This window comes from Williamsia soli (assembly GCF_017377795.1).
Classification (GTDB): domain Bacteria; phylum Actinomycetota; class Actinomycetes; order Mycobacteriales; family Mycobacteriaceae; genus Williamsia; species Williamsia soli.
On the sequence record NZ_JAFRDR010000002.1, the window covers coordinates 519,045 to 749,730 of the forward strand.

Below are 230,686 nucleotides of genomic sequence, written 5' to 3' on the forward strand. Positions count from 1 at the left end.
CCCCGCCAGCAGCATGAACGGCACCTTACCCGTGGTGTGGTTCCGGATCTTCTTCTGCATCCGATCGTCGGAGGAGTCGACCTCGGCGCGCAGGCCCCGATCGCGGAGTTGCGACACAACGGCTTCCAGGTGCGGCACGAATGCATCCGCGACGGGGATGCCGACCACCTGCACCGGCGACAGCCAGGCCGGGAAAGCACCCGCGTAGTGCTCGGTGAGGACTCCGAAGAACCGTTCGATCGATCCGAACAACGCCCGGTGGATCATCACCGGCCGATGCTTGGACCCATCGGGGCCGGTGTACTCCATCTCGAATCGCTCGGGCAGATTGAAGTCGAGCTGGATGGTCGACATCTGCCAGCTCCGGCCGAGGGCATCTTTGACCTGCACCGAGATCTTGGGTCCGTAGAACGCGGCCCCACCCGGATCTGGGACCAATCTCAATCCTGACGCCTCACCGACCTCGGCCAGGGTGGCCGTCGCCTCGTCCCAGATCTCGTCGGATCCGACGGACTTGTTGGGATCCCGGGTCGACAACTCCAGATAGAAGTCGTCGAGTCCGTAGTCCTTGAGCAGACCGAGCACGAAGTTGAGCGTTGTCGCCAGCTCGCCGCGCATCTGCTCCTTGGTGCAGTAGATGTGGGCGTCGTCCTGCGTCATGCCGCGGACGCGGGTCAGGCCGTGGATGACGCCGGACTTCTCGTAGCGGTAGACCGACCCGAACTCGAACAGGCGCAGCGGCAGCTCACGGTAGGAGCGACCACGTGCGTTGAAGATCAGGTTGTGCATCGGACAGTTCATCGGCTTGAGGTAGTAATCCTGGCCGGGTTTGCGTACGGCACCGTCGTCGTCGAGCTCGGCGTCGAGATGCATCGCCGGGAACATGCCGTCCTTGTACCAATCGAGGTGACCGGAGATCTCGTAGAGGTTGCCCTTGGTGATGTGGGGGGTGTTGACGAACTCATACCCCTCGTCGATGTGGCGCCGACGCGAATAGTCTTCGAGCTCCTTGCGGATGATCCCGCCCTTGGGATGAAAGACGGGCAGGCCTGATCCGAGGGCGTCGGGGAAGCTGAACAAATCCAGTTCTGCACCCAGTTTGCGATGATCTCGCCGCTCGGCCTCGGCCAAGAGTTCGAGGTAGGCGTCCATGGCCTCCGCCGACTCCCAGGCAGTGCCGTAGATCCGCTGCAGATCGGCATTGTCCTGGTTGCCGCGCCAGTACGCGGCAGAGCTGCGGGTCAGCTTGAAGGCGGTGATGTACTTCGTCGTCGGCACGTGGGGACCGCGGCACAGATCGCCCCAGATCCGCTCACCGGTGCGGGGATTGAGATTGTCGTACGCGGTCAGCTCACCGCCGCCGACCTCCATCACCTCCGGGTCGTCCGCCGATCCCTTGTCGTCGACGAGCTCGAGTTTGTACGGCTCGCCCGCCAACTCGGCTTTCGCCTCGTCGACCGTCCCGTAGACCCGACGCGAGAAGCGCTGCCCGGACTTGATGATCTGCTTCATCTTCTTCTCGAGCGCGGTGAGGTTCTCCGGGGTGAACGGCTGATCGACGTCGAAGTCGTAGTAGAAACCGTTCTCGATGGGAGGGCCGATACCCAGTTTCGCCCTCGGGTCGAGGTCCTGGACGGCCTGCGCCAGTACATGTGCGGCGGAGTGCCTGATCACACTCCGGCCGTCCTCGGTGTTCGCGGCCACGGGCTCGACCACCGCGTCCTGCTCCGGCGACCAGGACAGATCCCGAAGCGCGCCTTCGGCGTCTCGGACGACGACGATGGCCTCGGGCCCCTTGTTCGGATGCCCGCTCTCGCGTAGTGCCGCCCCCGCGGTGGTCCCGGCCGCCACCGTGATCGTGGCAGCGGGCAAGACAACTGGGTTCTCGGACACCTGGAAAGCTCCTGTCGACATCAGACCGCTACGACCGGATCGGCCGAGCTGGCTCATCAGTCCATGATGTTAGTGCCGTCGGGATGCGCGTCCCACGTCCGGTGTGCCGCGGCATGTCCGCTTTCTACAAAATCGGGCTCTGTAGCCAGGACCAGTCGATCCCGACCCACCCGCCGACCAGACCCAGGGCGCCCAGCAGCCACAACGTCGCGAGGACGACTGCGCAGGTGAGAAGGCCCAGCAGCGCCTGCACGCTCCAGTGCTGCTTTTTGACCCAGTCCATCCACAGGTCGTATTTTCCGCGGGCGAACTTCAGAAGCCGATGTGCCCACTCGAACTCAGACGCCAAGATGCCCAGCCCGGCGAAAACGATCAGCCAGCCGGGGCCGGGGTACGGGATCAGCACCAATCCGCCGATCAGCACCGCACCCCCGACCACACCCACCACGCAGCGATAGATCAGGTTGAGCTTTTTCCTGTCGCGAATTTCGTTGCGCTTGGTGGAGATTGCAGCGAGGATGCCCGAGGCTGGGCGGTCGTGCTCGACGTCGACACCGGCTTCTTCAGGCACTGCAACGATCCTTTGTCCGAAGTTGAGCGATCACGAACTCTCACTGACAGAGTACGGAATACGCAGCCAGGCTAGGTCGCCGACCTGTTCTTCGGGACGTCCCGGAAAGCGAGTCCCACGTCGTGCGTGTGCTCGCGGGGCATACCGAGAACCCGTTCGCTGATCGCGTTGCGCGCCATCTCCGTCGTTCCGCCCGCGATGCACGACACCTGCTGCATGAGGTAGTCGGTGCCGCGCTCGACGACTGCGCCGTCCGCGGAATCCCAGGCGGCGCCCGACGCCTCGGTGAACTCGTAGCTGATGGACGTGATGCGGGTGGCGGCCAGGCCCGACATCAACCGGGCGATGCTTGCCGACTGGTCGGAGACGGACCTCGACGCGATACCGCGACCGATACGGTCACCGAGCGCCGCCTTGACGACGTCGAGCATCTTGGCCTCGCCGAGGAGGTCGCGGGTGATGGGGTCATCGAGACGGCCCGCATCTCGCGCGACCTCGTACAGTTCCGACAGCCGGGACCCGCCTCGCGAGCCACCCCCGGGCAACGTCGTGTACGGCGAGTTCGACGCCATCCGCTCATGGAACATCCACCTGGTCCCGACTTTCCAGCCGTCGTCGACCTCGCCGACGCGGTCGGTGTCCGGAACCCTGACATCGGTCAGGTACTCCTGGCAGAACTCACGCGAGCCACTGAGCATCTCGATCCGGTGCACCTCTATGCCCGGGGCCCTCAGCGGGAGCATGAACACCGTCAGCCCGCGATGCTTGGGTACATCCCAGTTCGTCCGGGCCAAACACAGTGCCCAGTCGGACCACCACGCGCCCGTCGTCCAGATCTTCGACCCGTTGAGAATCCAGTCGTCGCCATCGCGGACGGCGGTCGTCAATGCGCCGGCGACATCCGAACCACCGCTGGGTTCGGAGAGGAACTGCATCCAGATCTCCTCACCCCGCAAGATGGCCGGGATGTGTTGCCGCTTCTGTTCTTCGGTACCGAAATCCATCAACACCCCGACACAGGGGGCGAACGTCGGTGACTGCAACCGGGCCGGATATTCGTAGCCCGTCATCTCGTCGTTCAGTGCCTGCTGATGCGCCCTGGTCAATCCTTGCCCGCCGTACTCGGGCGGGATGCAGAGGCCGGCGAACCCGGCGTCGAACAACCTCCGTTGCAGCGAACGTTCGTGCTCGACGTGGGCGAGTTCGTCCTCGTCGGCACCCTCGTTCCTGATGACGCCTACGTGAGCGGCAGGATCAGCGCGCTCGAGGTTGGCCCGGATCCACGTGCGCGCCCGGGCCCGGAAGCTAGCGACCGATTCCGGCGGGGCTGATTCTGCGGTGCTTACATCTTCCTGTTGTGTGCTCATGCGCTGACCTCCTGGCGCTCGACGATGTCGGCGAGTTTCTGCCGATGCTCCGCGGGTGTCCCGTAGTTCGATCTGTTCGCCGCGGCGCGGCGCGCAAACAGGTGTAGGTCGTGCTCGAAGGTGACGCCGATGCCGCCGTGGATCTGCACGCAGTCCTGTATCAAGTCGCCGCCGTAGCCACCGACGTAGGCCTTGGCTGCGCTGACCAGTTCCGCCGCGTCCGCCGAATTCGCAGCGACCGCTGCCGTGGCTTTGTCCGTGATCGCGTGACTCGCCTCGAGCCACGCCTTCATGTCGGCGAAACGGTGCTTCAATTCCTGATACGAGGCCAGCGGACGTCCGAACGAGTACCGATCGAATGCCCAGTCCAGGGTCATCTCGAAGGCGGCCTGCAGCGCGCCCACCGACTCGGCGCAGCTGATCACGATCGCGATGTCCTGGGCGTGCGCCACATCGTCGCGAGCCCGGCCCGGAGCGCCGACCAGCGCGGTCACCGGCAGACGCACCTCGTCGAATTCGACTACCCCGTAGCGACGGGTGAGATCAATCGACGTCAGCGCGCTCACCCGCACCCCGTCAGCATCCCGCGGCACGAGGACCTGAGACAAGCCGTCCCCCGTCCGCCCGGTGACCAGCAGGATGTCCGCCGTCCCCGCCGCCTCGACCGGACGCTTCGTGCCCCGCACGATCACGTCGGCCCCGTCGATCTCGATCTCGACGGCGGGTGCGGCCGCGGTCGACTTCGGATTCGGTTCGCTCACACACCATGCCGCCGTCGATGTCCCTGCGATCAGCGACTGCAGCAACTCGGCGCGGATGTCGATCGGGTACTCGCTCAGCAGGGCGATCACCACGTTCGTCGGTATCAGCGGACCCGGCGCGGCATACCTGCCGAACTCATGGGCGACCAGCGACAGGTCCTCGAGGCCCGAGTCGCCGATGACCCCGCCACCCTGGTCCTCGGGCGCCAGCAGGCTCGTCCAGCCCAGTTCCGCACCGCGCCGCCAGTAGTCGGCGGTGAATCCCCTCGACTCGCCACGGAGACGGCGAAGTTCGGCAGGCGGTACCTGCTCGCGAAGAAATTTTGCGGTGTTGTCCCGAAAGAACTCCTGATCGTCCGTCAGCTCCAGCAACATGGGCGTGATTGTCCTAACCTCGGTCGACCTGCGAATACATACATCTCCCACAGTGAGAATACTATTCTCATTCGAATTCCATTAGTAGCCTCTTCGGGCCCACCGAGGCAAGCGGAACCACCCCCGATCCGCCTCGAACATACGATCTGGTGATGAGTTTTCAGGGATTCCCCGAGGCCGCGCTGGACTTCTATGACGACTTGGAGCAGGACAACTCCAAAGCCTTCTGGGAAGCGCACAAGGAGACGTACCGCCGTGCCGTGGCAGACCCGATGAACCAGCTCGTCGAGGCGCTGGGCGACGAGTTCGGGCAGCCCAAGGTGTTCCGCCCCTACCGCGACGTACGGTTCGCGAAGGACAAGACCCCATACAAGACACATCAGGGAGCGTTCTTCGCCGTCGGACCGGCCACCGGTTACTACGTGCAGATCGGCGCACCCGGGGTGAAGGTCGCCGTCGGCTATTACGACGCCGCACCGGAGCGACTGGCGAACCTGCGTGCGGCGGTCGACCACGATCTCCACGGGCCCGCACTCGAGGAACTCATCGACGCCCTGGATGTGGACGGGTGGGAGATCGGTGGCAGTGTCCTCAGGACCGCACCCCGCGGGTGGGACAAAGACCATCCACGAATTGCGCTACTACGCCACAAAACCCTCACCGCTTCACGGGACTACGGATTCGAAGATTTCATCCACAGTCCGGCACTCGTCGATCGCATACGCGCGGACTGGAGGTCGGGCACACCTCTCGTCGAATGGGCGCTTCGCCACGGGTGATCCGGGTGCGAGCCGCCTCGAATATTGAGACTTTCCCATAATTACCGTCTCGATATAGCGAGCAGTCACACTGCCATTTGACCTTGCAAAGTGCACATCGCAGAGAGTTGCTGCTGCCGTTGTCGCAAAACTTGCCCGCACACGCCGACATTTGAATCAGAATCTTAAAAGTTTTGCGATAACGTGACGGGCATGCAAACAAGTACGACCACCGCGAGCCCCGGCATGTTGCTGGGATACGCCCGCGCAGGTGCCGGGCGTCGCAGCCTCGAGTCCCAGATCGACGAGTTGACCGATGGGGGTGTCGAGCCGAATCGGATCTACAGCGACAACATCGCCGATCTCACCACCGCACGCCCGGGACTGTCCGCCCTGCTCGACTACGCGCGAGCAGGCGACACGACCGTCGTGGTCGGTATCGACCGGCTCGGGCGCACCATCGACGAAGTGTTCGTCACCGCGAGGGAACTTGCCCGACGCCACATCGGTATTCGCTCACTCGACGAAGGTGTCGACTCGACCGAGGTGGCAGGCGGGATGATCGTCGGCGTGCTCGCCTCGCTCGCCGAGTTGGACGACGAGAACCGGTCGGTGAGGCAGCCGAGGGCAAAGCATCCCCGTCCGGACAGCACCGCGGTCGGTCGACCGCGCGCACTGGACGACGATCAGGTGGCGTTGGCCGAACGTATGCGCGCCCGTGGCGACTCGGTCCCCACGATCGCCACCCGACTGGGGGTCAGCCGAGCGACGCTCTATCGATCCCTGGCAGAACGGAGGTCGGTGCGGTGACAACCATCGAACCCGACCTCCCCGAACTCGACATCGTCACGCAATACGGTGTCGCGACCCGCCTACCGACCTCGTTTCCGCTCATCGATCCCGAATTGGACGTCGCGCTCGATCACGACCTGTTCCAGCACGGTTTCGACGACGCGCTCACCCGGCTGGATTCGATGCCGACACCCTGGGCGCACCATTTTGCGACACTGACGATGGCAACCGAGCCTGATCTGGCAGCGGACGAACCGAGCTATACCCGCGGATACCGAGCGGCGCTGTACGGGTACCTACGACACGGGAATCGACAATCACCACGGTGAACACCTGATGCCCACAAGGGCAGAAGTGCCGTCGCGACTGATGCGACAAGGCCTCTGGCCTATCCGTGCTTGTTGTGGTCCCGGCTGGGATCGAACCAGCGACCTTCCCGGTGTGAACGGGACGCTCTTCCACTGAGCCACGGGACCGTGCATCAGAACCCCAGAAACGGGGGTCTGCGACCGGAAGACATTAACACGCTCACCCCGCCCGGATCCAAATCACCGACAGGCGGGCCGCCGAACCCGTCGGCGTCGCGACCGCGGCGCCGAACATGCCTGCGGCCAGGTCCGTGACCAGCGGATTTGTTGCTTTGCCGGTACGTCCGATAATGTTCACCACCGCAGCCAGAGAGCAACAATCTGGCAGCGTGCGGATGTGGCGCAGCTGGTAGCGCATCACCTTGCCAAGGTGAGGGTCGCGGGTTCGAATCCCGTCATCCGCTCGGAGATAGTTTTTTCACTGTGGCGGTGTGGCCGAGTGGTGAGGCAACGGCCTGCAAAGCCGTGCACACGGGTTCGATTCCCGTCGCCGCCTCCACGAGTTCAGCTTCGACAACTAAACACAGTCTCGCGCGATTAGCTCAGCGGGAGAGCGCTTCCCTGACACGGAAGAGGTCACAGGTTCAATCCCTGTATCGCGCACCAGCTCACGACAGAAATGACCCGGCGAACCCGGGTCTTTCTCATGTCCCGAGCACCAATTTGTCATCCGATCCCGGTACCCACCTCAGGAATGCACATGAACGACAGCCACGACCGCGACGCGCTCCGCTTCACCCTCGGTTGGGTGAGCACCCATGACTATGCGATCAGCGGAAGTCAGGTCCTGCTCGAACTGCTGCCGATCACCCGCAAGCACGCCGACCTCGTCGAACGTGAACACGCCCTCCATCACGCTGCGCGTCGCATCACCGGCGCCGATCAGGTGCTGGCTGCTGTCTGACCCGGACCGCTCCCGGGCCGGCGGCCCGTGCGGGATCAAGGGCTCAGCTCCCGCAGCTGCAGCCGTGGTGACCGTTACGACCGATCCTGCGGACGCCGACGAACTGGCCGCCGTGGCGGCACTCACGTTTCCCCTCGCATGCCCACCTGAACTCACTGCTGCGGACGCTGCGCTCTTCGTCGCCGATAATCTCTCGGCGCTCCACTTCCGCTCTCACCTCGCCGACCAGAACAGCCATGTCTACAAGGCCGTCGATCCCGCATCCGATTCGATCGTGGGTTACGCACTGCTCGTCGACGGCGACCCCACTGATCCCGATGTGCGCGAGGCAATCACTGCTCGACCGCTGACGATGATCTCGAAGATGTACGTGCTACCAGGCTTTCACGGGCGCGCCGTCTCGACCGGACTCATGGACGCCGCGCTCTCACATGGACGTGCGAGCGGTAGCGCGCTGGTCTGGCTCGGGGTGAACGACCAGAACGTTCGCGCCCAGCGCTTCTATCGAAAGATGGGGTTCGCCGTGGTCGGCCGGAAGTCGTTTGTGGTCAACGGCAAGCGGTGCAGCGACTTCGTGCTCGCACGCCCGCCTGCCGGGTGACCCTCGACCCGCCAGAACGCCCGGCCTAGCTCTTCTCGGCGAACCTCGACAGCGCCAGCAGTCGAGAGGTCGCGCGCAGATACTTCTTCCGATATCCGCCGGAGAGCATTTCCTCGGTGAAGATCTCATCGAGCTTCGAGCCGGACACCATCAAAGGTGTACCGGCGTCGTACAGCCGGTCGGCGAGCACCACGATGCGCAGGGCAACGGTCTGGTCCGCTGCCGGGTGTACGCCCTCCACGCAGGCCAGCGTGACGCCTTCCACGAGCGCCTTGTACTTGGACGGATGGAGCTTGGCCAGGTGCGCGCAGAGATCGTCGAAGTTGTCGAGCGTCGCACCCGGGGTGCTCTCCGCCAGGGCCTCGAGTTCGGCGTCTGTGTGCGGATCAGGTGCCGGTGGCAGGTCACGGTGCCGGTAGTCCGGACCGTCGACGCGGATGGCCTCGAAAACCGCCGACAGTTTCTTGATCTCACGCAAGAAGTCCTGCGCCGCAAAGCGACCCTCCCCTAGCTGTCCGGGCAGGGTGTTCGACGTCGCCACGATCGAGACGCCCTTCGCGGAGAGTTCGGTGAGCAACCGCGAGACCAGCATCGTGTCGCCTGGATCGTCGAGTTCGAACTCGTCGATGCACAACACGGAATGGTTCGAGAGTCTCTCGAGTGCGTTGGCGAATCCCAGCGCACCGACGACGTGGGTCACTTCGACGAAAGTGGCGAACGCCTTGGGTCCCGGCATCGCGTGATAAATCGACGCCAGCAGGTGGGTCTTGCCGACGCCGAAACCACCGTCGAGGTAGAGGCCGAGCCCGGCGGTCGAGGCAGATTTCCTGCTGAACAGGCCTTTCTTGCCGCCTTTGATCTTCTTGGCACGTTCGACGAAGTTACGTGCAGCGGTGACCGCCTGCGCTTGGCTCGGCTCGTTCGGGTCAGGGATGTACGAGTCGAAACTGACCTCGTCGAACATCGATGGCGGGACCATCTCACCGATCAGGGCCTCGGGTGCGACCTGCGGCGTGCGGTCACTCAGACGTGCTGGCATGCGCAGAGCCTAACGACGCGTTCAGAATGACTCTGTGCACCCACTGGATAAAGCGACCCAGCTCACAGCCGGCGACGCCTCGATGCCTATGACCGACACGGACCTGGCGGAGTTCTACGCATACCCGTCGCGCCCCCCGACCGGTGTCGTCCTGCGTGCGAACATGGTCGGTTCGATCGACGGGGTGGCCACCGTCGACGGCCGGTCAGGTGGCCTCGGCGGCCCGGGCGACAAGCAGTTGTTCATGGTGCTCCGAGCATTGTCCGACGCCGTCGTCGTCGGTGCCCGGACGGCATTCGCCGAGGGATACGGCCCGGTTCAACCTCACGCGGGGCTTGCAGACCTGCGACTGCGATCGGGGCAGGCGCCGACGGCGAAGCTGGTGTTGCTCAGCAGTTCTCTGGCCATCCCCACCGAAGACCCGCTCCTCACCGATCCCGGGACGGTTGTCGCAACCTGCTCACGTGCGCCCGCCGATGCCAGGTCGCGGCTGATCGACGCCGGCGCACAACTCATCGACTGTGGCGACGAGCGTGTCGACCCTGCCGCGGTGACCCGGCATCTCGCAGACATCGGTGCCTGGCGGGTGCTCTGCGAGGGCGGCCCGTCCCTGCTGGGTTCGCTGGTCGCGGCCGGCCTCCTCGACGAACTGTGCGTCACCGTGAGTCCGTTGCTGACCGCCGGCGCAGGCAAACACATCACCACGGGTGATGGCACTACCCGCCCTATGAGACGCATGCACGTCCTCGGCGACGATGAGGATTACCTGTACGTGCGGTGGGTGCGCGAGCAGCACTGAAGCGATCCGCCAGTACCCTCGCCGGTATGCCCATCGCCGGTATGAATCGACACTTTTCCGTGCCCTTCGGACATCGGTCGCCGGTACCCACTCGCCGATCCCCCGCCTCGGCCCACCGTGCGTCCGTCGCTCTGCTCGTGGCCCTCGCTGTCGTCACCGGCTGCTCGGCGGGGCCGGACCCAGGACCCGATCTCGTGATCGACGAGGGCACAGGCGGCGGTCCTGCACCGTCCACCGCACCGCCGCCACCGAATCTTGCCGCACCGACCAGCGACCTGGATTGGTCCGACTGCGCCGACGAGACCCGGCAGCGGTTCGGGACCGCGGCTCTGCCCGCAGGCACCACCGTTGACTGTGCGACATTCGACACCTCGGTGACGCCCGGGACACAGAGCATCGACACCGTGACCGTCTCGGTGATGCGCGCGAGGACCGCCAACACGCCCCCTGATGCCGCTCCACTCATCCTGACCTCGGGCACCGACATCGCCTCTGCGAGAACGCTGGTGTCCATGGCACAAGGCGGCGGCGCCAACGTGCTCGATGCGCACCCCGTGGTTGCGATCGACCGCCGCGGAACCGGGGAATCAACCCCGCTGGACTGCATGACCAACCTGGAACGAAGCACGTTGCTGGCAAACGGCTTCAGCACAACCTCTACCGACAACCCGGCGCGCGAGCGACGACTCGCCGCCGCCGGTACGTCGGCGTCCGACGGTTGCACCGAGACACTCAGCCCACACCAGGTGCAGTTCACCGCCGACAACGCTGCTGCAGACATCGAGGCCCTGCGCGAGATCTGGGGCGTCGACCACATCGCGATCATCGGTGTCGGTGAAGGCGCGGGAGTCGCGCTGGCATACGCGGGGCTGTACACCGACCATCTCGGCCGCCTGATCCTCGACACCCCTGCCCCCTACCGGGTGAACGCTCAGGTCACTGCGCAACAGACAGCGGATGGCACCAACGCCGCACTGCGGACTTTCGCAGACCAGTGTCGGGCGTTGAGTTGCTCCCTGGGCGCCGATCCCGCCGCAGCCATCGCCGGCCTCCTCGAACGCGCTCGGGCCGGCGGTGTCGACGGTCTGTCAGATACTGACATCCTGTTGGCCCTCACCACCACGATCGCCGTAACACCCGGCGACAGGACGGCCGTCATCACCGCTGCCTCAGACCTGCTCGCGTCCGCCGACGCCGGCGTCGTGGACCCACTGCGCGCCGCGATCACACAGGCTCGTGAACTGCGCGGCAGCGACGGGCAGCTGCTGTCGAGGTGCAACGACACCACCGAACCGGTCGGCCAGAACCAGATCTCGGGCCTGCTCGACGAATGGAGCAAGCAGTATCCGCTGACAGGCTCCACCTCGGCGCTCGGGCTGTTGCGATGCAACGGTTTCCCGTCCGGAGACCAGCCTCCGACCCTGGGCGAGCTCCCGGTTCCGGTGTTGATGTTTCGTGGCGCCGGCGACCCGATCAACGGACCTGTCGCCACCGACGGCATCAACGGCGCCCTGATCGGCGCAGGCGCCACCTTCTCGACACTCACCTGGGAGGGCCTGGGTTACTCGGTCCTGGCGCACTCGGACTGTGCGGGCGAAGCCGCCATCGCCTACAGCCGCTCGGCGGAGCCACCGGCTCAGGGTGCGTGCCCGGCCTGACCGACTGCTCGGTGTCCGGATCTCGTGGTGTCGGACGTCGACGACCCGCCCGGCCGTAGTACGGTTCGGCAGTGCCGAACAATGACACCATCCCGCCCGAACCAGTGAACCCAACGCGACTGTCCGTTGCCGACCGTGTCCTGTTCCCGCAGGTGGATATCGGCCGAATCGTGTCCCTGGTGCTCTGGCCGGTCGCGATCTTGATGGTGTTCCAGCGCTCGGTGATCCTCGGGGTGAACGGAGATCGCACCGACGACTTCTCGCCGGTGTACCGCGCGGCGCTCGCATTCCTTCGCAGCGAACCGGTGTACACCGAGAACTACAACACGGTCGATCCGCATTACCTCTACCCGCCGTCGGGCACGATGTTGATGGCTCCCCTGGGGTACCTCGACCCCGAGCGCGCGCGCTGGCTGTTCATCTTCGCCTCGGTCGTGGTCCTGGTTGTGTGCGCTTATCTGGTCACCCGCATGTTCGGGTTCTCTCTGCGGTCCCCGGTGATGCCCGTCGTGCTCTTCGTCTTCTTCCTGTCGGAGACCGTTGCTCACACCCTGATCTTCGTCAACTTCAATTCGTTTGTGCTGCTGGGCGAACTGGCATTCATGATGCTGGCACTCAAGCGTAAAGACCTGTGGGCCGGTGTCCCACTGGGCATCACATTCGCCGTCAAACCGGTGCTGGCAGTCCTGCTCCTGCTACCACTGCTCAATCGTCAGTGGAAAGTGTTCGTCGGAGCCATCGGCGTCCCGATCTTGCTGACGGCGATGGCCTGGCCGTTGTCGGCCGATCCCGGATCGTTCATCAAACGCACCGCGCCCTACCTGTTCGAGGCCCGGGATTACTACAACAGCTCGATCGTCGGCAACGGCGCCTACTTCGGCGTGCAGACATGGCTGGTGGTGCTGTTGCGGATCGCATTCGTCCTGATGGCCGCGTTCAGCCTCTGGTTCCTGTACCGCCACTACCGGAAGACCGACGAATTGCTGTGGCTCACCACCTCGTCAGGGGTTCTGTTGTGCACCTCGTGGCTGGTCGGCTCTCTGGGCCAGGGCTACTACTCGATGCTGTTGTTCCCACTGCTCATGACCGTGCTGCTCCGAGGATCGACGATGCGCAACTGGCCGGCGTGGTTGGGGGTGTACGGGTGCTTCACCTTCGACGCGTTCTACTCCGACCGGTGGGAAGCCTTCGGCCGGGCCGTGGAATACAACAAGGTCACCTGGGGCTGGTCGCTGTTGATGATCTCGGTGTTCTGTGTGTTGCTGTTCCGCTACCTCGACCTGCGTAAAACCGAGCAGATCGACGTCAGTGGCGGATCCACCCGGCCGGCAGCACCGGCTGGGGTCTAGCTCAGGGCAAAGCGGCGAGCAGCTGGTCGATCTCGACACGGGGTCCGGTGAAGAACGGGGTCTCCTCGCGCACGTGCATCCGGGCCTCGGTGGCTCGCAGGTCGCGCATCAGGTCGACGATCCGGTGCAGTTCGGGAGCTTCGAACGCCAACAACCACTCGTAGTCACCCAACGCGAACGACGAGACGGTGTTGGCGCGCACATCCTTGTAACCGCGGGCCTGCTTGCCGTGGTCTGCGAGCATCTGGCGGCGCTCGGCATCGGGTAGCAGGTACCACTCGTAGGACCGCACGAACGGGTACACACAGATATACTTCCCCGCCTCTTCACCTGCGAGGAACGCCGGGATATGACTCTTGTTGAACTCAGCGGGCCGGTGGAGCGCCACATTGCTCCAGACTGCGGTGCTCACCTTGCCCAAGACCGTGGTGCGGCGGAAATCGGCGTATGCGGCCTGGATCTGCTCGACTTCTTCGGAGTGCCACCAGATCATGAAATCGGCGTCGGCGCGCAGGCCTGAGACGTCATAGATCCCGCGGACCACCACACCTTTGTCTGCGAGAGAGTCGAAGAACTCCTTCGCATCGGCGACGGCGGCCGATCGGTCGTCGCCCAGTTCCCCTGGGCGAACCGAGAACACGGAGAACATCAGGTAGCGGACGGTGGCGTTGAGTTCTGCGTAATCCAGACGGGTCATGCTTTTCATACTGCCACCGTGAGGTGTCCGGCCTCCGCTGAGGTCGGCACCCGCGGAGGCGCGATGTCAGCTCGAGAGATCACCGGCGAGCAGACGCGCCACGGCATCTGCACGCCCGATGCAGGCAGGAACCCCTACGCCGCTGTAGGTGGCGCCGGCCAGCACGAGCCCAGCGGGCCGGTTCCGATCGACGGTGGAAACGAGGCCGGCATGTCCGGGGGCGTAGCGCGGGATACCCCCGGGCCAGCGTTGGACCACGGCGTCTCGGACCCGGACAGGCGGCTGATCTTGCCCCGCCAGCACCATCACGGTACTCAGATCGGCTGTGGCCCAATCGATCAATTGCCGGTCATCGATGCCACTCACGCTCGCACCATATCGGCCGAACGATGCCCGGACGACCGCGCCGTCGCCGACGAGGTGAGGCCACTTGCGGGTACTGAACGTGAAAGCTTTTGCGCGAACCACGGTTTCGTCTCCGGCCACGAGGACACCCGACAGTTGAGGTAGCTCGACGCCGCTGTCCAGCGCCATCGCGACCACCGCAGAACCTGAGACGTCGATCCCGGCCAGCGGATCGGCGATCTCGTCCACCGAGGCGAAGATCTCTGCGGTCACCGGCGCCGGCAGCGCGCACACCACGCCGTCGAAGGTTGTGCCATCGACCGACCAACCGTGGCCCGATCGACGGACCTCCCCCACCGAGGTACCTCCGTGAACCGTCGGCGCGCTCTGCCGGAGGAGTTCGTCCACCAGCACCGGGTATCCACCGAGCAACGCACCGAACACCGGGCCTGATCCCGTCGCGGCCCCCAGCATCGCGGTGACGGCCGCGGTCAGATTCGGCGCGCCCGCATCGAGGTGCGCTGCCACACCCGGCATCACCGCCCGCAGCCCCAGATCGTCGGAACGTGCCGAGTACACGCCCGACAGCATCGGATCGACGCTACGTTCGACCACCGACCGCCCGAAGCGGTCGCCGACGAGTTCGCCTATCGAGATGTCCTGCCCGGGCCTCCATGCCAGCGCACGGGCAGGTTCGCGTGCCATCAGACGCAGGTCGTCGGCCTCGGCGAGGTGGGCGACGGTGTCCGGGTGACCGGGTATGCCCATCAGGGTCGGCCGCGCCACCGGATGCAGACTCGCCCCCGACAAGATGTTCGGACCCAGCGTCCCCGGATGGACGAGCAGGTCGGTCAATCCGAGTTCACCGACCAGCGCGGTGGCCTCGGGGCGTCGTACCAGGAATGCTTCGGCCCCGACGTCGACACGGATTCCGCCGACCTCGACCGAGTGCAGGGTTCCGCCCACACGTTCGGACTTCTCGAACAACTCGATGCCCACGGAGTCGCCGAGCAGTCGACGAAGTCGGTACGCGGCGACGAGACCGGAGATCCCGCCGCCCAGCACCGCAACCCGCGGGTTCACAGGGAGTGCACCAACTCCACCACCCTGGTCAGCACCGTCGGATCCGTCGCGGGCAAGACGCCGTGGCCGAGGTTGAAGATGTGCCCGATCGCACCGGCGTCGAGGGCCTGGTCGGCTTCGGCGGCGATCCGGCGAACCTCACGCTCGACCACCTCCCATGGCGCGAAGAGGGTGGCCGGATCCAGATTCCCTTGAAGGGCCTTGCCGGGCCCGACCCGGCGGGCGGCCTCGTCGAGCGGGATGCGCCAGTCGACACCGACCACGTCGGCGCCGGCGGTGCCCATGTCGTGAAGCAACTCCCCCGTTCCGACGCCGAAATGGATGCGGGGAACGTCGTACGCCGCCAGTTCCGCGAAGACCCGAGCCGAGTGAGGTCGCGCGAACGTGGTGTAGTCGGCAACGGATAGGGCGCCTGCCCAGGAATCGAACAGCTGAAACGCATCGACACCGGCATCGAGCTGCACCTTCAGGAACGCGATCGTGATGTCGGCGAGCTTGCCGACCAGCTCATGCCATACGGCGGGATCGGAGTACATCAGCGCTTTGGTGTTCTCGTAGTTGCGGCTCGGGCCGCCCTCCACGAGGTACGACGCCAGGGTGAACGGCGCGCCTGCGAAGCCGATCAGCGCCGTGTCCCCGAGCTCGGCCTTGAGCAGTGTCACGGCTCGCGACACCGCGCCCACGGCTTCCGGGGTGAGCAGCGGGAGCCTACGGATGTCTTCTCTGGTTCGGATGGGCTCGGCGATCACCGGGCCGACACCCGACACGATGTCCAGGTCGACACCCGCAGCCTTGAGCGGGACGACGATGTCGGAGAAGAGGATCGCGGCGTCGACGCCGTGTCTGCGGACCGGCTGAAGCGTGATCTCGCAGACGAGTTCGGGATCGAAGCACGACTCGAGCATGCCGCGTCCCACGCGGATCTCACGGTATTCCGGCAACGAGCGGCCCGCCTGCCGCATGAACCACACGGGGCGACGGTCGGGGCGCTGCCCGCGGGCGGCCGCGACCAGCGGCGAGAGGGCGCGGGCATGTTGTTGAGTCATCACCCGACATGCTGCCATGAGCACGCCCGCGACCTCCACGGCCCACCGCCTGCGGCGACCGTAAGTCGGTCACGGCGCGCCTCCACAGCGTCGGCGTGGCGGGGCCCTACGGTCGAACTGTGACCACTTCCGGAGCGTCGACCGAGCCTGCGGTCTTCCGCAGCGCCATCGAATCGATGCACGCGGCCAAGGTCCGGTCTGAGATCGAGCTCGGCAGCATTCGTCCCCCGCAGCGCCTGGCGCCGTACAGCTACGCTGTCGGCGCCGAGGTGACCCAGGCCGAAGGCGACGAGGTGGCCACGGATTCCGACGGCACCGCCTTCGGCCGTCTCATCCTGCTCTACGACCCCGACGGTCATGAGGCCTGGAACGGGACCATGCGCCTGGTGGCCTTCATCCAGGCCGAGGTCGAGGCCGTATTGGCCGCCGACCCGCTGCTGCCCGAGGTGGCCTGGAGCTGGTTGACCGAATCCCTCGAGAAGTCCGAGCACGTGGAGATCACCGCCCTCGGAGGCACCATCACGTCGACGACATCGGTCAGATATGGCGACATCTCCGGACCCCCGCGCGCGCATCAACTCGAATTGAGGGCTTCGTGGACAGCCACCACCGATGAGTTGAATGGCCATGTGGAGGCCTTCTGCGAAGTACTCTCGCTGGCTGCGGGCCTGCCCCCGTCCGGGGTCACGCGGCTCGGGTTCGCCGAAGCGTGAACTCAGCCGCATGACCGAATCAGCCGAACCGGCACCGGATTCCGAGGTCGAGGCCGCCCCCGTGGCTGCAGATCCGCCTGCGGTGGACGGAGGTCCCCCACCGACACCATTGACCGAACCCGCCGACGGAGTTCCACCGGTACTGACCACGCCGGACGAGTTCGCCGAGGCAGGACGATTGCTGGCTGCCGGCACCGGACCGATCGCACTCGACACCGAGCGGGCGTCAGGCTTCCGGTATTCCGGACGGGCCTATCTCATCCAGATCCGGCGCGCCGGTAGCGGCTCGCTGCTCATCGATCCGATCGACCATCCCGACGCGCTCGGACCGATTGCAGCAGCCCTCGACGGCCCCGAATGGATTCTGCACGCCGCGGACCAGGACTTGCCGTGCCTGCGCGAGCTGAACTTCCATTGCGCTGCGCTCTATGACACCGAACTGGCGGGCAGGTTGCTCGGGATCCCCAAGGTGAATCTCGCTGCCATGGTGGAGCATTTCCTCGGGCTCGGCCTCGTCAAAGGTCACGGTGCCGCGGACTGGTCGCGACGTCCGCTACCGGCCGACTGGTTGAACTACGCGGCGCTCGACGTCGAGGTCCTCATCGAACTCCGTGACGCGGTGCAAGCCGCTCTGGTCGAGGCGGGAAAAGAGACATGGGCGGCGGAGGAGTTCGCCGCAGTGTTGGCCAGGCCCGAGCCTGCGCCGCGGCCGGATCGGTGGCGGCGGGTGTCGAAGATCCACACGATCAAGTCCCCCCGAACCTTGGCCGCCGTGCAGCAATTGTGGACTGCGCGCGAGGATGTGGCACGTCGACGCGACGTCGCGCCAGGCCGAATCCTGCCGGACTCGGCGATCGTCGCCGCTGCGGTCGCCGATCCCACAACGCTGGACGAGTTGTACAAACTGCCCGTCTTCGGCGGCCCACGCCAACGACGGCAGGCCGGTCGGTGGATGTCCGCACTCGAGGCGGCGCGACGATTGCCCGACTCCGAACTGCCACCCCGGCGACCCCCGAGTACCGGACTGCCCCAGGTCAATCGGTGGGAAGCCAAGTCACCCGAGGCCGCTGCCCGGCTGACCGCCGTGCGAGCGGCGTTGACAGCGCTGGCCGACCAGGTGAACACACCTGTGGAGAACCTGCTGCAGCCCGAACTGGTCCGCCAACTGTGCTGGGACGACGTGCCATCGGCCACGCCGGAGGCCGTCGCCGCCCGACTCACGGCCGGCGGCGCACGTCCGTGGCAGATCGAACTGACCTCACCGGTGATCGCCGACGCACTGGCGGCGCCGACGCCGACGCCGTCCGAATAGGGGAGTTCGCGACGCCTTACTCGGGAAGGGCCTGCTGATCCGAGGCCTGCCTCGGATTTTGATCCCCACGGTCTAGTTCGTTCTCGTCCGATGTCGACAGCGGTGGCTGCATCCCCGACACCATGGCCGTGATCGCACGAGCGACGTCCTGGGCGGTGAGACCGAGATGGTCGAGTATCTGATTGCGCGAGGCGGGTGCCAGGAACTCTTGCGCTATGCCCACGTCGCGGACCGGTGTGGAGACCCCGGCACTGCGCAGTTTCTCCGACACCGACGAACCCACACCGCCGTGGACTCCGCCGTCTTCCACGGTGACCACCAGGCGGTGGGCAGCGGCCAGTTCGACCAATGATTCCGGCACCGGCAAGACCCATCGTGGGTCGATCACCGTGGCCCCGATCCCCTGCTGGGCAAGGCGAGCGGCGGTGTCGAGGGCGAGCGAGGCGAACGGACCGACGGCGACGATGAGCACATCGGAGTCGTCGCCGCGAGACGGTGTGGCGAGAACATCTGTGCCGTCGTCGAGCCGTTCGATGGCCCGGATGTCTTCGGGCACCGCGCCCTTCGGGAAGCGAAGCGCAGTCGGTCCGTCGTTGATGTCGAGGGCTTCTGCCAACTCCTCCCGCAACCGCACCGAATCCCGTGGCGCTGCGACGCGCATCCCCGGCACGATGGCCATGAGCGACAAATCCCACATGCCGTTGTGGCTGGGGCCATCAGGACCGGTGACACCGGCGCGGTCGAGGACCAGTGTGACCGGCTGCCCGAGCAATGCGACGTCCATCAGGAGTTGATCGAATGCGCGGTTCAAGAATGTGGAGTACACGGCCACCACCGGGTGCAGTCCACCGAGAGCCAGTCCGGCAGCCGAGGTGAGGGCGTGCTGTTCGGCGATCCCGACATCGAACATGCGATCCGGAAAACGTTCGCCGAACGGCGCGAGACCGGTGGGACCCGGCATCGCGGCGGTGATCGCGACAACGTCCTTGCGGCGACTGCCGGCCTCGATCAGAGCCGCCGAGAAGACCGAGGTCCAGTCGGGTGCGGGCACACTGGTCGACTTCCCGGTTGCCGGATCGATGATGCCGGTGGAATGCATCTGGTCGGCCACGTCGTTCTCGGCGTGGTGGTAACCCATGCCCTTACGGGTGACGGTGTGCACGATCACCGGCCCGCCAAAAGACTTCGCGCGGCGCAGCGCACTCTCGAGCGCCTCCTGATCGTGCCCGTCGACCGGGCCGACGTACTTGATTCCGAGGTCTGTGAACATCGCCTGCGGGGCGATCGCGTCTTTGAGACCGGTCTTGAGCCCGTGTAACGCCGAATACGCCAACGCACCGAAGAGTGGGACCTTGAGCACGGCACGCCGACCTTCATCGAGTACGCGCTCGTACCCCGGTTGCAGGCGCAGACCCGAGAGATGACGGGCGAAGCCACCGATGGTCGGCGCGTAGGACCGCCCGTTGTCGTTGACGACTATGACCATCGGTCGGTCGCCGCCCGCGATGTTGTTGAGCGCTTCCCAGCACATACCACCGGTCAGGGCGCCGTCGCCGACAACCGGGACCACGTGCCGGGCCTCGCCCGCCAGCTCGAAGGCCTTGGCCAGCCCATCCGCATACGACAGTGCTGCCGAGGCGTGCGACGACTCGATCCAGTCGTGCTCACTTTCTGCGCGTTCCTGATACCCGGTCAGTCCGTCCCGTTGGCGAAGGGTGTCGAATCCACCTTTACGGCCGGTGACGATCTTGTGCACGTAACACTGGTGACCTGTGTCGAAGAGAAGGGCGTCGTTCGGCGAGTCGAAGACCCGATGCAGGGCGAGGGTCAGCTCGACCACGCCGAGATTGGGTCCGAGATGCCCGCCCGTCGCCGAGACCTTGGCGATCAGGAAATCGCGGATTTCCTGGGCCAGCTCGTGCGTCTGTGGGAGGGTCAACTCGCGCAGGTCGGATGGCGAATCGACCGAATCCAGCACGCTCATCTCTCTGATGTCCTCTCAGGTGGGCGGCGTGGCGGACGAACCACCGGGCTGCCGCGGTGCACCCGCCGGGCTGCGGCGGATGCGTGGCTACCCAGTCTACGGACCCGTGGCCGGAGCGGAGGACGGGCGCAGCAGTGCGATCGCCTCCAGGTGGTGGGTCAGCGGGAACGCGTCGAAACCGAGAAGTGTGACCACCTCGTACCCCCCACGCATGTAGTCGCCCAGGTCACGTGCGAACGTCGCGGGATCGCACCCGACCGCTACGACGTAGGACGGGGCTGCGGCGACCACCTGCTCGACGACCGCGCGACCGGCGCCTGCTCGCGGTGGGTCGAGGATCACCACGTCCGGCGTGGGCAGAGTGGCGAGCGAGGTTGCCACGTTGCCGCGGTGCACCTGCACCCGGTGATCATCGGCGAACGTTTCCTGCGCCGCGGCGACCGCTGCGGCGTCCGCCTCGACGATGTGGACCCGAGCGGTTCCTCGCGCCTGGTCGTTCTCGTCGATCACGGCACCGGCCAGAACTCCCGCGCCACCGTACAAGTCCCACACGACCACCGATCGCGGTAACCCCGCGTCTCGCAGCAGGGTTCGAACCGCAGTGCTGTACCCGGCGGCGGCATGACGGTGGGCCTGCCAGAAGCCGGTGATGGGCAGGTCCCAGCTCCGTCCGGCGACAGTGCGCCGCACGGTGGGTCCACCCTCGAGTATCGACTCGTCTCGAGCGGCTGAACGCTGGGCGCGGTCGCGCTGAACCTTGCGCCTGCCCCCGGAAGGTGTTCGGGTGCGACGTGCCCTGCGCACATCGCCGGCCGGGGTGAGGCCGGCGATCGAGGCGATGTGCCGAACCCCGTCGTCCCCCGCGGTGACCACCAGGTCGGCCCCGGGTTGCAGATCTTCGAGGAGGTCGATGCCGTCGAGCAGACCCGGAATGGGTTGCGCGCAATCGAGCCGGCGGATCACCGAGTGTGATTGATGAGCATGCATTCCCGCGACACCGGCGCTGTCGACGATCAGCCGTTCACGGACTCGCCACCCTGTCTCGGGCTGATCCCCTGCGGCGGCGTCGAGCGAGAGCATCTCGCCATCCCACCGCACCCCACCCATCCGACTCAGCAATTCTCCGAGCACCCCCGCCTTCAGCTCGCGCGCGTGAGCTCCCGTTGTGTGAGAAAGATCGCAGCACCCGGCGCCGCCACCGGGCGCGCCAGCCGGACAGGCCGCGTCGATGCGATGTTCCGACGCCTCGACGATCTCGGTGATCTCGGCGCGGACGAACCCCTTGCCCCGATCCTCCGACACGCGCACCCTCAGCCGCTCACCCGGTAGGGCATGGCGGACGAACACCACTCTGCCGTCATGGCGTCCGACGCATACGCCACCGTGCCCGAGCCGTTCGGTGGCGAGCTCGAATTCGCTACCGAACCAGCTGTTTTCGTTCGTTCGCGGACGGGATTCCGGTATGCCGGTCACTGCGGATCATTTCGTTCGCCGGGCAGCGTTCCCACACCACGGCGGGTGTCTCCCGGGGCAATGTAAGCGCGGTCGCGTTTGCGTCGATCAGACGAACTCAGCTGCCACGGGACGGACGTCACCATCACCCCTGGTTCGAACAACAATCGACCCTTGAGTCGCAACGCGGATTGGTTGTGCAGGATCTGCTCCCACCAGTGCCCCACCACGTATTCCGGGATGAACACCGTGACCACATCACGCGGCGACTCGCGTCGTAATCGGCGGACGTAATCGATGACCGGTCGGGTGACCTCTCGGTATGGCGATGCGATCACCTTCAGCGGCACTGTGATGTCACTGTCTTCCCATTGCGCCACGAGCTTCCGGGTGTCGCGGTCGTCGACGTTCACCGTCACCGCTTCGAGCGTGTCGGGACGCGTCGCACGGGCGAAGGCGAGCGCACGCCGACTCGGCAGATGCAGGGTCGAGACCAGCACGATCGAATGGGTACGACTCGGAAGTACGGCCTCGTAGTCGGAATTGTCCAGCTCTGCCTGCACCGACGCGTAGTGGCGGTGAATGAGTTTCATCATGCCGAAGATGGCGACCATCGCGACTATCGCGATCCACGCCCCCGCCAGGAACTTCGTGATCAGGACGATGATCAACACCGACCCGGTCATCAGCAGGCCGATGGTGTTGATGATGCGGGATCGGATCATTCGCGCTCGCGCGCTCGGATCGCGCTCGGTCTTCAGATGCCTCGTCCAGTGCTTCACCATCCCGATCTGGCTCAGGGTGAACGACACGAAGACCCCGACGATGTAGAGCTGGATCAGAGCAGTGACCTCGGCACCGAAGGCCACGATGAACGCGATTGCCGCGGCCGCCAAGAACAGAATCCCGTTCGAGAAGGCCAAGCGGTCACCGCGGGTGTGCAATTGTCTCGGCAGGTAACGATCTTGGGCCAGCACCGAACCCAGCACCGGGAATCCGTTGAAAGCGGTGTTCGCGGCCAGAACGAGGATCAGTGCGGTGACCACGGTCACGAAGTAGAAGCCGGGCGTGAATCCGCCGAACACCGCGTGGGCAATCTGTGCGATCAGCGACTTCTGCTCGTATCCCTCCGGCGCGCCGAGTAGATCCTTGGCTGGGTTCGAGACGTATTTCACGCCGATTTCCTTGGCCAGGAGGATGATCCCCATCAAGAGGACAATTGAGATCGAGCCCAGCAGCAACAGCGTCGTCGCGGCATTACGGGACTTGGGCTTCTGGAATGCGGGCACTCCGTTGCTGATCGCCTCGACCCCGGTCAGCGCGGCGCAACCGGACGAGAAGGCCCGCGCGATCAGGAACACGAAGGCGATCCCGATCAGGTGGTCCTGCTCCGCCTTGATCTCATAACCCGCCGTCTCCGAGTGGATGTCGTCGCCGAAGACATAGACCCGGAGAAACCCCCAGGCCAGCATCACGACCATGCCGACGATGAAGGCGTAGGTGGGAATGGCGAACGCGGTCCCCGATTCGCGTAGTCCACGCAGGTTGATCGCGGTGAGCAGGACGATGGCGAAAACGCAGAAGAGCACCTTGTGGGTTTGCACGAACGGCACAGCCGAACCGATGTTCTCCGCCGCAGACGCGATCGACACCGCCACGGTCAGCACGTAATCGACGAGCAGCGCGCTTCCCACCGTCAGTCCGGCTGTCGGCCCGAGGTTGGTGGTGGCAACTTCGTAGTCGCCACCGCCGGAGGGGTAGGCGTGCACGTTCTGTCGATAGCTGGCCACCACGACCACCATCACCAGCGCGACGGCGAGACCGATCCAGGGCGTATAGGTGTAAGCGGACAATCCGGCCACCGACAGGACGAGGAAGATCTCCTGGGGGGCGTAGGCGACTGATGACATCGCATCCGAGGCGAACACCGGGAGCGCGATCCTCTTCGGCAGCAACGTATGACCGAGGGTGTCACTTCGGAACGGCCTGCCGAGAAGCAGTCGTTTTGTCGCCGTAGAGGCCTTGGACACCTTTGACACCAGGCAAACAATAGGGCCTGCCGTGCCGTATAGCTACGTGGGTGGCGGTAGCGTTCACCAGAGTTCCTAGACGCGCCGGAGCGAAGCTCAACCAAACGGCCGGCCCGGATGATTTCAGCGAGGAGTTTCCATGCGTGTGGTGGTGATGGGATGCGGCCGCGTCGGCGCGAACCTGGCCCTGAAATTGCAGACCGCGGGCCACGACGTCGCAGTCATCGACCGGGATGCGACCGCCTTTCGCCGGCTACCCGACGACTTCGGCGGCGCCACAGTCAAGGGTGTCGGATTCGACCAGGAGGTCCTGCGCCGCGCGGGAATCGAAGGCGCAGACGCGTTTGCCGCGGTGTCGTCCGGCGACAACTCGAACATCATCGCCGCTCGGGTCGCGCGGGAGACCTTTCACGTCCCCAAGGTCGTCGCGCGGATCTACGACGCCAAGCGTGCGGCCGTCTACGAGCGACTGGGCATCCCCACGGTCGCGACCGTCCCCTGGACCACCGACCGGTTCATCTCCGCGCTCGGCGAGGCCGATGCCGACGAGGTCGCCTGGACGGAGCCGTCAGGAGAGGTCGCGATCGTCCGGTTGACCGTCCACGAGTCGTGGGTGGGAACATCGGTGACGCTGTTCCAGGAGAACACCGGGTCTCGGGTGAGCTTCATCAACCGGCTCGGGCTGCCCTTGCTCCCCGGGCCCAAAGCGGTTCTGCAGCAGGATGACCAAGTTTTTGTCGCGGCGCTCGTCGATAATCTCGAGAAGGTCCGCTCGGTCGCCGCCGGTGTCGCGCCCGAGTCCGACTGACCACCGCAGAACGTAGGAGAACATGATGAAGGTCGCCATAGCCGGTGCCGGCGCGGTGGGACGGTCGATCGCGCGCGAGCTGATCGCCAACTCTCACGACGTCCTGCTGCTCGAACGCAACCTCGACCACATCGACGAGGAATCGGTGCCCGGTGCCCGGTGGGTCAGCGGCGACGCCTGCGAACTCGACAATCTCGAGCGGGTCCAGCTGCACAAGTTCAACGTCGTCATCGCGGCGACGGGCGATGACAAGGCGAATCTCGTCGTCAGCCTGCTGGCCAAGACGGAGTTCGCCGTCGCCAGGGTGGTCGCGCGGGTCAACGACCCCCGCAACGAGTGGTTGTTCGACGAGGACTGGGGCGTCGATGTCGCCGTCTCCACACCGCGAATGCTCGCGTCGCTCGTCGAAGAAGCGGTGTCTGTAGGCGATCTCGTCCGATTGATGACGTTCCGTCAGGGTCAGGCCAATCTGGTGGAGATGACCCTCCCCGACAACACCCCGCTGGCCGGCAAGCCGGTCCGCAAGCTCAAATTGCCCAGGGATGCCGCGCTCGTGACGATTCTGCGCGGTGGAAGGGTGATAGTCCCCGTACCCGACGACGCCGTCGAGGGTGGGGACGAATTGATCTTCATCGTGCCCGCCGAGGCCGAAGCCCAATTGCGGGCAGCGATCATCGAACCGGCGGCTCCGGCGTGACGGTGTCATCCTCGGGGCCGGGTTTCTCGCTCACGGGGCCGGTTTCGTCGCTGTTTTCGTTCTTCTGAGCCCAACGGACGAGCAGTACCGTGGCGACGACGGCGACCGCGGTCAGCGGCCATCCCATGGCGATACGCGCCACCGCGAGCGCACCGGTCTGATCGTGGTCGTAGAGAAACGACTGCACCAGGTACCGGACCCCGAACAGTACAGCCCAGATCGCGGTGGCGATGTCATATGCGAGCAGGGTGCGACGATGCTTGCGCCAGGCTGTTCCGTTGCCGTTCAGCGCATTCCAGATGACCCCGACGAGCGGCCACCGCACCAGGATCGACAGGACGAACACTCCCGCGTAGAGCAGAGTGGTCCAGATCCCGAAGAGGAAGAATCCCTTGGCATCCCCGGTCCGATGGGCGATGAACGCGCACACCCCGACTCCGATCACACCCGAGATCGCCGGCTGGATGGGTTCGCGCCGGATCAGGCGGACGACGAAGATCAGCAATGCCACGCCCAATGCGGCGTAGATCGCCACCGTGAGATTCCACAGCGAGTTCGCCGGTACGAACACCACGATCGGGACCGACGAATAGATGAGCCCGGAGACCCCGCCCATCTGCTCCATCACCGTGAGTGCGGCGGGCTCACCATCGACTGTCCCGCGGCCATCACCGGGTGACTCGGGACCGCCGTCGCCGGACGACTGCGGACCCGCTCCCTGCTGCGCTCTCAAATCAACTCAGCTCTCACCGAGCAACTCGTAGTACGGATTGAACATGATCTTGTGGCCGTCGTGTTCGCCGATCCGGCCACGAACCGTCAGGGTGCGGCCGGGCTCGATACCGGGAATGCGGTTGCGGCCGATGAACTTGAGGGTGACGACGTCGGTGCCATCGAAGAACTCGGCGACGATTCCCGTCTTCATACTCTTCGAGCAGGTCTGCACCGAGCGCAGCTCACCGTGCATGGTGACCTCGTCTCCGGCGGAACAGTCGCAGGCACGTTGGGCACCGGTCTGCTGGGACTGCTGCGAGATCGTCTCGGCGTCGAGCTGCTCGAGGTCCTCGGTCAGCCTGCGGGTGAGGCGTTTGAGATATCCGCCTGCAGTCATTGCGCTACGCACCTTCCCGATCGCTCGGGCTAGTAGTTGTCACGGGTCTGTGCTCACGCCAGCGTAGACCTCTGTCCACCCGACTTCCACCCGCGATGCAAGATCATTCCATGCCGCAACACCAACCGTCACCTCCGACCCGCAATGCCGGCGAACGGGTGATCGTAGCTCTGCCCGGAACGGGCTCGGACGCCGACTTCGCGGCGCGGGCGTTTGCGAACGCCGACCTCAGGGTCGTCGCGGTCGATCCGGACGGTGATGGTCTGATCAGCGGTTATCGCCGCGCACTCGACGACGCGGCGTCGAGGTGGGGCACGATCGTTGCGGCCGGGGTATCCCTTGGGGCCTGCGTGGCCGTGCAGTGGGCGATCGACAATCCGCAGCGCTGCGCGGGCGTGCTGGCAGCACTACCCCCCTGGGTGGGCGATCCCGCAACCGCACCGGCAGCACACAGCGCGCTCCTGACGCTCGACCTCCTGCGCCGGCGGGGTCTCGACGAGACGATCTCGCAGATGCAGGCGGGCAGCCCACGGTGGTTGGCCGCCGAGTTGAGCAGATCGTGGCGTGCGATCGGAGATCAGCTCGAGCCGGTGCTCGCCGAGGCCTCGAGTTACCACGCCCCGACTGCGGAAACGATCTCGCAGCTGCGGGTTCCGCTCGCGATCACCGCAGCCACCGACGACCCGGTTCATCCTCACGCGGTCGCACAGGTATGGCGAACGCATGCCCCGATTGCGACACTCGCGGACATCACCCTGGCCGAGCTCGGCGAAGATCCTTCGATCCTCGGCCGCCGGGCGCTCGACGGCTGGCGGTCGCTCGACTCGTGACGACCCGACCGGGCCACTGACAGCGCTAGCGTTGCGGACGGTTGCGCAGCTGCTGCATCGCCGAGCCGCTCGAGACAGGCCCGGCCTTCTTCTCTACGGGTTCGGCGGCGGGCGCAGGATCAGGCGCAGGCGCCGGGGGTGGCGTGCCCTGAACTCGGACGGTGGCCTGCGCGGATTGTGCCTGCGCCCCACTGTCATTCGGTGCGGGCGCGGCCGATGCGGCCATCTGACCCGACTCGGCCATCTCCTGCTGGGCTGCGGCAACCTGCTCGGCGAGTACGGGGGGCAAGACGATCGGCAACGGAGTCCGCGGCGGGTGCGGTTCGTCGCCACGGCGAACGACCGTCTCACTGACCACCGCGCGAGCCACCTTCGCCAGCGCTTCGGCCCCTGCAGTCGGCGCACTCGCCACGGCGCGGATCATCCATCGCGAGCCATCGACGCCGATGAACCGATGGACTCCGCCGGGTACGGTGGCCACGACCTCACGGCCCCAGAACCCCGTCTCGATTGCGGTCTCGGCACCTTCGGTCTTCAGTGATTCGGTCAATTCGACGACGACCTCACGCCACTGCCCACTCGATTTGGGCGCTGCGAAGGCGGCGACGGTGATGCGTCCGTGCGGAGTGACGAGATAGACCGACTGCGGCTGATGGTCCGCGGACATCTCCACCGTCACCTGACCGCCTTCGACGACCGGAACCAGCACGGATCCGAGGTCGAGGTGGGAGTTCTCGAAACGGGATTCGGGCGCCAGGTCTCCGATGTCGTAAGGCCCTTGGCCGCTACCGATCACCTGTGGTTCGGATTCCTCGGGCGCGCTCGACGCACTCTTGCCGCCTCTGCGGCCTCGACCTCGCTCGCGTGCCATCTCTCAACTACCCTCCGGCGCGAGTGCGCCCAATATTGCGTGTCCGCCGCTGGAGCCGTACCCGCCGGCCCCTCGACTCGTGTCGTCCAACTCGTCCACCTCGACGAATTCCGGCAACTCGACCCGTTGCACCAGCAACTGCGCGATGCGGTCCCCCCGGCTGATCGAGATCGGGGTGTGCCGGTCGAGATTGATCAAACAGACCTTTATCTCCCCGCGGTATCCCGCATCGACCGTGCCCGGGGTGTTCACGATCGACAGGCCGGCACGCGCCGCCAGCCCGGAACGGGGGTGGATCAAACCCACCGTCCCCACCGGTAGCGCGATCGCGATCCCGGTCGGAACCAGTTGTCTCTCACCCGGTTCGAGTACCAGGTCCACAGCACTGGAGAGATCGACCCCGGCGTCGCCGGGGTGCGCGCGGGTGGGCACCGCGATGCCTTTGTCGAGACGCCGTAAAGCCACGGTCGATACATCGGCGGGGGTGCTGCCACGGTCGGTTGCCACACCGGAAGACTACGCTGGCGCCGTGCCACCTCTGCCATCACCCGACCCCGCCGGAGACTCGTCCGGCTCCCCGGCGACCGCTGCCCAGGGCCATTTCGACGAACGCCTCCACGTACCGCTGTGGTGGTGGCTCGGCGCTGTCGTGGTCACCGGGATCCTCGGTTACGAGATTCAGCTCTCGCTGCACGAGACCTCGCTGAGCTGGATCGCGTACGCGATTCTCACCCCACTGGTGATCTGGCTGCTGTGGTCGATGGGCCGAACCCGGGTGTGGGTGTCCGGCGACGAGTTGTTCGCGCACAAGGCGCATCTGCCGATCGCGATGATCGCCCGGGCTGCGGTCATCCCCGCGAGCGCCAAGAGCGCGGCGATGGGACGGCAGCTCGACCCGGCGGCATTTCTCGTGCACAAATTCTGGGTGAAGACGATGGTGTTGCTGGTACTCGACGATCCCGACGACCCGACTCCGTACTGGTTGGTCAGCACCCGTCACCCGGAAAAGCTCGTGGCCGCGCTGGGCTTGCCAGACGCGGCCACCGAGGCTTCGGGCCCTTGATTCTTGCCGCCGCGCCCCCACGCGGCTCGAGGTGAATCGGACTACTTTACGATTCGACCTCCCTCACCGCGCGATCAGGCGCAGTCGACGCAGATCCGGGAATTCCCGTTCTCCGTCGCCAGACGGCTGCGGTGATATACGAGGAAGCAACTGGTGCAGGTGAACTCGTCGGCCTGCTTGGGGATCACCCGCACCGACAGTTCCTCACCCGACAGATCGGCGCCCGGGAGTTCGAACGATTCGGCGGTGTCGCCTTCGTCCACATCAACCGAGGCCGCCTGTGCCTCACTTCGTCGCGCCTTGAGCTCCTCGAGGGAATCCTCAGAGACCTCGTCGGATTCGGTGCGCCGCGGCGCATCGTAATCAGTTGCCATAATTCCGCCTTATGTAGAAGCACCTGCGACTTCGGGTTCCCGATGTGAGCGGGTTCCAAAAGTCCCAACAAGCCGCGGACTTCCCCTTTTGCAAAGTCCGCGACAATGCCCTTGGGACAACGACCCATCGAGGGCTATTCGTTGCCGCTGCCAGGCATAGATTTTGTGATTTTCGCCACAGTTGATTGGTAGTCCGAATTTCAAGCTATCCAATCCGAGGCGGCCGAAGCCTAGCCCAGCTGCCCCTCAGAGTCAACAACAACACCGACACGAGAACATTCCCCGGCCGTCTGAACCGGGGCCGCGTCGCGGAGGCCACGCGACGACACCTGACCATCCGCCGCCGGTTGGCGCCGTCGGTGGGCGGCATGCGTTTACAGTTGACTCGCTCGTGCACATCTCCGGCGGAAGGCATCTCGAGAACCCATGGTTTCCCAGATCACCTATGGCTATCCCACCGATGACCGCGGCCGGCCCTTCCGCCGCCGGCGCTACCTGCCGGCGGTCATCGTCGCGGTGGTGCTCACGCTCATCGCCGCAGTCGTGTGGATCAGTGCGCTGTCGACCTCCGAGGCAACAGCTGCGCCCACCGATTGTCCGCCGCCTCCCGCACCCTCTGCGGCGCCCGATACTGCCGCGCCCGCCGTCGGGACCACGGCCGGCCGGGACGAGATGTTGCAGGTACCCCCGGCGGCTCTGGCGAGTTTCCAGATCCGCGTCCTGAACGCCACCGACGAGCAGGGCAAAGCACAGACCGTTCTCGACGATCTGACGTCCCTCGGCTTTCAGGCCGCGCCAGAGGCCGCGTACGGCGACGACACCCTCTACCCCGACCAGAATCTGGATTGTTTCGGGCAGATCCGCTTCGGCGATGCCGGAAAGGCCGCTGCCGCCGCAGTGTGGATCGCGGCCCCGTGCACCGAACTCATCAACGACGGACGGCCCGGCAACGGGGTGGACCTGTCGATCGGTGAACACTTCAGCGAGTCCGAGCAGAATCAGGACGCACTAGCAGTCCTCGACACCCTCCGTGCGGCCAACCCGCAGGACCCCAACACCGGAGCCGACCCTGCCGTCATCGCGGCAGTCCACGAAGCATCCTGCTGACGACGGTGACGAGAGACGGGCCCGTTCAGCCCGGGATCGGGTCCAACGCGCCGAGGCGGGCGAGCAGGGTGGTCAACTCGCTCGCGATACCCGGCGCCATCGCCAAGGTCACGTCCCCCTGGGTACTGCGCGAGGTTGCGTCGGGTATGCGCACCACGGCGCCCGCCTCCTCGGCGATCAACGAACCCGCGGCCCAGTCCCATGGGCTCAGACCGTGTTCGTAGTGGGCGTCCACGGCTCCGCTGGCAACCATGCACAGATCCAGGGCCGCTGAACCGATTCGCCTCACGTCACGAATGTGCGGTAACAGTGCGGCGATCAGCGACCCCTGGACGGATCGCCGCGTCGAGGCGTACCCGAAGCCGGTCGCGACCAGGGCCAACCCGACGTCGTCGATCCCGTTACAGGTCAATCTGACAGGACCACGCCCGTCGTCCGAGAAGGCACCGCCACCGCGCGTTGCCGAATAGGTGATCCCGCGCGCCACGTCGACCACGGCGCCGGCAACGGTCCGACCGTCCACCTGGGCACCGACCGACACCGAGTAGGCCGGGATGCCATAGAGAAAATTGACGGTGCCGTCGATCGGGTCGACGACCCAACGTACCCCCGCAGGGACGGCGATCGAGCCACCCTCCTCCTCGCCGAGGACGGCATCACCGGGACGCAGTTCTGCCAGCAGATCACGCAGTAGCGTTTCGGATTCCGTGTCGACGACGGTGACGGGATCTGTGTCGGTGCTCTTCGTCGACACGGCCTGCGGCACAGACCCTTCCGCGACATCAGACCCGAACACCTCCGGTCGTCGCGTGCGAACGTGGTCGGCTGCCTTCTCGGCAACCCGTACCGCGACGGCGGTCAGCTCTGCCGGATCTGTGGTGGACACCAGTACATGTGAGCACACGCCGCGCCGCCGCGCGGTGTCGACCCGCCCTCGCCGAGAGCGGACCAACCCGGCGCCGTCAGGGCGATGACGGGACATGGTTCGGCGACTGCCCAGACCGATCCGGCAGACGTCGCGCAGAACCGGCACCCGCTGACTAGCCTGAAAGACGACGCCCCATCGGGCGTGTGCCGTCACTTCGAGTTGAGGAGTTGTCCACGTGTCCAGTGAATCCGGGGTTTCCACCGAGTCCCTGCCCGACATCGCACAGCACGGATTCGGTATCGACGTCGGCGGCTCGGGGATCAAGGGCGGGATCGTCGATCTCGCCACCGGCGACCTCGTCGGAGAACGCTTCAAGGTACTCACCCCCCAGCCCGCGACCCCCGAGGCCGTGGCAGGCGGCATCCGCGAGGTCGTCGACCACTTCGATTGGAAGGGACCCGTCGGCGTCACCCTCCCCGCCGTGATCACCGGCGGCGTCGCCCGCACAGCGGCGAACATCGACAAGGGGTGGATCGGGACCGACGTCTACAAGCTGCTCGGAGAGCAACTCGGAGACCGGCAACTGTCCGTCCTCAACGACGCCGACGCCGCAGGCATGGCCGAGGACCGCTACGGCGCGGGCAAGGACTACAAGGGCGTGGTGATGCTCCTGACCTTCGGTACCGGAATCGGCTCGGCGATCATGTTCGGTGGCACACTCATCCCGAACACAGAACTCGGTCACATGGAGGTCGACGGGAAAGAAGCCGAACACCAGGCGTCGTCCAAGGTCAAAGAAGACAAGGACATGTCCTACACCAAATGGGCAGTCGAGGTGTCGAAGGTGCTGTCGGCCTATGAGGCCCTGTTCTGGCCCGAGGTGTTCATCGCAGGCGGCGGAATCAGCCGGAAGTCACACAAATGGATCCCGCATCTGACCAATCAGACGCCTGTCGTACCGGCGACTTTGCTGAATACGGCGGGCATTGTCGGGGCGGCTATGGCAGTGGAAGCAGGGTTACGCCCGTAGGTGCCGTTACAATGGCATCCAGGCCGGCCACCCCGGTCACCCCAAAGCCCCCAGCTTCGCCGAGTGAGACTCGGCGTGACATCGCCACCGCGACGTAAACCACCGGTGCGATGTCACGATAGATAGCCCGAAAGGTCGTACGTGGCAGCCACGAAAACCCGCCAAACCGAACCGGATACCGAGCAGTCGGAATCGGAGTCGGTGACAGCGTCGGCGCACAAGGCACCCGCCAAGAAAGCAGCCGCCAAGAAGGCGGCGGCCAAGAAGGCGCCCGCCAAGAAAGTTCCTGCAAAGAAGGCGCCCGCCAAGCGGCCGGTCAAGAAAGTCGACGGCGACGTCGTCGACGACGGCGGCCTCGACGAACCTTCGATCGACGAGATCGACGCGCCCGAGGACGAGTTGACCGAGGACGACGTCGCAGTGGTTGTCGTCGAGGACGAGGCAGACGCTGCCGGTCCGGCCGTCACCGCAGGCAAGACCAAAGGCAAGAAGGCCGACGAGGTCGAGGAGCCGTCCGCAGCGGACAAGGCGTCCGGAGATTTCGTCTGGGACGAGGACGAGTCCGAGGCGCTCCGTCAGGCCCGTAAGGACGCCGAGCTCACCGCTTCCGCCGATTCGGTTCGCGCGTACCTGAAGCAGATCGGCAAGGTCGCCCTGCTCAATGCCGAGGAAGAGGTCGAACTCGCCAAGCGGATCGAGGCCGGCCTGTTCGCCACGGAACGCATGCGCCGTATCACCGAAGCGGGCGAGAAGCTCACCGTCGCGCAGCGTCGCGATCTGTCGTGGATCTCCCGCGACGGTGGCCGTGCCAAGAACCACCTCCTCGAGGCGAACCTTCGTCTCGTCGTCTCGCTCGCGAAGCGATACACGGGCCGTGGGATGGCGTTCCTGGACCTCATCCAGGAGGGTAACCTCGGTCTGATCCGCGCCGTCGAGAAGTTCGACTACACCAAGGGCTACAAGTTCTCGACGTACGCGACCTGGTGGATTCGCCAGGCCATCACCCGTGCCATGGCCGATCAGGCCCGCACCATCCGCATCCCGGTACACATGGTCGAGGTGATCAACAAACTCGGCCGTATCCAGCGTGAGCTGCTCCAGGATTTGGGACGCGAACCCACTCCTGAAGAGCTCGCCAAGGAGATGGACATCACGCCGGAAAAGGTACTGGAGATCCAGCAGTACGCGCGCGAGCCGATCTCCCTCGATCAGACGATCGGTGACGAGGGCGACAGCCAACTCGGCGACTTCATCGAGGATTCCGAGGCCGTTGTCGCCGTGGACGCAGTGTCGTTCACGCTGCTCCAGGATCAACTTCAGTCCGTGCTGGAGACGCTGTCGGAGCGTGAGGCCGGAGTCGTGCGCCTGCGCTTCGGGCTCACCGATGGCCAGCCGCGCACCCTGGACGAGATCGGACAGGTGTACGGGGTGACGCGCGAGCGCATCCGGCAGATCGAATCGAAGACAATGTCCAAACTGCGCCACCCCTCACGGTCACAGGTCCTGCGCGACTACCTGGACTGATTTATTTCCTGACCGAACCGACAAAGGTGCCGACTACTCGTCGGCACCTTTGTCGACGGCGGAGGCCATCCAGTCGAGAAGGTCGTCACGCACCTCGCCGCGGTTGATCTCGTTGAGGATCTCGTGTCGGGCGTCTTTGAACACCCGCACCGTCACGTCCTCAAGGCCACCCGCGCGAAAATGGGCTGCCAGCAGATCGACCAGTCCCCCACCTCCGTTCACCGGGTCACGGTCGCCGACAGCGATGAGAATCGGCAGATCGGCTCGGATCGTGGCCACGGCGGCGGTCTCTGCGATCCGGCGCGCGGCGACGAACATCTCCCGGCCCGACTCCTGATCGATTCCGAAACCACAGAGCGGGTCGGCAACATACGCGTCCACGACCTTCTCGTCCCTGGACAACCAGTCGAAGTCGGTGCGGGCAGGTGCGAACGGCGCGTTGAACATAGACAAGTCCAGCTCGGCATCCAGGTCCAGGGCCGGTTCGAGCCCGTCCAGCGCCGCAGTGCCACTGAGAACCACGGCATCGACCTTGGCACTCCCACCGTCGAGCAGGAACTGCTGCGTCGCGAAAGACCCCATGCTGTGGGCGAGCAGGATCAGCGGCAGATCCGGGAACTCGCCGCGCGCCGTGTCCACGACGCGCCCGATGTCGGAGACGAGTCCGGCCCAGCCGTCCGGGCCCAGATCCCCGAGTTCACGCCCGGACAGCTGCGATCGACCATGACCGCGGTGGTCGTAACCAAAGACCACATATCCGTCGTCGATGAGCGCCTGGGCGGTCTCCTCGTACCGCCCGATGTGCTCACCCATGCCGTGTACGAGCACCACCACGCCGACCGCTTCCGACGCGGGATCCCAGCGAACCGCTGAGATCCGGACGCCGCGACCTGCCGGGACCGTGAACTCTGATGACATGCGTTTCCTCTCGAGAAGCCTCCGTGCGCGGGCATCACAAAAAAGCCCCGCTGCCTGCTGATCCGTATTCTCATCGATCAAATGGGTTAAATCCTGCTTTCTGCGAGGCTCGGCGCGCTGCGTTGTGCTTGTATGTCTGCATGTTCGGCGTCCTGAGCCCCTGTGTGACCCATCTCGACTCGGAGTTGGGGGCGCAGTGGCGCGCTCACATGTGCGGCGTGTGTCTGTCCCTGCGCGACGATCACGGGCAGCTCGCGCGGCTGACCACCAACACCGACGCCATCGTGGTATCGATTCTCGTTGACGCGCAACGACAATCGCCGTCGACCATGGTGACGGCAGGTCCCTGCGCGCTGCGCGGGATGCGCACTGCCGAGGTCATCGCACCGGCGGAGCTCAGTGTCCGTCTCGGCGCCACGACCTCATTGACGCTCGCGTCCGCGAAAGCTGCCGACGTGGTAGCCGAACAGCGGGCCGGCCTGGCGACACCCTCCGCGCTACGTTCGCGCGGCGCCCGGTTCGCGGGGCCACGACTCCGGGCCAAAGCGCTCGCCGACGGCCAGGTCGCGACAGCCATCGGGGGCCGCGCGTTGCTCGACGATCTGGCAGGCCAAGCAGATATCGAACTGGGTGGGGCGAGCCTCGACGAGATCACCGACGGCGCCGCCCGCGCGGCGGGCGCGGTCTTCGCCGCCACCGCGGACCTGGCCGGGGTACCGGAGAACCGAGCTGCGCTCCAGCAGATCGGGTCCGACTTCGGCCGCTGCGCACACCTGCTCGACGCCGCCGAGGATCTCGAAAAGGACCGCACGACAGGCGACTTCAATCCTTTGACAGCAACGGGAACCAGTTTCGAGAGTGCTGGGCAGGACTGCAGGCGATTGATCTCGGCGATTCGCGCCGCCACCGATACGCTGGTGTTGCGCGACGATCGGCTCCTTCGGGTGTTGCTGCTCGGGGGGCTCGAGCGTGCGATGACCAGGGTCTTCGGTCACCGCACCGAGAGTGTCTTCACCACTCCCGGCCCACCCCCGCGTCCACCCAATCGCCCTCCCCTGCCACCCTTCCACCGGCGCATCCTGCCGTGGATGGGCGTGTACTGCACCGGATACGCGTGCTGTGCCGACCACACCAATCCCTGTAATGGCAAACGTCACCAGGGCGCCTGCAAGGGATGCAACTGCGATTGCTGCGACTGTTGTGATTGCTGCGACTGCTGACAACGAGCTTGCCGCGACGACGTCACGCCGGGTCTGACGTTGTGCGCGGCCTGCGCTCCCCGATGTCGAACAGGGCCCACACCGGACCGGTCAGCAACCACAGGACGGTGATGACGCCCAGCGTCGGAAACACACCGTAGAGCGCTGAAGCCTGTTCGGGATCCGCCACCGTCTGCGCCAACCCGACCACCGTGATCCCGGATATCGCTGCGGCGCACATCCATTGCCCGAACGCCCGCACCTCCCGACGGAATGCCGCCTGTCCCCTCCTCGGCCCGCGAGGTGGCGGAGGCCCATCCGCAAACCGGTGTGCGAACCAGCCATCGACCCAGGAGATGGCGGAGTGCCCGAAAGCCACGGTGACGCCCAGGTAGACCCCCGCCAGCCGGTGCACCATCTCGACCGCACTGCCCTGGTGGATGTCGAGTGCCACGGCAGCAAGCAGTAGCACGTCGAGCACGGGTACAGCCGCGAGCACCATCGTGGAGAGCGTGCGCAGGTGCAGGAGGTAGCGCAGGCAGAGGCCCCCGAAGACCATCACCCAGAAGCCGACTTCGCACCCGATGATGACGACCAGGATCGGTGAGTTCATGCCGTCGAGTGTGCGGCCGACGAGATGGTCGGCACATCGGCCAACCGGGTGAGATGAGGTCATCAATCGGGATGACGACGCTCACTCGGCGCTGTGCTGTGATGAATACCTGGAGGTGTGATGACGCGGACACGGATCGATCCGGACCGGCAGCGGGATCTCGGCGTCGCGGCCGCGTTCTTCGTCGCCGGCATCGTGTTGTACATCGGCGATCTCCGATACTTCTTCGGAGCAACTGCCCTCAATACCACTCTGCCGCAGTGGCTTCCACTGGTCAGCTTGGCCGTTGCGTGTTTTTCTCAAGTGTGGCGTTCCACCCGGCCCGCCATCGCGTTCACCGGTGTGGTCGCAGCCCTGATCATCGATGCATTCTGTGGCCCGACCATCGCCGTGTGGATCGTCTACTCCGATGTCATCTACGCCGTCGCCAGGTACGCTTCTGACCGGCTAAGACGGGTCATGCTACTGGTGAACTGGCTGATCGCCGCCGTCGTACTCGCGGTGGCTCTGACGGGTTCCGGCGACTGGCGGGTGGCGTTGCTGGCCATGTTGCTCGTCACCGCACTCATCGCCTCTCCGGCGTCGTACGGTCATGCCATCAGGCAGCACCAGATGGCCGCCGAGAGCGAACGTGATCGAGCGCACGCGGTCGAGGCGCTGGCGACCCGCGACCGAGAGGTGGCGGTCGCCGCCGAGCGGCGCAGGCTCGCTCGTGATCTCCACGACGTGGTCGCAGGCCAGTTGTCGGGCATCGCACTGCAATCGGCCGCGGCGCTCGAGACCACCGACGCCACCGTCCGTGATTCGGTGCTGCGGTCGGTGCGGTCGTCGAGCGTCGAGGCGCTTCGCGAAATGCGAACGATGATCGAATTGCTCTCGGGTCCTGATGATCTCGACACCGCCGTCACCGCAAGCCTGGACCGCATCGACCGCCTGGCCGATACCGCCCGCGCCTGCGGGTCGATCGTCGACATGCATGTCGCAACGACCCGGCTCTCCCCGGCAAGCACCATCGTGGCCTATCGGATCATCCAGCAGGCTCTGACCAACGTCGCCACCCACAGCCCGGGCGCAGACGTCGATGTCACTGTGTGCCAGGGAACTTCGTCGACTCTGATATCGGTCTCGAACACCGTGGGCCCGAATGTTGCGCTTCCGGATCGGGTCGACGGTCACGGCATCGCGAACATGCGGGTACGTGCGCATTCGGTCGGCGGCACAGTGGACGTGAGGATCACCGACTCCCGCTGGGAGGTGGTCGCCGAACTCCCGACGCCCGATCTCGATCACCCTCCGCAGTCGGGTCGTCTGCCAGGATCTTCTCCATGACCAGGGTTCTGATTGCGGACGACCACGCGGCGATCCGCGCCGGCCTACGTCTACTGCTCGAGACGTCCGCGGACATCGAGGTGGTCGGTGAGGCGACCGACGGAGACCAGGCGACCACTCTGACCACCGCACTCAGACCGGAGGTCGTCCTGATGGACATCCGGATGCCGGGGACCGACGGGATCGAGGCGACTGCTCGAATCTGCGCCACCGGGATCTCCAAGGTGCTGATCCTGACGACGTTCGACATCGACGACTACATCTTCACCGCACTTCGGGCCGGCGCATCGGGCTTCATGCTCAAGACCGCCGACGCCTCGGAGTTGATCGCCGCGGTGTCCGCGGTGGCACGCGGAGACGCGGCGCTCGCACCCGAGGTGACCAGGCGCGTGATCGACCGGTTCACCCACCGATCAGGTGCGGTCGCCCCGGCAGATCCCGGCGAATCACAGAGGCGCGACCTGTCGGAACTGACCGAACGCGAACGTCAAGTGCTCTCCACCCTGGGCGCGGGATTGTCGAATGCCCAGATCGCTTCGGCGCTGTTCATCGGTGAGACCACCGTGAAGACACACGTGTCCCGGGTGCTGAACAAGCTCGACCTGCAATCGAGGGTGCAGGCCGCGATCGTCGCCCGCGAGCACGGACTGACCTACCGCCCGGGTCACGCGGACCAGAGCAGGCGACCGGACTAGTGCAATTGGGGGAAACGCCCCGATTCGTCCATGTCGTAGCGCTGCACACCTACGACGGCACCGGTCGGCAGCGCACCGTAGAGATGCGGGAACTGGGTGCCCGCCGCGTCGGGTGGATCACCGTCCTCCCAGACGATCTCGGCGCCCACGCGCAGGGGATCGATGCTCAGCAGGACCAGATCCGCCTGATCGCGGTACAGCAGGTTTGCCGGGATGTGCACCTGCGTGCGATCCGAGAGATGCACGAAGCCTTGAGACGCCAGGGACGCAGGTTCGATCGCCCCTGTCGTCCTGGCTTCGAGCCAGTCGGAGATCGAGCACAGATGGACCAGATGTACGTCGCCGCTCACACCTTCAGCCTGCCGTATCAGCCGGTGCCCGCGCCAGAGGCAATATCTGCGGTGCGCGCGGTGAAGACAATGGCGGCGATCACGAGAGCCATACCGCACAACTCCGGCCACGTCGGCACCTGCGCGAGTGCAGCCGCACCGACAACCGACGCGGTGACCGGGAGCAGCGCCAGCAGGAGCGCGAACTGCGACCGACCCAACTTCGACAGCACGATCTGATCGAGCAGATACGGGATCGCGCTCGAGAGCACACCGAGCCCGACCCCGATCAGCAGGATTCGCCAACTCCACAGTGCGCCCGGGTCCGCGGCGCCGCTGATCGCGATCATCACCGGCGCGGCGAGAGCGCCGGCGACCGTCAGTCCGATGGCCAGGTCGTCGATCCCATCGCGCCACGGAGCGGTCTCACGGTCCGATTCGCCGGTCGGCGCTCCCTCTTTGCGTCGCACCGGTCCACCGGCGACCTTTTTGCCCACCACGATGTACGCGGCCCACAGGCCGGCAGCCAGCAACGCGAACAGGACACCCATCGGTGAACCCTCGAGACTCGCACCGCTGAGCAACACCACACCCACGAGGACGGCGCCGACGGCGAAGCCGTCCGAACGTGTCCGCGAGCCCGCTGCAGCCACCACCACGGGCCCCAGGAACTCGATGGCCACCGCCACGCCGAGGTCGATCGAATCGATGGCGAGATAGAACGCCATGTTCATTCCCAGGGTGACGAGCCCGAAAGCAGAGGCGATCAGGAGCCGCCGCGGCGGAAACCGGACGCCAACCCGCGGCCATCGGCGCGCCGCGAACGGCCACCACACCGCGAACAGCACCGCACCGGCGCCGCTCGCCCGCAACCAGGCGACCGTCGCAGGGTCGAGTTCACCGAAGAGTGGAACCGCGATCGAGGCCCCGATGTACTGGCACACGGCCCCGATCACGAAGAGAACCGAGAGCTTCGAGAGCCCGCTCACCGACCCTGAGGTTTCGGCGGCGCGCGACATTGCAACACTGTAGGTGGGTCACATGTCGTCACCCGCCCGCCGGTTACCGGCTGGGATCTGTCTCACACCGAAAAGACGGTCGATGTTGCCGATCGCAGCTCAGCTGTTACGGGTGAGTGACGACACACCGGAGGGCCCCCGGGAACAAAGCCGATTGCCAAATCGTCTGAAAGAGTGAGAGTGGATGTACCACCCCGATACATCAGCTCGCGAAGGGACCGCGTAAGCGCAGGCCCTGGACGGAGGAAAACATGTCAGACACCATCACCACGCCCCCGATCCACATGCCACTGACCACTGCCGACCGCTGTGATCGTTGCGGTGCGGCGGCACGTGTACGCGCGGTTCTCTCCACAGGTGGAGAGCTGCTGTTTTGCCGTCACCACTTCAACGAGCACGAAGCACGCCTGATCGACATGGGCGCGACCGTGGTCACCAACGAAGAAGAGCTGGTCTAAGAACTCCCGTCACGCCGCCGCGGTTCACATCATGTGGGCCGCGGCGGTGCTGTATCCGGGCCCGACGGGCCAGCCGTGCGCACGGGACGATCATCGCCACTTACGCAACGCCTCGATCCTGGCCTGCAACTGGTCCGCCGTCGCCATTGCGGTGGGAGGTCCTCCGAGTCGCTCCCGAAGGTCGTTGTGGACCTGGCCATGCGGCTTACCGGTGCGGTGATGATGCATGGCCACCAGGCTGTTCAGTTCACGACGCAACGCGGTCAGTTGCTTGCCCACCGACGGTTCGTTCTTCACTACCGGCGCAGGAGGGGGTTGGGCGCTCCGCGCCTCGATCTGGGTCGCCTGGCGTTGTTGCAGGAGATCGCGGACCTGATCGGCATCGAGGAGGCCAGGCAATCCCAGATAGTCGGCCTCCTCGTCGCTACCGGAGAAAGTGGCAGTGCCGAACGACGACCCGTCGTAGATCACCTGGTCTAGTTCGGCGTCGGCGTGGAGGGACTCGAATCCCCGCTCGTCCTCCCCGTCTTCGTCTTTTTGTTTGTTCGCGTCATTGAGCAGTGCGTCGTCGAGTCCCTCGGACTCCCGGTGCGGTTTCCCGAGCACGTGGTCGCGCTGGGCCTCGAGCTGCGCGGCCAACTGCAGCAGCACGGGGACCGACGGCAGGAACACACTGGCGTTCTCACCAGGCCGACGCGACCGCACGAAACGACCGATTGCCTGCGCAAAGTAGAGCGGTGTCGACGCACTGGTGGCGTAGACACCCACGGCGAGACGAGGAACGTCGACGCCCTCGGACACCATGCGCACCGCGACCATCCACTCGTCCTGCGACTCACTGAACTCTGCGATCCGACTCGACGACTTCGGGTCGTCCGAGAGCACCACCGTGGGCATCTTGCCGGTGATCGCCTGTAGCAGTTCGGCATAGTCCCGGGCCACGGTCTGATCCGTCGCGATCACCAGGCCGCCTGCGTCGGGCATACCGGACTTGCGCAACTGCCGCAGCCGGGTGTGGGCAGCCTGCAGCACTGCGGGGATCCAGTCGCCATGGGGATCGAGGGCGGTGCGCCAGGCGCGCGCGGTGTGTTCGGCCGAGAGCGGTTCGCCGAGCCGGGCGGTGAACTCCTCGCCCGCGTTGTTCCGCCAGCTGGCCTCACCCGAGTACGCCAGGAAGACCACCGGGCGCACGACGCCATCGGCCAGGGCGTCGGAGTAGCCGTATACGTAGTCGGCGACCGATCGGCTGCCGCCTCCAGCCTCGGGCTCGTAGGTGATGAAGGGGATGGGGCTGTCGTCGGACCGGAACGGGGTACCGGTCAGTGCCAGCCGCCGGGTCGCGTCGGAAAAGGCCTCGCGGATCGCCTCGCCCCAGCTCTTCGCATCGCCACCGTGGTGGATCTCATCGAGGATGACCAGAGTCCGGCGATTCTCGGTGCGGACGCGGTGCCGGGCGGGATGGGTGGCGATCTGCGCGTATGTGACGACCACACCCTGATAGTCCGAGCTCGTCTGTCCCGCGGAGTTGCTGAAGCGCGAGTCCAACGCGATGCCGGCGCGCGCGGCGGCGGCGGCCCACTGGTGCTTGAGGTGTTCGGTGGGAGCGACGACGGTGATCTGATCCACCGTGCGGTCAGCGAGCAGCTCCGCTGCGATCCGCAGTCCGAAGGTCGTCTTACCGGCGCCCGGCGTCGCCACCGCGAGAAAGTCCTTGGGTGCCGCGGACAGGTACTTGGTCAGGGCGCGCCGCTGCCAGGTACGCAGCGGCGAGGCAGCCGGCGGAGGCGCCGGTTCGGTGACCTGAGATCCGGAGAGGGCAGAGGGTCGGGTCACGACAGGGCACAACTCCTTGACATGCGATGAGGTTCTTCAATCCGGGCCAACCGGTCCGGCCGGATGGCGTGTGCTCCACTTTGTCGGGCGATTCGGCGCACTGCGCTCGTACCGCCGGGGCACCGCAAAATGCTACCGCGCCGAGCGGCGATCAGCCCACAGCGTCGGCGGCGCGGCATCTCCCATCACGCTCGATCTTCCGTAATGCTGGTCTCATCACACAGCCAACCGAACCCTCCCCCGACCCCGCGACGCCACCTCCGTCGCAGGTCGATGACACCCGTCGACAGGAAGACGCCGGCGACCGGCCGCGCGTACTCAAAAGCCTGCCCTGGATGCTCTGGCGCACCATCACCAAATCCTGGGACGACTCGATCTTCGCGATGTCGGCCCAGGCCGCGTTCTGGCAGACGCTGTCCTTGCCTCCGCTGCTCCTCGGTCTTCTCGGTTGCGTCGGTTACGTCGCGAATTGGTTCGGGCCGAACACCGAGGAGATCATCCAGGACCGGATCATCAGCTTCGCCGAACGCACCTTCAGCCAGAATGTCGTCGACGAGATCATCACCCCCACCGTCGACAACGTGCTCGTCAGCGGGCGCGCCGAGGTCATCTCTCTGGGTTTCGTGCTGTCGCTGTGGGCGGGGTCCTCCGCCATGTCGAGTTTCGTCGACTCCATCGTCGTGGCACATGGTCAGCACAACGTCCGGCACGCGGTGACGCAGAGGCTGTTCGCGTTGTGGCTGTACGTGTGTTTCCTGGTGCTCGCCGTCCTCACGCTGCCGCTCGTGGCGCTCGGACCCGCCTATATCCGCGAGGTGATACCTGACTCGTGGCACCCGGCCAGCTCGGTCGCAATCGAATACGGGTACTTCCCCGCCGTTGCGTTGCTCTTGCTCGCGGGTTTGACGACCCTGTATCGCGTCGCCCTGGCCAAGCCCCTCCCCTGGCATCGGCTGGTACCCGGCGCGCTGCTCGCGGGCCTCGTGTTCTGGTGCGCGAGTGCGATCCTGCGGTGGTACCTGGCGACGATCACCCAGACCGGGTACAGCTACGGCGCGCTCGCCACACCGATCGCATTCTTGCTCTTCACGTTTTTCCTCGGCTTCGCCATCGTGGTGGGTGCGGAGTTCAACGCGATCGCCCAGCAACTGTGGCCCGCGAACCCGACCAAGATCGATCAGGTCCGTGACTGGGTCTCCCAGCAGACGAGCGACATCACCGACCAACTCAAAGGTGTCCCGGCGTGGCTGCCGTCCGGGCCGATCAAACGCAGCGAAGCATCAGCGACCGCACCCATTCCTACGCCGCAGGAGAAAGACGCTCCATCCTCAGGGCCGGATGCACCGCGCTGAGCGCAGAACCTGTCACTCGCCCTTTTTCATGCGTCCGTAGATCTTCTTGCACTTCGGGCACACCGGTGAGCCTGGTTTGGCCGAACGGGTGACGGGGAAAGTCTCACCACACAGGGCGACGACGATGTTACCCATCACAGCGCTCTCGACTATTTTGTCTTTCTTCACGTAGTGGAAGAACTTGGGGGTGTCGTCCTCTGTCGTCTCGTCGGTTGTGACTTCGGGCTTGTCGAGGGTCTGCGTATCCACCATGGGGACAATTCTGCCCCGACAAGCCGCGATGGGCCAACGCGTGTGTCGGGCCGGGCCGGTACGCAGACCACATCAGGCCGACACAACTGCAGGTGGCCGTCCGGCAACGAAAGTGGGACAGTGGAAAACATGGCTCCGAAAGAACACGCGCCGGAGACTTTTCTCATCACCGAGGCTCAAACCTCTCTGGAAGAACAGCACCGGGCCCGCGTACGCAAGTACCTGACGTTGATGGCGTTCCGTGTCCCCGCACTGGTTCTCGCGGGAATCATCTACGGGGCAACACAGAACGGTTTCCTGGCGCTCGGAGTGATCATCCTGTCGATCCCGATCCCCTGGGTCGCGGTGTTGATCGCCAACGATCGGCCGCCTCGCGCCAAAGGCGAAGTGCCTCACTACAAATACGGCACCGAGCGGACTAATCAGCTGACGGAGAAGCGCTCCTTCTTCGGTCTCGATCGACGCGAGGAGTGAGCGCTCTGGCTTCAGCTGCGGAGTTGCACACCCTGGCCGGCGACCTACGGACCGCGTTTCGGCAGGCCGGTTACACGACCGACGGAGTGCTCGAGCTGCTCGGCGACGAGGCCCACGGGGCGTTGGGGCGTGGTGAACCGGTACCTGTTCGGCGGGCGTGCGCCGACAGCGGCGATCTCGGAACCCTGATCCGGCTCCTGCTCCTCGGCGATACCTGCACCCGATCACAGGTGTCTTCCGCGCTCTCACCGGTGGACATCGACCAGGCGATCGGCGTCGGACTCCTGGAGGCCGATGGCACGGGGTTCTGCGCGGCCATCGATGTGCGTCCGGTCGACCTCGGGTCGGGCAACCGCTGGCTGTTCTCCGACCTCGACGGCACGATGCGCCGCAAGGCGATCACCGAGGACCACGTACTCGGAGTCGGACACGCATCGTTGTCCCTGCTGAAGGCGACCGCGACTGATCCTGTCGCCTCCGTGCTCGACGTCGGCACCGGTTGCGGCGTCCAGGCGATTCACGCCGCAGATTTCGCGGGCCACGTCACGGCGACCGACATCACCGACCGTTCCCTGGCGATGACCCGCGCAGGCTTCGCGATCAACGGTATCGACCCCGGACGGGTCACTTTGTCCAAGGGCGCCTGGTTCGGGCCCGTCGGCGGTCAGAAGTTCGACCGGATCGTCGCGAATCCGCCCTTCGTCGTCGGTCCACCTGAGGTCACGCACACGTACCGCGACTCCGGCCTGGATCTCGACGGGGCGAGCGAACTCATGTGCCGCACCGCGCCGGAGTTCCTCACCGAGAGTGGTACCGCCTCGATGTTGGCCTCCTGGGTCATCACCGGGGACGACTGGCGGACGCGGATCTCACAGTGGATCCCGGACAACGGGATCGACGCGTGGGTGGTACAGCGCGATGTCGCCGACCCCGCTCTGTACGTGGGGACCTGGTTGCGCGACGCCGGTCACGACCCCCGCGACCCCGCATCCGCAGAACTCGCCGACCGGTGGCTCAGACACCTCGACCGGTCCGGGGTGTCGGGCATCGGGTTCGGGTTCGTTTTCCTGCGCCGCACCGACGAGCCGACCGACCTGCTCGCAGAGGAGCTCGGGCACTCGTTCGACGATCCGCTCGGGCCCGAAGCCGACGACTATCTCCGCCGCACCGCGTGGCTGCGAACTCATGATCTGACGAACGAGCGCTTCTCGGTCACCGCGGGCGCAGCCCTCGAACGGGTGGCGACACTCGACCCTGACACCGGATGGCAGGACGTGGTGATGCGTATCCACCGGCCCGACGGTCCGCGGTGGAGTCACGAGATCGACACCCTCGGGCAGGCGCTGCTCGCAGGCCTCCGTCCGGACGGGTTGACGCTGGGCGAGATCACCGACCTGCTCTCGGTCGCAACCGGTGACGAGCAGATCGACACTGCGGCCGTGGAGCACCTCGTGGAGGGTTTGATCCGTCACGGAATCGTTCTCCCGGCGGGTTGGAATGCATCCTGCCGGGAAACCTCAGGGCACTCTCAGTAACTTCTCAGACCGGTTCTCGGAAAGCGCTGGTCACAGCGTCGGCCTCGGGGAACCCTCGTGGAACTATCTGGGCGGTCTCCTCCGTTGAACCAAGTGAAGACAACCGCACTTGAGGAGGCCGACATGTCCAGCCCCACCACCATCCGTCCGGCGATGACCGAACAGGACCTGGATGCGCAAAGCCCGGCCGCGGACCTTGTTCGCGTCTATCTGAACGGCATCGGCCGCACCGCACTTCTCAACGCGGAGCAAGAGGTGGAACTGGCGAAGCAGATCGAGGTCGGCCTCTACGCCAAGCACGTTCTTGCCACCAGGAAGCGCCTGTCGGCAGTCAAGAAGCGCGATCTCGCGACACTGATCCGTGAGGGTGAGTCGGCTCGCTCGCATCTGCTGGAGGCGAACCTGCGGCTGGTCGTCTCGCTGGCCAAGCGATACACCGGCCGCGGGATGCCGTTGCTCGACCTGATCCAAGAGGGCAACCTCGGTCTGATCCGGGCCATGGAGAAGTTCGACTATGCCAAGGGCTTCAAGTTCTCCACGTACGCCACCTGGTGGATCCGTCAGGCGATCACGCGCGGCATGGCGGATCAGAGCCGCACGATCCGGCTGCCGGTCCACCTCGTGGAGCAGGTCAACAAGCTGGCCAGGATCAAGCGCGAACTCCACCAGCAGCTCGGTCGCGAGGCCACCGACGATGAACTGTCGTCGGAGTCGGGCATCCCCGCCGAGAAGATCGCCGACCTGCTCGACCACAGCCGGGACCCGGTGAGCCTGGACATGCCGGTCGGCAGCGACGAAGAGGCACCGTTGGGTGACTTCATCGAAGACGCAGAGGCCACCTCCGCCGAGAACGCTGTCATCGCAGGACTTCTGCACACCGACGTCCGTACGGTTCTCGCCACGCTGGATGAGCGGGAGCAGCAGGTCATCCGGTTGCGGTTCGGGCTCGACGACGGTCAGCCGCGCACCCTGGACCAGATCGGCCGAATGTTCGGTCTCTCTCGCGAGCGGGTTCGTCAGATCGAGCGGGAGGTCATGTCTAAATTGCGTCAGGGCGACCGCGCGGAGCGGTTGCGCGCCTACGCCAGCTGACCATCACTGCAACTTCTCTCCTGCCCAGCCGCCACTGAATCATCAGTGGCGGCTGGTGCCTTGTGAGGATGGGGTCCGTGTGCCCGGGACTGCCGATCCTCGTCATCCCAACCGGCGGGGGCCCGAATCGTGTTTGGTGGGAACAGCTCCCACCCGCATCCGCGCAGCCAGCACCGCGACACCGCCTGGGGTCGCGTGGATGGGGTCGCAGACAACGTCGCGCGCCTCCGGGATGTCGTCGACCAGCGCCGAGATGCGCGTCACCAGATCGATCAAGGCGTCCTTGTCGACGGGTTCCTGTCCCCCGTAACCCGAGAGCAACGGTGCCGACCGCGGCGCGGCAATCAGGTCCGCGGCATCATTTTCTGTCAGCGGCAGCGCGCGATACGCGCGATCACCCAGGAGATCGCTGGTGACGCCGGCCAGTCCGAACGACATCAGGGACCCGAAGGACGGATCGTCCCGGACCCGGATCACGGTGCTGATCCCCTTCGGCGCCATCTGCTGCACATGCAACCTCGACTCGCCGGTGACCTCCGTCAACTCGACGACGGCCAGCTCCACCGAATGCTGATCGGGTAGGTCGAGTCGCACACCTTCCCGGTCCGCCCGCCCCCGCCAGCTCGGCGAGAATGCTTTGATGGCAACGGGATACCCGAGTTCGTTCGCCGCCGCAACACCTTCGTCCGCACTGCTGACCTCCTTGAACGGGACGATGTGAATCCCGTAACAGGCAAGGATCTGAACGGTCCGAGCGTCATCGAGTTCGGTGACCGCACCCGCCGAAGCAGCGACCGCCTCACGGACCAGACGCCGCGCGGTGTCGGGATCGGCGTCGGCAGGCCTGCGCACCTCCGACGCCGGCCGGGACTTCCATTGGGCATACTGCCAGGCATGCCCGAGAGCCTCAGCGGCTCGCTCCGGCCCGGGAAACGACGGTATCGACCCTCGGGCGGGGGTGCCGTATGCGCCTAGTACCGACAGGTTCTGCGGGATTCCTTCCACGGCCAGGAATGTGGTGACCACCGGTTTGTCGGAGTCGGCCATGCCCGACATCAGCGCCTGCGCGTACCTGTCGACGCTGACGGCGACCGGTGGCACGAACACCGCGATCAATGCATCAACGCCTTCGTCTGCGGCTGCGGTCCGCACGGCCTCTTCGAACGCCTCGGGCGATGCGCTCGGGCCCAGATCGACCCGTTGGACGACCTCGAGCCCGAAGTGGCTTCCTGCCTCCTGGGCGAGCACGCCGAGCGCCGTGGAATTGCCGACGATACTCACGCGCGGTCCGCGCGGTAGCGGCTGATACGCGAACACGGTTGCGCAATCGAACAACTGAGGGATCGTCGCGACCTGGATCACCCCGGATTGTGCGAGCAGGGCACGGGTGCTCTCGTCGTCGAGCGAGTGATCGACGGCGGCCATCGCCGGCGGGACAGCCCCTCGCCCGGATTTCACCGCGACCACCGGCTTGCCGCTGGCGACCCGGCGCGCCAATCGCGTGAACTTCCTGGGGTTGCCGAAGCTCTCGAGGTACAGCAAGACGACCTCGGTGTCCGGGTCGGTGTCCCAGTACTGCAGAAGATCGTTGCCGGAGACGTCGGCGCGGTTGCCTGCGGAGACAAATGTCGACAATCCGAGCTGCCTACGCGCCGCCGCGTCCAGGATGGCTATACCCAGCGCACCAGACTGGCAGAAGAACCCGACTGTGCCCCGACCCGGGACCAGCGGTGCCAGGGTGGCATTGAGAGACACCGCAGGATCGGTGTTGGCCACCCCCAGGGCGTTCGGACCGACCAGGCGCATGCCGTGTTCCCGGATCGATTCCACCAGCCGGTGCTCCGACTCGAGGCCCGAGTCGCTCGTGTCGCCGAACCCGGAAGACAGCACAACCATGGTTTTGACGCCCTTGTGCAGACAATCGTCGAGGACTTCTTCGACGGCGTCGGCCGGGACGGCGACGATCGCGAGGTCCACGGGGTCCGGAATGTCGCGCACCGTCGAATAGGCGCGGATCCCGCGGACCGCCCGGTGTTCGGAGTTCACCGGGAAGACGGGTCCCGTGAAGCCGCCGGCTATCACGTTCGCGAGTACCGCGTTTCCGACCTTCAGACGGTCGACGGAGGCTCCGATGACCGCGACGGACGTGGGCCGTAGCAGGTTCGCGACACTGCGCGCCTCCGACCCGCGCTCGCGGGCATTGCGCACCGACAGCAGCGCCTCGGACGGGTCGATCGTGAACTCGACGTGGATGGTGCTGCCGTCGAAGCTGCGGCGCACCTGGTATCCGGCGTCGCGGAACACTGCCACCATGTTGGGGTTCTCGGCCAGCACTTCTGCTTCGAAGCGCTCGAATCCGCACTCGGCTGCGGCACCGGCGAGATGTTCGAGCAGAATCGGCCCGAGGCCGCGACCCTGGTGCTCGTCGGCCACGACGAAGGCAACTTCTGCCGTGCTGTCCTTGCCATCGGCAGCCAGGCCTTCGTAGATACCGATGGCGATGATCTCTCCGCCGAGCAATCCGACGAACGCGACACGGCTGTAGTGATCGACGGTGGTCATCCGGGCGAGCTCGCGGGGCGGGATGTGCGGGAACGGACCGAAGTACCTCAAGTATCTGGTGCGTTCGGACAGCGCCGAGTGGAACCGGACCAGTCCATCTGCGTCCTCAGGCACGATCGGCCGAAGGTGGACCACGCCACCGTCACTGGCGAGGACGTCAGCGATCCAATGTCTCGGGAAATCGTGCGGTCCGCGCTTGTCCGGGGCGATCGTCGATTCCGTTGCGTCGCTGCGGTTCGTCTCTGGCAAGTCAGTCACGGGGATCCTCCGGGTCGAGACCACACAACGGATAAACAGCACGCCGGGTTGCCATGATCGTGGCGTCGGTTCGGGTCTGCGCGGCGTCGGTGATGCCGTCCATCAGTGGACCACCGCCATCACCATCCCAGGGCAGGTAATCGGTCTCGCCGCCGTCGGTCATGACTGCGACCGGATCCGCACGCAGTGTCTCGTCGAGCATTCTGGCCTCGGCTGTCGCCGCAGCACACCAGCTCTCGTCGATCACGGTGTCCGGAGCGAGGTCGGCGCCGGTGACCGCGGAAATGAGGTGGGTCCAGCTGCGGGGTACGACGTTGATGATCCCGTACCCACCGCCGCCGACCGCGAGCCACCTGCCCTCTGAATACTTGTCGGCCAGGTCGCGCATCGCATAGATGGCGGCCCGCTGCCCGTCGACCGTCAGTGACAGGTCGGTCAACGGGTCTTGGATGTGGCTGTCGACACCGCATTGGCTGACGATGATCTGGGGCCGGAAGTTCTCGACCACCCCGGGCACGATTGCGTTGAACGCCCGTAGCCACAGCTTGTCCGAGGTCTCGGGCATGAGCGCGATGTTGACCGCACTCCCTCTCCCGTCCTGTTCGCCGACCTCTTCGGGCCAACCGCTGCCCGGCCACAACGTCGCCGGATGCTGGTGCAGCGAGATCGTCAGTACGCGCGGGTCTCCCGCGAACACCTTCTGCACGCCGTCCCCGTGATGTGCGTCGATATCGATGTAGGCGATCCTGTCGTACCCCTGCTCGAGCAGCCAGCGAATCGCGACCGCGCAGTCGTTGTAGATGCAGAAGCCGGCAGCATGGCCCGGCATCGCATGGTGCATTCCACCGCCGATGTTGACGGCGCGGCGCACGGATCCGGAGGCGATGGCGGCTGCCGCGGCCATCGTGCCGCCCACCAGCACACCGGCAGCACCGTGCATCCCCTCGAAGACCGGGTTGTCGACGCTTCCCAGACCGAACAACCGCTCCAGGACGTGGGAGGACCCGCCCACATAATCATCGACCGATGAGGCGCTACGCACCGCATCCAGATACGCGGCGGTGTGCACTGTTTGCAGCAACCTGTCGTCGACAGCCATCGGAGGGATCGAGGGGACACCGTCGAGGACCCCGAGCGACGTCGACAGTGACATCGTCAATGCCAGCCGGATAGGGTTCATCGGGTGCGTGGGCGCCCATCGGTACCCGAGGAAATCATCGCTCCAGATCACCGCGGCGGACTGCGCGTTCGCCGGACCGGCGTCAATGCTCATGTACCGAGCCTAGAGGGCGGAGACGGAGCGCAGCGGAGCTCGACCCGATTGCCGGAGACGGAGCGCAGCGGAGCTCGACCGGATTGGCGGAGACGGAGCGCAGCGGAGCTCGACTGAGTTGTCGGCGTGTGACGTATCACGGTCACGGGAAGGGTTGACCGAAACCGGACGTTGTTACAGGTAGCCTGGTGCAGGACGAAAGGGATGGGGATCGTGAACGAACTGATCGACACCACTGAGATGTATCTTCGGACGATCTACGACCTTGAGGAAGAAGGCATCGTTCCGTTGCGGGCACGCATCGCCGAACGCCTGGAGCAGAGCGGTCCGACGGTGTCACAGACGGTCGCCCGTATGGAGCGCGACGGACTGGTACTGGTCGCCGGTGACCGCCACCTCGAACTGACCGACAAGGGCCGAAGTCTTGCGGTCTCGGTGATGCGCAAGCATCGTCTGGCGGAGCGGTTGCTGGTCGATGTGATCGGGATGCCGTGGGAGGACGTCCATGCGGAGGCGTGCCGCTGGGAGCATGTGATGAGTGAGAACGTCGAGCGCCGCCTGCTGGAGGTATTGGATCACCCGACGACGTCGCCGTACGGTAACCCGATTCCCGGACTCGATCAGCTCGGATTTTCGGATCTCGTTCCTCCCGCGCCGATGACACGCATCTCGGAGCTACCCCAGGGCGAGCCCGTCGCGGTCATCGTACGGAGGTTGTCCGAGCATGCTCAGGCAGACATCGAGTTGATCAGCGCACTACGCGAAGCCGGTGTGGTCCCCAACGCGCGGGTCAGCGTGACGGTCAATCCCACGTCAATCGTCATCAGCACCCCGGGTCATCAGGGGCTGCAGTTGTCCGAGGAGATGGCGCACTCGGTTCAGGTCGAGAAGGTCTGACCGAACTCTTTCATGAAACTCCTGGTCACCGGCGGCGCCGGTTATGTGGGTAGCGTCTGCGCCCGGGTCATGGTCGAGCACGGTCATGACGTCACGATCGTCGACAACCTGAGTACCGGAAATGTCGAGGCATTGCCGGAGGGTGTTGCCTTCATAGAGGGCAATGTCCGCGACGTCGCCGCCGATGTACTCGGTTCCGACGCCTTCGACGGGGTTTTGCATTTCGCCGCCCAGTCGCTGGTCGGCGAATCAGTGGAACACCCTGAGCTGTACTGGTACGGCAACGTCGTCGAATCGCTTGCCCTCCTCGAGGCCGTCCGCAGCACCAAGACCCCGCGTTTGGTGTTCTCGTCGACAGCCGCCACCTACGGCGAGCCCGAATCGGTGCCCATCCTGGAGTCCGCGCCCACGCGTCCGACGAATCCGTATGGTGCGACCAAGCTCGCCATCGATCACGCGATCACGTCGTACGCGGCGGCCCACGGACTCGCCGCGATGTCCCTGCGGTACTTCAACGTCGCGGGTGCCTACGCCGGTGCCGGTGAGAATCGGGTCATCGAGACCCACTTGATCCCACTCGTTCTCCAGGTCGCCCTGCGTCATCGTGAGCACATCAAGATGTTCGGGACCGACTACCCCACCGACGACGGCACAGCCATTCGTGATTACATCCACGTCCTCGACCTCGCGCAGGCCCACGCACTGGCCCTCGAGGCCGCGGTCGCCGGCCGACATTCGATCTTCAACCTCGGCAGCGGGACCGGTTTTTCTGTGCGCCAAGTCATTACGGCCTGCGAGGAAGTAACCGGCTTGGAGATCCCGGTGGTCGCCGCACCCCGACGCGCCGGCGACCCGGCCGTCCTGATCGCGTCCAGCGACAAAGCCATCGCAGAACTCGGCTGGTATCCCGAACACACCGACCTGTCGGTCATCGTCGCCGATGCGTGGGAGTACACCAGAGCTCTCGGCGACCGCGCCCACTCGGCATCCCTCGCGACGCGCTGATCACCATCAGGCCGCCGGCCGGAGTATCGGCGGTGGCAGTTCCACCCCGAGCGACCGGGCGACCAGATAGCCGGTCTCCGCGCACCGATTGATCACACCGGGCGGTATCCCGCGCGTCAGCGCGTCGTTGTAGAGGGTCGCCATCGAGTACCCGGGACTGACCTCGAGCGCCACGTCGAACGCCGTGCCCGCCATCGCACCGTTGCCGTGCACGTAATGGACGAACCCCAGCAGGGTCGCGGCAGCTGCTTGCCCTCGTCCGCGCAGCCTCCGGGCGGCCTGCGTGAACAGGTATTCGGCATCAGACCACAGGTCCGTCACGGCGAGCGACACGAGCGCATCACGCACATAGAGTTCGCGGAGGGCCTTGTCGAGCCGCTGGAGGTCAGCACAATCCAGATCGCCGCAGCCGCGCACGACCAGGTCCAGGACGAACTCCAGGTCAGATCGCTCTTGGATCCGACGCACCTGCTCGACCAGCAGGTGCAGCGGGACGCGTCCGCTTCCCGTGCACGCATAGTCCTGCAACACTGCCGGATCGATCGTGGTCTGATCCACCGGTCCCGCTATCGACGCCGACTCATCGTCGTCCACGATGTCCGACCATTCGTCCGCGGCGGCTCCGTTCAGCTTCGATTGGATCAATTCTGCGTAGTCGCGATCGTCGATCGCCGAGATCTCGTACGCATCACACTCCGGAGAAGCACAGTGAGGCAGCGGCGAGAGGTTCTCGACCATCTCGTCCCGGGTCATCAGGACACGCCGCCCGCCGGCCACCGCACGCGCGATGGCGACCGGGCTGATCGTCGGATCACCCACGACCCCATCGGCAATCCGATCGGACTCGTTCACCTCGGATCGGCGGTCCCACAGCGTGATCCATGGGCGATCGAGAGTGATCGCCGACGTCCAAAAGGCACCGTACAGCCCACCCACGGCGATCAGGTTGCGGTCGATGACGGCCGCAAGGCGACGGTAGACGGGCCCGTGGGGATCCATCCGATCATCGATGATCACGGCGACGACACGCGTCGCGTTGTACGACTCGCACACCCGGGCGAGGTGATCGATGACGCTGAGCATCAGCTCGGTGGGTGTGCCGTCCGGTTCCAGGGTCAGGTCGTGACGCATCGTGGTGCCGATCTCGTCGCCGTTGCCTTCGAAGGTGATCAAGACGAGGGAACGCTCCGGGACGAAGCCGAGCAGTGCAGGTATGGCGGTGATCAGCGCTGCGGGGCCCGATACCGAGGTTTCGAAGTTGTCAGATGTCATGCACCGATAGTCGGCCGCCTTCTGGACCTCGCATGCGGCCGGCGGACCCGAATCGAGAGGTTATCCACCGATCGGGGCTGTATCCACAGGCAGGCACTCAGCCCCGGGATCGCGCGAGTGCAGTGGTGTACAGCTGGTCCAAGGCCATGCCGTCTGGAGGCCGCTGCCCCGACGCGACATAGGTGACATAGACCCGGATGCCGTCGTTCTGACCCACCAGCGCGGTCATCGTCTGGGTCATCGCACCTGACGACGTGACACGCCGGAACGCCAGCGATTCCTCGGATTGTGCGGGCGAAGACGGCAGAACCGTCGTTGTCACAGTCGCTTTCGCGCCCTCGGTGTCGGTTGTGTAGGTGGGGCACCTCGTCAGGTCTGCCTTCAACTCCGCCAACGGGGTGTCCACCAGAACCGTGACCGCGGACAACGCACCGGCGTTGGCGCCGGTGCCCGTCGCCACGAACGCGGTCGCGTCGCCGGGGTCGGATGGGAGTTGTCTCGGCGCGCAGGTCGGTGGGTCAACTGTCCCGCCCGCGGCCACGCCTGCGGTGTCGCCCAGCAGAGCGCCCAGTTGTCCGCCGGTGACCTCCGTCGCGGAGTATCCGACCGGGAAATCGGCCGGGGCGACTGATCGCTCTCGGAGATCGCTCGACCCGTTGGAGTTGTTCGGGCTCACCCCGGTGACCGGAGCGGCCGTCGGATCACCGTCGACCTCGGTTGTGCACCCACCGATGACCAGGACGGCGGCAAGCATCGCAACCGGTATCCACCGGCGCCCGGTTCGCTCCACTAAGACCCGACTCACCTGACCACTCTCCCATCGCGAGCAGGCCATGTGGCCGTGCGACACGGCCGGTGTCACTAGACTGATCAATGGCTGGGTGCATCACATCGGCCTTCTTCAGACACCGCGATCACGCGACGCCGCTAGGGAGAACACCGAATATGGGGATCATCGGCAAGATCAAAGGTGAGCTCGTCGACATCATCGAATGGATCGACGATTCGCGTTCGACGTTGGCGTGGCGTTTTCCGCGCTACAACAACGAGATCAAGAACGAGGCAGAACTCATCGTTCGCGAAGGTCAGCAGGCGGTTTTCGTCTATCGAGGGCAGCTCGCAGACCGGTTCGGACCCGGGCATTATCAACTGACGTCGGAGAACCTTCCGATCCTGAGCACCCTGCAGGGCTGGAAGCACGGATTCAACAGCCCGTTCCGATCCGAGGTGTATTTCATCAACACCCGTCCGGTGACCGATCTGCGCTGGGGCACCGCCAATCCCGTCACCGTCCGCGATCCGGATTTCACGATGGTGCAGGTTCGGGCCAACGGTTTGTGTGTCGTTCGGGTGGCTGATCCTGAGATATTTCTGCGGGAGGTCATCGGCACCGACAGTGCGGTCGATGTGGACGAGATATCTGAATTGCTACGACGGGTCATCACTCTCGCGTTCTCGGACATGATCATGGAGACCCGCCTCGGTGTCATCGACCTTCAAGGTCGTCAGGTGGAGTTGTCCGACAAGCTCCGCGCGTTCGTATCCGAGCGCGTCGACGACGAGTTCGGGTTGGCCATCGATTCGATCACCATGAACATCTCTCTGCCAGACGAGATCACCTCCGCCATGACCCGTGGCGTTGCCCGCGGTGTCGAGGAGGGCGGGTTCCTCGACAACGTCGGCGATCTCGGTCGTTACCAGCAAGGAAAGGCGGCCGACGCGATGCTCGCTGCCGCTCAGAATCCGGGCGGCGGTGCGATGGGCGACATGATGTCCGCCGGGATGGGGGTCGCGCTGGGTAGTCAGATGGCCGGTCAGTTCGGCCGAGCAGGACAGGGGCAACCCGCTCCCGCGGCAGGTCCCCCGCCCTTGCCCGGTGCGGCGACGTTCCACATCGACAACGGTGGCCAGCCCGCGGGTCCGTTCACCGTCGCTCAACTGCAGGGGGCAGCGACCGCGGGGCAGTTCACCGGCGCCACGCTGGTGTGGAGTCAGGGCATGCCCGGCTGGGTGCAGGCCTCCTCCGTGCCGGTACTCGCCGGACTCTTCGCCACACCTCCCCCGCTTCCGACGACTCCCACCACCTAGGCCGATGAACGATTCGCAGAACCCGCCTCCCCTACCCGACGGTTCGGCCGGCCCCCCACCGCCTCTGCCTCCGATGCCGCCGCGTCCTGCTGCCTCCGACCCGGAACGGGCTCTGTTCCAGGTCACCGAGCAGACACGCACCTATCCCTGTGACAGTTGCGGCGCGCAGCTCGTGTTCGACCCGACGACACAGAATCTGTTGTGCCCCAGCTGTGGTCGCTCGCACGCCATCGTCCTCGATCCCGCGCGCCGGGTCGTCGAACACGATCTGGCCTCGACCATGACCCAGTTGCGCGGCTTGCTCGCCGCGGGACCCCCGGCGACGACACCGGATTCAGAGCGGGAAATCGTCTGTCAGAGTTGCGGGGGCCGAACGACATTCACCGGCACTCTGACCGCGACCCGATGCCCCTACTGCGCCACGCCGATTCAGCGTGACGACATCCACGCAGCCCCCACAAGGCTCCCGGTCGACGGGATCCTGCCGTTCCAGGTCGACGACGCGCGCGGCCGGGAGGTGATCGAGCACTGGATCAACAGCAGGTGGTTCGCCCCGACCGAGTTCAAGAAGTACCGGGAAGTCGGTTCGTTCTCCAGCCTCTATGCGGCCTACTTCACCTACGACGCGAACACGACGACCTCGTATACGGGGATGCGCGGCGACAACTACACGGTGACCACCGGTAGTGGAGACAACCGGCGCACCGAAACCCGTACCCGCTGGAGTCATCGGTCGGGTGTGGTGGACAACAATTTCGACGACGTAGCGGTCTTGGCGAACACCGGATTCGACACCGACAAGGTCCACGAACTCGAACCGTGGCCCACCGGACAGGCAACTCCGTTCAGTCCGGAGTTCATCGCAGGCCATTTGTGCCGAACCTACGATCTCGATGCCGATCAGTGCTTTCCGGTGGCCCAGTCCCGGATCGACGCCGGTATCGACGCTGCCATCCGCCGCGATATCGGCGGAGACCATCAGCGGATCAACAACAAGGACACCCGCTACAACTCGCTGCGGTTCAAGCATGTGCTGCTGCCCATCTGGTTGCTGACCGTGGTGTACGCGGGTACTCCGTTTCAGGTGTTCATCAACGGCGTCACGGGCGAGGTTCAGGGCCAGCGGCCGTGGAGCAAGGTCAAGATCGCGTTCGCGGTGGTGGCGGCGTTGATTGTGCTCGTCTCGATCGTGGCAGCGTGGACGGCGCTCACATGACCACTGTGATCGTGGTCGTGGTCGTGGTCGCGTGTATCGCGGCGGCCGGCGGCGTGTTCATCATGACGCGCCGGATCCGGCAGAGTGCGTTGCAGGCCAACGAGATCGTCCCCGGCCGGCCGACGCGGGCGCCCGCGTCGTGGGCGGGATCGCATGACCCGGAGGCCCGATTGCACCGCCGAATCCGTGATGCCTTGGCGTTGTTGCGATCCGATCCGAAGCTGGATTACGACGGTGCCCGTATCGACGCCCGGGTCCGGATCGAAATCGCTGCCACTGAGCTCGACGATCGACTCATCACCGCGGCCCAGTCACCGCAGCGCCTGCGGGGACCGCTTGTGGCGCACGCTGAAACATCGGTGGCCGAACTCGAAAACCTCGCCTCGGAGATCTCAGGGGGCGCGGAGCTGCGTCTCGACCACGTCGATGCGGTCATCAGCCGGATGACGTCACCCCCACGACTCGACGGATAGCTCGCTCGCCCACCCGAATTCGCGCCACCCACCAGCAATTGCGGGTGGGTGGCGCGAATTCGGGTGGGTGGGAACGCGAGGAGCAGATGTCAGCTCCCGCGTTTGATCCATTCCTCGAGGTGTGGTGACTCGTCTCCGACTGCCGTGGAGTCGCCGTGTCCGGTGTTGACTTTCGTCTCGGCGGGCAGGGTGAAGATCTTGGTCTGGATTGATTCGATGATCGTCGGGAACGAGGAGAATGAGCGGCCAGTCGCGCCGGGCCCGCCGGAGAACAGGGTGTCCCCGCTGAACAGCACACCGAGTTCGGGGGCGTAGATCGAGCACGATCCGGGTGAATGACCCGGCGTGTTGATGATGACGAGATCGGTGCCGCCGACGGTGATCTTCTGCCCGTCCTCGAGTTCGCCGGGCCCGATGTCGGGGTGGGTCTGATCCCACAGCATGCGGTCGCCGGGGTGCAGGAGCATCGGCGCATCGAGTCGTTGCGACAGCTCCGGTGCCACGGTGACGTGATCGTTGTGGCCGTGGGTCAGCAGGACAGCGGTGACGGTCCGGCCGGCGACGGCGTCGATGATCGGCGTCGCTGAGTGCGCGGCGTCGATGATCACCACCTCGGAATCGTCGCCGATGAGCCAGATGTTGTTGTCGACGTCCCAGGTTCCGCCGTCGAGGCTGAACTGGCCGGACGTGACGACGTTCTCGATGCGTACGGTCACAGGATCACCACCGAGCGGAGCACTTCGCCGGCCTCCATCTTGTGGAAAGCGGCTTCGACATCGTCGAGACCGACCCGCTCGGAAACGAACTTCTCCAAAGGCAACCGGCCCTGCTGGTACAGGTCGACGAGCATCGGGAAGTCGCGTTCAGGCAGACAATCGCCGTACCACGACGACTTGAGCGCACCGCCGCGGGAGAAGAAGTCGATCAGCGGGAGTTCGAGCTTCATCTCCGGCGTCGGCACGCCGACGAGCACGACGACCCCGGCGAGATCTCGCGCATAGAACGCGGTCGTGTAGGTCTCGGGGCGACCGACCGCATCGATCACGACGTCGGCGCCGTTGCCGTCGGTGAGATCCTGGATCGCGGTGACGACGTCGTCGACCGTCGAACCGTCGATGGTGTGCGTGGCACCGAGGTCGGTGGCCCATTCGAGCTTGCGGGCGTCACGATCGACCGCGATGATCTTGGTTGCGCCGGCTAGGCGGGCACCGGCGATGGCCGCGTCACCGACACCGCCGCAGCCGATCACCGCGACGCTGTCGCCGCGGACGACGCCGCCGGTGTTCATCGCCGCACCCAGGCCGGCCATGACGCCGCAGCCCAGCAGCCCCACGACCGCAGGGTCGGCGTCGGCAGCGACCTTGGTGCACTGCCCTTCGTGGACGAGGGTCTTGTCGGCGAACGCGCCGATCCCCAACGCCGGGGTCAACGCGGTGCCATCGGCCAGGGTCATCGGCTTGCTCGCGTTGTGGGTGTTGAAACAGTACTGCGGGCGGCCTCGCTTGCAGGCCCGGCACTCACCACACACCGCACGCCAGTTCAGGACCACGAAATCGCCGGGTGCCACCAATGACACCTCATCGCCGACCGTTTCGACGATGCCCGCAGCCTCATGTCCGAGCAGGAACGGGTACTCGTCGTTGATCCCACCTTCCCGATACGCCAGGTCGGTGTGGCACACGCCGCACGCCTGGATCTTCACCACCACATCGCGTGGCCCCGGATCGGGGATGGTGATCGTCTCGATGGTCGTCGGAGCACCCTTGCCCGCCGACACCACACCACGAACCTGCTCTGCCATGACTGCCTCTCGCCGCTGTCCATAGTTGTCGCTCGGCACCAACCCTAAGCGATGACGAGATGGCCATGCGTGCATGGATCGGCGCCGCAGCGACCGGAGACGGCCGGTGTTCGCACTGAGCGAACTCACTGGTGGGAATCCCGCGCGGACGACGGCTGTTGTCATATACAAGTCCATGGGAACAACGTCACCGCCGAGCCGGCCGAACGCCGGAATTGGTGGGTAGGGGTGCTCATGAGAGACAATGAACGACACACCGCACGACTGGGCAGCGAGGAGGTTCGCCATGGACGAGAAGTCCACGCTCTACGAACTCGAATTCCCAGCACCACAACTGGCTGGTGACGAGGGTGACGGTCCGGTGCTGATCCACGCCCTCGAAGGATTCGCGGACGCAGGACACGCCATCAAGTTGGCGTCCGACCATCTCCGGCAGAGTCTCGACTCGGAGCTGGTCGCCACGTTCTCGACCGACGAACTGATCGACTACCGGTCGCGGCGCCCGTTGATGACCTTCACTGGCGACGAGTTCACCGCAGCGGCCATGCCGGAGCTGACCCTGCATGCGATCCGTGACAACAACGGGACCCCGTTCCTGCTGTTGTCAGGTGCCGAACCCGACCTGCGCTGGGAACGCTTCGTCGCTGCCATCGGTGCTCTCTCCGATCAGTTCGGGGTGACCTCGGTGATCGGGCTCAACGCCATTCCGATGGGTATCCCCCACACGCGCCCCTCGACGATCACCGCCCACGGGAACAGCAAAGACCTGATCGGTTCGCTGCCCCGGTGGGGTTCGGAGCTCAAGGTCCCCGGCAGCGCGTCCATGCTGCTCGAACTGCGGCTCGGAGAGCGCGGGCTGGCGACCGCGGGTCTCTCGGTCCACGTCCCGCACTACCTCTCACAGGCTGAATATCCCGCCGCGTCGCACAAACTGCTGGAATCCCTGGCCGAGGTGACCGGTCTCGATCTCCCGACAGCCGCTCTGGCCAACGCAGCAGAAAAGGTGCGCACCCAGGTCGATGCCGAGGTGTCGGGTAATCAAGAGGTCGAGTCGGTGGTTGCAGCACTGGAGACCCAGTACGACACGTTCAACCAGGCACAGCAGGAGAAAGCGTCCTTGCTGGCCGCCGAGGGTGACCTGCCCACCGGCGACGAGCTCGGAGCCGAACTCGAACGCTTCCTGGCCGATCACGCCCAGAACGAGGCCACGACCGAGAACGACGCGGAATCGCGCGACGGCGACGACAAGGGTGACGGCGCTGCGGGCTGACCGCCCTCGGTGCCATAACCTGCAGTGGTGACCCACCCGCCGCAGGTCCGGCCCCTCGAGTTCCCAGCCGACGCCGAGCCTGATCTCGATGAGCTGTACGGTGCCTTCACCGCGTGGTGGGCGGCGCGGGGGATCTCACTGTATCCGCACCAAGATGAGGCGCTCATCGAACTCGCGGCCGGATCCAACGTCATCATCTCGACCCCCACCGGTTCGGGAAAGTCACTGGTGGCCAGCGGGGCTCTGTATTTTGCTGCGGCGCAGGGCCAAAGGGCCTTCTACACTGCACCGATCAAGGCCCTCGTCAGCGAGAAGTTCTTCGATCTGTGCGCGCAGTTCGGCGCCGACAACGTCGGGATGCTCACCGGCGACGCCTCGGTGAACCCCACCGCGCCGATCATCTGTGCCACAGCGGAGGTCGTCGCGAACATCGCCCTGCGCGAGGGTGAGCACGCTCCCATCGGCGTCGTCGTGATGGATGAGTTCCACTATTACGCCGAACCCGATCGCGGGTGGGCGTGGCAGGTCCCGTTGATCGAACTGCCCGGCAGCCAATTCGTGTTGATGTCGGCAACCCTCGGCGACGTGAGCTTCTTCGTCGACGACCTCCAGCGTCGGACCGGCCGCGACACGGCGGCCATCACCGGCACCACCCGGCCTGTTCCCCTGGATTATTCGTATTCGACCCGGCCGGTCCACGAGACCATCGAAGAACTGATCCACAAGGACCGGGCACCGGTCTACGTGGTCCACTTCACCCAGCTGTCTGCGATGGAACGGGCTCAGTCCCTGCTCAGTGCCAACATCTGCAGCCGCGCCGAACGGGACGCGATCGCCGAGGAGATCGGCAACTTTCGTTTCAGCACCGGCTTCGGGAAGACCCTGTCGAAAACCGTCCGAGCGGGCATCGGGGTCCACCACGCCGGGATGCTCCCCCGCTACCGTCGCCTGGTCGAACGTCTTGCCCAGCAAGGTCTGTTGCGGGTGGTGTGCGGCACGGACACTCTCGGCGTCGGTATCAACGTCCCCATCCGCACGGTGTTGCTGACAGGACTGACAAAGTACGACGGCGTCAGGCAACGCCATCTCAAGGCGCGCGAGTTCCACCAGATCGCCGGTCGTGCGGGGCGCGCCGGATTCGACGTGCGTGGATTCGTGGTCGCCCAGGCACCCGATCACGACGTCGAGAATGCCCGGCTGGTCGCCAAGGCCGGTGACGACCCCAAGAAACTCAAGAAGATCCAGCGCAAGAAGGCACCTGAAGGATTCGTCTCGTGGGGCGAGGCCACCTTCTCCAAGCTCATCGTCGCGCCACCAGAACCACTTCGCTCCCGATTCGCCGTGACCACTTCGATGTTGCTGGAAGTCATTGCTCGCCCGGGCAATTGCTTCACCGCAATGCGACATCTGCTGGAAGACAACCACGAGACCCGCACCCGCCAGCGTTGGCACATCCTGCGAGCACTGCGCCTGTACCGCTCGCTGATAGACAGTGGTGTGGTGCGACGTCTGGACGAACCTGATGAGTACGGTCGATATGCCGTTCTGGCCGTGGACCTTCCAGCGAACTTCGCTCTCAACAACCCGCTGTCCCCTTTTGCCCTGGCGACGTTCGAGCTGCTGGACGTCGAATCAGAGAGCTACACCGTGGACTTGATCTCGATCGTGGAGGCGACCCTCGACGATCCCCGACCGGTTCTCATGGGCCAGCAGAAGAGTGCCCGCGATGAGGCGATCGCACGGATGAAGGCCGACGGGGTGGAGTACGAGGAGCGGATGGAGCTGCTGACCGAGGTCACCTGGCCTCGTCCGCTGCGTGAGTTCATCTTCGAAGCATTTGGTATCTATCAGCAAGGACACCCGTGGGTCGCGGATACGCCTCCCCGGCCGAAGTCTGTGGTGCGCCAGATGATCGAGGAAGGGATGGACTGGGGCGATCTGATCTCCCGGTACTCCCTCGCCCGCAGCGAAGGCGTCGTCCTGCGCTACCTGACCGACGTCTATCGAACACTGCGGCAGAGCATCCCGAACTCCGCCCGGACCGACGAAGTCGACGACGTGGTCGAATGGCTTGGCGACCTGGTCCGTCGCGTCGACTCGAGCCTGCTCGACGAGTGGGAGCAACTCACCCACCCCGAGTACGGGCCCGTCGACCCGATCGCCGCCGGCTCACCCACACCAGGACGGGCACCGAATGCCCGGGCCATTCGCGTCCACTTGCGCAATACGATGTTCCGGTACGTCAACCTGTTGTCGCGGCGCGCCTGGTTCGAACTACAGTCCGCGTACCCTGACCTCGACTGGGCCGAAGAGATGTCCGATTTCCTCGACGAGTACGGCGACGTCGGCGCCGGCCCGGCGGCGCGAGGACCGGCACTGTTCAGCGTCACGCGCGAGGACGATCAGTGGGTCGTCAGACAGGTACTCGACGACCCCGACGGACACCGCGGCTGGTCGTTGCTCGCCCGGTTCAGCGCCCCCGACACCGCTGATGACGAACCGGAACTGCAGGACATGGAGATCATCGCGGGCTGAAGATACAGCCCGCATATCTTGACAGCATGTTGTCAAATATGACAGTATGCTGTCATGACTTCAGCAACTGAACCTCGCACCGTGCATCTCGCCGTCTACAACACACTCGCCGACTGGGAGACCGGACACGCGGTCGCGCACATCAACAATCCCGAGTATCAGGCGCACCCCGGGAGGTACCGGATCCGGACCGTCGGGCCGACGACCGAGCCGATCACCACCGCGGGCGGAGTGCGCATCGTGCCTGACATCGCGCTCGCCGATCTTGACCCGCGAGACAGCGCCATGCTCATCCTGCCCGGAGCGTCGTATTACCAGAGCGGCGGCCTGACCGCATTCGTGGAGGCGGCAGCCGAATTCCTCGCAGCCGGAACACCCGTGGCCGGGATCTGCGGAGCCACGGTCGCGATGGCCCAGCGCGGACTGCTCGATGGTCGCCGTCACACCAGCAACGCGGCCGAGGCCCTGTCCTGGACCGGCTACGCGGGCGCCGCAGACTACGTGAACGAGCCCGCTGTCACCGACGACAGCCGCCCCGGCCATCTGATCACCGCCGCAGCAATGCATCCGGTGCCGTTCGCGCGAGAGATCTTCGCCGAGCTGGACCTGTACACGCCCGAGACCCTCACCGCATGGACCAAGCTCTACAGTGGCGATCCCGCCGGCTACTACGACTTGATGGCCGCCACCTCATGAGCGACGCCCAGCAACTACTCAGCGACTCGGCCCTCACCACTTTTCGTCTCAACGGTCAGTTCCTGGCCGTCGCCGAGGCCCTCGCCGCTCCTGCCGGGCTGACCGCAACCCGCTGGCAGGTCCTCGGAGCGGTTCTCTCAGAACCACTTTCGGTATCCGACATCGCCCGCGAGATGGGGATCACCAGGCAGAGTGTTCAACGGACCGCCGATCTTCTCGCCGAACAAGGCCTGGTGACCTTCCGCGACAATCCGGCGCACCGCCGGGCGAAACTCGTCGAAGTGACCGATGCCGGACTGTCCGCCGTCCGGCTGATCAACCCCGGGCACCGCGACATGGCCCGCCGATTGAGCGAACTCATCGACGAAACCACCTGGGCCACCGCGCTGTCCGGACTCCAGGAACTCTCCGAAGCCCTCCGAAAGCTCGATCGCCTGTGACACGCCGCCGCTAAGCCGATTTCACGGCCCCCAAACCCGCGCCCGTGATCGTCCCGGCGATCAGCGCCGCCAGCTGGCGATACTCGTCCTCTCGTCCGCTGGTAGCGCGCATCACCAGTCCTATCCTGCGGCCCGGACGGGGCCGGCCGAACCTGGCGATCGCCAGAGCGCCCCTGGCGGTTTCGGTCTGGACCGCCGTCTGCGGAATCAACGTGACACCGAGACCACCCTCCACGCACTGGACAGCCGTCGCGAGCGACGCGGCCCGCGTGGAACCGACGTCCGGCCGGACCCCGGCCAGCCTGCACACCTCCAGTGCCTGATCCCGCAAGCAATGACCTTCATCGAGCAAGAGGAGTGGCAGGTCCGCGAGCGCGGCGGGGTCGACTCGACTTCGCCCGGCCAGCGCATGCCCCGGTGGCAATGCCAGCACGAAGTCTTCGTCATACATGCCGATCTCGATCATGCCGGGCGCATCGACGGGCAGGGCGACCATCGCGGCATCGATCGAGTTGTGTCGCAACGCATCGAGCAGACGCGAGGTCTGATCCTCGACAACGCGTACGGCGAGCTCGGGCAGCTGCGTGGCCAGATCACGCAGCATCAACGGCAGAACGTACGGCGCGACCGTGGGAATGAGTCCCAGTCGCACTGTCCCGGACAACGGCTGAGCCACCCCTACTGCTGCCGCGGTGAACATGTCCACCGCCTCGATGGCCGCGGTGGCACGCGGAAGGAGTGCCTCGCCCTCGCTCGTCAAGAAGACACGCCGCGTCGACCGCTCGACCAACCGCAGCCCCAGGCCCGTTTCGAGCGCCGCGAGCGCCTGAGACAACGAGGGCTGGCTCACACCCAAACCATCTGCCGCCGAACCGAAATGCCGCTTGTCTGCGATTGCTGCGAACGCCTTCAGCCCGGCGATCGTCGGCTGATAACTTTGATCGGTCATACCTATCACTATAGTGCTACTCATCACGTTTCCTTTTCACCGGCTTACCGGCAAGATTGGTAGCACCGCGAAAGAACATGTGAAATATAAGGAGCAACTTTGTCTTTGCTGACCATTGGCGACCAATTCCCCTCATACAATCTGACGGCCGTCATCGGAGGAGACCTCTCGAAGGTCAACGCCCAGCAGCCCGACGACTACTTCACGACCATCACGAGCGACGACTCCGCCGGTAAGTGGCGCATCGTCTTCTTCTGGCCCAAGGACTTCACGTTCGTGTGCCCCACCGAGATCGCGGCATTTGGAAAGCTGAACGACGAGTTCGCCGATCGCGACGCCCAGGTGCTGGGCGCATCCGTCGACAACGAGTTCGTCCACTTCCAGTGGCGGGCACAGCACGAGGATCTCAAGACGCTTCCCTTCCCGATGCTGTCGGACCTCAAGCGCGAATTGGCTTCGGCTGCAGGAGTTCTGAACGCCGACGGTGTCGCCGACCGCGCAACCTTCATCGTCGATCCGAACAACGAGATCCAGTTCGTCTCTGTCACCGCCGGTTCCGTCGGCCGCAACGTCGACGAGGTCCTGCGGGTGCTCGACGCGCTGCAGTCGGACGAACTGTGCGCCTGCAACTGGAAAAAGGGTGACCCGACCATCGACGCAGGCGAACTGCTGACTGCGAGCGTCTGAGAATGAGCATCGACAACCTGAAGGAAGCTCTCCCCGAGTACGCAAAAGACCTCAAACTCAACCTGGGGTCCATCTCGAGGACCACGGTTCTCAAGGACGAGCAGCTCTGGGGAACACTCCTCTCGACCGCAGCAGCCACCAAGAATGCCGTGGTACTCAAGGAGATCGCCGACGAAGCCGCAGACAACTTGTCGGCGGAGGCATACAACGCCGCGTTGGGCGCCGCCTCGATCATGGGCATGAACAACGTCTTCTATCGCGGCCGCGGATTTCTCGACGGCAAGTACGACGACCTGCGCCCCGGGCTGCGGATGAACATCATCGGTAACCCCGGCGTGGACAAGGCGAATTTCGAACTCTGGTCATTCGCGGTATCGTCGATCAACGGTTGCGGGCATTGTGTTGCAGCACACGAGAACACCCTCCGCGTGGCGGGCGTCGATCGCGAGGCGATCTTCGAATCGCTCAAGGTTGCCTCGATCGTGGCTGGGGTGGCAGCCGCCCTCAGTACCGCAGAGGTGCTCGTCGGATAGCTCCACCGGTGACATACGAAGAGCAGGGACTCCCTTCGGAGTCCCTGCTCTCTCGTGTCTTCAGGCGGCTCACGTCAACGCATCTGAGATGCGCTCGGCCAGTTCGGCGACCTGAGCCGCGGTCATCACGAACGCCGGCGAGATCTGCAGCGCACCTTGGCCTGCCGCCCTACCGCTGACCCCGTGACGCCGTAGCGCAGCGATGGCCGCAGGAGCCGTGGCCGGGTCCTCCAGCTGCACTGCGCTCACCGCGCCGAGCCCGCTGCGAACCTCACCGACCGCAGGCAGATCCGCCAGTGGAGCGAGCGCCACATGCAGATCCGATTCCAGGCGTGCGGCCTCTTCGAGTAGTCCCTCGGACTCGATGATGTCGAGGTTCGCCATTGCTGCTGCCGCCGCACCCGCGTGCCCGCCGTAGGTGTAACCGTGCCGCCACCACACCCCGCCGGAGTAAAACGGCTCAGCGATGTGGGGAGCGACGAACAACGCACCCATCGGCACGTATCCCGACGTCAAACCTTTCGCGGTCGCGATCATGTCCGGCTGCAGATCGAAACGTGTCGAGGCGAACCACGAACCACCGATGCGCCCGAAGCCGGTCACCACTTCGTCGGCGACGAACAGCACGTCGTTGTCGCGGCAGATCTGGCGCACCTCGGCCAGGTAGCCCTGCGGCGGCAGATAGATGCCGCCGGCCCCGATGATCGGTTCACAGAAGAACGCGGCGATGTTGTCGGCGCCGATCCGCTCGATCAAGCCGAGCAGGCTCTTCGCGTCGTCCCATTCGACCGTCGCCGCGTCGGTCATCAGTTCGCCGTAGCTGTCGCGGTTCGGCGGTAGCCCTGACAGTGCCGTTCCGCCGACGTGCATGCCGTGGTACGCCTTTGTGCGGCCGACCACGATCTTCTTGTCGGGCTTACCCAGTTCGTGCCAGTAGCGCCGTGCGAGTTTGACCGCTGAGTCGATCGAGTCGCTGCCACCCGAGGTGAAGAACACCTTGCTACCGGGGATGGGCGCGAGTTCGGCGAGACGGTCCCCGAGCGTCGCGGTGACGTCCGAGGTGATGTCCCCGAAGCCCGAATAATGGGCCAGCGTGCTCAGCTGGCGCGCGACCGCGTCGGCGATCTGGGTGCGACCGTGGCCGACGTTCGTGAACCAGAGTCCCGCGGTGGCATCGAGGTATTTGTTGTCCGAGGTGTCCCAGATGTGTACGCCCTCACCCTTGGCGACCACGAATGGCCCGGTGGCGCTCACCGCACCCATATCGGCGAAGCCGTGCCAGAGACCGGCGGAAGTCGAAGCAGTCATGCGCTACATCATGCCTGCAGCGCTCAGCTGGACACCATCCTGGGCCGAACGCAGCACTCCCCCGCCGGACTATCATGGAGTAGATATGTCGACCGCGCCGAACGAGTCCAACAAGACAGCCGACCAGGCACCCGGACGACGCAGACGCCGCCCCGATCAGCGTCGAGGACACCGGTCACGGCTGTCCCCGGCCGAGACCGAGCGTCGGCGCGCCCTGGTGCCCACCATCAGCTACCCCCCGGAGCTGCCGGTCTCTGCTGCCCGCGAGGAGATCGCGGCAGCGATCTCGCAGCACCAGGTGATCGTGGTGGCAGGTGAAACCGGGTCGGGCAAGACGACGCAGTTACCGAAGATCTGCCTTGAACTCGGCCGCGGCGTGTCCGGACGTATCGGGCACACCCAGCCGCGGCGACTCGCAGCCCGTTCGGTGGCCGAGAGAATAGCGGAAGAGACCGGCACCGAACTCGGCGAGTTGATCGGATACTCGGTGCGATTCACCGACAGGGCCGGTGACGACACGCTTGTCAAGGTGATGACCGACGGCATCCTGTTGCGGGAGTTGTCCCGTGATCGGCAACTCCGCGAATACGACACCCTGATCATCGACGAGGCGCACGAGCGCAGCCTGAACATCGACTTCATCCTCGGATACCTCAAGCAGCTCCTGCCCCAACGGCCGGACCTGAAGGTGATCATCACCTCGGCCACCATCGAGCCCGGTCGTTTCGCCGAACACTTCGCGACCGACGGCGCCCCGGTGCCGATCATCGAGGTGTCGGGGCGGACGTACCCGGTGGAGGTTCGGTACCGGCCTTTGATCGTGGAGGACGAGGACGAAGCGGACCTCGACCAACTACAGGCGATCGGCGCGGCCGTTGATGAACTCTTCCGACAAGGCCCCGGCGACATCCTGGTCTTTCTGCCCACCGAGCGTGAGATCACCGACACCGCCGCCTCGTTGAAACACCTGGAGGCCCGAGGTGTCGAGGTCATACCACTCTTCGCACGCCTGTCCGCAGCCGACCAGCACCGTGTGTTCTCACCGCACCGCGGACGCCGCATCGTACTGTCCACCAACGTCGCCGAAACGTCGCTGACAGTTCCCGGGATCCACTACGTGATCGACGCGGGGACGGCACGCATATCCCGCTATTCGACCCGCACCAAAGTGCAGCGACTGCCGATCGAACCGATCTCCCAGGCCAGCGCGCGACAGCGCGCCGGTCGCTGTGGCCGCGTGGCGGCGGGTGTGTGCATCCGCCTGTACAGCGAAGACGACTTCGATTCGCGTCCGGAGTACACCGAACCAGAGATCCTGCGAACCAATCTCGCCGCAGTGATCTTGACGATGACCTCACTGGGCCTCGGCGACGTCGGTCGCTTTCCATTTGTTCAACCGCCCGACCCCAAAGCCATTCGCGACGGGCAGCAACTGCTCGAAGAACTCGGCGCTCTCGCCGCCCCGACGACCGACACACCGGTGCGGCGGCTGACACCCATCGGGAAATCGTTGTCCCGCATCCCCGTTGATCCGCGGCTCGCCCGCATGCTGGTGGAGGCCGAGACACAGGGCGCCCTTGGGCCCATGCTCGTGATCACCGCCGCGCTCTCACTGCCCGACGTCCGCGAACGTCCCGCAGATCATCGCCAGGCAGCCGACGAGTCGCACAAACGATTTGCCGTGCCGGGTTCGGAGTTCTTGACCCTGCTCAACCTGTGGGTGTATCTCGAAGGTCTGCGAAAAGAGCTTTCGTCCAACCAGTTCCGAAAACGTTGCAGTCGCGAGTTCCTCCATGGTCTCCGGATCCGGGAGTGGCGGGACCTGCACTCCCAGCTCGTCCGGATCGCGCGCGATCTCGGCTGGACGGTGCCCGGTACCGTCGCCGCACCAGAGGCCGAAACGCCAGCGGCGACCGCCATTCATCAGTCCGTGCTCTCGGGCCTACTGAGTCAGATCGGCGTCCGCGAAGGTGACACCAAGGAGTTCCTCGGATCACGCGGCACCAAGTTCATGATCTTCCCGGGGTCCCACCTGTCGAACAAACCGCCACGCTTCGTGATGGCAGCGGAGATCGTCGAGACATCGCGACTGTGGGCGCGCACAGCTGCCCGCATCGAGCCCGAGTGGGCTGAGCGCCTCGCCGGAGACCTCGTCAAACGCCAGTACAGCGAGCCGCACTGGTCGGGGAAGCACTCTGCGGCAATGGCATACGAACGGGTGACGCTCTACGGAGTCCCGCTGGTCATGCAGCGACGCGTCAACTATGGCTCGATCGATCCCGAGGCGGCCAGAGAATTGTTCATCCGGCACGCCCTGGTCGAAGGCGATTGGCGCACGCAGCACCCGTTCTTCCATCGCAATCGCGCGTTGCTCGAGGACGCCGAGGAGTCGGTACATCGGGTCCGCCGTACCGACGTCATCGTCGACGACGACACGCTCTTCGCCTTCTACGATCAGCACATAGGACCGGAAGTGGTGTCGGGCAGGCACTTCGACACCTGGTGGAAGACTGCCCGCAAGAGCTCTCCCACGCTCCTCGACCTCGATCCCGCCGACCTGGTGGCAGCCGACGCCGGAAGCGACCCCGCCGGATTCCCCGACCGGTGGCGCCAAGGCGACACCGGCTACGACCTGCGCTATCGCTTCGAGCCCGGTACGGCCGATGACGGTGTCACCGTCCTGATCCCGCTGTCGCTCCTCGTCCGGGCCCGTCCGTCAGGGTTCGACTGGCTGGTGCCCGGTATGCGATTGGAGCTGATCACCGAACTGCTGCGCACACTTCCCAAAACCCTACGGCGACAAGTAGGTCCGGCTCCCGACCTCGCGGCGGAGATCCTGGCTTCGGTGACCCCGCGGGCCCGACCGCTGACCGAGTCGGTGGCAGAACAAGTCCGCGACCGCACCGGGGTGCCCGTCGCCGCGGGCGACCTGCGCGTCACCGCGCTACCTGCTCATCTCCGCATGACCTTCGCGGCCACCGATGCGGGCGGAAACGTACTCGCGACGTCGAAGTCGCTGCGGGAGCTGCAGGATTCTCTCGCCGCCCGGGCACGCGCAGCACTCGAGAGCGAGGCAGCCGCTGTGGCCGTCCCGGTGGCGACCACCTGGACCGCCGAGACCTTCGGCGACATCGACCGCACGGTGAGCGTGGTGGTCGCCGGTCAGGAGATCACCAGCTACCCCGCGCTGGTCCGGCGTGGTAAGGGCTTCACCGTGGTCGCAGCTGCGACCGCGGCCGAGCAAGAGACGAACATGTATCTTGCGGTCGTCGATTTGCTCATCGCCGGCCTGCCCGCCTTACGACAATCTGCCACCGCGGCCTTGAGCACCGCCCACCGACTCGCGCTCAGTCAGAGCCCGTATCCCACCACCACCGCGCTGCTCGCCGACTGCGTGCGTGGTGCGGTGGTCGATCTCGTCCCGCAGCATCCGAATGTGTGGACAGCAGCCGAGTTCGCTGCGCTCAGGGCACATGTCGCCGGTCAGGTGAACCGCCGCGCCGCCGAGAAGCTGAGCCAGGCGGCCGACATCCTCTCCCGCGTCGCGCCGCTGCGGCGCGTCGTCGAGTCGACATCGGTCACGGCCGCCAGGGACGACGTCGTCGAACAATTGGACGAGTTGGTGTTCGATGGCTTCATCTCCGCGACCAATGCGGCTGCGTTACGAGAGATTCCGCGATATCTCGACGCGGCGATCTCGCGACTCGAACAACTACCGGCGAGCGCCGCGAGGGATGCGCAGGCCATGGATGCACTCGACCGGGTGGTCGCAGCGTGGGCCGGGCACGTACGCACGGTTCCGCAACCGCGCCGCGACGCCGTCAATGAGCAAGCAGGATGGATGGTGGAGGAACTACGGGTGGGCCTGTTCGCCCAGCACCTGGGTACCGCTTACCCGGTCTCGGAGAAGCGGGTGGTGAAGGCGATCAAAGCACTGCAATGATCTCGTGCTCGACGATCATGGCTTGGCAGCGCGCAGATCGTCGATCTCCTTCTGAAAGTCCTCGACCGAGTCGAACGAACGGTATACAGAAGCGAACCGCAGATAGGCCACTTCATCGAGGTCGCGCAGCGGTCCCAGGATGGCCAGGCCGACCTCGTTGCTCGGAACCTCGGCCGACCCGGTGGCCCGAACCGCTTCTTCCACCTGCTGCGCCAACTGCTGGAGCTTTGCGTCGTCGACAGCGCGCCCCTGGCACGCCCGACGAACACCTCGCATCACCTTCTCGCGACTGAACGGTTCGGTGACTCCCGTGCGTTTGACGACCGCGAGCACCGCACTCTCCACGGTGGTGAACCGGCGGCCGCATTGCGAACACGAGCGCCGGCGCCTGATCGCCTGCCCCTCGTCCGCCACCCGCGAATCGACCACTCGGGTGTCCTCGTTCTTGCAAAACGGGCAATGCATGCAGGGTCCCTCGACTGTCGGCGGCCCAGGCATGGTGACCGGGCACTCTGACGTCGAGGATACCGCCCAGGCAACGGGCTGCTGCGGCACTGCAGCTACCGCGCGTACACCGGAATGAGCAACGACTGACCGACGGACAACGCCGAGTTGTTCATGCCGTTGAGCTCCATGATCTTGTCGACCACCGCGGCAGTGGGCATCTCGGGTGCGATCCGTGATGCGATGTCGCCCAAGGACTCTCCGGACCGTACGTGGACGACCGCTGTCCCGGTGTCAGCAGGCTTCGCGGATTGCTCGACCACGCCACCGAAAAACGTCATGAAAACCACCAGCAGCATGAGACCCACACCGGCAACCGCGGCCGCGGCCCACGCCCGGCGGCGGGCGTACACACTCTGCGCAGATATCGCCGGCCGCTGCGCTGCATTGTCCGATTCGCCGCACGTGACCGCGGCGCCGCGGCGGTCGACGCCATGGCGGCGATCTGCGGGCCTGCTGGTATCGGCCGGCCGGACCGGACGAATGGTGCGCGTACCGGCGCCGGAGTCGGCGAGTCGACGAACAGGCCGAGACGTTGCCGGCCGGCTGATGGTGGTGGCTGCAGTCATGGGTTCGATCCTCAGGTCACTCGGAGACCGAAACGCAGCGGACGCGACCGCGAGGGTTTCGATCACTCGTTCGATTGAACGAATGTTCGAGTTGTATCACGGAGGTCCGACACGCGCCACGCCCGCTCGAACAAATGTTTGAGAGTTGTGACGTTTTCCATTACCGTGAGGCCAATAAACCAAGGATGAACCCCGCTCCGACCAGGCCACACACCACGAAATGGAGGCCCTGATGGCCGAAACAACTGATTCCCGAAGTCCGCAAGAGTCGGCGGCGACCACCGTGGTCAGCACCGAACCCCTGGCCGAGGGCTCGCTGACACCCCGCCAGAAGGCCGTCCTCGAGGTCATCAGGGCCTCGGTGCGCGAGCGAGGCTACCCGCCGAGCATCCGCGAGATCGGCGACGCCGTCGGACTCACCTCCACTTCCTCGGTCGCGCACCAACTGCGCACCCTGGAGCGCAAGGGATTCCTGCAGCGGGAGAACAATCGACCGCGCGCAGTCAACGTGCAGGACACCGACCTGAACCCAGCCACCGCAGCAGGTCAGGTCCAGATCCCGGACGAATCGCTGCCGACGCCCACGTTCGTTCCCGTACTCGGCCGGATCGCGGCCGGCGGCCCCATCCTCGCGGAGGAGGCCGTCGAGGACGTGTTCCCGCTACCCAAGGAACTTGTCGGGGAAGGCTCCCTGTTCCTCCTCAAGGTCGTGGGTGAGTCCATGATCGACGCCGCCATCTGCGATGGCGACTGGGTGGTTGTCCGCCAACAGAACGTCGCCGACAACGGTGACATCGTCGCCGCCATGATCGACGGGGAGGCCACCGTCAAGACGTTCAAGCGCACGAAGGACGCCGTCTGGCTGATGCCGCACAACCCGGTGTTCGACCCCATACCCGGCAACGACGCGGTGATCCTCGGCAAGGTCGTCACCGTGATGCGGCGCCTCTGAATCGACAGCACGCAAGCAACAAGCGGGGTGTACCGGTAATCCGGTACACCCCGCTCGGCTGTAGTTCGTCAGGAGAGATCAGATCCCCAGACTGCGACCGATCACTTCCTTCATGATCTCTGTCGTGCCACCATAAATCGTCTGCACGCGCGAATCGACGAATGCCTTCGCGACCGAGTACTCACGCATGTACCCGTAGCCGCCGTGCAGCTGCAGGCAGCGATCTATGAGCTGGACCTGATTCTCGGTGGCGTAGTACTTGGCCATGGCCGCGTCCGGAACCGTCAGCTTCTTCTCGTTGAGCAGGCCGATGCAGTGATCGACGAACACGCGCGTCGTGGCGGTGGACGTCGCCAGTTCCGCGAGCAGGAAACGCGAGTTCTGGAAATTGCCGATCGAGCGGCCAAAGGCCTTGCGATCCTTCGCATATTGCACGGTGGTCTCGAGAACGGCTTCCATTGCAGCAGCGGCGACAACCGCGATCGACAGGCGCTCGCGGGGCAAGTTCTGCATCAGGTAGATGAAGCCGAGGCCCTCTTCACCGAGCAGGTTCTCTGCGGGGACACGAACATTGTCGAAGCTCAACTCCGCGGTGTCCTGCGCCTTCATCCCGAGCTTGTCCAGATTGCGGCCCCGTTCGAAGCCTTGCATGTCGCGCTCGACGACGAGCAAGCTGAAGCCCTTGGCGCCGGCTTCGGGATCGGTACGTGCGACCACGATCACGAGATCGGCGTTGATGCCGTTGGTGATGAAGGTCTTCGATCCGTTGAGGACCCAGTGATCGCCGTCCTTCTTGGCGTTCGTCTTGATGCCCTGCAAATCGGAGCCCGTACCCGGCTCGGTCATGGCGATCGCGGTGATCAGCTCGCCGGACGTGAAGCCGGGAAGCCAGCGCGCCTTCTGCTCATCGTTCGTCAGTTCCAGCAGGTACGGGGCGATCACATCGTTGTGCAGCGGGAAGCCGAGTCCGCTGTAGCCCCCACGGGCCGACTCCTCGGCGACGATGGCGTTGTAACGGAAGTCCTGGACTCCACCGCCACCGAACTCCTCGGGAGCATCAACGGCCAGGAAGCCGTTCTTACCGGCTTCGATCCACACGTCGCGATCGACGATGTTCTGCTCCTCCCAGCGATCGTGGTTCGGCGCCACGTGCTGGTCGAGGAAGCTGCGGTACGAATCACGGAAAAGTAGGTGCTCGGGCTCGAACAACGTGCGTTCCATCAGCGGATCTCCATCACTAAGGGGATTAGACAGGACTAGGCAGGCGAACGGGCGCCGCCTCTGTTCCCATTAACTGTAACTGGATTCTACATCTTGCCCAAAATGCGGGCCACGATCACTGCTCGGCGGCCTCCGGCATTGCCAGAGTCGCCAACTGACGCGCGAGGCCGGAAGGAACGGTCGCGGTGATGGCGGTGCCGTCTGCGCCGTGCTGCTCAGTCAGCACATCGCCTTCGGCGTGGATCCGCGACACGAGATCGCCACGGGAGTACGGCACTCGCACGCTGACGTGGACATCGTGGCGGGCGATGGCCTCGCGGATCCCGGTGAACAACTCCTCGATGCCCTCCCCCGTCACCGTTGAGATGAACACCGCGTGGGGGAACAGACCGCGCAGCTGCGCCAGCACCAATGGGTCGGCCACATCGATCTTGTTGATCACGAGGATCTCGGGCGGGGCCGTCGCCTTCTCCTCGGAGACCACTTGCTCGATCACGGTTCGTACAGCGGAGATCTGGTCGGTCGGAATCGGATCGGACCCATCGACGATGTGCAACAGAAGATCCGCGTCTGCAACCTCCTCCAGAGTGGACCGGAAGGCCTCCACCAGCTGGGTCGGCAGGTGCCGGACGAAGCCGACGGTGTCGGTGATGACGAGTTCCCTACCGTCCTCGAGGGTCATGCGTCGTGTCGTCGGATCCAGGGTCGCGAACAGGGCGTTGTGGACCAGCACACCCGAGCCGGTCATCCTGTTGATGAGGCTCGACTTGCCCGCGTTGGTGTACCCCACGATGGTCACCGACTGGGCCACCGCCTGTTTACGCTTGCTGCGCTTGGTGTTTCGGGAGGTCTTCATCTCCCGGATCTCGCGCCGCAGTTTGGCGGTGCGTTCGCGGATCCGGCGGCGATCGGTTTCGATCTTCGTCTCACCGGGTCCGCGCAGGCCCACACCGCCGTTGCTGCCCGCCCGGCCGCCTGCCTGCCGCGACATCGATTCACCCCAGCCACGTAGTCGGGGCAACATGTACTCCATCTGCGCCAGAGCCACCTGCGCCTTGCCCTCACGCGACGTGGCGTGCTGGGCGAAGATGTCGAGGATCAAGGCCGTGCGGTCGATCACCTTGACCTTTACGACCTTCTCCAGCGCGGTGAGCTGCGCCGGGGTGAGTTCGCCGTCGCAGATCACGGTATCGGCCCCCGTGGCCAAGACGATCTCGCGGAGTTCGTGCGCCTTGCCCGAGCCGATATATGTTGCGGGATCGGGCTTGTCACGACGCTGGATGAGTCCCTCGAGCACCTCCGAACCCGCGGTCTCCGCCAGCGCGGCCAGCTCCGCCATGCTGGAGTCGGCTTGCGCCGTCGTACTGCCCTGGGTCCAGACCCCGACCAACACGACTCGCTCGAGCCGCAGCTGCCGATACTCGACCTCTGTGACATCGGTCAGCTCTGTCGACAGCCCACCAACACGCTGCAGCGAACTTCGTTCGTCGAGTTGCAGTTCACCGGTCGTCGGGATGTGCTGCGTGCGTTCGGCCGGCAGCTCGTCAGTGATGTCTGGGGTCCCGCTCTGCGGGTTGGTGTCTTCGGTCATGAGATGACCATCGTGACATTGCGGTGTACTCGCTGCATACCGGTTTTAAAGCCATCCTTCGTTGAGCATGCCCGCTCCGACCAGAATGGACGGGCCACGTAATTCGCTGTCGTCATCCCCGACCGTCACAATGATCCGTCCGCCGGGGACGTCGACGATGATGGTCCCCGTGGTCCGGCCGATCGAGCGCAGCGCGGCTGCAGCTGCGGCGACGGTCCCCGTGCCACAACTGCGCGTCTCGCCGACCCCGCGCTCGTGCACTCGCATGAGTACCTCGCCGGTGACACCGTCGACTGTCGACGGCACCGGCGGCGTGATCAGTTCGATGTTGACGCCGGCCGGAAAGTCGCCGCGGTCGAAACTGATCGGGGCGGTGAGATCGACGTCCTCGAGATCGGCCGCGGTCATACCCTCGATGACACAGGCCAGGTGAGGATTGCCCACGTCGACCGCTACCCCTGCCACGGTGCGGCCACCGACGGTCGCCTTGCTGTCCGTACCGAACACGACTTTGCCCATCGACACACTGACCTCTGCGTGTGTCCCGTTGCGCTCGTGCACCACCACCGGCCTCGCACCGGCACGTGATCCGACGACGAACTCGTTACCGGCGACCAGGTCGTGCGCCGCGAGGTAGTGGGCGAACACCCGGACCCCGTTTCCGCACATCTCCGCGATGGAACCGTCCCCGTTGCGGTAGTCCATGAACCAGTCGTTGTCGGAGATGCCGTCCGGCACCGCCACGAGCACGCCGGCGTCACGGAGTGCTCCCGCGGTCGCGACCCGCAACACTCCATCGGCACCGATCCCGCGGTGCCGGTCACACAGCGCGGAAACGAACTCGGGGGTCAGGTCCAACGCCACACCGGGATCGGGCAACAGCACGAAGTCGTTCTGGGTGCCATGGCCCTTCACAAAATCGACACGCGCCGCCGCGCTGCGCTCCGTCCCCGGCCATTCTGGTCGAGCTCCGCTGCGCTCCGTCTCCGGCCACCCTGGTCGACCTCCGCTGCGCTCCGTCTCCGGCCACCCTGGTCGACCTCCGCTGCGCTCCGTCTCCGACATCTTGTCCACGATACGCGCCCTACCGGGCACTACCCGCCGCCACGACCCGCGGCCAGCAATGCCTGCCCGACCACGTCAGGAGCCGACGCGTCGAGCCACCGCACCCTCGGGTCCCGACGAAACCACGAGCGCTGCCTGCGGACGTACCTGCGGGTTCCGATGAACGTCAATTCTTCGGCTCGCGCGAGGTCATACTCCCCGTCCAGTGCTGCGATCGTCTGCGCGTAGCCGATCGCCCGGGCAGCGGTCACCCCTTCGCGCAACCCGACGTCCAGCAAGGCCCGGACCTCGTCCACCAGACCTCCGGAAAACATGGCCGATGTCCTGCGTGCAATCCGCTCGTCGAGATCGGTCGTGTCCCTGTCGAGCGCGATGATCGTTGTGTCCCATCGAGGTTCACCGATCGTCGGAGCTGACGCGGCGAACGGTCTGCCCGTGATCTCGACCACCTCGAGCGCGCGGACGATCCTGCGGCCGTCGGTATCGAGGATGTGCTGCGCGGCCTCGCGATCCACCTCGGCGAGGCGCCCGTGCAACACCGCGGGACCGAGCTGCGCGAGTTGCTCCTCGTAGCGGGCCCTGATCTCGGGATCGGTAGCCGGGAACTGCCAGTCGTCGAGCAACGCCTGGATGTACATCATCGATCCGCCGACAATCACCGGAGTCAGTCCGGCAGCGAGGATGCTCTCGACATCGGCGCGTGCCGCCTGTTGATAGCGGGCAACGGTCGCCGTCTCGGTCACCCCGAGCACGTCTATCTGGTGGTGTCGGACCCCACGGCGATCGGCGACGGGCGTCTTGGCCGTGCCGATGTCCATACCCCGGTACTGCTGCATCGCGTCCACGTTCACGATCTCGCCGCCGAGGTCGCTCGCCAGCGCGAGCGCAAGGTCTGACTTACCACTTGCCGTGGGTCCGATGACAGCGATCGGCGTCAGCACCGCACGTCCCACCGGGCGACCACATAGCCCACGCCGAACGGCGCTTCGGCGCTGAGCAACCTGGCATCCACCGCGGCACCGTCCACGCCGGCACCTGCGAGCGCGCCGACCACCAGCTGCCAGACCGCCCGACCGGAGACCCCGAGGTGAGCACACTCTTCTTCGGCGAGAGCCCGGAGCGCGTCGAGATCAGCAGACCCCAACGCGTTCTCGATCACCGCCTGCATCGCTGCCGCCTCTGCCTGCTCGCCTCCCGGAGCCTTTGCCCCCAATGTGTTCGCACCGTCCGCGACCACCAGCAGCCCGATCGGTTCATCCGTTGCCGCCAACGCGTTTCCCAGTACCCGACCGAGTTCGGCACTGTCGGCGGCCGACGTCTCGGCATCGACCAGGGTCACCGCCAAGTGCGGCCGCGGTTCTACCGCACCGGCCAGCCAGCCGGCCAGCAGAACCGAGGTCGGCATCAACGCGTCGGGGTCGCCGGGCGTCCGCGGATCGATCTCGACCTCGAGATCGGCGCCGAAACCGACGAAGGTGCCGCGCGCCGCGACCGGTACGGCCGGATCTCCGATCCCGACGATCATCCAGCGACGCGCCCGCACTGCCAATTGATCACAAACCGCATGTGCAGCATCACGAATGGGGACGATCTCCGGAACGCCGGGACCGGACAGCTCGGGCACCAAAACCGGTGCGGCGGGGACGAATGCAGCGGCGACCAACACTTGCGCCACGGTAGCCGACTCTTCGATCTGATACCGCGCTGCACGATCAGAGCCACCTCATTGTCGATGAGTGTCCACGCCTACGGCCGTGACCTGCTTCAATGAGAGAGGCGATGGGCGCCACACCGGCGTCAGCGTCGGCAGACGAACGCAACTGGCAGCCGTGTCGCGCGGCAGGACAAGGAAGAACATGACCGAGCACACCCCCGAACCTGCCGCAGACGCCACCCCGGTACCCGGCCCCAGGCCAGGACCACGGCCCGGCCCTCGACCCGGACCACGTCCGGGCCAGCACGCTCCACCCAAGGTGCATGCCCCTGCAGACGTCGTCAGGCCCGCGTCCGACCCGTCGAAGTTCGGCCGAATCGACGACGACGGCGCGGTGTGGCTCAGAAACTCCGAGGGCGAACACCAGATCGCGTCCTGGCAGGCAGGTACCGCCGCCGAGGGTCTCGCTCACTTCGGCCGCCGGTTCGACGATCTCGTCGTCGAGGTGGAATTGCTCGAGGAACGACTCGAGGCCGGCACCGGAGATCCGCGCAAGACGAAGATCGCAGCGGCCGCGTTGGTGGAGTCTCTCCCGACCGCCGCCGTGATCGGCGACGTCGACGCGGTTGCAGCACGCCTGCAGACGATCATCGACGGCGCCGACGGCGCAGCCGAGAAGGTCAAACACGATCGTGACGAAGCACGCACCGCAGCCGTCGCGAGGAAAGAAGAGCTGGCCGCCGAAGCCGAGGAGATCGGCTCGGAGTCGACCCAGTGGAAGGTCGCGGGCGATCGCATGCGGGTGATCCTCGACGAGTGGAAGACGATCAAGGGCGTCGACCGTAAGACCGACGATCAGCTCTGGAAGAGATATTCGAAAGCGCGGGACACCTTCAACCGCAGGCGCGGCGCGCACTTCGCCGAGATGGATCGCGAACGCGCGGGGGCACGTTCGCGCAAGGAAGAGCTCATCGCCGAGGCCGAGGCGCTGTCGGCGTCGACCGAATGGGCCGACACCGCAGCCAAATTCCGTGGCCTCCTCACCCAGTGGAAGGCCGCAGGCCGCGCCCCCCGCGACCAGGACGATGCGCTGTGGGCCCGTTTCAAGGCGGCCCAGGACATTTTCTTCGGAGCCCGGAACGCCGCATCCTCCGAGCGGGACGCCGAGTTCGAGTCGAACGCCAAGGCGAAGGCCGAGTTGTTGACCCGGGCCGAGAAGTCGATCGATCCCGTAGCCGATCTGGACGCCGCCCGCCGCGAGTTCCGGTTGATCCGCGACCAGTGGGACGAGATCGGGAAGGTTCCGCGCGAGCAGATGCACTCATTGGAGGCTCGCATCAAGGCGGTCGAGAAGCGGATCCGCGATGCCGAATCGGCACAGTGGCAACGCACCGATCCCGAGGTGAAGGCACGCGCGCAGCAGTTCGCCGACCGGGTCTCCCAGCTCGAAGATCAGGCGGCCAAGGCCGAGGCGAACGGCAAGGCCAAGGACGCCCGCAAATTACGCGAGCAGGCCGAGCAGTGGCGAGAGTGGGCCCGTGCGGCCGAGGGCGCAATCAGCGACTGAGCAGACTTTCAGCCCTCGGTGTCGGGATCGGCAGGCCGTGGCGCGCGTCGTCGCTGCAGGGCGAGTGCCCGTTGCTCCTCGGCAGCTGCCTCGTCGCGCCGTTGGGCCTCGAGGGTGAGTTGGTAGCTGGTGCGGGTCCACACGACTCGCGACCAGTGGAAAACGATCACGAACATTGCGATCCAGCCGACCACGAGTCCCACGCCGACGCCGCTCGGCGGTGCGTAGCCCGAGACCCCGGGGGTGTTCCGCGACCACCAGGCGAGCATCCCGGCGACGCAGGAGACCGCGCTGCCGCACAGGGCGACCCAGGCGAAGAACCAACGGCGGGTGATCAGGGCCAGAGCGGAGAACCCGACCCCGAACACCAACTGCAGCCAGACGAAAATTCGTGAGGTGATGGTGACGTTTTCGGCGGCGGCGTCCGAATTGAACGTCAAGACATCGATGCCCGTGACCGAACCGGTGTGGGGCAGTACGAACGAGAGCAGCACCGCGAGCACCGCCACGGCGACGACCACCGCCCGGGCACCCGGATCGATCTCGCCGGCCACCTTTCGTTCGGCCTTGCGAAGATCACCCTTGAAATCTTCAAAAGCCGGGAATTGTCCACTATCTGGTTCGGCCATCACATCTCACATCCTGAGGCGCATGCGGATTCGACCGGTGCGCTCGTCGGTTTTCCGATTGTCGGCAGTCCCAGACCCACACCGATCGGCGGAGTCTGCGGTGTGGTGCCTGCGGCATGCGCATCCCCGGCCCGAGTGCGCCGATGCGCGGTGATGCCGTCGTCGGCCAGTAGGTAGTGCGGCGCGGCACCGGTGACCACCGCATTCACGAGGTCGCCCGGCCGGATGCCCTCACCAGCAGTTGCGAAATGCACGAGTCGCCCGTCGCGGGCACGACCGGTCATCCGGCCCTGATCCTTGCGACCGTCGGCCGTCACGAGAACCTCGACCGGCGTACCGATCAGCTTGTGATTCTCTTCGAGGCAGATCCTGTCCTGCAGCTCGGTCAAACGCATATACCGCTCGGACACAACGGCTTTGGGGACCTGATCGGCCATCTCCGCTGCTGGCGTCCCGGGCCGCGGCGAATACTGAAAGGTATAGGCGCTGGTGAATCTGGCCTTGGCAACAACGTCGAGAGTCTCCTGGAAATCTGCTTCGGTCTCTCCCGGGAACCCGACGATGATGTCGGTCGTGATGGACGCATGTGGCATTGCGGCGCGGACACGATCGATGATCCCGAGGAATTTGGTGCTGCGATAACTGCGGCGCATGGCTTTGAGGATCCGGTCTGAACCCGACTGCAACGGCATGTGCAATTGCGGACAGACATTCGCTGTCTGCGCCATCGCCTCGATCACGTCATCGGTGAACTCCGCCGGATGAGGGGATGTGAACCTCACGCGCTCGAGCCCCTCGATCTCCCCACACGCCCGCAGCAGGGCTGCGAAGGCACCTCGGTCACGACCGAGGTCGGGGTCTGAGAAAGACATCCCGTACGCGTTGACGTTCTGCCCGAGCAGGGTCACCTCACCGACGCCCTCGTCCACCAAGGCCTGCACCTCGGCCAGCACATCGCCGGGGCGACGGTCGACCTCCTTGCCGCGCAGGGCGGGGACGATGCAGAACGTGCAGGTGTTGTTGCAACCGACCGAGATGGACACCCACCCCGAATACGCCGACTCGCGCTTGGCGGGCAGCGTCGAGGGAAACGCCTCCAGTGCGTCGAGAATCTCGACCTGCGCCTGCTCGTTGTGCCGTGCTCGTTCGAGCAACACCGGCAACGAGCCGAGGTTGTGGGTACCGAAGACGACGTCGACCCAGGGAGCCTTCTTGACCACCGTCGCGCGATCTTTCTGCGCCAGGCAGCCGCCGACGGCGATCTGCATTCCGGGTCGCCGTTCCTTGACCGGAGCAAGATGCGAGAGGTTTCCGTACAGCTTGTTGTCGGCGTTCTCACGCACCGCACATGTGTTGAACACCACGAGGTCGGGCTCGGCGCCGTCCTCGGCACGCACATAGCCCGCCTCTTCGAGTAGGCCTGAGATGCGCTCGGAATCGTGGACATTCATCTGACAGCCGTAGGTGGTGACCTGGTAGGAACGACCACTGGTCAGCGGACTGTCGGTCACCGGACTTGTCAACGAGATTGTCACCCGATCCAGGGTACTTGCCTGGCCCGACCAGGCGAAATGGACGCGACGACCTGCGTTTTAGATGGTCTGCCGGCCGAACGGCGGTCTGCCGGATGTCGGGTGTTGCGCTCACGGACCGATCGTCGACCCAATAGGGTCGTTATCCATGACAACATCTCGGGACTCCTCGGGCGCGCATCCGGCCGGCAAAGTACCGGCAGGCGGCAGCAGCCAGACGATGATCAGCATGACGAACGTGCAGAAGCATTTCGGCGACCTGCACGTGCTCAAAGATGTCGACCTCGAGGTGCCGGCGGGGCAGGTTGTGGTGATCCTGGGCCCCTCGGGTTCAGGAAAGTCCACACTCTGCCGGACCATCAACCGGCTCGAACCGATCGACAGTGGTGAGATCCGCATCGACGGCAACATCCTGCCGGCAGAGGGCAAAGCGCTTGCAGCCTTGCGTGCCGACGTCGGCATGGTGTTCCAGTCCTTCAATCTCTTTGCTCACAAGACGATCCTCCAGAACGTCACCCTCGCTCCCATCAAAGTCCGCGGCAAGAGCAAGGCCGATGCGGAGAAGCGCGGCATGGAGTTGCTCGAACGCGTGGGGATTGCCAGTCAGCGCGACAAGTATCCGGCCCAGTTGTCGGGCGGTCAGCAGCAACGGGTGGCGATCGCACGGTCGCTGGCCATGGAACCCAAGGTCATGCTGTTCGACGAACCCACCTCGGCACTCGACCCCGAGATGGTCAACGAGGTCCTCGACGTGATGGTCTCACTCGCCAAGGAGGGCATGACGATGCTCGTGGTGACCCACGAGATGGGCTTCGCCAGAAAGGCTGCCGACCGGGTCATCTTCATGGCCGACGGCGCGATCGTCGAGGACGACGAACCAGAGACCTTTTTCACCAACCCCGAATCCGAACGCGCGCGCGACTTTCTCGGCAAGATCCTGGGCCACTGAGGACTGTGATGAACCGACTCGAACGCACGAACACACCTATCCCCGCCACGTCACAGCCACGACGCCTGACCTCGATCCTCGGTTTCGCGCTCGCCGCCCTGCTCATCGCGAGCGGCCTCGCCGCCTGCGGCAACACCAATCCGAGAAACCTGCTCGAGTCCATCGAGGCGGGCTCGGTGATCGCAGGCACGAAGTTCGATCAACCCGGTCTCGGTCTTCGTCACCCCGACAAGGACTTCACCGGCTTCGACGTCGCGGTATCCGAGTACGTGATCAACAACATTGCCGAGACCAACGGATGGGACAAACCGGATATCACGTGGCGGGAAACCCCCTCGGCCCAGCGCGAAACCCTGATCGCCAACGGTGAGGTCGACATGATCGCCGCCACCTACTCCATCAATGCCGCGCGATCGGAGAAAGTGGCGTTCGCGGGACCGTATCTCATCAACTATCAGGGTCTCCTCGTCCGCGAGGACGACGACAGCATCGCGGTGCTGACCGACCTGAACAACGGCAAGAAGTTGTGTTCGGTCACCGGCTCGACGTCTGCACAGAACGTCAAGAACCAGTTGCCCAACATCCAGCTCCAGGAGTACGACTCGTACTCGTCGTGCGTCGAAGCGTTGCGCCGCGGGAAGGTCGATGCGCTGACCACCGATGAGGCAATCCTTGCCGGCTTCTCGGACTTCTACCCCGACGAGTTCAAGCTCGTCGACATGACCTATCCCGACGATGCCTGCGTGACGTCGAGCGGAAAGAAGTCGCTGAAGAAAGCCGGAACACCGTTCTCGACCGAGCGATACGGCATCGGTATGGCCAAGGAGTATCCCGAGGCTGTCGAGGCCGCCAACAAGGCACTCGTCAACATGATGACGCCGCCGCCCGGTGGCGGTCCGTCCGCGTGGGAGACCGCGTTGCGCGACAACATCGGCAGTGCCCAGGTCGACTCCATGATCGAGCGGTCAGAGGGGCCCGACTCGACATACACGTTCACCCCTGAGCCGGGGAATCTCGAGTTCCTCACGTCCAAGTCCACCCCCTGCCCGGAGGGACTGTCATGAATGAACTCTGGACAGACATCGGCCCTGGTCTGTGGCCGGCGTACTGGGTCACGATCAAACTGACGTTCTTCTCCGCCATCGGATCGCTCCTCTGGGGCACGGTGCTGGCGGGAATGCGGGTATCACCCGTGCCCGTCATGCGGTTCTTCGGCACCTGGTACGTCAACATCGTCCGCAACACCCCGCTGACCCTGATCGTCATCTTCTGCTCGGTGGGTCTGTATCAGAATCTCGGACTGGCGCTTGCTCCCGAGAACGAGAACTTCATCGACAACAACAACTTCTGGCTCGCGGTGCTCGGCTTCACGCTCTACACCGCGACATTCGTGTGTGAGACGTTGCGGTCCGGGTTCAACACTGTCCCCCTCGGACAAGCCGAAGCAGCCAGATCCCTGGGCCTTCCGTTCAGCAAGGTCTTCGCTCTCATCGTGTTACCGCAGGCGATCCGGTCGGTCATAGGTCCGATGGGCAGCGTGTTGATCGCCTTGACCAAGAACACCACCATCGCCTCGGCAATCGGTGTCGCCGAGGCGTCGCTGCTGATGAAGGAACAGATCGAGAATCACGCCGACCAGGTGATCTGGATCTTCGCCATCATCGCCGCGGGCTTCATGGTGCTGACCCTCACCGAGGGTTTCGTGTTCGGTTATCTCGCAAAGCGATTGGCGGTCAAACGATGAGCAGCTCAACTGTTCTGTACGACGCACCCGGACCAAAGGCGCGTAAGCGCAATCTCGTGATCGCAGTGATATTCGGCGCGATCGTGCTCGCCATCGCCGTCTACGTGCTGGTGGCACTGGGCAACAACGGTCAGCTGACCGCCGAGAAGTGGGACCCCTTCATCCAGCTGGACACGTGGACGACATATCTGCTGCCCGGCCTGTGGGGAACGATCAAAGCGGCCGTGCTATCCATCGTCTTCGCACTGGTGCTGGGTGCGATCCTCGGTATCGGCCGGTTGTCGGATCATCGGGCGATCCGGATCCTCAGCGGAGGAACCGTGGAGTTCTTTCGCGCGATCCCGGTGCTGATCCTGATGATCTTCGCCTACTACCTGTTCGCCGAGTACGCGGTCTTCCCGGCCGAACAACTTGCGTTCGCGGCAGTGGTCACCGGACTCACCCTCTACAACGGGTCGGTGATCGCGGAGATCCTGCGTTCCGGCATCAACTCCCTGCCCTCGGGACAACTCGAGGCTGCCAACTCGTTGGGCATGCGGAAGTCCCAGACCATGCGGTTGGTACTGCTGCCACAGTCGATCACGGCGATGCTCCCGGCGTTGATCTCGCAGATGGTCATCGCGCTCAAGGACAGTGCGCTCGGGTACGCAATCGGCTACATCGAGGTCGTGCGATCGGGCATTCAGTCCGCGTCGTTCTACGGCAACTACCTGCCGGCTCTGGTCGTGGTCGCTCTGATCATGATCGCGCTCAACTTCGGGCTCTCGTCCCTCGCAACGGTTGTCGAGCGTCGGGTTCGAGAAGGCAAGCGTAAAGGCACCGTCGGCGACGTCACGATCGCAGACGACGCCATCACCGCCGATCGGTGACACGGTCAGATCGACCGGCTGCGCTAGTCGCGCAGCCGGTCGATCTCGGTCTTGACCAAGCCCAACGCCAAGGAGGGCGAGTATCCGCGGCGCACCAGCATCGCAACCAGGCGGCGGGTATGCCTGTCCCGAGCGTCCCGCTCGATGAGGTCCTCGGCGGTCAAGCGATGCGTTTTACGGCGCAGCAACTCTGCTGCACGGTCATGTTCGGCGTCGTCGTCGACCTGGCTCAGGGCATCGTCGATGATCACCTGATCAACGCCCTTGTTCCTCAACTCATGACGCAGGGCCGCCCGGCCCTTGCCACTGTGTAGGTGTCGCGAGCGCACCCACTGCTGGGCGAAATCGTTGTCGTCGAGCAGCTGTTGCCGCTCCAGACGCTCCATCACCGAATCGATCTCCTCGGCGGGAAAATCTTTGTCCTGCAGACGCTTCGACAACTCGGACCTGCTTCTCGCTCGTACCCCGAGCAACCGAAGCGCTGCGTCATAAGCAGACGCCGAGGTCGAGCCGAAGCCAGAATCGGCGCCTCGCCCTCGATTCGTGACGGTCTCTCGGGATGCTGCACCCGAGTCCGCAGATGCACTGCGGGAGAGGATCTCCGCGGTCGCATCCCGCAACTTCGCGGCGCTCACGCGGGGATCCTCTCCCCCAGGGTTGATCACGATCTCGTGCGTTCTTCGAGGACTCGACGTGTTGCTAGAACTCGACCGGGGCGGGTGCGACCTCGTCATCAGCGGTCAGCACAGCTCCGATACCGAGCTTTTCCTTGATCTTCTTCTCGACCTCGTCGCGGATCTCTGTGTTCTCCAGCAAGAACTTACGAGCATTCTCCTTGCCCTGACCGAGCTGCTCACCTTCGTAGGTGAACCAGGAACCCGACTTGCGGATGAAGCCGTGCAACACGCCCATGTCGATGAGCGAACCTTCCTTGCTGATGCCCTGGCCGTACAGGATGTCGAACTCGGCCTGCTTGAAGGGCGGCGCAACCTTGTTCTTGACCACCTTGACGCGAGTGCGGTTACCCACTGCCTCCGTGCCGTCCTTGAGGGTCTCGATCCGACGCACATCGAGCCGGACAGAGGCATAGAACTTGAGTGCCTTACCGCCGGTTGTCGTCTCCGGCGAACCGAACATCACACCGATCTTCTCGCGCAGCTGGTTGATGAAGATCGCCGTGGTGCCGGTGTTGCTCATGGCGCCCGTCATCTTTCGCAGCGCCTGGCTCATGAGACGGGCCTGCAGACCGACGTGGCTGTCGCCCATCTCGCCTTCGATCTCCGCACGAGGGACCAGCGCGGCCACCGAGTCGATGACCAGGATGTCCAGTGCGCCGGAGCGGATCAGCATGTCGGCGATCTCGAGCGCCTGCTCACCGGTGTCAGGCTGCGACACCAGCAGCGCGTCGGTGTCGACGCCCAGCTTCTGCGCGTAGTCCGGATCCAGCGCGTGCTCCGCATCGATGAAAGCGGCGATACCACCAGCCGCCTGGGCGTTGGCGACCGCATGCAGCGCCACCGTGGTCTTACCGGAAGACTCCGGACCGTAGATCTCGACCACGCGGCCACGTGGCAGACCACCGATTCCGAGCGCGACATCCAGCGCGATCGAACCGGTGGGGATGGTGGCGATCGGCTGGCGAGCGTTCTCGCCGAGACGCATCACCGACCCCTTGCCGTAGTTCTTGTCGATCTGAGCCAAGGCCAGATCGAGGGCCTTTTCGCGGTCTGGTTGAGCTGCCATGGTTACCCCTAGTGGTGGTTGGGCCGAGTTGTCGGCGGTGGTGCCGCCGGTCTGGCGGGATCGGGCTCGTTTTCGCGTATTCGGCGTCTCTTTGCGCACTGGCGTCACGCTAGAGGAGCCCTCTGACAATTCACTTGTCCGGCGAATCCCGGTCTCGACATTTCTCATCGCCGCTTCTATCTGCTACCACTGTAGGCGAACGCGTGTTCGAGTCAAAGACATACAGTGATGACACGCCGACAAAGATCGGAAGGACTACCAGCGACTGCGGGGAACATCGAAGTCGCGGCAGAGCGCGATCCATACGTCCCTGGGATCGACCCCCGACTCGAGGGCTTGCGCTGCCGTCCGACCACCGAGATCGGTCAGCACGTGGTCGACGAGCAGCGAATCCGCGGTGGTGGCGCCGAACTCGGAGCTGATGAGTTCGGCGAATTCGGTCAGTCGCACGCCACCGAGAGTAACGAAGCGCTCGGGCCGCCCGCCGCGCGGGCACACACCGCGACGGGATCGACCGTGTCTGCGGCGCTACTGCCTGCGCGCCGGGCCGACTCGGCAAACGATGTGCTGTCCAACACCTTTCGGCACGAAGCACTCAACCCCTGCACAGTGACGGGTCGTACCACCTCGGCACACCCCCATCGACGTGCCCGCTGGGCGAGCTCCCATTGGTCACCACCGCCGGGGACGAGCACCTGGGGAACCCCGGCGATCAGCGACTTGGCCAGCATGCCGTGTCCGCCTCCGCAGATCACGAGCGCGGCCCCGGCCAGCAACAGGTCCTGTCGGCCGTGTCCGGCGATCGCCCACGACGGCAGGTCGCTCACCTCGGGCGCGAGACCGGAGACCACCGCACGCACCGGCCTGCCCAACAGATCCGGCGCAAGTGCCTCCAGAGCCGTCTCGGCGAGACCGGCCGCACCCGTGGTCGCGGTGGACGGCGCAATCACCACCACCGGCGCATCGCCCGGCGGTGGGGTGAACACCACGCCGGTGGGTTCCCACAGCAACGGGCCTACGATCTCGGCCTCAGCGGGCCAGTCCGATCTCGGGACCTCCAGGGCCGGCAACGTGGCGATCAGCCGCGCCGCTGGTACCTGTTCGTGTGTGGGTAGGCCTATCCCACGACGAGCGGACTCTCGTTGTCTTCGGCCGACTGCGATCGACCTGTCGGTGGCGGCCCGCATCAGCGTGTCACGCAGTCGCCCTCTGACACCGGTCCCTGGTGCCAGACCACTGCCGATCGGCGGCAACGCACGCGACGGACTGTAGAGCGGATGGGGCGACAGCTCAACCCATGGGATGCGCAGTGTCTCGGCGGCCCAGCCGCCGCACACGGTGATGACATCGCACACCACGAGATCAGGAGGGTCGCGGCGAAGCAACGGGACGAGCAACTCGCACATACGGGCGGCGCGGACGCCGAGTTTGGCGCCCGCGTCCGAATCGTCGTCATCGCGATCGGCACCAAGGCCCGGGAGTTCCCTCACCTGCAGGCCGCGCGCCGCCGCCGTCTCGATCCAACCCGAACCTGTGTAGACGACCGGATCAAAACCTCTGTCCTGCAACAGTTCCGCCAGCGCCAGCACCGGCAGAGCGTGTCCCGCATCGGAGCCTGCCACGAGTGCGACCCGCAGCGGGCCGGCATGAGAACGGGTCAACTACAGGCCGGAACGCGTGGATTGTTTGTCGGAACTCGCCCACTTGACCACGGACACGATGCCGAGGATGACGAGACCGATCACCAGGACGTAGAGCAACCCCTTGACCAGAGCCATGATCAGGCCAAAGGCCAACCACACCACCAGAACTGCCAGCAATACTTTCCACCACATGATGCTTCTCCTCATTCCGGTGATCGTCTCCGGTGACCACAACGGTGCCAGGGGTATGGCCCGGTGTCACGGAAAAGCAGCCAAGATGGGTGGAAGTTCAGGGACTACCCCGAGAACCACCGGTCGGTCGACCGATCGACCGCACTCAGTTCGCTTGCGGCTTCTCGATGTTGGGCCCCAGAGCGGCAGCCGGATCGGTCGCCGGCGTAGCGCTCGACTCACCGGCCGGCAAGGACTCGCCTGCCATCGAGGCCCGGATCTGCTCGAGCCGGGAATGGCCTGCCATCTGCACGCTCGCCTGCTGAACTTCCATCATCCGGCCCTGGACCGAATTGCGGGACAGCTCAGCCGATCCGAGAGCGTTGGCGTACCGGCGCTCGATCTTGTCACGCACCTGCTCGAGGTTCGGGGTGTTCCCGGGCGCCGAGAGTTCACTCATCTGGTTGAGCGACGCCGACACCTGCTCCTGCATCTTCGCCTGTTCCAGCTGACTCAGCAGCTTGGTGCGCTCAGAGAGCTTCTGCTGAAGCTGCATCGAATTCTGCTCGACGGCGCGTTTGGCCTGCTCGGCCGCCTGCAACGATTGGTCGTGCAGGTTCTTCAGATCCTCGACACTCTGTTCTGCGGTCACCAATTGCGCGGCGAAAGCCTCGGCCGCGTTGGTGTATTCGGTCGCCTTCGCAGTGTCGCCCGCAGCGGCGGCCTTGTCGGCAAGGGTCAACGCCTGTCGGGTGTTCGCCTGCAGACGCTCGATGTCCTCGAGTTGCCGGTTGAGCTTCATTTCGAGCTGACGCTGATTGCCGATGACTGCTGCCGCCTGCTGCGACAACGCCTGATGCTGACGCTGCGCGTCCTCGATCGCCTGCTGAATCTGAATTTTAGGGTCGGCATTCTCGTCGATCTTGGCGTTGCCGAACGCCATCAAGTATCTCCACGCCTTCACGAATGGGTTAGCCATTGCCCTGCCTTGTCTAGAAGTCCGTTTCCGAGCAGTTCGATGTCCAATCTATCGTCTGGCCCGTGCTGAGACAGCAAAGGCCGCGACACAGGCGCGCGTGACACTGATCAGGCAGCCGCGAGCGCAGACGCCGGGGCCGGGATTACCACCTTGGTTTCCGTGGCGATGTTCGCGTGCCCGCCCTGCGGCGTCGCGTGTTCGGGATCGGTCCGCAAGGTGTCCCGCACATCGAGCAGCACGTCCGCGATCTCCACTGCCAATGCATCGCAAATGGCCGCGAGCAGTTCGCTCGAAGCTTCCTTCTGGCCACGTTCGACCTCCGACAGGTACCCGAGACTGACCCGGGCGCTCGTCGAGACCTCGCGCAGCGTCCGACCCTGATCCATGCGGACCCGCCGCAGGCTGCCACCGAGCGCTTCCCGCAAAAGCAGTGCCATTTGAGTCCTCCTCAACACGTCAGTCTGTCCAACGCCACACGGCTCGATTCCGTTCCCAGAACTCCTGCGAGCGCGTCATGCGAACACTCGCGCCAGTCGAATGGTTCAGCGATCGACCGTGTGAACGAGACTAGACGAATATCTTATCGATCGCCCGGCAGCGACATGCGTTCCGACGCCGGTGGGTCGATCGAACGTCACCGGTGCGTGCGACCGTCGATCTGCCGGGCTGCGGCGGCGTCCCGGCGTCGCTGCGCTCTCTTGGCGAAGGCCTGCCAGACATAGTCGAAACCGGTGACAACCGTCGCGACGAGCGCGGCGGCCATGACGATGACCGCGAGCCAATGCAGCAAGCCGGGCAACGGCAGGATGTACAGCCCGATCGCCACGGCCTGCAGGAGGGTCTTGAGCTTGCCACCGCGACTCGCCGGGATCACACCGTGGCGCAACACCCAGAAACGCAGCACCGTGATGGCCAGTTCGCGGGCGAGGATCACGACCGTGACCCACCACGGGAGCTCGCCGAGAACCGACAGGCCGATCAACGCCGACCCGATCAAGGCCTTGTCCGCGATCGGGTCCGCCAGCTTGCCGAAATCGGTGATCAGACCACGCTGTCGCGCTATCCGGCCGTCATAGTGATCGGTGACCGCGGCAAGGGCGAATATCCCCCAGGCCAGGGTCCGCCACCACGGATTGTCGCCATCGTCGATGAACAGGACCACCACGAAGACCGGCACCAGAACGATGCGAAACATCGTGAGGATGTTCGCGAGATTGAGGACCGGGACGTCGGTGCTGACCGGGTCTGAGATGGGATCGGCTTCGGGGTCGTTGACCTCGCGCCGCAAACGATCAGCCATGGGCAACACCTGGTTCCGGTGATTCGCGTTGCCCAATACCCACACGCACAGGATAGGCGGCGGCCGTCGCGGTCACCGGCAGGGGTACGCGACGGCCGTATTACTGTTCATCCATGGCATCTGACGAGCGCTCCACACAGCAGGCTGCCGCCGCACCCGCGACCGCCGTGACAGTACGACGCGCCCGCACCTCCGACGTACCGCGCATCAAGGAACTCATCGATCAGTACGCGGGCCGGATCCTGTTGGAGAAGAATCTCGTCACCCTCTACGAGGCAGTCCAGGAGTTCTGGGTCGCAGAGTTCGACGGCGCTGTCGTCGGATGTGGTGCCCTGCATGTTCTGTGGGCGGACCTCGGCGAGGTGCGCACGGTTGCGGTGGACAAGGCGCACGCCGGACACGGCGTGGGACACCAACTCGTCGCCCGATTGATGGAGATGGCACGGGAGCTGCAGTTGAGCCGGGTCTTCGTTCTGACCTTCGAGACCAGGTTCTTCGCCAAACACGGCTTCACCGAGATCGCGGGCACCCCGGTCACCTCCGAGGTCTACGAGGAGATGTGCCGTTCGTACGATGCCGGTGTCGCCGAGTTCCTCGACCTCAGCTATGTCAAACCGAACACCCTGGGCAACACCAGAATGATCGCAAGCCTGTAGATCAGCACAACGAAAGTGGAATCTTGTCGACTTACCTCGTCACCTATACGTTCTCGCCCGGCACCGCATCGGTCCGCGACGACACCCGCGCCACCCATCGAACCTGGCTGAAATCACTCCTGGACGATGGTGTGCTGAAGGCGTCCGGACCTTACACCGACGGGTCGGGCGCGCTGTTGATCTTCGACGCGCCCGACGTCGATTCGCTGTCCTCGATCCTCGCCGGCGATCCCTACGTCCCGGTCGCCGCGATCGACGCAACGACCATCACCGAGTGGACGCCGGTGTTCGGACCCATCACCGACTGACCTCGGCCGGTCACGGGCTGAGCGCGGTTAAGGACTCAGCTCGGTCTTCTCCGACTTGCGGGCGTCGGATCTCGACTTCAGCAGACTCGCGATCGTGGTGATCACCAGCGTGCCGACGATCACGGACAGCGACAACGGAGTCGAGATCTCCGGCACCTTCACGTGTTCGCCACCGTTGATGAAGCCCAGCGTGTTCTCGTGCAGGGCGTGCAGGACCAGTTTGATACCGATGAACCCGAGGATGAACGACAATCCGAAGGACAGGTAGACCAGCTTGTCGAGCAGACCGCCGAGCAGGAAGTAGAGCTGTCGCAGACCCATCAGTGCGAATGCATTGGCGGTGAACACGATGTAGGGCTCGGAGGTCAGTCCGTAGATCGCCGGGATCGAGTCGAGCGCGAACAGCACGTCGGTGAAGCCGATGACGATGAGGACCATCAGCATCGGGGTCGCGAGGCGCTTGCCGTTTTCCTTTGTGAAGAGCTTGTCGCGGTCGTAGTTGTCTGTGGTGCGCAGGACTCTCTTTACGAAAATCTGGATGCGGCTGTCTCGTTCTTCCTCCGCCTCCTCCTCGTGGCCGGACTCGCGGACGAGTTTGATCGCGGTGTAGATGAGGAATGCACCGAACAGGTAGAAGACCCACGAGTATGCGTTGATGGCCGCCGCGCCCACGGCGATGAACGCTCCGCGCATGACGAGCGCCATCATGATCCCGAACAGCAGTACTTTCTGCTGGTATTCACGCGGTACCGCGAACTTGGCCATGATGATGACGAAGACGAACAGGTTGTCCACCGAGAGCGCTTTCTCGGTGACGAATCCGGCGTAGTACTCGGTGCCCGACGTCGAACCCCACTTCCACCAGACGAACCCACCGAAGATGAGCGCGACTGTGATGTAGAAGGCCGACCAGAACCCCGATTCCTTGATCGAGGGGGCGTGCGGGACGCGCACGTGGGCGAAGAAGTCGAAGATGAACAAGCCCAGGATCACCAGGATGGTGATGATCCACACGGTCGGTGACACGTGCACAGTCGCAGCCTCCAAAGCAGCAGTTCCAGTCGAACAGTAAAGACGACTTTACCGAACGTTTGAGGAGATCTCGATGAATGAGAGCAGGACCCCCGCCTGGTTGCTCCTGCACGGAGTACCGCTCACACCTGCGGTTTGGGCGCCTCTAGTGCAGCGATTGCCCGCAGCGTTCGCAGCAGACGCAATCATGCCAACCATGATCGCCACCGAGAGTTCACCTGATGTTCAGGCGGGACTGGCCGGTGAACTGGTACGACGACACCGTCAGGATGCACGCCGACTGCACGTGGTCGGACACTCGTTCGGTGGTCAGGTCGCGCTCGAGTTCGCCCTGCAAGCCCCGGCCTCCGTGGCATCACTGACGCTCTTGTGTACCCGCGACACCCCGTTCCCGGCCTTTGCCCGACTCGCCGAGACGGTACGGAATTCACCAATCGATCCTTCGCAATCGATTCAGCGCTGGTTCAACACGGCCGAGATCGAGGCGAACGGGCCTGCGGTGCGGTACGCCCGGGCCACGCTCGAACGCGCCGATCGCACGCAGTGGTCGGCAGCCCTGACTGCCATCTCGCGTTTCGATTGCTCTGAGCGCACCGGCCAGATCACCGCGCCGACCACGGTGATCGCAGCCGATCGCGACCCCGTCTCCAGTGTGTCCGCGATGGGTGAGATGGCGGACCGAATCGTCGACGCCCGGATGTCGGTGTTGGCCGACGCCGGACACATGTCGCCGTTCAGTGACCCAGAACGTCTGGCAGACCTTCTACTCGCCTCCGCGCGCCGCGCATGACACTCAGTCGTCGGGATCGCCGTCGGCATCGGAGCCGCCACCGTTGATCGAAGCGATGACGCCTGCCAGATCCTCTGGCTTCACCAGCACATCGCGCGCCTTCGATCCTTCCGACGGCCCGACCACGCCCCGGGTCTCCATCAGGTCCATCAGCCGGCCGGCCTTGGCGAAGCCGACCCGGAGCTTGCGCTGAAGCATCGAGGTCGAGCCGAACTGGCTGGTCACCACGAGTTCGATCGCCTGCAGAAGATCGTCGAGGTCGCCTCCGATGTCGGAGTCGATGTCCTTCTTGTCGGACACCTTCTTGGCGGTCACACCTTCGGTGTAGTCGGGCTCGCTCTGGTCCTTGGCGAAGTCGACGACCGCCTGGATCTCCTCATCCGTGATGAAGGCACCCTGCATGCGGACCGGCTTGCTCGCGCCCATCGGCAGGAACAGGCCATCACCCATACCGATCAGCTTCTCCGCGCCGGGCTGATCGAGGATGACCCTGGAGTCGGTGAGCGATGACGTCGCAAATGCCAGGCGTGAGGGGACGTTGGTCTTGATCAGACCGGTCACCACATCGACCGAGGGTCGCTGCGTTGCCAACACGAGGTGGATACCCGCGGCGCGGGCCTTCTGGGTGATTCGGACGATGGCGTCTTCGACGTCGCGCGGAGCGGTCATCATCAGGTCGGCGAGCTCGTCGACGATCGCAAGGATGTACGGGTACGGCTTGTAGACCCGCTCGGAACCGAGCGGAGTGGTGATCTCGCCCGAGCGCACCTTCGCGTTGAAGTCATCGATGTGGCGGACCCGGGATGACTTCATGTCCTGATAGCGCTGTTCCATCTCCTCGACCAGCCACGCCAGGGCGGCAGCAGCCTTCTTCGGCTGGGTGATGATAGGCGTGATGAGGTGCGGAATACCTTCGTACGGAGTCAGTTCCACCATCTTCGGGTCGATGAGGATCATCCTGACCTCATCGGGGGTGGCGCGGGTCAGCAGAGACACCAGCATCGAGTTGACGAAGCTGGACTTACCTGAGCCGGTGGAACCGGCGACGAGCAAGTGCGGCATCTTGGCGAGGTTCGCGGTGACGAAGTCCCCCTCGATGTCTTTACCGAGACCGATGACCAGCGGGTGCTTGTCCTTCCGGGTCGAACTCGCGGTCAGTACATCCGCGAGGCGGACCATCTCACGGTCGCTGTTCGGCACCTCGATACCCACAGCGGACTTGCCCGGGATTGGTGCGAGCAATCGCACGTTGTCGGTGGCGGCAGCGTAGGAGATGTTGCGCTGCAACGCAGTGATCTTCTCCACCTTCACACCGGGTCCGAGTTCCACCTCATACCTGGTCACGGTCGGACCGCGCGTGAAACCCGTGACGGCGGCATCGATCTTGAACTGCTCGAGGACGGCCGAGATCCGATCGATCATCTCGTCGTTGGCCGCGCTGCCCAACTTCGGCGGATCGCCGTCGATCAGCAGACTCGCCGGAGGCAGTTTGTAGTCGCCCTCGACTGCGCGGTCGACCACCAGAGCGTCATGGTCGCCGCCCAGGTCATCGTCGTCGTCGTCGACCGGGGCGGGCTTGGGCGTCGGTTTGGGCACCGGCCGCTTGCGCACCGGCTTTGCTCCGGCGGGTGGAGTGGTGATGGCGGCCGTCACCGCGGTCGGGCTGCCGTCGTCGTCGATGATCGGTTCGGTCAGGGCTTCCGAAGCGGTCACCGCACTCGCCTGACGGCGCCGCGGCGGTCTGCGCAACGCCTCCGATCCGGCAACGGTCGGGTTCTCGTCCGGCGGATAGTTGTCGTATGGATTGCCGAAGGCGGTGTCTGCGTAACCGCCGTCGGCATCATCATCGTCATCGGGTTCTTCGTCGTCCCAATCACGATCGACACCGATTCCGAGGTAGGAACCGACTACTGCTGTCAGTTCGCGGACCGTCAGACCCGACAGTAGCAACAGCCCAAACGCCATGCACAGCAGGAGGATCGGGACGGAAAGCCAGGCGGTGAGGCCGGCGGTGAGCGGGCCGCCCACCGCGAAACCGATGAAGCCCCCTGCACCCTGCCTGCCGTCGAAGTCGTTCGGCATGCCCGAGAAGATGTGAAACAGACCGGGCAGCGGCAACCCGATCAGCAGCGCGGCACCGATGAAGCGGCCGCGGTCGCGCGGGTTCGGTGCATGCCGCATCAGCAAGAAGCCGATCACGATCAGTACGACCGGAACCAGGGCGGCAACGGATCCGAGTACCGCACGGGTGGCGGAGTCCACGAAGGCGCCTACCGGACCGCCGGCGTCGAACCAGATTGCTGCGATCATCACGATCGCGGCTGCGATCAGAACCAAGGCGATGCCATCTCTGCCCTGGGTGTGCTCGGGCCCGTGGTCGCCACCGGGTCGCGCGTCCCAGTCGCCGCCGGCCTGGTCCCAGCCGTCGTCGGTGTCGTACATACGCTCGTCGTAGTCCGGGTCGCCGCCTCGTGAACCGACCCGGGCGACCGAACCGACACCCTTGGCGAGCATTCCCCAGCCTGCCCCGACCCCGCTACCCACTACCTTGGCGACGGATCGGCGCTGGCGGACCGGGCGTGCCGGGGTCGCTGAGGTCTTCCTCGTCGCAGCTCGCGCGGTCGGAGACTTCTTCGCGCCCGCCTTCTTCACGCCGGACTTCTTTGCCGCGCTCTTCTTCGGTCCGGTGGCCGGCGAGGCCTTCTTCGGAGCCGACGTGCGCGGCGCAGCCTTCTTGGCGCCGGCTTTGGTTGCCTGCGCAGAACTTCTAGCCGACGCGCCAGAACGACGGGCGGTGGACTTGGTTGCCATGGCTGACAGCCTAGTCGGCAACAGTCACACCTACCTCATCTACAACACGCGTATCGCGGGCCGTGTCAGATTCGTGACCCGAGGAGTGCCGAACGCAACTTTGCTGACCTGCGCGGTTGCCTCAAAAACCGCGCTTGGCGGCCTTCACCGCCGCGATCGCGTCCACGTCGCCGGAAAAGTCGAGCACGGTCTTCGACCGTCCGAAGGCGAACAACAGCAGTTCGAGAGGTTCGCCGGTGACCCGAACGATGGGGCCGCGACCCCCGACACCGATCTGTTCGCCTGCGGGGGTCACCAGTTCGACCGTCGCGGGCGACTTCGCGATCGCCCGCTTACCCATGGCCTTCAACGGCCCGAGTATCGCCTTGGTACTCGCGGCATCCAGTATCCGGGGCTCCCATTCGGTGCCACCGCGGCGAACGTCCTCGTGATGTACGAACATCTCGGTGACGTTCACGAATCGATCGACAAGCTTCAGCGGCGAGAACAGGGGCGGACCCGCAGCGAACTTGGTGACCATCGCATCCCAGTCCCCGGCCGCGACCTCGTTCTGGACTTTCGCTGTATGTCCGGCGAACGCCGAGATGAGAATGCCGGGCGACGCGTCCAGCCGGTATTCCCGCACGATCATGTGTGCGGTGAGATCACGCGCAGTCCAACCGTCACACAGTGTGGGCGCATCGGGTCCGACCGCTCGCAGGGTGGTTGCGAGCGCGGCGCGTTCATCTTGGGCAATGGTCATGTGAACACCCTAGTTGCCAGACGGCTAGTTGTCGGATCCCTCGCGGACCGTGAGCACGGTGGGGATGATCATCGGGCGACGACGGTACTTGTCCGCAACCCAACGACCAACGATCCGGCGGATCGTCTGCGCAATCCGATGGGTGTCGGTCACCCGCTCGGTCGCCATCTGGGTCAACGCCTGTTCCACCAGGTCTGCGGCTTCTTTCAGCGCTGTCGGATCGTCGGAGAAGCCGCGACCCGACACCTCCGGAGGACTGATGGCCCTGCCGGTTGTCGCATCGATGACGATCGCGATCGCGATGAAGCCACCCTCACCGAGCACAAGCCGCTCGGACAAGGTCGACTCCCCCACGTCGCCGACCGACAGTCCGTCGACGTAGACGTAGCCGACCGGGACCCGGCCGCTGATGCGGGCCTTCCCGTCGACGAGGTCGACGACGACCCCGTCCTCGGCCAGCACGACCGCATCGGCCGGTACGCCGGTCGCCTCCGCCAGTGCGGCATTCGCGCGCAGATGGCGCCATTCCCCGTGCACCGGCATGACATTCGACGGACGCACCGCGTTGTAGAGGTACAGCAGTTCACCCGCCGAGGCATGGCCGGACACGTGGACCTTCGCACTTTGCTGGGTGACGACTGTTGCCCCGCGACGAGCCAGCCCGTTGACGACGGCAAAAACAGAGTTCTCGTTGCCCGGGATGAGTGACGACGCCAGGACCACGAGATCGTCGGCACGGATGTTGATCTGGCGGTGCTCACCGCGCGCCATCCTGGAGAGGGCAGAGAGCGGCTCGCCCTGCGACCCCGTGGAGATCAGGACCAGCTTGTGATCCGGCAGACTCGCCGCGGTGTCGAGGTCGACCACCACACCGTCGGGAACTCGCAGGTAACCGAGTTCTTGCGCGATCTGCATGTTGCGGACCATCGACCGGCCGACGAAGGTGACCCGCCTGCCGTGGGTGTGCGCGACATCGACGACCTGCTGGATGCGGTGCACATGGCTGGCAAAGGATGCGACGATGACGCGCTGTTTGGCCTTTCCGATGACCTGGTCGAGCACCCCACCGATCTGGCGTTCGGGCATGACGAACCCGGGGACCTCGGCGTTGGTCGAGTCGACGAGGAACAGGTCCACGCCTTCGTCGCCGAGACGCGAGAAACCGGCGAGGTCGGTGAGCCTGCCGTCGAGCGGGAGCTGATCGAGTTTGATGTCACCGGTATGGAGCACCACGCCCGCGCCCGTGCGGATCGCAACCGCGAGCGCGTCGGGGATCGAATGGTTGACCGCGAAATACTCACAGTCGAAAGGACCGTGCGTCGAATGCTCGCCCTCGGTGACCTCGATGAGCTTCGGACGCAGACGATGCTCTTTACACTTCGCCGCCAGCAGCGCCAGCGTGAACTTCGAACCGATCACCGGAATCTGCTGGCGAAGCCGCAGCAGGAACGGGACGGCTCCGATGTGGTCTTCGTGGCCGTGGGTCAGGACGATCGCCTCGACGTCGTCGATGCGATCTTCGATGTAGCGGAAGTCGGGAAGGATCAAATCGACGCCGGGTTGGGCATCTTCAGGAAACAGGACCCCGCAGTCGACGATGAGCAGACGTCCGTCGTACTCGAAAACCGTCATGTTCCGGCCGATTTCGCCGATGCCACCGAGTGCGACGATCCGCATTCCGCCCTTGGGCAGCTTCGGTGGGACTCCGAGTCGGTCGGTTCCTTCGACCACCTTCGGCTCGTTGCGTTTCTGCGGGGCAGACTTGCCGCCCTTCCGGTCACGCGACGTCCGTTTGGCAGCGGCAGGTTTCGCAGCGCGTGGCGCTTTCGCTGACTGCGCTTCGACGACGGGATCAACGGTCGGCGGGGCGACGGGTTCCACCGAGGCCGGCGGCGCAGCGTTCACCGGGGGCGGGTCCGACGGCGGCCCGGCCTGCCGGACAACCCTGCCGCGCCTACGTCCGCCACCGTCTGCCGCGGTCATGAAAGCACCTTGGCTGCGCGCAGATCTGCGATCAGCGATTCGATCTGTGGGCCGCTGGCCGGCACCTGCGGCAGTCGAGGATCACCGACGTCCATCCCGACGATGCGCAGTGCGGCCTTGACCATGGTGACACCACCGAGGCGACCCATCGCGTTGACGAGCGGGATCATCGAGACATTCAATTCGCGGGCGCGCACCAGATCTCCTTTGTTGACGGCTTCGAGCATGTCGCGCAACCGATCCGGGACCAGGTGTCCGATGACGCTGACAAATCCCGCAGCCCCGATCGACAGCCAGGGCAGGTTCAGTGCGTCTTCACCGGACAGGTACTGCAGTCCGGTGTCCGTCATGAGTGACGCGGCCGAGTTCAGATCGCCCTTGGCGTCTTTCACGCCGACGATGTTCGGGTGACGCGACAACTCGAGCAACGTGCGATGTTCGATGGGAACCACCGAGCGCGGCGGGATGTCGTAGAGCAGGACCGGGAGGTCGGTGGCATCGGCGACGGCGGTGAAATGGGCGAGCAGACCCGTCTGTGGCGGCCTGGAGTAGTACGGCGTCACCACCAGCAGCCCGTGCGCGCCGAGCGCAGCGGACTCCTTGGCGAACCAGACACTCTCGCGGGTGTCGTAGCTGCCCGCACCCTGCACGATTCGTGCTCTGTCCCCGACGGCGTCGAGCACCACACGCAGCAGATCGAGCTTCTCGGCCGGTGTGGTCGTCGGAGACTCGCCGGTGGTTCCGGAGACGACGAGTCCGTCGCACCCGCCGGACACCAACTTGTCTGCGAGCTCCGCCGCTCGGTCGAGGTCAAGCTTTCCGTCAACGGTGAACGGCGTCACCATGGCAACACTGACTGTCCCGAAAGGGAAGCTCTGTGGTTGCATCTCACCGGTGGTCATGGTCGGTAAGGTTACCGGAGCCATCGGGTGCCGAGTGACGCCGCAGCGCCCCGCGCCCTCAGCGCACCGGTGATGCCCCGCTCAGCCTTCGAACACGAAGGGCGATGTTGCCACCTCGGTGCCGTCGGAGAGGGTCCCGATCTCGAAATCGCCGAACACCGTCGGCGCGACGTCGGTGAGTTGACGCAGGCATTCGATGGCCAGCTGCCGAATCTCGACGTCGGCGTGCTCGGTCGCCCGCATACCGATGAAGTGCCGCCACGCGCGATAGTTGCCGGTGACGACGATTTTGGTCTCGGTGGCGTTCGGCAGCACCGAACGGGCCGCCTGCCGCGCCTGCTTGCGGCGCAGGATGTTGTTGGGAACGTCGGAGAACTTCTCCTCGAGCGCGGTGAGCAGTTCGGAGTAGGCCTGCCTGCTCGCGTCGGTCGCCGCCACGAACAGTGCTCCGAGTTCTTCGTCCCCGCGAATCGCCGGCGGCGGCACCACATTCGAATCATGCTCCGGCACAAAACGTTGCGAAAGCTGAGAATACGAGAAGTGCCGGTGCCTGATGAGTTCGTGGGTGCACGACCGTGAGATCCCGGTGATGTAGAACGTCACCGTGGCGTGCTCGAGCAGCGAGAGATGACCCACCTCGAGGATGTGCCGCAGGTATCCGGCATTCGTCGCCGTGCGTGGATTCGGCTTGTCCCAGCTCTGGTAGCAGGCACGACCCGCGAACTCCACAAGCGCCTCACTGCCGTCGACGTCGGTGCTCCAGGGCACATCGGCGGGCGCCTCGAACGACGATTTCGCCACCAGTTGCACCTTCAACGGCACCATTTCCGACACTGCAGTTCCTCTTTTCTCGCCGCGGGTGAGCAGTGCTGATTCTCCCCTACCCGAGAAGGTCGACGACACGCGACCTAGCGGCGGCGCACCAGGACGACCGGTTCAGCGGCGCCGAATCGACATGCGGAGCTGCGGCGCGAGGTCGCCGCGATCACCCACGACGATCTGTTCGACGCCGAGCCAGTTCGCCATGGTCAACAGATCGGTCGCCAGTGACTCCGCGACCAGCGGTACATCTGCGCCGGCTTCGGCGAATGCACCGAGTACGAGCAGACGATTGCCTGGCCGGTCGGTCTTCAGGTCCACCCTGGCCACCAACTGATCTCCCAACAGATAAGGCAAGACGTAATAACCGTGGACCCGTTTGGCCTCCGGGACGTAGATCTCGATGCGGTAGTGGAAGTCGAACACGCGTTCCGTTCGCGGCCTGAAGAAGACCAGCGGATCGAAAGGACTCAGCAGGGTCGACCGGCTGATGGCTCGGGGGACCCTGGCGCCGGGGTCGAGGTAGCCGGGCTTCTCCCAACCCTCGACGCGGACCTGCTGGACCTCCCCCGCGGCCACCAGGTCGGCCAGTGCCGCGCGGGCGGGCGCGGGCTTCAACCGGTAATAGTCGCGAATATCCGCCTCGGTGCCCACGCCGAGCGCCACCACCGACCCCGCCACCAACGACCTGACCGCCTCGTCGCGTGGGATCTCGACGTTCGCATACTCACCGACGACGTTCTCGGCGAGATCGTAGTAACGGGTGAAGCCACTCCGGCGCGTCGCCGACAGTTCCCCCGCGGCGAACATCACCTCGCACAGGTACTTGACCTGGCTGCGGTCCCACCACGCGCCCTTTTTCGGTCGTTTCTCGTGGCCCAGATGGTCTTCGAGCATGCCGCTGGTGCAGGGCCCGACCTCCGAGACCGCATCGAGAATGCGCGTCCGCACCTCGGCGGCCTTCTTGTCACCGACCGCCTCGCGGTATCGGCCGTGCGCGTAATCCTGCATGCGCCAACGGAACAGCGGCCAGTGCTCGATCGGGATCAGGGCGGCCTCGTGGGCCCAGTACTCCGCGAGCAGGGCCGGGCGTCGCGCGGTGGGTTCCCATGCGGCCTGTTCGAGGACAGTGCGGTCGTAGGGACCGAGTCGGCTGAACATCGGCATATAGTGGGCGCGGACCGCCACACTGACCGAGTCCATCTGAATGAGCCTGGTTCTGGACAGCATCCGCTGCAGGTGGCGGCGGTTGACCGCTGCCGTGGGCTGTCGATCCGCGAAACCCTGAGCCGCCAACGCCAAGCGACGGGCCTGCGACGCCGAGAGGTCGCACGCTCCAGAAGGTTTGGTGACGGTACGCTTCGCGGCCATCAGGCTTTCGCCGTGTACCGGAGGAAGCGGTGCCGCAGGCCCGAGGCCGACTCGTGCCAGCCCGCGTCGGTGTCGAGGGTCCAGCGGTCGGGGTCGAGTTCCGGTGCGAGCGTGTCTCCGTCGGAGATGTCGATCTCGATGTCGATCTCGGTGACGTAGGCGGTGTCGGCGACATCGGTTGCGGCACGGTAGATCTCACCACCACCCATGACGAAGACCGTGTCGTCGAGCTGCTCGGCCGCCGTCAGCGCCGACGCGACGTCGGGAAAACTCAGCGCGCCGTCGCCGAGCCAGTCACGCTGCCTGGTGATCACCAGGTTCGCCCGGTTCGGCAAGGGACGAAACCGCTCAGGCAACGAGTCCCAGGTACGCCTGCCCATCACCACGGGATGGTGGCCGGTGATCCTGCGAAAGTACCTTTGGTCTTCGGGGAGGTGCCAGGGTATGTCGCCGTCGCGTCCGATCACGCCACTGGTCGACTGCGCCCAGATCAGTGCAATGGTCATCACGTGAGTCCTAGACCGCCACTGGCGCCTTGATTCCCGGATGGTAGCGATAGTTCAGTACCTCGATGTCCTCGAACTCGTAGTCGAAGATCGAATCGCGTTCCGCCAAAGCGAGTTTCGGGTAAGGGTAGGGATCTCGAGCGAGTTGAGTGGTGACCTGTTCCACATGGTTGTCGTAGATATGGCAGTCGCCGCCGGTCCACACGAAGTCGCCGACTTCCAGTCCCGCTTGGGCGGCCATCATGTGGGTCAAGAGCGCGTAGGACGCGATGTTGAACGGGACCCCCAGGAACAGGTCCGCGCTGCGCTGGTACAGCTGGCAGGAGAGCTTGCCGTCGGCCACGTAGAACTGGAAGAACGCGTGGCACGGCGGAAGCGCCATCTGCGGGATCTCCCCCACGTTCCACGCCGAAACGATGTTCCGGCGTGAATCGGGATCGGCCTTGAGCAACTCCAGCGCAGCACTGATCTGGTCGATGTGCTCGCCTGACGGTGTCGGCCAGCTCCGCCATTGCACGCCGTAGACGGGACCGAGTTCTCCATCCGGATCGGCCCACTCGTCCCAGATGGTCACGCCTCGGTCCTGCAGCCAGCGCACGTTGGATTCCCCGCGCAGGAACCACAACAGCTCGTAGACGATGGACTTCAGGTGCACCCGCTTGGTCGTGATCAGCGGAAACCCCTCGGACAGGTCGAATCGGAGTTGATGACCGAACACGCTCCTGGTCCCGGTTCCGGTTCGATCCGCCTTCGGAGTTCCCGTGTCCAGGACCAGCCGCAACAGGTCCTCGTAGGGGGTCGGAATCTTCGCCGCATCCGTCACGCGGTCGAGTCTAATCGCGGGTGAGGATCACCAACCGCTGGGTTGCGCGCGTCATCGCGACATAGCGGTCGACTGCTCCCCCGACCCCTTCGCCGAACGCATCCGGATCGACGAGGATCACCAAATCGAACTCGAGGCCTTTGGCCAGTCCCGGAGTCAGTGACCGAACCCGTTCAGTGCCCACGAACGTAGGATCACCGATCACGCAGGCAGTCCCGTCAGAGTTCGACGCGGCCCATGCCTCGACCACCGATCGCAGATCGGACGTCGGGCCGTATTCGACCGGGTTTCCGCTACTGCGGACAGACGTGGGCACGTTGGCGTCCGGGATCACGGCCCGGATGACGGGCTCCGCTTCGGTCATCACCTCGTCCGGGGTCCGGTAGTTGATCGTCAGGGACGCCACCTCGACCCGGTCGAGGCCCACCCGCTCGAGTCGCTGACGCCAGGTCTCGGTGAATCCAGCTCTGGCCTGGGCGCGGTCTCCGACGATGGTGAAGCTCCCCGACGGACACCTGGCGAGCAGCATCTGCCATTGCGCGTCGGACAACTCCTGGGCCTCGTCCACGACGATGTGCGCGAACGGTCCGGCCAACAGATCCGGGTCCTTCCGCTCCGCCTCGTCTGAATCGATCAACGCCTGGCTCAGGTCATCGCCTCGCAGCATCGACATGACCATCAGCTCGGAATCGTCGGACGCGATCAAGTCGTCGACCACGGCAGAGCGGCGCTCGTGTTCGGCGGCCACGGCAGCGGTACGGCGGCGCCGGCGCCCCGAGGCCTCCGGGTCGCCGAGGCGCCGCCTGGCCGCATCCAGGAAAGGTAGGTCGGATGCGGTCCAGGCGTAGGGGTCCTGCCGACTCAGCGCGGCGACTTCGTCGGCATCGAGCCACGGAGCGCACTTGCGTAGATACGCCGGCACCGACCACAGATCTGCGACGAGGTCGGTGGCCTCGATCAGCGGCCACGCCCGATTCACCGCCGCACGCAGGTCCTCGTTCTCCCGCAACGCCTTACGGAGCTGCCGGCCCGCGACACCGTCGTGCCCGTCCGATCCGATCGTGAGGAGTTCGGACCAGATCTCCTCGCGTGCCTCGTTGTGCGGAGTGCCCGCCGCCGGTGCGTCGAAGGCTGCGGCCCAGTCCTGCGGGCCGAGCCAGATGTCCGACCACTCGGTCTCGACGATCATCCCCTCGTCCGGAGGCTGTTCGTAGAACTCGACGGCCGGCTCGATGGCTCGCACGAGCTCGACCGATGACTTCAAGCGAGTCGCTTGCTGCTCGGAATCCGCTGCGGCCCAGGCCCCTTCTGAGACCAGGTCACGCATGGTGCACAGCTGCACACCCTCCTCGCCGAGACTGGGCAGGACGTCGGCCACGTAGGAGAGGTACGGCTGGTGCGGGCCGACGAACAGCACGCCGCCTCTCCGGTGACCGAGACGAGGATCCGCATAGAGCAGATAGGCGGTGCGGTGCAGCGCCACGACGGTCTTACCCGTTCCCGGTCCGCCGTCCACCACCAGCGCGCCCCGCGAACCCGCGCGGACGATGGCGTCCTGATCCGCCGCAATCGTGCCCAGGACATCCCGCATCCGGGGTGAGTGGTTCATACCGAGGCTTGCGATGAACGCTGACTGATCATCGAGTGCTGCCCGGTGGGTCAGACCCTCTGTGCTGAACACCTCGTCCCAGTAATCGGTGATCCGGTCGCCTGTCCACCGGTAGCGGCGCCGACTCGACAATCCCATCGGGTCGGCGTGGGTCGCACCGAAGAACGGCTCAGCGGCCGGTGACCGCCAATCGAGCAGGAGTTGGCGCCCATCGTTGTCCGTCAGGCCGAGCCGGCCGACATACACGGGCGCGGCGCCGTCGTCATACACCATGTGGCCGAGGCACAGATCCACCCCGAAACGGCGTAGCGCGCGCAGTCGGGCACCAATCCGGTGGACCTCCATGTCGCGATCCATCGCGTCGCGACCGCCGCCACCTGGCGCCCTTCGCACGGTGTCGAGGCGGGCGACCAGGTCTGCGATCGTGGTGTCGAGGGTCTGCGCGATAGCTGTGAAGTGCTCCTGATCGTGCGCGATCAGGGTCGGATCGGCTTTGCTCGCGAGGCGGGGCGGGAGGTCGAACACACTGTAAGACCGGAGGTTGTCTGCCACGGCGAGAGATTCTGCGCCATCCCCGGGGTCTTGCCGCAAGCCCCGGGGTGCGCTATAAGTTGAAAGTGGAAGGGCTCGCTATGCGAGTGTCGCCGCGAGGACCGCACCCAATTCGTAACAACTCTCGCGTGCCTCGGCGTTCAGTTCAGTGATCTCCAGTGGCGCAGCAGCTGCCTCCAGGTCGAGACCGGTGGCCAATGTCTGAATCGACGAGATGGCGCCTGCGGTGTCATTGTTCCCGTGCACCCACAATCCGTAAGGTTTGCCGGTCACAGACCCGAGGACCGGGTAGTAGACGGTGTCGAAAAAGTGTTTGAGCGCGCCCGACATGTAACCGAAGTTGGCGGGTGTACCGAACAGGAAGCCATCTGCGGACAGCACGTCCGGCACAGTGGCGGCCAGCGCGGCGATGGGTTTGACCCGCACTCCAGAGATCGCGGGATCGGCGGCCCCTTCGAGTACCTTTTCCAACAGCTCACGTGTCGGTGGCGAGGGCGTGTGGTGTACGACCAGCAACGTCGTAAGCGAGGCGCTGTCAGACATCGGTGTCGGCTTCCCGTTCTTGTGCCACAGCACGTTTCATCATCTCGCGTGCGCGAGAACGATCGCCTGCGTAGTCGTAGGCCCGGGCGATCCGGTAGGTTGCCCGCCAGTTACCGGGGTCGGCTTCCCACTCTGCCTTCACCGTGGCGAACAATTTGTCGGCGGCATCACGTTCGATCCGACCTGATGGTCTGCGTGGCAGTTCCGAGACGTCGAGTTCTCGGCCCTCCTCGACCATTCGCCGGGCCAGTCGCTGATGAGCCAGTCCGGCGCGCAGAGTTGCGACCACCATCCAGACACCGAGCAACGGCAGGATCAGCACCCCGATCCCCAACCCGACGCCGACCGGGTCACCGCTGGTCAACAGATCGACGGCACGGGAACCGAGCAAGACGAAGTAGAAGCCCAGTACCAGCACGAGCACGCCGATCCCGATCACGATCGGGCGGGCATCCTTGGGTTTCTGGCTCATGTGCCGAACCCGATCACAGGTCCATCAACTCGTCGAGACCGACCGTGAGGCCCGGTCGGTCCGCTATGTCGCGCACTCCCAGCAGCACACCGGGGACGAAGGAGGTCCGATCGATCGAGTCGTGACGAATGGTCAGCGTCTCACCCTGGGTTCCGAACAGGACCTCCTGGTGGGCGACGAGCCCGGCAAGGCGGACCGAGTGAACCCGGACGCCGTCGACCTCGGCGCCGCGGGCACCGTCGAGCTCGGTGCTGGTGGCATCAGGGCTGCGCGAGACCCCTGCTGCCGTCCGGGCTTCTCCGATCAGGCGAGCCGTTCGATACGCGGTGCCCGATGGCGCGTCAGCCTTGTGTGGGTGATGGAGCTCGATCACCTCGACGGAGTCGAAGAATCTGGCGGCCTGCTGGGCGAACCGCATGCTCAGCACCGCGCCGATGGCGAAATTGGGCGCGATCAGAACGCCGACACCAGGATGTTCCGCCAGCCATCCACGCACTGTGTCGAGTCGCTCGTCGTCGAAGCCGGTGGTGCCGACCACGGCGTGGATCCCGTTGTCGACCAAGAACTCGAGGTTGTCCATCACCACGTCGGGGTGGGTGAAGTCGACGACCACTCTGGTGCCGGATTCGACGAACCGCGAGAGCGGATCGCCCTGGTCGACCCCGGCGCTGTAGTCGAGGTCGTCGGCGGCCTCCACAGCCGCGACGATGGCTTGACCGACTTTACCGCCGGAACCGAGTACGCCTACTTTGATCTGGTCGCTCACCCGGCCGAGTCTAGTCAGCCCGAGAACGCTCCTCCTACCAGGTCACCGCAGCGATCACTTGGTCTCCGCTGCATGTGATCTCAGGACTCCGATGCTTCGGCTGCCCACGGTGAAGTACCAGAGGAACCCGACGCCCGCGATGATCCCGATGTAGATGAACGCGCCCCACTCGTTGTACCAACCGATGCCGTATACCGATTCTCGTGGCCACGCCAGGTTCAGCGCCATCAGGAATCCCCAGACCACCGCGAAGATGTTCACGATCAATCCCCACCTGCCCATGGTGAAGAATCCGTCCCGTTTGAGATCGGGCGGTGGCCAATTGCCCTTGAACCGCTGGATCAACAGCGGGCCGGTGACCAACAGGTAGGCGATGTAGATCATGATGATCGCGATCGAGGTGAGCACCGTGAAGATCTGCGGCTGATTGATGTTGATCACCAGGATCAGGACCGCCAGCACGCCGATCGTCACTGCGGGCACCACAGGCGTCTGGTACTTGGGGTGGACCTTCGCCAACGACTCACCGAACGGCAGCGCGTTGTCGCGGGCCATCGCGAAACTCATCCGGATTGCGGCCGTGTGTACGGCCAGGGTGCAGACGAAGACCGCGATCACGATGCAGATCAGGAAGATGGTGCCGAGGGGGCTGACCATCACCTGTTCGATCAGGTACTGCAGGCCACCGGACTTCTCGGCCAGCAGCGGATCGTTGAGGTCGGGCGCAGCGAGGATTGCGAATACGAGGATCGCGCCACCGATCACGAACGAGGCAAGGATCGCGCGCAGGATCGCCTTGGGTGCGGTCTTCCTGGGTTCGTTGGTTTCCTCACCCAGCGAACTGGCGGTGTCGAAGCCGTACATCACGTAACCCGACGCCAGCGAAGCGATCAGGAACGCCCCCAGGTAGCCACCGCTGACGCCATCGCCGTAGCCGTTCGTGGAGAAGAACACGTCGGGTCCGCGGTCGATGTTGAACGCCAGGATGATCGCGATGAGCACTGCGGCAATCAGTTCGATGAACACGCCCGTGCTGTTGATCACCGACATCAACTTGACGCCGAAGGCGTTGATCACGGTGGTGCAGATGACCAGAATCGTTCCGAGGAGGACAGCGTTCTCCGGCGATGTGACGGACAGGTCGTCGCTGCCGATCACCCGGAAACCGGACCAGATCCGGGGCAGGGTCGAATCGAGCGCGAGCACCACCGCGGCGATCGTGACGATGGACGCCGTCAGCATCATCCACCCCGAGAACCAGCCGACGAACTTGCTGCCCAGGATCTTTGCCCAGTTGTAGACCGAACCGGCGATGGGATACTTCGCCGCCAACTCCATGAAACAGAGGGCCACCGCGAGTTGCCCGACGAAGACGATCGGCCACGACCACAGGTACGCGGCCCCGGCCGTGCCGAATCCGAAGTAGAACAGCTGGAAGGTCCCGGTGAGGATGGATATGTACGAGACCCCCGCGGCGAAACTGGCGAACTTGCCGATGCTCCGGTTGAGGCTGGGTTTGTAGCCGAAGTGCTCCATTCCGTCGTCGGAGCCTGCGGGTACGGAATCTGGAGGAGGTGAGGGCGCGCCCTCGGGTTGCGTGGTGGTCATTGCCGCACGTCCTTCCGATCGCCGGGCCAGTGCACGGTGACCGGTCAACTATGCGACGGGTCCGGCCGTCATGCGCACCCAATCGTGAAATTCGGCGATGTGATGTTCGGCGGGAACGAGTACGCCGCCACGTCGATACGCGCGCGAGACCATGCCCGGCTGCGTTCGCTCACACGCCTCGAAATCCTGCAAGTTCACGCGATGAAAGAGTTCGACCGACTTGTCCAGATCGGTACCGGACGCCACAACCCCGGGGTGATAGAGCCAATCACATTCGACGACGGTGTTGTCGACGGCCGTCGGATACATCCGGTGCACGATGACGTGGTCGGGAACCAGGTTGATGAAGACCTGCGGGCGGACGGTGATCGCGTAGTACCGACGATCCTGAGAATCCGCCAGTTCCGGCAGAACTCCTAGCCCTGTCGAGCCGTCGATGGTGAAGCCTTCGATGTCCTCGCCGAACAGCGCACCGTGACCGACGTAGTACTGGGCCGCGAGCCCGTCGGCGAACTCTGGCAACACCTCGGTTAGCTCCGGATGGATGGTGGCGCAGTGATAGCACTCCATGAAGTTCTCGATGATCAGTTTCCAGTTCGACGCGACCTCGTAACGTTCGCGCCTGCCCAGCACCAGTCGATCGACCTCGTATCGCTCGATCGACTCCGCGTCGCCCAACCGTTCGGTCACCGCTCCCTGGACGGACTCCGCGAATGACGGAGGGTCGTCGGCCAGGCACACCCACACATACCCGAGCCACTCGTGGATCGCCACAGGTATGAGACCGTATGCAGTGCGGTCGATTTCCCCCAGGTCGACGAGGTTGGGCGCCGCCACGAGTTTGCCGTCGAGACCGTAGGTCCACGCGTGATACGAGCACTGCAGGTTGCGCCGCACCTGCCCTTCGGGCTCAGTGCAGACCAACGCGCCTCGATGGCGGCAGCTGTTGAGAAAGGCACGCAACCGCCCGTCGCGGCCTCGGACGATCATCACACTCTCCCGGCCGACCATCACCGTCTTGAAACTCCCGGTGTTCGGCAGATCAGCGGCGAGTACAGCACAAAACCACATCTGCTCGAAGATGGTTGCCTGTTCTGCGGCGAAGTAACCCGGGTCGACATACGCCTGTCCTCCCAGCGTCGGCAGCAGCGCGGGGGTGCCGGCGGCTGCCGCCGGGGGGTCCGGGTGTTGCTGGTGCCCTGACATTCCGGTGATAATCATGCGTCGGCCAGCCTGTTCGGGTCGAACAGCGCAATGGGATGATCTGTGGCGCCGTCGATGGCGAGATCAGCGAGAATCTCACCCACCACTGGAACGAACTTGAACCCGTGCCCGGAGAAGCCGCAGGCGACAGTCACATTGTTGTGTCCGGGATGCCGTGCGATGACGAAGTTCTCGTCCGGGGTGGTCGAGTACATGCACGTCGCGGTGTCCAGTACCGACCCGGTCAACCCGGGTAGCAGCCTGCCCACGCGTTCGACCATCGCCTCGATCTCGTGTGGGTACACCGTCCGATCGATCGTCTCGGGCGTGCAGTCTTCACCTTTGCGGAAGAAGGCGACCTTGGCGCCGCCCCCGGGCCCGTCGATGGGTGGGAATCCATAGATCTGCTCGACCCCGTCGGTCTCGTGGATGTAGATCGGGCCACCCTCCATCGGGGCGGAGCCGGCCACGGGGTCGATCCAATACATCACCTGGCGCTCGATCCTGATGGGGATGCCGATGTCGGAGAGCATCTTCGGCGCCCACGCCCCTGGACACACAACCACGTGCGCGGCGCGGTAGGTGCCCGCCTCCGTGGTCACCAGGACCCCGTCGCCGGAGTCCGACCATGACGTGACGGGTTCACCGAAGTGCAGGTCGGCGCCTGCATTCTGCGCGAGGGTGATGTGCGCCTGCACAGTGGCCTCCGGGCGGGCGAATCCGGCCATGCTCTCGTACAGCGCCATCTGTCCTGCAGGCGGGTCGAACGCCGGAAAGCGCCGATGCACCTCCCGGTCGGTCAACACCTCGTGCGCCAGACCCCACTGCTCCGAGGCCCGCAAGGAGCCCGAGAAGGTCGTGGATTCTGCGGGCCCCATGAACAAACCGCCGGTGACCGAGTAGACATCTATCCCGCTGTCCTGCTTGAGTTTCTCCCACAATTCGTACGATCGCAGGAGCAACGGGACGTAGGCGGGATCCTCGAAGTACGACTGCCGGATGATCCGGGAACCGCCGTGGCTCGAACCCTGATCGTGCGCGGGGGTGAAGCGCTCGAGACCCAGGACCCGCCTGCCACGGGCCGCGAGGTGATATGCCGCCGCGGATCCCATCCCGCCGAGGCCCAGGACGATGACGTCGTAGTCCGTATTGCTCAACCCACCACTCCGATCAGTCCTTTGACCCGATCGCCTGCCGGATCGACGAGCACCGGATCGGTGACGGTGAAGTCGAGGGCGCGACCGAAGTATTCGATGCTCACGTGTTGTCCGACGTCGACGTCCGGTCGCACCTTCACATAGGCGATCGTGCGTCCGACGGTCGGAGAGAAGGCAGCAGAGGTGACGTGACCCACCACCTCGCCGTCCATCAGTACAGGTTCACCTCCGAGGACCACTGCGGCCGGATCGTCGGCCACCACCGTCTGCAGCCGGCACCGGATCGGACGTTCCAGCAAGGCTTCGCGGCCGAAGAAATCGTGCTTGCGTCCCACGGCGAACCCGATTCCCGCCTCGTCCGGAGTCATCTCGGCGCTCATGTCATGTCCCCATGAGCGATAACCCTTTTCGATGCGGAGTACATCGAGCGCGCTACGTCCGGCGAGGACTGCACCGACCGTCTCCCCGGCCTCCGCGAGGCGATCCCACAGCTGTTGTCCGTCGGCGTTGCCGGCGTAGATCTCCCACCCCAGTTCGCCGACGTACGAGATGCGCAACACGGTGACGGCGATGCCGGCGATCGTGGCTTCAGCGGCCTTGTAGTAGCCGAGGGTGTTGTCCCGCAGGTCGATCGAGCACAACGGTGCCACCAGATCCCGGGCCCGCGGCCCCCAGACGCCGATGCAGCAGGTCACTGCGGTGATGTCGGTGATCGTGACCGCCTCCGCATCACGCCGGCGACGCAACCAATCGATGTCCATCGGGCCGTTGATACCGAGCTGGAAACGATCGTCGCCCAGCCGCGCGACGGTCACATCGCTGCGTATCCCGCCGCCGGCGTCGAGGAGCAGGGCGTAGACCACGGTCCCGATCGGACGGTCGACGTTGCGCGTCAGCAGTCCGCTCAAAAAGGTTGCCGCGTCCGGTCCGGTCACCTCGACCCTCATCAGGGACGTCATGTCGTACAAGCCGACTCGCTCCCTCGTTGCCGCGGCCTCCGCAAGGACGATGGGCGACCAATGCCGACTCCCCCACTCGTCGGCGGGATGGTGGTGGTGCGCGTCCACCAGATGAGCGTTCGACTCGTACCAGGCCGGACGTTCCCACTGCCTGCCCACATGGAAGACGGCGCCCGCTGCGACCTGGCGAGCGTGGAACGGGCTGGCGGCGACATCGCGCTGCACCGAGCGCGGCTCCCGCGGATGAATGATGTCGTAGACCTCGACAAAACCCTGCGCGCTCGTGTCCGCCACGTAGTCGGGCTCCAATTGCGCGTCGGTGAACCGGGCGAGGTCGCAGCCGTGCAGATCGACGTCGGGTGTGCCTTGTGTGATCCAGTGCGCCATGGTTTTCGCTACGCCGGCCGAGTGCGTGACCCACACCGCCTCGGCGACCCAGAAGCCGTCGAGGTCCGGGTGCTCACCCATCATCGGCCCACCATCGGGGGTGAAGGAGAAGATGCCGTTGAACCCGTCGACGACCTCGGCAGAGGCGACGCCGGGCAACAGTCGTGCCGTCTCGGCCCATGCGGGATCGAAGTCCGCTGCGGTGAACGGCAACATGGACGGCATCGACTCGGCGGCAGTGGCCTCGTACAGCCTGTTCATGTCCACGGGCATCGGCCGGTGGCCGTAGTATCCGATGCCGATCTGGTCACCGTGCTGCCGGTAGTACAGATCTGCATCCTGATGCCGCAGGATGGGCAACACGGCGTCGGCATGGCCGCGGCCGGCATCCGGAAATGCGGAAAGCGACTCCACGGCAGATGTTTTCGCGTACTGATGGCCCATCGGCACCAGCGGCACCACCAGACCGACGAGCTCACCGAGTTGCGCACCCCAGAATCCCGCGCAGGAGATGACGACGTCGGCGTCGAAGACCCGATCGGTCGTTCGCACCCCCGTCACCGACCCCCCGCGCTCGAGCACCTCGACCACGACCTGGTCACCGATGAAGACCGCCCCACGTTCAGTCGCGCGATTCATCTGCGCGGTGATCGCCGCAGGCGCTCCGGCCAGTCCGTCGGTCGGCGTGTGCAGACCACCGAAGACGAGTCCGCGATCGAGCAGTGGGTGCAGGGCGACACACTCGGCGGGTGTGAGCAGCTCGGCCGGAATTCCCGCGACCTTCGCCCAGCCCTCCTTGCGGGCGAGCTCGGCCAGGCGCTGCGGCGTGGTCGCCACCTCGAGGCCTCCCACAGCGTTGAACGAGAGGCTGCCTGGTTGATTGAGTGACCCGAACTTCTGTGCGGTGTACTGCGCAAAACGGGCCATCGTGCGGGAGGCATTGGTCTGGAACACGAGACCGGGTGCGTGCGAACTCGAGCCGCCCGTCATGGCCGTCGTTCCGGGCACCAGAGGCCCGCGGTCGAGGACCGTCACGTCGCGGTGACCCAGCGTGGTCAGCTCATCTGCGAGAGACGATCCGACCACGCCGGCGCCGATGATGAGGAATCGTGGTTGTCCCACCAGAAGTCTCCAAACCTAGCGACCACCGAGCAAATCCAGTTGTTGCGCTGTCTGCAACACGTCGTGCTCTACGCAACAAATGGTGGGCCTGGGTGCGCCCGGTGTCAAGTCACATCGGGTCAGCCCGGAAAGCCGATCCGCCGACTGACCTCGAGGGCCGCTTCCCGAACCCGTGGTGCCAGCAATTCCATGGCGTCCGGGGTCAGGCGGAAACTCGGACCTGAAATACTCAGCGCCGCAACGACGTCACGGGTGTGATCACGCACCGGTGCCGCGATCGCGTTGAGGCCCTCCTCGAGTTCCTCCACCGCACCCGACCAGCCCCGCCCGGCGATGACGTGCAGTTCGTCACGCAGAGCATCTCGGCCGACGATCGTGCGATCGGTGAAGCGTTCGAGGGTCTCGTCGAGCGTGGCCCCGAGCTCGGCATCGGTCAGAGCCGACAACAGCACTTTCCCGCTGGAGGTGGCGTGTGCAGGCGAACTCTGGCCGACCCAGGTGCGCAGGGCAATACCCGACGGACCACTGGACTCGGTGATGTTGATCGCGCGGTCGCCTTCGAGGATCGCCAGATTGACCGTCTCTCCCACTTCCGCGGCCAGCGGATCACACACGTCGCGGCTTTCTTTCCCGAGATCCCGTGTCGCCATCGTCGCGCCGGCGAGCCGCACAAGCGTGAAGCCGAGCCGGTACTTCCCCCGGTCGGCCAGTTGCTCGACGAAACCCCTGGCCTCGAGAACAGAGACCAGTCGGGAGACCGTCGACTTGTGGACGCCCAAGGTGTCCGCGATGTCCGAGACACCACCCTGCCCCTCCCGGGCCAGGATCTCCAGCACCTGCAGCGCCCGGTCGACCGATTGGATCGACGCGGGTCGGGTTTCGTTCTCGGCATCAGTCATCGCTGTTCACCCTAAACGGACGGCTACCGGCGACCGCGACGACCCGTTCCGGCGCTGTGCGCTCGGGTTATGCACAACACGCGCGCGGTGGCTTGACGAGGGGGCCGACGGCTGCCAGTCTGTTGCGCATAACGATTCTTGTTGCAACGTACGCAACTGGCCATCTCATACGCTCCGACTTCCCGAGGCCACCATGACAACTCTCCCCCAGCAGGACCTCACCTACTTCTTGGTGGCGACCACCGACACGCTCCCCGCGGGCGAAGTCATGCGGGTGACACCGCCGGGACAGGCACCCATCGCGGTATTCCACACGAGCGACGGCGTGTTCGCGATCGACGACACCTGCTCCCATCAAGACACCTCCCTCGCCGACGGCTGGGTCGAAGATTGCGCCGTGGAGTGCCCTCTCCACGAGGCCTGCTTCGACCTACGGACCGGGATGCCCTCCGGCCCGCCAGCCAAACTGCCGGTTCGTACCCACGAGACCGTCGTCGACGACGGGAGCATCTATCTGCGCCTGAGCGCGCCCGACGCCGCATGAGCGGTGACGGCCCTCCACCGCACGTCGATACTTCCGTCGCGATCGTCGGGGCCTCGCTGGCAGGTTTGTCCACCGCCCGGGAGCTCAGGACACTCGGCCACACCGGATTCATCACCTTGATCGGCGCCGAGAGCCACTACCCGTACGACCGTCCCCCACTGTCGAAAGGCATTCTGCAACAGACCGACCCACCGGAGTCGTTGATGCTCGCAGACGCTGACGATCACACCGGATTCAGCTGGCGACTCGGCGTCGGAGCGATCGGACTGCGGCACACCGATACCGGACACGCGGTCGAACTCGCAGATGGTGACGTCGTCGAAGCGCAGGCGGTGATCGCGGCCACGGGATCTCGCGCACGCACTCTGATCGGAACGGGCCTTTCCGGGGTCCACACGCTCCGAACGCTCGACGACGCCGCGGCGCTGGCCGAATCCTTGCGCGAGGGCACGCATGTCGTCGTCATCGGTGCCGGTTTCATCGGATGCGAAGTGGCATCCAGCGCAGCAACTCTGGGCAAGAAGGTGACCATCGTGGAAGCATCCGAGACGCCCGGTGCTGCAATTGTGGGGCCAGAACTCGCTGCCCGCTTACATCGCCGACACGCAGCGCACGGTGTCCGACTGGTCACCGGTGCCGCGATCGACACCATCAACGGATCCGAGCGCGTCGAGTCGGTGACCCTCGCCGACGGCAGCGAGCTGCCCGCAGACGTGGTGGTCATCGGTATCGGAGCAATTCCGAACACCGAGTGGCTGAAGGCATCGGGCGTCGCCCTGGACACCGGGGTCCTGACGGACGCCGACTGCGCCACCGCGGTGGGCGGGGTCTACGCGGTCGGCGACTGCGCCCGCGTCCACGACCCCCAGACCGGCTTGCACCTGCGGCAAGAACACTGGTCGGGCGCGCTCGACCATTCGCGTCGAGCAGCCCGGCGACTGCTGGGCCTTTCGGCTCCGAAAACCGTTGCGCCGTACTTCTGGTCGGACCAGTACGGCACCAGGCTCCAGGTGAGCGGAACAGTGCCCACCGGCACGGACCCCGTGTACCTCGATGGCGGACCCGACACCGATTCGTTCGTCGCGACGTTCGGCGCGGGCGACCACCCTTCGGCAGTGGTGGCCGTGGACGGTGGACGACTGTTCACCCGATTGCGCAAGGAACTCGACCGTTCAGAAGACCGGCGCCGATCCGCGCAGATGGTCGAACACCAGTGACGTCGTGGTTCCCGACACCTCGGGCCGGGAATTGAGCATCTCGACGAACTGACGCAGGCTCTCGGTGTCCGCGGTGGCGACATGCAGGAGGTAGTCGTCGGCCCCGGCCAGGAAGAACACATCGATCACGTCGTCCTTCTGCCCGATCTCGGCGACGAAGCGGCGGATCTGCCCTCGTGCATCGGATTGCAGACTGACCGCCACCATCGCTCGCAGGGGGCGGCCAACCGCTGCCGGATCGATGTCGGCGAAGAACCCGCGCACGACCCCGAGATCGATCAGGCGGCGGATCCGGCCGTGACACGTCGATGCGGCGATTCCCACCTCGGAGGCAAGTGCGCTGTTGGACGCACGGGCATCGGCCTGGAGCAGGGTCAGCAGGCGGCGATCAATGTCGTCGAGGCCCGCCGTCCGGGCCCGAATATTATTCGGTTCAAGTGCCATCACGAGGCCTTCCATCGAAGATTCTTTCAAGTTACTACGTCCCACGAGAATTATGTTCAGAGACATTGCTACTTTCCCGACGTTTGTTCACGCTGGTGAACACACCGAGCCCATCCATATCGAGGAGAGTCCAGCCATGCGCGTCGGCGTCCCACGCGAGATCAAGAACAACGAATACCGCGTTGCCATCACCCCGGCTGGGGTCGCCGAGCTCACCCGGCGCGGCCACGAAGTGGTCATCGAGCACGAGGCCGGGAGTGGCTCGGCGATTGCCGACACCGACTTCAAGGAGGCCGGCGCGCAGATCCTCGGTACCGCCCGGGAGGTGTGGGAACAGGCCGACCTGCTGCTCAAGGTCAAAGAACCCATCGCCCCCGAGTACGAGCTCATGCGGGAGGGCCAGACGCTGTTCACCTACCTGCACCTCGCCGCGAGCCGGGCCTGCACGGACGCGTTGCTGGCGTCAGGCACCACTGCCATCGCCTACGAGACCGTTCAAGCCGCCGATGGGTCCCTACCGTTGCTCGCCCCCATGAGTGAGGTCGCCGGGCGTCTTGCACCTCAGGTCGGCGCCTATCACCTCATGCGTTCGGCCGGCGGCCGCGGCGTGCTCATGGGCGGTGTCCCCGGCACCGCACCCGCAGAGGTCGTCGTGATCGGCGGCGGCGTCAGCGGTGTCAACGCCGCAACCATCGCAGTCGGCATGGGCGCCGACGTCACCGTCTTCGATCTGGACATCGCCAAACTCCGCGCCATCGATGCACGTTTCAACGGGCGAGTCCACACCCGATACAGCACCACACTCGACCTCGACGAGGCGATCAAGAAGGCCGACCTCGTGATCGGCGCCGTGCTGGTGCCCGGCGCCAAGGCCCCGGTTCTCGTCTCCAATTCGCTGGTGGCGCAGATGAAGCCGGGGTCGGTCCTCGTCGACATCGCCATCGATCAGGGCGGATGCTTCGAAGACTCTCGGCCCACGACACACGACGACCCGACCTTCATGGTCCACGACTCGGTCTTCTACTGCGTCGCGAACATGCCCGGGTCCGTGGCCCGGACCTCGACGATGGCGCTGACCGGCGCGACATTGCCCCACGTGCTGCGCCTCGCCGACCTCGGTTGGGTCGACGCCCTGCGCCGTGACCCCGCTCTCGCCAGGGGACTGAGCACCCATCAGGGTGAACTGCTCTGCCCACACGTGTCCGAGGCCCTCAACATCCCGCTGGGAACCTCACCGCTGGCCGTCTGATCGTTCACCTGGTGGGCTCGGCCCATTCTTTGACCGACAGGTAGTGCGACATGTTCTCCATTCGCCGCTGGACCGCAGAGACCTCCCGGACAGCCTGTCCGACGAGACTGCGGTCCAGCGGCGAAAGACGTTGCATGGTCAGTACATCCGTCGCGGTCTCGCCCCGGTCGACCTGCGCCACCTGGTAAGTGAGGCGAATCTTCTGCAGCACCTCGAACACCTCGATGAGCGTGTGGGCGTTGTCCTCGGTCAGCATCGGACTGCCGGCCGCGGCGGCGAGTCGCGCCCGCGTGCCCAACTCCGGGCTCTGCACACTCAGGGCAGCCCACCGGGCGATGTTGATGACGGGGATGAGTGCGTGCCCCTTGATGTCGAACGTGCCACCGCGTCGGGAGAGGACATCGCGCATCGAGCGGACCTTCGCACGGTACGACAGGGATTCGGCCAGTAGCAGCCGCATCGTACCCGGGTGTTTGCGCAGTTCACCGAACACCTCGGACACCGCAGTCGCGCCCGGATCACCCCAGATGGGTCTGCCGTCGAGCAGGAGTGACGCCAAGATCATGCCCTTGTTGTCGAGTGGCGAGACCAACCACTGCTGAGCCGCCTCCCGCCACTGCCCGTGAGTCCGGGCGAACAGCGGCATCGCGGCGGTGGCGCCATTGGTGTCGCCGGCGAGCCCGCATCCGCGCAGCACCTCACCCACCTCCCCGAACACGGCCCGATACCGAGCCATCACTTCGGGACTCGACACCGACTCGTCGAAGGACACCGCGCTGTCGACGTCGGAACTGAGCACCGGCTCCCTCCGTGCGTTGCTGCCGAGCGACAGCCACGTCAGCGCTGCCGGATCGAGTTCGGGATGCTCGGCCAGCACCATTTCCAGGGCGCGGCGCACCAGGGCGTCGGTGACCACCGACAGCACCGCCGTCACCTCGAACGACGGGCGCCCGCGTCGCAGCAGGTCCGCCACCAGATAGCGCATCCTGCGCCCCCTCTCCTGCAGGGTCTCGATCGAATCGGATCGAGTGATCTGTTCGCGCAGAGTCACGCTCACCCCGGCCGGGGCGTTGACGAAGTCGCCCGGCAAGACCACGCCCTTCAAACGGCCACCGGGATCCACGACCGGGACGCACGTCAGGTCTTGCTCGAGGATGTCGACGAGGACATCCGAGGCCGGCGCGCTGGTGGCGGCGGTGATCGCCGGGAAGGTCATCACCTGCTCGACGGGTTGCTGCAGATCACCACCCGCCGCGACCACGCGGGCCCTGATGTCTCGATCGGTGAGCAGCCCGAATCGCCCGTCTTCACAGGGGATCACGATGTAGCCGCTGTGATGTTCGGAGATCTTCTGAGCGGCCTGTTGCACTGTCATGTCCCCGCTACCGACGACCGGCGCCGTGCGGATCAGTTCATCAACGGTGCCGTAATCGTTGATGGACAACGAATCGGTGCGTTGGGCGACAGTCAACTTGCGCGCCAAGAACTCTGCACCCGCCAGAGAGGAGAACACCGGACGGACGATCGGACCCGGGATCCGACAGGCCTGGACCGGCCCGGCAGCAATGGCAAGCGGGCCGATCGACGATCCTGTGAGCATCGCAGAGTAGCCGAAAACGCCTCCGGGGCCCAGGATCTCGTCGGGGCCGTCGGGCTTGTGATCGGGCGAGTTCCACAACTCCACCTGGCCCGTGACGACAACGGCCAGCTCTTCGACCTGGTCGGTGAAACCGTCCATGATCTGGCTGCCGGACGCATGGTCTTCCAGCCGAGACGCCGCAGCGATCCGCGCAAGTTCGTCTGCTGCGAGCGAATCGAAGGGCGGATACCCGGCAAGGAACTCTGCTATCGACACCATGCGCTCATCGTGCCAGTTCATCGCCGCACGAGCGCGGTCGAGAGAGGTCAGTGCACGAGTGAGGTGAGCGACTTCGGAAGTTGCCTGCGGCTGCGGTACGGTCCGACCACCGCCGCCCCGAACGGTCGCGACAACAGCTCTCGCGCCACCCGATGGGTGTCGGCAACCGTGACCCGGTCGATCTTGCGCAACGTCTGGTCGACGGACATCTGTTTGCCATAGTTGATCTCGCCGCGTCCGTTGCGGTGCATCCGTGACTGCGAATCCTCGAGACCCAGCACCATCGCACCCCGTAGTGACCCTTTGGCCCGCGCGAGTTCTTCGTCCGTGATCCCGTCTGCCGCCACCTGCGTCAAGATGTCGTCGATGACGGTCACCACCTCGGACAAATGGTCGGGTGAGCAGCCGGCGTACACCGAGAAAGCCCCGATGTCGGCAAAGGAGTCCACCGAGGAGTAGACCGAATACGCGAGTCCGCGGGATTCCCGGACCTCTTGGAACAGCCGCGAACTCAAGCCCCCGCCCAGGGCGGTGTTGAGTACCGAGAGCGCCCACCGGTCAGGGTTGCCCCGGCCAGGTCCGCGGACCCCGAGGAGCAGATGCGCCTGCTCGGTGTCCCGGTACGAGACCTCGAGGGCCGGCTTACCACCGATCGCTTTGGCACCCACCCGAATCGGTGCCGGTGGCACCTTCCCCGAGAGATGACCGGCGAACGTGGTCCGGACGGCGGCGAGCACCGATGCATGGTCGACGTTGCCCGCGACCGAGAGCACCATCTTGTCCGGCGTGTACCGGCGCTGGTGGAACGAACGGATCTGAGCCCTGGACATGCCCGTGACCGACTCGACCGAACCGATCACCGGCCTCCCGATGGGGTGGTCGCCGTACATCGCAGTCATGAACAGGTCGGCCAGCAGATCTTCGGGATCGTCGTCGCGCATCGAGATCTCCTCGAGCACCACTGCCCGCTCGATGTCCACGTCCTCCGAACGACACTGCCCGCGCAGCACCACGTCGCCCACGATGTCGATGGCGGTCGCGAGGTGCTCGTCGAGCACGTGCGCGTAGTAGCAGGTCTGTTCTTTTCCGGTGAACGCGTTCAGTTCGCCGCCGATGGCGTCGATCTGTTCGGCCGTACCCGCCGCCGACCGGGTGGGCGTCGACTTGAACAGCAGGTGCTCGAGGAAATGTGCGGCACCCGCAACCGACGGCTTCTCGTCCCGCGAGCCGACTGCGACCCACAACCCGACGGACGCCGATCGCACTCCTGGGAGGTACTCGGTGACCACACGCAGCCCACCGGGCAGTACGGATCTCCGTACTGCCCGGTGGGTGTCCGACGACGCAGAGCGCTGCGCCGCCGTCAAACCAGCTGTGTTACTCAGGCTTTCGCCTCGGTAGCGTCGGCGTCAGCAGGCGCCGCGGCGTCTGCGTCATCCTCGACCGGGACGAGGCTGATCTTGCCGCGATCGTCGATGTCTGCGATCTCGACTCGGAGCTTCTCGCCGACGTTGACGACGTCTTCGACCTTGCCGATCCGCTTGCCCTTGCCCAGCTTCGAGATGTGGACGAGTCCGTCGCGGCCCGGGAGCAGCGAGACGAAAGCGCCGAACGTGGTTGTCTTGACGACGGTTCCGAGGAACCGTTCGCCGACCTTGGGCAACTGCGGGTTGGCGATGGCGTTGATCATGTCGATCGCGGCCTGCGCAGACGGACCATCGGTGGCACCGACGAACACAGTGCCGTCGTCCTCGATGGAAATGTTCGCACCGGTCTGCTCGGTGATCGAGTTGATCATCTTGCCCTTGGGCCCGATGACCTCGCCGATCTTGTCGACCGGAACCTTGACGGTCGTCACGCGAGGTGCGTACTTGCTCATCTCGTCGGGCTCGTCGATGGCCTCGGCCATGACCTCGAGGATCGTGATGCGGGCATCCTTGGCCTGCGAGAGCGCCGAAGCGAGCACCGGCGACGGGATTCCGTCGAGCTTGGTGTCGAGCTGCAGCGCGGTCACGAAGTCCTTGGTCCCTGCGACCTTGAAGTCCATGTCGCCGAAGGCATCCTCGGCACCGAGGATGTCCGTGAGTGCCACGTACCGGGTCTGGCCATCGATCTCATCGGAGACCAGCCCCATCGCGATACCGGCGACGGGTGCCCGCAGTGGCACACCTGCGTTCAGCAACGACATCGTCGACGCGCAGACCGAACCCATCGAGGTCGAGCCGTTCGAACTCAGCGCCTCCGACACCTGACGGATCGCGTACGGGAACTCTTCCACGCTCGGCAGCACAGGCATCAGAGCGCGCTCGGCGAGTGCGCCGTGCCCGATCTCGCGACGCTTCGGCGAACCGACGCGACCGGTCTCACCGGTCGAATACGGCGGAAAGTTGTAGTGGTGCATGTAGCGCTTGCTGGTCTCGGGCCCGAGCGAGTCGATCTGCTGGGCCATCTTGACCATGTCGAGAGTGGTGACGCCCATGATCTGGGTCTCGCCACGCTCGAACAGCGAGCTGCCGTGGGCACGCGGGATCACGGCGACCTCGGCGGACAGCGAGCGGATGTCTGTGACACCGCGGCCGTCGATCCGGAAGTGATCGGTGAGGATCCGCTTGCGAACGAGTTTCTTGGTCAGCGAGCGATATGCCCCGCCGATCTCCTTCTCGCGTCCCTCGAACTGGTCGCCGAGCTGAGCGAGGATCTCGGCCTTGAGCTCGTCGGTCTTGTCGTCGCGATCCTTCTTGCCCGGGATGGTCAAGATCTCGGAGAGCTTGGCTGCGCCTGCGGTCTCGACCGCGGCGAAGACGTCGTCGCCGTACGGCGGGAACAGCGGGAAGTCACCGGTCGGCTTCGCGGCCTCGGCGGCGAGCTTCTGCTGTGCCTCACACAGCCGCGCGATGAACGGCTTGGCGGCCTCGAGGCCCTCGGCCACGATTGCCTCGGTCGGCGCCTGGGCGCCACCTGCGATGAGCTCGATCACGTTGTCGGTGGCCTCGGCCTCGACCATCATGATCGCGACGTCGGCGGTGTCGCCTTCGCCGGAGACGATGCGTCCCGCGACGACCATGTCGAAGACTGCGCCCTCGAGCTGCTCGACGGTCGGGAACGCGACCCACTGGCCGGCCTTGTTCTCTTCGGTCGGGATCAGTGCGACGCGGACGCCACCGACCGGGCCCGAGAACGGGAGTCCGGCGATCTGGGTGGACGCCGAGGCGGCGTTGATGGCCACCACGTCGTAGAGGTCCTTGGGATCGAGGCTCAGGATCGTGACGACGACCTGGATCTCGTTACGCAGGCCGTCGACGAACGACGGGCGCAGCGGCCGGTCGATCAGACGACAGGTGAGAATCGCGTCGGTGGAGGGACGGCCTTCGCGGCGGAAGAACGATCCCGGGATGCGGCCTGCGGCATACATCCGCTCCTCGACGTCCACGGTCAGTGGGAAGAAGTCGAAGTGGTCTTTGGGATGCTTGCCGGCACTGGTGGCCGAGAGCAGCATGGTCTCTTCGTCCAGATAGGCGACGACCGCACCTGCGGCCTGCTGCGCGAGACGCCCGGTCTCGAAGCGGATGGTGCGGGTTCCGAAACTGCCGTTGTCGATGATGGCGGTCGCTTCGGTGATCTCGTCGTCGTACTCCACAGCGTCTGTGGTGGTGGTGACGTCGGTCATGTGGTGGGGTTTCCTCTCGTCGTACGACAGGTCCGACCTGCGTACGGTCTGTGACTCGCGGGCAGACACACGCGAGTAGGCCCTGGGCGAGCGAGGACATCTGTCGGCGCCGAGGGTGACGGCCATCGATCGAAGCTGCCGGACGCCAGTCTGCGTTCCGGGAGCCACTACCGAAGACCGCTCACCAGTGCGGGCGCACGGACGAACATTCTCCTTGCACAAAAGCCACGCCGAGGGTATCACTCGATACCCTCGGCGCTCTCAATCTTCACTTTCTCAGGCCCGACCCAGCGGGCCATGCTTCACTTCTCAGGCCCGACCCAGCGGGCCATGCTTCAGGTTTGAGCCCGACGCTGCGGGCCCGACCACAGCTATCGGCGCAGGCCGAGGCGCTCGATCAGCGTGCGGTAACGCTGCACGTCGACCTTTGCCACGTACTTGAGCAGCCGGCGACGCTTACCGACGAGCAGCAGCAGTCCACGACGGCTGTGGTGGTCGTGCTTGTGCTTCTTGAGGTGCTCGGTGAGGTCGACGATGCGCTTGGTCAGCATCGCAACCTGAGCTTCAGGAGATCCGGTGTCGGTCTCGTGCAGGCCGTATTCGGCCAGGATGGTCTTCTTTTCTTCAACGCTCAGTGCCACAGAAACTCCTGGTGATGATGATCGCGTACGTATGTGTGAGAGAACCGGGCGATACTTGCCCACCACCGCAGTTCTCCAGGTGTGGCCACCGCGAACCGCAGCGCACACCGACGGGCAACGATACAGCCGCACCGACCATGTGGCCAAATCGTCTCCCCACCCTTTGCACAGGTCGGGAGACAGGTTCTAGGGCAACAACTTTCGGATCTCCTCGACATCTGCCGCGATGTGATCGATGAGCACCTGAACCGAATCGTACTTTTCCTGCGCACGGATACGCGCGACGAAATCGACCGCCACATGCTGCCCGTAGAGGTCTGCCTTAGTGTCGAGGACGAACGCCTCGACGGTCCTCGTCCGCCCCGAGAATGTCGGATTCGTCCCGACCGACACCGCGGCGCGGTAACTCTCCCCCGGCTCGACCTGGCCGACCACCGGCCCCGGGCCCAGCACGGTGAACCAGGCGGCGTAGACCCCGTCGGCCGGGATCGCCGAATACATCGGCGGCGCGACGTTCGCGGTCGGGAAACCCAGTTCCCGCCCTCGACCGTCCCCGCGCACGACGACCCCCTCGACACGGTGCGGACGACCCAGCGCCTCGGTAGCCGCGGCAACGTCTCCCGCGTCCACGCAGGATCGGATGTAGGTGGACGAGAAGGTCACGGCGTGTTCGGCCAGCAGCGAGACCGCCTGGACCCCGAACCCGAACTTCTCACCGAGGGTTCGCAGGACCTCGACGTCTCCGGCGGCCTTCTTGCCAAAGGTGAAGTTGTCGCCGACCACGACCTCCTGCGCGTGCAGGCGCTCCACCAGCACCTCATGGGCAAAATCTTTAGGACTCTGCGCCGCCAGTACCGCGGTGAACGGCATGACGCAAAAGACATCGATACCCAGCTCTTCGGCCAATTCGGCCCGCCGGGTCAGGGTGGACAGCTGCGGTGGGTGGGTCCCCGGACGCACCACTTCCGCGGGGTGTGGATCGAACGTCATCAGGACTGCGGGGACACCGCGCTCGGTCGCCGCCTTCGTGGCCGTCGTGATCAGTTGGGCGTGGCCCCGGTGGACGCCGTCGAAAACGCCGATCGTGACCACGCATCTGCCCCAGTCCGCGGGGATATCGTCGAGCCCTCGCCAACGCAACACATCGGTAAGCCTACGACCCCACCCTGGCGGCCGCGACACTGCCGCACCGGAGCCATTGCCCGAGCCGCTCCCATCCGTCGTCGCCGGCCGTTTCTCAGCGCGCCCCATCCCCACTCCTGCCCGCCCGAGCCCTAAGCTCGAAGAGTGCCGCCATCAGACGCCCCCTCGGACGCCGGGAAGGGAACAGACTCTTCCTCGGTAACAGTCGACACCGCCGATTTGAAGGCGCTGGCAGAACTGTCCTCGGTGACCCAGGACTACCTGAAGGTGATCTGGACCGGACAAGAATGGAAGCCGGAGAAGATCACCACCAAGATGCTCGCCGAGAAGCTCGGCGTGTCACCGTCGACGGCTTCGGAGGCGATCCGCAAGCTCGCCGACCAGGATCTCGTCGTTCACGAACGTTACGGGTCCATCACACTGACCGAGACGGGCCGCATGGCCGCGGTACTCATGGTTCGCCGGCACCGTCTGCTCGAGACGTTTCTGGTCCGGGAACTCGGCTACGGGTGGGACGAGGTGCACGACGAGGCGGAGGTGCTCGAACACGCCGTCTCCGATCGATTCCTGGCCAGGCTGGACGCGAAACTCGACCACCCGACCCGCGATCCCCACGGCGATCCGATTCCGGCTCTGGACGGTTCCGTACCCTCCCCGCAGGCCAAAGTGCTCGCCGATCTCGATGCGGGCGTCAGCGGCACAGTCGCGCGGATCGCGGACTCGGACCCGGAAATGCTGCGGTATTTCGACTCCGTCGGCATCGCGCTCGACCGGACCATCGTGGTCCGTGAACGGCGACCGTTCGCGGGCACGATCGAGATCTGTATCGACGGCGGAACCCCGATCGACCTGGGCGACATCGCGGCTCAGGCCATCTGGCTGGTGTCCGCCTGATCGCCGTTGACGATCACTGGCGCAGCGTCGCCGGACGCACCACCATCACCGAACTCGCCCGCCTGCCCTTCTCCTGGAGCAGTGCGATCGTGTGACCGTCCGGATCGATGGCGGCATACGTCCCTGCCATCCCGATGGGTTCGAGCCAGCGTCCCTGGCTGATCGATTCCGCTTCGTCCGCGCTGATGTTGCGATGGGAGAACGCGAACTGCGCGGCGTCGTCGATGCCGAGACTCACCGCTGGATCGTCGGCCAGCTCGGTGAGAGTTCGGGCCTCGGCCAGTGTGAACGGCCCAACCCTGGTGCGCCGCAACGCGATCAGATGTCCGCCGACGCCGAGCGCGGCACCCAGATCGCGGGCCAGCGACCTGATGTACGTCCCGGCCGAACACTCGACCTCGACCTCTATGTCGGTGAAAACGCCGGCGTTGTCGCCGGCCCACGGCGTGGCGGTGATCTCCCCGACCTCGAAGCGGGAGACGGTCACCGGTCGGGGTTTCAACTCGAACTCAGCCCCGTCCCGGGCGAGGGCGTGCGCACGTTTGCCATCGACCTTGATCGCACTCACCCGCGCAGGGACCTGACTGATGTCCCCGGTCAGGGTGTGCACCTGCGCCGCGATGCGGTCGTGGTCGAGCGCCGCGGTGTCGGTGCGGGTCAGCACCTGCCCCTCTGCGTCATCGGTGTCGGTATCGGCGCCGAGCCGGATGGTCGCGGTGTACGCCTTGGTCGTCAACGACAGCAGTCCGAGCATCTTGGTGGCCCGTTCGACCCCGAGGACCAGTACACCGGTCGCCATGGGGTCGAGGGTCCCCGCGTGACCGACCTTCCTCGTCTTCAGCAGCTTTCGGCACGAGGCGACGACGTCGTGACTGGTGACACCCTGCTCCTTGTCGATGACCAGCAGACCCGCGCCGTCGAGTCCCGAACGCGGCGTGCTCATAGTGCGATCACGGCGATGACCAGTCCTGATTCGATCAGCCACCGACCGTCGAAACCGAGCAGCGGGTCTCCGCCGTCGACAGTGGTGCCGTCGACGAGTAGTTCGGTACGGAAGGTGCCCGTGCGTTCATCGGTCCGCTCGAAGGTGATGTGGGCGTCCTCGAAGCCCAGCCAGCGTTTGGTCAGCGGGAACCACGCCTTGTAGGTCGCCTCTTTGGCGCAGAACAGCAACCGGTCCCAGTGCAGGTCGTCGCCGCGGGTGGCGAGAACCTGTCGTTCGGGTTCGACGCTGACGTGCTCGAGCACCCCTTCCGGCAATGGGCCGTGCGGCTCCGCGTCCATACCGAGGGAACGCACCTGCATCGAGTAGCCCGCTATGGCGGCACGGTAACCGTCGCAGTGGGTGAGGCTCCCGACCACCTGCCGGGGCCAGAGCGGTTCGCCCTTCTCGCCACGCATGATGGGTACCGGATCGATCCCCAGCTGACCCAGGGCCTCTCGCGCACAGTTCCGGGTGGTGACGAACTCCTTGCGGCGCTTGTCCACCGCTCGGGCGATGAGACCGGCCTCGGCCGCGAGCGGCGCCACGTCGGGCATCTCACCGAAGGACTCGGCCACTGCGACCCCGCTGGGCAACAGCTTCTCGATCATGGCGTCCCGTCTCGCTTCTGTTCCCGCTCTGCGCGGCGGGCTTTGGTGTCCTCGCGCTTCTTGGCCAACTTCTGGGCGAACTCCTCGGCGCGTTCTTTGTAATCGGCAGGCAACTCGAACCGGGCACCATGCTCCGGGAGGTGTTCGGGGCGCAGTCCGTCATCCGGTGCGATCTTGCGGAGCAACGGATCGGGCAAACCGCGACGACTCCATTCGCGCGGGTAACCCACCGACACCTCCTCGAACCGGATGTCGTCGTACCAGGTGGTCCGCGGGATGTGCAGGTGGCCGTAGACGCAGCACGAAGCGTTGTAGCGTTGATGCCAGTCGTGGGTGAGTTCGCTGCCGCACCACAGGGCGAACTCGGGATACATCAGCGTGTCCGTCGGCTCCCGGCGCAGCGGCCAGTGGTTGATCAGCACCTTCGGCTCGGCGGGGTCGAGCTGGTCCAGCCGCTTACGTGTCTGCTCGATCCGGGCGCGGCTCCACGCGTCGCGGGTCTGGAAAGGCTCCGGCGACAACAGGAACTCGTCGGTCGCGACCACGTTGTTCTCCCGGGCGACCGCGAGGGCCTGCAGCTTGTTGACGGTCCCTTTCGGCCGAAAGGTGTAGTCGTACAACAGGAACATCGGTACCACTCGAACCGGCTGCGAGCCGTCGCCGGCATCGAACAATGGGTAGATGTCCTCTGGCGTGACCACACCGAGGTCGCGACACATCTGCACGAGATAGTCGTAGCGCGCCACCCCGAAGATCTGCATCGGATCCTTGGCGGTGGTGTAGAGCTCATGGTTGCCGGGCGTCCAGATCACGGTGTGGAAGCGCGCCTTGAGGCGGCGCAGGGTGTCCGAGATGTCGTCGGTGCGCTCGCTCACGTCACCGGCGACGATCAGCCAGTCATCCTCGTCCGATGGGTGGATGCGATCGATGACCGACTCGTTGCCGCGGTGCGCGACATGCAGGTCACTGACCGCCCACAATGTCGCCATAGCGCGTCGATCCCTTCCGCTGATCCCCGATTCGCTGCACGTACAGTTCCCCTGTGCATTTGTACCGGAGGCGTCAAACCGGAACACCGGCGCGGCGACGCAGTGCCAAGGCCCGCCGGGGTCAGTCGACCTTCTCCACACGTGCCGAGGGGTCCAGCCCCTGGTCGCCGAGCCACTGAATCCACCAGCTCACGTTGACGGCGCTGGGTTCGCCCACGTCCGCTGCCTCGCTCCAGCGCCGGTGGGCTCCTGAGGCGATCGCCACGCCCCAGTCCTGCGCACTGGACTCCAGCAACCGACGATCGCCACGGAATCGCCAGATCACCGCTTTGGGGAATCGCCGGAACTTCTGCCGGCCCCGGCTGATCGCGTTCATGAAGCGGTACCCCAGCGTTAGCGAATCGTGCACGATCAGGGGCGAGGACTTCTGCCCTTTGGCGAGCCGTCGGGCATCGACGACCAGCCCGCACTGCTGTGCCTGCGCGACCATCCAGTTGAGCACGAGATCCGAGAGCGCACTTTCCTGGTACCCGCCGCCGATATCGGTGTGTACGCCTTCGAACCACACCTGCTTCACATCGGTGAGTGTGTTCTCAGGCGTGCCGTCTTCCCCGAGCACCTGCTCCCACATGCAGGGCGCGAAGGTTCGGCGTTGTTCATCGATGGCGAGCGCCTGGCGCGCACATCTGACCCGTGGATTGAGGGTTACGTCGTGGAACTTGTACTTCTGGCGGGACAGGCCGGGAACCCCGAGCGCACCGACGGTGTCGAAGACCCCGAGAAAACGGATCTCGACGTCCTCGTCGGAATAACACGATGCGGCGAAGTCGCTCTTGGCACGACGGAAGTCCTCCGAAGGTGCTTCGTCTGCGCGCGGACGGCCACGGTAGAGCGAGATCGCTGACCGCAGTTTGTTGTCGGCGAGCCCGTCCGGCGTCAGCAGTCCGATGGCCTTCGTCATGCCGACCAGCGAGCGCGCCGTGTACGCACCCCGGCTGAACCCGAAGACGAACACCGCGTCGCCCGGTTCGTAGTTGAGTGCGAGGAACCGATAGGCGCCGACGATGGCAGCATCGAGTCCGATACCGAATGCGCCGCCCAGGATGCGTTCTGCCGCAGTGGCTCCCGTACCCACCCCGCTCGTGTAGAAGACGATCTGCATGGTGCCGCCGACCGGCGTCGTCTCGATGGCGCGGGCGATCTTCTCGATGTTCGAGACGTATTGGTCGTCAGCACGCTTCCACGTTCCGTCGCAGCAGATGATGAGATTCTTCATACCTGGGCCCCCGCCCTCTCGGTGTTAGCGACTCCGGTCGGATATCAGGTTCGCCAGATCTGCTCGATCGGTGAGATCGAGCTTGGTACAGGCCCGGTAGATGTGGCCCTCGACGGTGCGCACCGACACGGTGAGTCGCTCGGCGATGGACTTGTTCGACAGGCCCGACGCCACCAGGGTGGCGATCTCCCGTTCCCTGGCTGTCAGCGGCAGCGGATTGGCCGCGGCGACCATCGCGGGCGTGCGCAGTCCCCCACACGCCGCCGACAACCGGTTGGCCCGCGCCGACGAGGAGGCGAGCGCGGCCCGCCGGCCCGCATCGCTGTGCGCGCTCGCGGCCTGGGCCGATGCGTCGGCCGCCGACGCGATGGCGCCCAGGTCCTCGAACTCGGTCGCACTGGAATCCAGATCGAAGCCGTCGCCGGAGGCCACTGCGGCGGCATGCCGCGCGTACGCACCCACGAGGACGCCGTCGATCCGCCCCGCCAGTTCGTCCAGTCGACCGGCGACGGTGGGGTCCCCGAAGCGGGCCGCAGCGTGCAGCGCTTCGGCCTCCGCGGCGAATTGACCTGCCGCCGTGGCACTGTCCGCGGCGCGGCGGGCGAGCGACACCGCTTCTCCGGTGACCCCCTGTGACGCGGAGACCCAGGCCGCTGCAGTGGTCAATTGCGGATCGAAAACGGCCACATACCGTCCGGTTCGCCCGCGGGCGTCGGCGAGCACCCGTTGCGCGGCATCGGCTTTGCCGAGGGCGGAGTACGACTGGACGAGACCGATCTGGGCTGGAAATCCCCACGCAGCACCGGCCGTGGTGTCCAGGGCCGCAAGACTCTGCTCATACCGGGCGGCGGACTCGCGAAGCCTGCCGCGCGCGAGGTCAACGGTGCCCATCACGATGTTCGCCAGCGCCCAACCGAGGAACTGCCCGGCGGTGGAGAACGCGAGGTACCGTCCGGCGCGTTGTTCCGCGACGTCGAAAGCGCCGATCAGCGTGAGCCCCAGTACTTCTCCGAAACCGGTCGGAAAGCGGAGCAATCCGTCGGTCTTCGCCTCGACCGCCTGGCCACGTTCGGCGAGCGCAGCCACCTCATCGCCTCGACCGGAGAGGGCACGCGCCAGGCCTCCTCCAAAGCACGCCCACTCCAGCGCCCACGGACTGGCCCCCGGCGAGTCCAGGACCACCTGCGCGCGGCGCAGCGCCTCCTCCAGTCGGCCTTCGAACAGCGCACATGCGGACGACATGCCTTCGACCACCAACTCCAGGGCGGGGTGATCGACCCGTGAGGACACGAGCTCGAGAACCTCATCTGCGCGATCGCTGTCCCCCATCGACCAGAAGAGGTTTCCGACGCGGGTCAGACCCCACTGCACCAACTGGAGCTGGTCCAGCTCCGCAGGATCGAATGCGGTCAGCACGGCGTCGGCGTCCTCCGCGCGGCCCTGCCACAACAATGCCCTGGCGAGAAGGTCAGCTGCGGCCAGTCCCCCACCACCGGCGAGGGCCGCCTCCGCGAAGCGCTCGCCCAGTGGCAGGTTCGCCAGGGCGATCGCGTCGTGAGCTGCTGTGCGGAACAGCTCGACGTCGAGGCTCTGATCGCTGTCGAGTGACAGCTCGGCCAGCCGGATACGTTCGGACGCGGTGGTGACCCCGCCGGCGAGCAGCGCGGTGACCAACCGGCCACGCAGACGTCTCGCCGAGGCGATTCCGAGTCGCCGACGAATCACGTCGCCGAACAGTGGGTGCGTGTAGTGGACGTCGAAATGCTGTCCGTCCCTGGCGACCCGGATGAGGCCGCGGGCCTCGGCATCGTCGACCGCGGCTTCCCCGGCAAGGTCGCACAGCACATCGAGATCGAGCGGTTCGCAGAACGTGAGCAACTTGAGCACCGAGAGGGCCTCGTCTTCGAGCTGCTCGATGCGACCCTCGAGGAGTGAGGCCAACTCGGAGGTGACTGCCGCGCGGCCGCGCAGCTGCCATACCCCGCGCACCTGACGCAGCGCACCGGACTCGAGCGCCCCCTCGACCAGATGATGCAAGTACAGGGCGTTTCCGCCGGAGGCATCCCAGATGACGTCGGCGCTCAAACCTTCGAGCCGGCCCCCGAGGACGGATTCGATGAGTTCGACGCTCTGGGTTTTGGTGAAGGGCGACAGTACAATCCGGACGAGGTGGCGATCTTTCCACAGCGAGGTCACGGCATCGGGTACGGTCTCGCCGCTGCGAACGGTGGCGATGATGCGTACGGCCCGGTCGATGGCGAGCTGATGGAGCAGGGTGGCGGAGAGTTCGTCGAGCAGGTGCGCGTCGTCGACGCCGATCACCGTGTCTCCCCCGGAGAGAAGCGACTCGCGCGCCGCCGACATGAACGTCACCGGGTCGGTGGCGGTGGTCGGCCCCACCAGGTGCGCAAACGCACCCAGCGGGATACTGCGCGCCGACTCGGTTCCGGCGACCCACCGGACCTGCCCCGGTATTGCTCCGGTCGCGTACCGGGCCAAAGTTGTCTTGCCCACGCCAGGATCGCCGGTGAGTACCACTCCGAGATCGGCCGTCTCGGAATCGAGAGCCGCCTGGATCGTCTTGAACTCCAGCTCGCGCTCGATCAACGGCCATGTGCGTGCCACGCGTTGATTCTAGGCTGCCCGCGCAAGCCGAGGGAGCTGAATAACTTTAGTTATCCTCACGAAATCGATTGCGTGCCAAAGACAGACATCGCCAAGGCCTCGCCCCGGCATCAAAGACCCTGTGCCGCAGCCTCATCCCGCACCGGATTGGCGACCGTCGTCCATTTCTCGCTGCGGATCCGCCACGAGACAGTGAGCAGTCTCAGCACCATGAACAGGATCAGCCCGCTCCAGATCCCCGCCAGGCCCCAATCAAAGATCAGCGAGAACCAGATCATGGGCAGAAACCCGACGAGGGCACTGACCAGGGTCGCAGTGCGCAGGAACGCCGCGTCGGCGCTGCCGAGCAACACCCCGTCGAGCGCGAAGACGATTCCGGCGATCGGCAGCATTGCGACAAAGAACCACCACGGAGTACCGACCGTCCGGAGGACGTCGGTATCACCGGTGAAGATCTTCGGGATCACAACGTTGCCCGCTGCAAAGATCACAGCCAGACCGATCGACACACTGAGCGACCACACCGTGACACGCTTGGTCACCCGCCACGCAGCCGGAACGGCACCGGCACCCAGCGCAGCGCCGACGAGAGCCTGGGCCGCGATCGCGAACGAATCCAGCAGCAGCGCCACAAAGTTCCAGAGCTGCAGTACCAGCTGGTGTGAGGCCACGGCTGCGACACCGAATCGGCTCGCAACCGCAGCTGCGGAGAGAAAGCAGATCTGAAATGACAAGCTGCGCACGATGAGGTCGCGGCCCAGCACCAGCTGGCCCCGGATGATCGGCCACTGCGGGCGCGAGCCGCCGGCAGCCGGGTGCTGCGCGCTGTCGCGCCACACCCTCACGGCGAACAGCATTCCCGCGATGCTCTGGCCCACCACGTTCGACACCGCGCTGCCTTCGAGTCCCAGCGTGGGTGCACCGAGCAATCCGTGTACGAGAACCGGGCACAACACCGCCGAGACACCAAGGCCGACCACGACGTAGATGATCGGCCGCCGGGTGTCCTGGACCCCTCGCATCCAACCGTTACCCGCCATCGAGAGCAAGATGAGCGGAACACCCCACACGGCGATGCGCAACCACGTGGTGGCCTCTGCGGCCACCTCTCCACCGCCGGTGAGCGCGGCGAGTATCCACGGGGCGCACACACCCACCACCACCACGATCACAGCGCCCACGCCGAGCGCGATCCAGCTCGCCTGAACGCCTTCGGCGACGGCCCCCGCCCTGTCGCCCCGGCCGAACTTCTGGGCCGACCGCGCGGTGGTCCCGTACGACAGGAAGGTCAGCTGCGTGCTCACCACCGACAGCACCAGCACACCGACACCCAGCGCAGCGAGATCGAGGCCACCGAGCCGACCGACCACGGCGAGATCGAGCATCAGGTAAAGGGGTTCGGCGACCAGTACCACCAGAGCAGACAGCGACAACCGTAAGATCGTGCGGCTGGTCGGGTTGTATTCGTCGCGGACCTCGGCATCCGTCGAGGCCCGGTTCGGCGAGGCGCTCACACCGAGCGCAGCAGCTGTCCGACCACCTCGTCGGCAGAGCCGGAGGCGCTGTACCCACAGGCCAGCCGATGGCCGCCGCCGCCGTGGGCGCGCGCGATCGGGACGAGATCGACCTCGGATTTGGCCCGCATCGAGACGGTCCAATCGCCGGGACCGGCCTCCTTGAACACCACCGCGACCTCGGCCTCGGCAGTCGTACGGACGATGTCGACCACGCTTTCGCTCTCCTCCCAGCCGAGCGCTCGAGTGGACTCGTGATCGACGACCGCGTACACCAGGCCCCGGCCACCGAACGCCTCCTCCACCAGGACTGCGGAGTCGAGTGCGGCGGACACCATGGACAGCCAGGCGAAGCGATGGGTGTCGAGCAGGTGGCGTGTCCACGTCCGGCCGTCGACGCCGAGCTCGAGTAGCCGCGCCGCGATCCGATGCGACTTCGGTTGCGCCCACTTGAACGAGCCGGTGTCGGTGACGACGCCGGCGTACAGGCACGTTGCAACACCCACGTCGAGTGGCACGCCCAGCGCGTCGATGATGGCCAGCGCCAGTTCGGCGGTGCAGTCGGCGCCGGGATCGACGAGGTTGACGGTGCCGAAACCTACATTCGAGGCGTGGTGATCGACGACGATGGATTCAGTTGCCGATTCGAGCACCCCGGCCAAGGCCTCGAGCCTGTGGATACTCGCACAATCGACGGCGACGACGACGGGGTATCCGACGACGTCCTCGGGCTCGACGAGCAGGTCGGCGCCCGGGAGTTCGGCCAGCGCGGCCGGCAACCGGGTGGGACCGGGAAAACTGACCTCGACCACCGTGCCCCGGCTTCGCAGCGCCCCCGCGATGGCGAGGCCACTGCCGATCGTGTCGGCATCAGGACGGGTATGACAGAGCACCGTGACGTGATCGGCCGAAGCCAATACATCTACGACAGAACGCAACGCGAGGGCTGCGGTGACCTCTGTGGTGTTCACCGCTCGCCAGTGTCCTCTGCGGCGTCCTCGGCCTCATCTGCCTCATCGGCCGCCCGCGGCTCGCGATACGGGTCCGGGTCACCGGCCGGCGCGGCGTCACGTGCGAGCCGGGCGACTTCCTCGTCCTGCAATCGAGCACGTTCGAGAAGCTCTTCCATGTCGCGAGCGGTGTCCGGCACCTTGTCGAGCACGAAGGACAACGTCGGGGTGAACCGAACCCCGGTGCCCGCGCCCACCTTCGAGCGCAGGATGCCGGTGGCCTTCGCGAGACCCGCAGCAGCCGAGGCGTAGTCCGGTTCGACGTTCAGTGACGGACCCATGACGGTGTAGAACACCGTCGCGTCGTGCAGGTCGCCCGTCACCTTGGCGTCGGTGACCGTGACATACGCCAGTCGCGGGTCTTTGATCTCCTTGGCGATGGCCGAGGCGACGATCGAAGAGATCCGCTTTGCCATCCGCTGTGCCCGGGCGGGATCTGCCATCTCCAGCTCACTCTCCTTCTTCGAGACGTCCGACCGCGTCGAGACGCCTCAACCTTGTTCGAGACGTTCGACGTGCCGGCTCGATTACCGATCTTCGTCGCTACTGCAACTCTAATCTTCGTCGCTGTCGACAGGTCTAATCATCGTCTGCACCGCCACGCACGAGACGACGGACCGACAGCACTTCGATCTCGGGGCGGCCGGCCACCAACGCCTCACTGGCATCGAGGATCTCTCCGAGACGCCTGGCGTCACCCGCGACCGCCGCGACACCGATCCGGGCGCGTCGGTGCAGATCGTGATCGTCGACCTCCGCAACGGACACCCGCAGACGCGCCAGTGCTGCGACGATGGGTCGCACCACTGAGCGCTTCTGCTTGAGAGAGCGGATGTCGCCGAGTAACAGGTCGAATTCCAGCGAACCGACGAACATCACGCCCTACCGGCCCGGGTCAGTCCCGCGCCTTTTCCCGCAACTCGTACGTCTCGATGACGTCGTCGACCTTGATGTCCGTCGATGACGTCACTCACGCGCCTTCTCTCGCAACTCGTACGTCTCGATGACGTCGTCGACCTTGATGTCGTTGTACGTGATGGTCAGACCGCACTCGTAGCCGTCGCGAACCTCGGTGGCGTCGTCCTTCTCCCGCTTGAGCGAGGAGATGGTGAGGTTGTCGGCGACCACGACGTTGTCGCGGAGCAACCGTGCCTTGGCGTTTCGGCGCATGACACCCGAGGTGACGAGGCAACCGGCGATGTTACCGACCTTGGACGAGCGGAAGATCGCGCGGATGTCCGCCCGGCCCAGCTCGACCTCTTCGTAGATCGGTTTGAGCATGCCCTTGAGCGCGCTCTGGATCTCGTCGATGGCCTGGTAGATGACCGAGTAGTACCGGATGTCGACACCCTCGCGGTTCGCGAGTTCGGTTGCCTTGCCCTCGGCCCGCACGTTGAACCCGATGATGATCGCGTTCGATGCGGACGCCAGGTTGACGTTGGTCTCGGTGACGCCACCGACACCACGATCGATGACCCGCAACTGCACCTCGTCGTCGATTTCGATGCCGAGCAGTGCCTCTTCCAAGGCCTCCACGGTTCCCGAGTTGTCACCCTTGAGGATCAGGTTCAGCTGCGAAGTCTCCTTCAGTGCCGAATCCAGATCTTCCAAGCTGATCCGCTTGCGGCTACGCGCGGCCAGCGCGTTGCGCTTACGCGCATTACGGCGGTCGGCGATCTGCCGGGCTATACGGTCCTCGTCGACGACCAGCAGGTTGTCGCCGGCACCGGGCACCGAGGTGAAACCGATGACCTGGACCGGACGCGACGGCAGCGCCGCCGTGACGTCCGCGCCGTGCTCATCGACCATGCGACGCACACGTCCGTACGCGTCGCCCGCCACGATCGAGTCGCCGACCTTGAGGGTTCCGCGCTGCACGAGCACGGTTGCCACGGGCCCACGACCACGGTCGAGGTGCGCCTCGATGGCGACACCCTGGGCATCCATGTCCGGGTTGGCGCGCAGGTCGAGCGAGGCGTCCGCGGTCAACAGCACCGCTTCGAGCAAGGCGTCGATGTTGGTGCCCTGCTTGGCGGAGATGTCGACGAACATGGTCTCGCCGCCGAAGTCCTCGGCGACCAGACCGTACTCGGTCAGCTGAGCGCGGATCTTCTGCGGATCTGCGCCTTCCTTGTCGATCTTGTTGACCGCCACGACGATCGGCACGTCGGCCGCCTGTGCGTGGTTGATCGCCTCGACCGTCTGCGGCATCACACCGTCATCGGCCGCGACCACGAGGATCGCGATGTCCGTCGCCTTGGCACCACGGGCACGCATGGCGGTGAACGCCTCGTGGCCAGGGGTGTCGATGAAAGTGACGAGTCGCTCGTTGCCGTCCAGTTCGGTGAGGACCTGGTAGGCACCGATGTGCTGGGTGATGCCTCCGGCCTCACCCTCACGCACCTTCTCGTTACGGATGGTGTCGAGCAGCCGGGTCTTACCGTGGTCGACGTGACCCATGACGGTCACCACCGGCGGACGCTGTTCGAGATCTTCCTCGCCACCGGCGTCCTCGCCATAAGTGAGGTCGAAGGAGTCGAGCAGTTCGCGATCTTCGTCCTCCGGGCTGACGACCTGGACGACGTAGTTCATCTCGCCGCCGAGCAGCTCCAACGTCTCGTCGTTGACCGACTCCGTCGCCGTGACCATCTCGCCGAGGTTGAACAGCGCCTGGACCAGCGAGGCCGGGTTGGCGTCGATCTTGTCGGCGAAGTCCGACAGTGAAGCACCACGGGCAAGGCGAATGGTCTCGCCGTTGCCACGGGGCAGCCTTACGCCACCAACTGCCGGGGCCTGCATGCTCTCGTACTCGGCGCGTTTCGCACGCTTCGACTTGCGACCGCGACGAATGGCTCCGCCCGGGCGACCGAACGCACCCGCGGCACCGCCGCGACCACGGTTACCGCCGCCTGGACGACCGCGGAATCCACCGGGAGGACCACCGGGTGCACCGGTCGGCGCACCTGCGCCGCCGCCACCACCGGGACCGCCGCGGTATCCACCGCCACCGCCGCCGGGTCCACCACGGGCTCCGCCGGGTCCACCACGGGCTCCGCCGGGACCGCCACGTGCGCCGCCCGGTCCACCGGGGCCGCTGGGACGAGCCGAGCGAGCAGGCATCGCACCGGGATTCGGGCGGGGAGGCATGCTGCCGGGGCTCGGGCGAGGACCGCCCTGGCCCGGAGCCGGCCGACCGCCACCTGTTGCACCACCGGGTGCCGGACGCGCTCCGCCACCTGGACGGGGCCCACCGGTTCCGGGTGCCGGACGAGTCGCGGGACGCTCCACCGGAGCGGCCGTCGAGTAGGGGTTGTTTCCGACCTTCGGCTTGCGAGGACCTGGCTTGGGGCCAGGGCCGGCGCCTGGAGCCGGGCGACTGGCCGGAGCCTGTGCCGCAGAAGCCGCAGGGGCCTGCGGGGCAGCCGGTGCAGGTGCCTGCGCAGCAGGCGCGGCCGGACGTGCCGCGGGGCTCGGAGCCGGTGCTGCGGGCGCAGGCGACGATTGCGCTGCGGGAGCAGCCGGTGCCGCCGGAGCGGGCTTCGGCGCGCCGGGCCTCGCACCTGGGGTCGGCGCACTTGGGGTCGGTGCGCCTGGGGTGCGCCCACCTGGAGTCGGGGCACCTGGGGTCTGCGCACCTGGAGTCTGCGGACCTGGGGTTTGGGCGCCTGGGGTCTGGGCACCGTTCGATGCCGGTGCGGGCTTTGCCGTCGGGCGGGAGCCGCCCGGTTTGGCACCTGATGGTTTTCCTGCCGGGGCGTTGCCGCCCGGGGACCCGCCGTCTGCGGCGGGAGCGTCCTTCCCGGGGAAGGACTGACGAAGTCGACGGGCCACGGGGGCCTCTACGGTCGACGACGCGGATTTGACGAACTCACCCTGCTCACTGAGGCGCGCGAGAACTTCTTTACTCGTCACACCTAGTTCTTTGGCCAATTCGTGCACGCGGGCCTTGCCTGCCACTGCTCTCCTCACTTGGAGGTCGAGCGGCATTGCCCGCTACGACCTCGGTTTACGTCCGAAACTCGCTCATCGCAAGAACTTCACGGTGTGCTCATGTCTTCTGCTACCTGTTCCTCAGTGGCCGGCTTCTGCCGGCCTCTCTGTGTGGCTACCGATTCGATCTCTCGCGTCAGTAGATCGGCGTCGACGGTCAACCCGCCGATCCGAAATGCCCTGGCGAAGGCCTTCCGCTGCACCGCATAGCCCAAACACTCGGGATCCGGATGCAGCCAGGCGCCACGCCCTGACATGGTCTTCCGGTGGTCGATCACGACCACCGGTGGACTCTCGCCCGTGTAAGCCGCCAGCCGAACGAGTTCGGCGGCCGGGCGACACTGACGACAACCGATGCAGGTACGCATCGGAGGTTTTTCGCGGTGGAGCGAAGGATCACTGTGGACCATCGACGAGTCTACCGTCCGCAGCACGTCTGATGCCAATGAGACCCACCGATGACCGTGTATCTCAGCTCGCACCCGCGTCGGACGTGGCAGTGTCGGCGTCGCTCTGGGCGTCGCTGCGGATGTCGATACGCCATCCGGTCAGCCTCGCTGCGAGGCGCGCGTTCTGCCCTTCCTTACCGATGGCCAGGGACAACTGGTAGTCGGGCACCACGACTCGGGCGGCCTTGGCAGCCAGGTCGACCACCGTCACCGAGACGACCTTGGACGGCGACAACGCGTTGCCGACGAAGACGGCCGGGTCCGTGTCGTAGTCGATGATGTCGATCTTCTCGTCGCCGAGCTCCCGCATCACGTTGCGGACCCGCTGCCCCATCGGACCGATGCAGGCGCCCTTGGCGTTCAGGCCGGAGACGCCGGTGTGGACCGCGATCTTCGAACGATGCCCGGCTTCGCGGGCCACGGCGACGATCTCGACGGAGCCGTCCTCGATCTCGGGAACCTCCAGGGAGAACAGTTTGCGCACGAGGTTGGGATGGGTGCGCGAGAGGGTGATCTGCAGCCCACGCTGGCCCCGGGTCACCCCCACCACGTAGCACTTGATGCGTTCGCCGTGGACGTACTTCTCGCCGGGTACCTGTTCGGCGGGAGGGAGTACGCCCTCCTGGCCGGTCGCCTCGCTGCCGATGCGCACGACCACCAGGCCGCGGGCGTTCGCCCTGGCGTCCTGCTGGACGACGCCGCCGACGATCTCGCCCTCGTGGGTCGAGAACTCGCCGAAGTTCTTGTCGTGCTCCGCATCCCGCAAGCGCTGCAGGATGACCTGCCGTGCTGTGGTGGCGGCGATCCGGCCGAATCCCTCTGGGGTGTCGTCCCATTCAGAGATCGTGTTCCCGTCTTCATCGCGTTCTTGGGCCATCACCCGCACCGAACCGGACTTGCGGTCGACGTCGATGTAGGCGTGCTGGGCGAATCCGTCGGTGTGCCGGTACGCCGTCAGGAGCGCCGATTGGATGGTCTCGATCACCGTGTCGATCGAGATGCCCTTCTCCGCCTCGATCATCCGAAGAGCAGCAATGTCGATATTCATTTGTTCCCTTTCCGTCTTGCCTCGATCTGTTCGGCATCGAGGCCGCACATCTGTAATTCGGCCGCACCGGGTTCACTGAAGTCGACCTGGACGTGGGCGACGCGCACCGTCTCGAGTGGCACCGTCTGCGTCGAGAGGCCCTTTCCGGACTTGGTGACCAGCGTGAGTGTGGTCTCGGTGTCGTCCAGCGACCCGACACGTCCCGACAACCGCTGCGCGGGTTCGGTGGCCAGGTCGATGACCACCTTGCGGCCCGCCGCCCTGCGCCAGTGCCGCGGGGCGGTCAGCGGTCGATCGACCCCGGGCGAGGTGACCTCGAGGGTGTACGTGGGCAGCGTGGCGACGACCTCATGACCGGAGGTGTCTTCATCGTCGGGGTCGCCGTCGAGCACCTCGGAGAGCGACCGGCTCAGAGCGGCGAGTTCGTCGAGACCGGCGCCACCGTCGCGATCGACCATGAGGGTGATCACGTTCTCCTGACCGGAGGAGACGACGGTCAGCTCTTCGACGTCGAACCCGTTGCCGGTCACGACCGGTTCGAGTAATTCGCTGATGCGGTCGCGGTCGATTGCCCCAGGCATTCGGCGTTCCCTCCGTGTGCAGTTGTCGGTGTAGCGGGACCGGTGCGCCCGGTGTTCGACTCCCGACGCCCGCGGTCGCAGGTGCACTCAGCTTAACGCCCCGGCGGGGGTGCTTTCTCCCATCACGGCCGACGGGTCTCGCCGACCGTGCCCGGGGCGGTGGGTCCCACGCTGGACGCGGACTGCTGGCACTATGTGTCCCTGTGACGGTCAGTGGCCTCGTGGAGGCAGCAGAAAGCGGGTTTCGACCCTCGCGCCGGTCGTTCGTGCGTTCGGCCGCCGCCTTGTCCATCGGAGCGCTGGCGATCACGGCGGTCGGGGCCTGCGGCACCGGTTCCGGCGTGAGCGCCGAGCAGCAGCTGGCCGACCGATTGCTCCCCCAGGTCGCCGCGGCTAAGGCCGACGCGCTGGCGGCCAACGCCGCCATCGCCACCAATCCCGACCGCGCCGCCGCCCTCGGCGTCGTCGCCACAGAGCGCACTGAGCATGCCCGGGTACTCGCCGAGGAGATCACCCGCCTCGACACCGGCCGAGCCCGGACCGCCTCGAGTTCGGCGGCGCCCAGCTCGGCGGAGCCCACACCACCGAGCCTCGAGCAGTTGCGTAGCCAGCTGTCGGCCTCGGCCAGGTCTGCCGGCGACCTCGCCGTCGAACTCGATGGCTACGTGGCGGGTTTACTCGGATCAGTCAGTGCGGGTGTGACCACCGCGGTGGCGGTGCAGCTCGCATGAGCCGGACCACGGACGCGTTGGCCGTCGCCTTGACCGCTGAGAACGCCGCCATCTTCGCCTACGGGGTGGTGGCCGCATATGCGGCATCGTCGCGTTCTCAGACCATTGCCGAGTACACGGCCGAACATCGTTCCCGGCGTGAGGAATTGGTGGCAACGCTGACCGCGGCGCAGGCCGAGGTGCCCGCAGCCGCAGCGGGGTACGACCTCAGCGCCCCGATCACGGACCCGGCGTCGGCGTTGACCGTGGCACTGACCGCCGAAGAAGACTGCGCAGTCGCCTACCGGGCGCTCATCGAACAGGCCGAGGACGTCGGTGCCCGCAGGCTGGCTCTCGACGGCCTGACAGACTCTGCGGGCCGCGCAGCCAATTGGCGCCTGGTGCTGCGCATCTCACCAGCCACCGTCGCCCTCCCCGGCTCCGCCTGATCCACGAACCCACGTAAAGCAGGCAAACCCAGGTGTTGCTGCACCTGGGTTTGCCTGAGTCCACTGGTTTTGTGAGAGGTTCAGCGGTTCGCGACGATGGTGTCCACCGCGGCGTCGGAGGCGACCTCGGTCGCCTCGCCGGTGAAACGATCGCGAATCTCGACGGTCCCGTTCGCCCAGCCGCGGCCGACCACGACCACCACTGGCATACCGAGCAGTTCGGCGTCCTTGAATTTGACGCCGGGCGAGGCCTTACGGTCATCGATGAGCACCGAGAATCCGGCGGCGTCCAAGTCGGCGGCCAGTGATCGGGCACCGCTCCAGGCACCCTCGTCCTTGTTCGCGATCACCAGGTGGATGTCGAACGGCGCAACCTCTTTGGGCCAGCGCAGCCCCTTCTCGTCGTGATGCTGCTCGGCGATGACCGCCACCATCCGCGACACCCCGACACCATAGGAACCCTGGATGAGCCGGACCGGTTTGCCGTTCTCGGCCAGCACACCGACGTCGAATGCATCGGTGTATTTCGTGCCCAGTTGAAAGATGTGACCGATCTCGATACCACGGGCGGTCACCAGGGTTCCGATCCCGTCGGGCGAGGGATCACCGTCGCGTACCTCGGCGGCCTCGATCGTGCCGTCCGGCACGAAGTCGCGTCCCGCTACGAGGTCCACGACGTGTTCACCGGGCGCGTTGGCTCCGGTGATCCACGCAGTGCCGTCGACGACCCGCGGGTCGACCAGGTACCGCACACCGTTGTCCTGCAGGCCCTTCGGGCCAATGTAACCCCGGATCAGAAAGCTGTGCTTCGCGAAGTCGGCGTCGGTGATGAGCTCGACGGCGGCGGGTTCGACGGCCGCCTCGAGGCGCTTGAAGTCGACCTCACGGTCTCCGGGGACGCCGATCGCCAGCAGCTCTTCCTTTCCGTCAGGACTGCGCAGGTTGACGACCACGTTCTTGAGGGTGTCTGCGGCGGTGAATCCACGATCCGGGAAGGTCTCCTGGGCCCACGCGACGAGGGTGTCGATGGTCGGGGTGTCGCCCGTGTCGTACACGGCCGCCGCAGGGAGGCCCTCGATGGGCAGTGCGGGCGGTGCGGGTGTGATGACGGCCTCGACATTGGCGGCATAACCCGACTCCGGGCTGCGCACATAGGTGTCCTCCCCGACTTCGCTCTCGGCCAGGAACTCCTCGGATGCACTGCCACCCATGGCACCGGACGTTGCCGCCACGATCACATATTTGACCTGCAGCCGGCGGAAGATCTGCTGGTACGCCTCGCGGTGGGCATCGTAGGACGCCTTGGAGCCATCGATGTCGAGATCGAAGGAGTACGAGTCCTTCATGATGAACTCGCGTCCCCGCAGGATGCCTGCCCGGGGCCGCTCCTCGTCGCGGTACTTGGTCTGGATCTGATAGAGGGTCACCGGGAGGTCCTTGTACGAGGAGTACTCGCCCTTGACCAGCTGCGCGAACAACTCTTCGTGGGTGGGCCCGAGCAACATGTCCGCGCCCTTGCGGTCCTTGAGCCGGAACAGGGCATCACCGTATTCCGTCCACCGGCCGGTGACCTCGTACGGTTCGCGGGGCAGGAGTGCAGGCAGCGAGATCTCTTGGCCGCCGATGTTGTCCATCTCCTCGCGCACCACATCTTCCACGCGGCGCAGCACCTTCAGCCCGAGTGGCAGCCAGCTGTAGACGCCTGGTGCGACACGACGCACATATCCCGCCCGGACCAGCAGCTTGTGGCTGGGTACCTCGGCGTCCGCGGGGTCATCGCGCAGGGTGCGCAGGAACAGGGTCGACATGCGTGTGATCACGTGTGCCACCTTAACGGGGCCGGCGCACCTGTCTCCCCGGTGGCAGGCGCAGGCGGGACATCGTGGTCACCCGGTTAAAGTGCGACTGTGTTGATCGTGCTGCCTCCGTCAGAGACCAAAGCCACCGGCGGCCGCGGGGCCGCCCTCGACCTCGACCAGTTGTCACTGGCCTCGCTCACGCCGATCCGCCGCAAGCTGGCGGACGCTCTCGTCACGCTTGCCGGCGATCCGGCAGCCAGCCAGCAGGCGCTCGGCCTCGGGGTGTCCCAAGTCGCAGAGATCGAACGCAATGCGCAGCTGTGGTCGTCTCCGACTCGCCCCGCGATCGAGCGCTACACGGGAGTGCTGTTCGACGCGCTCGACCATCCGTCGCTGAGCAGGGCGTCGAAGACCAAGGCGGCCGAGCGATTGGCCGTGGGCTCGGCGTTGTTCGGGGTCGTACGCGCCACCGATCCGATTCCCGCCTACCGGTTGTCCTCCGGGTCGAAACTGCCGGGGATGGGCACCCTTGCGTCGATGTGGAAACCGGCGCTCACCGAAGCCCTGACAGACCTGGGCGCCGATGTTGTCATCGACCTCCGCTCTGGTGGCTACCAGCAGCTCGGTCCCGTACCCGGCGCCATCACCGTCACGGTGCTGACCGAGGGGCCTTCGGGGTCACGAACCGTGGTGAGCCACTTCAACAAGCATCACAAGGGCGTACTCGCCCGTTCACTCGTCAGCTCACGTCGGCAGATCCGGGACGTGAACTCTCTCGCCGCCATCGCAACGGCAGGCGGTCAGCGCGCCGAGGTCGCCTCTGACAATGAGCTGATCATCCTCACGGACTGAGCGATACCCGATCAGGCGGTCAGCTCGTCCGGGTCGATGGACGTGTGTGCGGTCTCCTGGGCGGCCTGTCCCTCGGCGACGTCCTCCGGGGTGAACCGCATGAACAGGACCACTACGCCGGCGGCAACCGCGATCAACGCACAGCAGACGAAGGCGAGGCCGTAGCCGCTCGCCAAAGCATCCAACTCCAGGTCGTTCATCTGGTCCACGGGACCGGTGACCCCACCCTCGGACAGGGTCCTGCTGGTCACCATCGCGCCGACCGCGACCAGGGCGATGGCGCCACCGAGGTTCTGCGCGACCTGCGCCAGCGCCGTCAGCGGGCCGATCTCGGTGGGGCCGACGCCGGCGACCACGGACAGCGTCAGCGGAATCACCGCCAGACCCACACCGGCGCCGATCACGATCACGGGGAACAGGATGTGCGGGAAGTAGGCGGGTGCGTCTCGCGCGATGCTCGCCGCGTAGCCACAACCGGCGACGACGATCAAGCCGCCCGCGAGCACCAGCCACCGCGGCTGGTACTTCAGTGCGAGTTTGGAGGCGATCGCAGCCGCGGTACCCAGGCCGAAAGCGAACGGGACGACGGCCAGACCGCTCTGGATCGGCGAGTAATTCAAGATGCCCTGCAGGTACAGCGAGATGAAGACCGCCATACACATGATGATCGCGCCGGCGAGCAGGATGGCCACCAGCGCGGCGACCCGGCTCCCGTTCTTGAACAGGGAGAACGGCAAGATCGGGTTGTCCGCGTTCCGCTCGACCATTACGAAGGCGGCGAGCGACAGCAGTCCGACGACCAAGGGAACGACGACCACGGGCCGCAACCACCCGCCGGGGCCCTCGTTGACCGCCAACACGACCAGGGTGCAGCCGAGGGTCGCCAGGACGGCTCCGCGGACATCCAGAGGTAGGCGTTCGCCCTGCGACTCCTTCAGGAACAACACGGCGCCGCCGACGACGATGACGCCGATCGGCACGTTGATGAGGAACACCAGGCGCCACGAGAGTTCGGTGAGCACACCACCGGCGATGAGCCCCGCGACGGAGCCGATACCCGTCATCGCGGCATAGACGGCGAAGGCCTGGTTGCGGGGCTTACCGGGGGCAAACGTGGTGGCGACCAGCGCCATCGCCGTGGGTGCGGCGACCGCTGCGGCAGCTCCCTGCAGGGCCCTGCCCACGATCAGACTGATCGGATCCCAGGCCAGGCCGCAGATCAACGACGTCACGGTGAATGCAGCGACACCGGCGACGAACATGCGCTTGCGACCGAAGGTGTCGCCGAGACGCCCGCCGAGCAGCATGAGTCCGCCGAAGGCGAGTACGTACGCGGTGATGACCCAGGCGCCTGCGCTGTCAGAGAGCCCGAGGGCGTTCTGGATGCGTGGCAGGGCGAGTGCGGCAACAGTCCCGTCGAGGACGACCAGCAGCTGCATCCCGCCCAGGACGACGATCTGAGGTCCCCAGACGCGAGTCTGGCCGACCTCAGCAGCCATGTGCGTCGGTGGGGTCATGGGCTAGGACGCTACCGCCGTCGGACCGCCATTTCACAATCACGCTTGTCATGGTCGCGGTCGCACGCCTGTGTTGGTCGCCGGTCGGTCGGCCCGTGACGTCGTCGATGACGCCCGTCCAGGTCCTCACGGCCGCGCGGTCCCGGTGCTCCCTGACTCTGCGTCGAAGCCCGCCACCGGACCGATGACCACGATCGCCGGCGGCCGCACGTTCTGGGTGCGGGCGTCGACCGCGGCCTGCGACAGGGTGGACCGGACGAGTCGTTGACTGCCCAGCGTCGCGTTCTCGATGATCGCGACCGGGAGGTCGCCTGCCCGGCCACCGTCGATCAGCGCGGAGGTGAACACGTCGAGGCGTTCGACAGCCATCATGAGCACGATCGTGCCGCGCATCTGGGCCAGCGCGTGCCAGTTCACCAGGGAATCGGGATGCCCTGGCGGGATGTGTCCGGACACCACGACCACCTCGTGCGTGACGCCGCGATGGGTGACCGGGATCCCGGCCGCCGACGGACCCGCGATGGCGCTCGTGATCCCCGGCACCACCGTCACCGGGACTCCTGCCGCCACGCAGGCTTCGAGTTCTTCGAACCCGCGACCGTAGACGTAGGGGTCGCCGCCCTTGAACCGGACCACGAACTTGCCCGCCCTCGCCCGCTTGACGAGAACGTCGTTGATCGCCTCCTGCTTCATCGCGCGGCCATAGGGCACCTTCGCAGCATCGATGATCTCGACATGTGGCCCGAGCTCGGCCAGCAACGCGGGTGGCGCGAGCCGGTCCGCGACGACGACGTCGGCGGCGGCCAGCAACCTGCGGCCCCGCACGGTGATCAGATCGGGATCACCCGGACCGCCACCGATCAATGCGACACCGGGCGGGTGTGGCTCGCGCGCCGCCGCCTCCAGGCCGGCGGCTCCCAACTCTCCCCCGCCGAGCGCCTGCCCGATGGCCGTACGGACGGCCGCCGAACGCCGGTGATCTCCTGCCGCAAGCACCCCGATCCGGAGCTGATCGTGGGCCAGCGACGCGGGTGTCACCGCCGTCCCGTGCCGCGCATCGTCTGCGCGCACACAGAAGATTCGGCGCGATTGCGCTTCCGCGACCACCGCGGCGTTGACCTCTGCGTCGTCGGTGCACGCCAACGCATACCAGGCGCCCTCGAGATCACCGTCGCGGTACTTGCGAGTCTGTAGCGAGATCCCGGGGAAGGACTCCACGGTGGGAGTCGCCTGCGGGGCGATCACATGGATGTCGGCGCCACTGTCGGCCAAGGTGCCCAGGCGGCGTTGTACGACCGATCCCGCGCCGATGATGACCACCTTGCGTCCGGTGAGGTCGAGACCCACCAGATAGTGGTGATCCCCTTGGGAGTCACGGGACCCCGACTGCGCGTGCTGCGATGGGTTGAACTCCGCCTTCGACATGGGTAGACCGTACCCACGGCGCCGGGCGCCGCGGTGGCTCGGCCTCATGGCCGGGCCACCGAACTCGAAGCGGTGTAGAGCTCGAGGCGGTATGGCCCGATCATGGCCCAGGTCAGCGCTGGTGCACCCGGTCGACGGCTCGACGTGCCGCCCGCACGAAGCGTGCAATCCCCTGGGGATGGGCGGCCGGATGCGTGTGGAGGTAGGACGCGTGCACGCGGCCGGCGGTCCACCCCTCGGTCTGCGCCATGCCCTCTCGGCGCCAACCCCACGCCGACGGTGTCGTCCCGTCGACGGCGGCGACAGTGGTCCGATGGAACTCGTGCCCGCGCATCCGGGTCCCGGCGTCGAACAGGATCGAATCGGTCAGGGCGACCGCATCGCGGTAGCCGAGAGTCAGGGTCTTGCCGAATGTTCCACGTAGCGGGAGGATCCCGGCCATCGCATGATCGTCGAGGCTCTGCGCGAGATAGAGCAGTCCGGCGCACTCGGCATGGATGGGGACACCCGCTCCGGCTGCGGCCCGGAGCTGGGTCAGCAACCGCCGATTCGCGGCCAGCGCCGCAGCGTGCTCCTCTGGGAATCCCCCGCCGATCACCACCGCACCGCAATCGGCGGGCAACAGATCCGACAGCGGATCGAACGGCACGACCTCGGCACCCGCAGCGGTGAGCAACTCGGTGTGTTCGGCATACCCGAAGGTGAAGGCGGCACCTGCGGCAACCGCGACAATGGGCGGCGGACCGCGGTACTCGTCGCGGTGTGCGCCGACCTCCACGGCCGGTGACCACACCGGACCACTTCGACCTGCCCCGATATCCGCAGCGGCGATGATGGCGGGCAGATCCACAGCGCCACCGATCAACTCGGTCATGGCGTCGATGGCGGCAAGCGCCTCTGGACCGCGTTCGGCGGCGGGAATGAGCCCGAGGTGCCGCGAAGGGACCGCCATGCTCGCATTTCGCGGTACCGCTCCGAACACCTCGAGTCCGGCCCTGGCACACGCCTGCCGTAGGACCAGTTCATGTCTCGGCGACCCCACTCGGTTCAGGATCACACCTCGGATGTCGATGCCGGGATCGAAGCTGACGAAGCCGTGCAGGATCGCGGCCAAACTCTGACTGTGCCCGGAGGCATCGACGACGAGGATCACCGGAGCCCCGAGCAGCGCTGCCACCTGGGCTGTCGACCCAGGGGCCACCGCGGGCATGTGCTCCTCGGTGATGCGGCCGTCGAACAGCCCCATCACGCCCTCCACGACGGCGATGTCACAGCCGGCACTGCCGGAGCGGTAGAGCGGGCCGATCAGTTCTTCGCCCACGAGCACTGGGTCGAGGTTGCGACCCGGTCTGCCTGCGGCGAGGCCGTGATATCCGGGGTCGATGTAGTCGGGTCCGACCTTGAAAGGTGCAACCCGGTGCCCCGACCGCGCCAGCGCACCGATCAGACCGGTTGTCACGGTGGTCTTGCCGCTGCCGGAAGCAGGTGCGGCGATGACCACCGCCGGGGGTGCGCCGCTCACCATTCGATTCCCCGCTGCCCTTTTCGACCGGCGTCCATCGGATGGCGGGTCTTCACCATCTCGGTCACGAGGTCTGCTGCGTCCACCAGAGCCGCCGGCGCACGACGGCCTGTGATCACGACATGTTGTTTTCCCTCACGTGCCCGCAGCACCTCGACCACATCGTCGACGTCTATCCAGCCCCAGTTCAGGGGGTAGGTGAACTCGTCGAGCACGTAGAACTGATGCGTCTGATCGATGATCCGGCGGCGGATCTCTGCCCAGCCCTGAGCCGCCTGCTCGGCATGTTCGGTCTCGCCGCCGGCGTGCCTGATCCACGACCAGCCCTCACCCATCTTGTGCCACTGCACCGGTCCGCCCTGGCCGGTCTCGGTGTGCAGTTGGCCGAGAGCGGTGAGGGCGGACTCTTCTCCGACCTTCCATTTCGCGCTCTTGACGAATTGGAAGACACCGATGTCGAGCCCCGCGTTCCATGCCCGCATGGCCATCCCGAACGCGGCCGTCGACTTGCCCTTGCCGTCTCCGGTGTGCACAGCAAGGACCGGCTGGTTGCGCCTTGCCCTGGTGGTCAGACCGTCGTCCGGAATGACCGATGGAACTCCCTGCGGCACAACATTTCCCTTCTGGAGGTTGGACTCCGCTCCGACCTGGCGCGAACCCAAAACGGATGCCTGCGTTCAGGCCGCGGACCGGACGACGCCTGCGACTCCCCCGGCGGTCAGATCTGCGATCTGCACACATTCTCCACCGAGTTGACCAGCAAGCACCCGGGCGAGGCCCAGACGAACCATTCCCTGCTCGCAATCGATGACGATTGCCGAGGTGCCCTCCCGTCGGACGCGATCCGCCGCGGCACCGGCGCGCGCGAGCGCTGACGGCCCTGCGGTCGCTCTGCCATCGGTCAGCACCACCACGATCGGGCGTCGATTCGGCTCCTTGTGTCGGTTGCGCCGTACTACATCCCGAGCCGTCAGCAGACCTTCGGCAAGCGGTGTACGGCCACCGGTACGAAGCCCGGTCAGCCGGCGGACCGCGGCATCGACCGAACGAGTCGGCGGCACCGTGATCTCGGCGCCCGCTCCCCGTAGCGTCACCACGGCGACCCGGTCACGGCGTTGGTAAGAATCCCGGAGCATGGACACCACCGCCCCCGACACCGCATCGAGGCGCTTGCGGGCCGTCATCGACCCCGACAGATCGAGCACGAATACGACCAGGTTGCCCTCTTTGCCGCGCCGCAGTGCCCCGCGGATGTCCTGCGGCAACACCTGCAGCCTGGTGCTTCGCCGCTCTAGGTGATTGTCCGCGGCAGCGAGCACCGTACCGATCAGGTGTATCCCGTTGCCGCCCTCCCGTACACCGCGCACCGCCTGACCGCGAATACTCTGCGACGCAGACCGTCGTCCGGGTTCACCGTTGCCGACGCCGCGCGCCTTGAGCGCCTTGACCGCTGCGCCACCTGCGGTCGGCGAGAATCCCGGACCGGGAGGCGACACGCCACCGCCACCGGGGCCGTCGGGATCGGGGTCGGGCTCCGGATCCGATTGCTGCGCGGACGATTCCGACGGAGTGGGTCCCGCCGGCGGATCCTGTTCGGCGGTCGAGTCCGCGTCGGGGCGCGGAGTCTCGCTCGGGGCGGTCTGTTCATCCGCCTTGTCCATCGCGTCATCGAGTTGCTGTTCGGTGAGTCCGGGCTCGTCGAAAGGGTCGCGTCGACGGCGGTGTGGCAACGCCAGTTCCACCGCGCGCCGCACATCGATGTCTTCGACCCGCTCGGCACCCCGCCATGCCGCATGAGCCCGCGCGGTCCTCGCGACCACCAGATCGCCTCGCAGACCGTCGACCTCGAGTTCCATACAGATCGCGGCGATCCTGCGGAGCTGGCCCGGCGGCAACTCGACGGAGTCGAGATCCGCCCGCGCCCGCCCGATGGCTGCAGCGACTGCCGCGTCCTGGTCGGCGAAACCGGCAGCAAACCCGGCCGGGTCCTGCTCGTAGGCCATCCGGCGTTCGATCACGGACACCCTCGTGGCGACCTCCCGGGGTGCGCTGACGTCCACCGCCAGCCCGAACCGGTCGAGGAGTTGCGGTCGCAACTCGCCTTCCTCTGGGTTCATCGTGCCGACGAGAACGAATCGGGCTGCCTGCGTGTGGGACACCCCGTCGCGTTCGATGACGACCCGCCCCGTGGCGGCCGCGTCGAGCAACACGTCGACCAGGTGATCCGCGAGCAGATTGACCTCGTCGATGTAGAGAACACCGCCATCGGCGTTGGCCAACAGACCCGGCGTGAACGCCTTCTCACCTTCGGACAAGATCTTCTGGAGGTCGAGGGAGCCGATCACGCGGTCTTCGGTGGCACCGATGGGCAATTCCACCACCGACGACGACGATCCCGGCAGCAGCGGACCGAGCGCGCGGACCACAGTCGTCTTGGCCGTGCCCTTTTCTCCCCGCACCAGCACGCCGCCGATCTCCGGCGCGATGGCGGAAAGGATCAGGGCAAGCTTGAGTTGTTCCTGTTCAACGACCGCACTGAACGGAAAATGCGTGTCAGCGATGTGCGCCACCGCGAATCATGGGAACGTGCGGGACACCGTCCAGCAGGTGTTCTTCGCCGTCGACCGTGAACCCGTGCTTGGCGTACATCTCGACGAGGTACGTCTGTGCGTGGATGCGGCAGATGTCCGATCCGACGTCGGCCAGCGCGGTCTGCAGAAGCCGGGTGGTGTGACCCTGCCCACGATGCGAGCGCTCGGTGCACAGTCGGCCGATCCGGTACGACTTACCGCCGTCGTGCTCCTCGAGCAGGCGCAGAGTGCTGATGATCTCGCCGTCTTCCTCGAGCCACAGATGACGTGTGTCCTGGTCGAGATCACGTCCGTCGAGTTCGGCGTACGGGCACGACTGCTCGACGACGAACACCTCCACCCGCAGCTGCAAGATCTTGTACAGCGTCGACATGTCGATGTCCTGGGCCCAATAACGGTGCAGGCTTGCAGTTGCGGTCATATGCAAGTGCCTATCACACGGCGGTGGGCGTCGCCAGATGAGAATCTCCCTCATCCGCAACCGAAGCCGGGGTGTCCTGCAGGCCCAGCACCTTCGACGTCCAATCCCACACCTGCGCAAACAGATCGGGATTGTCGTTCAGTTTCGAACCGAGCGACGGGATCATCTCGCCGAGCACGGGCTTCCAGGCCGTGAAGTGCTTCGGGAAACAACGCTCGAGCACGTCGAGCATCGCGGGCACCGCGGTCGAGGCACCGGGAGAGGCGCCCAGCAGGCCGGCAATGCTGCCGTCCTCGGCCGCCACGACAGCGGTTCCGAACTCCAGTGCACCGCCGCGGCCCTTCTTGCGGATCACCTGGACACGCTGACCGGCGACGATCATCTCCCAGTCCTTGCCGTCCGCCCGCGGCACGAACTCGGAGAGCGTTTCGACCCGGTCGGCGGGTCCGGCAGCCAACTCGCTGATCAGGTACTTGAGGAGGCCGAACTCCTTGGGCGCGATCGACAGCATCGGCAGGACGTTGCCGGGCTTGACGGACGCGATGAGGTCGGTGTTCTTACCTTCTTTGAGGAATTTTGGCGACCAGCCGGCATACGGCCCGAACAGCAGTCCAGGTTTGCCGCCGATCACGCGAGTGTCCAAGTGCGGTACCGACATCGGCGGTGCGCCGACCGCGGCCTTGCCGTACACCTTCGCTGCGTGCTCATCGATGAGGGCCGGGTCGGTACAGCGGAAGAAGGCACCGCTGACCGGGAATCCGCCGAACCCCTTCGCCTCTTTGATGCCCGACTTCTGCAGCAACTGTAGAGCCCCGCCACCGGCGCCCACGAAGACGAAACCGGCCTTGACGGTGGACTTTTCCTTCGTACGCAGATTCTTGACCTTGATCCGCCAGTTGCCATCCGACTCTTTGGTGATGTTCGTCACGGCGTGACCGAAGTTGACTGTCGCACCGGCGTGCCCCAGGTAACCGATCAGCTGCTGGGTGAGGGCACCGAAGTCCACGTCGGTTCCGCCGTCGAACCAGTTCAGCGCCACCGGATCGGAAAAGTCCCGGCCCGCGGACATCAGCGGGAGCCGCTTGGTGAACTCAGCAGGATCGGTGATGTACTCCATCCCCTTGAACAGGGTTTCGCCTGCCAGATTGTCGTAGCGCTTGCGCAAGTAGTCGACGTTGGACTCGCCGTGCACGAAGCTGACGTGCGGGATGGGATTGATGAACTCGCTCGGATCCCGTAGCACCCCGGACTCCACGGAGTTCGCCCAGAACTGACGCGACACCTGGAACTGTTCGTTGATCGCGAGCGCCTTGGTGATGTCGACATCCCCGTCGGCGGTCTGCGGGGTGTAGTTCAATTCACACAACGCCGAGTGGCCGGTTCCTGCGTTGTTCCACGGATCGCTGCTTTCAGCGGCAGCGGCATCGAGGCGCTCGAACACTGTGATCGACCAGTCGGGCTGCAGCCGATGCAGAAGCGCACCCAGGGTGGCACTCATGATCCCGGCGCCTACCAGCACGATGTCGGTTGTGGTGACTGCGCCGTCGCGCGGGGTTGCAGACTCAGACACTCCAGCTCAACTTCCTGTTTCGGCGAACCTTCAGATGACTTTCATTGTTCCCTATCGGCGTCGGAAGACTGTAATGCGGTCGGCCGAAACCCGCACCATCTCCGGCCGCCCGACTCGCGCGCCTAGAGTGGGAAATCGTGGCCTCTTCCCGCTGGCAGCCCGATGTACTCGGCCCAGACTTCTCGGCATTGACCTTCGACCTCGGCAACGACCCCGACGGCGAGGGCCAGATCGCTGCGACCCTTATCCGGCACGAGCAGTCCACCGCCACCGCCGCCGTTCTGTACGTTCACGGCTTCACCGACTACTTCTTCCAGCGCCCGCTCGCGGAGTTCTTTGCGCAACGCGGATACGCGTTCTACGCGCTGGATCTGCGTAAGTGCGGGCGCTCGCAACGCCCCGGGCAGACGCCCCACCACATCACCGACCTGTCCATGTACGACGCAGAACTGGGGCTGGCGGCTGCGGAGATCAACGCCGCCGGCGGCGGCCGGCCCCTGTTGATCGCCGCGCATTCGACGGGCGGCCTGATCACCGCACTGTGGCTCGATCGACTCCGTCGTGGGCTCGATCGACCCCACCGTGGGCTCGATCGACCCCACCGTGATCCGACGGCAGGCAACCCCACCGGGCTGGTCCTCAACTCCCCCTGGTTCGACCTGCAGGGTGCCCCGATCCTGCGCAGCGCGGGGACCACGGTGGTGAACTCGGTAGCGCGGGTGCGCCCGCTGGCGACCATCCCCCGCAAGATCGCAGGCGCCTACGGCGAGAGCCTGCACAACAGTGTGCACGGTGAGTGGGAGTACGACCTGAACTACAAACCGCTGCACGGCTATCCGGTGACGTTCGGATTCTTGAGCGCGGTACGCCGGGGCCACGCCACGCTGCACCGAGGGCTCGACATCGGCGTCCCCTCCCTCGTGCTGCACTCGGACGCGACGACCTTGGCGGGATCGGCTGCCAACGGCGAGATCGCACACATCGACACCGCCGACGGAGTCCTGGACACCCGCCAGATCGCGCGGTGGACCGGCTGCCTGGGCAATCGGGTCAGTGCGGTCCCGGTGCCCGGCGCGCGTCACGATGTCTTCCTGTCCCGGCGGGGTGCCAGAGACACGGCATACACCGAGCTCGACAATTGGTTGCTGAGCAACGACGATCGGATACGAGGAGCCCTGCATGAGTGAGTCCACATCGGTTGACCTGGCCATCATCGGCTCGGGTACGGGAAACTCGATCCCTGACGAGCGGTTCGCCGATCAGAAGATCGCGATCTTCGAAGAGAGCATCTACGGCGGAACCTGCCTCAATGTCGGATGTATACCGACGAAGATGTTCGTCTACGCGGCCGAGGTGGCCGAAACCATTCGCGAAGGCGAGCGGCTGGGTGTCACCGGCTCCGTCGACAAGGTCGACTGGCCGGGCATCGTGAACCGGGTCTTCGGCCGAATCGATCCGATCTCCGCGGGCGGCAAGCGCTACCGGGTCGAGGACTGCGACAACATCACCGTCTACAGCAGTCACGTCGTCTTCGACGGAGTCGACTCCGAGGGCCGCTACCGGCTGCGAACCAGCGCAGGCGAGTTGGTGTTGGCGTCCCGGGTCGTCATCGCCTCCGGCTCCAGGCCGGTCATCCCGGACATCATCGCCGACAGTGGGGTGAGGTACCACACGAACGACGACGTCATGCGGCTACCGGAACTGCCGGAGCGACTCATCATCGTCGGTAGCGGCTACATCGCCGCGGAGTTCGCGCATGTGTTCGGTGCGCTGGGGTCGAAGGTCTCCGTCATCGCCCGCAGCGGCGCACTGCTCCGAACCCAGGACCCGGACATCTCGGCGCGCTTCACCGAGATCGCCTCGGCCGCATGGGATGTGCACTTCAATGCAGCGATCACCGCTGTCGAGTCCGTCGACGGCGCGATTCGCATCACGCTCGTCGACGACACCGTGCTCGAGGCGGACGCGCTTCTTGTCGCGGTCGGTCGGGTACCGAACTCCGACAGGATCGGCCTCGAGTCGATCGGCCTCGAGGTCGACGAAGACGGTCGCATCGAGCGGGACTCCTATGGCCGGACCGCGGCCCGCGGAGTATGGACGCTGGGAGATGTCAGCTCGCCGTACCAACTCAAGCACGTGGCCAATCACGAGGGCCGGGTCGTCCAGGCAAATCTGCTGCGGGGCTGGGACAGTGCGGATCTGCAGCCCTTCGATCTCCGCTTCGTGCCCGCGGCGGTGTTCACCCATCCGCAGATCGCTTCGGTCGGGATGAACGAAACCGAGGCCCGCGACGCCGGCCTCGACATCACCGTCAAGGTGCAGAACTACGGCGACGTCGCCTACGGCTGGGCGATGGAGGACAAGACCGGTCTGTGCAAGCTGATTGCCGAGAAGGGCACGGGCCGACTGCTCGGCGCCCACATCATCGGCCCGCAAGCACCCTCGATCGTCCAGCCGGTGATCCAGGCGATGTCATTCGGGCTCGACGCCGCCACGATGGCTCGCGGCCAGTACTGGATCCACCCAGGTATGCCCGAGGTCTTGGAGAACGCGCTGCTCGGGCTCGAGATCTGAGGGCTGTCAGTAGATCACCAGAGCGCTGACCGCAAGGCGATCTCGCTCGCCAGCGCTGCTGGTGCGTTCTGGGGGATCCAGTGATCGACGCCCTCCAGCGCCGCGAATCGATAGTCGGAGTACACGAATCGACTACTCCCCTGCGCCTGCTCCCGGCCCAGCGCGTCATCGCCGTCGCCCCACAACACCGTGGTCGGCGCCTCGATCGGAGGGCAGGCGAGGTTCGCTTTGATGTCGCCGGTGAAGTTGGCGCGATACCAGTTCAGGGCTGCGGTCAGAGCCGGCCGCTCGGTGAGCGGCAGCACACTGTCGTCGGGGACCAACTCGCGCAGGATCTTCGCGTCGTCGGCCAATAGCGTGTCCTCGGCGTCGGGCTTCACGAAATCGAGGATGTAGGACGATCGACCGCGTTGATCACTGCTCGCCAGCGATGCTGCGATGGCCGAGGGATGTCCGACGCTGACGGCGACCAACCCGGTGACACGGTTCGGGTAGTGCCCAGCCAGGTGCCACGCGACCAGCGATCCGAAGTCGTGCCCCACGACCATCGTGTACCCGACACCGAGCGCATCCAGGATGCCGACAGCATCGGATGCGAGGTGTCGAAGCTGGTACGCATCGACCTCATCGGGCCTGGCAGCTGGTGAGTATCCGCGCTGATCCGGGACGATCGTACGCAGGCCGGAGTCGTGCAGTCTCCCGACCACCGTATCGAAACAGGCTCCGGTATTGGGGAATCCGTGCAACAACAACACTGTCGGTCCGTTGTCCGGTCCCCCGATCCGGACGTCGAACTCAAGTTCACCGACGGTGATGGTGCGATGTTCGATGCTCACCCGGCCAGCCTACGTGTCGACCCGTTGGCGGCGGGTCAACTCAGCGAGGTGGTGATCACCGGCATGCGGGGAGGAACCCCCGAGCTGATGAGGTCTGTGACGAACTCCATATCGAGTTCGGTGTCGACCAGGTCGGCGATGAGATCGAGCTGCGCCATCCGGGCCTGCTCGAAGGAGACCTGCCCGACCTCGAAGCCGCCGCGCCCCACCCACCGGGCGACCTCACGCAGGTAGTCGCGGCGAAATCCGTCGTTCGCCAGCAGCCCGTGCCAGTGGGTCCCGGTGACCGCACCCGCAACACTTCCCTCGGGTCCGAGCTCGTCGTCGTGCAGCAGTGGTGCATCGTCGCCTCCGATCACGCGACCGTGATGGATCTCGTACCCGCGCACCACATTTCCCGATGCGACCCCCGCCGATTGCCGAAGGACCTTGCGGGCGGCGAACTGCACTGTCACCGTGAGGATTCCCAGCCCTGACACCGTTCCCGTGCGCGCTTCCACATCATCGACGATGGTGGTACCGAGCATCTGGTAACCGCCGCAAATGCCCAGGATCGGCTGATTGCGTCGGGCCCGTTCGGTGAGCACCTCGTCGATACCGCGGCCACGCAGCCAGGCAAGATCGGAGATGGTCGCCTTGCTTCCTGGCACGACGACGAGATCGGCACCTGCGACACTCGCCGGGTCGTCCACCCACCGCACGTCCACACCCGGCTCGCATGCCAGGGCCTCGACGTCGGTCGAGTTCGAGATCCTCGGCAACCGGATGGCGACGACGGACAAACGGGCCGAACCGACCGCGGGCGCGGCCCGTCCCACCGGCATGCCGACCACGCTCGCCAGGGAATCCTCCGCGTCGAGCCACAACCCGTCGGCATACGGCACGACTCCGATCGTGGGGCGGCCCGTCAGGTCGAATAGTTGCTGTAATCCGGGTTCGAGGATCGATCGATCGCCGCGGAACTTGTTGATCACGAAGCCGGCGATGCGGGCTTGGTCCGCCGGTGCCAGACAAGCCAGGGTTCCGAGCAGATGCGCGAGGACGCCACCCCGGTCGATGTCCCCGACCACGATCACCGGCAGGTCGCCGAGCTCGGCCAAACCCATGTTCGCGATATCGCTGCGCCGCAGGTTGATCTCTGCGGGCGAACCGGCGCCCTCGCAGATCACCACATCAAAATCTGCACGCAGAGAAGCCAATTCGTCAGATACGACACCAGCAAGGGACGCCCTGCGCGCATGATAATCGGCCGCACCGACCGTGCCGTCGACCTGTCCGCGCACGACGACTTGCGACCGGCGGTCACTGCCGGGCTTGAGGAGCACCGGGTTGAACCGTACCGAAGGCGCCAGCCCAGATGCGGTGGCCTGCATCGCCTGCGCGCGACCTATCTCGCCGCCGTCAAGGGTGACGACGGAGTTGTTGGACATGTTCTGCGCCTTGAACGGGGCCACCGAGACCCCGGTCCGATGCAGCGCTCGACACAGCCCCGCGACGATCAGACTCTTCCCCGCGTCAGAACTCGTGCCCGCAACGAGCAACGCACCCCGGGGCTGGGGAGCCAAGTCAGGCGTCCGGCAAGGTGAGGATCTCGGCTCCGGACTCGGTGACCACGAGGGTGTGCTCGAACTGGGCGGTCCACTTGCGGTCGGCGGTCGCGACCGTCCAGCCGTCGTCCCAGATCTCGTATTCGAGGGCGCCCAGGTTGATCATCGGTTCGATGGTGAACACCATGCCGGGTTCGATCAGGGTGTCGATGTTCGGCTGGTCGTAATGCAGGATGACCAGGCCGTTATGGAAGGTCTCACCGATACCGTGGCCGGTGAAATCACGAACGACGTTGTAGCCGAAGCGGTTCGCGTACGACTCGATGACGCGGCCGATCACGTTGAGTTCGCGGCCCGGGCGCACCGCCTTGATGGCACGGTTCGTCGCCTCTCGCGTGCGGTCGACGAGATCGATCACCTCAGGTGCGACCTCGCCTGCGAGAAACGTCGCGTTGGTGTCCCCATGCACGCCGTTGATGTAGGCCGTCACATCGATGTTGACGATGTCGCCGTCTTCGATCACTGTCGAATCCGGGATACCGTGGCAGATCACCTCGTTGAGAGAGGTGCAACACGACTTCGGAAATCCCTTGTAGCCCAGAGTCGACGGATACGCACCGTGATCGATCATGTACTCGTGCGCCACCCGGTCGAGGTGATCGGTGGTCACCCCCGGTGCGACAGCTTTACCGGCCTCGGCGAGAGCGTTGGCGGCGATCTTGCTCGCCAGTCTCATCTTCTCGATCGTCTCGGGGGTCTGTACCCAGGGCTCGTGACCTTCGGCGGCAGTGGACTTCCACACGTACTCGGGTCGCTCGATGGTGGTCGGCACCGGCAGTGTGGGCGAGATCTGGCCAGGGGCGAGTGGGGCACGAACAGGCATGTCTCCAGCTTATCTGTTCTTCGCGGGACCCAGCCCGCCCGTCTCACCCACACGATCAACCCCGGGGCGGGCGCCAAGTAAGGTAACACTCACAGCGCCGGCGGGATGGAGTGATGAATGACCGACACCAGGTTGCCCGGTCGTGGGCAGACCCGGATCATCGCCGCGTTGCTCACCGCGTTCGCCCTCGTGATCGCGGGGTGCTCCACGGCCCCGATCACCGACACCGCAACGAGCCCTCCCGCCTCCGACGGCACCCTGCGAACCGGGCCGCAAACGGCTCGGCTCACCGGTTCCGCCGTCGACCCGGTGGCCCAGAACCCCATCCCCACGCTTCCGGCCACCGCGGAGTCGATCGGTGGCGATGTCACGGTCACCGACATCGGGCGCATCATCGCCATCGACCGCTCGGGCACCCTCGCCAACATCGTGTATTCCCTGGGTCTCGGCGACAACGTGGTGGCCCGGGACCGCTCGACGGTCATCCCGGAGGCCGAAAACCTCCCGGTGATCACCGACAATGGGCACTCGGTCAACATCGAGGCCGTGCTCGCCGCCGATCCCAGCGTCGTCCTGATCGACGAGGCCACGAACCCGCCGGGGACGGTCGCCCAGCTGCGATCCGCCGGCCTGACCGTGGTCGTGTTCACGAAAGACCGCACGATCTCGGGTACCGGCCCACTCATCGAGGCGGTGGCGGGCGCACTGGGTGTACCGCGCGAGGGTGAAGTACTGGCGGCGCGGACCACCCAGCAGATCACCGCGGCCGAGAACCAGGTCCCGGCCGACGCCCGCGGGACCAAGATGGCATTCCTCTACCTACGCGGTCCCCGGCTGCAGTTGCTCGCCGGCCCGGGCTCCGGGGCCGACGAGTTGATAGCCGCCCTCGGTGGTGTCGACGCGGGCACCGCCGCCGGTCTCACTTCCGCGTTCACCACGGTGAACACCGAGGCGATGATCAATGCCAACCCGGCCGTGATCCTCGTGATGACCCAGGGCGCCGACTCCGTGGGCGGTCTCGAGCAGGTACTGAAACTACCCGGGCTCGCCCAGACCGACGCCGGCCGCAACAACCGGGTCGTCCAGATGGACCAGGCCGAGATCCTGACCTTCGGGCCCGACACCGGGCGGGTTCTGAACGCGTTGTCCGAAGCGATCTACGTGTGAGTTCCGTGCGCGAAGCAGTCCGCAAGGGCGTCGCCGGCGAAAACCGGCGGACACTGCCACGCAACGTCGTCATCATCGTCGTCATGCTCGTACTGCTGGTGGTGTTCGTCGGCTGGTCCGCTGCGGTGGGACAGGTCTACATCTCCCCCACCGAGGTCTTCGGGTCGGTGATGCACCACCTCGGCCTCGACATCGGGCCCATGCCGAGCTCCCCCAACGGCGAGGAGACGCTGTGGACGGTCCGGTTCCCTCGCATTGTCATGGGGCTGATCGTCGGGGCCACCCTTGCTTGCGCCGGCTGCCTGCTTCAAGGTGTGCTGGCCAATCCCCTGGCGGAGCCCGGCGTCATCGGGGTGTCCGCCGGCGCGGCGGTGGGCGCCTGTATCGCGATCGTGTCCGGCGGGATCTGGGCGAGCGTCTGGGGCCTGGCCGGTGCGGCGTTCATCAGCGCGCTGATCACCGTCGCGCTCGTCTACACCCTGTCCATGCGCGACGGGTCGTCGTCGCCGATCATGTTGATACTCATCGGTATAGCGGTCAACGCCTTCGCCTCGGGCATCATCGCATTCTTGACGTTCCTCGCTGACACCAACGACCGGGAACAGATCGTCTTCTGGCAGCTCGGATCACTCCAGGGCATCGGGTGGAAACCGGTCTGGGTGGTCCTGCCCCTGGCCGCCGGCGCCATCGGGATCAGCATGCTGCTGGTCCGCCGTCTGGACCTGCTGTCGCTCGGCGAAATTCAGGCCGCCGCTCTCGGCGTGCGCGTCGAGAGCGTCCGGCGGATCGTCATCCTGCTGGTCGCCGTGCTCACGGCGGCCGCGGTCGCGTTCACCGGCATCGTCATGTTCGTCGGCCTGGTGGTACCGCACCTGATGCGACTGATCGTAGGGCCCAAACACGCGATCCTGTTGCCGGCCAGTGTCATCGGTGGAGCGATTGTGGTCTGTGCTGCCGATCTCGGCGCCAGGACCCTGATGGACAATGCCGATCTGCCGTTGGGGATGCTCACCTCGCTCATCGGCGGTCCGGTGTTCTTCTTGCTCCTGCGCCGGAGTAGGCACAGCGGGGTCGGCTGGTGACGGCGACGGAGCCCGCGCTGTCCGCGACCGGCGTACACGTGGCCATCGGTGGGCGCGACATCGTCACCGGCGTCGATCTCGTCGTCGGCAGCGGGGAGATCGTGGCGCTCGTCGGACCGAACGGGTGCGGCAAATCAACCTTGCTCGCGGGCCTGGCCGGGGTGCGTCCGGTCTCTGGTGGCGCCGTCCGCTTCTCCGGCCTCGATCTCTCCGACATCGCGCCGATCGAGCTGGCACGCCGCCGCGCGCTGGTCACCCAGCTCAATCGTGCGGACACGCCCTTCCTGGTACACGAGGTGGTGGAGATGGGCAGATTTCCCTGGACCCGGACCCATGAGGCAGCCCGATCGGCTGATTTCGTCGAACAGGCGCTGACCCAATGTGACCTCCAAGGTGTGCGGGATCGTCCGTTCAGTCAACTGTCCGGTGGACAGCAGGCCCGCGTCTCACTCGCGCGGGCACTGGCGCAGCAGGCACCGGTCCTCATGCTCGACGAACCCACCGCGGCGCTCGACATCCACCACCAGGAGCGACTGTTGACGATTCTCGCCGAGCGTAGGAGCACAGGCGCGGCGATCCTGATCGTCGTGCACGACCTGTCGCTCGCCGCGGCGTACGCCGACCGAGTACTCGTCATGAAAGACGGCCGGCTCGTCGCGTCTGGGCCGACAACGCAGGTCATGAGTGCCGAATTGCTCTCGGAGATCTACGACCACCCCGTGATGACCTGGATCCATCCCGACACCGGACAATTCATCGTGCTCCCGGATCGAACACCCGGGGCGGCGGGGTACCCCCCTCCAGCGCCCCGCCGACCCGAGTAGTGATCTGACGCGACAGTTCGGAAATCGGTTCCCTCGGATGACCGCAAAGTTCAGAAAGGTTTGCTACTGACGGTCCGGCAGCTCACTCGGGTAGCGCGGCAAGCATCTCGTGGGTGACCGCGACCGCATTGTCAGAACTGCCTCCGAGAACGACGAGGGTCGCAAAGGCCAGGTCACCGCGATACCCTGCGAACCACGCGTGCGAGCCGCCTTCGACCTCGGCTTCTCCGGTCTTGCCGTACACCTGGCCGAGGTCTTGCATTCGCAGCGCGGTTCCCGAGGCGATCACCTCGCGCATCATCGGGCGCATCTGACTGAGCACTGCGGGATCCATCGGCGGGTGTGGACCTGCGATCGTGGTCTCGCGTCCGACGATCAGCTGCGGTGTCGGGGTGGCGCCGTGTGCCACCGTCGCCGCGACCATGGCAAGCCCGAAGGGACTGGTCAGGACTTTGCCTTGACCGAAGCCGTCCTCGGTGCGCTGCACCAGTTCAGGTGCGATCGGCACCGATCCGCTGTCGGTCGGTAACCCCACCACGTCGTATTCGGGCCCGATGCCCAGCGACGCCGCTGCCCGGGTGAGATCCGACGGACCCATCTCGCTGGCCAGCTTCGCAAAGGTCGTATTGCACGAACGTGCAAACGCCGTCTGCATCGGGACAGTGCCCAGCCCGAAGCCGTTGTAGTTCGGCACGCTGCGCTCACCGATGGTCACCTCACTGGGGCAACCCACCAACGTGGACGGAGTTGCCAGCCCGGTGCTCATCGCCGCCATCGACGTGACCATCTTGAAGGTGGAGCCGGGCGGATACAGACCTATGGTCGCGATCTGACCGTCGGCGTCCGCGAGTTCGTTCTGGGCCACCGCGAGAATCCGACCCGTCGACGGCTGGATCACCACCATCGCGACCTGGAAGTCCTTGCGCTGGTCGACGGCTCGCTGCGCGGCATCCTGGACCTGACGCGACAGCGAGATCTCCACCGACGGCGCCGGATCCGGCTGCGTCTCTGCGAGAACGTCGGCGTCCACACCGTTCGGGTTGACCGACACCACCCGCCAGCCGGCCTTCCCGATCAGATCCGCGGAGACCTCTTTCTTGACCTGGGTCAGCAACGTGGGCGCGAAGTCCGGATTCGGCGCGACCAGATCCGCCTGCTCGACCGTGCTGACCCCCGGCAATCCGGCCAGTTGATCGCGGACCAGATCGAAGTCTCGCTGCGACAACGTGATCACCGCATACTGACCGCCCAGCCCGGTCGCCTGCTCCGCGATGGCCTGGGCGGTCAGGGACGGATCGAATCGCCCGAGCGCGCCGGCGAGATCGCCCGCGGTCGACACCACGGCACCCGACTGTGCGGCGAGGGCGGCGTCGAACCGCACCTCATGGACGGTCCCGGGCACCAGCACGTTGGATCCGTCGTTCTCACGGACCGCGGCGCGCTGGGCGTCGATCGTGCGTAGGGCCATCGTCTGGTTGCCGCCGAGCTTGGGATGGATCGCTGCCGGGATCCAGCGGACCTGCCACCCCGAGTCGGTCCGCGACATCGCGATCGTGGCCCGGTACTTCCAGATGTGATCTCCGGGAAGCGTCCAGGTGTAGTCGGCGGCGACGGTGGCGGTGTCGCCCGTCACCTTCACTCCGGCGGTCTTCGCCGACATGTCGGTGGCGGACAACCCATCCCAACTGGCGGTGACTGCAGTCGCGGCGTCGTCAGGTCGATCCGTCGCCTCTCCCGCCCGTTGCGGGTCATTGTCGGCGAACGCCGACAGGAAACGCCCTGCGGCGGCGCCCGGGCCATTGTCGTCGGCCGAACACGCCACCATCGAGGCGCCGAGCACCAGGGTGGTGGCGATCACCAGCAGACGGGCGGGCCGGCGGCGCAGGAAACGGATCATCACCGCTCATGGTATTTGCGGCGACGCCCCGAACCCGGTTGCCACGCAGAGCCCACCAGACGCGGGCGGAGCGGAGCTCGACCCTGTGCCGCGACGCTGCTCAGTCGACCAGCACGGTCGCGAACGTCCCGACCTCTTTCATACCGACCCGGCGGTAGGCCTCGCGGGCAGGGGTGTTGAACGAGTTGACGTACAGACTGGCGGTCCGGCCACCGGCGACGATGGCTTCGACGACCGAGGCGGTACCGGACGCCCCGAGACCCAGGCCGCGACGATCCGGCGCCACCCAGACACCTTGGATCTGTCCTACCTGCCGTGAGAGCGCCCCGATCTCGGCCTTGAACACGACTTCCCCGCGTTCGAACTTCGCGTACGCACGCCCCGCATTGATCAGGCCGGCGATCCGACGTCGATAGGAGCGGCCACCATCGCCGGCGCAGGGATCGACGCCGACCTCGCCGATGAACATCTCGACGGCGGCGGGCAGGTACGCATCGATCTCGTCGAGCCGGACACGCCGCACAAACGGGTCACCTGGGATCGCCGGGGCGCTGGCGAGCGCCAAAAGCGGTTGATCCATGCGGATTTCACGCGCCGGACCCCAGTATTCCCGCGTGAGTTCCCACAGCGGCATGACCAGATCGGCAGGGCCGACGATCGAGGAGCAGGCTCGCGGATTGCGGACAGCACGTTCTGCGAAGGTACGTACGTCATCACCGGTGCCGATCAATGGCACCAGATTGGCGCCCGAAAAGCACAGCGACGTACCGGGCTGGTTGTTGCTCCAGAGTTCGCCGCCGAGTGATCTCGGATTGATGCCGTGGTCCTCGACCCGCGCGGCCACCATGCAGGCCGATACCGGGTCCTGTGCCAGGGCACGGGCAACCGCATCGAAGTCCCGCTCACCGAGCGGGCGGTCACCCAACAGCTTCAGCACTGCGGCTCCCAGGTTCGTAGCAGGTGTACGGGACGTACCCGATCATTCTGCCAGGCCGGGGTGCCCGCGGTCAGCTCACCGTGACAATCGGTGCGCCTGCCGACTCACCGTCCCCGGATTCACCGGCCTCCTCCGCGATCCGCATGGCTTCTTCGATGAGGGTTTCGACGATCTGGGCCTCGGGAACGGTCTTGATGACCTCACCCTTGACGAAGATCTGGCCGCGACCGTTGCCCGACGCGACACCGAGGTCGGCCTCCCGGGCCTCGCCCGGACCGTTGACGACGCAACCCATCACCGCAACGCGAAGCGGGATCTCCATACCTTCGAGCCCCGCGCTCACCTCATCGGCGAGTTTGTACACGTCGACCTGCGCGCGACCGCACGACGGGCACGACACGATCTCGAGCTTGCGCGGGCGGAGGTTCAGCGATTGCAGGATCTGGTTGCCGACCTTGATCTCCTCGACCGGCGGCGCCGACAACGACACGCGGATGGTGTCGCCGATGCCCTCTGCCAGCAAGGCACCGAAAGCAACGGCAGACTTGATGGTCCCCTGGAACGCGGGTCCGGCCTCTGTCACTCCGAGGTGCAACGGGTAGTCGCACTGAGCCGCGAGCTGGCGATACGCCTCCACCATGATCACCGGATCGTTGTGCTTGACCGAGATCTTGATGTCGCCGAAGCCGTGCTCTTCGAAGAGGCTCGCCTCCCACAACGCCGATTCCACCAAGGCCTCCGGAGTGGCCTTGCCGTACTTCTGCAACAGCCTCGGATCGAGCGAACCGGCGTTGACGCCGATCCGGATCGGGATGCCCGCGTCGCCGGCTGCCTTCGCGACCTCTTTGACCCGGCCGTCGAACTCCTTGATGTTGCCCGGGTTCACGCGTACGGCAGCGCAGCCGGCATCGATCGCCGCGAAGATGTATTTCGGCTGAAAGTGGATGTCGGCGATCACCGGCAGCTGGGACTTCTTCGCAATCGCGGGCAGGGCTTCGGCATCCTCCGGGCGTGGGCACGCCACCCTGACGATGTCGCAACCGGCTGCGGTGAGCTCGGCGATCTGCTGCAGCGTTGCATTGATGTCATGGGTCTTGGTGGTGGTCATCGACTGCACCGATACCGGATGATCGCTGCCGACAGCGACGGTCCCGACCTGGAGTTGACGGGTCTTGCGCCGGGGTGCGAGCACCGGCGGCGGTGCAGCGGGCATCCCGAGACCGATCGCGGTGGCGTCTGCACTCATTGTTGTCACTTCCTGCTTCGTTGGCTGTTGCGGGCGGCCTCGGAGGCCGGCGGGGGTCTAGAACGCTTTGATGGGGTTCACGATGTCTGCGGTCAAGGTCAGGGCCATGTATCCACCCATGATCACCAGCACCACGTACGTGATCGGCATCAGTTTCAGGTAGTCGACGGGCGCACCGACACCGAGTCCGCGAGAGCGGCGCAGCATGTTGCGCACCTTCTCATAACCCACGATGGCCATGTGCCCACCATCCAAGGGTAATAGCGGAACCAAATTGAACAACGCCAGGAAGAAGTTGATGCTGGCCAGCAGAAAGACGAAGAACCACCAGTAGCCATTGTCCGCGGCGTCTCCGCCGATCACCGAGGCTCCGTAAACACTCACCGGGGTGTCGGTTGCCCGCTCGCCGCCGGTCACCGACGTCCAGAGCGCGCCGATCTTGGACGGGAGGGACAGGAGCGAATCCCACGTCCGAACGACCAGGTCACCGGTGAATCCGGCGGCGGCGGGGATGGCCCCGGCGACGGACGGGTACTGCCAGCCGTCGTCGTAGCCGATGCCGACCATGCCGATCGTCTCGGTCTTCGGTGCGCCGTTCTCGTCGACGCCGTTGACGGTCACTTTCTGCGGGGTGAGAGTTACCTCACGTGTCACGCCGTCACGCTCGACGGTAAGTGCGACCGGGTCGGTACCCGCCCTCAGAACGGTGCTCAATTCGGTGGTGCTGCTGATCTTTTCGCCATTTGCCGCAACCACGGTGTCGCCGGGCTCGAGACCCGCCTGCTGCGCCGGGCCTTCGCCGGAGCACGGTGCCAGCTCGCCGTTGTTGATCGTGTCACCGACGCAGGCGACCGACCCGACCTTGGCCGGTAGAGACTCCGACAGGTTTGGCAATCCCCAGGCCAACGCCATGATGACGATCAGCGCGAATCCCAGGATCAGGTTCTGCGCGGGACCGGCGACCAGGACGACGATCCGTTTCCAGGCCTTCTGCTTGTACATCGCCCGGGACTCGTCCTCGGGTGCCAGTTCATCATGGGTGGTCATACCGGCGATGTCGCAGAACCCGCCGAGCGGAATCGCCTTCACGCCGTACTCGGTCTCGCCACGACGGGTGGACCACAGGGTCGGCCCGAAACCGACGAAGTAGCGACGCACCTTCATCCCCGTGCGCTGCGCCGCCCACATGTGGCCGCATTCGTGCCAGGCGATCGACGCCAGCAGTCCCAGTGCAAAGAGCACCACGCCCAACGCAAACATCATCGGCCGCACTTACCCTTCTGGTGAACGTCTACGTGTGTGCACCGGCGACGAGTCGTCGGGCACGCTCTCGCGCCCAGGCGTCGGCCGCCAGAACCTCATCCACCGTACCTGGATCGGCGGTCCATTGATCTGCGGCGGCGAGCACCTCCCCCACGATCTGGACGATCCGCGAAAACGCGATGGTCCCGGCGAAGAAACCATCGGCGGCGGCCTCGTTGGCGGCATTGAACACCGCGGTCAGCGAGCCCCCGCGGGTTCCCGCCTCCCGCGCAAGGTCGATAGCCGGGAAGACCGCGTTGTCGACCGGTTCGAACGTCCATGTGCTCGCCTGCGAGAAGTCACACGCCGCCGACGCACCGGGGATCCGGTCCGGCCACCCCAAAGCCAGAGCAATCGGGAGTTTCATCGATGGTGGGGAAGCCTTCGCGATGGTCGCGCCGTCGACGAAGGTCACCATCGAGTGCACGATCGACTGGCGGTGCACCGTCACGTCGATACGGTCGTAAGGGACGCCGAACAGCAGGTGCGCCTCGATGACCTCGAGCGCTTTGTTGACCAGGGTGGCGGAGTTCAAGGTGATCATCGGGCCCATCGACCACGTCGGGTGTTTGCCTGCCTGCTCGGGAGTCACATCCTTCAATCGCTCTGCATCCCAACCGAAGAAGGGTCCGCCCGAAGCCGTCAACACCAGACGGTCGACCTCGGAGGCGGCACCGCCGCGCAGGCACTGCGCGATGGCCGAATGCTCTGAGTCCACGGCGACGATCTGTCCGGGCGCCGCAGCCGCGAGCACCAATGCGCCCCCTGCGACCAAGGACTCCTTGTTGGCCAGGGCGAGACGGGCACCGGTGGCCAGCGTCGCCAGCGTCGGACGGAGGCCCAGCGACCCGACCACCGCGTTGAGGACCACATCAGCGCCGGACTTCTCGACCAGTTCGACCATCGCGTCGGGGCCCGAGGTGATGCCCTCGACTCCGGCGGCCGCGGCGAGCTTGTCCGCAGCCGCCCGATCGGCGACCGCGACCGCCGAACCGGGCAACCGCCAGTCCGCGATCTGCCGGGCCAGCAGGTCGATGTTCCCGCCGCCTGCGCCGAGGCCCACGACCGAGAAGCGGTCGGGATTGGCGGCGATCACCTCGAGCGCCTGCGTACCGATCGATCCGGTGCTGCCGAGAATCAGAACACGAGTGGTCACCGCTCCAGTGTGGTCGATCCGCCCGCGTTCGCGCCGGCCGACTCCCGATCCGACGCGCCGGGCGCCGGATGTCTTTCGATCCAGTGGCGGGCGATGTCGATTCGACGGGTGATCCAGACCTTGTCGTGGGACTGCACGTGGTCGAGGAATCGCTCGAGCGCCGCGGTCCGGCCCGGCCGTCCGGCGAGGCGGCAATGCAGCCCGATCGACAGCATCTTGGGCGCGCCCGCCGCCCCTTCGGCGTACAGGACGTCGAAAGCATCGCGCAGGTGAACGAAGAACTGGTCACCGGACGGAAACCCGGCGGGCGAGGAGTACTTCATATCGTTGGTGTCGAGCGTGTAAGGAACCACGAGATGATCGACGACCTGATCTGGGGAGGCATCGGGGGCCGGCTGCGATGGACCGCCAACAGGCACCTTCACCCAGTACGGAAGGTCGTCGGCGTAGCTGTCGGAGTCGTAGACGAAGCCTCCATGCTCGACGACGAGTCCCCGGGTGTTCGGTGAATCGCGACCGGTGTACCACCCAAGGGGCGCACTACCGGTGAGGTCGGTCAGGATCTCGATCGCCTCGGCCATGTGGGCCCGTTCGACAGCCGGATCGATGAGTTGGTAGTTCAGCCAACGCAATCCGTGCGAGGCGATCTCGTCTCCCCGATCGAGGAAGGCCGCCACCGCCTCGGGGTTGCGGGCCATGGCCTGCGCCACGGCAAAGATCGTCAGCGGCAGGTCACGGCGATCGAACACCCGGAGCAACCGCCACAGGCCGGCCCGGGATCCGTACTCGTACAACGACTCCATGCTCATGTGCCGATTCGGGAACGCGGCGACGCCGGCCATCTCCGACAGGAACGTCTCGCTGCCACGGTCGCCATCGAGGACGTTGTTCTCCGAACCCTCTTCGTAATTGAGAACGAACTGGACCGCGATGTTCGCCTGGCCCGGCCACTGCGGATGTGGCGGGGTGCGGCCGTATCCGATCATGTCACGGGGATACTCGGACGGCGCATATCTTTCGGTCGGCACGGCGTTCATTGTCACACCGTGGGCTTGACCTCGCTGAAGACGCGTCTCGGTTCCGTGGCGCGACACCTGCCGAACCCATCAGCGGCCACGGGTCACCCACCGCGATATGCTTCGGACGAGAAAAGTCGGATCGCAACCAGCAGGAGTAGCCGTGGCCAGCACTGAGGTCGAGTACAAGCCCGAACCCGCAGAAGCGCCTTCGGCCCGATTCGGCTGGCACGGCGAAGGCATGAAGACGTACAAGATCGCCGCCTGGGTGTCGGTCGTCGCACTACTGGGCATGATCATCGGAAATCATGAGGGCCACGTCGAGGACTGGTACCTCGTCGGATTCGCGGCGCTGATCGTCTTCCTCCTGGTCCGCGGCGAGGTCCTCAGCCGCGGTAAGTGGAAAAAGAAGAAGTAGAACCACAACCCTCCTGACCGTCGACATGCGAGCGGGCCGCAGTCCGGCTACCTTCGCTACCACCGTGATCTCCTGCGCGCTGATCACGGTCAGTGCGTGCAGCAGCGACGTGGTCGGCGTGTCAGACACTGAGTCGTCGCAATCGACGATCGCGACGTCCACGTCATCCTCGCCGGTGCCGACCAGCACGGCGGAGCCTGATCCCGCGCTGGAGATCAGGGATGCCGACGGTCGTACGCCGCTCGTGGCCGCGACCAAGTCCCGGGACACCGACTCCGCACGCAGGTTGATCCTCGCGGGAGCCGACGTCAACGCGAAAGACAACATGCAGGACTCGGCATTCCTCTACGCCGGGGCGGAGGGACTCGACGACATCCTCGTCCTGACCCTCGATCACGGTGCGGACGTGTACTCCATCAACCGGTTCGGCGGTACCGCGCTGATCCCAGCGGCCGAGAAGGGCCACCCGACCACGGTCCAGTTACTGATCGACGCGGGCGTACCGCTGAACCACATCAACGCCTCCGGGTGGACGGCACTCCTCGAAGCGGTCGTCTACGGCGACGGTTCACCGACGTATCAGGACATCGTCTCGCGGTTGCTCGCAGCAGGTGCCGATCCCGGCATCCGGGATTCGCAGGGACGAACAGCTCTGCAGATCGCGCAGCAACGCGGGCAGACCGACGTCGCCCGTCTGCTCGGCAGCTGAGAACTATTTCTCTTCCGCCGCCAACTGGCCACAGGCCGCAGCGATCTCTTGCCCGCGGGTGTCGCGAACCGTGCACGAAACACCCTGGGCGATAACCCTTTTCACGAACTCTCGTTCCGCGGGCTTGGGGCTTGCGTCCCACTTGGACCCCGGGGTCGGGTTGAGCGGGATGAGGTTCACGTGGACCAGCGATCCGAGCGCCTTGCGCAGCTTCTCCCCCAATAGATCTGCGCGCCACGGCTGATCATTGATGTCGCGGATCAGCGCATATTCGATCGATACCCGACGTCCGGTGCTGTCCGCGTAGTAGCGAGCAGCGTCCAGCACCTCTTTGACCGACCAGCGATTGTTGACCGGGACCAGGGTGTCGCGCAGTTCGTCGTCCGGGGTGTGCAGCGAAACGGCAAGGGTGACCGTGAGTCCTTCATCGGCCATCCGGCGGATGGCGGGAGCCAGGCCTACCGTCGACACCGTCACCGATCGTTGCGAGATGCCGAGACCGTCGGGAGCGGGCGAGGTGATCTTGCGGACAGCATCGATCACTCGCTTGTAGTTCGCCAACGGCTCGCCCATACCCATGAACACCACATTGGAGAGGCGGCCGGGCTCGCCCAGCTCGCCGTCACGCATCGCACGCGCGGCGGAGCGCACCTGGTCGACGATCTCCGCCGTGGAGAGGTTCCGGTCCAGCCCTCCCTGGCCGGTCGCGCAGAACGGGCACGCCATCCCGCATCCCGCCTGGCTCGAGATGCACAGGGTCGCGCGGTCCGGGTAGCGCATGAGCACCGACTCCAGCAGCGTGCCGTCGTGCAACCGCCACAGGGTCTTGCGGGTGGTGTTGTCGTCGCAGGCGATGTGACGGATCACGGTCATCAGTTCAGGGAACAGAGCCTGACCCACCGACTCCCGCATCGCAGCGGGCAGGTCTGTCATCTCCGCCGGATCGGCGTTGAACCGGGAGTAGTACTGACGGGCCAACTGATCTGCGCGGAACTTGGGCAGTCCGAGTTTCGTCACCGCAGCAACGCGGCCTGCCGCGTCGAGGTCGGCGAGGTGTTGCGGCGGTTTGCCGCGTTTCGGCGCGTCGAATACCAGCGGCAACGGACCAGTCATGATCAAAGCGTGACGTAGATTCGCCGCAGATGCCAATTCGGTCACTGTGATTGTCGTTTCGCCCTACTCGGGCGCACCATAGAGCAATGACGTATCAACCGCCCGAGGGCTACCAGCCGAGCCCCGATTACGACCCCACCAAACCCGATGCGGCATACCCCACCGAGGCAGTCGAGGCGGCCCCGCCCGCCGCGGACCACCGCGACGAGGTTCGTAGACAGGCCCTCGACGACGTCAGGCACACCCGCACGCGGGCAGCCTGGGTCGGATTGATCGTCGGCGCGCTGGTCACGCTCATCCTGCTGATCTTCATCGTCCAAAACCTCGACAGTCAGAACATCGACCTGTTCTTCTGGACGGTCAACCTGCCGGTGGGCGTGAGTCTGCTGATCGCAGCCATCCTCGGTGCAGTGATCACGGCAATCGTGGGCAGCTTGCGAATGCTGCAGGTTCGACGGGCGGTCAAGAAGGCCCGGCCCTAGCCGCTCGTCAGAGCAGGGCTCCCAGGATCGCCCAGACGACGAATGCGCACGGCAGGATGGAGTCGAGGCGATCCATGATCCCGCCGTGGCCGGGCAGCAGAGTACCCATGTCCTTGATCTTCAGATCGCGCTTGACCTGTGACTCGACCAGATCCCCAAGAGTGGCGCAGATGACGAGGACCGGACCGAGGACCAGCCCGATCCACCACTGCGCGTCGAGCAGGTACACGACGGTGAGAACGGCGCCGACGATGCCGAAGACCATGGACCCGGCCATGCCTTCCCACGACTTCTTCGGACTGATGGCCGGGACCATCGGGTGTTTACCGAAGGTCACCCCGGCCACGTAGCCGCCGACGTCCGAACAGACCACCACGATCATCAGGGTCAGGACGCGCGCCGCGCCGTCGTCCTGCAGCACCATCGACGCACCAAAGGCACCCATCAGCGGCAACCAGGCGAGCACGAGGGTCGTTCCTGCGAGATCCTGCAGGTAATTCTCCGGGGCGGCTTGCAGGCCCTGCGACAGCAACTTCCAGATCATCGCCACCAGTACCGTGGCCGCCAGAGCGACCACCGAGCCGGAGATGCCCCACGGCCAACTGGCCCACATGATCGCCTGGCCGCCGACGAGGATGGGGATCAGTGCGACCTTGATGCCACCGTCGCGGAGGCGCTTGGTCACCTCCCAGCTGGCCACGGCGATCGCCACCGCGACCACGCCGAACCACACCTCGGGGATGAATACCAGGATGAGGATCAACGAGACGCCGAGCGTGCCACCGACACCGATGGCGGCCGGCAGGTCTCGGCCGGCCCGAGAGGTGGAGCCCTTGGGAGCCGGCGCCGCTGCGCCGCCCGGCCGGTCTGTGTCGGTCACTGTCGTCTGCCTACCCCTTCGCCACTGCCCGTCCGGTCGTCGAATGCGATGACCTAGACCTCGAGCAGTTCACCCTCTTTGTGTTTGACCAGTTCGTCGATCTGAGTGACATACGACGCCGTCGTCTTGTCGAGATCCTTCTCGGCGCGCGTCACCTCATCTTCACCGGCCTCGCCGTCCTTTTGGATGCGTTTGAGCTCATCCACCGCTTTGCGCCGCACGTTGCGAATCGAGACCTTGGCGTCCTCACCCTTCGCCTTGACCTGTTTGACCAGGTCGCGCCGTCGGTCTTCGGTCAACTGCGGAATCGACACGCGGATGATGTGTCCGTCGTTGGTCGGGTTCACGCCCAGGTCCGAGTTGCGGATCGCGGTCTCGATCAGCCCCAGCGAGGACTGCTCATAGGGCTTGATGACGATCATGCGGGCTTCCGGGGTGTTGATCGACGACACCTGACCGATGGGCGTCGGCGACCCGTAGTAGTCGATGGTGACCCGATTGAACATGGCAGGGTTCGCGCGCCCGGTGCGCACTGAGCCCATGTCGTCGCGCGCGACGATGACGGCCTTCTCCATTTTTTCCTCGGCGTCCAAGAGCGCGTCGTCGATCATGGTGTCCTCCGTTGACTTGTGCGGGTGCGGTCTGGTTGTGCTGCGCGGGATACCGGTCAGGTGCTGACCAGTGTTCCGATCTTCTCACCTGCGACCGCTCTGGCGATGTTGCCCTGCTCGAGGAGGTTGAACACCAGCATCGGCATCTGGTTGTCCATGCACAGGCTGAAGGCGGTCGCGTCCGCGACCTTGAGACCCCTTTCGAGGACTTCGCGGTGCGTGATCTCGCGATAGAGCGTCGCGTTCGGGTCCGTCCGGGGATCGGCTGAATAGACACCGTCGACACCCTTCGCCATCAACACGACCTCGGCCTTGATCTCCAGGGCGCGCTGTGCGGCGGTCGTGTCGGTGGAGAAGTAGGGCATACCCATGCCGGCGCCGAAGATGACGACGCGGCCCTTCTCCAGGTGACGCTGTGCGCGCAACGGAATGTACGGTTCGGCGACCTGCCCCATGGTGATGGCAGTCTGCACGCGGGTGACGATCCCCCGCTTCTCCAAAAAATCTTGCAGCGCAAGGGAGTTCATGACCGTGCCGAGCATGCCCATGTAGTCGGACCTGGCCCGCTCCAGGCCACGTTGCTGCAGCTCGGCTCCCCGGAAGAAGTTACCTCCGCCGTTCACCACCGCAATCTGGACACCGGTGTTGACCACCTCGGCGATCTGATCGGCGACGGTCGACACCACATCGGGGTCGAGACCGACTTTGCCGCCACCGAACATCTCTCCGCCGAGTTTGAGAACGACCCGCTTGAATCCGGTGCGTTCCTGTGCAACGTCGTCGGTCATGTGGCATCCCTTTCGAGGTACGGGCAGCGATCGAGTCAATGCTATCGAGATCAGAGGCTGGCTATCGAGGGCAAAAGAGCAGGGGCTGCTGCGCGCAAAAGAACCCCGGCGAATCTGACGATTCGCACGGGGTTCTTCTCACGTGATTCAGGCTTGTCCGACCTCGAAACGGGTGAACGACACAACCTGTGCCCCCGCCTCGTCTAGCACGGCCTTGACGGTCTTCTTCGACTCCTGGACCGACGCCTGGTCGATCAGGACCACGTCTTTGAAAAATCCGTTGAGACGGCCGTCCACGATCTTGGACAGCGCCGCTTCGGGCTTGCCCTCCTCGCGGGCGGTCTGCTCGGCGATGCGACGCTCGGAAGCGATCACATCCTCGGGGACCTCGTCACGGGTGGCGTACTTGGCGCGCAGCGCAGCGACCTGCATTGCGGCGCCGCGAGCGGCCTCTGCAGCCTCCGGGGTGTCGCCGGTGTACTCCACCAGCACGCCGACGGCCGGCGGCAGATCCGACGCCCGCTTGTGCAGGTACGACGCAACGTTGCCTTCGTGGTAGCTGACCCGGTTCAGGACCAGCTTCTCGCCGATCTTGGCCGAGAGTTCCTGGATCAGCTCGTCGACGGTCTTGTCGCCGACGGTGGCGGCCTTGAGGACGTCCACGTCGGACGTCTTCGCGGCAACCGCGGCGTCGAGGACCTTGGCGGCCAGCGCCTGGAACTCGTCGTTCTTCGCCACGAAGTCGGTCTCCGAGTTGATCTCGATCATCGCGCCGTCTTTGGCGGCGATCAGACCTTCGGCGGTGGACCGCTCGGCACGCTTGCCGACGTCCTTGGCGCCCTTGATGCGCAGCTCTTCGACTGCCTTGTCGAAGTCACCGTCGTTGTCGGCGAGCGCGTTCTTGCAGTCGAGCATTCCGGAGCCGGTGAGGTCGCGGAGCCGCTTGACGTCAGCGGCGGTGTAGTTCGCCATGGGTGGGCGAGCCTCCTGTCGGATGTGTCTGGATCGGTGAACCAGAAGTGGATCAGGCCTGGGCGGGGGTTTCCGCGTCGGCTGCTGCGGGCGCCTCGGCTGCTGCCGGGGCTTCTGCTGCGGGAGCGTCTGCCGCAGGCGTGGTGGCCTGGGTCAACAGTTCCTGCTCCCACTCGGCAAGGGGCTCGCCTGCGGCACCCTCGGGCTTGGTGTCGGCGCCGGTGTTCTGCCCTGCACGTGCCTGCACACCTTCGGCGACCGCAGACGCGATCACACGGGTGAGCAGCGCTGCACTGCGGATGGCATCGTCGTTACCCGGGATCGGGTAGTCGACGACGTCGGGGTCGCAGTTGGTGTCGAGGATGGCGATCACCGGGATGTTCAGCTTGCGGGCCTCACCGACGGCTATGTGCTCCTTGTTGGTGTCGACGATCCACACGGCCGACGGGACCTTGGACATGTCCCGGATACCACCGAGGGTCCGGTCCAGCTTGGTCATCTCACGCGTGAGCATGAGGATTTCCTTCTTGGTGCGACCCTCGAACCCACCGGTCTGCTCCATGGTCTCGAGTTCCTTGAGACGCTGCAGACGCTTGTGGACGGTGGAGAAGTTGGTGAGCATGCCGCCGAGCCAACGCTGGTTCACGTACGGCATCCCGACGCGCAACGCCTCGGAGGCGATGGATTCCTGAGCCTGCTTCTTCGTGCCGACGAAGAGGATGGTGCCACCGTGGGCGACCGTCTCCTTGACGAACTCATACGCCTGGTCGATGTACGTCAGCGTCTGCTGCAGGTCGATGATGTAGATGCCGTTGCGATCGGTGAAGATGAATCGCTTCATCTTCGGATTCCAACGACGGGTCTGATGCCCGAAATGAGCGCCGCTGTCCAGCAGCTGCTTCATGGTTACGACAGCCATGTACTTCACTTTCATGTGCAGTTTGTCGTCGACTCCCGGTTGGTCGCCGACCCTGGCACCTGACACGTGTGGAACCCGCAGCGGAGCATTGCCACTGCCCGGGACTGCCCACACGCTGTGTCGTCCGAGGTGACTCGGCAGACCGCAGGCGCGCGAAGTCACTCTCGCCGCAGCGAGAGCGCCACATGAGTCTACGCTCGCGGACCCCTGAGACGAAATCGCATCCGGCGGCTGCTCACGACGTGTTGTCAAGGCCGCACAGCGAACTGTGGATGACCCCGTGATCCATCCACAATCGCGACATTGACCTGCATTGTTCGATTCGAATCGCCCATCGTCGATCGCATGAGATTCTGGTGGGCCCTGGTGCGCGCGGCGATGCTGTTGACGGTGCTCGCCACCGCGCCGCCCTTTCTGGCAGAGCTGTCCGCGTCTCCGGCACACGCGGCGCCGCAGGATTCGGCCGACTTCGGTTGGCCGTTGATACCGACCCCGGCCGTCGTGAAGGGTTTCGCTCCACCCACCGAACGTTGGCTGCCCGGTCATCGTGGTGTCGATCTCGCAGCTCCCGCCGGCACGGTCGTGCGAGCCGCCGGGCGGGGCGTGATCAATTTCGCGGGGACGGTCGGCGGCAAGCCTGTCGTCTCCATCCGGCATTCCGATGGGCTGCTGACCACATACGAACCGGTGGCGGCATCCATCAGATCAGGACAGCCGGTGAGCAGAGGTTCGCCGATCGGAACGCTGGTCCCGGGGCATGCGGGGTGCCACAGCCCATGTCTGCACTGGGGTGCGCGACGGGGAGCCGGGGCATCTGCTGTGTATTTCGACCCGCTCGCACTACTCGGCCGGATTCAGGTACGACTGAAACCGATAGGCCCGCTGGAACACGGTCAATCGCACGAGAATTGAGTCGGCTCAGGCGCGCGGATGCGCCTGATCGTGAACCTTGCGCAGACGTTCGACGCTGACGTGGGTGTACAGCTGCGTCGTCGCCAAGCTGGCATGACCGAGCAACTCCTGGACCACGCGGAGGTCGGCCCCACCCTCGAGCAAATGTGTGGCCGCGCTGTGCCTGAGCCCGTGCGGGCCGAGATCCGGGGTCTCGGGTAGGGCCGCGAGCACTCGATGGACCACGGTCCGAGCCATCCGCTGATCGAGTCGACCGCCTTTCGCGCCCACCAGCAGAGCATTGCCGGCCTTGGCCTGCGCGAGTGCGGGTCGGCCGCTGCGCAACCAGGTGTCCAGGGCCGCGGCGGCAGGCGCGCCGTAGGGCACGGTTCGCTCCTTGTTGCCCTTGCCGACGACAAGCAACACATTCCGCGACGAATCGATGTCGCCAAGGTCGAGACCGCAGAGCTCGCCCACCCGAATACCGGTGGCGTACAACACTTCGACGATAACCCGATCTCGTTGCGACAAAGGTGCGTCGGGGTCACGGTCCGGTTCGGACGGCTCCATCGCGGCTGCAGCCTGGCTCGTACTCAGTACGCCGGGCAGCGTTCGGTGCGCTCGCGGCGCCTGCAGTCGGGTACCGGGGTCGACGGCGAGAACGCCCTCGCGCGTCGCCCACGCCGTGAACCTCTTGGCGGACGAGACCTGCCTGGCGATGGTGGTGCGAGCGGCCCCGCGTTTGCTGTGAGAGGCCAGCCATGCACGCATGACCGGCAGATCGATCGAGGCCGGTGACAATCCGCGCGCACCGGCGAAGCTCACCAGTGATCGCGTGTCACCGAGGTATGCGCGCACAGTGTGCTCGCTGTGACCACACTCGAGCCGGAGATGGCTCTCATAGTCGTCGATGATCGTTGCACTCACCTGCACAGCCAACCCATCGCGGTGCCGGCCTGCAAGCCGCCACACCAGGCACCGCCCAAGTTGTGTTGTTCTGGCGACCCCGACCTGGGCCTTTGCCCGCCAGAACAACACATCATCGGGTCAGGCGGTGACTCCGGCCTTCTCGTCGCGGCTGCGCTGGCTGGCTTTCCATTCGCGGAAACCCTCTTCTGTGTGTCCGCGACGCCAGTACCCACTGATCGACGCATTCCCGGCCGGGACCCCGCGTTCCTTACGGATGTACCCGCGGAGGTTCTGCATCACCACCTCGGCCTCGCCGTGGATGAAGACCTGGACCGAGCCCGGCAGCCATTCCGCGTTGCGGACGGCCGCGACAAGAGGAGCGTTCGCGCCGCCCTGAGAATCACTGACGGCGTCAGAACTGACGCCTCGGTGCAGCCAGGTTATCTGTGCGGTGTCCGGCGAGGCGAGCTCGATCTCGTCCTCCGGTCCGGCTACCTCGATGAAGGCCTTCGCGACGGTGCCCGCGGGCATCACCTCGAGCGCCGCGGCAAGGGCAGGCAGGCCCGCCTCGTCGGATGCCAGCAGGTGCCAGTCGACATCGGTCTTGGGTCGGTAACCGCTGCCCGGTCCGAAGAACTTGATGACTTCCCCTGGCTGCGCACTGGCCGCCCACGGCCCAGCCACTCCCTCATCGCCGTGCACGACGAAGTCGACGGCGATCTCGCGTGCGGCCCGGTCGACGCTGCGCACGGTGTAGGTACGCAGAATCGTCGGTTCGTCCGCACTCAACGTGTCACGGAGTTTTCCCACACCGGATTCCCGGTCCGCCGCAGCGGAGGGGAAGACGAACTTGACGTACATGTCGGTGTCGTCCGATGCCTGGAAGTCATCGAATCCGGCGCCTCCGAGGTACACCCGCACGAGATGTGGGGCGATCCGTTCGGTCCGCTGCACCGTCATGGTGTTTTCTCGCTTCGCCACGCGAAAGTCCTCTCTTCGGCGGCACCCACGGTCGAGCTGCGATCTGCATCGGCTCTGTCCGCCCGGATCCACCGTACCCGAAAATAGGGCACCCTAAGTCGCCGCACAACGACGCGGACCACCGCTAGCCTCGTGGGCATGCCGACAATCCTCATCACCGGCGCCGCACGCGGCATCGGTCTCGCCATCACCGACCGCCTGGTGGCGTCGGGCTGGGACGTCATCGCAGGTGTCCGAGATGAACGGTCTGCCGACCAGCTGAAGGCGCCGCACGTAACGCCCGTCATTCTCGACATCACGAACCCAGATCACGTTGCCGAGCTGGACCAGGTGCTGCCACAGCGGCTCGATGCGGTGGTGAACAACGCCGGGATCGTCGTCGGCGGCCCGGTGGAAGCACTGACTCCGGATCAGCTCCGACACCAGCTCGATGTCAATGTGATCGGCCAGCATGCGGTCACCCGCGCGGTGTTGCCGCGGTTGCGGGCGTCACAGGGGCGCATCGTCTTCGTGTCGTCGATCAGTGGTCGCGTCGCCACTCCGATGACCGGCGCCTACAACGCCTCGAAGTTCGCTCTGGAAGGAATGGCCGACGCATTGCGGATGGAGTTGGCTCCCTGGAAGATCCGGGTGGTCCTCATCGAACCCGGACAGACCGACACTGACATCTGGCGTGATGCCGAGACGACTCTCGAGGACACGGTCGAGAACATGACGACCGAGCACCGCGCCCTCTACTCCAAACAGATCGCCGGCTACCGCAAGTCGATCCCGCTCTCCCAGAAGGTCGCCGTTCCCGCCGAGTCGGTGGCGGCATCCGTCGAAACAGCGCTGCGCGCCAAACGTCCCCGTGCGCGGTATGTGGTCGGGCGAGCAAACCAGGTACAGGCCGCTCTGGTCGGTGCCATGCCGACCACGTTGTCCGACACGGTGATCCGCACCGTGACCGGTGTCCCCCGACGTCCGTGAGGCTCACGGGCGCGGTGCCAGCATCCACCCCGATCCGCCCAGCGTGACGAATCCGCGTGCTTCCAACGCTGCCAGCCCCGAGCGGACAGCACGCACATCGAGTCCGGCCGAGAAGGCGACCTCGCCGATGGTCACAGCGCCCTTGGCAGGTATCGCTTCGTACACCCGTAGCTGCTGGGGATCGAGTTCATCGGTGCGCTTGCCGGATCCGCCGCGACGAGGAACACCTGCAGCCGCACCGGCCGCGCTCGCCCCGTCCGGTTCCGCGAGTCGCACGATGTCGCGCGCGTCGGTGACGAGTTCGGCCAGACCATCGGCGATCATCCGATGGCAGCCGACCGACGTCGCCGAGGTGACGGGTCCGGGCACCGCTCCCAACGGAGTGCCCAGCTTGCGCGCCCACGCGGCGGTGTTGGCGGCGCCGCTACGTCGGCCCGCCTCGACGACAGCAACGACCCGAGACAAGGCTGCCACCAAACGATTTCGGGTCAAGAACCGATGTTTGGCGGCCGAGGTGCCAGGCGCATACTCACTGACGACCAGACCCGTCCGAGCGATTTCTGAGAGAAGGCGAGCATGTCCGGTGGGATAGTCGCGGTCGATGCCGCACGCCAGGACCGCCACCGTCGTTCCACCGCCGGCGAGCGCGTTGCGATGGGCGACCCCGTCGATTCCGTACGCTCCGCCGGACAACACCGACCACCCGTCGACCACCAGGTCACCTGAGATCGATGCGGTGACGTGCTCGCCGTACGCCGAGGCAGCCCGCGACCCGACCATGCCGACCGACCGCGCCACAGCCTCGTCGAGCCGCGCGGGACCACGCACCCACAAAGCGGTTGGCTCCCCTCCCTTCACCGCCGTGTCGGCGTTGCCGAGACTCAGCAGTTGCCAACCCGGCCACTCGTCGTCATCGGGTGTGACCAGCCGACCGCCGATCCGATCGGCAGAGTCGAGGTCCACTGCGGCGGTGTTGGTCTCCCACCTCGCTTCGGTGGCCTGCAGGACGGCGGCGTGCGAGGGCGGTACCGACCTCGACGCCACCGCCGCGGCGGCATCCTGAACCCCGACATCCGCGATCAGGGCCACGATCGCAGCACTCGGCGGTTCGGCGACGGCGGCCAGATAGGCCCAGGCGCGCCGCTGTTGTTCGTCGATCACGTTTCTTCCTCTCAGCTGTATCCGCGATCGCGGAACATCAGGGCTTGTGCCACATGGTCTTCGGTGGGTTGGTCGGTGCCGGCGAGGTCGCACAGCGTCCATGCCAGACGAAGTGCGCGATCGGCACCACGTGCGGTGACCCGACCGTCCCGCAGGAACAGTTCGATGGGCCTGGTCACGGTGGGTGGAAGTCGAAAGTCCCCGCGCCGCAACGCCGAACCCGGCACCTCGGAGTTGGTCTGCCAGCCGTGCGCAGTCCAGCGCTCCCGGGCCCGCGCACGGGCGGCGACCACGCGCTCGCGGACCTGTGCACTCGACTCCGCGACGCCACCGGTGAGTGCCGCGTTACCTGGAGGATCCATCCGGACTCGGATGTCCACCCGGTCCATGAGTGGTCCGGACAACTTTCCGAGATAGCGCCGGCGCGCCGAGGGAGAACACACACAGTTGACGTCGTTGGCCGGCGCGCATGGGCACGGGTTCGCTGCCAGGATCAGCTGAAAGCGAGCCGGGAACAGCGCCATCCCGTCACGACGGGCCACGCGCACCTCGCCGTCCTCGAGCGGGGTCCGCAGTGTTTCGAGCACCTTCACGCCCAACTCGGCGCACTCGTCGAGAAAGAGAACGCCGCGGTGCGCCCGCGACACCGCTCCCGGCTTGGCCATCCCGGTACCGCCACCGATCATCGCCGTCACCGTCGTACTGTGATGCGGGGCGATGAACGGCGCCTCGACGATCAACGGATGATCAGCAGGCAAACCACCGGCAATCGAATGAATCGCCGTGACCTCCAACGCCTCCGACTCACTCAGCGGCGGCAGAATCCCCGGCAACCGCCGCGCCAACATCGTCTTACCGATCCCCGGCGGACCCGTCAGCAACAAATGATGAGCACCCGCCGCCGCGATCTCCATCGCATACCGCGCCTCATCCTGACCCACCACATCACACAGATCAGGACCGGCGACCACCGGCGGACTCGACACCACCGGCCCGACCGTGTCCAGCACCCCCACACCCCGCAACCACTCCAACACCTCCCGCAGATGCGACGCCCCACCCACCTCGATCCCCGAGACCAGCGTCGCCTCCGCAACATTCGCCAGCGGCACCACCACATGCGTGAAACCGGCCGCCCGCGCAGCCACCACCGCAGGCAACACACCCCGCACCGGGCGCACCCGACCATCGAGAGCGAGTTCACCCACAAACACCGTCTTCTCGAGCAACCCCGACGCAAACCCACTGTTCGCCGACAAGACCGCCAACGCCAAACCCACATCGAACGTCGAACCCGACTTCGGCAACGTCGCAGGCGACAATGCCAACGTGATCCGCCCCTCCGGCCACTTGTCCGGATCGCTCTCCCCCTCCCCCGAACCCCCCTTGCGCGCCGCAGCGGTATTGGTGATCGCCGCCCGCACCCGATCCTTCGCCTCCTTGAGCGCCGCATCACCCAGACCCACCAGATGCACCCCCGGCAACCCCTGCCCGATCGACGCCTCGATCTCGACGATCACGCCCTCCACCCCGGCGATCGCGACCGACCGCACCCTGCCCAGCTTCATCTCAGAAAACCCCACGCAGATGCGTCACCGTCGGCAATGCGCCCCAATTGAGCTGCACCGCAACAACATCAAATCGAATCACCGGCCAATGCGCATCCTGCTCCGACAACCACATCCCCGTCAACCGGCGCATCCGCTGATACTTCGCGGGCGTCACAGCCTCGGCCACATCACCGAACAGCGAACCCGACCGAGTCTTCACCTCCACCACGACCAGATCCCGCCCCTCGGCCGCGATCACATCCAACTCGCCATACCGACACCGCCAGTTGCGGGCCAACACCACCCACCCCAGCCCATCGAGGAAATCGACAGCAAGATCCTCACCCAACTGCCCCACCTCACGACGCGAACGCCGAGCACCACCTGCCCCTGACTGATCCATGAACCAACCATGACCACCCACACCCACGCGACACCCACGACAAACCGCCACCTGCCACCGACCTGTGCACAACCACCAGAACTGTGGATAAATAAGCCATCTCGTGCGCCGGCTCAGTGCATTTGTCTGAACTCACTCGTCGCAAATGCAATGTAAACGTTGCGAAAAAGTCTCTTGACTAAAAGGTTTCTTGCTGCCTAGGCACTCAGTTCGGGTTTCCTCGTTCAATTGTATCTGTAGCGTCATCATCGAGCCGCTCGAAAAAACATTCATACAATAACTCTTTCGAGTTCACTATCGATGATCTCGGGTGGCGAACGTGACGACATTGGGAGCGATCGATCCTTCTGTGCGTGGAAGTGGTCAGTATTCCGGAACCGCCGGGGTATCGACTTCGATTCGCGTCCAACTGCGGGGTTTTGGAGGAGAATCATCTTGGTCAGTTTCGGACTCATCGACGTATGGCAGCCACCGACCGGCAAGCTGACGACCTGGTCGGCATCGGCGGAATGTGTTTGACGGCTGCGTATCGACCGCCTGCGCACCCGACGCCGCCATCGATACCGACATCGTCGATTTCGTCCCGATCGATCACGGGTATTCCACTGAACTCGGTCGCATATTGGAACTCATACAGGAGCAGACGCCAGTCCCCTTTCGAGCGGAATTGCTTCACATTCGGAACATTCGAACATATTGGTGGTATTACGATGTACGCGGCAATCGACCACCTACATTCAAAACCCATTTCACAGGCGGGTCCTTGGTGATGCAATGGCGTTGTACTCCAACGCCATTGCGCACGAGCAGATACCGCTCAAATCCGCAGGCAGCTACCTCTAGTATTGCGATCGGTAAAAGGAATTCACAACGGCTGACCCTCGAGAGTCCGGCTGCGCGGAGGTAGATCGAATTGGTCGAAGACAATGGAGGCGATCTGCCCACATTTCCGTTGAGCCTCGGATCCGCCCCCGCCGGCGACGCCGGATCCCGCAGCACCGAACTGTTCGACGACGATGACGCGAAGACACTACTGTCCATCTGCCGCGAGAGCCGCGCGGGATTCATCGAAGCGATACTGGCAGTGGCGGCGCTGGCATCGTACGACTTCACCGGGAAAGACCGATACCTGGGGATCACTCCGCGCAGCACCCGCTCGACACCTGAAGATTTCGCCGCCGCAGGCTGGTTCACCAGCTTGATCCCGGTGCCGGTCGAGCTCGACCCGACGTCGACTTTTCCGGTCCGTCGTCCGGCAGACCCAGCTCTCGTACCTGGCGGGCCGGCAACTCTCCGACGTGTCGTTTCACAGGGTTCTCGAATTGGCCGAGCTCGACCCGAACTCTCCGATCACCACGAAGCGGGGCTGGTCGGTACCGATGGTCTCGGTCATGGACACCCGACGCATGCCAGGGGTCGAAACGTTCGAGTAAATCAATGCGAAGTTCTACGGAAACCGCGGGACCTCCGATGAGGTCTATGTCTGGTCAACCGATTCAGTCACGCGACGACCATCAGCCTGCTGTTCCCTGACACTCCTCAGGCCCGCGCATCGATCAACGTCTATGTCGACCGAGTTCGTCAGATCTTCAAGACCATCGTCGCCGAGGGCGACTATCTCCCGACCGTCACAACCGCGCGGTAGGCGTGAGTTCTGAACCTGCGGAGACCCGTGATGTCGCGTATATCTCCGACCGCGGTCATCCCGACCGGAACGCGGCACCGTGGCTCGCTCTGTCCTGCTGTCTGATCGCGGTGGCGGTTCAGATGGTCGACATGACCATCGTCAACATCGCACTGCCGAGTCTGGGCACGGATCTCGGAGCGTCCTCGGGACAGCAACTCCTGGTCCTCACCGCGTACACCTTGGCCTTTGCCTGCACGTTTCTGACTGCTTCTCGTATCGGCGAGCGGACCGGCAGGCGGCGGTTGTTCATCGCGGCGCTCGCCGGTTTCACCCTCATCACGGCGCTGATCGTCGAGCCGGCGGCAGGAATAGACATTCCCACGATCATCGCGCCGTTGATCATCGGAGGCATCGGTATGGGCCTTTTCGTCGCACCGATCCAGGCGACGATGCTGTCCGGAACCTCGGAACACAACGTCGATTCGGCGTGCGGCACCGTACCGACGATCCAGCAGATCGGCGCGTCCGTCGGCCTGGCGATCATCGGTCTGTTGTTTTTCAATCAGGTCGCGGCGCACTCCGATTCAGCTGCATCTGCCGCCCGCGAAACGCTTTCACAGGACATCGCGTCCACAAACGTTGCCGAATCACTACGTCCATTCGTGATCAACGAGTTCACCCGTTGCGCGTCTGCGTAAATGGGCTCGCCCCATCCCGATATACCCGGTCCCGGATGCCCGGACACCCGGGTCCCCGACGACCGCGGGCTCGACTCTGCGCCGCCCGAGGACCTACGCGCATCGGTGACCGCAGACGCCGAGCCTGCACTCCGGCCGGCTGCCCGTCAAGCCGCCTCGCACACGTTTCCCGCCGCGTTCGACGTCATTGTCTGGGTACTCGCCGGAATCACGATCACGCTGGCAGCGCTGACCTTCGGGCTCCCCAGACGTACGTCGCCGGGAAAGCCGGCCCGGGCCGATATCAGCGAGTCAGCGCTGCGCTGATCATCGGCCATGATTTGTGCAGATCGTCCTGCCAGTACCCCCAGCTGTGCGTGCCGGTGTCACGAAGGTCGACGGTCGCCGGAATACTCAGCGCGCGCAGCCGATCACGCATTTTGTAGGTGCAATTGTTGGTAGCCGTTTCGATGATCGCGCCGACCGCGATCTGCTCGGTGAGCTTCGCACCGTTTCCGTTGATGCCAGGCCCATCGATCACGTCGTATTCACCGGGAAGGCCTGAACCGTTCGAGATGTAAATGGCCTTGCCCCTGAGCTTTTCGGCGTTCACGTAAGGATCATTCCGGACCCATTCGGGATCAGTGGGCGGCCCCCACATGTTCACGGTGTTGCCTCCGCCGCGAATCTCGACGGTGAGTCGGACATACGCCTGCCCCTCGACGTCGCTTGTCATCGCGCACCCGCTGTACGAGCCCACCGCCTGGTACAGGTCCGGCTCCTTCAAGGCGAGCTGGAAGACCGAGGTTCCTGCCATCGAGATCCCGGCGATAGCGTTGCGCCCGTTGCCATTGAACTGCGCATCCATCAACGGTGGAAGTTCTCGGGTGAGAAAGGTGGCCCACTTCTGCTTACCGAGTTTGGGGTCGTCGTTGCGCCAATCGGTGAAGTAGCTGGCTGCCCCGCCCATGGGCACAACGACGTTGACGTTCTGACCGGCGAAGAAGCTGGTGATGTCGGTCTGATCGAACCAACTGCTACCACCCTCGCCACCCGCCGCACCGTTGAGCAGGTAGACGGTGGGTGCCGGACGTGATTGATCCGCCGCCGGCAGCACCTTCACTGTCAGCTCCGAGTTCATGGCGGCGGATTCAATTACCACATCGACAATTCCTTGCGGCCGATTTGCCATCCTAACTATGTGCGATCCCTCGGACGTGGCCGCCAATCCACCACTAGGTTCGGCCCCCGCAAATCCGGACCCGAGAAGTGACGCCGTAAACGTCATCACAACAAGAGTGACTACAAATGTTTCTGCATTTCGTATTCTTCGACGCGGCCAACCACTACTCAAACAAAGCTTCATGTTCAGATCCTTCCATGGCGGTGTGTTCGCAGCGACCGGCGCGCGAGCAGAGTAGACCACGTAGAACATGCAGCGCGACACCATCTTTGCGATATCAAACCATGCGAGGTCGGCGCTGTATCACAGCAAACCACAAGTGTCCACGGTCTCAGAATTAACGGACACGCGGATCTAATCTCAATAACTGTTGTCATACGACAATGTTCGATGTATCTTTCTCGATGCACGACAAACGCGACAACGGTCGGGGCCGAGACGTCATAAGACGTGAGGGCGCGTACGTCGAAGGAGAATTCGATTCAAGCCGAGTTCTGAGTTCACAGTGGTGAATACCCGGGCCGACAAAGAAAATCCGTAGCACACGGATGAATGCAGGTTTGCCAGTCATGGCGCGCTGAAGCGCGCCTGCCAAGTGACTTCGACAGGGGTGCAGGATGGTCAATTTCGGTCTCATCAACGAGTGGGAACCCACTCCCGGGCGGCTCACCAGCTGGGTTGCGTCCTTGGCTTCGGTCGCCGAGGCCGGTCGGGCACCGAAACATCCAACTCCCCCCTCCCACCAGCAGGAGGAGTATCTGCGAACTGCGGGCCGTAACGAATCCGTCGGCTTCCGCTTCTCCCGGCTCTGCCTCGTGGCGTTCGACTTTGACACACCGCTGGACACCGACGCCATGACCAGGACAGTGAACACCTTCCTGCGCCGACATGACACCTTCAGCAGCTGGTTCGCAGCAGAACCCGACGGATCGATCGTTCGGCATGTGATGGATCCCGCCGCGATCGACTTCGTGCCCACCGACCACGGCGTCAAAGATTCCGCAAACGCGATCAGGCAGCATGTCCAGGACGAGACACCCGGACCCTTCAGCTGGGATTGCTTCACCTTCGGCGCGATCGAGCACGGCAGCGGGTTCACGCTGTACGCCGCGTTCGATCACCTTGTCACCGACGGAATCTCATCGGCGCTCGCGCTCGTAGAGCTTCTTCAGCTCTATTCAACGGAGACCCAGGGTATCCCCAGCGGGTTGTCCGAGGTCGGCAGCTACGTGGAGTACTGCGCTCGTGAACGATCCGGTTCGGCCGAACTCACGCTCGAGTCCCCCCACGTCGAGCGCTGGGTCGAGCTGGTCCGGAACAACGGTGGAACCCTGCCGACATTCCCCCTCGACCTGGGGGTGTCGAGTTCCGGGTACGCCAGGACCGCACACCTGTCGGCGACACTGTTCAGTGAAGCCGATGCCGAACGATTTGCGACGGTCTGCCGCGAGAACGGCGCCGCATTCACTCCTGGCGTTCTCGCAGTCGCGGCACTTGCGAGTCATGAGTTCACCGGAAACAGCCGATACTTCGGTCTGACCCCGAAGAGCACTCGCGCCACTCCAGCCGAGTTCAGCTCCATCGGCTGGTTCACCAGCTTGATCCCGGTCCCTCTGACGATCGAGGAATCGTCGACCTTCACCTCGATCGTGGGCGCCGCGCAACAGTCCTACGACGCGGGCAAGGAACTGACCGATGTCTCATTCCACCGCGTGATGCAACTCGTCGAACCCGACAGTGGCATCGACGTCCAGCCAGGCTGGTCCGTGCCGATGGTGTCGTACATCGACGTGCGGAAGCTTCCCGGCGTGGACGTGTTCGACGCGCTGAACGCCGGACTCTTCGGAAATCGCGGCAGTTCGGAGGAAGTCTTCCTCTGGATCAACCGGTTCAACGACAAGACGTCGATCAGCCTGTTGTTCCCCGACACCGACGAAGCGCATATCGCGATCAAACTGTATGTCGATCGGCTGACCGAGATCTTCACGACGATCGCCGGCACCGGCGACTACAGTCCGTCAGTGGCGGCCTTGGCCTCGTAGACAGTGCATTTGCCTGATTCGGCTGTGGCGCAGCCACAATCGGACGCGATCTCTTATCGTCGGGCCTGGTGGGCGTTCACCGCATGTCTCATCGCAGTGTTCATGCAGATGGTCGATACCACCATCGTCAACATCGCCCTGCCCAGCCTCGCCACCGACCTGAACGCCACCTACTCGGCCCAACTTCTTGTCGCAACGGTGTACACGCTTGCGTTTGCGTGCACGCTGATGACGAGTTCACGACTCGGAGAACGCTACGGCAGGCGCCGAGTCTTCCTCTGTGCACTTGCCGGGTTCACCGTCGTATCGGTTCTGTGCGGCACCGCCTCCGGTGCAACAGAGCTCATCGTGCTGCGTGGCGCGCAAGGTGTCTGCGCAGCCGCCGCGTCCGCGCAGACCATCGCAATCATCTCGGTGTTGTTCCCACGGGCAAAGCATGGTGCGGTCTTCGGGATCTACGGCGCCACGGCCGGGGTTGCCGCAATGCTCGGCCCGATGCTCGGCGGCGCACTCATTGCGCTCGACGTATTCGGTTGGGGCTGGCGAACCATCTTTCTGGTGAACCTCCCCCTCGGCGCGGCCGCCTGTCTGCTCGCCTACCGGCACCTCCCGCCCGTGCGGTCGCGGACCCATGAGCCGTTCGACGTAATCGGCATGGTGCTCTCGAGCGTCGGCTTGTTCCTGCTCATCTACCCGCTCGCCGTCGGCCGTGAGAAGGAGTGGCCGGTTTCGCTGCTGCTCATGCTCGGTGCCGCAGTCCTGCTCCTGGCGGTCTTCGTCTTCTACGAACGTCGACTGCAGCACCGGGGCGGTAGCCCGCTCCTACGACTGGACCTCTTCTCCCACCGAAGTTTTTCGGTCGGTGCGGTTCTCTCGATCACGTTTTTCAGCGTGTTCGCCGCGTTCTTCTTCACGGTGTCGATCGCAGCGCAGTTCGGACTCGGTTACAGCCCGCTGCGTACCGGCGTCCTCACCTTTCCGTTTGCCGTCGGGGCTGCATTCGGATCGGTGGCGTCCCCGTGGTTGGTCGCCCGGATAGGCTCGCGCACACTCACCGTCGGGATGGTCGCGTTCGCGGTGAGCCTCGGCTGGCTCGCAGTGATCATCGATCCGGCCAGTGAGTCGCTGGATCTGCTCACCCTCGTGTCGCCGCTACTCATCGGCGGTGTCGGAACCGGTCTGTTCGTCGCACCGCTGCAAGCAACGATCCTGTCGGGGACGACGTCGTCGAACGTCGGCTCCGCGTCGGGGTCCATCCCCACGATCCAGCAGATCGGCTGCTCCGTCGGACTGGCGTTGATCAGCATAGTGTTCTTCAATCAAGTTGCGGCGCAGTCGCAATCGGCTGTCGAGAATGCGGGTGCCACCCTGTCCCGATCGCTGGAAGCTACGGCCGTGGCGCCGGCCCTGCGGCCCGCGGTGGCAGGTGAGTTCACCCGTTGCGCGCACATGCAGCTGAGTTCACCGCACCCGGAGCAGACTCCACCCGGGTGTGCGGGCGACCCCTCATCGGCATCTCCGAACCCGGGGGACATCAGGAGTACCGTCGCCGTTCAGGCGGCACCAGAGCTCGAGGAGGCAGCGCGCCAGGCCGCAGCCCAATCATTCCTCGGAGCACTCACCGTGGTGCTCTGGGCGATCGCCGGGGCTGCGGTGGTTCTCGCCTGCATCAGCCTGTTACTGAAGAGACCGGTGACCGCGGTTGCCGGACCAGCCGCTTAGTCCCCCAGCACTCCGTCTTCGGGAAGCCGCAGATCCTGCTTCTCCAGTTCTTCGATGTTGACGTCCTTGAAGGTGATGACCCGGACCTGTTTGACGAAGCGGGCCGGCCGGTACATGTCCCACACCCACGCGTCACTCATGCGTACCTCGAAGTAGACCTCGCCGTCTGCGTTCCGGGGCACCATCTCGACGGCATTTGCCAGGTAGAACCGGCGCTCGGTCTCGACGACATAGGTGAATTGACCGACGACGTCCTTGTACTCCCGGTACAGGGACAATTCCATCTCGGTTTCGTACTTCTCGAGATCTTCGGCGCTCATCCTCTTAGCCTAACTTGCGTACCGCCTGGTTCAACGCACGCGCATGCGCACGTTGCGGTACGACATTCGGTGCTGCTCTGACGGTCCGAGCGCATCGAGGCACTGCATGTGCATCTCTGTGCTGTAACCCTTGTGGATTGCGAACCCGTATCCGGGTAGCTCAGTGTCCATCGCGACCATGATCCGGTCGCGGGTGACCTTCGCGACGATGCTTGCCGCCGCGATACAGGCGGCGGCCCCGTCGCCGCCGATCACCGGCAGGGAGGGTGCGGTCAGACCTGGGACACGGAATCCATCGGATAACACGTAGCCCGGCTGGATTCCTAAACCTGCTACAGCCCTGCGCATTCCCTCGATGTTTGCGACGTGGATACCGATCTGGTCCACCTCGGCCGCGTCGATGATCACGGCGCTCCAGGCCGCTGAGTGACGGGTCACCGATTTGTACAGTTTCTCTCGGGTGGCGGCCGTGAGCTTCTTGGAATCGTCCAGATCGGCCAACGACGCCAATTGCGTGGGCTTGAGAACACACGCCGCGACGACCAGCGGTCCGGCGCAGGCACCACGACCGGCTTCATCGACCCCGGCGACAGGTCCGAGCCCGCTGCGATACAGCGCGGCCTCGAAGGTGCGCAGACCCGCCGCGCGTCTGATCGCCACCCTCGGTGGCCATCGCGTTGCCACTACGGTGCCTACTTCTGCGGATTGACGGAGTCGACAGAACCCATCCGGGAGAACGGGTAGATGACAAACCGCACCTTGCCGCGGATGTCGTCGACGGGCACCATGCCGTGCAGTTCGTCGTCCTGGTGGTAACGCGAGTCCGCGGAATTGCCGCGGTTGTCACCCATCACCCAGACCTGCCCCGCCGGCACGTCCAATGGACCGAAATCCTCACCGAGACACGAGTTGAGCTGGCCGTTCGCGCCCAGCAGGTCTCCGGGACGCATCGCAGCGTTCTGTTCCTGGAGCTTCATGTCGATGTATGGCTCCACCAGCGGCTTACCGTCGACCTTGACCCCGGTGCCATCAGCGTTGTGGCACTCCACGCGTTGCCCGCCGGTCGCGATGACACGTTTGACGAGGTTGTTCTCGTCCGGTGGTGCGAACCCGAACCAGGACATCGCGTTCTGGGCGCCGCGGACAACCGTGTTGTCCGAACGCGGTGAGCGCCATCCGAGATCCCAGGACGACGTAGGGGCCTTGAAGACCACCACGTCGCCGGCCTTGGGCTCACCGAACCGGTAGACCAGCTTGTCGATGACGATGCGGTCGTTGGTGCACCCGGCGCATCCGGTCAACGTCGGTTCCATCGACTCGGACGGGATCACATACTGGCGGCCGACAAAGGTCTGTAGGACCCAGGTCAACAGCAGCACGCAGACGATGATGATCGCCGTCTCGCGCAGTATCGAGCCCTTTTTCTTGGGCCTGCTCTCGTTCTGGTCGTTCAGGCTGCGCCACGGACGGGCGCCCTCAGAATCCGGGTCTCCGTGGGTATCGTCGCCGGAAGGGCTGGAACTCTCGGAACCGCGGGGGGTGTCTACCACGCCGCAAGCTTAGTGCGTCAGCGCTTTTCTTTGATCTTGGCAGCCTTGCCGCGCAGGTCGCGAAGGTAGTACAGCTTCGCGCGACGCACGTCGCCGCGGGTCGCGACCTCGATCTTCGCGAGGTTGGGGCTGTGCACCGGGAAAGTACGCTCCACGCCCACACCGAATGACACCTTGCGGACGGTGAACGTCTCACGGACGCCGCCACCCTGACGACGGATCACGACGCCTTTGAACACCTGGACGCGTTCTTTCGAACCCTCGATCACCTTCACGTGAACGTTCAGGGTGTCACCCGCACGGAAGTCGGGGATGTCATCGCGCAGGGACTTGTTGTCCAAGAAATCCAGAGTGTTCATGTTGTCGGTTCCAATCTTGCAGTTGGCGTGAGTAGAGGAACCTAGCGGCTTTCGACGTGGCCTCGTGGGTCACGCGCTACGGCTCGACTGGTTCGTGCTCCGATTCGTGTGGTCTCCGTGACGTCTCAGCCACCGCGGGCGTGCCGGGCTGCTGACCGTCAAACGGCAACTGGTCAATTGTGCCAGAAGCACCCCCGCCAGGTGAAATCGCCTCGGTCAGCACGAGCCCCGCGGACTCGCCTCTCGCGGGAGCGGGGTGGACTTTGGCGTTCAATTCCTCTTCGGCACCGGACTTGGCGTGAGCGACGTCGGGTTTGCCGGCCATGAGGTCCTGCAGGAAGATCTTGGCCCGGATGAGCGGCCTGCGCACCCGCCGTTCCCGCCTGACGGCGGCATTCATCTTCTTCGGCCGTTTGGTGTAGCGCCAGCGAGCCCATGGCGAGGTGGGCCGGGCGAGGCGGATGGCCGCGACCACGAGCAGTGGGAAGATGAACAAACCGATGAGGCCCGTCCAGATCTTCCCCTTGAGCAGCACGAGCCCGGCCAGGGCGAGAACAACTCCCGAGTAGATCACCGCGGCGATCGTTGCAGCCATGTCGTTGGTGTCGGCACCCCACCAGTCGAGCGGGTGATAGCCGAGCAGGATGAGTCCCATGACCGCCATCGCCACGAACACGGCATCAAGCGAGGCGCGCCCCTCTTCTGCCCAATAGACGTCGCGCAGATAGAAGATCAGAGCGAACTCGTCCAGGACCAAGGCGGCACCGACACCGAAGAGCGCGGCAAAGATAGACAGCGTCGTCTGCGATCCGTTGATGGCCAGAGCGATCAGGCCGAGGCCGGACAACATGGTGAGCACGGTGCCGAAGACGACGTGATGGATGTGCAGCCCGCCGGGGGTGACATTGTTGAACCACCAGCTGACCTCGGCTCGGATCAGCCGTACGCTGATGCGAATCCCGAGGAATCCCAGAATGAAGCCGATGTAGGCCATGAACAGTGGCAGACGGCCGTTGTCGATGATGTTCTCGGTGAACCAGTGGCCCATGCGGTCAGATTAGTCGCCGACGTGGTCGAGCAAGAGGTTTGCGACCAAAGACGCCGATCCCGTGGCGGCGCACGCCTCGCACACGACTTCGCGCAAACCCTCTAGGCCGCACCCGCCGGCACCGAACTCGAGGGCGGCAACCGCACGCGCCCGAGCGAACGCTGCTCGATACTCGGCGTCGCGGCCGGCGTGGGACGCAGCGAATGCGATGGTGTCCAGACGGCCCCGCAGCCCCGCGATCTCCACACGCTGGTCCGCCGAGGCAGGTCGCCCGGCGCGCCAGGTCTTGAGCGCTCCGGTAACCGGCCCGTCGGTCGGGACGCCGGCCGCATCGAGGGCGGCCACCGCGATCAGCAGACCGACCCGGTCCAGTTGTCTGGAATCGACACGGTCGACCAGTCCCGCGACCCCTGCGCCCAGGACATCGATGCGATGTGGGCTCACGGTGCCGAATCCGCGGAGTCTTCCCCGCCGGCGGGGTCGATCGCGTGCGCACCTGACTCATCGACCACCGCAGCGACCTCTGGTGACGGCGGTGTCGTGGCGCAGACGGCGACGGGAACGAGCGCCCGCTCCTGGAAGTATCCGAGGATGGCCAGTTCAGGTGCCCGCCCGTCGCCCACCACGACCTCGTGCGGCTCAGGGACCACGCCCGGTCTGAGGTAACCGGCAGGCTCGCTCGTGCCGACGACCACGGTGCGGCGACCGTTCTGGTCGAGGCCCAGACCGACAGCCACCCTGATCCACGGCGCGACCTCGGGAGGCTGGGTCGCGGTGAGCACGGCAGCCCGGGCGCGCACCATGACCAGGTCCGCGCCTGACGGATGCGTGTCCCCTACGTCGGCTGAAGATCGAGCTGCCGCGACTCCTGCAAGGGCGGCGCCCGTAGGCGCCATCATGACGCCCGGCGTCATCGGTGTACCGCCCGACTGCTGACCGTGCTCGGTGCCGGTCTCCTCGAGAGCCTCCCGCGAGATCTGGTCTGCACGGCGGTCCAACTCAGCCGCAGTCGCCGACATCGTGCGCGCCGCGAGGTGTTCCGCGCTCGCCAGGGTGGTGGTGTCGCCCGTGGCGACCGTGAGCAACGTCCCGGCGAGCAACTCCCGATCTGCGATCGCCGCGACAACGGTCAGTCGCTGCCTCGTCTGCTCGACCGCATCGGCGTACGCCCGGACGACCTCGGCCATGCCACTGACCTTCTCTGCGCTCCTGTACAGGGCGCGAACCAGCGACGCACCTGCGGCGTCTGCGGCCACCGACGTGCGACCGTCGATCGCTTCGGAGACCGCACGGGTCCCACCATCGACCGCAGAGATGCATTGCGAAAGCCGTTGCGTCGCACACTCATAACGCTCGGCGACGAGGTACAGCGCGGCCGCGTCGATGTCGGGGATCAGTTCCCGCAACAATGACTCGACCGGTTCGCGGAAGTCGGTCGGCATCAGTGGTCCGACCCGGCCACGACAGATCCGGCCGCCTGCGCGTCCTCGTTCTCCACTGCCGCGACACTTCGAGTCAGGCCGCCGGAATAGCGTGCGAGCGTGGCAGTCGCCTCGTCGAGAGCGGCTACCGCCCCAGCGCTGAGCCGGCCGTGGGCGCGGGCGAACACGTGCCCGCTCGCATGAGCCGCACACGTCGAAGCGATCTGCCTGGCGAGTTCATCGATATCCGACGAGATCGCCGCGAGCTCGGTGAGTACCGGTTCGAGGTCGCTCACCGCCGCGAGCACCGCGGCACCGTCGATCCGAAGTTCCGACCCCGGTTGTGCTGCCGGCATTCGCGCCTCCCCGATCCGTCGACTCAGTCCAGATCCCGAAGATGGGGACCCCGGTCTTGGACGATCGCGGCCACCAGTTGGTTCCGGCGCGACGTCAGTTCACCGTCCGCCCGCGCGACCAGATCGCGGATGAGCGCCGACAGCTGATCGGCTCGGTGACGCCGCAGCGCGAGCGGATCGATGTGAAGATTGGTCAGCATGCCTCTGGCGTTGATCACCACCCTGACCAGACGGTCCGTGGACGTGGCTTCCACGGTGACGGAACCGAGTTCCTGCGCGACCGCTCGCAACTGCTCCCGTTGCTCGTCCACCTCTGCCAACACCGCGTCCCAGGCCCGGTTCATCTCACCTGACCTCGTTGACTCTGCGACCATCGTGACCCCCCACTCGCGTGCGGAGATCTTAGCCCGCGGGAGCGGCACCGGTGGGGTCGGCGGAGTCCCCGGACTCACGAGGCAGCAGATCTGGACGCCGCTCCCGGGTACGGGCGAGCGACTGCTCGGTGCGCCAGCGATCCTGTTTCGCGTGGTCACCGCTCAGGAGTACCGGCGGCACGTCGAGTCCGCGCCAGGTCGGCGGGCGCGTGTAGCTCGGACCTTCGAGCAGGCCATCAGAGAACGAGTCCTGCTGATGCGAGTTCTTGTTGCCCAGGACCCCGTCGATCAGGCGCACTGTGGCCTCGACCATGGCCATCACGGCCACCTCGCCGCCGATCAGGACGAAGTCGCCCAGGGAAACCTCTTGCACCCGAACACGTCTGGCGGCATCGTCGAAGACCCTCTGGTCGATGCCCTCGTACCGTCCGCATGCGAACACGATGTGCCTCTCGCGACTCCACTCCTGCGCGGTGGCCTGGGTGAACGGAACCCCGGCAGGGGTCGGGACGACCAGGAGAGCGTCGTCGGGGCACACCTCGTCCAGGCACGGCCCCCACACCGTCGGTTTCATCACCATGCCCGGGCCACCGCCGTACGGGGAATCGTCCACTGCGCGGTGGACGTCGTGGGTCCAGTCCCGCAGATCGTAGGTGTCGAGCGCGAGTATTCCGCGGTCGATGGCCTTGCCCAGCAGTGCCATTCGCATCGGTTCGAGGTACTCGGGAAAGATCGAGACCACACCGATCCGGATGGCCGGGTCGCTCCCCCCGCTCATTCGGGGTCCAGCAGGCCGTCGGGCGGGTCGATCTCGATGAGTTCTCGACTCACGGTCGGCACGATCGCGGTGACGAAGGGGATCAGCACCTCGCGGCCATCGGACATCGTCACCGACAGCAGATCCCCGGCAGGCAGGTGGAGGACATCGGTGACAGCCCCCACATCGTCGCCATCGACCGTGCGCACGGGGACCCCTTGCAGCTCGTGGTCGTAGAACTCGTCCGGGTCATCCCCGGAACTGACGTCGTCGGCGTCGATCAGGAACAGCACGCCGCGCAGCGCGGACGCGGAGTCCCGGTCGTTGACCTCGGCGAGAGACAGCAACAGCCGCCCGGAGTGATTCCGGGCGGCTGTCACCGTGTAATTGGTGTCGACGAAGGTGTTCTTACCGGTCGACTTCCGTCCGCGCAGCACGTTCCCGACTGCGAAGCGCACGCCTGGCTCGTCCGTACGGACGTCGACCATCACCTCGCCACGTACGCCGTGCGACTTGGCAACGCGGCCGACAACCAGATCCACCTGTGAGCGCCTTGTTCCGCGGTGCGATCAGCGGTCGGTGTCGACGATGTCGACCCGGACCCCGCGGCCACCGATTCCGGTGACGAGGGTGCGCAGCGCAGTGGCCGTGCGACCGTTGCGGCCGATGACCTTCCCGAGGTCTTCCGGGTTGACATGCACCTCGACGAAGCGTCCCCTTCGGCCGGTCACCAGCTCGACGCGGACGTCATCGGGGTTGGCGACGATGCCACGGACGAGGTGTTCGACGGCGTCAGCGACGACGACGCTCACTTGTCGGCGACCTCAGCTGCGGGAGCCTCGGCAGCAGGCTCGTCGGCCTTCGGTGCGTCGTCTGCCTTCTTGGCAGCCTTCTTCTTCGGGGTGACGGCTTCGCCGGCGGGAGCGTTGTCGGCAGCGGCGAGCGCAGCGTTGAACAGGTCCTGCTTCGACGGCTTCGGCTCGGCGACCCGCAGGGTGCCCTCGGCGCCCGGCAGGCCCTTGTGCTTCTGCCAGTCACCGGTGATCTTCAGCAGTGCCGCGACGGGCTCGGTCGGCTGTGCGCCGACTCCGAGCCAGTACTGCGCGCGATCGGAGTCGATCTCGATCAGGCTGGGCTCTTCCTTGGGGTGGTAACGACCGATGGTCTCGATGGCCCGGCCATTACGGCGGGTGCGGGCGTCGGCGACGACGATCCGGTACTGGGGGTTACGGATCTTGCCGAGGCGGGTGAGCTTGATCTTGACAGACACGAGTTACTTCCTTCTATGGTCACAGTGCAATTCGGCGACGTTCCACGTGTCGGAGCGCCCGGTTTTGCTGTTGAGGTGGTGTGACCGCCGGTCGGCACGTGGCCGGGTCCGGCGAACCAGGGAGTCATTGTGCCAGAGAGAGCCCTCCCGACAGAAATCACGACGCGGTTGAGGACAGTGCAGCGACTGCGGCGCGGGTCTCGGCGGCGATCAGATCCCCGTTGATGTGAGCGCCGGCCATCGCACCGGCTGCGGCGGCTGCGCCGACCTGGGCCATCAGATTGCTGACGTTGCCCGCGGCCCACACACCCGATACCGCGGTCACGCCGGACTCATCGGCCGGAATGTAGTCGCCGACGCCCATCGGATGCGGGACCGGCTGCAGACCCAGGTCGGCCAGGAATGCCGCACGTGCGACCAATCGCGGCGTGACCGTCAGCGCTCGACGCGCAACGAACGTGCCGTCGGCGAGCACGACCCCGGCGATGGCATCGCCTTCGGATCTGACCGCCGCAACCCTGCCCTCGACGAGGCGTATCCCGCGGGCGGTCAGCTGCGTACGTTCGTCGTCGGAGAGCCGCAACTCGTCGTTGAGAAACAGCACGATGTCCGCGCTGATCTGCCGGAACATCTGGGCCTGGTGAAGGGACATGGCGCTCACTCCCAGGATGCCGATGGCCTGGTCCCGAACCTCCCATCCGTGGCAATAGGGACAATGCAGCAGGCCCTTGCCCCATCGGTCGGCCAAACCCGGGATGTCCGGCAATTCATCGACCAATCCGGTCGTCACCAGCAGCCGGTGTGCTCCGACCGTGACACCTCCAGCAGTCCTGACGGTGAACCCGGTGTCGACGTCGCCGTCGACACCGGTGACCTCGTCGTCGAGGATCCGGGCGCCGTACCGTTGGGCTTCTTCGCGTCCGATGGCGACCAGCTCGGCCGGTGGCAGCCCGTCGCGGGTCAGGAATCCGTGCACGCCTTCAGCGGGTGCGTTCCGCGGCCGACCACCGTCGATCACGAGTACCGATCGACGTGAACGGCCCAACATCACCGCCCCGCTCAGGCCGGCGGACCCGCCACCGATCACGATCACGTCATAGTTTGCTTGCGGTGTTTCATTCATGAACCCACAGTGCGACATCGACCCCCTTTTCGGCAAGGATATTTGCTGAAACGGCAAGAACTGGCACTATGACACTCATGAATGACGAGCTGAACGAAACCCTCAGCGCTGTCGGGCCACGGCTTCGCGCCCTCCGCCGCGAAAGGGCGATCACCCTTGCCGAGTTGTCGGAGAGCACAGCCATCTCCGAGAGCACACTGTCGCGACTCGAATCAGGGGGTCGAAAACCCACACTGGAACTACTGCTGCCGCTCGCGAAGGCCTACGGCATCCCGCTCGACGAACTCGTGGGCGCCCCGGCCACCGGAGACCCCCGCATTCATATGCGCCCCATCCGGCGCCACGGCCGCGTCTTCATCCCGCTCACGCGGCGACCCGGCGGGATCCAGGCGTTCAAGCAGATCATGCCACCGCAGGACCCCGTCGAGCCCGAACTGAAGGTGCACGAGGGCTACGAGTGGCTGTATGTGCTGTCCGGTCGCGTACGACTCCTGCTGGGTGACCAAGATCTGACCCTGCTACCGGGCGAGGTGGTCGAGTTCGACACCCATGTGCCGCACTGGATTGCGGCCGTCGGGCCAGGAGAGGCAGAAGTTCTCTGCCTCTACGGAACCCAGGGCGAGCGCGCCCATGTCCGCACCAAGACCTGAAGGTCCTCAGATGAGGTGTCCGCCGCACACGATCGCGTCCGGGAATCGCAGGATGGACAGGTCCTCCGCAGGGTCACCCCGCAGCACCAGCACGTCCGCGCGATCACCGTCGCCCAGGGCACCCGCGCCCAGCCACTCACGGGCAGAGCTGCACGCCGCGTCCACTGCCTGCCCCGGACTGAGCCCGATGCCCGCCAGCGCGATGATCTCGTCGACGATGCGGCCATGTTCGACGAATCCGCCCGCGTCGGTTCCGGCGTAGATGTCCACCCCGGCCTCGATCGCAGCGGCGAATGTCGCCGGAGCGTCGGCGTGCAGCTTGCGCATGTGCTGCCGATAGGCAGGGAAACGGTCGGCACCGTCGGCGATGGACGGGAAATTCTCGACCTGGATCAGTGTCGGCACCAACCCGATTCGCTGGGCCGCCATGATCGCGATGAGCTCGTCGTTCAAGCCGGTGCCGTGCTCGATGCAGTCGATTCCGGCGTCGATCAGCCCGTAGAGGGCCTCTGTGCCGAACACATGCGCGGTCACCTTGACACCGAGCTGGTGGGCCACCGAGATGGCCTCGCGGAGAACATTGTCCGGCCACAGCGGAGACAGATCCCCGGTGTCCCGGTCAATCCAGTCCCCCACCAGCTTGACCCAACCGTCACCGGCCTGGGCCTGCCGCGCGACCTCGGCAGGCAGATCCGTGACCTGGCCGAGATCGACCCCGTAGTCGCGTAGGTACCGCTTCGGACGCGCGATGTGCTTACCCGCCCGGATGAACCGTGGGCCGGCGGGATCGTCGTCGAGCGGATGGGTATCCACCGGTGAGCCGACCTCACGGATCAGCGTTGCACCGGCCTGCAGATCTTGCCTGGCAAACGCCCTGGCCTGCTCGATCGTCACTCCCAGCCCGGGTGCGATGCCGACGTGGTTGTGCGCGTCGACCAACCCCGGCATGATCCAGCCACCGTTGGTGACCGTGTCGGCGCCCGTGATGGGCTCGCGGGTGATGAGACCGTCATCATCGACCCAGAACTCGACGGGTTCACCCGACCCGACCGCAAACCCACGAAAGTGCAGCTGCGACAGGCTCATCGACGCGACCGCCCTACTTCTTCTTCGGCCGCTGGAACTGACTCACGTCGATGCCCTCGAGCCCGGGCGGAATCTGGTCGAGCCCGGCGGGCATGTTCGACAGGTCGGGGAAGCCCGCAGGCATACCACCGGGCATGCCGGGGAACCCGCCCCGCACCTTGGGAGGCGTGGGCCCGCGCCCACCCTTCTTGCCCTTCTTGCCGCCCTTTTTGCGATTGTTCTTGCGACCACCCGGCATGCCCATACGGCCGGCCATCTGCGACATCATTTTTCGCGCGTCGAAGAAGCGGTCGACGAGCTGGTTGACGTCGCTCACCGTCACGCCGGACCCGTTCGCGATGCGGGCACGGCGCGAGCCGTTGATGATCTTCGGATTCTCACGCTCGGCCGGGGTCATACCGCGGATGATCGCCTGGACCTTGTCGAGTTGCTTGTCGTCGACCTGCGACAAGGCGTCTTTCATACCCGCCGCACCCGGCAACATTCCCAGGAGGTTCCCGATCGGACCCATCTTGCGGATCATGAGCATCTGTTCGAGGAAGTCCTCGAGAGTCAGCTCACCCTGGGTGATCTTGTTCGCGGCCGCCTCTGCCTGCTGGACGTCCCAGTGGGTTTCGGCCTGCTCGATCAGGCTCAGTACGTCGCCCATCCCGAGGATGCGACTCGACATCCGGTCGGGGTGGAATACGTCGAAGTCCTCGAGCTTTTCGCCCGTGGACGCGAACATGATGGGACGGCCGGTGATCTCGCGCACCGAGAGCGCGGCACCGCCACGGGCGTCGCCGTCGAGCTTGGTCAGGACCACACCGGTGAAGTCGACACCCTGGGCGAATGCTTCCGCCGTCGCCACGGCGTCCTGACCGATCATCGCGTCGAGAACGAAGAGCACCTCGTCCGGGTCGACTGCATCACGGATGCCTTTGGCCTGGGCCATCAGTTCTTCGTCGATACCGAGGCGTCCGGCAGTGTCCACGATCACGACGTCGTGATGCTTGGATCTCGCCTCGGCCACACCGGATCTCGCGACCTCGATGGGTTCGGCCAGACTGCCCGCGCCCTCGGAACCCGACACGCCGAGCTCACCGGTACCGCCGACGCTCGTGCCCGGGTTGGGCGCGAAGACCGGGACGCCGGCCCGCTCACCGACGATCTGGAGCTGACTGACAGCACCTGGCCGCTGCAGGTCACATGCCACCAGGATCGGGGTGTGACCCTGCTTCTTCAGCCAGGCCGCGAGCTTGCCCGCGAGGGTGGTCTTACCGGCACCCTGCAGGCCCGCGAGCATGATGACCGTCGGCGGCGTCTTCGCGAACTGGATTCGCCGGGTCTCGCCCCCGAGGATCCCGACGAGCTCCTCGTTGACGATCTTGACGACCTGCTGTGCGGGGTTGAGTGCGCCCGACACCTCGGCGCCTTTGGCACGTTCCTTGATCCTGGCGATGAAACCGCGGACGACGGTCAGCGATACGTCGGCCTCGAGTAGAGCGAGACGGATCTCGCGGCAGGTGCGGTCGATATCGGCATCGGACAGCTTGCCCTTGCCGCGCAGATCGGTCAGGACACCGGCCAACCGGCCTGAGAGGGAGTCGAACATTCCCCTAGCCTATCGGGACGCCGGATTTACCGGTGTCCTCCTCTGGTTCCCGGGGTGGCGCGGGGGGTGGGACTACCGCCAGGATTGCCTCTTCGAGCTGGTCGCGCGTCTGCGGACCGTCCCCGGGCAGCCGCACACAGAAGGAATCGACCACCGATCCGCCCAATGTGGAGACCTTCGCCCACGTGATGAAGACCCGGTGCTGCTCGAGTACCGCACTGACCCGGGCGAGCAGGCCGATACGGTCGCCCGCGCGCAGTTCCAGGATCACGCTGTCGTCGTCGTAACCGTCGAACCACAGGACCCGCGGCGGGGCCTGGGCGAACAACGCCGGCACCGCCGGGCCCTGAGAATTCTCTCCGCCGGGGCCCTGCGCGATCGGGAGCTGCGTCTCCCTCTCACGCGCGTCGAGCCGGGCGATCACGTCGATGTTGCCCTCCAGTGCCTGGATCAACTGCTGCCGTAGGAGGCCCGACTCCGATGGTTCACCGAACAACGGTGAGACCAGGAACGTATTGACCGCGCTCCCCGCGTGGGACTGGACCGACGCGCTCAACAGCCGCAGGCCCCGCAACGAGAGCACACCCGCCATCTGCGAGAGCAGACCCGGCTGTTCGGGCGCGATCATGGTCACCGCGAAGGTGTGCGGGTTGTCCGTCGTCACGAGGTCGACGCTGACGCCGCCCGCCTCCGCCAGGGCCGTCAGCTCAGGCGTCAGCGGACCTGGATCGGCCAGCTCGCCGCCGTCCATCAGCCGCAGACACCGGCGCACCAGTTCGCCGATCAGAGAGGACTTCCAATCGCCCCAGACCCCCGGACCGGTCGCCTTGGAATCGGCTTCGGCAAGCGCGGCAAGCAATTCCAGTAGGACACGGGAACCGCCGAGGGTGTCGACGACGCCCTGCACCGTGGCGGGGTCGTCCAGATCGCGCCTGGTCGCGACATCAGGTAGGAGCAGGTGATAGCGGACCATCTTCGACAGGATCTGCACGTCTTCGGGCCACAGGCCGATGCGGTTACCCACCTGATTGGCGAGCTCGGCACCCACAACGCTGTGGTCGGCACCGCGTCCCTTCCCGAGGTCGTGGACCAGCGCGCCCAGGACCAGCAGGTCCGGACGCGACACCCTGGTCGTCATCGAACCCGCGTTGGCCGCGGTCTCCACGAGATGGCGGTCCACTGTCCACGTGTGAATCGGATCACGTGGGGGTAGATCTCGAATGGCGCCCCATTCAGGGATCAGCCTGCCCCACAGGCCTGTCCGGTCGAGGGCCTCGATCGGCGCGATCATGTGTTCACCGGTCCCGAGTAGCACCAGCAGGTCGCTGAGCGCATCGATCGGCCAGGGTTCCCGCAGCTCCGGAGCATAATCGGCCAGCCTGGCCAGGGTGGAGGCCGCCATGGGCAGCCCGGTCCGCGCCGATGCCGCGGCCACCCGCAGGATCAGACCTGGGTCTTTGCTGGGCAGCGCGTTCCGCGCGAGGACGACCTCACCGAAGTGCTCGACAACGCCTTCATCGAGAGGACGCCGGATGGGCGAGCGACGGAGCTTCGAGAGCCCCTTGCGTGGAAGCGAATTGGACGAGGTACGCAGTCCGACATCCACGGCGTAACTGATCGTGCGCGCGCTGTCACTGATGGTCCGGGCCAGATCGAATCGGTCGCCGATCCGCAGCGCCGCACCGATCTCATCGGCGTCCTGCGCACGCAGTTGCTCGCGAGGTCGACCGGTGATCCGGTGCAGTTCGGTGCGTACGTCGAGCAGGCGGGTGTACGCCTGCCGAAGCCCACCACCGGGAGAGTCCGGACGGAGCGCGGCCATGCCATCGGTCAGCTGCGCCACGGCGAGGGCATCGAGCATGTGAACATCGCGCAACCCTCCCCGGCCGTACTTGAGATCGGGTTCGGCGCGGTGGGCGATGTCGCCGCTGCGCCGCCAACGATCGCGGGCCTGATCGACGAGTCCTCCGAACCGCGAACGGATGTCGGTACGCCACTGCTGACGGATCCCACCGATCAGCAGCTTGGACAGATCCTCGTCCCCGGCGATGTGGCGGGCCTCGAGCAATCCGAGGGCCGCGGTCATGTCGGTGGCAGCCACCTGAAGGGCCTGCGACACGGTCCGCACACTGTGGTCGAGTTTGATGTGCGCGTCCCACAACGGATACCAGATCTGGTCGGCAATCTCCGCGACGACCGCCGGATCCATCTCGTCGTGTAACAGGATCAGATCGAGATCCGAATGGGGCAGCAATTCCTGTCTGCCCAGTCCGCCGACGGCAACGATGGCGAAACCGCTACCGGGTTTGATCCCGATCTCGGCGGCCTTGGTGGTGAGCCAGAAGTCGTGCAGGTCGACGAGAACCCTGCGCAGCGCGGGCGCATCGACCCGCTTGTTGCCGTCGGTCCGGCGTAGGAGTTGTTTGCGTGCTGTGACCAGATCCGTCGCGGCAGCCGGTGTCAGGTGAGACGGCTGCGGTCCTGCTCCCGAGGGCTCCCCGGATGCAGGACCGCGACCGCCACGTACGAATGGCACTGTCGTTACAGCGCGTCGCCGCCGCGCTCTCCGGTGCGTACCCGGATGACCGCTTCCACTGGCGAGACCCACACCTTGCCGTCACCGATCTTTCCGGTGCGTGCGGCCTCGACGATCACGTCGACCACTTTGTCCACTGCGGCGTCGTCGACGACAACCTCTACGCGGACCTTGGGGACGAAATCCACCGAGTACTCAGCACCGCGGTAGACCTCGGTGTGGCCCTTCTGCCGGCCGTACCCCTGAACTTCACTGACGGTCATACCGACAACGCCGGCCTGCTCGAGTCCCGCCTTCACATCTTCAAGCGTGAATGGCTTCACGATTGCTGTAATGAGCTTCATTTGTTGCATCCCTCCATGAGGATCACAGTTCGAGTATTGAGTTTCCAGGACTTAAACGAGGTCGTACGCGCTTTCGCGGTGATCCGTCTCATCAATACCAGTGTCCTCATCCTCTGCGGTGATCCGCCAGCCGAGTGGCTTGAGAGCGAACGCGATGATGGCGGTCATGATCGCGGTGAACGCGACTGCGACGAGGGCGATCACGACCTGGATGACGAGCTGCTTTCCGCCGCCGCCGTAGAACAGGCCGGTCTCCGACGCCAAGAAGCCGATGCCGATGGTGCCCCAGAGGCCCGCGACCAGGTGCACACCGACGACGTCGAGCGAATCGTCGAAGCCGAACTTGGACTTGAAGCCGACAGCTATCGCGGCGATCACGCCGGCCACGGCGCCGAGGATCAGCGAACCGATCGGGGTCAACGCTCCACAGGCGGGGGTGATGGCGACCAGACCGGCCACGATTCCGGACGCCGCGCCGACACCGGTGGCGGACTTGTCGCGGATCTTCTCCACCACGAGCCATCCGATCAGACCTGCGGCGGTCGCTGCTGTGGTGTTGATCCAGACCAGGCCGGCGAGTGCGTCTGCGGTGCCTTCGGAACCGACGTTGAAGCCAAACCATCCGAACCACAGGATCGCGGCACCGAGCATGACGAACGGCACGTTGTGCGGGCGGTAAGCGGTCCTGCCGTATCCGACACGCTTACCGATGATGAGCACGAGGACGAGCGCAGCCATACCGGCGTTGATGTGGACCACGGTGCCACCGGCGAAGTCGATCGGAGCGACCTTCGCGACCATTGTGCCGTCGACGTCTTCGGTACCGAAGATCCACGAGGCGAAGCTGGTCTCGTTGTTCGACAGCAGACCGCCACCCCACACCATGTGGGCGAGCGGGAAGTACACCAGGGTCGCCCAGATGCCGGTGAAGACCAACCAGGTCGAGTACTTGACGCGCTCGGCGATTGCACCCGAGATGAGGGCCACGGTGATCACCGCGAACGTCAGTTGGAAGCCGGCCCACACGATGGCCGGGACATCACCGAAGCCGCCGATGACATTGAGGACCTCGTCTGGGTTCTCGGGATCCGGAATTGTTTCCATCAGCTGGTTCAAGCCGAACAGCGAGAACGGGTTGTCGAAGATGCCCGCGATATCGCTTTCTCCGGTGTGGGCCGAAGAGAACGACATCGAGTAACCCCACAACACATAGATGATGCTGACGACTCCGAGTGAGCCGAACGACATCATCAACATGTTGAGGACGGACTTCTGTCGCGAGAGGCCACCGTAGAAGAAGGCCAGTCCCGGAGTCATGAAGAGCACGAGTGCGGCGCTCGTCAGGACCCAGGCGGTGGCCCCGACGTCGTAGGGCGCGAACGCATCGTCTGGCAGTGCCAAAACCACTGTAAGAAACCTCCTAGAGTGCGCCGACGGCTCGGCGCCTTCAAAGAGATTGGCGGGCAGGGATTTCGTTCGTGGTGCTGTGGTGTTTCATGCATGTGAACCGGCGGGCACTTCATGTTTCATCTGTGTATACCGCCAGGAGCGGTGTTGATCAGATGGCTCGATGTGCGGCCATTTGTTGTTCGCAGGCTGCCGACGGCGAGGCCGAATCAGCCGAGGAGCGCGTCGACGAACGCCTCTGGTTCGAAGGGTGCGAGGTCATCTGCGCCCTCGCCCAGACCGACCAATTTGACCGGGACACCGAGCTCTCGCTGGACGTGGAAGACGATGCCACCTTTGGCGGTGCCGTCGAGTTTGGTCAGCACCACACCGGTGATCGAGACGACGTCGGCGAAAACCTTCGCCTGGGCGAGACCGTTCTGTCCGGTCGTCGCGTCGAGCACGAGCAGGACCTCGTCGACGACTGCCTTCTTCTCCACCACCCGCTTGACCTTGCCGAGTTCATCCATCAGACCGGTCTTGGTGTGCAGACGCCCTGCTGTGTCGATCATGACCACGTCGACACCCTCGTCGATACCACGCGCGACGGCGTCGAAGGCCACCGCGGCCGGATCGGCCCCTTCTTTGCCGCGGACGACCTCCGCACCTACCCGCTCGGCCCACGTCTGCAGCTGATCGGCCGCGGCCGCACGGAAGGTGTCAGCAGCGCCGAGCAACACCCTGCGTCCGTCTGCGACGAGCACGCGGGCCAGCTTGCCGGTCGTCGTCGTCTTGCCCGTTCCGTTGACTCCGACGACCAAGAGCACCGACGGTTTGCCGGCATGAGGCAGCGCCTTGATCGCGCGGTCGAGCTGGGGGCCGACCTCGGCGATGAGCACCCTGCGCAACAGCGCACGGACCTCCTCCGCGGTCCTGACAGGCGAGGCGGCGAGTTCGGTGCGCAAACGGTCGACGACGGCAGTCGTCACCGCGGTACCGAGGTCTGCCATCAGCAGGGTGTCCTCGATCTCTTCCCAGCCGTCCTCGTCGAGGTCGCCGGCACCCAACAGCCCCAGCACGCTCTTGCCGAGAGCATTCTGCGACCGGGACAGGCGGCCACGGAGCAATCCCAGCCGCCCGGCTGTCGGCGCAATGTCGTCGAGCACCGGGGTGGCGGGGACCGTGTCGGCCGCAGGTTCGGGCTCCACCACCGGCTCGGGCTCGACCACCGGTTCCGGCGCCACGACCTCTGGTTCGGCCGGCGGGGCCTCGACCTCGGAAGTCGTCGCCTCGGGTGCCGGGGCAGCAGTTTCCGGTTCCTCAGTCTTCGGTTCTTCCTCGTCCGTCTTCGGTTCGGGCAGAGGAACATTGCGCAGACCGCGTTTCGGTGCGTCACGAGGGATTGCCGCATCGTCACCCACACCCGGTTGCCCGTCGGTGTCGGTCCGCTCGATCGTGGGCGTGTCCCTGGTCGGCGGCTCGGCGGTGGCCGTGCCCGCGCCACCCTGGGTGAACGAGAACCCACTGCCGGCCTTGTAACCGCCCGACTTGTCCACCTGCCTGGTGCCGTCCGACGGCGTCCGATCTGTGCTGTCGCTCAGAGAGATTCGCCTGCGTCGGGACAGGACCAGGCCCGTCGCCACAAGAGCGACGAGCAACAGGACGACAACTACGACAATCGCGACGACAGCACCGGTGTTCACGGCCTCAGTGTGCCAGAGGCGGCTCCGCCGACGGTGCCACAGGCACCTACGACATCAGTGCCAGAGGCGGACACGAGCGAGCTGCGGGTACCGTGATTGTCAGACGCCTCATCCATACTGCTGTCCCGCCGGTCATCTTCCAGGAGACGAGCATGAGCATCACAGTCGAGCAGTCCACTCTCACCACCAGGTTTCGTGACGTCCGCACGCTCACCGATGAGCTGACCGCGCGACTGTCGCCCGAAGACCAGGTTCCGCAGTCGATGACCGATGCCAGTCCCACGAAGTGGCACCGCGCCCACGTCACCTGGTTTTTCGAGGAGTTCATCCTGCGGAGTCTGCCGGGATACACGGTGTACGACGAGACCTTCCGATACCTCTTCAACAGCTACTACGAGGCAGTGGGCGCCCGCCACCCCCGTCCACATCGGGGGCTCGTCACCCGACCCGGCGTCGAAGAGATCACCCGTTACCGCGAGTACGTCGATCAAGCGATGACCTCGGCACTCGAGCAGGGCCTACTCGACGAGTACGCACGCACACTCGTCGAACTGGGCTGCAACCATGAGCAGCAGCACCAAGAGCTGTTGCTCATGGACATCAAGCATCTTTTGTCGACGCACCCGTTCGGGCCCGTCTACGTCGAGCGGGGACCGGATGCCCCGGAAGAGGCGGCGCCGCTGCGTTGGCGATCCTTCGACGGAGGGCTCGTCACGATCGGGGCGAATCCGAATGGCTTCAGCTACGACAACGAGGGCCCCGGCCATTCGGTGTACCTCCAGGATTTCCAACTCACCAACCGGCAGGTGACCAACGGCGAATGGCTCGAGTTCATGGCCGACGACGGCTATCACCGCAGTGAACTCTGGCTGTCCGACGGCTGGAACAAGATCAACGAGACCGGTTGGTCGGCCCCGGGCTACTGGAGCCTCGACGACGGCACCTGGACGTCGTTCACGCTGTCCGGTAGGCGCCCGATCGTCGAGAGCGAACCGGTCGTACACGTCTCCTTCTACGAAGCCGACGCCTACGCCCGATGGGCCGGCGCACGGCTGCCGACCGAGTTCGAATGGGAGACCGCGGCGATTCGCACCGGAGCCACCCGAGGCCAACTCCTCGACCCTGGGCGATGTCATCCCGGCACCGCTGGTGAGACCATGATCGGCGACGTCTGGGAGTGGACCGCGAGTGCATACCTTCCCTACCCGGGGTTCGTCCCTGCCCACGGTGCCGTCGGCGAGTACAACGGCAAGTTCATGAGTGATCAGCACGTGCTGCGTGGCGCGAGTGCGCTGACTCCCGCCGGCCACGAACGGCCCACCTACCGCAACTTCTTCCCAGCGGGATCCCGGTGGGTCTTCAGCGGACTCCGGTTGGCCCGATGACGATGTCACAGCCGGCGGTCGACCCCCTGCTCGTCGCCGACGCGGTCGCAGGGCTATGGCAGAGCCCGCCCGTTCTGCCCGCGAAATGGCTTTACGACAAGCGCGGCAGTGAGTTGTTCGATGAGATCACCCGGCTGCCCGAGTATTACCCGACACGGCGCGAGACCGAGATCCTGCGGCGGAGCGCAGCAGAGATCGTCGCCGTCACGGGTGCTCAGACCATGATCGAGCTCGGTTCGGGCACGTCGGAGAAGACCCGGCTCCTGCTATCCGCGTTCGCCGCCCGCGGGACCGGCTTCACCTATGTACCGCTCGACGTCAGCGTCGAGATGCTGACGTATGCGGCCGGGCAGGTGGCGGCCGAGTTCCCGGAGATCTCGGTCCAGCCCCTGCACGCCGACTTCGGTGATCCCGATGTGAATCTCGCGGACTACAACGGTCCGCGCATGGCAATCTTCCTCGGTGGAACGATCGGGAACCTCGACCCCACCGAACGGTCTGATTTCTACCGCCACATCGCGGGAGCGTTGCGACCCGGCGACTACTTTCTGCTCGGGGCCGATCTGATCAAGGACACCGGCCGATTGATCGCGGCCTACAACGACCGCGCCGGGGTCACCGCCGACTTCAACCGGAACGTCATCGAGGTACTGCGTACGGGGCTCGACGCGACCGGCCTCTACACCGACGACTTCGACCACATCGCGAGGTGGAATCCGCGCGAACACCGAATCGAGATGTGGCTGCGCGCCCGGCGAGACGTGCACGCCCGGTTCGGCGCGATCGAGCGGACATGGGAATTGCCCAGGGGCGCTGAGATTCTCACCGAGATCAGCACGAAATTCGACCTCGGATCGCTGCATACCGAACTGGCCGCTGCCGGTCTACGGCAGCTCGAGAGCTGGACAGACCACGCCGACGACTTCGCAATTGTGCTCAGTCAGGTCTGCTGAGCAATAGACTCACTCCCCGTGGTCGCCAACCGGACGAGATACGCGCGCAAACGCCGCCGTCGGATGGCCCGCGTCGAGCACGACCTGAGCGACGAACAGTGGTCGCAGCTCAAAGCGGCCTGGGAAGGCTGCGCGTACTGCGGCGCAGACGACCGACCGCTGCAACGAGATTGCGTACTGCCGATCTCACGTGGCGGTCGGTACACCCTGGACAACATCGCGCCCGCCTGCGGTTCCTGCAACGCCAGCAAATGCAACGACGAGGTGACCGCATGGATGCGGCGCAAGAAGCTGGACGAGCGCGCGTTCCTCGAACGGTATGTAGCCATCAGATCTGCGATGACCGCGAAGTTCCCAGTTGACGAACAGGTCGACCAGGAGACAAACCGACTCGGCTGATCACCCGAAGGGCGCGGTGGGTGGCGGCCTAGCCCGTGGACGGCGTCGGTGCCGGCAAGTCCTGCCCGCGCATACGCTGCGAGATGACGGTGGTGATGCCGTCGCCCTGCATACTCACGCCGTACAGCGCGTCCGCGACTTCCATGGTGGGCTTCTGGTGGGTGATGACGATGAGCTGCGATTTTTCCCGCAGTTGCTCGAACAGCGTGATGAGCCGGCGGAGGTTGGTGTCGTCGAGGGCGGCCTCGACCTCATCCATCACATAGAACGGCGACGGGCGGGCGCGGAAGATCGCCACCAACATCGCCACCGCGGTCAGTGACTTCTCGCCGCCGGACAGCAGTGAGAGGCGCTTGACCTTCTTCCCCGGCGGTCGCGCCTCCACGTCGATGCCGGTGGTCAGCATGTCGGATGGGTTTGTCAGGATGAGACGGCCGTCACCACCGGGGAACAGGGTCTTGAACACCTCGACGAACTCGCGTTCGACGTCGGCGTAGGCCTCGGTGAAGACCTGAAGGATCCGGCTGTCGACATCCTGCACCACATCGAGAAGGTCTTGTCGCGCCTTTTTCACATCCTCGAGCTGAGTGGACAGGAAGTTGTATCTTTCCTCGAGCGCGGCAAACTCTTCCAGCGCAAGGGGATTCACTTTACCGAGTGTGTTGAGGTCGCGCTGTGCCTTCTTCGCGCGAGCCTGCTGGGTCGCCCGGTCGTACGGTATCGGGGTGGGCGCGACCACCATCTCACCGCGTTCTTTCGCCTGCTCGTACTCCGCCATCTCGAGTTCGGACGGCGGCATCGTGACATCGGGGCCGTACTCTGCCACCAGATCGTCCGGACTGATCGAGAAGTCCCCCATGATCTGTTCTTCGAGTTGTTCGATGCGCAGCGACACCTGCGCCTTGGCGACCTCGTCGCGGTGCACAGCATCACGTAGTGCTGTCAGCTGCGCACTGACCTCGGCGGCAGCCTTTTTCGCGACATCGAGTTGTTCAGTGCGGACCCGCCGCTCCCGCTCCAATTCGTCGCGATGCGCTTGTGCCCCCGCAACCGCGGTTTCGAGCCTTGTCGCGATCAGACCGCCGCACTCGAACACCACTTCGGCCACCCTCGCCGCGTGCCGGCGGGCGCGGTTTTGGCGTTCGGCCCGCTCGCGCGCTTCACGCTCAGCGCGCGCCGCACGCCGTAGTGAATCCGACTTACCCCGCACCGACGCCAGCCGCTCCTCCGCGCTGCGCAGCGCGAGGCGTGCCTCCATCTCCACCGAACGCGCCTCGGTCACGGCAGCGGCTGTGCGATCGCGATCGTTGTCGGGCAAATCCCCGTCCGCAGGGGCCTCTTCGCTGTCGTCGCGGGCCAGACGGAGTCGCTCCTCGAACTCGGCCAGCTTCGCCAGAGCCTCGTTGCGACCATCTTCTGCCTTCGCCCGCTGATTGGTCAGTCGGGTCGACTCTTCCTGCGCTGCGCGGGCGGTCTGCCCGAGCCGGGCCAACTGCTCGTACACCGCACCCAGCTCGGCGTCAGACTCGTGCAACGCCGCCAGCGCCTGCTCAGCGGTCTCTCGGCGATCGGTCTGCTGCGCGAGGGCCCCGGCGAGTGCCGCGACCAGTTCTTCACTGCGGCGCCGGGACTGCTCGAGTTCGGCACGTGCCGAATCGATCGCCGACTGCACCTCGATGGTCGACGGACGCGCGCCGGTTCCACCGCTGCGCCAGCCCGCTCCGATCAGATCGCCGTTGAGGGTCACGACCCGCAGCGAGCCCAGGTACGGGACCGCCCCCGCGGCCTCGCGAAGCACGGCTTCTGCGACCGAGACATCGTCCGCGACGACGGTGTAGCCCAGCAGCAGTTCCAGGGCTCCCCGCAGGGTGTCCGGACCGTCGACGACGTCGAGCGCCCAGACGGCGCCCGCCGGAAGGTCGGCGGAGCCGCGACCGGACGGGTCGACGCCACCGATCAACACCGCAGCGCGCCCACCCTCGTTCTCGCGCAGCGACGACAAGGCGGAGCGGGCGGCAGGTAGGTCTGCCGTCGCCACCGCATCAGCTGCCGGACCCATGGCAGCTGCGATCGCCGCCTCGTAACCGTCGCGCACCCGCAGCAGCGACGACATCGGCCCCAGCAGTTCCCCGGCCCTGTTCTCCAGCAGCCAGGCGCCGCCGTCTTTGCGCTCGAGACCGACCGCGAGAGCGTCGATCCGGGCGCCCAACGACGTGACCCGCTGTTCCGCGGCGCGCTCGGCCGCCTGCAGTTCCGCGACCCGTTCGTTTGCCTGGTTCAACGCGGCGACACTGCGCTCGTGGTGCTCGTCCAACCCCAGCTCGGAGGCATCGAGGTCGGCGACCGTGGCCTGGACCGCGTCGAACTCGTCGGCGGCCTCGGTCGCCCTGGCGACTGCATTGTCGATCGCCGCTCCCAGTCGGGTCGCCTCGGCATCGATCGACTCGACCTTGGTCCGGAGATTGTTCACCTGGCCCTCGAGCCGCGCCAGTCCCTCGCGGCGATCGGCGACCGCGCGCACCGCGGCGAGGTGCTGCTGCTGCGCCGCCGCAGCTTCCTGCTCACGTTCGCTCAGTGCGACTTTCGCGTCGTCGAGAGCTTCAGCAGTCGCCTCGACGGTCTCGGTGAGGATGAACTCCTCTTCGGCTGCGACCTCCGCTTGACGATCGAGCTCGTCGGGATCGCGCCCGGAGTCGGTGCGCACCGGCTCCGCGAGGTACCGACTGCGTTCGCCGGCGATTCGGCAGGTTGCCCCGACTCGCTCTGTCAGCGCCGACAACGCGAACCAGGCCTGTCCGGCGTCGTTGGCAGCCGGCACGATCTGCGCAAGATACTTCTCGTTCTCGTCGACCTGGCCACCGAGCTCGTCGAGGCGGTGTGCCAGCTCGTCTTGCTGCCTGCGAAGTTCCGCCTCGGTGGTACGTTGCTCGGCCAGTTCGTTGCGGCGGGTCACCAGATCGTCTGCAGCCAAACGCAATCGGGCATCACGCAGGTCGGCCTGGACGGTCTGGGCCCGGCGGGCGACCTCAGCCTGCCTACCGAGTGGTTTGAGTTGACGCCGCAGTTCGGCGGTGAGGTCGCCCAGGCGCGCCAGATTCGACTGCATCGCGTCGAGCTTGCGAACCGCCTTCTCTTTGCGCTTGCGGTGTTTGAGGACACCGGCGGCCTCTTCGATGAAGGCCCGACGCTCTTCCGGGCGCGACTCCAGGATCGCCGCCAGCCGTCCCTGGCCGACGATGACATGCATCTCCCGGCCGATACCGGAGTCGCTGAGCAGTTCTTGCACGTCCATCAGCCGGCACGAGCTGCCGTTGATCTCGTACTCTCCGGCACCGTCGCGGAACATCCGCCTCGTCACCGACACCTCGGAGTAGTCGATGGGAAGTGCGCCGTCGGAGTTGTCGATGGTCAGGGTCACTTCCGCGCGTCCCAGCGGGGCGCGGCCGGAGGTGCCCGCGAAGATGACGTCCTCCATCTTCCCGCCTCGCAACGCTTTCGCACCCTGTTCGCCCATCACCCAGGTCAGAGCATCGACGACGTTCGACTTACCCGAACCGTTGGGGCCCACCACACAGGTGATGCCCGGTTCGAACCGCAGGGTGGTTGCTGACGCAAAGGACTTGAAGCCCTTGAGGGTCAGACTTTTCAGGTGCACAGCGCTTGAGCGTACCCATTACCTTCGCCGGCGTGGGCGGGCGGTGTGATCGGGCGGGCGAGGTGAGGAGCGATCAGCGCTCGACAAAGCCTGTGAGGTCGCCGCGGGCGGGTCCCCACTGCGCCACCACCGTGTCCACATGACCTGGACTTCGGCCCCGATCGAGCAGCGCCAGCAAGTTGTCACAGTCAGCCCTACGGCCCTCCGCCACGATCAGTACGCGGCCGTCGGCGTGGTTTGTCGCGGAACCCACGAGCCCCAGTTCGAGTGCCCGGGCACGCGTCCACCACCGGAATCCCACGCCCTGGACGCGCCCGTGCACCCACGCGGTGAGCCGAACTGGGTCCGAATCAGGCCCTGGATTATCGGACACGGTGCTACTCCGTGTCGATCCGCAGGTCGACGGTGGTTCCCGCCTTGAGGGTCCGCCCCACCGTGCACACCGCGTCGACGGCCCGTTCGACGACCACCAACAACCGTTTCGCCGCGTCCGGGTCCAACTCGGACAAGTCGACCTCGAGCACCTCGCTCAACGCCGGATACACCTCGTTGTCCCGGTCTGCGTCCCCGGCCACGCGCACGGTCGCGTCGTAGTCATCTCCGAGCCTGCGTGAGAGCGGCTTGTCCGAACTCATCCCGGTGCAGGCGGCGAGAGCAATCTTCAGCAACTCACCGGGGGTGAAGACTCCCTCGACATCCTGGGAACCGATGAGGACCTCGGCGCCGCGGCTGCTGCGCCCGGTGTATCGCCTGCTGCCGGTTCGCTGAACCCACAGGTCTGTCGCGTGTTGCTCGCTGGTCACTGGTTCGGTTGCGGTCATGTCCATATTGAACACGCCGCCCCACGCCGCAATTCCGCGGGACCTCAGCCGGAGGGGGTGACGCGACGCGGTCACCAACGGTCGATGTGGAGCAGGTTGTCGAGGGGTTCGCGCGGCGCAGGCTTGAACGTGTCGCCCGTGTAGAACGCCGTCGGGATCAACGCCGCCTGATGGAAGCCGGCGGGAATCTCGAGGAGTTCCGCGACCTCCGCCTCTCGCTGCAGATGAAGCGTGGTCCACGCCGTGCCGAGACCGCGGGCGCGTGCAGCGAGGGCAAAACTCCACGCCGCGGGCAGCAACGACCCCCACAGCCCGGCCTGATTCCCGGCCGGTAACGTCGCGCCGGCCTTGATGCACGGGATCACCAAAACCGGGACCTCGCCCATGTGCTCGCCGAGCCATGCGACGCTGCCTCCGACCCGCTGTTGCACAGGTGCACGCTCAGGATCATCCGCGAACAGTTTCGCTGCCGACTGATTGGAGCCGAGATACTCGTCGACGAGTTCGCCGTAGATCTTCCCGATCGCCGCGCGTACCTCTGGGTCGGTGACGACAATCCATTGCCAGCCTTGACGATTGGATCCCGACGGCGCCTGAAGTGCGATCTCCAGGCACTCTTTGACGAGTTCGATGGGCACGGGTTTCGTCAGGTCCAACCGCTTACGCACGGTTCGGGTGGTGGTCAGCAGTTCGTCAGGCGTCAGGTTGAGGGTCACACCACGATCATGCATGCCCGGTCCGCGGCCTCTACAGCCGCGGGCGCACCTGACACCGCGGGCAGCTGAAGGAACTGCGATTCATGAACTGCTCCCGTCGCATCGCTGCACCGCAACGCCGGCAGGGCTTGCCCTCTCGGCCATAGGCATTGAGCGACCGCTCGAAGTAGCCCGACTGGCCGTTGACGTTGACGTAGAGGGCATCGAACGAGGTTCCGCCCTGTTCGAGCGCCTCTTTCATCACTGCCGCAGCGTTCTCGAGTACTGCGCGTAGCGACTTGACCGGCAGCTTGTCGGTGAGACGCTGACCGTGGATCTCACTGCGCCACAACGCTTCGTCGGCATAGATGTTCCCGACCCCGGACACCACCGTCTGGTCGAGGAGAGCACGTTTGATCTCGGTGTGCTTGCCACGCAGAACTTTGACGACGGCCGACTGGTCGTAACCTGGGTCGAACGGGTCGGGTGCGATGTGGGTGATCGACGCCGGTACGGAGCCGACGATGTCGTCAACCATCCATGAGCCGAAGGTTCGCTGGTCGACGAACCGCAGTTCGGTGCTGTCGTCGAGGGTGGCGCGGATGCGCAGGTGCTTTTCGTCGGCTGCGCCCGCCGATTGCACGAGCATCTGTCCGCTCATGCCGAGGTGCACGAGTATGGCGATCGGGTCGGCGGCGGCGGCCGGATCCGCCTCCAGCCACAGATACTTGCCTCGTCGCCGGGCGGCTGTCACCGTCGCCCCGGCCAGCAGACCGATGAGATCTGCAGCACCGCCTAGTTGTCGCCGCACCGCACGCGGATGTAGCACCTCGACGGCAACGATGCGCTTACCTACGACATGTCCGAGAAGGCCGCGGCGAACAACCTCCACCTCGGGCAGTTCAGGCATCGTCTCCGGTACCCGAGATCGCTTTCCATGCGGTGGAAGCAGCGATCTGCTCGGCTTCTTTCTTGGTCCGACCGACGCCGGAACCCATCGAATCGCCTCCGACCATCACCGTCGCAGTGAACTCCTTGCAGTGGTCAGGGCCGGTCGAGGTGATCTGGTACGCCGGAACCCCCAGGCCTTTTTCGGCGGTCAATTCCTGCAGTGACGTCTTCCAGTCGAGCCCGGCGCCCAGCGCCGCCGACCGGGTGAGCGCCGACTCGAACAGGGCCAGCACCGTGGTCCGCGCGGTTTCCAGGCCGTGTTCGAGGTGGACGGCGCCGATGAGTGCTTCCATGCCGTCGGCGAGGATGCTCGCCTTGTCGCGGCCGCCGGTCATCTCCTCGCCGCGACCGAGCCGCAGATGCGCCCCGAGTCCACCGGGACCGAGGCCCTTGGCAACCGCGGCGAGCGCGTGCATGTTCACGACGCTGGCCCGGATCTTGGCGAGCTCACCTTCCGGGCGGTCGGGGTGCGTACGGTACAGCTGCTCGGTGATGACGACCCCGAGTACCGAGTCACCGAGGAACTCGAGCCGCTCGTTGGTGGGCAGCCTGCCGTGCTCGTACGCGTACGAGCGGTGCGTCAAGGCGAGGGTCAGCATCTCGTCTGACAACGAGATGTTGAGCGCCGCGAGCAGTTCTGCATGGTCGACGTTTGAGTCGGACACCTCACGGACGCTCTCTGTCACTTCTTCGACTCAGGATCCTCGGCGAACTTCGACGCCAACCCCGCCCAGCGGGGATCGATGACCTCATGCTGGTGACCGGCTTCGGCAAGATCCAGCCTGATCCCGCATTCGGGGCACAGTCCCGGACAATCCGGCCGGCACAGTGGAGCGTTCGGCAGGTCGAGCGCGACGGCATCGACCACGGCTTGCTCCAGATCGATCTTGTCGTCGACGATCCGATGGATGTCCTCGGCATCGGTCGTCTGTTCCGTTGTGCTGTTCGGGTACGCGTACAGCTCGGTGACGTACACGCTGGCGGTCCCCGCGATGGGCTCCAGACAGCGAACACACTGCCCTTCGGTCTCGCCGCTGACGCAGCCGGTGACCAGGACCCCCTCCGAGACTGCCTCCAGACGCAGATCGAGATCGACATCGCTGCCCGCCGGGATCGCGATCATGTCCAATCCGATCCGTGGGGCAGGGGTGATGGCACGATGCACCTCTCGCATCGAACCGGCCCGCCTACCCAGACTGCGGATGTCCAAGGTGAAGGGGCCGTCGATGGTGCGATCGTGGCGTGATTGTTTGCTTTCGCGCTGCGACACAAGGAACCACGATACGCCTGCGGACGGCTGTGTCCGCAATCCGTGACGCGCCGGGTCAGCCGCGCCACAAATTGCGGGTCAGACGGCCATTCCGGTACCGAAGTCACCGCGCCGGACGTGCTCGGCGTAGTCGTGGACACCTGCCCCGGTACGCAGCTGCTGACGACCACGGTTGACAGAACGTATCGTCCCGGTGAGCAGCTCCTCGAACTCCGCGAGTTTGTTGTCCACATAGACGTCACACTCGCCCCGGAGGCGGTCGGACTCGGCGTGCGCCGCGTCGATGACCCGCTCGGATTCCGCCCGGGCAGCCTGCACGACCTCGGTCTCGGAGACGAGCCGCTGCTGCTCGGCGATCCCCTCGGCGACCGACCGTTCGTAGTTCGCGTTGCCCGATTCGATCATCCGCTCGGCCTCGGCATGAGCACGTCCGGTCACCGACTCGTACTCGCGATGCGCCGCCGAACCGATGCGCTCGGCCTCTGCGGTGGCATCAGAGAGCAACTGTCCCGAATGCGACTGCGCCTCTGCGACCATCCGATCGGCTGCGGACTTGGCCTCCGACAGCACGCGGTCGGCCTCCGACCTGGCGTGCGCCAGCGTCGAATCAGCCTCTGCGGTGGCTTCGCCGACCATGGTGTCGGCGTGCATCCGGGCATCGCCGATCAGCTTGTCGCGCTGGTCGAGGACGTCCTGCGCGTCATCCAGGTCGCCCGGTATGGCGTCCTTGACGTCGTCCAGCAGCTCGAGAACGTCGCCTCGAGGAACGACGCAACCCGCTGTCATCGGAACACTGCGCGCTTCTTCGACGATGGCGCCCAGTTCGTCCAGTGCTTCGAAAACCCGGTACACAGCTACCTCACTCCTCGCCGCACATGCCGAACGAGCCCGGTCGACTCGCCCTTGCCACAGTGCGATCAGTGGTTGGTGTTAATTCTGTGACTATTGTGCCCAATGGTGCGGCTGTGACGCGGCAACCGGGCCGGTGTGTCGGCTCTACGGTAAAGCGAACACGCTGGATATACGCGGTGACGGAAGATCTGGGGCGTACCGACCTCGAATCTGCCGTTCCTCAGATCTGCCGTCCGCTTCAGACCTGCCGTTCATCGGACAGTTTCGCCAGCAACTGCTCGTGCACCAGAGCCGGTAGGAAATCGCCGACCGCCCCGCCGAGGCGTGCGACCTCTTTCACGAGCGAGCTGGAGACGTGCGCCAGCCGCGGATCGGTGAGCAGGAATACGGTTTCCACTCCCGTCAGATCACGGTTCATCTGCGCCATCGGCATCTCGTATTCGAAATCGACGGCACCGCGGAGCCCTTTGACGATGGTGTCGAGGCCCTGCTGGCGGACATAGTCGACGAGAAGGCCCTGCCAGCTGTCGACGCGCACGTTCGGAAGATGCGCGGTGGTTTCTCTGATCAGCTCGAGTCTCTCGTCGATTCCGAAGAAGCCACGCTTCTTCGGATTGACGGTCACGAGGATCACCAGCTCGTCGAAACGGGCGGCGGCGCGCTCGAACACATAGAGGTGACCGGAGGTCACCGGGTCGAATGATCCTGGACACACGGCTCCGGACATGGCTGACAAGTTATCAGTCCGCCGAGTCCGCGCCGTCGACCGCGGATGCGAATTCGGCCAATTCGATGCGGGTTTCCCCGTATCGGCGGACGTCGACGTCACCGAACTCTTCGGGCCACGCGGTGACCGGGCTCCGCGAAGATCGCTCGATGATCACCGTCCCGCCGGGCGCAACGCGGCCGGCAACGAGCAGTCGCAAGAGTTCCGACAACTGCTCATCCGGTAGGTCGTACGGCGGATCGGCGAACACGATGTCGGCAACACTCCCCGACTTGCGAAGATGCTCGACCACCCGCCGGCGCTCGACCACTGCGCCGGATAGGCCGGCGGACCGGATGTTCGCCTCGATCACCCTTGCGGCCCTGTTGTCGGATTCGACCAACACCACGGACCCGGCACCGCGTGACAGCGCCTCGAGACCCAGTGCCCCCGACCCTGCGAACAGATCGAGCACCGCCGCGCCGTCGAAGTCGACGCGGGCCGCGAGAATGTTGAAGATCGCTTCCCGGACACGATCGGTGGTGGGCCGGGTGCCCGCCTCGGGAACCGCCAGCCGTCTGCCCCGGGCGGCGCCGGCGATGATGCGGGTCATGCCGCCTATTGTCCCGGTCGATGGTGCGTGGATGCGCACCGGGATGCGTCTGCAATGGTTGAACAGTTCAAGTATTTGTGACCCACCTCACAAAGCATGGTTGAGCAGGGGTTAAAGGGGTGCTTTCAGCACCAATTTCCGCAGGCGGGTGACATTGGTGTGATGCCTTGTTAACTTGAAAATCGATATGAGCCCAACTCAGATCAGCGCTACCCTAACCGCCGCGCCGGACGCGGTGGCATTTCGTAAGCCAAAGGTTTCCGACGGAGTCCGGCTCTGGGAAATCGCCCGTGATTCGAAAGTTCTCGATCTGAACTCGAGTTACGCCTACCTTCTGTGGTGTCAGGATTACGCCCAGACTTCAGTGGTCGCCGAAGTAGACGGCAAAGTGGTCGGTTTCGTGACCGGCTACCTTCGTCCTCAACTTCCGGACGCGGTCATGGTGTGGCAGGTAGCTGTCGACGCCGACCAGCGGGGACTCGGATTGGCCGGAAAGATGTTGAGCCAACTCATGGATCGGCTCGAACCCCGCGGCATCACCACGCTGCACACCACCATCAGCCCGGACAACACCGCGTCGCAGGCCTTGTTCGCAGGCCTCGCGGAACGTCGTGGGATGGACTTTCGTCGGGAAGACTTGTTCTCCCCCAACGACTTTCCGGATGACCACGAGGCAGAAGATTTGTACATCGTCGCGCCGCGACGCTGACATCGGTAACTGACGGACGTCGACACTACCCGGACGACCTCCGTCGCGACCTCTTCAGGGTCGCTCCCGGCAGGAGCAGGATCTACCCGCCCGCCAGCACTTTGTTCATCAGTCGAAAGATGGCTGCCCATCAGTCGCACTCGGCTGAAGTTTTCGCACCCTTCGGAGGACGAAATGACTGCATCAATTCAAGAAACCTTTTCCAGCAACATCTTCGAGACCCGCGAGTCCGAAGTCCGCAGCTACAGCCGCGGCTGGCCTGCAATCTTCACCAAGGCCAAAGGCGCATGGCTGACCGATCGCGACGGCAAGCAATACCTCGATTTCTTCGCCGGCGCCGGAGCGCTCAACTACGGACACAACAACCCCGTCCTCAAGGCCGCGCTGCTGGACTACATCGAGAGTGACGGGATCACCCACGGCCTCGACATGTCCACGGTCGCCAAAGGCGAGTTCCTGCAGACGTTCCAGGACAAGATTCTCGAGCCCCGTGGGCTCGACTACAAGGTCCAGTTCCCCGGCCCGACCGGCACCAACGCCGTCGAGAGCGCGCTCAAGCTCGCCAGAAAGGTGACGGGCCGGACCTCGATTATCAACTTCACCAACGCATTTCACGGAATGACTCTGGGTGCCCTCTCGGTGACCGGCAACTCGATGAAGCGTGCCGGCGCCGGAATCCCACTGGTGCACGCCACCCCGATGCCGTTCGACAACTACTTCGGCGGCGTCATGGAGGACTTCAGCTGGTTCGAGCGAGTGCTCGACGACTCGGGCAGCGGCCTGAATCGTCCGGCTGCGGTCATCGTGGAGACGGTCCAGGGTGAGGGCGGCGTGAACATCGCACGGCCGGAATGGCTTCAGGCCCTCGCCGAGCTGTGCAAGCGACGCGAGATCCTGCTGATCGTCGACGACGTGCAAATGGGTTGCGGACGCACCGGGCCGTTCTTCTCCTTCGAGATCGCCGGCATCCAGCCCGACATCGTCACGATGTCCAAGTCCATCGGTGGCTACGGGATGCCGATGGCGCTGACCCTGTTCAAGCCGGAGCTGGACGTCTGGTCGCCGGGTGAGCACAACGGCACCTTCCGTGGTAACAACCCCGCATTCGTGACGGCCAAGAAGGCGATCGAAGAGTACTGGTCGGACGACTCTTTCGAGAAAGAGGTCATCGCGAAGGGCGAGCGCATCCGCGACTTCTTCATCTCGCTGTGCAGCGCCCACCAGGGCATCAGTACCCGTGGCCGCGGCATGGTCCAGGGCTTGGTGTTCGAGGATGCCGACGCCGCCGCCAAGGTGTGCGGCCTCGCGTACGACCGCGGCCTCCTGGCCGAGACCTCCGGTCCGTCCGACGAGGTCGTGAAACTGCTGCCTCCGCTGACCATCACCAACGAGGAACTCGATCAGGGTCTGGCCATCCTCGGGCAGGCCACCGCCGAGGTCCTCAACTCCTGATTCGCCCGAAATCTGAGCTATCGAAAGGATTTCATACATGATCGTGCGCACCACCCAAGAAATCACCGGCACCGACCGCGATATCGAAGCGGAGAACGGCAACTGGCGTTCCAAGCGCATCGTGCTCGGCGGCGACAAGGTCGGATTCTCGTTTCACGAGACCACCATCAAGGCGGGGTCGGTCAACGAGTTCCATTACGCCAACCACGTCGAGGCGGTGTGGCTCGTCGAAGGCGAGGGCACGCTGACCGACCGGGAGACCGGCGAGGTCTACCCACTCGGACCGGGTTCGATGTACCTGCTCAACGGACACGAGAGGCACACCGTCAAAGCCGACACTCAGATGGTCATGCTCTGTGTGTTCAACCCACCAGTGGTCGGCAATGAAACGCACGACGAAAACGGGGTCTATCCCCTCGTGACCGTCGGCACCTGACGGGGTTCGGCCCACCGCGCGCGCAGTTCGCGGACGGGCCTTCGCCGGGTAGCGCTGTCCTGGCGTCTACACGAGGGCGCCAGGTTCGCCCGCCCCTGAACCGCCGCCGCGCACACCTATAACGCGGCCGGACCCACAAAGGCTCGGCACCCCTGATCAGGGTGCCGAGTCTTTTTCGTCTCCTACCCCGAGGGTTGGGTCGTTGTGGCGGCGCCCACCTGGGGTTTTCCCCGCAAAAAGGGCACACTATCGGGGTCCCGGTACTCTGGGTGGAGTGCGTACTCGCCCCATACAGTGGGCACCAGCCCAGCCGACAACGCCGGACCCGGACCTGCCCGACCGCATCGACCTGCTCAATGACCTGCTGGCTGGTGCACGTACCCTCGCGCTGACCGGCGCCGGAGTCTCCACGGATTCAGGCATCCCCGACTACCGCAGCCCGGGCACACCCGCCCGGACCCCCATGACGATCGACATGTTCCTCAGCACCCCGGAGTTCCGCCGCCACTACTGGGCTCGAAACCACCTCGGGTGGCGGCATATGGACTCCGCGCTACCCAACGCGGGTCATCGCGCCCTCGCTGCCCTCGAGCGCAAAGGCACGATCAGCGGCGTGATCACCCAGAACGTGGACATGCTGCACCTCAAGGCGGGCAACCGCGCCGTCCTCGAACTCCACGGCTCGTATGGACGGGTGAGATGCCTCAGCTGTGACCACAAGATCTCCCGGCATCGCCTCGCCGATCTCCTCGAGCCGGCAAACGCCGACTTCGTCAGCCGGATTCGGGGTCGCGGTGCGATCGAAGTCGCACCCGACGCCGATGTCGTTGTCGCGGACACCAGCGACTTCAGCATGGTCGACTGTCTGAAGTGCGGCGGAATCCTCAAGCCCGACATCGTCTACTTTGGCGAAAGCGTACCGAAGACTGTTGTCACGCAAGGATTCTCCATGGTCGACGACGCCGATGCCCTACTCGTTCTCGGGTCGTCGCTGACAGTCATGAGTGGACTGCGGTTCGTCCGGCACGCCAGACGCACCGGCAAACCGGTGTTCATCGTCAACCGCGGTCACACCCGCGGGGATGAGCTGGCCACGATGAAGATCGATGGTCCATGCTCGCAGGTGCTGCAGTCGCTGGTGAGCTGATCTACAGCGCGACCAAGTCGTCAGCGTGCACGACGGGACGGCGCAGATCGGCCGGGAGTGCGCCGCTCGACTTACCGAGCATCTCGCTGACTTCCGACGCGTCGTAAGCGACCACCCCGCGGGCTCGGACCTGACCGGTCTGGTCAGCGAGATCCACGACGTCTCCGCCGAAGAACCTACCGGCGACAGCGACGATTCCCGCAGACAGCAGCGAGCGCCGTGCCGTCGACACCGCGCGCACCGCACCGTCGTCGAGCACGAGGCGGCCGGTGGCCTCCGCGGCATGCCGAACCCAGAACTTGCGTGCCGAAAGTCTCTGGGCGCGAGGCGAAAACGCAGTGCCGACCGACGCATTTGTCAACGCGGCCGCAGCATCGGCAGCGGCGGCCAACAGGACGGGCAAACCGGCGTCGGCGGCCAGACGGGCGGCAGACAACTTCGACGCCATCCCTCCGGTGCCCAGTGCACCACCTGTGCCCGCGATGACCCCGTCGAGGTCCTCGGGACCGTCGACCTCTGGGATCAGGGTCGCTCCGCCCTTGCGCGGATCGCCATCGTATAGCCCATCGACATCCGAGAGCAGGACGAGTGCGTCGGCTCCCGCCAGATGAGCCACCAGAGCAGCGAGCCGATCGTTGTCGCCGAACCGGATCTCGTTGGTGGCCACGGTGTCGTTCTCGTTCACGATCGCGACTGCGCCAAGGGAGCGCAGCCTGTCGAGGGTCCGCTGGGCGTTGGCGTGATGGGCGCGCAGCGACACGTCATGCGCGGTCAGCAACACCTGCCCGACCGTCCTGCCGTACCGGGCGAAAGACGTGTTCCACGCGTGCGCCAATGCCAGCTGGCCGACACTTGCCGCAGCCTGCTTGGTCGCCAGATCCTGCGGCCGCGACTTCAGCCCCAACGGGGCTATACCGGCACCGATCGCACCGGAGGAAACCACGATGACGTCAGAACCCGCGCACATCCGGGCTTCGATCGCGTCGGCCAGCGCATCGAGCCGACCGGTGTCCAAGCCCGTCGTCAGCTCAGTCAGTGCAGACGAACCGATCTTGACCACAACACTGCGTGCACCCGAAATCCTTTGTCGAGTAACGCTATCCACGATCGTCGGGTTCCTCGAGTTCGGGGTCCAGGCCACGGCGCAGGCGACGGGCGATCTTTCGGTCGGTGGCGCCGATACGTTCGGGACGATCGAGCCTGATGTCGGATCCGCGCCCGCTCATCGGGAAGTCCTCGGCGACCGGGGTCATGGGTTCCCATTCGAAGGTCACCTCTCCGATGGTCACCGAACAGCCGGCTTCGGCACCTAGTTTGATCAGTTCGGCCTCGACGCCCAGGCGATTGAGCCGGTCGGCGAGATATCCGACGGCCTCGTCATTGCCGAACTGGGTCTGCTTGATCCAGCGTTCCGGCCGGACGCCGCGCACGATGAACCCGCCGGGTTCCGCCGGGTCCGAGATGATCGAGAAGCCGTTGTCGTCGGTCGCGATGGGCCGGATCACCGGGCGTCGTGCGACCGGCTTGGGGTGATCGATGCGGTACTGGCGTACGAGATCCGCGAGGGCGTAGGTGAGTTCTTTCAGGCCCTTGTGGGTGACCGCCGAGATGGCGAAGACCGGCCAGCCGCGCTCGGACAGTTCCGCGGTGACCATCTCGGCCAGTTCTGCGGCGTCCGGCACGTCGATCTTGTTCAGGATGACCACGCGAGGCCGATTCGCCAGATCGCCCAGCCCGGTGTCGGACTGCAGCGCAGGCTGGTATGCCGCGAGTTCAGCTTCCAGTACGTCGATGTCGGTGACCGGGTCGCGGCCGGGCTCGAGCGTTGCGCAATCGACCACGTGTGCCAGGACGGCACATCGCTCCAGGTGTCGAAGAAAGTCCAGGCCCAGGCCGCGGCCGGTGGATGCCCCCGGGATCAGACCGGGTACATCGGCGATGGTGAACACATCCGAACCGCTGTTGACCACACCGAGATTGGGTCGCAGGGTGGTGAACGGGTAGTCCGCGATCTTCGGCTTGGCCGCCGACAGCACGGACACGAGCGAGGACTTGCCCGCCGAGGGAAATCCGACCAGACCGACGTCGGCGACGGATTTGAGTTCGAGAACGAGCTCGCGGATCTCGCCTTCTTCGCCATTGAGGGCGAAGCCGGGCGCCTTGCGTGCCCGCGAGGCGAGCGACGCATTGCCCAGCCCGCCGCGACCGCCCGACGCGGCGGCGAAAGTGGTGCCCTCGCCGACCAGGTCAGCGAGGAGGCGGCCGTCGGCGTCGAGCACCATCGTGCCGTCGGGAACGGGCAGGATCAGCGGTTCACCGTTGGCCCCGTCACGGTTCGCTCCTGCACCCGGGCGTCCGTTTCCGGCTTTCGCGTGGGGGTGGAAGTGGAAGTCGAGCAGCGTGTGGACCTGCGGGTCGACGACGAGCGTGACGTCGCCGCCGTTGCCGCCGTTGCCGCCATCGGGTCCGCCGAGCGGCTTGAACTTCTCGCGGTGCACTGACGAGCAGCCATGTCCC

The 230,686-nt window shown here is 65.4% G+C and carries 221 protein-coding genes, 4 tRNA genes and 1 pseudogene (2 of these 226 only partly in view); 78 read left to right on the top strand and 148 right to left on the bottom strand.

Features of this window, described 5'->3' with window-relative positions:
• The 4 genes from thrS to J3S28_RS06980 all read right to left on the bottom strand — a co-directional run.
• On the bottom strand, positions 1-1,914 hold the 5' portion of the coding sequence (gene thrS, locus J3S28_RS06965; protein ID WP_237341263.1) for a threonine--tRNA ligase. 186 nt of this gene lie to the left of the window's left edge; the window shows 1,914 of its 2,100 coding nt (coding positions 1-1,914); it begins with the start codon at positions 1,912-1,914; its stop codon lies beyond the left edge, outside the window.
• 103 nt (positions 1,915-2,017) lie between these two features.
• A complete protein-coding gene (locus tag J3S28_RS06970; protein WP_207839555.1) occupies positions 2,018-2,413 on the bottom strand; it encodes a TIGR02611 family protein in 396 nt (131 codons plus the stop codon).
• A 122-nt stretch (positions 2,414-2,535) separates the two neighbouring features.
• On the bottom strand, positions 2,536-3,831 hold the full coding sequence (locus tag J3S28_RS06975) for an acyl-CoA dehydrogenase family protein (RefSeq protein ID WP_207839122.1): 1,296 nt from the start codon (positions 3,829-3,831) through the stop codon (positions 2,536-2,538).
• Positions 3,828-4,967: an acyl-CoA dehydrogenase family protein gene (locus J3S28_RS06980; RefSeq protein WP_207839124.1), complete on the bottom strand. Its 1,140-nt coding sequence runs from the start codon at positions 4,965-4,967 to the stop codon at positions 3,828-3,830. Before J3S28_RS06980 ends, J3S28_RS06975 begins: the two co-directional genes overlap by 4 nt.
• A 152-nt stretch (positions 4,968-5,119) precedes the next feature.
• Here J3S28_RS06980 and J3S28_RS06985 point away from each other — a divergent pair, with 152 nt between their 5' ends.
• The 3 genes from J3S28_RS06985 to J3S28_RS06995 all read left to right on the top strand — a co-directional run bounded on the left by J3S28_RS06985 (position 5,120) and on the right by J3S28_RS06995 (position 6,846).
• Positions 5,120-5,746, top strand: coding sequence for a DUF2461 domain-containing protein (locus tag J3S28_RS06985; protein ID WP_207839126.1), 627 nt, complete (start codon positions 5,120-5,122; stop codon positions 5,744-5,746).
• Between the two features lie 225 nt (positions 5,747-5,971).
• The gene (locus tag J3S28_RS06990) at positions 5,972-6,535 is read left to right on the top strand and encodes a recombinase family protein (RefSeq protein ID WP_207839556.1); all 564 of its coding nucleotides are present in this window, start codon (positions 5,972-5,974) and stop codon (positions 6,533-6,535) included.
• A complete protein-coding gene (locus J3S28_RS06995; protein WP_207839128.1) occupies positions 6,532-6,846 on the top strand; it encodes a hypothetical protein in 315 nt (104 codons plus the stop codon). The genes J3S28_RS06990 and J3S28_RS06995 overlap by 4 nt, the downstream gene beginning before the upstream one ends.
• A 75-nt stretch (positions 6,847-6,921) precedes the next feature.
• Here the strand turns inward: J3S28_RS06995 and J3S28_RS07000 are convergent.
• Together J3S28_RS07000 and J3S28_RS07005 are read right to left on the bottom strand one after the other, a co-directional pair.
• Positions 6,922-6,993, bottom strand: a tRNA-Val gene (locus tag J3S28_RS07000).
• 52 nt (positions 6,994-7,045) lie between these two features.
• Positions 7,046-7,243 (bottom strand): hypothetical protein, encoded by a 198-nt coding sequence (locus tag J3S28_RS07005; RefSeq protein WP_207839131.1) that lies wholly within the window; start codon positions 7,241-7,243, stop codon positions 7,046-7,048.
• Between J3S28_RS07005 and J3S28_RS07010 the strand changes: the two genes are divergently transcribed.
• The 5 genes from J3S28_RS07010 to J3S28_RS07030 all read left to right on the top strand — a co-directional run bounded on the left by J3S28_RS07010 (position 7,217) and on the right by J3S28_RS07030 (position 8,390).
• Positions 7,217-7,289, top strand: a tRNA-Gly gene (locus tag J3S28_RS07010). The genes J3S28_RS07005 and J3S28_RS07010 overlap by 27 nt on opposite strands.
• Before the next feature lie 21 nt (positions 7,290-7,310).
• A tRNA-Cys gene (locus J3S28_RS07015) sits at positions 7,311-7,384 on the top strand.
• A 32-nt stretch (positions 7,385-7,416) separates the two neighbouring features.
• Positions 7,417-7,491, top strand: a tRNA-Val gene (locus J3S28_RS07020).
• Between the two features lie 94 nt (positions 7,492-7,585).
• Positions 7,586-7,789: a hypothetical protein gene (locus tag J3S28_RS07025; protein WP_207839133.1), complete on the top strand. Its 204-nt coding sequence runs from the start codon at positions 7,586-7,588 to the stop codon at positions 7,787-7,789.
• 67 nt (positions 7,790-7,856) lie between these two features.
• Positions 7,857-8,390 carry a GNAT family N-acetyltransferase gene (locus tag J3S28_RS07030; protein WP_207839135.1) on the top strand — a complete coding sequence of 178 codons (534 nt, stop codon included), beginning with the start codon at positions 7,857-7,859 and terminating at the stop codon, positions 8,388-8,390.
• A 25-nt stretch (positions 8,391-8,415) separates the two neighbouring features.
• On the opposite strand, the gene zapE is transcribed toward J3S28_RS07030, so the two are convergent.
• Entirely contained in the window at positions 8,416-9,429 is a 1,014-nt protein-coding gene (zapE, locus tag J3S28_RS07035; RefSeq protein WP_207839144.1) for a cell division protein ZapE, read from the bottom strand.
• A gap of 34 nt (positions 9,430-9,463) precedes the next feature.
• On the opposite strand from zapE, the gene J3S28_RS07040 reads away from it, so the two are divergent.
• The 3 genes from J3S28_RS07040 to J3S28_RS07050 all read left to right on the top strand — a co-directional run bounded on the left by J3S28_RS07040 (position 9,464) and on the right by J3S28_RS07050 (position 13,235).
• Positions 9,464-10,228, top strand: coding sequence for a dihydrofolate reductase family protein (locus J3S28_RS07040; protein ID WP_207839146.1), 765 nt, complete (start codon positions 9,464-9,466; stop codon positions 10,226-10,228).
• Between the two features lie 26 nt (positions 10,229-10,254).
• Positions 10,255-11,886, top strand: coding sequence for an alpha/beta hydrolase (locus J3S28_RS07045; protein ID WP_237341140.1), 1,632 nt, complete (start codon positions 10,255-10,257; stop codon positions 11,884-11,886).
• Between the two features lie 119 nt (positions 11,887-12,005).
• On the top strand, positions 12,006-13,235 hold the full coding sequence (locus J3S28_RS07050; protein ID WP_207839558.1) for a glycosyltransferase family 87 protein: 1,230 nt from the start codon (positions 12,006-12,008) through the stop codon (positions 13,233-13,235).
• A gap of 1 nt (position 13,236) precedes the next feature.
• Here the strand turns inward: J3S28_RS07050 and hemQ are convergent, their stop codons facing one another.
• From hemQ to hemE, 3 genes are all read right to left on the bottom strand, one after another.
• Positions 13,237-13,932: a hydrogen peroxide-dependent heme synthase gene (gene hemQ / locus J3S28_RS07055; protein WP_207839148.1), complete on the bottom strand. Its 696-nt coding sequence runs from the start codon at positions 13,930-13,932 to the stop codon at positions 13,237-13,239.
• A 66-nt stretch (positions 13,933-13,998) separates the two neighbouring features.
• The gene (locus J3S28_RS07060) at positions 13,999-15,360 is read right to left on the bottom strand and encodes an FAD-dependent oxidoreductase (protein ID WP_207839150.1); all 1,362 of its coding nucleotides are present in this window, start codon (positions 15,358-15,360) and stop codon (positions 13,999-14,001) included.
• Entirely contained in the window at positions 15,357-16,406 is a 1,050-nt protein-coding gene (gene hemE / locus J3S28_RS07065; RefSeq protein ID WP_207839152.1) for a uroporphyrinogen decarboxylase, read from the bottom strand. The genes J3S28_RS07060 and hemE overlap by 4 nt, the downstream gene beginning before the upstream one ends.
• A gap of 119 nt (positions 16,407-16,525) precedes the next feature.
• Between hemE and J3S28_RS07070 the strand changes: the two genes are divergently transcribed.
• Together J3S28_RS07070 and J3S28_RS07075 are read left to right on the top strand one after the other, a co-directional pair.
• On the top strand, positions 16,526-17,119 hold the full coding sequence (locus J3S28_RS07070; RefSeq protein ID WP_207839155.1) for a DUF3000 domain-containing protein: 594 nt from the start codon (positions 16,526-16,528) through the stop codon (positions 17,117-17,119).
• A gap of 10 nt (positions 17,120-17,129) precedes the next feature.
• Complete coding sequence (locus J3S28_RS07075; RefSeq protein WP_207839157.1) at positions 17,130-18,431, top strand: ribonuclease D; 1,302 nt, start codon at positions 17,130-17,132, stop codon at positions 18,429-18,431.
• Positions 18,432-18,447: 16 nt separating this feature from the next.
• Here the strand turns inward: J3S28_RS07075 and dxs are convergent, their stop codons facing one another.
• From dxs to J3S28_RS07090, 3 genes are all read right to left on the bottom strand, one after another.
• Positions 18,448-20,415, bottom strand: coding sequence for a 1-deoxy-D-xylulose-5-phosphate synthase (gene dxs / locus J3S28_RS07080; RefSeq protein WP_207839159.1), 1,968 nt, complete (start codon positions 20,413-20,415; stop codon positions 18,448-18,450).
• A gap of 96 nt (positions 20,416-20,511) precedes the next feature.
• Entirely contained in the window at positions 20,512-21,888 is a 1,377-nt protein-coding gene (locus J3S28_RS28710; RefSeq protein WP_307796916.1) for a class I SAM-dependent RNA methyltransferase, read from the bottom strand.
• Complete coding sequence (locus J3S28_RS07090; protein WP_207839161.1) at positions 21,885-23,906, bottom strand: APC family permease; 2,022 nt, start codon at positions 23,904-23,906, stop codon at positions 21,885-21,887. The genes J3S28_RS28710 and J3S28_RS07090 overlap by 4 nt, the downstream gene beginning before the upstream one ends.
• A gap of 130 nt (positions 23,907-24,036) precedes the next feature.
• Between J3S28_RS07090 and J3S28_RS07095 the strand changes: the two genes are divergently transcribed.
• Both J3S28_RS07095 and J3S28_RS07100 read left to right on the top strand, forming a co-directional pair.
• Positions 24,037-24,705 (top strand): potassium channel family protein, encoded by a 669-nt coding sequence (locus tag J3S28_RS07095; protein ID WP_207839163.1) that lies wholly within the window; start codon positions 24,037-24,039, stop codon positions 24,703-24,705.
• 25 nt (positions 24,706-24,730) lie between these two features.
• Positions 24,731-25,402: a potassium channel family protein gene (locus tag J3S28_RS07100; RefSeq protein WP_084838482.1), complete on the top strand. Its 672-nt coding sequence runs from the start codon at positions 24,731-24,733 to the stop codon at positions 25,400-25,402.
• On the opposite strand, the gene J3S28_RS07105 is transcribed toward J3S28_RS07100, so the two are convergent.
• Both J3S28_RS07105 and J3S28_RS07110 read right to left on the bottom strand, forming a co-directional pair.
• Entirely contained in the window at positions 25,377-26,027 is a 651-nt protein-coding gene (locus tag J3S28_RS07105; protein ID WP_207839560.1) for a DUF3159 domain-containing protein, read from the bottom strand. The two genes, J3S28_RS07100 and J3S28_RS07105, sit on opposite strands and share 26 nt — an antisense overlap.
• 114 nt (positions 26,028-26,141) lie before the next feature.
• A complete protein-coding gene (locus tag J3S28_RS07110; RefSeq protein WP_084838484.1) occupies positions 26,142-26,513 on the bottom strand; it encodes an OB-fold nucleic acid binding domain-containing protein in 372 nt (123 codons plus the stop codon).
• A gap of 110 nt (positions 26,514-26,623) precedes the next feature.
• Between J3S28_RS07110 and J3S28_RS07115 the strand changes: the two genes are divergently transcribed.
• Positions 26,624-27,343: an alpha/beta fold hydrolase gene (locus J3S28_RS07115; protein ID WP_207839165.1), complete on the top strand. Its 720-nt coding sequence runs from the start codon at positions 26,624-26,626 to the stop codon at positions 27,341-27,343.
• Positions 27,344-27,368: 25 nt separating this feature from the next.
• Here J3S28_RS07115 and J3S28_RS07120 read toward each other — a convergent pair whose 3' ends face one another.
• Together J3S28_RS07120 and dut are read right to left on the bottom strand one after the other, a co-directional pair.
• Positions 27,369-28,214 carry a DUF3710 domain-containing protein gene (locus J3S28_RS07120; RefSeq protein WP_207839167.1) on the bottom strand — a complete coding sequence of 282 codons (846 nt, stop codon included), beginning with the start codon at positions 28,212-28,214 and terminating at the stop codon, positions 27,369-27,371.
• A gap of 3 nt (positions 28,215-28,217) precedes the next feature.
• Entirely contained in the window at positions 28,218-28,679 is a 462-nt protein-coding gene (dut, locus tag J3S28_RS07125; RefSeq protein WP_372435968.1) for a dUTP diphosphatase, read from the bottom strand.
• 73 nt (positions 28,680-28,752) lie between these two features.
• Between dut and J3S28_RS07130 the strand changes: the two genes are divergently transcribed.
• Positions 28,753-29,277, top strand: a complete 525-nt coding sequence (locus J3S28_RS07130) for a DUF3093 domain-containing protein (protein WP_237341270.1) — start codon at positions 28,753-28,755, stop codon at positions 29,275-29,277.
• A gap of 74 nt (positions 29,278-29,351) precedes the next feature.
• Here J3S28_RS07130 and J3S28_RS07135 read toward each other — a convergent pair whose 3' ends face one another.
• Positions 29,352-29,651, bottom strand: a complete 300-nt coding sequence (locus J3S28_RS07135; protein ID WP_020107433.1) for a DUF4193 domain-containing protein — start codon at positions 29,649-29,651, stop codon at positions 29,352-29,354.
• A gap of 426 nt (positions 29,652-30,077) precedes the next feature.
• On the opposite strand from J3S28_RS07135, the gene cei reads away from it, so the two are divergent.
• The gene (gene cei / locus J3S28_RS07140; protein ID WP_207839175.1) at positions 30,078-30,758 is read left to right on the top strand and encodes an envelope integrity protein Cei; all 681 of its coding nucleotides are present in this window, start codon (positions 30,078-30,080) and stop codon (positions 30,756-30,758) included.
• A gap of 25 nt (positions 30,759-30,783) precedes the next feature.
• Here the strand turns inward: cei and J3S28_RS07145 are convergent, their stop codons facing one another.
• The gene (locus tag J3S28_RS07145) at positions 30,784-31,644 is read right to left on the bottom strand and encodes an inositol monophosphatase family protein (RefSeq protein ID WP_307796918.1); all 861 of its coding nucleotides are present in this window, start codon (positions 31,642-31,644) and stop codon (positions 30,784-30,786) included.
• 217 nt (positions 31,645-31,861) lie between these two features.
• On the opposite strand from J3S28_RS07145, the gene ppgK reads away from it, so the two are divergent.
• A complete protein-coding gene (gene ppgK / locus J3S28_RS07150; RefSeq protein WP_307796919.1) occupies positions 31,862-32,656 on the top strand; it encodes a polyphosphate--glucose phosphotransferase in 795 nt (264 codons plus the stop codon).
• Positions 32,657-32,797: 141 nt separating this feature from the next.
• Positions 32,798-34,180: an RNA polymerase sigma factor gene (locus tag J3S28_RS07155; protein ID WP_207839176.1), complete on the top strand. Its 1,383-nt coding sequence runs from the start codon at positions 32,798-32,800 to the stop codon at positions 34,178-34,180.
• Between the two features lie 33 nt (positions 34,181-34,213).
• Here the strand turns inward: J3S28_RS07155 and J3S28_RS07160 are convergent, their stop codons facing one another.
• Complete coding sequence (locus tag J3S28_RS07160; RefSeq protein ID WP_207839177.1) at positions 34,214-35,098, bottom strand: alpha/beta fold hydrolase; 885 nt, start codon at positions 35,096-35,098, stop codon at positions 34,214-34,216.
• A gap of 140 nt (positions 35,099-35,238) precedes the next feature.
• Here J3S28_RS07160 and J3S28_RS07165 point away from each other — a divergent pair, with 140 nt between their 5' ends.
• On the top strand, positions 35,239-36,318 hold the full coding sequence (locus J3S28_RS07165) for a DUF5685 family protein (protein ID WP_207839178.1): 1,080 nt from the start codon (positions 35,239-35,241) through the stop codon (positions 36,316-36,318).
• A gap of 22 nt (positions 36,319-36,340) precedes the next feature.
• On the opposite strand, the gene J3S28_RS07170 is transcribed toward J3S28_RS07165, so the two are convergent.
• Entirely contained in the window at positions 36,341-36,910 is a 570-nt protein-coding gene (locus J3S28_RS07170) for a hypothetical protein (protein ID WP_207839179.1), read from the bottom strand.
• A 120-nt stretch (positions 36,911-37,030) separates the two neighbouring features.
• On the opposite strand from J3S28_RS07170, the gene J3S28_RS07175 reads away from it, so the two are divergent.
• On the top strand, positions 37,031-38,239 hold the full coding sequence (locus tag J3S28_RS07175) for a sensor histidine kinase (protein ID WP_207839180.1): 1,209 nt from the start codon (positions 37,031-37,033) through the stop codon (positions 38,237-38,239).
• On the top strand, positions 38,236-38,934 hold the full coding sequence (locus tag J3S28_RS07180) for a response regulator (protein ID WP_207839181.1): 699 nt from the start codon (positions 38,236-38,238) through the stop codon (positions 38,932-38,934). The genes J3S28_RS07175 and J3S28_RS07180 overlap by 4 nt, the downstream gene beginning before the upstream one ends.
• Here J3S28_RS07180 and J3S28_RS07185 read toward each other — a convergent pair.
• Both J3S28_RS07185 and J3S28_RS07190 read right to left on the bottom strand, forming a co-directional pair.
• Complete coding sequence (locus tag J3S28_RS07185) at positions 38,931-39,284, bottom strand: DUF952 domain-containing protein (protein ID WP_207839183.1); 354 nt, start codon at positions 39,282-39,284, stop codon at positions 38,931-38,933. The genes J3S28_RS07180 and J3S28_RS07185 overlap by 4 nt on opposite strands.
• Before the next feature lie 17 nt (positions 39,285-39,301).
• Positions 39,302-40,282: an EamA family transporter gene (locus J3S28_RS07190; RefSeq protein WP_207839184.1), complete on the bottom strand. Its 981-nt coding sequence runs from the start codon at positions 40,280-40,282 to the stop codon at positions 39,302-39,304.
• Positions 40,283-40,533: 251 nt separating this feature from the next.
• Here J3S28_RS07190 and J3S28_RS07195 point away from each other — a divergent pair, with 251 nt between their 5' ends.
• Complete coding sequence (locus J3S28_RS07195; protein WP_084838497.1) at positions 40,534-40,740, top strand: DUF7455 domain-containing protein; 207 nt, start codon at positions 40,534-40,536, stop codon at positions 40,738-40,740.
• A gap of 90 nt (positions 40,741-40,830) precedes the next feature.
• On the opposite strand, the gene J3S28_RS07200 is transcribed toward J3S28_RS07195, so the two are convergent.
• A complete protein-coding gene (locus J3S28_RS07200; protein WP_237341274.1) occupies positions 40,831-42,504 on the bottom strand; it encodes a DEAD/DEAH box helicase in 1,674 nt (557 codons plus the stop codon).
• Positions 42,505-42,908: 404 nt separating this feature from the next.
• Here J3S28_RS07200 and J3S28_RS07205 point away from each other — a divergent pair, with 404 nt between their 5' ends.
• Positions 42,909-43,925, top strand: coding sequence for a YihY/virulence factor BrkB family protein (locus tag J3S28_RS07205; protein WP_207839186.1), 1,017 nt, complete (start codon positions 42,909-42,911; stop codon positions 43,923-43,925).
• 12 nt (positions 43,926-43,937) lie between these two features.
• Here J3S28_RS07205 and J3S28_RS07210 read toward each other — a convergent pair whose 3' ends face one another.
• Positions 43,938-44,174: a DUF3039 domain-containing protein gene (locus tag J3S28_RS07210; protein WP_207839563.1), complete on the bottom strand. Its 237-nt coding sequence runs from the start codon at positions 44,172-44,174 to the stop codon at positions 43,938-43,940.
• A gap of 132 nt (positions 44,175-44,306) precedes the next feature.
• On the opposite strand from J3S28_RS07210, the gene J3S28_RS07215 reads away from it, so the two are divergent.
• The 3 genes from J3S28_RS07215 (at position 44,307) to J3S28_RS07225 (ending at position 47,278) form a co-directional block, all read left to right on the top strand.
• Entirely contained in the window at positions 44,307-44,651 is a 345-nt protein-coding gene (locus J3S28_RS07215) for a DUF3099 domain-containing protein (RefSeq protein WP_207839187.1), read from the top strand.
• The gene (locus J3S28_RS07220; protein WP_307796920.1) at positions 44,648-46,186 is read left to right on the top strand and encodes a DUF7782 domain-containing protein; all 1,539 of its coding nucleotides are present in this window, start codon (positions 44,648-44,650) and stop codon (positions 46,184-46,186) included. Before J3S28_RS07215 ends, J3S28_RS07220 begins: the two co-directional genes overlap by 4 nt.
• Positions 46,187-46,309: 123 nt before the next feature.
• Positions 46,310-47,278: a sigma-70 family RNA polymerase sigma factor gene (locus J3S28_RS07225; protein ID WP_084838688.1), complete on the top strand. Its 969-nt coding sequence runs from the start codon at positions 46,310-46,312 to the stop codon at positions 47,276-47,278.
• A 102-nt stretch (positions 47,279-47,380) separates the two neighbouring features.
• Here the strand turns inward: J3S28_RS07225 and J3S28_RS07230 are convergent, their stop codons facing one another.
• Both J3S28_RS07230 and J3S28_RS07235 read right to left on the bottom strand, forming a co-directional pair.
• Positions 47,381-50,098 (bottom strand): bifunctional acetate--CoA ligase family protein/GNAT family N-acetyltransferase, encoded by a 2,718-nt coding sequence (locus tag J3S28_RS07230; RefSeq protein WP_207839188.1) that lies wholly within the window; start codon positions 50,096-50,098, stop codon positions 47,381-47,383.
• Positions 50,091-51,371, bottom strand: a complete 1,281-nt coding sequence (locus J3S28_RS07235) for an acetoin utilization protein AcuC (RefSeq protein WP_207839189.1) — start codon at positions 51,369-51,371, stop codon at positions 50,091-50,093. The genes J3S28_RS07230 and J3S28_RS07235 overlap by 8 nt, the downstream gene beginning before the upstream one ends.
• Before the next feature lie 213 nt (positions 51,372-51,584).
• Here J3S28_RS07235 and J3S28_RS07240 point away from each other — a divergent pair, with 213 nt between their 5' ends.
• Positions 51,585-52,268: an iron-dependent transcriptional repressor DtxR gene (locus tag J3S28_RS07240; protein ID WP_207839566.1), complete on the top strand. Its 684-nt coding sequence runs from the start codon at positions 51,585-51,587 to the stop codon at positions 52,266-52,268.
• 12 nt (positions 52,269-52,280) lie between these two features.
• Positions 52,281-53,273: a UDP-glucose 4-epimerase GalE gene (galE, locus tag J3S28_RS07245; protein WP_207839191.1), complete on the top strand. Its 993-nt coding sequence runs from the start codon at positions 52,281-52,283 to the stop codon at positions 53,271-53,273.
• A gap of 6 nt (positions 53,274-53,279) precedes the next feature.
• On the opposite strand, the gene J3S28_RS07250 is transcribed toward galE, so the two are convergent.
• Positions 53,280-54,545, bottom strand: a complete 1,266-nt coding sequence (locus J3S28_RS07250; RefSeq protein WP_207839192.1) for a DUF4192 domain-containing protein — start codon at positions 54,543-54,545, stop codon at positions 53,280-53,282.
• A 97-nt stretch (positions 54,546-54,642) separates the two neighbouring features.
• Positions 54,643-55,350: a hypothetical protein gene (locus tag J3S28_RS07255; protein ID WP_207839193.1), complete on the bottom strand. Its 708-nt coding sequence runs from the start codon at positions 55,348-55,350 to the stop codon at positions 54,643-54,645.
• 140 nt (positions 55,351-55,490) lie between these two features.
• Here J3S28_RS07255 and J3S28_RS07260 point away from each other — a divergent pair, with 140 nt between their 5' ends.
• The 3 genes from J3S28_RS07260 to J3S28_RS07270 are packed head-to-tail and all read left to right on the top strand — an operon-like array spanning position 55,491 to position 58,322.
• Entirely contained in the window at positions 55,491-56,633 is a 1,143-nt protein-coding gene (locus tag J3S28_RS07260) for an SPFH domain-containing protein (RefSeq protein WP_207839194.1), read from the top strand.
• Positions 56,634-56,637: 4 nt separating this feature from the next.
• Positions 56,638-57,849, top strand: coding sequence for a TFIIB-type zinc ribbon-containing protein (locus J3S28_RS07265; RefSeq protein ID WP_207839195.1), 1,212 nt, complete (start codon positions 56,638-56,640; stop codon positions 57,847-57,849).
• On the top strand, positions 57,846-58,322 hold the full coding sequence (locus J3S28_RS07270) for a hypothetical protein (protein WP_207839196.1): 477 nt from the start codon (positions 57,846-57,848) through the stop codon (positions 58,320-58,322). The genes J3S28_RS07265 and J3S28_RS07270 overlap by 4 nt, the downstream gene beginning before the upstream one ends.
• 89 nt (positions 58,323-58,411) lie before the next feature.
• Here J3S28_RS07270 and J3S28_RS07275 read toward each other — a convergent pair whose 3' ends face one another.
• Together J3S28_RS07275 and J3S28_RS07280 are read right to left on the bottom strand one after the other, a co-directional pair.
• Complete coding sequence (locus tag J3S28_RS07275; RefSeq protein ID WP_207839197.1) at positions 58,412-59,038, bottom strand: MBL fold metallo-hydrolase; 627 nt, start codon at positions 59,036-59,038, stop codon at positions 58,412-58,414.
• On the bottom strand, positions 59,035-60,123 hold the full coding sequence (locus tag J3S28_RS07280) for an S-(hydroxymethyl)mycothiol dehydrogenase (RefSeq protein WP_207839199.1): 1,089 nt from the start codon (positions 60,121-60,123) through the stop codon (positions 59,035-59,037). The genes J3S28_RS07275 and J3S28_RS07280 overlap by 4 nt, the downstream gene beginning before the upstream one ends.
• Positions 60,124-60,409: 286 nt before the next feature.
• On the opposite strand from J3S28_RS07280, the gene J3S28_RS07285 reads away from it, so the two are divergent.
• From J3S28_RS07285 to J3S28_RS07300, 4 genes are read left to right on the top strand one after another with little or no spacing between them, the layout of a single operon-like run.
• Positions 60,410-61,393: a proteasome assembly chaperone family protein gene (locus tag J3S28_RS07285; protein WP_207839567.1), complete on the top strand. Its 984-nt coding sequence runs from the start codon at positions 60,410-60,412 to the stop codon at positions 61,391-61,393.
• Positions 61,394-61,420: 27 nt separating this feature from the next.
• On the top strand, positions 61,421-63,928 hold the full coding sequence (locus J3S28_RS07290; RefSeq protein ID WP_207839201.1) for a DEAD/DEAH box helicase: 2,508 nt from the start codon (positions 61,421-61,423) through the stop codon (positions 63,926-63,928).
• A gap of 54 nt (positions 63,929-63,982) precedes the next feature.
• Positions 63,983-64,624 carry a DJ-1/PfpI family protein gene (locus J3S28_RS07295; protein WP_207839203.1) on the top strand — a complete coding sequence of 214 codons (642 nt, stop codon included), beginning with the start codon at positions 63,983-63,985 and terminating at the stop codon, positions 64,622-64,624.
• The gene (locus tag J3S28_RS07300) at positions 64,621-65,064 is read left to right on the top strand and encodes a MarR family winged helix-turn-helix transcriptional regulator (RefSeq protein WP_207839206.1); all 444 of its coding nucleotides are present in this window, start codon (positions 64,621-64,623) and stop codon (positions 65,062-65,064) included. Before J3S28_RS07295 ends, J3S28_RS07300 begins: the two co-directional genes overlap by 4 nt.
• A gap of 10 nt (positions 65,065-65,074) precedes the next feature.
• Here the strand turns inward: J3S28_RS07300 and J3S28_RS07305 are convergent, their stop codons facing one another.
• On the bottom strand, positions 65,075-66,013 hold the full coding sequence (locus J3S28_RS07305) for a hydrogen peroxide-inducible genes activator (protein ID WP_207839208.1): 939 nt from the start codon (positions 66,011-66,013) through the stop codon (positions 65,075-65,077).
• Between the two features lie 99 nt (positions 66,014-66,112).
• Between J3S28_RS07305 and J3S28_RS07310 the strand changes: the two genes are divergently transcribed.
• Positions 66,113-66,700 carry a peroxiredoxin gene (locus J3S28_RS07310; protein ID WP_084838515.1) on the top strand — a complete coding sequence of 196 codons (588 nt, stop codon included), beginning with the start codon at positions 66,113-66,115 and terminating at the stop codon, positions 66,698-66,700.
• Between the two features lie 2 nt (positions 66,701-66,702).
• Positions 66,703-67,233 carry an alkyl hydroperoxide reductase gene (locus J3S28_RS07315; protein WP_207839210.1) on the top strand — a complete coding sequence of 177 codons (531 nt, stop codon included), beginning with the start codon at positions 66,703-66,705 and terminating at the stop codon, positions 67,231-67,233.
• A 69-nt stretch (positions 67,234-67,302) separates the two neighbouring features.
• On the opposite strand, the gene J3S28_RS07320 is transcribed toward J3S28_RS07315, so the two are convergent.
• A complete protein-coding gene (locus tag J3S28_RS07320; RefSeq protein WP_207839212.1) occupies positions 67,303-68,541 on the bottom strand; it encodes an aminotransferase family protein in 1,239 nt (412 codons plus the stop codon).
• A gap of 85 nt (positions 68,542-68,626) precedes the next feature.
• On the opposite strand from J3S28_RS07320, the gene hrpA reads away from it, so the two are divergent.
• Positions 68,627-72,484 (top strand): ATP-dependent RNA helicase HrpA, encoded by a 3,858-nt coding sequence (hrpA, locus tag J3S28_RS07325; protein WP_207839215.1) that lies wholly within the window; start codon positions 68,627-68,629, stop codon positions 72,482-72,484.
• 15 nt (positions 72,485-72,499) lie between these two features.
• Here hrpA and nrdR read toward each other — a convergent pair whose 3' ends face one another.
• A complete protein-coding gene (nrdR, locus tag J3S28_RS07330) occupies positions 72,500-72,949 on the bottom strand; it encodes a transcriptional regulator NrdR (protein ID WP_084896366.1) in 450 nt (149 codons plus the stop codon).
• 95 nt (positions 72,950-73,044) lie between these two features.
• Positions 73,045-73,557: a LysM peptidoglycan-binding domain-containing protein gene (locus tag J3S28_RS28280; RefSeq protein ID WP_237341143.1), complete on the bottom strand. Its 513-nt coding sequence runs from the start codon at positions 73,555-73,557 to the stop codon at positions 73,045-73,047.
• A gap of 232 nt (positions 73,558-73,789) precedes the next feature.
• Between J3S28_RS28280 and lexA the strand changes: the two genes are divergently transcribed.
• The gene (gene lexA, locus J3S28_RS07340; protein WP_207839217.1) at positions 73,790-74,509 is read left to right on the top strand and encodes a transcriptional repressor LexA; all 720 of its coding nucleotides are present in this window, start codon (positions 73,790-73,792) and stop codon (positions 74,507-74,509) included.
• A gap of 78 nt (positions 74,510-74,587) precedes the next feature.
• Here the strand turns inward: lexA and J3S28_RS07345 are convergent, their stop codons facing one another.
• The 5 genes from J3S28_RS07345 to J3S28_RS07365 all read right to left on the bottom strand — a co-directional run bounded on the left by J3S28_RS07345 (position 74,588) and on the right by J3S28_RS07365 (position 80,061).
• Positions 74,588-75,730 (bottom strand): acyl-CoA dehydrogenase family protein, encoded by a 1,143-nt coding sequence (locus tag J3S28_RS07345; RefSeq protein WP_207839219.1) that lies wholly within the window; start codon positions 75,728-75,730, stop codon positions 74,588-74,590.
• A 115-nt stretch (positions 75,731-75,845) separates the two neighbouring features.
• Complete coding sequence (gene hflX / locus J3S28_RS07350) at positions 75,846-77,321, bottom strand: GTPase HflX (protein WP_207839221.1); 1,476 nt, start codon at positions 77,319-77,321, stop codon at positions 75,846-75,848.
• A gap of 45 nt (positions 77,322-77,366) precedes the next feature.
• Positions 77,367-78,386 (bottom strand): diaminopimelate epimerase, encoded by a 1,020-nt coding sequence (gene dapF / locus J3S28_RS07355; protein WP_207839223.1) that lies wholly within the window; start codon positions 78,384-78,386, stop codon positions 77,367-77,369.
• Positions 78,387-78,415: 29 nt separating this feature from the next.
• Positions 78,416-79,339 (bottom strand): tRNA (adenosine(37)-N6)-dimethylallyltransferase MiaA, encoded by a 924-nt coding sequence (gene miaA / locus J3S28_RS07360; protein ID WP_307796922.1) that lies wholly within the window; start codon positions 79,337-79,339, stop codon positions 78,416-78,418.
• The gene (locus J3S28_RS07365; RefSeq protein ID WP_207839225.1) at positions 79,321-80,061 is read right to left on the bottom strand and encodes a class III extradiol ring-cleavage dioxygenase family protein; all 741 of its coding nucleotides are present in this window, start codon (positions 80,059-80,061) and stop codon (positions 79,321-79,323) included. The genes miaA and J3S28_RS07365 overlap by 19 nt, the downstream gene beginning before the upstream one ends.
• A 181-nt stretch (positions 80,062-80,242) precedes the next feature.
• Between J3S28_RS07365 and J3S28_RS07370 the strand changes: the two genes are divergently transcribed.
• Positions 80,243-81,607, top strand: a complete 1,365-nt coding sequence (locus tag J3S28_RS07370; RefSeq protein ID WP_207839227.1) for a DUF349 domain-containing protein — start codon at positions 80,243-80,245, stop codon at positions 81,605-81,607.
• An 8-nt stretch (positions 81,608-81,615) separates the two neighbouring features.
• Here the strand turns inward: J3S28_RS07370 and J3S28_RS07375 are convergent, their stop codons facing one another.
• Positions 81,616-82,236 (bottom strand): Rv2732c family membrane protein, encoded by a 621-nt coding sequence (locus tag J3S28_RS07375; protein WP_207839229.1) that lies wholly within the window; start codon positions 82,234-82,236, stop codon positions 81,616-81,618.
• Positions 82,236-83,771: a tRNA (N6-isopentenyl adenosine(37)-C2)-methylthiotransferase MiaB gene (miaB, locus tag J3S28_RS07380; RefSeq protein WP_307796924.1), complete on the bottom strand. Its 1,536-nt coding sequence runs from the start codon at positions 83,769-83,771 to the stop codon at positions 82,236-82,238. The genes J3S28_RS07375 and miaB overlap by 1 nt, the downstream gene beginning before the upstream one ends.
• Positions 83,772-83,988: 217 nt before the next feature.
• Between miaB and J3S28_RS07385 the strand changes: the two genes are divergently transcribed.
• The 4 genes from J3S28_RS07385 to J3S28_RS07400 are packed head-to-tail and all read left to right on the top strand — an operon-like array spanning position 83,989 to position 87,330.
• The gene (locus J3S28_RS07385) at positions 83,989-84,717 is read left to right on the top strand and encodes an amino acid ABC transporter ATP-binding protein (protein WP_207839576.1); all 729 of its coding nucleotides are present in this window, start codon (positions 83,989-83,991) and stop codon (positions 84,715-84,717) included.
• An 8-nt stretch (positions 84,718-84,725) separates the two neighbouring features.
• Complete coding sequence (locus tag J3S28_RS07390; protein ID WP_207839230.1) at positions 84,726-85,781, top strand: glutamate ABC transporter substrate-binding protein; 1,056 nt, start codon at positions 84,726-84,728, stop codon at positions 85,779-85,781.
• Positions 85,778-86,461, top strand: coding sequence for an amino acid ABC transporter permease (locus J3S28_RS07395; protein ID WP_207839231.1), 684 nt, complete (start codon positions 85,778-85,780; stop codon positions 86,459-86,461). Before J3S28_RS07390 ends, J3S28_RS07395 begins: the two co-directional genes overlap by 4 nt.
• On the top strand, positions 86,458-87,330 hold the full coding sequence (locus tag J3S28_RS07400; protein ID WP_207839232.1) for an amino acid ABC transporter permease: 873 nt from the start codon (positions 86,458-86,460) through the stop codon (positions 87,328-87,330). The genes J3S28_RS07395 and J3S28_RS07400 overlap by 4 nt, the downstream gene beginning before the upstream one ends.
• Before the next feature lie 23 nt (positions 87,331-87,353).
• Here J3S28_RS07400 and J3S28_RS07405 read toward each other — a convergent pair whose 3' ends face one another.
• The 8 genes from J3S28_RS07405 to pgsA all read right to left on the bottom strand — a co-directional run bounded on the left by J3S28_RS07405 (position 87,354) and on the right by pgsA (position 93,166).
• Complete coding sequence (locus J3S28_RS07405; protein ID WP_307796925.1) at positions 87,354-87,965, bottom strand: regulatory protein RecX; 612 nt, start codon at positions 87,963-87,965, stop codon at positions 87,354-87,356.
• A 64-nt stretch (positions 87,966-88,029) separates the two neighbouring features.
• Positions 88,030-89,073 carry a recombinase RecA gene (recA, locus tag J3S28_RS07410; RefSeq protein WP_084838531.1) on the bottom strand — a complete coding sequence of 348 codons (1,044 nt, stop codon included), beginning with the start codon at positions 89,071-89,073 and terminating at the stop codon, positions 88,030-88,032.
• A 255-nt stretch (positions 89,074-89,328) separates the two neighbouring features.
• Complete coding sequence (locus J3S28_RS07415) at positions 89,329-89,523, bottom strand: DUF3046 domain-containing protein (RefSeq protein WP_207839234.1); 195 nt, start codon at positions 89,521-89,523, stop codon at positions 89,329-89,331.
• Positions 89,514-90,710 carry a glycosyltransferase gene (locus J3S28_RS07420; protein WP_207839577.1) on the bottom strand — a complete coding sequence of 399 codons (1,197 nt, stop codon included), beginning with the start codon at positions 90,708-90,710 and terminating at the stop codon, positions 89,514-89,516. The genes J3S28_RS07415 and J3S28_RS07420 overlap by 10 nt, the downstream gene beginning before the upstream one ends.
• 24 nt (positions 90,711-90,734) lie before the next feature.
• On the bottom strand, positions 90,735-90,908 hold the full coding sequence (locus tag J3S28_RS07425; protein ID WP_207839235.1) for a hypothetical protein: 174 nt from the start codon (positions 90,906-90,908) through the stop codon (positions 90,735-90,737).
• 145 nt (positions 90,909-91,053) lie between these two features.
• On the bottom strand, positions 91,054-91,866 hold the full coding sequence (locus J3S28_RS07430) for a PspA/IM30 family protein (protein ID WP_207839236.1): 813 nt from the start codon (positions 91,864-91,866) through the stop codon (positions 91,054-91,056).
• Between the two features lie 107 nt (positions 91,867-91,973).
• The gene (locus J3S28_RS07435; RefSeq protein WP_207839237.1) at positions 91,974-92,303 is read right to left on the bottom strand and encodes a helix-turn-helix domain-containing protein; all 330 of its coding nucleotides are present in this window, start codon (positions 92,301-92,303) and stop codon (positions 91,974-91,976) included.
• 197 nt (positions 92,304-92,500) lie between these two features.
• Positions 92,501-93,166, bottom strand: a complete 666-nt coding sequence (pgsA, locus tag J3S28_RS07440; protein WP_207839238.1) for a CDP-diacylglycerol--glycerol-3-phosphate 3-phosphatidyltransferase — start codon at positions 93,164-93,166, stop codon at positions 92,501-92,503.
• 113 nt (positions 93,167-93,279) lie between these two features.
• Here pgsA and J3S28_RS07445 point away from each other — a divergent pair, with 113 nt between their 5' ends.
• On the top strand, positions 93,280-93,822 hold the full coding sequence (locus J3S28_RS07445) for an amino-acid N-acetyltransferase (protein ID WP_207839239.1): 543 nt from the start codon (positions 93,280-93,282) through the stop codon (positions 93,820-93,822).
• 23 nt (positions 93,823-93,845) lie between these two features.
• Complete coding sequence (locus J3S28_RS07450) at positions 93,846-94,130, top strand: YciI family protein (protein ID WP_207839240.1); 285 nt, start codon at positions 93,846-93,848, stop codon at positions 94,128-94,130.
• A gap of 27 nt (positions 94,131-94,157) precedes the next feature.
• On the opposite strand, the gene J3S28_RS07455 is transcribed toward J3S28_RS07450, so the two are convergent.
• Entirely contained in the window at positions 94,158-95,162 is a 1,005-nt protein-coding gene (locus J3S28_RS07455) for a TerC family protein (protein WP_207839241.1), read from the bottom strand.
• A gap of 73 nt (positions 95,163-95,235) precedes the next feature.
• Here J3S28_RS07455 and J3S28_RS07460 point away from each other — a divergent pair, with 73 nt between their 5' ends.
• Positions 95,236-95,952, top strand: coding sequence for an alpha/beta fold hydrolase (locus tag J3S28_RS07460; protein WP_207839244.1), 717 nt, complete (start codon positions 95,236-95,238; stop codon positions 95,950-95,952).
• A gap of 3 nt (positions 95,953-95,955) precedes the next feature.
• On the opposite strand, the gene J3S28_RS07465 is transcribed toward J3S28_RS07460, so the two are convergent.
• The 17 genes and pseudogenes from J3S28_RS07465 to J3S28_RS07545 all read right to left on the bottom strand — a co-directional run bounded on the left by J3S28_RS07465 (position 95,956) and on the right by J3S28_RS07545 (position 117,186).
• Positions 95,956-98,763 carry an FtsK/SpoIIIE family DNA translocase gene (locus J3S28_RS07465; protein ID WP_207839246.1) on the bottom strand — a complete coding sequence of 936 codons (2,808 nt, stop codon included), beginning with the start codon at positions 98,761-98,763 and terminating at the stop codon, positions 95,956-95,958.
• A gap of 121 nt (positions 98,764-98,884) precedes the next feature.
• Entirely contained in the window at positions 98,885-99,505 is a 621-nt protein-coding gene (locus tag J3S28_RS07470; protein ID WP_207839248.1) for a TIGR03085 family metal-binding protein, read from the bottom strand.
• 24 nt (positions 99,506-99,529) lie between these two features.
• The gene (locus J3S28_RS07475; protein WP_272874140.1) at positions 99,530-101,488 is read right to left on the bottom strand and encodes a ribonuclease J; all 1,959 of its coding nucleotides are present in this window, start codon (positions 101,486-101,488) and stop codon (positions 99,530-99,532) included.
• On the bottom strand, positions 101,485-102,390 hold the full coding sequence (gene dapA / locus J3S28_RS07480) for a 4-hydroxy-tetrahydrodipicolinate synthase (RefSeq protein ID WP_207839250.1): 906 nt from the start codon (positions 102,388-102,390) through the stop codon (positions 101,485-101,487). The genes J3S28_RS07475 and dapA overlap by 4 nt, the downstream gene beginning before the upstream one ends.
• Positions 102,391-102,471: 81 nt before the next feature.
• Positions 102,472-103,224 (bottom strand): FAD-dependent thymidylate synthase, encoded by a 753-nt coding sequence (thyX, locus tag J3S28_RS07485; RefSeq protein ID WP_207839252.1) that lies wholly within the window; start codon positions 103,222-103,224, stop codon positions 102,472-102,474.
• A gap of 303 nt (positions 103,225-103,527) precedes the next feature.
• A pseudogene (locus J3S28_RS07490) lies at positions 103,528-104,580 on the bottom strand (winged helix-turn-helix domain-containing protein); the annotation flags it as partial.
• Positions 104,580-105,086 carry a dihydrofolate reductase gene (locus tag J3S28_RS07495; RefSeq protein WP_207839256.1) on the bottom strand — a complete coding sequence of 169 codons (507 nt, stop codon included), beginning with the start codon at positions 105,084-105,086 and terminating at the stop codon, positions 104,580-104,582. The pseudogene J3S28_RS07490 and the gene J3S28_RS07495, both read right to left, overlap by 1 nt.
• A gap of 10 nt (positions 105,087-105,096) precedes the next feature.
• On the bottom strand, positions 105,097-105,909 hold the full coding sequence (locus J3S28_RS07500; protein ID WP_207839257.1) for a thymidylate synthase: 813 nt from the start codon (positions 105,907-105,909) through the stop codon (positions 105,097-105,099).
• A gap of 10 nt (positions 105,910-105,919) precedes the next feature.
• A complete protein-coding gene (gene helR, locus J3S28_RS07505) occupies positions 105,920-108,070 on the bottom strand; it encodes an RNA polymerase recycling motor ATPase HelR (RefSeq protein ID WP_207839258.1) in 2,151 nt (716 codons plus the stop codon).
• 78 nt (positions 108,071-108,148) lie between these two features.
• On the bottom strand, positions 108,149-108,613 hold the full coding sequence (locus tag J3S28_RS07510) for a flavodoxin family protein (protein WP_207839259.1): 465 nt from the start codon (positions 108,611-108,613) through the stop codon (positions 108,149-108,151).
• Positions 108,606-109,085 carry a hypothetical protein gene (locus J3S28_RS07515; protein ID WP_207839260.1) on the bottom strand — a complete coding sequence of 160 codons (480 nt, stop codon included), beginning with the start codon at positions 109,083-109,085 and terminating at the stop codon, positions 108,606-108,608. The genes J3S28_RS07510 and J3S28_RS07515 overlap by 8 nt, the downstream gene beginning before the upstream one ends.
• 13 nt (positions 109,086-109,098) lie before the next feature.
• Complete coding sequence (gene dapB, locus J3S28_RS07520; protein WP_207839261.1) at positions 109,099-109,851, bottom strand: 4-hydroxy-tetrahydrodipicolinate reductase; 753 nt, start codon at positions 109,849-109,851, stop codon at positions 109,099-109,101.
• A 54-nt stretch (positions 109,852-109,905) separates the two neighbouring features.
• Complete coding sequence (locus tag J3S28_RS07525) at positions 109,906-111,387, bottom strand: APC family permease (RefSeq protein ID WP_237341285.1); 1,482 nt, start codon at positions 111,385-111,387, stop codon at positions 109,906-109,908.
• Positions 111,388-111,507: 120 nt separating this feature from the next.
• Entirely contained in the window at positions 111,508-112,665 is a 1,158-nt protein-coding gene (locus J3S28_RS07530; protein WP_207839579.1) for an aromatic ring-hydroxylating oxygenase subunit alpha, read from the bottom strand.
• 11 nt (positions 112,666-112,676) lie between these two features.
• Positions 112,677-113,819, bottom strand: coding sequence for an N-methyl-L-tryptophan oxidase (gene solA / locus J3S28_RS07535; RefSeq protein WP_207839263.1), 1,143 nt, complete (start codon positions 113,817-113,819; stop codon positions 112,677-112,679).
• Positions 113,816-116,287, bottom strand: a complete 2,472-nt coding sequence (locus J3S28_RS07540; protein WP_207839264.1) for a GcvT family protein — start codon at positions 116,285-116,287, stop codon at positions 113,816-113,818. The genes solA and J3S28_RS07540 overlap by 4 nt, the downstream gene beginning before the upstream one ends.
• Before the next feature lie 119 nt (positions 116,288-116,406).
• The gene (locus J3S28_RS07545) at positions 116,407-117,186 is read right to left on the bottom strand and encodes an IclR family transcriptional regulator (RefSeq protein ID WP_207839266.1); all 780 of its coding nucleotides are present in this window, start codon (positions 117,184-117,186) and stop codon (positions 116,407-116,409) included.
• A gap of 193 nt (positions 117,187-117,379) precedes the next feature.
• Between J3S28_RS07545 and J3S28_RS07550 the strand changes: the two genes are divergently transcribed.
• On the top strand, positions 117,380-117,730 hold the full coding sequence (locus J3S28_RS07550) for a bifunctional 3-phenylpropionate/cinnamic acid dioxygenase ferredoxin subunit (protein ID WP_207839268.1): 351 nt from the start codon (positions 117,380-117,382) through the stop codon (positions 117,728-117,730).
• Positions 117,727-118,947, top strand: coding sequence for an NAD(P)/FAD-dependent oxidoreductase (locus J3S28_RS07555; protein ID WP_207839269.1), 1,221 nt, complete (start codon positions 117,727-117,729; stop codon positions 118,945-118,947). The genes J3S28_RS07550 and J3S28_RS07555 overlap by 4 nt, the downstream gene beginning before the upstream one ends.
• Here the strand turns inward: J3S28_RS07555 and J3S28_RS07560 are convergent.
• Complete coding sequence (locus tag J3S28_RS07560; RefSeq protein WP_207839270.1) at positions 118,903-119,391, bottom strand: Lrp/AsnC family transcriptional regulator; 489 nt, start codon at positions 119,389-119,391, stop codon at positions 118,903-118,905. The genes J3S28_RS07555 and J3S28_RS07560 overlap by 45 nt on opposite strands.
• Positions 119,392-119,527: 136 nt before the next feature.
• Here J3S28_RS07560 and ald point away from each other — a divergent pair, with 136 nt between their 5' ends.
• A complete protein-coding gene (gene ald, locus J3S28_RS07565) occupies positions 119,528-120,640 on the top strand; it encodes an alanine dehydrogenase (RefSeq protein ID WP_207839271.1) in 1,113 nt (370 codons plus the stop codon).
• A 4-nt stretch (positions 120,641-120,644) separates the two neighbouring features.
• Here ald and J3S28_RS07570 read toward each other — a convergent pair whose 3' ends face one another.
• The 5 genes from J3S28_RS07570 to J3S28_RS07590 form a co-directional block, all read right to left on the bottom strand.
• Complete coding sequence (locus J3S28_RS07570; RefSeq protein ID WP_237341144.1) at positions 120,645-122,498, bottom strand: putative nucleotidyltransferase substrate binding domain-containing protein; 1,854 nt, start codon at positions 122,496-122,498, stop codon at positions 120,645-120,647.
• 47 nt (positions 122,499-122,545) lie between these two features.
• Complete coding sequence (locus J3S28_RS07575; RefSeq protein WP_237341145.1) at positions 122,546-123,865, bottom strand: M16 family metallopeptidase; 1,320 nt, start codon at positions 123,863-123,865, stop codon at positions 122,546-122,548.
• Between the two features lie 14 nt (positions 123,866-123,879).
• Entirely contained in the window at positions 123,880-126,165 is a 2,286-nt protein-coding gene (locus tag J3S28_RS07580; protein ID WP_207839272.1) for a polyribonucleotide nucleotidyltransferase, read from the bottom strand.
• Between the two features lie 371 nt (positions 126,166-126,536).
• Positions 126,537-126,806 (bottom strand): 30S ribosomal protein S15, encoded by a 270-nt coding sequence (gene rpsO / locus J3S28_RS07585; RefSeq protein ID WP_207839273.1) that lies wholly within the window; start codon positions 126,804-126,806, stop codon positions 126,537-126,539.
• A 186-nt stretch (positions 126,807-126,992) separates the two neighbouring features.
• Positions 126,993-127,949 carry a bifunctional riboflavin kinase/FAD synthetase gene (locus J3S28_RS07590; RefSeq protein ID WP_084838560.1) on the bottom strand — a complete coding sequence of 319 codons (957 nt, stop codon included), beginning with the start codon at positions 127,947-127,949 and terminating at the stop codon, positions 126,993-126,995.
• Between the two features lie 219 nt (positions 127,950-128,168).
• Here J3S28_RS07590 and J3S28_RS07595 point away from each other — a divergent pair, with 219 nt between their 5' ends.
• Entirely contained in the window at positions 128,169-128,843 is a 675-nt protein-coding gene (locus J3S28_RS07595; RefSeq protein ID WP_207839585.1) for a metal-dependent transcriptional regulator, read from the top strand.
• Between the two features lie 13 nt (positions 128,844-128,856).
• Here J3S28_RS07595 and truB read toward each other — a convergent pair whose 3' ends face one another.
• The 13 genes from truB to rimP form a co-directional block, all read right to left on the bottom strand.
• The gene (gene truB, locus J3S28_RS07600; RefSeq protein WP_207839274.1) at positions 128,857-129,786 is read right to left on the bottom strand and encodes a tRNA pseudouridine(55) synthase TruB; all 930 of its coding nucleotides are present in this window, start codon (positions 129,784-129,786) and stop codon (positions 128,857-128,859) included.
• A complete protein-coding gene (locus tag J3S28_RS07605) occupies positions 129,783-130,436 on the bottom strand; it encodes a 4'-phosphopantetheinyl transferase family protein (RefSeq protein WP_207839276.1) in 654 nt (217 codons plus the stop codon). The genes truB and J3S28_RS07605 overlap by 4 nt, the downstream gene beginning before the upstream one ends.
• Entirely contained in the window at positions 130,433-131,425 is a 993-nt protein-coding gene (locus tag J3S28_RS07610; protein WP_207839277.1) for a metallophosphoesterase family protein, read from the bottom strand. Before J3S28_RS07610 ends, J3S28_RS07605 begins: the two co-directional genes overlap by 4 nt.
• A gap of 121 nt (positions 131,426-131,546) precedes the next feature.
• Positions 131,547-132,701, bottom strand: coding sequence for a T6SS phospholipase effector Tle1-like catalytic domain-containing protein (locus J3S28_RS07615; RefSeq protein WP_207839278.1), 1,155 nt, complete (start codon positions 132,699-132,701; stop codon positions 131,547-131,549).
• Positions 132,702-132,725: 24 nt separating this feature from the next.
• Positions 132,726-135,326: a helix-turn-helix transcriptional regulator gene (locus J3S28_RS28285; protein WP_307796929.1), complete on the bottom strand. Its 2,601-nt coding sequence runs from the start codon at positions 135,324-135,326 to the stop codon at positions 132,726-132,728.
• A gap of 110 nt (positions 135,327-135,436) precedes the next feature.
• Positions 135,437-136,768 carry an MATE family efflux transporter gene (locus tag J3S28_RS07625; RefSeq protein ID WP_307796971.1) on the bottom strand — a complete coding sequence of 444 codons (1,332 nt, stop codon included), beginning with the start codon at positions 136,766-136,768 and terminating at the stop codon, positions 135,437-135,439.
• Positions 136,769-136,836: 68 nt separating this feature from the next.
• Positions 136,837-137,811, bottom strand: a complete 975-nt coding sequence (locus tag J3S28_RS07630) for a DHH family phosphoesterase (protein ID WP_207839280.1) — start codon at positions 137,809-137,811, stop codon at positions 136,837-136,839.
• Positions 137,808-138,293: a 30S ribosome-binding factor RbfA gene (rbfA, locus tag J3S28_RS07635; protein WP_207839281.1), complete on the bottom strand. Its 486-nt coding sequence runs from the start codon at positions 138,291-138,293 to the stop codon at positions 137,808-137,810. The genes J3S28_RS07630 and rbfA overlap by 4 nt, the downstream gene beginning before the upstream one ends.
• A gap of 136 nt (positions 138,294-138,429) precedes the next feature.
• Positions 138,430-138,726 (bottom strand): DUF503 domain-containing protein, encoded by a 297-nt coding sequence (locus J3S28_RS07640; RefSeq protein ID WP_207839282.1) that lies wholly within the window; start codon positions 138,724-138,726, stop codon positions 138,430-138,432.
• A gap of 90 nt (positions 138,727-138,816) precedes the next feature.
• The gene (infB, locus tag J3S28_RS07645; RefSeq protein WP_207839284.1) at positions 138,817-141,807 is read right to left on the bottom strand and encodes a translation initiation factor IF-2; all 2,991 of its coding nucleotides are present in this window, start codon (positions 141,805-141,807) and stop codon (positions 138,817-138,819) included.
• 80 nt (positions 141,808-141,887) lie between these two features.
• A complete protein-coding gene (locus J3S28_RS07650) occupies positions 141,888-142,208 on the bottom strand; it encodes a YlxR family protein (protein ID WP_237341146.1) in 321 nt (106 codons plus the stop codon).
• A gap of 103 nt (positions 142,209-142,311) precedes the next feature.
• Positions 142,312-143,337, bottom strand: coding sequence for a transcription termination factor NusA (gene nusA / locus J3S28_RS07655; protein ID WP_207839285.1), 1,026 nt, complete (start codon positions 143,335-143,337; stop codon positions 142,312-142,314).
• Positions 143,334-143,918: a ribosome maturation factor RimP gene (gene rimP / locus J3S28_RS07660; RefSeq protein ID WP_207839286.1), complete on the bottom strand. Its 585-nt coding sequence runs from the start codon at positions 143,916-143,918 to the stop codon at positions 143,334-143,336. Before rimP ends, nusA begins: the two co-directional genes overlap by 4 nt.
• Before the next feature lie 221 nt (positions 143,919-144,139).
• On the opposite strand from rimP, the gene J3S28_RS07665 reads away from it, so the two are divergent.
• Positions 144,140-144,649, top strand: coding sequence for a hypothetical protein (locus tag J3S28_RS07665; RefSeq protein ID WP_207839287.1), 510 nt, complete (start codon positions 144,140-144,142; stop codon positions 144,647-144,649).
• Complete coding sequence (locus J3S28_RS07670; protein WP_207839288.1) at positions 144,646-145,077, top strand: ferritin-like domain-containing protein; 432 nt, start codon at positions 144,646-144,648, stop codon at positions 145,075-145,077. The genes J3S28_RS07665 and J3S28_RS07670 overlap by 4 nt, the downstream gene beginning before the upstream one ends.
• A gap of 80 nt (positions 145,078-145,157) precedes the next feature.
• Here J3S28_RS07670 and J3S28_RS07675 read toward each other — a convergent pair whose 3' ends face one another.
• A complete protein-coding gene (locus J3S28_RS07675) occupies positions 145,158-146,897 on the bottom strand; it encodes a proline--tRNA ligase (protein ID WP_207839289.1) in 1,740 nt (579 codons plus the stop codon).
• Positions 146,898-146,984: 87 nt separating this feature from the next.
• Here J3S28_RS07675 and yaaA point away from each other — a divergent pair, with 87 nt between their 5' ends.
• Positions 146,985-147,728: a peroxide stress protein YaaA gene (gene yaaA, locus J3S28_RS07680; protein WP_207839290.1), complete on the top strand. Its 744-nt coding sequence runs from the start codon at positions 146,985-146,987 to the stop codon at positions 147,726-147,728.
• A gap of 11 nt (positions 147,729-147,739) precedes the next feature.
• Here the strand turns inward: yaaA and J3S28_RS07685 are convergent, their stop codons facing one another.
• From J3S28_RS07685 to mqo, 7 genes are all read right to left on the bottom strand, one after another.
• Positions 147,740-149,245, bottom strand: a complete 1,506-nt coding sequence (locus J3S28_RS07685; protein WP_237341147.1) for an MFS transporter — start codon at positions 149,243-149,245, stop codon at positions 147,740-147,742.
• A gap of 126 nt (positions 149,246-149,371) precedes the next feature.
• Positions 149,372-150,670, bottom strand: coding sequence for a uroporphyrinogen-III C-methyltransferase (gene cobA, locus J3S28_RS07690; protein WP_207839292.1), 1,299 nt, complete (start codon positions 150,668-150,670; stop codon positions 149,372-149,374).
• 112 nt (positions 150,671-150,782) lie between these two features.
• The gene (locus tag J3S28_RS07695; protein WP_207839293.1) at positions 150,783-152,195 is read right to left on the bottom strand and encodes a cobyrinic acid a,c-diamide synthase CobB; all 1,413 of its coding nucleotides are present in this window, start codon (positions 152,193-152,195) and stop codon (positions 150,783-150,785) included.
• Positions 152,189-152,803, bottom strand: a complete 615-nt coding sequence (gene cobO, locus J3S28_RS07700) for a cob(I)yrinic acid a,c-diamide adenosyltransferase (RefSeq protein ID WP_084896254.1) — start codon at positions 152,801-152,803, stop codon at positions 152,189-152,191. The genes J3S28_RS07695 and cobO overlap by 7 nt, the downstream gene beginning before the upstream one ends.
• A gap of 66 nt (positions 152,804-152,869) precedes the next feature.
• Positions 152,870-154,762 (bottom strand): VWA domain-containing protein, encoded by a 1,893-nt coding sequence (locus J3S28_RS07705; protein WP_207839295.1) that lies wholly within the window; start codon positions 154,760-154,762, stop codon positions 152,870-152,872.
• A complete protein-coding gene (locus J3S28_RS07710; protein ID WP_084896252.1) occupies positions 154,746-155,204 on the bottom strand; it encodes a GNAT family N-acetyltransferase in 459 nt (152 codons plus the stop codon). Before J3S28_RS07710 ends, J3S28_RS07705 begins: the two co-directional genes overlap by 17 nt.
• Before the next feature lie 13 nt (positions 155,205-155,217).
• Entirely contained in the window at positions 155,218-156,774 is a 1,557-nt protein-coding gene (gene mqo / locus J3S28_RS07715) for a malate dehydrogenase (quinone) (RefSeq protein ID WP_207839296.1), read from the bottom strand.
• Between the two features lie 137 nt (positions 156,775-156,911).
• Here mqo and J3S28_RS07720 point away from each other — a divergent pair, with 137 nt between their 5' ends.
• Positions 156,912-157,961, top strand: coding sequence for an alpha/beta hydrolase (locus J3S28_RS07720; RefSeq protein WP_207839297.1), 1,050 nt, complete (start codon positions 156,912-156,914; stop codon positions 157,959-157,961).
• The gene (locus tag J3S28_RS07725; RefSeq protein ID WP_207839298.1) at positions 157,954-159,348 is read left to right on the top strand and encodes a mycothione reductase; all 1,395 of its coding nucleotides are present in this window, start codon (positions 157,954-157,956) and stop codon (positions 159,346-159,348) included. Before J3S28_RS07720 ends, J3S28_RS07725 begins: the two co-directional genes overlap by 8 nt.
• Positions 159,349-159,362: 14 nt before the next feature.
• Here J3S28_RS07725 and J3S28_RS07730 read toward each other — a convergent pair whose 3' ends face one another.
• The 3 genes from J3S28_RS07730 to map are packed head-to-tail and all read right to left on the bottom strand — an operon-like array spanning position 159,363 to position 162,614.
• Positions 159,363-160,184: an alpha/beta fold hydrolase gene (locus tag J3S28_RS07730; RefSeq protein WP_307796932.1), complete on the bottom strand. Its 822-nt coding sequence runs from the start codon at positions 160,182-160,184 to the stop codon at positions 159,363-159,365.
• 35 nt (positions 160,185-160,219) lie between these two features.
• On the bottom strand, positions 160,220-161,749 hold the full coding sequence (locus tag J3S28_RS07735; RefSeq protein ID WP_207839299.1) for a cobyric acid synthase: 1,530 nt from the start codon (positions 161,747-161,749) through the stop codon (positions 160,220-160,222).
• Between the two features lies 1 nt (position 161,750).
• Complete coding sequence (gene map, locus J3S28_RS07740) at positions 161,751-162,614, bottom strand: type I methionyl aminopeptidase (RefSeq protein WP_207839300.1); 864 nt, start codon at positions 162,612-162,614, stop codon at positions 161,751-161,753.
• 117 nt (positions 162,615-162,731) lie between these two features.
• Between map and J3S28_RS07745 the strand changes: the two genes are divergently transcribed.
• From J3S28_RS07745 to J3S28_RS07755, 3 genes are all read left to right on the top strand, one after another.
• Positions 162,732-163,781: a heme/hemin ABC transporter substrate-binding protein gene (locus J3S28_RS07745; RefSeq protein WP_207839301.1), complete on the top strand. Its 1,050-nt coding sequence runs from the start codon at positions 162,732-162,734 to the stop codon at positions 163,779-163,781.
• Between the two features lie 83 nt (positions 163,782-163,864).
• A complete protein-coding gene (locus J3S28_RS07750) occupies positions 163,865-164,863 on the top strand; it encodes a FecCD family ABC transporter permease (protein WP_207839591.1) in 999 nt (332 codons plus the stop codon).
• Complete coding sequence (locus J3S28_RS07755; RefSeq protein WP_207839590.1) at positions 164,857-165,687, top strand: heme ABC transporter ATP-binding protein; 831 nt, start codon at positions 164,857-164,859, stop codon at positions 165,685-165,687. Before J3S28_RS07750 ends, J3S28_RS07755 begins: the two co-directional genes overlap by 7 nt.
• A gap of 82 nt (positions 165,688-165,769) precedes the next feature.
• On the opposite strand, the gene J3S28_RS07760 is transcribed toward J3S28_RS07755, so the two are convergent.
• The 6 genes from J3S28_RS07760 to puuE form a co-directional block, all read right to left on the bottom strand.
• Positions 165,770-167,584, bottom strand: a complete 1,815-nt coding sequence (locus J3S28_RS07760; protein WP_207839302.1) for a penicillin-binding transpeptidase domain-containing protein — start codon at positions 167,582-167,584, stop codon at positions 165,770-165,772.
• Positions 167,585-167,684: 100 nt separating this feature from the next.
• Positions 167,685-168,521, bottom strand: coding sequence for a GNAT family N-acetyltransferase (locus tag J3S28_RS07765; RefSeq protein WP_207839303.1), 837 nt, complete (start codon positions 168,519-168,521; stop codon positions 167,685-167,687).
• Between the two features lie 70 nt (positions 168,522-168,591).
• Positions 168,592-169,767 (bottom strand): flavodoxin-dependent (E)-4-hydroxy-3-methylbut-2-enyl-diphosphate synthase, encoded by a 1,176-nt coding sequence (gene ispG / locus J3S28_RS07770; protein ID WP_207839305.1) that lies wholly within the window; start codon positions 169,765-169,767, stop codon positions 168,592-168,594.
• Between the two features lie 57 nt (positions 169,768-169,824).
• Positions 169,825-171,030: a M50 family metallopeptidase gene (locus J3S28_RS07775; protein ID WP_207839307.1), complete on the bottom strand. Its 1,206-nt coding sequence runs from the start codon at positions 171,028-171,030 to the stop codon at positions 169,825-169,827.
• Positions 171,031-171,058: 28 nt separating this feature from the next.
• Entirely contained in the window at positions 171,059-172,225 is a 1,167-nt protein-coding gene (gene dxr / locus J3S28_RS07780; protein ID WP_207839309.1) for a 1-deoxy-D-xylulose-5-phosphate reductoisomerase, read from the bottom strand.
• The gene (puuE, locus tag J3S28_RS07785; protein WP_207839311.1) at positions 172,222-173,262 is read right to left on the bottom strand and encodes an allantoinase PuuE; all 1,041 of its coding nucleotides are present in this window, start codon (positions 173,260-173,262) and stop codon (positions 172,222-172,224) included. The genes dxr and puuE overlap by 4 nt, the downstream gene beginning before the upstream one ends.
• Before the next feature lie 142 nt (positions 173,263-173,404).
• On the opposite strand from puuE, the gene J3S28_RS07790 reads away from it, so the two are divergent.
• Both J3S28_RS07790 and J3S28_RS07795 read left to right on the top strand, forming a co-directional pair.
• Positions 173,405-173,659: a DUF2631 domain-containing protein gene (locus J3S28_RS07790; protein WP_307796934.1), complete on the top strand. Its 255-nt coding sequence runs from the start codon at positions 173,405-173,407 to the stop codon at positions 173,657-173,659.
• 118 nt (positions 173,660-173,777) lie between these two features.
• Complete coding sequence (locus J3S28_RS07795; RefSeq protein WP_307796936.1) at positions 173,778-174,368, top strand: ankyrin repeat domain-containing protein; 591 nt, start codon at positions 173,778-173,780, stop codon at positions 174,366-174,368.
• 3 nt (positions 174,369-174,371) lie between these two features.
• Here the strand turns inward: J3S28_RS07795 and rlmN are convergent, their stop codons facing one another.
• Positions 174,372-175,481 carry a dual-specificity RNA methyltransferase RlmN gene (gene rlmN / locus J3S28_RS07800; RefSeq protein ID WP_084896817.1) on the bottom strand — a complete coding sequence of 370 codons (1,110 nt, stop codon included), beginning with the start codon at positions 175,479-175,481 and terminating at the stop codon, positions 174,372-174,374.
• A gap of 86 nt (positions 175,482-175,567) precedes the next feature.
• Between rlmN and J3S28_RS07805 the strand changes: the two genes are divergently transcribed.
• Positions 175,568-175,963 carry a LapA family protein gene (locus tag J3S28_RS07805; RefSeq protein ID WP_207839315.1) on the top strand — a complete coding sequence of 132 codons (396 nt, stop codon included), beginning with the start codon at positions 175,568-175,570 and terminating at the stop codon, positions 175,961-175,963.
• Between the two features lie 7 nt (positions 175,964-175,970).
• Here J3S28_RS07805 and J3S28_RS07810 read toward each other — a convergent pair whose 3' ends face one another.
• The 5 genes from J3S28_RS07810 to rpsB form a co-directional block, all read right to left on the bottom strand.
• Positions 175,971-176,843, bottom strand: a complete 873-nt coding sequence (locus J3S28_RS07810; protein ID WP_207839316.1) for a phosphatidate cytidylyltransferase — start codon at positions 176,841-176,843, stop codon at positions 175,971-175,973.
• Between the two features lie 53 nt (positions 176,844-176,896).
• Positions 176,897-177,454, bottom strand: coding sequence for a ribosome recycling factor (gene frr / locus J3S28_RS07815; protein WP_207839317.1), 558 nt, complete (start codon positions 177,452-177,454; stop codon positions 176,897-176,899).
• A gap of 56 nt (positions 177,455-177,510) precedes the next feature.
• Positions 177,511-178,242, bottom strand: coding sequence for a UMP kinase (gene pyrH / locus J3S28_RS07820; protein WP_207839318.1), 732 nt, complete (start codon positions 178,240-178,242; stop codon positions 177,511-177,513).
• A 147-nt stretch (positions 178,243-178,389) separates the two neighbouring features.
• On the bottom strand, positions 178,390-179,214 hold the full coding sequence (tsf, locus tag J3S28_RS07825) for a translation elongation factor Ts (RefSeq protein ID WP_084838595.1): 825 nt from the start codon (positions 179,212-179,214) through the stop codon (positions 178,390-178,392).
• Between the two features lie 52 nt (positions 179,215-179,266).
• Positions 179,267-180,133: a 30S ribosomal protein S2 gene (rpsB, locus tag J3S28_RS07830; protein WP_207839319.1), complete on the bottom strand. Its 867-nt coding sequence runs from the start codon at positions 180,131-180,133 to the stop codon at positions 179,267-179,269.
• A 345-nt stretch (positions 180,134-180,478) separates the two neighbouring features.
• Between rpsB and J3S28_RS07835 the strand changes: the two genes are divergently transcribed.
• On the top strand, positions 180,479-181,045 hold the full coding sequence (locus J3S28_RS07835) for a M23 family metallopeptidase (RefSeq protein WP_207839320.1): 567 nt from the start codon (positions 180,479-180,481) through the stop codon (positions 181,043-181,045).
• A gap of 6 nt (positions 181,046-181,051) precedes the next feature.
• On the opposite strand, the gene J3S28_RS07840 is transcribed toward J3S28_RS07835, so the two are convergent.
• Positions 181,052-181,951 carry a tyrosine recombinase XerC gene (locus J3S28_RS07840; protein WP_307796937.1) on the bottom strand — a complete coding sequence of 300 codons (900 nt, stop codon included), beginning with the start codon at positions 181,949-181,951 and terminating at the stop codon, positions 181,052-181,054.
• A 120-nt stretch (positions 181,952-182,071) separates the two neighbouring features.
• Positions 182,072-182,914 (bottom strand): siderophore-interacting protein, encoded by an 843-nt coding sequence (locus J3S28_RS07845; RefSeq protein WP_207839321.1) that lies wholly within the window; start codon positions 182,912-182,914, stop codon positions 182,072-182,074.
• Positions 182,915-183,052: 138 nt separating this feature from the next.
• Between J3S28_RS07845 and J3S28_RS07850 the strand changes: the two genes are divergently transcribed.
• Positions 183,053-183,883, top strand: coding sequence for an SDR family oxidoreductase (locus J3S28_RS07850; RefSeq protein ID WP_207839323.1), 831 nt, complete (start codon positions 183,053-183,055; stop codon positions 183,881-183,883).
• 3 nt (positions 183,884-183,886) lie between these two features.
• Here the strand turns inward: J3S28_RS07850 and dprA are convergent, their stop codons facing one another.
• Genes dprA through J3S28_RS07865 form a run of 3 tightly spaced genes read right to left on the bottom strand, consistent with a single transcriptional unit; the run spans position 183,887 to position 186,997 of the window.
• On the bottom strand, positions 183,887-185,044 hold the full coding sequence (gene dprA, locus J3S28_RS07855; RefSeq protein WP_307796938.1) for a DNA-processing protein DprA: 1,158 nt from the start codon (positions 185,042-185,044) through the stop codon (positions 183,887-183,889).
• An 11-nt stretch (positions 185,045-185,055) separates the two neighbouring features.
• Positions 185,056-186,612, bottom strand: coding sequence for a YifB family Mg chelatase-like AAA ATPase (locus J3S28_RS07860; protein ID WP_207839593.1), 1,557 nt, complete (start codon positions 186,610-186,612; stop codon positions 185,056-185,058).
• 1 nt (position 186,613) lies between these two features.
• The gene (locus tag J3S28_RS07865; RefSeq protein WP_207839325.1) at positions 186,614-186,997 is read right to left on the bottom strand and encodes a YraN family protein; all 384 of its coding nucleotides are present in this window, start codon (positions 186,995-186,997) and stop codon (positions 186,614-186,616) included.
• A gap of 1,647 nt (positions 186,998-188,644) precedes the next feature.
• Here J3S28_RS07865 and J3S28_RS07870 point away from each other — a divergent pair.
• The gene (locus tag J3S28_RS07870; protein ID WP_207839326.1) at positions 188,645-189,322 is read left to right on the top strand and encodes an MFS transporter; all 678 of its coding nucleotides are present in this window, start codon (positions 188,645-188,647) and stop codon (positions 189,320-189,322) included.
• Positions 189,323-189,628, top strand: coding sequence for a hypothetical protein (locus tag J3S28_RS07875; RefSeq protein ID WP_207839327.1), 306 nt, complete (start codon positions 189,323-189,325; stop codon positions 189,626-189,628).
• Here the strand turns inward: J3S28_RS07875 and J3S28_RS07880 are convergent.
• Complete coding sequence (locus tag J3S28_RS07880) at positions 189,606-190,589, bottom strand: alpha/beta hydrolase (RefSeq protein WP_207839328.1); 984 nt, start codon at positions 190,587-190,589, stop codon at positions 189,606-189,608. The genes J3S28_RS07875 and J3S28_RS07880 overlap by 23 nt on opposite strands.
• 512 nt (positions 190,590-191,101) lie before the next feature.
• On the opposite strand from J3S28_RS07880, the gene J3S28_RS07885 reads away from it, so the two are divergent.
• A complete protein-coding gene (locus J3S28_RS07885; RefSeq protein WP_207839329.1) occupies positions 191,102-192,526 on the top strand; it encodes a condensation domain-containing protein in 1,425 nt (474 codons plus the stop codon).
• 9 nt (positions 192,527-192,535) lie between these two features.
• Complete coding sequence (locus tag J3S28_RS07890; RefSeq protein WP_207839330.1) at positions 192,536-194,248, top strand: DHA2 family efflux MFS transporter permease subunit; 1,713 nt, start codon at positions 192,536-192,538, stop codon at positions 194,246-194,248.
• On the opposite strand, the gene J3S28_RS07895 is transcribed toward J3S28_RS07890, so the two are convergent.
• From J3S28_RS07895 to J3S28_RS07960, 14 genes are all read right to left on the bottom strand, one after another.
• Positions 194,245-194,568, bottom strand: a complete 324-nt coding sequence (locus J3S28_RS07895) for a DUF2469 domain-containing protein (RefSeq protein WP_084838601.1) — start codon at positions 194,566-194,568, stop codon at positions 194,245-194,247. The two genes, J3S28_RS07890 and J3S28_RS07895, sit on opposite strands and share 4 nt — an antisense overlap.
• A 30-nt stretch (positions 194,569-194,598) precedes the next feature.
• A complete protein-coding gene (locus J3S28_RS07900; RefSeq protein ID WP_207839332.1) occupies positions 194,599-195,252 on the bottom strand; it encodes a ribonuclease HII in 654 nt (217 codons plus the stop codon).
• Between the two features lie 8 nt (positions 195,253-195,260).
• Entirely contained in the window at positions 195,261-196,118 is an 858-nt protein-coding gene (gene lepB, locus J3S28_RS07905; protein ID WP_207839334.1) for a signal peptidase I, read from the bottom strand.
• 17 nt (positions 196,119-196,135) lie between these two features.
• Positions 196,136-196,477: a 50S ribosomal protein L19 gene (gene rplS / locus J3S28_RS07910; protein ID WP_207839336.1), complete on the bottom strand. Its 342-nt coding sequence runs from the start codon at positions 196,475-196,477 to the stop codon at positions 196,136-196,138.
• A gap of 76 nt (positions 196,478-196,553) precedes the next feature.
• Positions 196,554-197,525 carry a hypothetical protein gene (locus J3S28_RS07915; protein ID WP_207839337.1) on the bottom strand — a complete coding sequence of 324 codons (972 nt, stop codon included), beginning with the start codon at positions 197,523-197,525 and terminating at the stop codon, positions 196,554-196,556.
• A gap of 9 nt (positions 197,526-197,534) precedes the next feature.
• Positions 197,535-197,969 carry a hypothetical protein gene (locus tag J3S28_RS07920; protein ID WP_207839339.1) on the bottom strand — a complete coding sequence of 145 codons (435 nt, stop codon included), beginning with the start codon at positions 197,967-197,969 and terminating at the stop codon, positions 197,535-197,537.
• Positions 197,966-198,967 (bottom strand): hypothetical protein, encoded by a 1,002-nt coding sequence (locus J3S28_RS07925; RefSeq protein ID WP_207839341.1) that lies wholly within the window; start codon positions 198,965-198,967, stop codon positions 197,966-197,968. The genes J3S28_RS07920 and J3S28_RS07925 overlap by 4 nt, the downstream gene beginning before the upstream one ends.
• Positions 198,967-199,302, bottom strand: coding sequence for a hypothetical protein (locus J3S28_RS07930; RefSeq protein ID WP_207839343.1), 336 nt, complete (start codon positions 199,300-199,302; stop codon positions 198,967-198,969). The genes J3S28_RS07925 and J3S28_RS07930 overlap by 1 nt, the downstream gene beginning before the upstream one ends.
• A 23-nt stretch (positions 199,303-199,325) precedes the next feature.
• On the bottom strand, positions 199,326-199,646 hold the full coding sequence (locus J3S28_RS07935; RefSeq protein WP_207839345.1) for a YbaB/EbfC family nucleoid-associated protein: 321 nt from the start codon (positions 199,644-199,646) through the stop codon (positions 199,326-199,328).
• A gap of 58 nt (positions 199,647-199,704) precedes the next feature.
• Positions 199,705-200,430 (bottom strand): tRNA (guanosine(37)-N1)-methyltransferase TrmD, encoded by a 726-nt coding sequence (trmD, locus tag J3S28_RS07940; protein WP_207839594.1) that lies wholly within the window; start codon positions 200,428-200,430, stop codon positions 199,705-199,707.
• Positions 200,431-200,450: 20 nt separating this feature from the next.
• Positions 200,451-200,975 (bottom strand): ribosome maturation factor RimM, encoded by a 525-nt coding sequence (rimM, locus tag J3S28_RS07945; protein WP_207839346.1) that lies wholly within the window; start codon positions 200,973-200,975, stop codon positions 200,451-200,453.
• A gap of 27 nt (positions 200,976-201,002) precedes the next feature.
• Positions 201,003-201,245 (bottom strand): RNA-binding protein, encoded by a 243-nt coding sequence (locus J3S28_RS07950; protein WP_020107279.1) that lies wholly within the window; start codon positions 201,243-201,245, stop codon positions 201,003-201,005.
• The gene (gene rpsP, locus J3S28_RS07955) at positions 201,242-201,703 is read right to left on the bottom strand and encodes a 30S ribosomal protein S16 (protein WP_207839347.1); all 462 of its coding nucleotides are present in this window, start codon (positions 201,701-201,703) and stop codon (positions 201,242-201,244) included. The genes J3S28_RS07950 and rpsP overlap by 4 nt, the downstream gene beginning before the upstream one ends.
• 157 nt (positions 201,704-201,860) lie before the next feature.
• Complete coding sequence (locus tag J3S28_RS07960) at positions 201,861-202,826, bottom strand: NAD(P)/FAD-dependent oxidoreductase (RefSeq protein ID WP_207839348.1); 966 nt, start codon at positions 202,824-202,826, stop codon at positions 201,861-201,863.
• Between the two features lie 68 nt (positions 202,827-202,894).
• On the opposite strand from J3S28_RS07960, the gene J3S28_RS07965 reads away from it, so the two are divergent.
• A complete protein-coding gene (locus J3S28_RS07965) occupies positions 202,895-203,476 on the top strand; it encodes an XRE family transcriptional regulator (RefSeq protein ID WP_207839349.1) in 582 nt (193 codons plus the stop codon).
• Positions 203,477-203,482: 6 nt separating this feature from the next.
• Here J3S28_RS07965 and J3S28_RS07970 read toward each other — a convergent pair whose 3' ends face one another.
• The 6 genes from J3S28_RS07970 to ftsY all read right to left on the bottom strand — a co-directional run bounded on the left by J3S28_RS07970 (position 203,483) and on the right by ftsY (position 212,125).
• Positions 203,483-204,562: an amidohydrolase family protein gene (locus J3S28_RS07970; protein ID WP_207839350.1), complete on the bottom strand. Its 1,080-nt coding sequence runs from the start codon at positions 204,560-204,562 to the stop codon at positions 203,483-203,485.
• Positions 204,563-204,575: 13 nt separating this feature from the next.
• Complete coding sequence (gene ffh, locus J3S28_RS07975; protein WP_207839351.1) at positions 204,576-206,156, bottom strand: signal recognition particle protein; 1,581 nt, start codon at positions 206,154-206,156, stop codon at positions 204,576-204,578.
• 4 nt (positions 206,157-206,160) lie between these two features.
• Positions 206,161-208,692, bottom strand: coding sequence for a [protein-PII] uridylyltransferase (locus J3S28_RS07980; protein ID WP_207839352.1), 2,532 nt, complete (start codon positions 208,690-208,692; stop codon positions 206,161-206,163).
• Positions 208,693-208,697: 5 nt separating this feature from the next.
• Positions 208,698-209,036, bottom strand: coding sequence for a P-II family nitrogen regulator (locus J3S28_RS07985; RefSeq protein WP_084838616.1), 339 nt, complete (start codon positions 209,034-209,036; stop codon positions 208,698-208,700).
• 51 nt (positions 209,037-209,087) lie between these two features.
• Entirely contained in the window at positions 209,088-210,443 is a 1,356-nt protein-coding gene (locus J3S28_RS07990; RefSeq protein WP_207839353.1) for an ammonium transporter, read from the bottom strand.
• Positions 210,444-210,652: 209 nt separating this feature from the next.
• Positions 210,653-212,125, bottom strand: coding sequence for a signal recognition particle-docking protein FtsY (gene ftsY / locus J3S28_RS07995; protein ID WP_207839354.1), 1,473 nt, complete (start codon positions 212,123-212,125; stop codon positions 210,653-210,655).
• A 152-nt stretch (positions 212,126-212,277) separates the two neighbouring features.
• Between ftsY and egtB the strand changes: the two genes are divergently transcribed.
• From egtB to J3S28_RS08010, 3 genes are all read left to right on the top strand, one after another.
• Positions 212,278-213,510: an ergothioneine biosynthesis protein EgtB gene (egtB, locus tag J3S28_RS08000; RefSeq protein WP_207839355.1), complete on the top strand. Its 1,233-nt coding sequence runs from the start codon at positions 212,278-212,280 to the stop codon at positions 213,508-213,510.
• Positions 213,511-213,512: 2 nt separating this feature from the next.
• Complete coding sequence (egtD, locus tag J3S28_RS08005; protein WP_372435970.1) at positions 213,513-214,463, top strand: L-histidine N(alpha)-methyltransferase; 951 nt, start codon at positions 213,513-213,515, stop codon at positions 214,461-214,463.
• A 63-nt stretch (positions 214,464-214,526) separates the two neighbouring features.
• The gene (locus J3S28_RS08010; protein WP_207839595.1) at positions 214,527-214,862 is read left to right on the top strand and encodes an HNH endonuclease; all 336 of its coding nucleotides are present in this window, start codon (positions 214,527-214,529) and stop codon (positions 214,860-214,862) included.
• A 28-nt stretch (positions 214,863-214,890) separates the two neighbouring features.
• Here the strand turns inward: J3S28_RS08010 and smc are convergent, their stop codons facing one another.
• The 10 genes from smc to rsmD form a co-directional block, all read right to left on the bottom strand.
• On the bottom strand, positions 214,891-218,517 hold the full coding sequence (gene smc / locus J3S28_RS08015) for a chromosome segregation protein SMC (protein WP_207839358.1): 3,627 nt from the start codon (positions 218,515-218,517) through the stop codon (positions 214,891-214,893).
• A gap of 73 nt (positions 218,518-218,590) precedes the next feature.
• Complete coding sequence (locus tag J3S28_RS08020) at positions 218,591-218,890, bottom strand: acylphosphatase (protein ID WP_207839360.1); 300 nt, start codon at positions 218,888-218,890, stop codon at positions 218,591-218,593.
• A gap of 4 nt (positions 218,891-218,894) precedes the next feature.
• On the bottom strand, positions 218,895-219,344 hold the full coding sequence (locus J3S28_RS08025) for an OsmC family protein (RefSeq protein ID WP_372435971.1): 450 nt from the start codon (positions 219,342-219,344) through the stop codon (positions 218,895-218,897).
• Between the two features lie 65 nt (positions 219,345-219,409).
• Positions 219,410-220,054, bottom strand: a complete 645-nt coding sequence (locus tag J3S28_RS08030) for a nitroreductase family protein (RefSeq protein ID WP_372435956.1) — start codon at positions 220,052-220,054, stop codon at positions 219,410-219,412.
• A gap of 31 nt (positions 220,055-220,085) precedes the next feature.
• Complete coding sequence (gene mutM, locus J3S28_RS08035) at positions 220,086-220,943, bottom strand: bifunctional DNA-formamidopyrimidine glycosylase/DNA-(apurinic or apyrimidinic site) lyase (protein WP_207839367.1); 858 nt, start codon at positions 220,941-220,943, stop codon at positions 220,086-220,088.
• A complete protein-coding gene (gene rnc, locus J3S28_RS08040) occupies positions 220,936-221,649 on the bottom strand; it encodes a ribonuclease III (RefSeq protein ID WP_307796942.1) in 714 nt (237 codons plus the stop codon). The genes mutM and rnc overlap by 8 nt, the downstream gene beginning before the upstream one ends.
• A gap of 17 nt (positions 221,650-221,666) precedes the next feature.
• Positions 221,667-222,254 (bottom strand): YceD family protein, encoded by a 588-nt coding sequence (locus J3S28_RS08045; protein WP_307796944.1) that lies wholly within the window; start codon positions 222,252-222,254, stop codon positions 221,667-221,669.
• A gap of 78 nt (positions 222,255-222,332) precedes the next feature.
• Entirely contained in the window at positions 222,333-223,106 is a 774-nt protein-coding gene (locus J3S28_RS08050) for a DivIVA domain-containing protein (protein WP_084891503.1), read from the bottom strand.
• A gap of 238 nt (positions 223,107-223,344) precedes the next feature.
• Positions 223,345-223,833, bottom strand: coding sequence for a pantetheine-phosphate adenylyltransferase (gene coaD / locus J3S28_RS08055; protein WP_207839369.1), 489 nt, complete (start codon positions 223,831-223,833; stop codon positions 223,345-223,347).
• A 13-nt stretch (positions 223,834-223,846) separates the two neighbouring features.
• Entirely contained in the window at positions 223,847-224,425 is a 579-nt protein-coding gene (gene rsmD / locus J3S28_RS08060; protein ID WP_207839370.1) for a 16S rRNA (guanine(966)-N(2))-methyltransferase RsmD, read from the bottom strand.
• Positions 224,426-224,612: 187 nt separating this feature from the next.
• Between rsmD and ectA the strand changes: the two genes are divergently transcribed.
• From ectA to J3S28_RS08080, 4 genes are all read left to right on the top strand, one after another.
• Positions 224,613-225,134: a diaminobutyrate acetyltransferase gene (gene ectA / locus J3S28_RS08065; protein WP_207839371.1), complete on the top strand. Its 522-nt coding sequence runs from the start codon at positions 224,613-224,615 to the stop codon at positions 225,132-225,134.
• Positions 225,135-225,308: 174 nt separating this feature from the next.
• On the top strand, positions 225,309-226,586 hold the full coding sequence (gene ectB, locus J3S28_RS08070; RefSeq protein ID WP_207839372.1) for a diaminobutyrate--2-oxoglutarate transaminase: 1,278 nt from the start codon (positions 225,309-225,311) through the stop codon (positions 226,584-226,586).
• A 37-nt stretch (positions 226,587-226,623) separates the two neighbouring features.
• Positions 226,624-227,022 (top strand): ectoine synthase, encoded by a 399-nt coding sequence (locus J3S28_RS08075; RefSeq protein ID WP_084838630.1) that lies wholly within the window; start codon positions 226,624-226,626, stop codon positions 227,020-227,022.
• A 274-nt stretch (positions 227,023-227,296) separates the two neighbouring features.
• Entirely contained in the window at positions 227,297-228,169 is an 873-nt protein-coding gene (locus J3S28_RS08080) for a Sir2 family NAD-dependent protein deacetylase (RefSeq protein ID WP_207839373.1), read from the top strand.
• A gap of 1 nt (position 228,170) precedes the next feature.
• On the opposite strand, the gene proB is transcribed toward J3S28_RS08080, so the two are convergent.
• Both proB and obgE read right to left on the bottom strand, forming a co-directional pair.
• Positions 228,171-229,277, bottom strand: a complete 1,107-nt coding sequence (gene proB / locus J3S28_RS08085; RefSeq protein ID WP_372435972.1) for a glutamate 5-kinase — start codon at positions 229,275-229,277, stop codon at positions 228,171-228,173.
• Positions 229,267-230,686: the 3' portion of a GTPase ObgE gene (obgE, locus tag J3S28_RS08090; RefSeq protein WP_207839375.1), read on the bottom strand. 50 nt of this gene lie beyond the right edge of the window; the window shows 1,420 of its 1,470 coding nt (coding positions 51-1,470); its start codon lies off the right edge, out of view; its stop codon occupies positions 229,267-229,269. The genes proB and obgE overlap by 11 nt, the downstream gene beginning before the upstream one ends.

What these genes read in the sequence shown, in the direction of transcription:
- J3S28_RS06975 (WP_207839122.1), bottom strand. Translation starts at nt 3,831, where the DNA reads ATGAGCACACAACAGGAAGATGTAAGCACCGCAGAATCAGCCCCGCCG.
- J3S28_RS06980 (WP_207839124.1), bottom strand. Translation starts at nt 4,967, where the DNA reads ATGTTGCTGGAGCTGACGGACGATCAGGAGTTCTTTCGGGACAACACC.
- J3S28_RS06985 (WP_207839126.1), top strand. Translation starts at nt 5,120, where the DNA reads ATGAGTTTTCAGGGATTCCCCGAGGCCGCGCTGGACTTCTATGACGAC.
- J3S28_RS06990 (WP_207839556.1), top strand. Translation starts at nt 5,972, where the DNA reads ATGTTGCTGGGATACGCCCGCGCAGGTGCCGGGCGTCGCAGCCTCGAG.
- J3S28_RS07005 (WP_207839131.1), bottom strand. Translation starts at nt 7,243, where the DNA reads ATGCGCTACCAGCTGCGCCACATCCGCACGCTGCCAGATTGTTGCTCT.
- J3S28_RS07025 (WP_207839133.1), top strand. Translation starts at nt 7,586, where the DNA reads ATGAACGACAGCCACGACCGCGACGCGCTCCGCTTCACCCTCGGTTGG.
- zapE (WP_207839144.1), bottom strand. Translation starts at nt 9,429, where the DNA reads ATGCCAGCACGTCTGAGTGACCGCACGCCGCAGGTCGCACCCGAGGCC.
- J3S28_RS07045 (WP_237341140.1), top strand. Translation starts at nt 10,255, where the DNA reads ATGCCCATCGCCGGTATGAATCGACACTTTTCCGTGCCCTTCGGACAT.
- hemQ (WP_207839148.1), bottom strand. Translation starts at nt 13,932, where the DNA reads ATGACCCGTCTGGATTACGCAGAACTCAACGCCACCGTCCGCTACCTG.
- hemE (WP_207839152.1), bottom strand. Translation starts at nt 16,406, where the DNA reads ATGACTCAACAACATGCCCGCGCCCTCTCGCCGCTGGTCGCGGCCGCC.
- J3S28_RS07075 (WP_207839157.1), top strand. Translation starts at nt 17,130, where the DNA reads ATGACCGAATCAGCCGAACCGGCACCGGATTCCGAGGTCGAGGCCGCC.
- dxs (WP_207839159.1), bottom strand. Translation starts at nt 20,415, where the DNA reads ATGAGCGTGCTGGATTCGGTCGATTCGCCATCCGACCTGCGCGAGTTG.
- J3S28_RS07095 (WP_207839163.1), top strand. Translation starts at nt 24,037, where the DNA reads ATGCGTGTGGTGGTGATGGGATGCGGCCGCGTCGGCGCGAACCTGGCC.
- J3S28_RS07100 (WP_084838482.1), top strand. Translation starts at nt 24,731, where the DNA reads ATGAAGGTCGCCATAGCCGGTGCCGGCGCGGTGGGACGGTCGATCGCG.
- J3S28_RS07105 (WP_207839560.1), bottom strand. Translation starts at nt 26,027, where the DNA reads ATGGAGCAGATGGGCGGGGTCTCCGGGCTCATCTATTCGTCGGTCCCG.
- J3S28_RS07110 (WP_084838484.1), bottom strand. Translation starts at nt 26,513, where the DNA reads ATGACTGCAGGCGGATATCTCAAACGCCTCACCCGCAGGCTGACCGAG.
- J3S28_RS07115 (WP_207839165.1), top strand. Translation starts at nt 26,624, where the DNA reads ATGCCGCAACACCAACCGTCACCTCCGACCCGCAATGCCGGCGAACGG.
- J3S28_RS07120 (WP_207839167.1), bottom strand. Translation starts at nt 28,214, where the DNA reads ATGGCACGCGAGCGAGGTCGAGGCCGCAGAGGCGGCAAGAGTGCGTCG.
- J3S28_RS07135 (WP_020107433.1), bottom strand. Translation starts at nt 29,651, where the DNA reads ATGGCAACTGATTACGATGCGCCGCGGCGCACCGAATCCGACGAGGTC.
- cei (WP_207839175.1), top strand. Translation starts at nt 30,078, where the DNA reads ATGGTTTCCCAGATCACCTATGGCTATCCCACCGATGACCGCGGCCGG.
- J3S28_RS07160 (WP_207839177.1), bottom strand. Translation starts at nt 35,098, where the DNA reads ATGTCATCAGAGTTCACGGTCCCGGCAGGTCGCGGCGTCCGGATCTCA.
- J3S28_RS07165 (WP_207839178.1), top strand. Translation starts at nt 35,239, where the DNA reads ATGTTCGGCGTCCTGAGCCCCTGTGTGACCCATCTCGACTCGGAGTTG.
- J3S28_RS07170 (WP_207839179.1), bottom strand. Translation starts at nt 36,910, where the DNA reads ATGAACTCACCGATCCTGGTCGTCATCATCGGGTGCGAAGTCGGCTTC.
- J3S28_RS07175 (WP_207839180.1), top strand. Translation starts at nt 37,031, where the DNA reads ATGACGCGGACACGGATCGATCCGGACCGGCAGCGGGATCTCGGCGTC.
- J3S28_RS07180 (WP_207839181.1), top strand. Translation starts at nt 38,236, where the DNA reads ATGACCAGGGTTCTGATTGCGGACGACCACGCGGCGATCCGCGCCGGC.
- J3S28_RS07190 (WP_207839184.1), bottom strand. Translation starts at nt 40,282, where the DNA reads ATGTCGCGCGCCGCCGAAACCTCAGGGTCGGTGAGCGGGCTCTCGAAG.
- J3S28_RS07195 (WP_084838497.1), top strand. Translation starts at nt 40,534, where the DNA reads ATGTCAGACACCATCACCACGCCCCCGATCCACATGCCACTGACCACT.
- J3S28_RS07205 (WP_207839186.1), top strand. Translation starts at nt 42,909, where the DNA reads ATGCTCTGGCGCACCATCACCAAATCCTGGGACGACTCGATCTTCGCG.
- J3S28_RS07215 (WP_207839187.1), top strand. Translation starts at nt 44,307, where the DNA reads ATGGCTCCGAAAGAACACGCGCCGGAGACTTTTCTCATCACCGAGGCT.
- J3S28_RS07225 (WP_084838688.1), top strand. Translation starts at nt 46,310, where the DNA reads ATGTCCAGCCCCACCACCATCCGTCCGGCGATGACCGAACAGGACCTG.
- J3S28_RS07235 (WP_207839189.1), bottom strand. Translation starts at nt 51,371, where the DNA reads ATGAGCATTGACGCCGGTCCGGCGAACGCGCAGTCCGCCGCGGTGATC.
- galE (WP_207839191.1), top strand. Translation starts at nt 52,281, where the DNA reads ATGAAACTCCTGGTCACCGGCGGCGCCGGTTATGTGGGTAGCGTCTGC.
- J3S28_RS07250 (WP_207839192.1), bottom strand. Translation starts at nt 54,545, where the DNA reads ATGACATCTGACAACTTCGAAACCTCGGTATCGGGCCCCGCAGCGCTG.
- J3S28_RS07260 (WP_207839194.1), top strand. Translation starts at nt 55,491, where the DNA reads ATGGGGATCATCGGCAAGATCAAAGGTGAGCTCGTCGACATCATCGAA.
- J3S28_RS07265 (WP_207839195.1), top strand. Translation starts at nt 56,638, where the DNA reads ATGAACGATTCGCAGAACCCGCCTCCCCTACCCGACGGTTCGGCCGGC.
- J3S28_RS07270 (WP_207839196.1), top strand. Translation starts at nt 57,846, where the DNA reads ATGACCACTGTGATCGTGGTCGTGGTCGTGGTCGCGTGTATCGCGGCG.
- J3S28_RS07280 (WP_207839199.1), bottom strand. Translation starts at nt 60,123, where the DNA reads ATGGCAGAGCAGGTTCGTGGTGTGGTGTCGGCGGGCAAGGGTGCTCCG.
- J3S28_RS07285 (WP_207839567.1), top strand. Translation starts at nt 60,410, where the DNA reads ATGGACGAGAAGTCCACGCTCTACGAACTCGAATTCCCAGCACCACAA.
- J3S28_RS07295 (WP_207839203.1), top strand. Translation starts at nt 63,983, where the DNA reads ATGACTTCAGCAACTGAACCTCGCACCGTGCATCTCGCCGTCTACAAC.
- J3S28_RS07300 (WP_207839206.1), top strand. Translation starts at nt 64,621, where the DNA reads ATGAGCGACGCCCAGCAACTACTCAGCGACTCGGCCCTCACCACTTTT.
- J3S28_RS07305 (WP_207839208.1), bottom strand. Translation starts at nt 66,013, where the DNA reads ATGACCGATCAAAGTTATCAGCCGACGATCGCCGGGCTGAAGGCGTTC.
- J3S28_RS07315 (WP_207839210.1), top strand. Translation starts at nt 66,703, where the DNA reads ATGAGCATCGACAACCTGAAGGAAGCTCTCCCCGAGTACGCAAAAGAC.
- J3S28_RS07320 (WP_207839212.1), bottom strand. Translation starts at nt 68,541, where the DNA reads ATGACTGCTTCGACTTCCGCCGGTCTCTGGCACGGCTTCGCCGATATG.
- hrpA (WP_207839215.1), top strand. Translation starts at nt 68,627, where the DNA reads ATGTCGACCGCGCCGAACGAGTCCAACAAGACAGCCGACCAGGCACCC.
- nrdR (WP_084896366.1), bottom strand. Translation starts at nt 72,949, where the DNA reads ATGCATTGCCCGTTTTGCAAGAACGAGGACACCCGAGTGGTCGATTCG.
- J3S28_RS28280 (WP_237341143.1), bottom strand. Translation starts at nt 73,557, where the DNA reads ATGACTGCAGCCACCACCATCAGCCGGCCGGCAACGTCTCGGCCTGTT.
- lexA (WP_207839217.1), top strand. Translation starts at nt 73,790, where the DNA reads ATGGCCGAAACAACTGATTCCCGAAGTCCGCAAGAGTCGGCGGCGACC.
- J3S28_RS07345 (WP_207839219.1), bottom strand. Translation starts at nt 75,730, where the DNA reads ATGGAACGCACGTTGTTCGAGCCCGAGCACCTACTTTTCCGTGATTCG.
- hflX (WP_207839221.1), bottom strand. Translation starts at nt 77,321, where the DNA reads ATGACCGAAGACACCAACCCGCAGAGCGGGACCCCAGACATCACTGAC.
- dapF (WP_207839223.1), bottom strand. Translation starts at nt 78,386, where the DNA reads ATGTCGGAGACGGAGCGCAGCGGAGGTCGACCAGGGTGGCCGGAGACG.
- J3S28_RS07370 (WP_207839227.1), top strand. Translation starts at nt 80,243, where the DNA reads ATGACCGAGCACACCCCCGAACCTGCCGCAGACGCCACCCCGGTACCC.
- J3S28_RS07375 (WP_207839229.1), bottom strand. Translation starts at nt 82,236, where the DNA reads ATGGCCGAACCAGATAGTGGACAATTCCCGGCTTTTGAAGATTTCAAG.
- J3S28_RS07385 (WP_207839576.1), top strand. Translation starts at nt 83,989, where the DNA reads ATGATCAGCATGACGAACGTGCAGAAGCATTTCGGCGACCTGCACGTG.
- J3S28_RS07390 (WP_207839230.1), top strand. Translation starts at nt 84,726, where the DNA reads ATGAACCGACTCGAACGCACGAACACACCTATCCCCGCCACGTCACAG.
- J3S28_RS07395 (WP_207839231.1), top strand. Translation starts at nt 85,778, where the DNA reads ATGAATGAACTCTGGACAGACATCGGCCCTGGTCTGTGGCCGGCGTAC.
- J3S28_RS07400 (WP_207839232.1), top strand. Translation starts at nt 86,458, where the DNA reads ATGAGCAGCTCAACTGTTCTGTACGACGCACCCGGACCAAAGGCGCGT.
- recA (WP_084838531.1), bottom strand. Translation starts at nt 89,073, where the DNA reads ATGGCAGCTCAACCAGACCGCGAAAAGGCCCTCGATCTGGCCTTGGCT.
- J3S28_RS07425 (WP_207839235.1), bottom strand. Translation starts at nt 90,908, where the DNA reads ATGTGGTGGAAAGTATTGCTGGCAGTTCTGGTGGTGTGGTTGGCCTTT.
- J3S28_RS07430 (WP_207839236.1), bottom strand. Translation starts at nt 91,866, where the DNA reads ATGGCTAACCCATTCGTGAAGGCGTGGAGATACTTGATGGCGTTCGGC.
- J3S28_RS07435 (WP_207839237.1), bottom strand. Translation starts at nt 92,303, where the DNA reads ATGGCACTGCTTTTGCGGGAAGCGCTCGGTGGCAGCCTGCGGCGGGTC.
- pgsA (WP_207839238.1), bottom strand. Translation starts at nt 93,166, where the DNA reads ATGGCTGATCGTTTGCGGCGCGAGGTCAACGACCCCGAAGCCGATCCC.
- J3S28_RS07445 (WP_207839239.1), top strand. Translation starts at nt 93,280, where the DNA reads ATGGCATCTGACGAGCGCTCCACACAGCAGGCTGCCGCCGCACCCGCG.
- J3S28_RS07460 (WP_207839244.1), top strand. Translation starts at nt 95,236, where the DNA reads ATGAATGAGAGCAGGACCCCCGCCTGGTTGCTCCTGCACGGAGTACCG.
- J3S28_RS07465 (WP_207839246.1), bottom strand. Translation starts at nt 98,763, where the DNA reads ATGGCAACCAAGTCCACCGCCCGTCGTTCTGGCGCGTCGGCTAGAAGT.
- J3S28_RS07470 (WP_207839248.1), bottom strand. Translation starts at nt 99,505, where the DNA reads ATGACCATTGCCCAAGATGAACGCGCCGCGCTCGCAACCACCCTGCGA.
- J3S28_RS07475 (WP_272874140.1), bottom strand. Translation starts at nt 101,488, where the DNA reads ATGACCGCGGCAGACGGTGGCGGACGTAGGCGCGGCAGGGTTGTCCGG.
- dapA (WP_207839250.1), bottom strand. Translation starts at nt 102,390, where the DNA reads ATGACCACCGGTGAGATGCAACCACAGAGCTTCCCTTTCGGGACAGTC.
- J3S28_RS07495 (WP_207839256.1), bottom strand. Translation starts at nt 105,086, where the DNA reads ATGACCATTGCACTGATCTGGGCGCAGTCGACCAGTGGCGTGATCGGA.
- J3S28_RS07510 (WP_207839259.1), bottom strand. Translation starts at nt 108,613, where the DNA reads ATGTCTGACAGCGCCTCGCTTACGACGTTGCTGGTCGTACACCACACG.
- J3S28_RS07515 (WP_207839260.1), bottom strand. Translation starts at nt 109,085, where the DNA reads ATGAGCCAGAAACCCAAGGATGCCCGCCCGATCGTGATCGGGATCGGC.
- J3S28_RS07525 (WP_237341285.1), bottom strand. Translation starts at nt 111,387, where the DNA reads ATGGAGCACTTCGGCTACAAACCCAGCCTCAACCGGAGCATCGGCAAG.
- J3S28_RS07530 (WP_207839579.1), bottom strand. Translation starts at nt 112,665, where the DNA reads ATGTCAGGGCACCAGCAACACCCGGACCCCCCGGCGGCAGCCGCCGGC.
- J3S28_RS07545 (WP_207839266.1), bottom strand. Translation starts at nt 117,186, where the DNA reads ATGACTGATGCCGAGAACGAAACCCGACCCGCGTCGATCCAATCGGTC.
- J3S28_RS07550 (WP_207839268.1), top strand. Translation starts at nt 117,380, where the DNA reads ATGACAACTCTCCCCCAGCAGGACCTCACCTACTTCTTGGTGGCGACC.
- J3S28_RS07555 (WP_207839269.1), top strand. Translation starts at nt 117,727, where the DNA reads ATGAGCGGTGACGGCCCTCCACCGCACGTCGATACTTCCGTCGCGATC.
- J3S28_RS07560 (WP_207839270.1), bottom strand. Translation starts at nt 119,391, where the DNA reads ATGGCACTTGAACCGAATAATATTCGGGCCCGGACGGCGGGCCTCGAC.
- ald (WP_207839271.1), top strand. Translation starts at nt 119,528, where the DNA reads ATGCGCGTCGGCGTCCCACGCGAGATCAAGAACAACGAATACCGCGTT.
- J3S28_RS07570 (WP_237341144.1), bottom strand. Translation starts at nt 122,498, where the DNA reads ATGGTGTCGATAGCAGAGTTCCTTGCCGGGTATCCGCCCTTCGATTCG.
- J3S28_RS07580 (WP_207839272.1), bottom strand. Translation starts at nt 126,165, where the DNA reads ATGACCGACGTCACCACCACCACAGACGCTGTGGAGTACGACGACGAG.
- truB (WP_207839274.1), bottom strand. Translation starts at nt 129,786, where the DNA reads ATGAGCACGCCGCGTTCGGGACTCGACGGCGCGGGTCTGCTGGTCATC.
- J3S28_RS07605 (WP_207839276.1), bottom strand. Translation starts at nt 130,436, where the DNA reads ATGATCGAGAAGCTGTTGCCCAGCGGGGTCGCAGTGGCCGAGTCCTTC.
- J3S28_RS07610 (WP_207839277.1), bottom strand. Translation starts at nt 131,425, where the DNA reads ATGGCGACATTGTGGGCGGTCAGTGACCTGCATGTCGCGCACCGCGGC.
- J3S28_RS07615 (WP_207839278.1), bottom strand. Translation starts at nt 132,701, where the DNA reads ATGAAGAATCTCATCATCTGCTGCGACGGAACGTGGAAGCGTGCTGAC.
- rbfA (WP_207839281.1), bottom strand. Translation starts at nt 138,293, where the DNA reads ATGGCAGATCCCGCCCGGGCACAGCGGATGGCAAAGCGGATCTCTTCG.
- J3S28_RS07640 (WP_207839282.1), bottom strand. Translation starts at nt 138,726, where the DNA reads ATGTTCGTCGGTTCGCTGGAATTCGACCTGTTACTCGGCGACATCCGC.
- J3S28_RS07650 (WP_237341146.1), bottom strand. Translation starts at nt 142,208, where the DNA reads ATGCGTACCTGCATCGGTTGTCGTCAGTGTCGCCCGGCCGCCGAACTC.
- nusA (WP_207839285.1), bottom strand. Translation starts at nt 143,337, where the DNA reads ATGAATATCGACATTGCTGCTCTTCGGATGATCGAGGCGGAGAAGGGC.
- rimP (WP_207839286.1), bottom strand. Translation starts at nt 143,918, where the DNA reads ATGCCTGGGGCAATCGACCGCGACCGCATCAGCGAATTACTCGAACCG.
- J3S28_RS07670 (WP_207839288.1), top strand. Translation starts at nt 144,646, where the DNA reads ATGAGCCGGACCACGGACGCGTTGGCCGTCGCCTTGACCGCTGAGAAC.
- J3S28_RS07685 (WP_237341147.1), bottom strand. Translation starts at nt 149,245, where the DNA reads ATGACCCCACCGACGCACATGGCTGCTGAGGTCGGCCAGACTCGCGTC.
- cobA (WP_207839292.1), bottom strand. Translation starts at nt 150,670, where the DNA reads ATGTCGAAGGCGGAGTTCAACCCATCGCAGCACGCGCAGTCGGGGTCC.
- J3S28_RS07695 (WP_207839293.1), bottom strand. Translation starts at nt 152,195, where the DNA reads ATGGTGAGCGGCGCACCCCCGGCGGTGGTCATCGCCGCACCTGCTTCC.
- J3S28_RS07710 (WP_084896252.1), bottom strand. Translation starts at nt 155,204, where the DNA reads ATGACCGCAACTGCAAGCCTGCACCGTTATTGGGCCCAGGACATCGAC.
- J3S28_RS07725 (WP_207839298.1), top strand. Translation starts at nt 157,954, where the DNA reads ATGAGTGAGTCCACATCGGTTGACCTGGCCATCATCGGCTCGGGTACG.
- map (WP_207839300.1), bottom strand. Translation starts at nt 162,614, where the DNA reads ATGCCTGTTCGTGCCCCACTCGCCCCTGGCCAGATCTCGCCCACACTG.
- J3S28_RS07745 (WP_207839301.1), top strand. Translation starts at nt 162,732, where the DNA reads ATGACCGACACCAGGTTGCCCGGTCGTGGGCAGACCCGGATCATCGCC.
- J3S28_RS07750 (WP_207839591.1), top strand. Translation starts at nt 163,865, where the DNA reads ATGCTCGTACTGCTGGTGGTGTTCGTCGGCTGGTCCGCTGCGGTGGGA.
- J3S28_RS07760 (WP_207839302.1), bottom strand. Translation starts at nt 167,584, where the DNA reads ATGATCCGTTTCCTGCGCCGCCGGCCCGCCCGTCTGCTGGTGATCGCC.
- ispG (WP_207839305.1), bottom strand. Translation starts at nt 169,767, where the DNA reads ATGAGTGCAGACGCCACCGCGATCGGTCTCGGGATGCCCGCTGCACCG.
- J3S28_RS07775 (WP_207839307.1), bottom strand. Translation starts at nt 171,030, where the DNA reads ATGATGTTTGCGTTGGGCGTGGTGCTCTTTGCACTGGGACTGCTGGCG.
- puuE (WP_207839311.1), bottom strand. Translation starts at nt 173,262, where the DNA reads ATGAACGCCGTGCCGACCGAAAGATATGCGCCGTCCGAGTATCCCCGT.
- rlmN (WP_084896817.1), bottom strand. Translation starts at nt 175,481, where the DNA reads ATGACTGGTCCGTTGCCGCTGGTATTCGACGCGCCGAAACGCGGCAAA.
- J3S28_RS07805 (WP_207839315.1), top strand. Translation starts at nt 175,568, where the DNA reads ATGACGTATCAACCGCCCGAGGGCTACCAGCCGAGCCCCGATTACGAC.
- frr (WP_207839317.1), bottom strand. Translation starts at nt 177,454, where the DNA reads ATGATCGACGACGCGCTCTTGGACGCCGAGGAAAAAATGGAGAAGGCC.
- pyrH (WP_207839318.1), bottom strand. Translation starts at nt 178,242, where the DNA reads ATGACCGACGACGTTGCACAGGAACGCACCGGATTCAAGCGGGTCGTT.
- tsf (WP_084838595.1), bottom strand. Translation starts at nt 179,214, where the DNA reads ATGGCGAACTACACCGCCGCTGACGTCAAGCGGCTCCGCGACCTCACC.
- rpsB (WP_207839319.1), bottom strand. Translation starts at nt 180,133, where the DNA reads ATGGCTGTCGTAACCATGAAGCAGCTGCTGGACAGCGGCGCTCATTTC.
- J3S28_RS07835 (WP_207839320.1), top strand. Translation starts at nt 180,479, where the DNA reads ATGAGATTCTGGTGGGCCCTGGTGCGCGCGGCGATGCTGTTGACGGTG.
- J3S28_RS07850 (WP_207839323.1), top strand. Translation starts at nt 183,053, where the DNA reads ATGCCGACAATCCTCATCACCGGCGCCGCACGCGGCATCGGTCTCGCC.
- J3S28_RS07860 (WP_207839593.1), bottom strand. Translation starts at nt 186,612, where the DNA reads ATGAAGCTGGGCAGGGTGCGGTCGGTCGCGATCGCCGGGGTGGAGGGC.
- J3S28_RS07865 (WP_207839325.1), bottom strand. Translation starts at nt 186,997, where the DNA reads ATGGATCAGTCAGGGGCAGGTGGTGCTCGGCGTTCGCGTCGTGAGGTG.
- J3S28_RS07875 (WP_207839327.1), top strand. Translation starts at nt 189,323, where the DNA reads ATGGGCTCGCCCCATCCCGATATACCCGGTCCCGGATGCCCGGACACC.
- J3S28_RS07880 (WP_207839328.1), bottom strand. Translation starts at nt 190,589, where the DNA reads ATGACGTTTACGGCGTCACTTCTCGGGTCCGGATTTGCGGGGGCCGAA.
- J3S28_RS07885 (WP_207839329.1), top strand. Translation starts at nt 191,102, where the DNA reads ATGGTCAATTTCGGTCTCATCAACGAGTGGGAACCCACTCCCGGGCGG.
- J3S28_RS07895 (WP_084838601.1), bottom strand. Translation starts at nt 194,568, where the DNA reads ATGAGCGCCGAAGATCTCGAGAAGTACGAAACCGAGATGGAATTGTCC.
- rplS (WP_207839336.1), bottom strand. Translation starts at nt 196,477, where the DNA reads ATGAACACTCTGGATTTCTTGGACAACAAGTCCCTGCGCGATGACATC.
- J3S28_RS07915 (WP_207839337.1), bottom strand. Translation starts at nt 197,525, where the DNA reads ATGGGCCACTGGTTCACCGAGAACATCATCGACAACGGCCGTCTGCCA.
- J3S28_RS07925 (WP_207839341.1), bottom strand. Translation starts at nt 198,967, where the DNA reads ATGCCGACCGACTTCCGCGAACCGGTCGAGTCATTGTTGCGGGAACTG.
- J3S28_RS07930 (WP_207839343.1), bottom strand. Translation starts at nt 199,302, where the DNA reads ATGCCGGCAGCACAACCGGGGTCGGAACTTCGGATCGACGGTGCCGCG.
- J3S28_RS07935 (WP_207839345.1), bottom strand. Translation starts at nt 199,646, where the DNA reads ATGAACCGGGCCTGGGACGCGGTGTTGGCAGAGGTGGACGAGCAACGG.
- J3S28_RS07960 (WP_207839348.1), bottom strand. Translation starts at nt 202,826, where the DNA reads ATGAATGAAACACCGCAAGCAAACTATGACGTGATCGTGATCGGTGGC.
- J3S28_RS07965 (WP_207839349.1), top strand. Translation starts at nt 202,895, where the DNA reads ATGACACTCATGAATGACGAGCTGAACGAAACCCTCAGCGCTGTCGGG.
- J3S28_RS07970 (WP_207839350.1), bottom strand. Translation starts at nt 204,562, where the DNA reads ATGAGCCTGTCGCAGCTGCACTTTCGTGGGTTTGCGGTCGGGTCGGGT.
- ffh (WP_207839351.1), bottom strand. Translation starts at nt 206,156, where the DNA reads ATGTTCGACTCCCTCTCAGGCCGGTTGGCCGGTGTCCTGACCGATCTG.
- J3S28_RS07985 (WP_084838616.1), bottom strand. Translation starts at nt 209,036, where the DNA reads ATGAAGCTCATTACAGCAATCGTGAAGCCATTCACGCTTGAAGATGTG.
- egtB (WP_207839355.1), top strand. Translation starts at nt 212,278, where the DNA reads ATGAGCATCACAGTCGAGCAGTCCACTCTCACCACCAGGTTTCGTGAC.
- egtD (WP_372435970.1), top strand. Translation starts at nt 213,513, where the DNA reads ATGTCACAGCCGGCGGTCGACCCCCTGCTCGTCGCCGACGCGGTCGCA.
- J3S28_RS08010 (WP_207839595.1), top strand. Translation starts at nt 214,527, where the DNA reads ATGGCCCGCGTCGAGCACGACCTGAGCGACGAACAGTGGTCGCAGCTC.
- J3S28_RS08025 (WP_372435971.1), bottom strand. Translation starts at nt 219,344, where the DNA reads ATGGACATGACCGCAACCGAACCAGTGACCAGCGAGCAACACGCGACA.
- mutM (WP_207839367.1), bottom strand. Translation starts at nt 220,943, where the DNA reads ATGCCTGAACTGCCCGAGGTGGAGGTTGTTCGCCGCGGCCTTCTCGGA.
- coaD (WP_207839369.1), bottom strand. Translation starts at nt 223,833, where the DNA reads ATGTCCGGAGCCGTGTGTCCAGGATCATTCGACCCGGTGACCTCCGGT.
- rsmD (WP_207839370.1), bottom strand. Translation starts at nt 224,425, where the DNA reads ATGACCCGCATCATCGCCGGCGCCGCCCGGGGCAGACGGCTGGCGGTT.
- ectA (WP_207839371.1), top strand. Translation starts at nt 224,613, where the DNA reads ATGAGCCCAACTCAGATCAGCGCTACCCTAACCGCCGCGCCGGACGCG.
- ectB (WP_207839372.1), top strand. Translation starts at nt 225,309, where the DNA reads ATGACTGCATCAATTCAAGAAACCTTTTCCAGCAACATCTTCGAGACC.
- J3S28_RS08075 (WP_084838630.1), top strand. Translation starts at nt 226,624, where the DNA reads ATGATCGTGCGCACCACCCAAGAAATCACCGGCACCGACCGCGATATC.